The 227915-nt window shown below is 63.3% G+C and carries 214 protein-coding genes, 6 tRNA genes, 1 pseudogene and 1 riboswitch (2 of these 222 running past the window's edge); of the genes and pseudogenes, 115 read left to right on the top strand and 106 right to left on the bottom strand.

The features are described from left to right. The 3 genes in view from pal to ABGX75_RS12285 are tightly spaced (at most 55 nt apart) and all read left to right on the top strand, a layout consistent with a single transcriptional unit that may run on beyond the window. Positions 1–519: the 3' portion of a peptidoglycan-associated lipoprotein Pal gene (pal, locus tag ABGX75_RS12295; RefSeq protein ID WP_011507152.1), read on the top strand. It extends 15 nt beyond the left edge of the window; only the last 519 of its 534 coding nucleotides appear in the window; the start codon falls outside the window, past its left edge; its stop codon occupies positions 517–519. A 19-nt stretch (positions 520–538) separates the two neighbouring features. Then, positions 539–1303 carry a tol-pal system protein YbgF gene (gene ybgF / locus ABGX75_RS12290; protein ID WP_224114688.1) on the top strand — a complete coding sequence of 255 codons (765 nt, stop codon included), beginning with the start codon at positions 539–541 and terminating at the stop codon, positions 1301–1303. 55 nt (positions 1304–1358) lie between these two features. After that, positions 1359–2144 carry a YciK family oxidoreductase gene (locus tag ABGX75_RS12285; protein ID WP_301969119.1) on the top strand — a complete coding sequence of 262 codons (786 nt, stop codon included), beginning with the start codon at positions 1359–1361 and terminating at the stop codon, positions 2142–2144. Positions 2145–2198: 54 nt separating this feature from the next. On the opposite strand, the gene ABGX75_RS12280 is transcribed toward ABGX75_RS12285, so the two are convergent. After that, complete coding sequence (locus ABGX75_RS12280; RefSeq protein WP_347411426.1) at positions 2199–2858, bottom strand: HAD-IA family hydrolase; 660 nt, start codon at positions 2856–2858, stop codon at positions 2199–2201. Continuing rightward, on the bottom strand, positions 2855–3592 hold the full coding sequence (gene ubiG, locus ABGX75_RS12275; protein ID WP_035409617.1) for a bifunctional 2-polyprenyl-6-hydroxyphenol methylase/3-demethylubiquinol 3-O-methyltransferase UbiG: 738 nt from the start codon (positions 3590–3592) through the stop codon (positions 2855–2857). The genes ABGX75_RS12280 and ubiG overlap by 4 nt, the downstream gene beginning before the upstream one ends. Positions 3593–3861: 269 nt before the next feature. Between ubiG and galU the strand changes: the two genes are divergently transcribed. Together galU and ABGX75_RS12265 are read left to right on the top strand one after the other, a co-directional pair. Next, a complete protein-coding gene (gene galU / locus ABGX75_RS12270) occupies positions 3862–4749 on the top strand; it encodes a UTP--glucose-1-phosphate uridylyltransferase GalU (protein ID WP_011507157.1) in 888 nt (295 codons plus the stop codon). A gap of 3 nt (positions 4750–4752) precedes the next feature. Continuing rightward, complete coding sequence (locus ABGX75_RS12265) at positions 4753–6045, top strand: nucleotide sugar dehydrogenase (protein ID WP_011507158.1); 1293 nt, start codon at positions 4753–4755, stop codon at positions 6043–6045. 82 nt (positions 6046–6127) lie between these two features. On the opposite strand, the gene ABGX75_RS12260 is transcribed toward ABGX75_RS12265, so the two are convergent. Continuing rightward, positions 6128–6709, bottom strand: coding sequence for a Fe-Mn family superoxide dismutase (locus tag ABGX75_RS12260; RefSeq protein ID WP_110061404.1), 582 nt, complete (start codon positions 6707–6709; stop codon positions 6128–6130). 211 nt (positions 6710–6920) lie between these two features. Between ABGX75_RS12260 and ABGX75_RS12255 the strand changes: the two genes are divergently transcribed. The 3 genes from ABGX75_RS12255 (at position 6921) to ABGX75_RS12245 (ending at position 13702) form a co-directional block, all read left to right on the top strand. Next, a complete protein-coding gene (locus ABGX75_RS12255; protein WP_110061403.1) occupies positions 6921–7757 on the top strand; it encodes a heme exporter protein CcmD in 837 nt (278 codons plus the stop codon). Positions 7758–7934: 177 nt separating this feature from the next. Then, complete coding sequence (locus ABGX75_RS12250; protein ID WP_347411453.1) at positions 7935–9725, top strand: autotransporter assembly complex family protein; 1791 nt, start codon at positions 7935–7937, stop codon at positions 9723–9725. Beyond that, a complete protein-coding gene (locus ABGX75_RS12245; protein ID WP_347411425.1) occupies positions 9689–13702 on the top strand; it encodes a translocation/assembly module TamB domain-containing protein in 4014 nt (1337 codons plus the stop codon). Before ABGX75_RS12250 ends, ABGX75_RS12245 begins: the two co-directional genes overlap by 37 nt. Here the strand turns inward: ABGX75_RS12245 and ABGX75_RS12240 are convergent. Continuing rightward, positions 13671–14144 carry a YchJ family metal-binding protein gene (locus ABGX75_RS12240; protein ID WP_256985407.1) on the bottom strand — a complete coding sequence of 158 codons (474 nt, stop codon included), beginning with the start codon at positions 14142–14144 and terminating at the stop codon, positions 13671–13673. The genes ABGX75_RS12245 and ABGX75_RS12240 overlap by 32 nt on opposite strands. Before the next feature lie 19 nt (positions 14145–14163). On the opposite strand from ABGX75_RS12240, the gene msrA reads away from it, so the two are divergent. Then, complete coding sequence (gene msrA, locus ABGX75_RS12235; RefSeq protein ID WP_110061401.1) at positions 14164–14799, top strand: peptide-methionine (S)-S-oxide reductase MsrA; 636 nt, start codon at positions 14164–14166, stop codon at positions 14797–14799. A gap of 18 nt (positions 14800–14817) precedes the next feature. Here msrA and ABGX75_RS12230 read toward each other — a convergent pair whose 3' ends face one another. The 8 genes from ABGX75_RS12230 to can form a co-directional block, all read right to left on the bottom strand. Beyond that, on the bottom strand, positions 14818–15846 hold the full coding sequence (locus ABGX75_RS12230) for a hydrolase (protein WP_110061400.1): 1029 nt from the start codon (positions 15844–15846) through the stop codon (positions 14818–14820). Positions 15847–15940: 94 nt separating this feature from the next. Continuing rightward, positions 15941–16861, bottom strand: coding sequence for a LysR family transcriptional regulator (locus ABGX75_RS12225; protein ID WP_110061399.1), 921 nt, complete (start codon positions 16859–16861; stop codon positions 15941–15943). A gap of 155 nt (positions 16862–17016) precedes the next feature. Next, positions 17017–18075: an oligopeptide/dipeptide ABC transporter ATP-binding protein gene (locus ABGX75_RS12220; protein ID WP_011507167.1), complete on the bottom strand. Its 1059-nt coding sequence runs from the start codon at positions 18073–18075 to the stop codon at positions 17017–17019. Next, positions 18072–19073: an ABC transporter ATP-binding protein gene (locus ABGX75_RS12215; RefSeq protein ID WP_011507168.1), complete on the bottom strand. Its 1002-nt coding sequence runs from the start codon at positions 19071–19073 to the stop codon at positions 18072–18074. The genes ABGX75_RS12220 and ABGX75_RS12215 overlap by 4 nt, the downstream gene beginning before the upstream one ends. 5 nt (positions 19074–19078) lie before the next feature. Beyond that, on the bottom strand, positions 19079–20017 hold the full coding sequence (locus ABGX75_RS12210) for an ABC transporter permease (protein ID WP_011507169.1): 939 nt from the start codon (positions 20015–20017) through the stop codon (positions 19079–19081). Beyond that, entirely contained in the window at positions 20014–21063 is a 1050-nt protein-coding gene (locus tag ABGX75_RS12205) for an ABC transporter permease (protein WP_128690729.1), read from the bottom strand. The genes ABGX75_RS12210 and ABGX75_RS12205 overlap by 4 nt, the downstream gene beginning before the upstream one ends. 117 nt (positions 21064–21180) lie before the next feature. After that, the gene (locus ABGX75_RS12200) at positions 21181–22761 is read right to left on the bottom strand and encodes an ABC transporter substrate-binding protein (RefSeq protein WP_128690730.1); all 1581 of its coding nucleotides are present in this window, start codon (positions 22759–22761) and stop codon (positions 21181–21183) included. A gap of 127 nt (positions 22762–22888) precedes the next feature. Further along, positions 22889–23539, bottom strand: coding sequence for a carbonate dehydratase (gene can / locus ABGX75_RS12195; RefSeq protein ID WP_035409649.1), 651 nt, complete (start codon positions 23537–23539; stop codon positions 22889–22891). 129 nt (positions 23540–23668) lie between these two features. Here can and gorA point away from each other — a divergent pair, with 129 nt between their 5' ends. The 10 genes from gorA to yidD all read left to right on the top strand — a co-directional run bounded on the left by gorA (position 23669) and on the right by yidD (position 32763). Then, positions 23669–25033, top strand: coding sequence for a glutathione-disulfide reductase (gene gorA, locus ABGX75_RS12190; RefSeq protein WP_347411424.1), 1365 nt, complete (start codon positions 23669–23671; stop codon positions 25031–25033). A gap of 239 nt (positions 25034–25272) precedes the next feature. After that, positions 25273–25851 carry a diaminobutyrate acetyltransferase gene (gene ectA / locus ABGX75_RS12185; RefSeq protein WP_035409657.1) on the top strand — a complete coding sequence of 193 codons (579 nt, stop codon included), beginning with the start codon at positions 25273–25275 and terminating at the stop codon, positions 25849–25851. A gap of 21 nt (positions 25852–25872) precedes the next feature. Then, positions 25873–27144, top strand: coding sequence for a diaminobutyrate--2-oxoglutarate transaminase (ectB, locus tag ABGX75_RS12180; protein WP_011507175.1), 1272 nt, complete (start codon positions 25873–25875; stop codon positions 27142–27144). Between the two features lie 114 nt (positions 27145–27258). Continuing rightward, the gene (locus ABGX75_RS12175) at positions 27259–27651 is read left to right on the top strand and encodes an ectoine synthase (protein ID WP_011507176.1); all 393 of its coding nucleotides are present in this window, start codon (positions 27259–27261) and stop codon (positions 27649–27651) included. A gap of 412 nt (positions 27652–28063) precedes the next feature. Next, positions 28064–28897 (top strand): ATP-dependent zinc protease, encoded by an 834-nt coding sequence (locus ABGX75_RS12170; protein WP_035409662.1) that lies wholly within the window; start codon positions 28064–28066, stop codon positions 28895–28897. Positions 28898–28967: 70 nt separating this feature from the next. Beyond that, the gene (locus tag ABGX75_RS12165; RefSeq protein ID WP_011507178.1) at positions 28968–30476 is read left to right on the top strand and encodes an inactive transglutaminase family protein; all 1509 of its coding nucleotides are present in this window, start codon (positions 28968–28970) and stop codon (positions 30474–30476) included. 1 nt (position 30477) lies between these two features. Continuing rightward, positions 30478–31440: an alpha-L-glutamate ligase-like protein gene (locus tag ABGX75_RS12160; RefSeq protein WP_035409666.1), complete on the top strand. Its 963-nt coding sequence runs from the start codon at positions 30478–30480 to the stop codon at positions 31438–31440. Positions 31441–31524: 84 nt separating this feature from the next. Next, positions 31525–31974: a transcriptional repressor gene (locus ABGX75_RS12155; RefSeq protein ID WP_011507180.1), complete on the top strand. Its 450-nt coding sequence runs from the start codon at positions 31525–31527 to the stop codon at positions 31972–31974. Positions 31975–32003: 29 nt separating this feature from the next. Further along, on the top strand, positions 32004–32444 hold the full coding sequence (gene hisI / locus ABGX75_RS12150; RefSeq protein ID WP_035409670.1) for a phosphoribosyl-AMP cyclohydrolase: 441 nt from the start codon (positions 32004–32006) through the stop codon (positions 32442–32444). Between the two features lies 1 nt (position 32445). Then, on the top strand, positions 32446–32763 hold the full coding sequence (yidD, locus tag ABGX75_RS12145) for a membrane protein insertion efficiency factor YidD (protein ID WP_035409673.1): 318 nt from the start codon (positions 32446–32448) through the stop codon (positions 32761–32763). Between the two features lie 37 nt (positions 32764–32800). On the opposite strand, the gene ABGX75_RS12140 is transcribed toward yidD, so the two are convergent. Further along, on the bottom strand, positions 32801–33211 hold the full coding sequence (locus ABGX75_RS12140) for a SufE family protein (protein WP_011507183.1): 411 nt from the start codon (positions 33209–33211) through the stop codon (positions 32801–32803). A 28-nt stretch (positions 33212–33239) separates the two neighbouring features. After that, a complete protein-coding gene (locus ABGX75_RS12135) occupies positions 33240–34355 on the bottom strand; it encodes a tyrosine-type recombinase/integrase (protein ID WP_279585969.1) in 1116 nt (371 codons plus the stop codon). A gap of 290 nt (positions 34356–34645) precedes the next feature. Here ABGX75_RS12135 and ABGX75_RS12130 point away from each other — a divergent pair, with 290 nt between their 5' ends. Further along, positions 34646–35611 carry a DNA-binding protein gene (locus ABGX75_RS12130; RefSeq protein WP_347411423.1) on the top strand — a complete coding sequence of 322 codons (966 nt, stop codon included), beginning with the start codon at positions 34646–34648 and terminating at the stop codon, positions 35609–35611. Between the two features lie 163 nt (positions 35612–35774). On the opposite strand, the gene nfuA is transcribed toward ABGX75_RS12130, so the two are convergent. After that, positions 35775–36365, bottom strand: coding sequence for a Fe-S biogenesis protein NfuA (gene nfuA, locus ABGX75_RS12125; protein WP_011507186.1), 591 nt, complete (start codon positions 36363–36365; stop codon positions 35775–35777). Between the two features lie 216 nt (positions 36366–36581). On the opposite strand from nfuA, the gene metH reads away from it, so the two are divergent. The 4 genes from metH to ABGX75_RS12105 all read left to right on the top strand — a co-directional run bounded on the left by metH (position 36582) and on the right by ABGX75_RS12105 (position 43974). After that, complete coding sequence (gene metH, locus ABGX75_RS12120) at positions 36582–40319, top strand: methionine synthase (protein ID WP_347411422.1); 3738 nt, start codon at positions 36582–36584, stop codon at positions 40317–40319. A 55-nt stretch (positions 40320–40374) separates the two neighbouring features. Then, on the top strand, positions 40375–41703 hold the full coding sequence (locus tag ABGX75_RS12115; protein ID WP_347411421.1) for an MATE family efflux transporter: 1329 nt from the start codon (positions 40375–40377) through the stop codon (positions 41701–41703). A 128-nt stretch (positions 41704–41831) separates the two neighbouring features. Beyond that, positions 41832–43484 carry a nitrite/sulfite reductase gene (locus ABGX75_RS12110; protein ID WP_110061389.1) on the top strand — a complete coding sequence of 551 codons (1653 nt, stop codon included), beginning with the start codon at positions 41832–41834 and terminating at the stop codon, positions 43482–43484. Next, entirely contained in the window at positions 43477–43974 is a 498-nt protein-coding gene (locus ABGX75_RS12105) for a DUF934 domain-containing protein (RefSeq protein ID WP_011507190.1), read from the top strand. The genes ABGX75_RS12110 and ABGX75_RS12105 overlap by 8 nt, the downstream gene beginning before the upstream one ends. Positions 43975–44052: 78 nt before the next feature. On the opposite strand, the gene smrA is transcribed toward ABGX75_RS12105, so the two are convergent. Next, positions 44053–44646: a DNA endonuclease SmrA gene (gene smrA, locus ABGX75_RS12100; RefSeq protein ID WP_011507191.1), complete on the bottom strand. Its 594-nt coding sequence runs from the start codon at positions 44644–44646 to the stop codon at positions 44053–44055. A 129-nt stretch (positions 44647–44775) separates the two neighbouring features. On the opposite strand from smrA, the gene ABGX75_RS12095 reads away from it, so the two are divergent. Continuing rightward, positions 44776–45198 (top strand): gamma-glutamylcyclotransferase family protein, encoded by a 423-nt coding sequence (locus ABGX75_RS12095; protein WP_035409690.1) that lies wholly within the window; start codon positions 44776–44778, stop codon positions 45196–45198. Between the two features lie 64 nt (positions 45199–45262). Here ABGX75_RS12095 and ABGX75_RS12090 read toward each other — a convergent pair whose 3' ends face one another. Beyond that, entirely contained in the window at positions 45263–46495 is a 1233-nt protein-coding gene (locus ABGX75_RS12090; protein WP_179153104.1) for a YihY family inner membrane protein, read from the bottom strand. Positions 46496–46558: 63 nt separating this feature from the next. Here ABGX75_RS12090 and arsC point away from each other — a divergent pair, with 63 nt between their 5' ends. The 5 genes from arsC (at position 46559) to pdxH (ending at position 50139) form a co-directional block, all read left to right on the top strand. After that, on the top strand, positions 46559–46906 hold the full coding sequence (arsC, locus tag ABGX75_RS12085; protein ID WP_011507194.1) for an arsenate reductase (glutaredoxin): 348 nt from the start codon (positions 46559–46561) through the stop codon (positions 46904–46906). A gap of 28 nt (positions 46907–46934) precedes the next feature. Then, positions 46935–47564 carry an NAD(P)H:quinone oxidoreductase gene (gene wrbA / locus ABGX75_RS12080; RefSeq protein WP_110061387.1) on the top strand — a complete coding sequence of 210 codons (630 nt, stop codon included), beginning with the start codon at positions 46935–46937 and terminating at the stop codon, positions 47562–47564. Next, a complete protein-coding gene (locus ABGX75_RS12075) occupies positions 47561–47956 on the top strand; it encodes a DUF2069 domain-containing protein (RefSeq protein WP_240673356.1) in 396 nt (131 codons plus the stop codon). Before wrbA ends, ABGX75_RS12075 begins: the two co-directional genes overlap by 4 nt. A gap of 3 nt (positions 47957–47959) precedes the next feature. Continuing rightward, positions 47960–49228 carry a hypothetical protein gene (locus ABGX75_RS12070; RefSeq protein ID WP_301969089.1) on the top strand — a complete coding sequence of 423 codons (1269 nt, stop codon included), beginning with the start codon at positions 47960–47962 and terminating at the stop codon, positions 49226–49228. Positions 49229–49491: 263 nt separating this feature from the next. Then, positions 49492–50139: a pyridoxamine 5'-phosphate oxidase gene (gene pdxH / locus ABGX75_RS12065; protein WP_035409705.1), complete on the top strand. Its 648-nt coding sequence runs from the start codon at positions 49492–49494 to the stop codon at positions 50137–50139. A gap of 111 nt (positions 50140–50250) precedes the next feature. Here the strand turns inward: pdxH and ABGX75_RS12060 are convergent, their stop codons facing one another. From ABGX75_RS12060 to ABGX75_RS12045, 4 genes are all read right to left on the bottom strand, one after another. Next, positions 50251–51135 carry a glycine betaine ABC transporter substrate-binding protein gene (locus ABGX75_RS12060; protein WP_011507199.1) on the bottom strand — a complete coding sequence of 295 codons (885 nt, stop codon included), beginning with the start codon at positions 51133–51135 and terminating at the stop codon, positions 50251–50253. Positions 51136–51258: 123 nt separating this feature from the next. Beyond that, on the bottom strand, positions 51259–52089 hold the full coding sequence (locus ABGX75_RS12055; protein ID WP_011507200.1) for a proline/glycine betaine ABC transporter permease: 831 nt from the start codon (positions 52087–52089) through the stop codon (positions 51259–51261). Further along, positions 52089–53306: a glycine betaine/L-proline ABC transporter ATP-binding protein gene (locus ABGX75_RS12050; RefSeq protein WP_347411420.1), complete on the bottom strand. Its 1218-nt coding sequence runs from the start codon at positions 53304–53306 to the stop codon at positions 52089–52091. Before ABGX75_RS12050 ends, ABGX75_RS12055 begins: the two co-directional genes overlap by 1 nt. A gap of 438 nt (positions 53307–53744) precedes the next feature. Continuing rightward, positions 53745–56492, bottom strand: coding sequence for an acetate--CoA ligase family protein (locus ABGX75_RS12045; protein ID WP_110061385.1), 2748 nt, complete (start codon positions 56490–56492; stop codon positions 53745–53747). A gap of 213 nt (positions 56493–56705) precedes the next feature. Between ABGX75_RS12045 and ABGX75_RS12040 the strand changes: the two genes are divergently transcribed. Further along, positions 56706–57644, top strand: coding sequence for a histone deacetylase family protein (locus ABGX75_RS12040; RefSeq protein ID WP_110061384.1), 939 nt, complete (start codon positions 56706–56708; stop codon positions 57642–57644). A 72-nt stretch (positions 57645–57716) separates the two neighbouring features. Then, positions 57717–58349 (top strand): XRE family transcriptional regulator, encoded by a 633-nt coding sequence (locus tag ABGX75_RS12035; protein WP_011507204.1) that lies wholly within the window; start codon positions 57717–57719, stop codon positions 58347–58349. A gap of 62 nt (positions 58350–58411) precedes the next feature. On the opposite strand, the gene ABGX75_RS12030 is transcribed toward ABGX75_RS12035, so the two are convergent. From ABGX75_RS12030 to ABGX75_RS12020, 3 genes are all read right to left on the bottom strand, one after another. Next, complete coding sequence (locus ABGX75_RS12030; protein ID WP_043558316.1) at positions 58412–59860, bottom strand: APC family permease; 1449 nt, start codon at positions 59858–59860, stop codon at positions 58412–58414. A gap of 154 nt (positions 59861–60014) precedes the next feature. Beyond that, positions 60015–60938: a helix-turn-helix transcriptional regulator gene (locus tag ABGX75_RS12025; RefSeq protein WP_011507206.1), complete on the bottom strand. Its 924-nt coding sequence runs from the start codon at positions 60936–60938 to the stop codon at positions 60015–60017. Then, on the bottom strand, positions 60935–61837 hold the full coding sequence (locus ABGX75_RS12020; protein ID WP_011507207.1) for a formate dehydrogenase accessory sulfurtransferase FdhD: 903 nt from the start codon (positions 61835–61837) through the stop codon (positions 60935–60937). Before ABGX75_RS12020 ends, ABGX75_RS12025 begins: the two co-directional genes overlap by 4 nt. A 186-nt stretch (positions 61838–62023) precedes the next feature. On the opposite strand from ABGX75_RS12020, the gene ABGX75_RS12015 reads away from it, so the two are divergent. The 11 genes from ABGX75_RS12015 to glp all read left to right on the top strand — a co-directional run bounded on the left by ABGX75_RS12015 (position 62024) and on the right by glp (position 72707). Then, a complete protein-coding gene (locus ABGX75_RS12015) occupies positions 62024–62455 on the top strand; it encodes a DUF3305 domain-containing protein (RefSeq protein ID WP_052046540.1) in 432 nt (143 codons plus the stop codon). A gap of 4 nt (positions 62456–62459) precedes the next feature. Beyond that, positions 62460–63044, top strand: a complete 585-nt coding sequence (locus tag ABGX75_RS12010) for a DUF3306 domain-containing protein (protein ID WP_011507209.1) — start codon at positions 62460–62462, stop codon at positions 63042–63044. A 203-nt stretch (positions 63045–63247) separates the two neighbouring features. Then, positions 63248–64906, top strand: coding sequence for a 4Fe-4S binding protein (locus ABGX75_RS12005; protein ID WP_301969087.1), 1659 nt, complete (start codon positions 63248–63250; stop codon positions 64904–64906). A 2-nt stretch (positions 64907–64908) separates the two neighbouring features. After that, a complete protein-coding gene (locus ABGX75_RS12000) occupies positions 64909–65616 on the top strand; it encodes a molecular chaperone TorD family protein (RefSeq protein ID WP_011507211.1) in 708 nt (235 codons plus the stop codon). Next, positions 65613–65909: a twin-arginine translocation pathway signal gene (locus ABGX75_RS11995; RefSeq protein WP_011507212.1), complete on the top strand. Its 297-nt coding sequence runs from the start codon at positions 65613–65615 to the stop codon at positions 65907–65909. The genes ABGX75_RS12000 and ABGX75_RS11995 overlap by 4 nt, the downstream gene beginning before the upstream one ends. Positions 65910–65942: 33 nt before the next feature. Next, positions 65943–68804 (top strand): formate dehydrogenase subunit alpha, encoded by a 2862-nt coding sequence (locus ABGX75_RS11990; protein ID WP_011507213.1) that lies wholly within the window; start codon positions 65943–65945, stop codon positions 68802–68804. Between the two features lie 59 nt (positions 68805–68863). Continuing rightward, the gene (gene fdh3B, locus ABGX75_RS11985; RefSeq protein ID WP_011507214.1) at positions 68864–69514 is read left to right on the top strand and encodes a formate dehydrogenase FDH3 subunit beta; all 651 of its coding nucleotides are present in this window, start codon (positions 68864–68866) and stop codon (positions 69512–69514) included. 11 nt (positions 69515–69525) lie between these two features. Further along, a complete protein-coding gene (locus ABGX75_RS11980; protein WP_011507215.1) occupies positions 69526–70569 on the top strand; it encodes a formate dehydrogenase subunit gamma in 1044 nt (347 codons plus the stop codon). Between the two features lie 113 nt (positions 70570–70682). Then, a complete protein-coding gene (locus ABGX75_RS11975; RefSeq protein ID WP_011507216.1) occupies positions 70683–71003 on the top strand; it encodes a DUF1244 domain-containing protein in 321 nt (106 codons plus the stop codon). Then, positions 71000–71524, top strand: a complete 525-nt coding sequence (gene moaB, locus ABGX75_RS11970; protein WP_011507217.1) for a molybdenum cofactor biosynthesis protein B — start codon at positions 71000–71002, stop codon at positions 71522–71524. Before ABGX75_RS11975 ends, moaB begins: the two co-directional genes overlap by 4 nt. Next, positions 71517–72707, top strand: coding sequence for a gephyrin-like molybdotransferase Glp (gene glp, locus ABGX75_RS11965; RefSeq protein ID WP_347411419.1), 1191 nt, complete (start codon positions 71517–71519; stop codon positions 72705–72707). Before moaB ends, glp begins: the two co-directional genes overlap by 8 nt. Positions 72708–72791: 84 nt before the next feature. Here the strand turns inward: glp and ABGX75_RS11960 are convergent, their stop codons facing one another. The 5 genes from ABGX75_RS11960 to tusD are packed head-to-tail and all read right to left on the bottom strand — an operon-like array spanning position 72792 to position 74904. Continuing rightward, positions 72792–73346 carry an ACP phosphodiesterase gene (locus ABGX75_RS11960; protein ID WP_224114337.1) on the bottom strand — a complete coding sequence of 185 codons (555 nt, stop codon included), beginning with the start codon at positions 73344–73346 and terminating at the stop codon, positions 72792–72794. 51 nt (positions 73347–73397) lie between these two features. After that, positions 73398–73751 (bottom strand): TusE/DsrC/DsvC family sulfur relay protein, encoded by a 354-nt coding sequence (locus ABGX75_RS11955; RefSeq protein WP_347411418.1) that lies wholly within the window; start codon positions 73749–73751, stop codon positions 73398–73400. Then, the gene (tusB, locus tag ABGX75_RS11950) at positions 73751–74041 is read right to left on the bottom strand and encodes a sulfurtransferase complex subunit TusB (protein ID WP_011507221.1); all 291 of its coding nucleotides are present in this window, start codon (positions 74039–74041) and stop codon (positions 73751–73753) included. Before tusB ends, ABGX75_RS11955 begins: the two co-directional genes overlap by 1 nt. 52 nt (positions 74042–74093) lie before the next feature. After that, the gene (gene tusC / locus ABGX75_RS11945; RefSeq protein ID WP_011507222.1) at positions 74094–74474 is read right to left on the bottom strand and encodes a sulfurtransferase complex subunit TusC; all 381 of its coding nucleotides are present in this window, start codon (positions 74472–74474) and stop codon (positions 74094–74096) included. A 37-nt stretch (positions 74475–74511) separates the two neighbouring features. Next, a complete protein-coding gene (gene tusD / locus ABGX75_RS11940) occupies positions 74512–74904 on the bottom strand; it encodes a sulfurtransferase complex subunit TusD (protein WP_011507223.1) in 393 nt (130 codons plus the stop codon). A 377-nt stretch (positions 74905–75281) separates the two neighbouring features. On the opposite strand from tusD, the gene ABGX75_RS11935 reads away from it, so the two are divergent. After that, complete coding sequence (locus ABGX75_RS11935; protein WP_347411417.1) at positions 75282–75569, top strand: hypothetical protein; 288 nt, start codon at positions 75282–75284, stop codon at positions 75567–75569. 83 nt (positions 75570–75652) lie between these two features. Here the strand turns inward: ABGX75_RS11935 and ABGX75_RS11930 are convergent, their stop codons facing one another. Continuing rightward, on the bottom strand, positions 75653–76321 hold the full coding sequence (locus ABGX75_RS11930; protein ID WP_035409767.1) for a Bax inhibitor-1/YccA family protein: 669 nt from the start codon (positions 76319–76321) through the stop codon (positions 75653–75655). 171 nt (positions 76322–76492) lie between these two features. Here ABGX75_RS11930 and ABGX75_RS11925 point away from each other — a divergent pair. Together ABGX75_RS11925 and ABGX75_RS11920 are read left to right on the top strand one after the other, a co-directional pair. Continuing rightward, positions 76493–76582 (top strand) — tRNA-Ser (locus tag ABGX75_RS11925). A 119-nt stretch (positions 76583–76701) separates the two neighbouring features. After that, a tRNA-Ser gene (locus ABGX75_RS11920) sits at positions 76702–76792 on the top strand. 95 nt (positions 76793–76887) lie between these two features. Here the strand turns inward: ABGX75_RS11920 and ABGX75_RS11915 are convergent. From ABGX75_RS11915 to ABGX75_RS11900, 4 genes are all read right to left on the bottom strand, one after another. Beyond that, positions 76888–77556 (bottom strand): metallophosphoesterase, encoded by a 669-nt coding sequence (locus ABGX75_RS11915; RefSeq protein ID WP_347411416.1) that lies wholly within the window; start codon positions 77554–77556, stop codon positions 76888–76890. 34 nt (positions 77557–77590) lie between these two features. Then, positions 77591–77836, bottom strand: a complete 246-nt coding sequence (locus ABGX75_RS11910) for a hypothetical protein (protein ID WP_011507227.1) — start codon at positions 77834–77836, stop codon at positions 77591–77593. A gap of 86 nt (positions 77837–77922) precedes the next feature. Then, positions 77923–79632 carry a potassium/proton antiporter gene (locus tag ABGX75_RS11905; RefSeq protein ID WP_011507228.1) on the bottom strand — a complete coding sequence of 570 codons (1710 nt, stop codon included), beginning with the start codon at positions 79630–79632 and terminating at the stop codon, positions 77923–77925. 69 nt (positions 79633–79701) lie between these two features. Then, positions 79702–80556, bottom strand: coding sequence for a hypothetical protein (locus ABGX75_RS11900; RefSeq protein WP_043558329.1), 855 nt, complete (start codon positions 80554–80556; stop codon positions 79702–79704). Between the two features lie 102 nt (positions 80557–80658). Continuing rightward, a riboswitch (TPP riboswitch) is annotated at positions 80659–80765 on the top strand. Positions 80766–80796: 31 nt separating this feature from the next. Here ABGX75_RS11900 and ABGX75_RS11895 point away from each other — a divergent pair. The 3 genes from ABGX75_RS11895 to ABGX75_RS11885 all read left to right on the top strand — a co-directional run bounded on the left by ABGX75_RS11895 (position 80797) and on the right by ABGX75_RS11885 (position 83402). After that, positions 80797–81552, top strand: coding sequence for an ABC transporter ATP-binding protein (locus tag ABGX75_RS11895; protein WP_011507230.1), 756 nt, complete (start codon positions 80797–80799; stop codon positions 81550–81552). Next, positions 81549–82316, top strand: a complete 768-nt coding sequence (locus tag ABGX75_RS11890) for an ABC transporter permease (RefSeq protein ID WP_011507231.1) — start codon at positions 81549–81551, stop codon at positions 82314–82316. Before ABGX75_RS11895 ends, ABGX75_RS11890 begins: the two co-directional genes overlap by 4 nt. A gap of 96 nt (positions 82317–82412) precedes the next feature. After that, the gene (locus tag ABGX75_RS11885; protein WP_011507232.1) at positions 82413–83402 is read left to right on the top strand and encodes an ABC transporter substrate-binding protein; all 990 of its coding nucleotides are present in this window, start codon (positions 82413–82415) and stop codon (positions 83400–83402) included. A 42-nt stretch (positions 83403–83444) separates the two neighbouring features. Here the strand turns inward: ABGX75_RS11885 and ABGX75_RS11880 are convergent, their stop codons facing one another. Both ABGX75_RS11880 and ABGX75_RS11875 read right to left on the bottom strand, forming a co-directional pair. Further along, positions 83445–84251, bottom strand: a complete 807-nt coding sequence (locus ABGX75_RS11880) for an alpha/beta fold hydrolase (protein ID WP_347411415.1) — start codon at positions 84249–84251, stop codon at positions 83445–83447. Positions 84252–84266: 15 nt separating this feature from the next. After that, a complete protein-coding gene (locus ABGX75_RS11875) occupies positions 84267–84941 on the bottom strand; it encodes a 7-cyano-7-deazaguanine/7-aminomethyl-7-deazaguanine transporter (RefSeq protein ID WP_035409783.1) in 675 nt (224 codons plus the stop codon). 455 nt (positions 84942–85396) lie between these two features. On the opposite strand from ABGX75_RS11875, the gene ABGX75_RS11870 reads away from it, so the two are divergent. Next, positions 85397–85720: a metalloregulator ArsR/SmtB family transcription factor gene (locus ABGX75_RS11870; RefSeq protein ID WP_347411414.1), complete on the top strand. Its 324-nt coding sequence runs from the start codon at positions 85397–85399 to the stop codon at positions 85718–85720. A 22-nt stretch (positions 85721–85742) separates the two neighbouring features. Here ABGX75_RS11870 and sohB read toward each other — a convergent pair whose 3' ends face one another. Then, positions 85743–86792, bottom strand: coding sequence for a protease SohB (gene sohB / locus ABGX75_RS11865; protein WP_347411413.1), 1050 nt, complete (start codon positions 86790–86792; stop codon positions 85743–85745). A gap of 103 nt (positions 86793–86895) precedes the next feature. Here sohB and ABGX75_RS11860 point away from each other — a divergent pair, with 103 nt between their 5' ends. Beyond that, positions 86896–87213, top strand: a complete 318-nt coding sequence (locus ABGX75_RS11860; protein WP_035409785.1) for an SCP2 sterol-binding domain-containing protein — start codon at positions 86896–86898, stop codon at positions 87211–87213. A gap of 14 nt (positions 87214–87227) precedes the next feature. On the opposite strand, the gene nudC is transcribed toward ABGX75_RS11860, so the two are convergent. The 4 genes from nudC to ABGX75_RS11840 are packed head-to-tail and all read right to left on the bottom strand — an operon-like array spanning position 87228 to position 90064. After that, positions 87228–88016, bottom strand: coding sequence for an NAD(+) diphosphatase (gene nudC, locus ABGX75_RS11855; RefSeq protein ID WP_011507238.1), 789 nt, complete (start codon positions 88014–88016; stop codon positions 87228–87230). After that, positions 88013–88774, bottom strand: a complete 762-nt coding sequence (gene dnaQ, locus ABGX75_RS11850; protein ID WP_347411412.1) for a DNA polymerase III subunit epsilon — start codon at positions 88772–88774, stop codon at positions 88013–88015. Before dnaQ ends, nudC begins: the two co-directional genes overlap by 4 nt. A 2-nt stretch (positions 88775–88776) precedes the next feature. Next, positions 88777–89244, bottom strand: coding sequence for a ribonuclease HI (rnhA, locus tag ABGX75_RS11845; protein WP_110061425.1), 468 nt, complete (start codon positions 89242–89244; stop codon positions 88777–88779). A gap of 19 nt (positions 89245–89263) precedes the next feature. Further along, complete coding sequence (locus tag ABGX75_RS11840; RefSeq protein WP_179153114.1) at positions 89264–90064, bottom strand: methyltransferase domain-containing protein; 801 nt, start codon at positions 90062–90064, stop codon at positions 89264–89266. Positions 90065–90185: 121 nt separating this feature from the next. On the opposite strand from ABGX75_RS11840, the gene gloB reads away from it, so the two are divergent. The 6 genes from gloB to ABGX75_RS11810 all read left to right on the top strand — a co-directional run bounded on the left by gloB (position 90186) and on the right by ABGX75_RS11810 (position 98086). Beyond that, positions 90186–90953 carry a hydroxyacylglutathione hydrolase gene (gene gloB, locus ABGX75_RS11835; protein ID WP_011507242.1) on the top strand — a complete coding sequence of 256 codons (768 nt, stop codon included), beginning with the start codon at positions 90186–90188 and terminating at the stop codon, positions 90951–90953. A gap of 47 nt (positions 90954–91000) precedes the next feature. Further along, complete coding sequence (locus tag ABGX75_RS11830) at positions 91001–92338, top strand: LysM peptidoglycan-binding domain-containing protein (protein ID WP_347411411.1); 1338 nt, start codon at positions 91001–91003, stop codon at positions 92336–92338. 144 nt (positions 92339–92482) lie between these two features. Further along, positions 92483–94318, top strand: coding sequence for an extracellular solute-binding protein (locus ABGX75_RS11825; protein WP_347411410.1), 1836 nt, complete (start codon positions 92483–92485; stop codon positions 94316–94318). 12 nt (positions 94319–94330) lie between these two features. Continuing rightward, on the top strand, positions 94331–95395 hold the full coding sequence (locus ABGX75_RS11820; RefSeq protein WP_084075516.1) for a microcin C ABC transporter permease YejB: 1065 nt from the start codon (positions 94331–94333) through the stop codon (positions 95393–95395). Continuing rightward, the gene (locus ABGX75_RS11815) at positions 95395–96501 is read left to right on the top strand and encodes an ABC transporter permease (RefSeq protein ID WP_347411409.1); all 1107 of its coding nucleotides are present in this window, start codon (positions 95395–95397) and stop codon (positions 96499–96501) included. Before ABGX75_RS11820 ends, ABGX75_RS11815 begins: the two co-directional genes overlap by 1 nt. Continuing rightward, positions 96491–98086, top strand: a complete 1596-nt coding sequence (locus tag ABGX75_RS11810; protein ID WP_347411408.1) for a dipeptide ABC transporter ATP-binding protein — start codon at positions 96491–96493, stop codon at positions 98084–98086. Before ABGX75_RS11815 ends, ABGX75_RS11810 begins: the two co-directional genes overlap by 11 nt. Before the next feature lie 87 nt (positions 98087–98173). Here the strand turns inward: ABGX75_RS11810 and rsuA are convergent, their stop codons facing one another. Further along, on the bottom strand, positions 98174–98872 hold the full coding sequence (gene rsuA, locus ABGX75_RS11805; RefSeq protein ID WP_011507248.1) for a 16S rRNA pseudouridine(516) synthase RsuA: 699 nt from the start codon (positions 98870–98872) through the stop codon (positions 98174–98176). Between the two features lie 9 nt (positions 98873–98881). Further along, positions 98882–99685: an amidohydrolase gene (locus tag ABGX75_RS11800; RefSeq protein ID WP_043558334.1), complete on the bottom strand. Its 804-nt coding sequence runs from the start codon at positions 99683–99685 to the stop codon at positions 98882–98884. Positions 99686–99808: 123 nt separating this feature from the next. Here ABGX75_RS11800 and rarD point away from each other — a divergent pair, with 123 nt between their 5' ends. Further along, positions 99809–100732, top strand: a complete 924-nt coding sequence (rarD, locus tag ABGX75_RS11795; protein ID WP_011507250.1) for an EamA family transporter RarD — start codon at positions 99809–99811, stop codon at positions 100730–100732. Positions 100733–100800: 68 nt separating this feature from the next. After that, positions 100801–101901 (top strand): FAD-dependent oxidoreductase, encoded by a 1101-nt coding sequence (locus ABGX75_RS11790; RefSeq protein ID WP_347411407.1) that lies wholly within the window; start codon positions 100801–100803, stop codon positions 101899–101901. Between the two features lie 91 nt (positions 101902–101992). Here ABGX75_RS11790 and fliE read toward each other — a convergent pair whose 3' ends face one another. After that, a complete protein-coding gene (gene fliE, locus ABGX75_RS11785; RefSeq protein ID WP_011507252.1) occupies positions 101993–102316 on the bottom strand; it encodes a flagellar hook-basal body complex protein FliE in 324 nt (107 codons plus the stop codon). Between the two features lie 281 nt (positions 102317–102597). On the opposite strand from fliE, the gene fliF reads away from it, so the two are divergent. The 13 genes from fliF (at position 102598) to fliR (ending at position 113975) form a co-directional block, all read left to right on the top strand. After that, positions 102598–104382 carry a flagellar basal-body MS-ring/collar protein FliF gene (gene fliF, locus ABGX75_RS11780; protein ID WP_011507253.1) on the top strand — a complete coding sequence of 595 codons (1785 nt, stop codon included), beginning with the start codon at positions 102598–102600 and terminating at the stop codon, positions 104380–104382. Next, positions 104375–105370 (top strand): flagellar motor switch protein FliG, encoded by a 996-nt coding sequence (fliG, locus tag ABGX75_RS11775; protein ID WP_011507254.1) that lies wholly within the window; start codon positions 104375–104377, stop codon positions 105368–105370. The genes fliF and fliG overlap by 8 nt, the downstream gene beginning before the upstream one ends. Beyond that, the gene (locus tag ABGX75_RS11770; RefSeq protein ID WP_347411406.1) at positions 105363–106121 is read left to right on the top strand and encodes a flagellar assembly protein FliH; all 759 of its coding nucleotides are present in this window, start codon (positions 105363–105365) and stop codon (positions 106119–106121) included. The genes fliG and ABGX75_RS11770 overlap by 8 nt, the downstream gene beginning before the upstream one ends. Further along, positions 106114–107520: a flagellar protein export ATPase FliI gene (gene fliI, locus ABGX75_RS11765; protein WP_011507256.1), complete on the top strand. Its 1407-nt coding sequence runs from the start codon at positions 106114–106116 to the stop codon at positions 107518–107520. Before ABGX75_RS11770 ends, fliI begins: the two co-directional genes overlap by 8 nt. Positions 107521–107554: 34 nt before the next feature. After that, positions 107555–108052: a flagellar export protein FliJ gene (gene fliJ, locus ABGX75_RS11760; protein WP_011507257.1), complete on the top strand. Its 498-nt coding sequence runs from the start codon at positions 107555–107557 to the stop codon at positions 108050–108052. Between the two features lie 12 nt (positions 108053–108064). Next, positions 108065–109435: a flagellar hook-length control protein FliK gene (locus tag ABGX75_RS11755; protein ID WP_347411405.1), complete on the top strand. Its 1371-nt coding sequence runs from the start codon at positions 108065–108067 to the stop codon at positions 109433–109435. 158 nt (positions 109436–109593) lie between these two features. Next, positions 109594–110079: a flagellar basal body-associated protein FliL gene (gene fliL / locus ABGX75_RS11750; RefSeq protein ID WP_043558338.1), complete on the top strand. Its 486-nt coding sequence runs from the start codon at positions 109594–109596 to the stop codon at positions 110077–110079. 6 nt (positions 110080–110085) lie between these two features. Next, on the top strand, positions 110086–111102 hold the full coding sequence (gene fliM, locus ABGX75_RS11745) for a flagellar motor switch protein FliM (RefSeq protein WP_011507260.1): 1017 nt from the start codon (positions 110086–110088) through the stop codon (positions 111100–111102). Beyond that, positions 111095–111622 carry a flagellar motor switch protein FliN gene (gene fliN, locus ABGX75_RS11740; RefSeq protein ID WP_011507261.1) on the top strand — a complete coding sequence of 176 codons (528 nt, stop codon included), beginning with the start codon at positions 111095–111097 and terminating at the stop codon, positions 111620–111622. The genes fliM and fliN overlap by 8 nt, the downstream gene beginning before the upstream one ends. Next, complete coding sequence (gene fliO / locus ABGX75_RS11735; RefSeq protein WP_084075522.1) at positions 111619–112110, top strand: flagellar biosynthetic protein FliO; 492 nt, start codon at positions 111619–111621, stop codon at positions 112108–112110. Before fliN ends, fliO begins: the two co-directional genes overlap by 4 nt. An 11-nt stretch (positions 112111–112121) precedes the next feature. Beyond that, positions 112122–112856 carry a flagellar type III secretion system pore protein FliP gene (gene fliP, locus ABGX75_RS11730; RefSeq protein ID WP_110061424.1) on the top strand — a complete coding sequence of 245 codons (735 nt, stop codon included), beginning with the start codon at positions 112122–112124 and terminating at the stop codon, positions 112854–112856. A gap of 57 nt (positions 112857–112913) precedes the next feature. Further along, on the top strand, positions 112914–113183 hold the full coding sequence (gene fliQ / locus ABGX75_RS11725) for a flagellar biosynthesis protein FliQ (protein WP_011507264.1): 270 nt from the start codon (positions 112914–112916) through the stop codon (positions 113181–113183). A 6-nt stretch (positions 113184–113189) separates the two neighbouring features. Further along, positions 113190–113975: a flagellar biosynthetic protein FliR gene (fliR, locus tag ABGX75_RS11720; RefSeq protein ID WP_128690784.1), complete on the top strand. Its 786-nt coding sequence runs from the start codon at positions 113190–113192 to the stop codon at positions 113973–113975. Between the two features lie 141 nt (positions 113976–114116). On the opposite strand, the gene flgL is transcribed toward fliR, so the two are convergent. The 11 genes from flgL to flgB form a co-directional block, all read right to left on the bottom strand. After that, positions 114117–115349, bottom strand: a complete 1233-nt coding sequence (flgL, locus tag ABGX75_RS11715) for a flagellar hook-associated protein FlgL (RefSeq protein ID WP_011507266.1) — start codon at positions 115347–115349, stop codon at positions 114117–114119. Between the two features lie 90 nt (positions 115350–115439). Then, positions 115440–117059: a flagellar hook-associated protein FlgK gene (gene flgK / locus ABGX75_RS11710; protein ID WP_011507267.1), complete on the bottom strand. Its 1620-nt coding sequence runs from the start codon at positions 117057–117059 to the stop codon at positions 115440–115442. Between the two features lie 119 nt (positions 117060–117178). Beyond that, positions 117179–118291 carry a flagellar assembly peptidoglycan hydrolase FlgJ gene (gene flgJ / locus ABGX75_RS11705; protein WP_035409822.1) on the bottom strand — a complete coding sequence of 371 codons (1113 nt, stop codon included), beginning with the start codon at positions 118289–118291 and terminating at the stop codon, positions 117179–117181. Beyond that, positions 118291–119400, bottom strand: a complete 1110-nt coding sequence (locus ABGX75_RS11700; RefSeq protein WP_347411404.1) for a flagellar basal body P-ring protein FlgI — start codon at positions 119398–119400, stop codon at positions 118291–118293. The genes flgJ and ABGX75_RS11700 overlap by 1 nt, the downstream gene beginning before the upstream one ends. Before the next feature lie 17 nt (positions 119401–119417). Next, positions 119418–120092: a flagellar basal body L-ring protein FlgH gene (locus tag ABGX75_RS11695; RefSeq protein WP_011507270.1), complete on the bottom strand. Its 675-nt coding sequence runs from the start codon at positions 120090–120092 to the stop codon at positions 119418–119420. 20 nt (positions 120093–120112) lie between these two features. After that, entirely contained in the window at positions 120113–120895 is a 783-nt protein-coding gene (gene flgG / locus ABGX75_RS11690) for a flagellar basal-body rod protein FlgG (RefSeq protein ID WP_011507271.1), read from the bottom strand. Between the two features lie 89 nt (positions 120896–120984). Further along, positions 120985–121746 carry a flagellar basal body rod protein FlgF gene (locus ABGX75_RS11685; RefSeq protein WP_347411403.1) on the bottom strand — a complete coding sequence of 254 codons (762 nt, stop codon included), beginning with the start codon at positions 121744–121746 and terminating at the stop codon, positions 120985–120987. A gap of 63 nt (positions 121747–121809) precedes the next feature. Then, positions 121810–122979: a flagellar hook protein FlgE gene (locus tag ABGX75_RS11680; RefSeq protein ID WP_347411402.1), complete on the bottom strand. Its 1170-nt coding sequence runs from the start codon at positions 122977–122979 to the stop codon at positions 121810–121812. A 37-nt stretch (positions 122980–123016) separates the two neighbouring features. Next, positions 123017–123724, bottom strand: a complete 708-nt coding sequence (locus ABGX75_RS11675; protein ID WP_347411401.1) for a flagellar hook assembly protein FlgD — start codon at positions 123722–123724, stop codon at positions 123017–123019. 11 nt (positions 123725–123735) lie between these two features. Then, positions 123736–124143: a flagellar basal body rod protein FlgC gene (gene flgC, locus ABGX75_RS11670; protein ID WP_011507275.1), complete on the bottom strand. Its 408-nt coding sequence runs from the start codon at positions 124141–124143 to the stop codon at positions 123736–123738. 9 nt (positions 124144–124152) lie between these two features. Beyond that, positions 124153–124572 (bottom strand): flagellar basal body rod protein FlgB, encoded by a 420-nt coding sequence (gene flgB, locus ABGX75_RS11665; protein WP_011507276.1) that lies wholly within the window; start codon positions 124570–124572, stop codon positions 124153–124155. A gap of 257 nt (positions 124573–124829) precedes the next feature. Here flgB and flgA point away from each other — a divergent pair, with 257 nt between their 5' ends. The 4 genes from flgA to ABGX75_RS11645 all read left to right on the top strand — a co-directional run bounded on the left by flgA (position 124830) and on the right by ABGX75_RS11645 (position 127023). Next, positions 124830–125585: a flagellar basal body P-ring formation chaperone FlgA gene (gene flgA / locus ABGX75_RS11660; RefSeq protein ID WP_347411400.1), complete on the top strand. Its 756-nt coding sequence runs from the start codon at positions 124830–124832 to the stop codon at positions 125583–125585. Positions 125586–125772: 187 nt separating this feature from the next. After that, positions 125773–126063, top strand: coding sequence for a flagellar biosynthesis anti-sigma factor FlgM (gene flgM, locus ABGX75_RS11655; RefSeq protein WP_035409833.1), 291 nt, complete (start codon positions 125773–125775; stop codon positions 126061–126063). A gap of 93 nt (positions 126064–126156) precedes the next feature. Then, positions 126157–126609: a flagellar export chaperone FlgN gene (gene flgN, locus ABGX75_RS11650; RefSeq protein ID WP_347411399.1), complete on the top strand. Its 453-nt coding sequence runs from the start codon at positions 126157–126159 to the stop codon at positions 126607–126609. 222 nt (positions 126610–126831) lie between these two features. Next, entirely contained in the window at positions 126832–127023 is a 192-nt protein-coding gene (locus ABGX75_RS11645; RefSeq protein ID WP_035409835.1) for a hypothetical protein, read from the top strand. 155 nt (positions 127024–127178) lie between these two features. Here the strand turns inward: ABGX75_RS11645 and ABGX75_RS11640 are convergent, their stop codons facing one another. From ABGX75_RS11640 to ABGX75_RS11625, 4 genes are all read right to left on the bottom strand, one after another. After that, positions 127179–128183 carry an adenosine deaminase gene (locus ABGX75_RS11640; RefSeq protein ID WP_347411439.1) on the bottom strand — a complete coding sequence of 335 codons (1005 nt, stop codon included), beginning with the start codon at positions 128181–128183 and terminating at the stop codon, positions 127179–127181. Positions 128184–128279: 96 nt separating this feature from the next. Continuing rightward, the gene (locus tag ABGX75_RS11635; protein WP_347411398.1) at positions 128280–129572 is read right to left on the bottom strand and encodes a type II toxin-antitoxin system HipA family toxin; all 1293 of its coding nucleotides are present in this window, start codon (positions 129570–129572) and stop codon (positions 128280–128282) included. Then, positions 129565–129843, bottom strand: coding sequence for a transcriptional regulator (locus ABGX75_RS11630; protein ID WP_347411397.1), 279 nt, complete (start codon positions 129841–129843; stop codon positions 129565–129567). Before ABGX75_RS11630 ends, ABGX75_RS11635 begins: the two co-directional genes overlap by 8 nt. Positions 129844–129933: 90 nt before the next feature. Then, positions 129934–130170, bottom strand: coding sequence for a DUF2835 family protein (locus ABGX75_RS11625; protein WP_347411396.1), 237 nt, complete (start codon positions 130168–130170; stop codon positions 129934–129936). 233 nt (positions 130171–130403) lie between these two features. Between ABGX75_RS11625 and ABGX75_RS11620 the strand changes: the two genes are divergently transcribed. The 13 genes from ABGX75_RS11620 to ABGX75_RS11560 all read left to right on the top strand — a co-directional run bounded on the left by ABGX75_RS11620 (position 130404) and on the right by ABGX75_RS11560 (position 145802). Continuing rightward, positions 130404–131552 (top strand): FliC/FljB family flagellin, encoded by a 1149-nt coding sequence (locus ABGX75_RS11620; protein ID WP_347411395.1) that lies wholly within the window; start codon positions 130404–130406, stop codon positions 131550–131552. 182 nt (positions 131553–131734) lie between these two features. Continuing rightward, positions 131735–134581, top strand: a complete 2847-nt coding sequence (locus tag ABGX75_RS11615; protein WP_347411394.1) for a tetratricopeptide repeat protein — start codon at positions 131735–131737, stop codon at positions 134579–134581. A 15-nt stretch (positions 134582–134596) separates the two neighbouring features. Further along, the gene (locus ABGX75_RS11610) at positions 134597–135169 is read left to right on the top strand and encodes an acyltransferase (protein ID WP_347411393.1); all 573 of its coding nucleotides are present in this window, start codon (positions 134597–134599) and stop codon (positions 135167–135169) included. Then, a complete protein-coding gene (locus tag ABGX75_RS11605; RefSeq protein WP_347411392.1) occupies positions 135162–135992 on the top strand; it encodes a hypothetical protein in 831 nt (276 codons plus the stop codon). Before ABGX75_RS11610 ends, ABGX75_RS11605 begins: the two co-directional genes overlap by 8 nt. 148 nt (positions 135993–136140) lie before the next feature. Then, positions 136141–136434: an adenylyl-sulfate kinase gene (locus tag ABGX75_RS11600; RefSeq protein WP_347411438.1), complete on the top strand. Its 294-nt coding sequence runs from the start codon at positions 136141–136143 to the stop codon at positions 136432–136434. A 221-nt stretch (positions 136435–136655) separates the two neighbouring features. After that, on the top strand, positions 136656–139223 hold the full coding sequence (locus ABGX75_RS11595) for an EAL domain-containing protein (protein WP_347411391.1): 2568 nt from the start codon (positions 136656–136658) through the stop codon (positions 139221–139223). Further along, positions 139220–140029, top strand: a complete 810-nt coding sequence (locus ABGX75_RS11590; protein ID WP_347411390.1) for an alpha/beta hydrolase — start codon at positions 139220–139222, stop codon at positions 140027–140029. Before ABGX75_RS11595 ends, ABGX75_RS11590 begins: the two co-directional genes overlap by 4 nt. Before the next feature lie 5 nt (positions 140030–140034). Continuing rightward, positions 140035–141042 carry a sensor domain-containing diguanylate cyclase gene (locus ABGX75_RS11585; RefSeq protein WP_347411389.1) on the top strand — a complete coding sequence of 336 codons (1008 nt, stop codon included), beginning with the start codon at positions 140035–140037 and terminating at the stop codon, positions 141040–141042. A 640-nt stretch (positions 141043–141682) separates the two neighbouring features. After that, on the top strand, positions 141683–143413 hold the full coding sequence (locus tag ABGX75_RS11580) for an HD domain-containing phosphohydrolase (protein ID WP_347411388.1): 1731 nt from the start codon (positions 141683–141685) through the stop codon (positions 143411–143413). Positions 143414–143659: 246 nt separating this feature from the next. Then, a complete protein-coding gene (locus ABGX75_RS11575; protein ID WP_156961487.1) occupies positions 143660–144013 on the top strand; it encodes a hypothetical protein in 354 nt (117 codons plus the stop codon). 153 nt (positions 144014–144166) lie between these two features. Continuing rightward, complete coding sequence (locus tag ABGX75_RS11570) at positions 144167–144679, top strand: hypothetical protein (protein WP_347411387.1); 513 nt, start codon at positions 144167–144169, stop codon at positions 144677–144679. Positions 144680–144868: 189 nt separating this feature from the next. Further along, positions 144869–145348, top strand: a complete 480-nt coding sequence (locus ABGX75_RS11565; protein WP_347411386.1) for a hypothetical protein — start codon at positions 144869–144871, stop codon at positions 145346–145348. Between the two features lie 79 nt (positions 145349–145427). Further along, positions 145428–145802: a flagellar protein FlaG gene (locus ABGX75_RS11560; protein WP_035409852.1), complete on the top strand. Its 375-nt coding sequence runs from the start codon at positions 145428–145430 to the stop codon at positions 145800–145802. 22 nt (positions 145803–145824) lie between these two features. Here the strand turns inward: ABGX75_RS11560 and ABGX75_RS11555 are convergent. Next, a pseudogene (locus ABGX75_RS11555) lies at positions 145825–145977 on the bottom strand (methyl-accepting chemotaxis protein); the annotation flags it as partial. A 369-nt stretch (positions 145978–146346) separates the two neighbouring features. Here ABGX75_RS11555 and sulP point away from each other — a divergent pair. After that, positions 146347–148098: a sulfate permease gene (sulP, locus tag ABGX75_RS11550; RefSeq protein ID WP_224113298.1), complete on the top strand. Its 1752-nt coding sequence runs from the start codon at positions 146347–146349 to the stop codon at positions 148096–148098. A gap of 18 nt (positions 148099–148116) precedes the next feature. Here the strand turns inward: sulP and lhgO are convergent, their stop codons facing one another. Together lhgO and glaH are read right to left on the bottom strand one after the other, a co-directional pair. Next, positions 148117–149313, bottom strand: coding sequence for an L-2-hydroxyglutarate oxidase (gene lhgO, locus ABGX75_RS11545; protein WP_347411385.1), 1197 nt, complete (start codon positions 149311–149313; stop codon positions 148117–148119). 97 nt (positions 149314–149410) lie between these two features. Beyond that, positions 149411–150376: a glutarate dioxygenase GlaH gene (glaH, locus tag ABGX75_RS11540; RefSeq protein ID WP_347411384.1), complete on the bottom strand. Its 966-nt coding sequence runs from the start codon at positions 150374–150376 to the stop codon at positions 149411–149413. A gap of 199 nt (positions 150377–150575) precedes the next feature. Between glaH and csiR the strand changes: the two genes are divergently transcribed. Then, positions 150576–151256, top strand: a complete 681-nt coding sequence (csiR, locus tag ABGX75_RS11535; RefSeq protein ID WP_347411383.1) for a DNA-binding transcriptional regulator CsiR — start codon at positions 150576–150578, stop codon at positions 151254–151256. On the opposite strand, the gene cydC is transcribed toward csiR, so the two are convergent. Genes cydC through ABGX75_RS11515 form a run of 4 tightly spaced genes read right to left on the bottom strand, consistent with a single transcriptional unit; the run spans position 151240 to position 157124 of the window. Continuing rightward, positions 151240–152979 carry a thiol reductant ABC exporter subunit CydC gene (cydC, locus tag ABGX75_RS11530; RefSeq protein WP_347411382.1) on the bottom strand — a complete coding sequence of 580 codons (1740 nt, stop codon included), beginning with the start codon at positions 152977–152979 and terminating at the stop codon, positions 151240–151242. The genes csiR and cydC overlap by 17 nt on opposite strands. After that, positions 152976–154691 (bottom strand): thiol reductant ABC exporter subunit CydD, encoded by a 1716-nt coding sequence (gene cydD / locus ABGX75_RS11525; RefSeq protein WP_347411381.1) that lies wholly within the window; start codon positions 154689–154691, stop codon positions 152976–152978. The genes cydC and cydD overlap by 4 nt, the downstream gene beginning before the upstream one ends. 6 nt (positions 154692–154697) lie before the next feature. Beyond that, the gene (gene cydB, locus ABGX75_RS11520; RefSeq protein ID WP_347411380.1) at positions 154698–155699 is read right to left on the bottom strand and encodes a cytochrome d ubiquinol oxidase subunit II; all 1002 of its coding nucleotides are present in this window, start codon (positions 155697–155699) and stop codon (positions 154698–154700) included. A gap of 3 nt (positions 155700–155702) precedes the next feature. After that, entirely contained in the window at positions 155703–157124 is a 1422-nt protein-coding gene (locus ABGX75_RS11515) for a cytochrome ubiquinol oxidase subunit I (RefSeq protein ID WP_179153135.1), read from the bottom strand. A gap of 522 nt (positions 157125–157646) precedes the next feature. On the opposite strand from ABGX75_RS11515, the gene ABGX75_RS11510 reads away from it, so the two are divergent. From ABGX75_RS11510 to ABGX75_RS11500, 3 genes are read left to right on the top strand one after another with little or no spacing between them, the layout of a single operon-like run. Then, positions 157647–159404 (top strand): carbon starvation protein A, encoded by a 1758-nt coding sequence (locus ABGX75_RS11510; RefSeq protein WP_347411379.1) that lies wholly within the window; start codon positions 157647–157649, stop codon positions 159402–159404. Further along, positions 159391–159687 (top strand): cory-CC-star protein, encoded by a 297-nt coding sequence (locus ABGX75_RS11505; protein WP_011507301.1) that lies wholly within the window; start codon positions 159391–159393, stop codon positions 159685–159687. The genes ABGX75_RS11510 and ABGX75_RS11505 overlap by 14 nt, the downstream gene beginning before the upstream one ends. Positions 159688–159731: 44 nt before the next feature. Further along, entirely contained in the window at positions 159732–160673 is a 942-nt protein-coding gene (locus ABGX75_RS11500) for an ArsA family ATPase (RefSeq protein WP_347411378.1), read from the top strand. On the opposite strand, the gene ABGX75_RS11495 is transcribed toward ABGX75_RS11500, so the two are convergent. Next, positions 160670–161644 (bottom strand): calcium/sodium antiporter, encoded by a 975-nt coding sequence (locus ABGX75_RS11495; protein ID WP_224113290.1) that lies wholly within the window; start codon positions 161642–161644, stop codon positions 160670–160672. The genes ABGX75_RS11500 and ABGX75_RS11495 overlap by 4 nt on opposite strands. A gap of 418 nt (positions 161645–162062) precedes the next feature. Here ABGX75_RS11495 and ABGX75_RS11490 point away from each other — a divergent pair, with 418 nt between their 5' ends. The 4 genes from ABGX75_RS11490 to ABGX75_RS11475 all read left to right on the top strand — a co-directional run bounded on the left by ABGX75_RS11490 (position 162063) and on the right by ABGX75_RS11475 (position 167543). Further along, positions 162063–163397, top strand: coding sequence for a PqiA/YebS family transporter subunit (locus ABGX75_RS11490; protein WP_347411437.1), 1335 nt, complete (start codon positions 162063–162065; stop codon positions 163395–163397). After that, entirely contained in the window at positions 163390–165033 is a 1644-nt protein-coding gene (pqiB, locus tag ABGX75_RS11485; protein WP_347411377.1) for an intermembrane transport protein PqiB, read from the top strand. Before ABGX75_RS11490 ends, pqiB begins: the two co-directional genes overlap by 8 nt. Continuing rightward, entirely contained in the window at positions 165030–165695 is a 666-nt protein-coding gene (locus ABGX75_RS11480) for an ABC-type transport auxiliary lipoprotein family protein (protein ID WP_347411376.1), read from the top strand. The genes pqiB and ABGX75_RS11480 overlap by 4 nt, the downstream gene beginning before the upstream one ends. A gap of 123 nt (positions 165696–165818) precedes the next feature. Continuing rightward, a complete protein-coding gene (locus ABGX75_RS11475) occupies positions 165819–167543 on the top strand; it encodes a diguanylate cyclase (protein ID WP_347411375.1) in 1725 nt (574 codons plus the stop codon). A 78-nt stretch (positions 167544–167621) separates the two neighbouring features. Here the strand turns inward: ABGX75_RS11475 and ABGX75_RS11470 are convergent, their stop codons facing one another. The 23 genes from ABGX75_RS11470 to fliD form a co-directional block, all read right to left on the bottom strand. After that, positions 167622–168320: an RNA polymerase sigma factor FliA gene (locus ABGX75_RS11470; protein ID WP_224113286.1), complete on the bottom strand. Its 699-nt coding sequence runs from the start codon at positions 168318–168320 to the stop codon at positions 167622–167624. Positions 168321–168459: 139 nt separating this feature from the next. After that, positions 168460–168876, bottom strand: coding sequence for a flagellar protein FlhE (locus ABGX75_RS11465; RefSeq protein ID WP_347411374.1), 417 nt, complete (start codon positions 168874–168876; stop codon positions 168460–168462). 50 nt (positions 168877–168926) lie between these two features. Then, positions 168927–169370, bottom strand: a complete 444-nt coding sequence (locus tag ABGX75_RS11460) for a hypothetical protein (RefSeq protein ID WP_179153139.1) — start codon at positions 169368–169370, stop codon at positions 168927–168929. 8 nt (positions 169371–169378) lie between these two features. Next, positions 169379–171568: a flagellar biosynthesis protein FlhF gene (flhF, locus tag ABGX75_RS11455; RefSeq protein WP_347411373.1), complete on the bottom strand. Its 2190-nt coding sequence runs from the start codon at positions 171566–171568 to the stop codon at positions 169379–169381. Further along, the gene (flhA, locus tag ABGX75_RS11450; protein WP_110061845.1) at positions 171565–173652 is read right to left on the bottom strand and encodes a flagellar biosynthesis protein FlhA; all 2088 of its coding nucleotides are present in this window, start codon (positions 173650–173652) and stop codon (positions 171565–171567) included. The genes flhF and flhA overlap by 4 nt, the downstream gene beginning before the upstream one ends. Continuing rightward, positions 173649–174812, bottom strand: a complete 1164-nt coding sequence (flhB, locus tag ABGX75_RS11445) for a flagellar biosynthesis protein FlhB (RefSeq protein WP_347411372.1) — start codon at positions 174810–174812, stop codon at positions 173649–173651. The genes flhA and flhB overlap by 4 nt, the downstream gene beginning before the upstream one ends. A gap of 199 nt (positions 174813–175011) precedes the next feature. Further along, positions 175012–175701, bottom strand: coding sequence for a protein phosphatase CheZ (gene cheZ / locus ABGX75_RS11440; RefSeq protein ID WP_347411371.1), 690 nt, complete (start codon positions 175699–175701; stop codon positions 175012–175014). A gap of 22 nt (positions 175702–175723) precedes the next feature. Beyond that, positions 175724–176113, bottom strand: coding sequence for a chemotaxis response regulator CheY (gene cheY, locus ABGX75_RS11435; protein WP_011507315.1), 390 nt, complete (start codon positions 176111–176113; stop codon positions 175724–175726). Between the two features lie 87 nt (positions 176114–176200). Next, positions 176201–177904 carry a methyl-accepting chemotaxis protein gene (locus ABGX75_RS11430; RefSeq protein ID WP_347411370.1) on the bottom strand — a complete coding sequence of 568 codons (1704 nt, stop codon included), beginning with the start codon at positions 177902–177904 and terminating at the stop codon, positions 176201–176203. An 89-nt stretch (positions 177905–177993) separates the two neighbouring features. Then, entirely contained in the window at positions 177994–179058 is a 1065-nt protein-coding gene (locus tag ABGX75_RS11425) for a chemotaxis response regulator protein-glutamate methylesterase (protein WP_011507317.1), read from the bottom strand. Positions 179059–179187: 129 nt separating this feature from the next. After that, positions 179188–180012, bottom strand: a complete 825-nt coding sequence (locus ABGX75_RS11420; protein ID WP_347411436.1) for a CheR family methyltransferase — start codon at positions 180010–180012, stop codon at positions 179188–179190. 44 nt (positions 180013–180056) lie between these two features. Then, on the bottom strand, positions 180057–182288 hold the full coding sequence (locus ABGX75_RS11415) for a methyl-accepting chemotaxis protein (protein WP_347411369.1): 2232 nt from the start codon (positions 182286–182288) through the stop codon (positions 180057–180059). Positions 182289–182359: 71 nt separating this feature from the next. Further along, entirely contained in the window at positions 182360–182854 is a 495-nt protein-coding gene (gene cheW, locus ABGX75_RS11410) for a chemotaxis protein CheW (protein WP_011507320.1), read from the bottom strand. Continuing rightward, the gene (gene cheA / locus ABGX75_RS11405) at positions 182851–184998 is read right to left on the bottom strand and encodes a chemotaxis protein CheA (RefSeq protein ID WP_224113279.1); all 2148 of its coding nucleotides are present in this window, start codon (positions 184996–184998) and stop codon (positions 182851–182853) included. Before cheA ends, cheW begins: the two co-directional genes overlap by 4 nt. Before the next feature lie 169 nt (positions 184999–185167). Beyond that, positions 185168–186163, bottom strand: a complete 996-nt coding sequence (gene motB, locus ABGX75_RS11400) for a flagellar motor protein MotB (protein WP_347411368.1) — start codon at positions 186161–186163, stop codon at positions 185168–185170. A gap of 2 nt (positions 186164–186165) precedes the next feature. Next, positions 186166–187047 (bottom strand): flagellar motor stator protein MotA, encoded by an 882-nt coding sequence (motA, locus tag ABGX75_RS11395; protein WP_128690826.1) that lies wholly within the window; start codon positions 187045–187047, stop codon positions 186166–186168. Positions 187048–187188: 141 nt separating this feature from the next. After that, the gene (gene flhC, locus ABGX75_RS11390; protein ID WP_128690827.1) at positions 187189–187800 is read right to left on the bottom strand and encodes a flagellar transcriptional regulator FlhC; all 612 of its coding nucleotides are present in this window, start codon (positions 187798–187800) and stop codon (positions 187189–187191) included. A gap of 11 nt (positions 187801–187811) precedes the next feature. After that, positions 187812–188141, bottom strand: coding sequence for a flagellar transcriptional regulator FlhD (gene flhD, locus ABGX75_RS11385; RefSeq protein ID WP_224113277.1), 330 nt, complete (start codon positions 188139–188141; stop codon positions 187812–187814). A 332-nt stretch (positions 188142–188473) separates the two neighbouring features. Next, entirely contained in the window at positions 188474–188779 is a 306-nt protein-coding gene (locus ABGX75_RS11380) for an EscU/YscU/HrcU family type III secretion system export apparatus switch protein (protein WP_011507326.1), read from the bottom strand. Then, a complete protein-coding gene (locus ABGX75_RS11375) occupies positions 188772–189992 on the bottom strand; it encodes a flagellar hook-length control protein FliK (protein WP_347411367.1) in 1221 nt (406 codons plus the stop codon). The genes ABGX75_RS11380 and ABGX75_RS11375 overlap by 8 nt, the downstream gene beginning before the upstream one ends. Continuing rightward, a complete protein-coding gene (fliT, locus tag ABGX75_RS11370) occupies positions 189989–190372 on the bottom strand; it encodes a flagellar protein FliT (RefSeq protein WP_164915648.1) in 384 nt (127 codons plus the stop codon). Before fliT ends, ABGX75_RS11375 begins: the two co-directional genes overlap by 4 nt. A gap of 1 nt (position 190373) precedes the next feature. Next, the gene (gene fliS / locus ABGX75_RS11365) at positions 190374–190772 is read right to left on the bottom strand and encodes a flagellar export chaperone FliS (protein ID WP_205687205.1); all 399 of its coding nucleotides are present in this window, start codon (positions 190770–190772) and stop codon (positions 190374–190376) included. An 11-nt stretch (positions 190773–190783) separates the two neighbouring features. Then, a complete protein-coding gene (gene fliD, locus ABGX75_RS11360; RefSeq protein ID WP_347411366.1) occupies positions 190784–192160 on the bottom strand; it encodes a flagellar filament capping protein FliD in 1377 nt (458 codons plus the stop codon). 241 nt (positions 192161–192401) lie between these two features. Here fliD and ABGX75_RS11355 point away from each other — a divergent pair, with 241 nt between their 5' ends. From ABGX75_RS11355 to ABGX75_RS11320, 8 genes are all read left to right on the top strand, one after another. Next, positions 192402–192902 (top strand): hypothetical protein, encoded by a 501-nt coding sequence (locus ABGX75_RS11355; RefSeq protein ID WP_011507331.1) that lies wholly within the window; start codon positions 192402–192404, stop codon positions 192900–192902. A gap of 72 nt (positions 192903–192974) precedes the next feature. Further along, positions 192975–193586, top strand: coding sequence for a hypothetical protein (locus tag ABGX75_RS11350; RefSeq protein ID WP_347411365.1), 612 nt, complete (start codon positions 192975–192977; stop codon positions 193584–193586). Positions 193587–193659: 73 nt separating this feature from the next. Next, on the top strand, positions 193660–194148 hold the full coding sequence (locus tag ABGX75_RS11345) for a hypothetical protein (protein WP_347411364.1): 489 nt from the start codon (positions 193660–193662) through the stop codon (positions 194146–194148). Between the two features lie 45 nt (positions 194149–194193). Further along, positions 194194–195234, top strand: coding sequence for an asparaginase (locus tag ABGX75_RS11340; RefSeq protein WP_347411363.1), 1041 nt, complete (start codon positions 194194–194196; stop codon positions 195232–195234). A gap of 184 nt (positions 195235–195418) precedes the next feature. Beyond that, positions 195419–196174 carry a 7-cyano-7-deazaguanine synthase QueC gene (gene queC / locus ABGX75_RS11335; protein ID WP_347411362.1) on the top strand — a complete coding sequence of 252 codons (756 nt, stop codon included), beginning with the start codon at positions 195419–195421 and terminating at the stop codon, positions 196172–196174. Continuing rightward, the gene (queE, locus tag ABGX75_RS11330; protein WP_347411361.1) at positions 196174–196821 is read left to right on the top strand and encodes a 7-carboxy-7-deazaguanine synthase; all 648 of its coding nucleotides are present in this window, start codon (positions 196174–196176) and stop codon (positions 196819–196821) included. Before queC ends, queE begins: the two co-directional genes overlap by 1 nt. After that, positions 196821–197690, top strand: a complete 870-nt coding sequence (locus ABGX75_RS11325) for a 6-carboxytetrahydropterin synthase (protein ID WP_347411360.1) — start codon at positions 196821–196823, stop codon at positions 197688–197690. The genes queE and ABGX75_RS11325 overlap by 1 nt, the downstream gene beginning before the upstream one ends. Before the next feature lie 14 nt (positions 197691–197704). After that, positions 197705–197956 (top strand): YkgJ family cysteine cluster protein, encoded by a 252-nt coding sequence (locus ABGX75_RS11320; protein WP_035409923.1) that lies wholly within the window; start codon positions 197705–197707, stop codon positions 197954–197956. Positions 197957–198071: 115 nt separating this feature from the next. On the opposite strand, the gene ABGX75_RS11315 is transcribed toward ABGX75_RS11320, so the two are convergent. From ABGX75_RS11315 to ABGX75_RS11270, 10 genes are all read right to left on the bottom strand, one after another. Then, positions 198072–199880: a SurA N-terminal domain-containing protein gene (locus ABGX75_RS11315; RefSeq protein WP_347411359.1), complete on the bottom strand. Its 1809-nt coding sequence runs from the start codon at positions 199878–199880 to the stop codon at positions 198072–198074. A gap of 235 nt (positions 199881–200115) precedes the next feature. After that, positions 200116–200388 carry a nucleoid-associated protein HU-beta gene (gene hupB, locus ABGX75_RS11310; RefSeq protein ID WP_011507340.1) on the bottom strand — a complete coding sequence of 91 codons (273 nt, stop codon included), beginning with the start codon at positions 200386–200388 and terminating at the stop codon, positions 200116–200118. Between the two features lie 176 nt (positions 200389–200564). Then, the gene (gene lon, locus ABGX75_RS11305; RefSeq protein WP_035409928.1) at positions 200565–202973 is read right to left on the bottom strand and encodes an endopeptidase La; all 2409 of its coding nucleotides are present in this window, start codon (positions 202971–202973) and stop codon (positions 200565–200567) included. 172 nt (positions 202974–203145) lie between these two features. Beyond that, a complete protein-coding gene (gene clpX / locus ABGX75_RS11300) occupies positions 203146–204426 on the bottom strand; it encodes an ATP-dependent Clp protease ATP-binding subunit ClpX (protein WP_011507342.1) in 1281 nt (426 codons plus the stop codon). A gap of 89 nt (positions 204427–204515) precedes the next feature. Continuing rightward, positions 204516–205136, bottom strand: coding sequence for an ATP-dependent Clp endopeptidase proteolytic subunit ClpP (gene clpP, locus ABGX75_RS11295; RefSeq protein WP_224113267.1), 621 nt, complete (start codon positions 205134–205136; stop codon positions 204516–204518). A gap of 96 nt (positions 205137–205232) precedes the next feature. After that, the gene (gene tig, locus ABGX75_RS11290; RefSeq protein WP_224113266.1) at positions 205233–206579 is read right to left on the bottom strand and encodes a trigger factor; all 1347 of its coding nucleotides are present in this window, start codon (positions 206577–206579) and stop codon (positions 205233–205235) included. Positions 206580–206856: 277 nt separating this feature from the next. Beyond that, positions 206857–206931: transfer RNA gene (locus ABGX75_RS11285), tRNA-His, on the bottom strand. Positions 206932–206964: 33 nt separating this feature from the next. Next, positions 206965–207039, bottom strand: a tRNA-His gene (locus ABGX75_RS11280). Between the two features lie 50 nt (positions 207040–207089). Continuing rightward, positions 207090–207166 (bottom strand) — tRNA-Arg (locus ABGX75_RS11275). Between the two features lie 59 nt (positions 207167–207225). Next, positions 207226–207302 (bottom strand) — tRNA-Pro (locus tag ABGX75_RS11270). Between the two features lie 207 nt (positions 207303–207509). On the opposite strand from ABGX75_RS11270, the gene folD reads away from it, so the two are divergent. Genes folD through mtnN form a run of 3 tightly spaced genes read left to right on the top strand, consistent with a single transcriptional unit; the run spans position 207510 to position 209625 of the window. Further along, the gene (gene folD, locus ABGX75_RS11265; RefSeq protein WP_224113265.1) at positions 207510–208373 is read left to right on the top strand and encodes a bifunctional methylenetetrahydrofolate dehydrogenase/methenyltetrahydrofolate cyclohydrolase FolD; all 864 of its coding nucleotides are present in this window, start codon (positions 207510–207512) and stop codon (positions 208371–208373) included. A 53-nt stretch (positions 208374–208426) separates the two neighbouring features. Continuing rightward, on the top strand, positions 208427–208894 hold the full coding sequence (locus ABGX75_RS11260; RefSeq protein WP_035409938.1) for an S-ribosylhomocysteine lyase: 468 nt from the start codon (positions 208427–208429) through the stop codon (positions 208892–208894). 23 nt (positions 208895–208917) lie between these two features. Further along, positions 208918–209625 carry a 5'-methylthioadenosine/S-adenosylhomocysteine nucleosidase gene (gene mtnN / locus ABGX75_RS11255; protein WP_035409941.1) on the top strand — a complete coding sequence of 236 codons (708 nt, stop codon included), beginning with the start codon at positions 208918–208920 and terminating at the stop codon, positions 209623–209625. Positions 209626–209783: 158 nt separating this feature from the next. Here the strand turns inward: mtnN and cysS are convergent, their stop codons facing one another. Together cysS and ABGX75_RS11245 are read right to left on the bottom strand one after the other, a co-directional pair. Next, positions 209784–211169, bottom strand: a complete 1386-nt coding sequence (gene cysS, locus ABGX75_RS11250; protein WP_224113264.1) for a cysteine--tRNA ligase — start codon at positions 211167–211169, stop codon at positions 209784–209786. A gap of 12 nt (positions 211170–211181) precedes the next feature. Then, the gene (locus ABGX75_RS11245) at positions 211182–212861 is read right to left on the bottom strand and encodes a glutamine--tRNA ligase/YqeY domain fusion protein (RefSeq protein ID WP_224113263.1); all 1680 of its coding nucleotides are present in this window, start codon (positions 212859–212861) and stop codon (positions 211182–211184) included. Between the two features lie 167 nt (positions 212862–213028). Between ABGX75_RS11245 and ABGX75_RS11240 the strand changes: the two genes are divergently transcribed. Both ABGX75_RS11240 and ABGX75_RS11235 read left to right on the top strand, forming a co-directional pair. Next, positions 213029–213523: a peptidylprolyl isomerase gene (locus ABGX75_RS11240; protein WP_011507350.1), complete on the top strand. Its 495-nt coding sequence runs from the start codon at positions 213029–213031 to the stop codon at positions 213521–213523. Positions 213524–213603: 80 nt separating this feature from the next. Continuing rightward, positions 213604–214332, top strand: a complete 729-nt coding sequence (locus tag ABGX75_RS11235) for a UDP-2,3-diacylglucosamine diphosphatase (RefSeq protein ID WP_224113262.1) — start codon at positions 213604–213606, stop codon at positions 214330–214332. Positions 214333–214370: 38 nt separating this feature from the next. Here ABGX75_RS11235 and ABGX75_RS11230 read toward each other — a convergent pair whose 3' ends face one another. From ABGX75_RS11230 to ABGX75_RS11220, 3 genes are read right to left on the bottom strand one after another with little or no spacing between them, the layout of a single operon-like run. Beyond that, positions 214371–218240 carry an AAA family ATPase gene (locus ABGX75_RS11230; protein WP_224113261.1) on the bottom strand — a complete coding sequence of 1290 codons (3870 nt, stop codon included), beginning with the start codon at positions 218238–218240 and terminating at the stop codon, positions 214371–214373. A gap of 41 nt (positions 218241–218281) precedes the next feature. Beyond that, positions 218282–218908 (bottom strand): tRNA-(ms[2]io[6]A)-hydroxylase, encoded by a 627-nt coding sequence (locus ABGX75_RS11225; RefSeq protein WP_011507353.1) that lies wholly within the window; start codon positions 218906–218908, stop codon positions 218282–218284. A gap of 33 nt (positions 218909–218941) precedes the next feature. Next, positions 218942–219409: a DUF1289 domain-containing protein gene (locus tag ABGX75_RS11220; protein WP_128690847.1), complete on the bottom strand. Its 468-nt coding sequence runs from the start codon at positions 219407–219409 to the stop codon at positions 218942–218944. Positions 219410–219671: 262 nt separating this feature from the next. On the opposite strand from ABGX75_RS11220, the gene acnB reads away from it, so the two are divergent. From acnB to ABGX75_RS11200, 4 genes are all read left to right on the top strand, one after another. Then, positions 219672–222275: a bifunctional aconitate hydratase 2/2-methylisocitrate dehydratase gene (gene acnB, locus ABGX75_RS11215; RefSeq protein WP_179153226.1), complete on the top strand. Its 2604-nt coding sequence runs from the start codon at positions 219672–219674 to the stop codon at positions 222273–222275. A gap of 299 nt (positions 222276–222574) precedes the next feature. After that, positions 222575–223177, top strand: a complete 603-nt coding sequence (locus ABGX75_RS11210) for an outer membrane beta-barrel protein (RefSeq protein WP_347411358.1) — start codon at positions 222575–222577, stop codon at positions 223175–223177. Positions 223178–223336: 159 nt separating this feature from the next. Continuing rightward, on the top strand, positions 223337–223828 hold the full coding sequence (gene rraA, locus ABGX75_RS11205) for a ribonuclease E activity regulator RraA (protein WP_011507357.1): 492 nt from the start codon (positions 223337–223339) through the stop codon (positions 223826–223828). Between the two features lie 72 nt (positions 223829–223900). Continuing rightward, positions 223901–225715, top strand: a complete 1815-nt coding sequence (locus tag ABGX75_RS11200; protein ID WP_347411357.1) for a glycerophosphodiester phosphodiesterase — start codon at positions 223901–223903, stop codon at positions 225713–225715. 85 nt (positions 225716–225800) lie between these two features. Here the strand turns inward: ABGX75_RS11200 and ppsA are convergent, their stop codons facing one another. Next, positions 225801–227915 carry the 3' portion of a phosphoenolpyruvate synthase gene (gene ppsA, locus ABGX75_RS11195; RefSeq protein WP_011507359.1) on the bottom strand. 276 nt of this gene lie beyond the right edge of the window, so the window shows 2115 of its 2391 coding nt (coding positions 277–2391); the start codon falls outside the window, past its right edge; it ends in the stop codon at positions 225801–225803.

Raw genomic sequence — 227915 nt, 5'->3', positions numbered from 1 at the left:
TATGCCAAAGGATTCGCCGTCGCCTTGTCGTTGGCGGTTCTCGCCGGGTGCTCCAGCACAGGCGGCACTCAGGACGGCAGCATGGATGGCACCTCAGGGACTGGTGCCGGTGGTACAGGCACGGCGTCCAGCCAAGGAATGGGCGACGGGCAGGGCACCTCGGGCACGTCGATGAGCGATCGTGACGCCATCCCCGAACAGCGCACCATTTATTTCGCCTTCGACCGTGACACCATTCGTCCCGAGTTCGAATCGGTGCTGAGCGCGCATGCCGAGTACCTGCAGAGCCATCCCAACACGAATGTCGTGCTGGAAGGCCATGCCGACGAACGCGGTACGCGTGAATACAACCTGGGCCTGGGCGAGCGTCGCGCGCGCGCCGTCGAGCAGTATCTCACCGTGGAAGGCGTCTCTGCGTCCCAGATCGAGATCGTCAGCTATGGCGAAGAGCGTCCTGCGGTACGCGGACACGATGAAGAGTCCTATGCTCAGAATCGTCGCGTCGTCTTCGCTTATTAACACGCCGCCGGAGTGACGTATGAAACACGGTCTGAAAAGACTGTGCGGCGCGGGAGCCTTGTTGCTCCCGCTGTCCGTGTGGGCCCAGCCCGCGGTCGATGACTTGACCGACCAGTCGAGCAATAATTTCTACAACCAGACGGCCGCACGCGAGTCGGGCGGCAATCTGGCCCTGTTCAACCAGTTGAAGGACAATCAGCGCGAGATCCAGCAACTGCGAGGGCAGATCGAGGAGCTCCGTTACCAGCTCGAACAGCAGAAGCAGCTGTCGCAGGAACGTTACCTGGATCTCGAGAAACGCCTCGACACGCTGGCCTCGCAACGCCGTGAAGCCGTCGACACTGACGCCGCGGCATCGGTCACGGAAGAGGCATCCGCCACGGGCGACCAGGACGCTCAGTCCGGCGATCAGGGACGCGATGCCTATCAGGCCGCCTTCCAGAAGGTCCAGGCACGCGAGTTCGATGCAGCGATCAAGGCCTTCGAGGACTTCATCGGCGACTACCCGAATTCCAGTTTACGTGCCAATGCGCATTATTGGCTGGGTGAGCTGTACTCCGCCCAATCGCAGCTGGATGCCGCCGCCAAGTCGTTCCAGACGGTCATCGACGATTTCCCCGAAAGCAACAAGATGCCCGATGCGTTGTACAAGCTGGGGCTGCTCAAGGCACGCCAGGGACATCCCGATGAAAGCCGTTCGCTGCTCGATCGGGTACGCAACGACTATCCTGAAAGCAACGCGGCCAGCATGGCCGAGGACTTCCTCAACCAGTCCGGCAACTGAACGCTGCCGGCCATACCGAGCTGATCCCCCGACGGATACGAGGCGGAGGTGAACCATGGAGTGCCATATCGACTATCAGCCGGCGGCCGACCTGCTCGAGGGGCGGGTGATCCTGGTGACCGGCGCCGGTGACGGTATCGGGCGTGCCGCGGCGCGCTGCTTTGCCGCACATGGCGCCACGCTGATACTGGTGGGGCGCACCTTGGCCAAGCTCGAGGCAGTGTACGACGAAATCGAAGTGGCCGGCGGCCCGCAGCCCGCGATTTTTCCGCTGAATTTCGAAGGTGCTACCAGCAAGGAATACCACGAGCTGGCCGGCACTCTGTCCCGTGAATTCGGCCGTCTGGACGGACTGCTGCATAACGCCGGCCTGCTCGGCGACATGACCCCCTTCGCCGATTACGATCTCGAACTCTGGGAGCGCGTGATGCACGTCAACGTCACCGGCCCTCTCTGGATGACGCAGGCCTTGCTGCCGCTGCTGCAGGCATCGCGCGATGCCTCGGTGATCCTGACGTCATCGAGCGTCGGACGGAAGGCGCGGGCGAAGTGGGGCGCCTATGCCGTCTCCAAGTTCGCCACGGAAGGCTTCATGCAGCTCCTGGCCGACGAGCTCGCGGGCACTTCAAGCGTCCGCGTCAACACGCTCAATCCGGGGGCCACGCGTACCGCCATGCGGCGTCGCGCCTATCCCGAGGAAGACCCCGCGACATTGCGCACGCCCGACGCGATCATGCCCACCTATCTGTGGCTGATGGGGCCGGACAGCCGTGAACGCACGGGTGAGGCTTTCGATGCACAGCCCCCGCGAACCTCACGCCCGGGGCACGTCGCCGGGTAAACCGGGCACTGGCACCGAGAAAGAGCTGACCGTGTCCGCGGATGGTACTCCGCATCAGGCGCCCAGTGCTCGTGTCAGGCTTTCCGGGGTCTCGAACCAGCGATCCACCGGCCAGGTGTCCGGCGTTTCGCTCGCGCCGATGTAGCCGTAGCGCACTGCCACCGCCCACATGCCTGCCGCACGCGCGGCCTGCATGTCACGGCAATGATCGCCGATGTACCAGCAGTCACCCGGCGCGACACCGAGCCGCCGTGCGGCTTCGAGCAGGGGAGCGGGATCGGGTTTCTTGACGGGGAGGTCATCCGCGGCCAGCAGCACCCCATGCGTCAGGTTCAGCGCCTCGACCAGCGGCGCGGCGTAGGCGCGCGGCTTGTTGGTCACGATACCCCAGGGCCGACGCGCACGATCCCAGGCGTGTAACAACGGCTCCAGCCCGGGAAACACGCGGCTGTATCGCGCCACGTCGCGCCCGTAGGCCTCCAGCAAAAAGCGCCGTGCCTCGCCGTGATCGGCGTGCGAGGGCGCCAGTCCGAGCGCGAGCTCCACCAGGGCACTACCGCCATTCGACACTTCGGAGCGAATCACCTCGTAAGGCAGTGCCTCTAGCCCGTGGTGCGCCCGCAAGGCATTGGTCGCACAGGCCAGATCGGGCGCGGTGTCGACGAGCGTGCCATCGAGATCGAACAGCAATGCCTCGGGCCACGCGTCGCTCATGCCTCGTCCCCCGCGCCGGTCCACTCCGGCGTGCAGTGCACCATGTAGTTGACGGATACGTCATTGGCCGTCAGCCGATAGCGCTTGGTCAACGGGTTGTAGGTCAAGCCCGTCTGGCGACGTACCCGCAGGCCTGCATCGCGGCACCAGGCGGACAACTCGGCCGGACGAATGAACTTGCGATAGGTATGGGTCCCCCGGGGTAGCAGCTGGAGCACGTACTCGGCGCCGAGGATGGCGAACAGATAAGCCTTGGGGTTGCGATTGATGGTCGAGAAGAACAGGTGGCCACCGGGCTTGACCAGGGTCGCGCACGCACGCACCACGGCCGCGGGATCGGGCACGTGCTCGAGCATCTCCAGGCATGTCACGACATCGAACTCGCCGGGATGCTCGGCGGCCATCTCCTCGGCGCTGATCTGACGATAGGTGACATCCACGCCGCTGGTTTCCTGGTGCAGGCGGGCCACGGCCAACGGGGCCTCGCCCATGTCGATTCCCGTGACGCGCGCGCCTCGATGCGCCATCGCCTCGCTGAGGAGCCCGCCGCCGCAGCCCACGTCGATGGCCGTCTTGCCCGCCAGGTTCGCCTGTTCATCGATGAAATTGAGGCGTAGCGGATTGATGTCATGCAGTGGCTTGAACTCGCTTTCCGGGTCCCACCAGCGGCTGGCGAGCGCCTCGAACTTGGCGATCTCGGCCTGATCCACGTTGTCTCGGAGCGTCTCGCTCATGGCGTGTCCTCTTGGGAAAATGATCCGGCGATGCGCGTCGTGGCGAGGGTAGTGGCCCGTCGCGCGTCGGCATGCCAATATCGTGCATTCTACAACGTTATGCGCCGATGTTGAGGATCGCATCCCGCATGATGGTAGAGAACAGGCATTGGCCTTGAACGTCTTTGCCTGAACATCATCAAAGGAATGCCGAATCGGTGACGCCGTGGCCCTTTTGGCTATGGCATACTGCCGTCATTCGTCCCTGGAACGCTAAGGAAGGAACCTGCATGATCAAGAAGGCCGTACTCCCCGTCGCTGGTCTCGGTACGCGTTGCCTGCCGGCCTCCAAGGCCATTCCCAAGGAAATGATCACCATCGTCGACAAGCCGGTCATCCAGTATGTCGTCGAGGAGGCCGTCGCGGCCGGCATCAAGGAAATCGTCCTGGTGACGCACTCCAGCAAGAGTGCCATCGAAAACCACTTCGACAAGAACTTCGAACTCGAATCCATGCTCGAGGCCAAGGGAAAGGATGAGCTGCTTGCGGAAGTCCGCAACATCGTGCCCGACGATGTCAGCATCATCGCCGTGCGCCAGCCGGTCGCCCTAGGGCTGGGCCACGCGGTCCTCTGCGCGCAGTCGGTGATCGGCGACGACCCGTTCGCTGTGCTGTTGCCCGATGTTCTGGTCGATGCGGAGGGACTGCCGGAAAACGACCTGGCCGGCATGATCCACGCCTTCGACAAGAGCGGACAGGCCCAGATCATGGTCGAGAACGTGCCGCACGAACTGACCTACAAGTACGGCATCGTCGCCCTGGATGGCGAGACGCCCGCACCAGGCGTCAGCGCCCCCCTGAGCGGCATGGTCGAGAAGCCCAAGGTCGAGGAGGCCCCCTCCAGCCTGGCGGTGATCGGTCGTTACCTGCTGCCGGCGGCGATCTTCCCGCTACTGGCCGAAACGACGCCCGGCGCGGGCAACGAGATCCAGTTGACCGACGCGCTCGAAACGCTGCGCCAGCAGCAGGGGGCCGAGGCCTACCGCATGCGTGGCAAGACCTATGACTGCGGTCACCAGTTGGGCTATCTCGAAGCCACCTTGGCGTTGGCCAAGCGCCATCCCCAGCATGGCGAAGGATTCCGCGCCTTGCTGAGCCGCTACGCCGACGAGGGCTGAGCCATGCGCGTCAACGTGTATGGAAGCGAGCTTTCGGCCGCGGTGGCAGCGGCAGCGCTGTCTTCGGTAGGGCACCAGGTCGTCTGGTGCCCCCATCCCGACTTCCCCTGGCATAGTCTGGAAAGCGCCGAATGGCTGATACGCGAGCCGGGGCTCAAGGAACAGATCGACACCGGCTGCCGCTCGGGCCTGCTGACGATTGCCGAGACGCCTGCGCATGGCGAGGTGGACATCCACTGGCTGGCCCTGGCACCCGACCAGCGAGACGCGGCCGAGGCGTATGTGGCCGACGTGCCGGCCGCGCAGAGCACGCCGCTGGTGGTGATCAACAACTCGACCTTCCCGGTGGGTCACACCGAACGCTTCGAGGCCTTGCTCGGTCATGCCGGGCAGGTGGCCGTCGCCTTGCCGGACATGCTGGAAGAAGGGCGTGCCTGGGAGACCTTCACGCGTCCCTCGCGCTGGCTGCTGGGCAGCGAGGACACCCAGGCCACGCACCAGGTCCGCGAATTGCTGCGCGCCTTCAACCGCCGGCAAGACGTCTTCCAGCTCATGCCGCGGCGCGCCGCGGAACTGACCAAGCTTGCCATCATCGGCATGCTGGCGACGCGCATCAGCTACATGAACGAGCTGGCGGGACTCGCCGATTCCCTGGACGTGGATGTCGAGCACGTGCGTCTGGGGATGGGCGCCGACAGCCGCATCGGCTTCGAGTATCTCTATCCCGGTTGCGGTTTCGGCGGTCCGAGCTTCTCGCGCGATCTCATGCGTCTGGCCGATGTCCAGCATGCCTCGGGGCGCGAGTCGCTGTTGCTCGAGCATGTACTGGATATCAACGAGCAGAAGAAGGAGACGCTGTTCCGCAAGTTCTGGAACCACTTCCACGGCCAGCTCTTCGAGCGTCGAGTGGCGATCTGGGGGGCTGCGTTCAAGCCCGGCACCACGCGTATCGATCAGGCACCGGTGCTCACCCTGCTCGATGCCTTGCTGGCACAGGGCGTCAATGTCAACGTTCACGACCCCGAGGCATTGCCGGCGCTGCGTGCTTTGTATGGCGATCACCCACGCGTCACGTTCTGCGATGACGACTTCTATGCCGCATGCGACGGGGCGGATGCCCTGATGCTGGTGACGGAGTGGAAGTGCTATTGGAACCCCAACTGGCGACAATTGAGCGAGCGCATGGCCACGCCGCTGATTCTCGACGGACGCAACATCTTCGACCCCGACTATGTCGCGGCTCGCGGCTTGATCTATCGCGGTATTGGCCGGCGAGCGGATCCGACAGGCGCCTGACCCCGACGAGCCCCGCCAATGCGGGGCTCACCGCGTGAAGCGGGCGAGCCAGGAGGGGAGAGCGTGTTCGGCCCGGAGGTTCTCAGTCGTTGAAGTTCTGGGCGATGAAGTCCCAGTTGACGATGTGCCAGACGGCATCCAGGTATTTGGGACGCGCGTTGCGGTAATCGATGTAATAGGCATGTTCCCAGACGTCGATGGCCATCAATGGCGTGAGACCATGCGCGATGGGCGAATCCGCGTCGTCGGTATTGCGGATGTCCACGCCGCCCTCGTCGGTCTTGACCAGCCATGTCCAGCCCGATCCGAAATTCTCCAGCGCCCGGGCATTGAACGCTTCCTTGAATGCCTCGAAGCTTCCGAACTTCGTCTGGATCGCCTCACCCAGCGCACCGCCGGGCTCGCCGCCGCCGTGCGGCGAAAGACAGTGCCAATAGAAGGTGTGATTCCAGACCTGCGCGGCCTGGTTGAACACGCTTCCGGTCGTGGTCCGCATGAGCGTCTCGAGCGACTTGTCCTCGTGCTCGGTGCCCTGGACCAGCTCATTGAGCTTGTTCACATAGGCCTGATGATGCTTGCCATAGTGATATTCCAGGGTCTCCGTCGACAGATGGGGTTCGAGTGCGTTCTTTTCGTAGGGCAGCGCGGGCAATTCAAATACCATGGGGCTCTCCTTGTAGCATGGTCGCCAATGTCCCCTCGCGTTAACGGGGTGGGGTCACTCTCGGGATCAAAAAACCTTACAATGCAGGACATTCACGAGTGCGATGGCGACCGTCAGCTTAGCACCGTCCCCCTCGGGGGCCAACGTCATCACGCTGACCGCCGAGTCGCCATGTCATTGATAAATAAAGTATTCGAGACGAGACCCGAGCATGTCTGAACGATCGGAAAAGACACGTCAGGAACCGCGTATCGTCCCCGAGCGCGACAGCGATCACCTGAGTACGGCTCCCGCCGGGAGTCGTCCGCGTCATGCGAGTGGCGGTTCGCGCCGTCGCCGTACCCGCGTGTGGCCACTCTGGTGCCTGACGCTGTTGCTCATCGCCGCACTCGTCGTCATCACGGGCTTTTACTGGCAGGAACGCCAGGCCTGGCAGGCTCGACTTTCCAATCTCGAGGCCCGCCAGAGCACGCTGACGGATCGTCTCGATGCCACGGGCAGCTCGCTGGACGCGTCCGGCGACAGCCTGCGCGGGGAGCTCGATCGCCTGCGCGACGAGCTGGAAGCGTCACGCACGGTGGTCGGCAACCTGGAGAACAAGGTCAACGAGTTGAGTGCCGGGACGAATGCCGAGTCGGCGCTGAATACCCTGCGCGAGAATCAACAGGCCCAGCAGGCCCTCATCGCCGCACAGCAAACCGCGCTGGAGGCACTGGAAAACACCGGGGAGGACGAACGCGCCACCCTGAGCTCACGCCTGGACACCCTCTCCTCGCAGCAGGAGCGGCTCGACACGCAAGTAGCGCAGTTGGATGAACTATCGCAACGCCTGGATCAACTGGCCGAAGCCGGGCAGGCACGCGGCACGACGCTTGACGAGGTGCAAGCGAACCTCGACGATCTGGGCGCACGCATCGAAGCCTTGTCCGGCAACCACGACCAGGTGGCCGACGAGGTGGCCGCTCTCAAGGACGAGATTCGGGAACTTCGCCAGGGGCAACTGGCTCTCAATGCCAGTCTGGAAGCGCTTTCCGGGGCGTCTCAGTGACGCCATATCCAGGGCAGACTGACCACGCGATCGCATGACAAGGACCGAGTCATTGAACATCCATCATGGTTTTCCTGCAGGGCACGGCCTCGGCCGGCCCTCGATCGTTCTCGACGCGTCCCTCCAGGCGTTATGAGAACGCTGCGTCACTCAGCCGTGCAGCGCTTCCTCTGCGGGGTGGCCTTGAGCGTCGTCACGTCCAGTGCCATGGCCCTGGAGGCGTCGGTCGAAGGCCTCGACGGCCCGGCTGCCACGAACGTCGTCAACTTCCTCGAGCCGCTCGATACCCGGAACATCAGTGAGGCGCGTCTCGACAGCGATATCCGTGAGCGTACGCAACGAGCGTTGCGCGCATTCGGCTATTATTCGCCCCAGATCGAGACCTCCTATCCCGACGGCATGTTCGCTGGCGACGTGGTGATCGCCATCGATCCCGGGCCCCGTACCCATATCACGCAACTCGATCTGGGCGTCGACGGCGCTGCCGGCGACGATCCCGCCTTCCAGAAGGCCCTCGCGAGCATACCGCTCGAGGAAGGCGACCCGCTTCGCCACGACCGTTACGACAGCGCCAAGACCCGGCTTTCCACACTGGCGCTGGAACGGGGCTATTTCGATGCGGGATTCGCGCAACAACGCATGGAAGTGCGCCCCTGGGAGGCGAGCGCACGCCTGTTTCTGCGCATGCGCAGCGGTCCTCGCTACCGTTTCGGCGATATTCGTTTCGCGGGCAGTCAAATCGAAGAAGCCCGTCTGCGGCGCATGCTGCCTTTCACCAAGGGCGATCCCTATCTGGCGGGGCAACTGGCCGAATACAACCAGCGTCTGGGACAGACCAACTGGTTTCGCGGCATCGCCGTTCGCCCGCGCATCGGCGACGAGCGCAACGTCACGCGGGGCGGGCAATGGTGGCAAGAGGCCACGGGGCGCACGCCTCCCCTGAGTAGCGGCGCGGGGCTGGCCGCCGTGCGCCGTCTGCATGGCCTGCAGAGCACCGACGTGCCGGTGGATGTGGATCTCGTCCCCGCAGACCGGCACAAGTTCGAAACCGGCATCGGCTATGCCACCGATGTCGGGCCACGGGTGCAATTCAGCTGGGAAATGCCCTGGCTCAACGACCGCGGTCACAGCCTGTCCAATTCGCTTTATCTCTCGGGACCGGAACAACGCTTTGATGGCGAGTACGTGATGCCCTTGGCGAATCCACTGCGCGACAGTTATCGCCTCAGTTATGGGCTGCGCAGTCTCGATAACGAGGATACCAAGAGTCTGGAAAGCTCGGTGGAGCTTGCCCGGCGCTGGGAGTTCGACAACGACTGGGTACAAGAACTCTACTTCCGAACCACCTACGAGGACTTCACCCAGGCGGATCAGGACGAGCAGGTGCTCCTGCTGTATCCCGGCATCAGCTGGACCCGCACGCGCACGCGGCAACCCAACTTCCCCAAGTGGGGGGATCGCCAGCGCCTGGCGCTGGAAGTCTCCGATCCCGCCTGGGGCTCGGACGCACGCTTTCTGCGCGCCAGGTTCGACTCGCAATGGATTCGTACGCTGGGTCCGGACAATCGCTTCGTCGGCCGCATCGGCGGTGGCGCCACGGCGACCGACACCTTCGACAAGATTCCCCCCTCGCTGCGCTTCTTCGCCGGTGGCGATCAGAGCGTGCGCGGCTACAGCTACGAAAGCCTGTCTCCGGAAAACGATGACGGCGAACTGCTCGGCGGCCAGCACATGCTGACCGCCAGTGCCGAGTATCAGCGCCGAGTCACCGGCAACTGGTGGGGAGCCACCTTCGTCGATACCGGCAACGCCTTCAATGCCTGGTGGCCCGAGGAACTCAAGACCGGGGCCGGGGTGGGGATTCGCTGGATCTCGCCCGTGGGCCCGGTGCGGTTCGATATCGCTCATCCGTTCGACAATGAGGAGGATGCGTGGCGTCTGCACTTCGCCATCGGGCCGGAATTCTGATCCGCGCGCTGATCTACGTGCCCCTCTGGCTGCTGGGGCTGGTATTGCTGTTGCTCGGGACGGCGCTGTCGCCCTGGGGGACCGCGTGGCTGGCCGATCAGGGGGAGGCGCGTGGCTGGTTCGAGATCGCCGACGTGGAGGGCTCGCCGCTGGATACGCTGACCTTGCACGGTCTGCACCTCGAGCTGGGCACGCTCACCGTCGACGCCGAGCGCTTGCGCTTGAGCTGGGCGGAGGATTGTCTGCTGGAGGGCAAGCTGTGTCTTCAAGGGCTGCAGGTGACGGGCGCCCGGGTGGTGCAGAGCGCGTCGGCGCCTGCCGATCCTCCAGCCGCCGACACCGCCGGCGGGGGCATGCCGACGCTCTGGTTCCCGTTTCCCATCGAACTGCGCGCGCTCGGGCTGGAAGACGTGCGCGTCGAACTGGCCGACGGGACCCGCGTGCAATGGGCATCCTTCACGACCGGTGCCCGCATCGCGGGGGATGAACTCACGCTGCTCCCCACACGGCTCGACGGCGCACGGGTCAGCTTGCCGACGAGCGACGGGCAACGCTTGACCCAGGACATGGCGACGCCGTCCATCCCGGCCACCAGCATCGACGCGGCGGTGCAGGCCGCAGGCAATGCCTCCGTACCGGCAGCGGCACCACAGACGACCGCCCAGGCTGAGGCCTCTTCGCAGGAGGGCGCCGCGCCCGATGGTCGACGCGAGCTGCCGAATATCGATCTGCCTCTCGATATTCGCGCTCCCAGCGTAGTGGTGAACGATTTCGCGCTGCAGGGGCCGACGCCATACCGCGTCACCCGAGCCACGCTGTCGCTTTCCGCGCGTGACGATCAGGTCGACATCCATCGCTTGCATGTACGCAGCGACGACGGGGAAGTGGAGCTCGCGCTGAATGCGACCCTGTCAGGCGAGTATCCCGTTCAGGGGCGGCTGGACACGCAGATCGCCAGAGCGCCGCTGGCGGGCCAGCACGCCACGCTCTCGGTGTCGGGCTCGCTGGCGGATCTGGCGGTGTCCCTCGACGCTTCAGGCCCCGTCACGGCCAGCCTGGAAGCCGAACTCGATGCGTTGTCGCCCAGGTTGCCATTTTCGCTCACGCTCGCGGCTCGGGACATCACCTGGCCCCTGGCCGGTACGAAGGCGTTGCCCTCGTCGACGAGACTGGCGGCCGGGGCGCTGGCGGCCTCGCAGCGCCTGGCGCGTACGTCCGCGCCATATCGCCTCGACCACCTGGACCTCGAGGCCGAGGGCTCGCTTGACGACTACCGTACCACCCTCGACCTGGCAGTCAGCGGGCAGGGCCTGCCGGCCAGCCGCCTGACCCTCCAGGGGCACGGCGACCGCTCGCGCTTTGCCTGGGCGCCACTGACCCTGAGTGCCGAAGGCGGCACGCTCAACGGCCGGGGACACGTGGACTGGTCGTCGGCGCTTGCCGTGGAAAGCGAAGTCACGCTCGATGCACTGCCCGTGGGCGCCTTCACCGACGCCGTGGATGGCACGCTCAACGGCGAGGCCCGCATCGCCTTCGACATGCCGGCACAGGGCTGGCGGCTGCGCGTGCCCGACCTGGCGATCGACGGGACCCTGCAGGACAGACCCTTGCACCTGGACGCCCAGCTCGAGGGCAACAGCCAGATGCAGTGGGTCATCGATCGGCTCGATCTTCGCCAGGGGGACAACCGGCTTTCCGCGACAGGCAGCATCGGGCAGCGCCTCGACCTGAGCGGACGCCTCGATGCACCGCGACTGGCATCGCTGTGGCCGGGTCTCGGGGGAGCGCTGCGGGGGGATCTCCAGGCGCAGGGCAGTCTCGACGCTCCCCGGGTTTCGCTCGACCTGAATGGCGAGTCATTGCGCTTTCAGACCCAACAAGTCCAGACATTGTCGCTGCAGGCTCGTAGTGAAGGGCTCGACGATCCGCGCGTCGACGTCGATCTGGACGTCGAGGGACTCGACGCGGGGGGCCAACGCGTGGAAACGCTGGCCGCGACGCTCGGTGGGCGTCTTTCCCAGCACACCCTGACGCTCGATGCCGAGCTGGGGACGGGAATGCCGGTGTCCCGGGCAGGACTCACCCTCGAGGGCGATTACGACCGCACGGCACAACGCTATCGAGGCGTGCTGGCGCCGCTCGATCTCGCCACGGAATACGGCGATATCTCGCTCGAGGACGACCTGAACGTCACTGCCGACCTGGCCGCCGGCCAGGTGACGCTAGCGCCGTTCTGTCTGATCCGCGAACAGGGCGGCAGGGCCTGTCTGATCGAGCGTGCGCGTCTTTCCGCGGCACAGGGCGAGGCAGCCCTGGCGTTGCGCGATATTCCCATGGACATGTTCGCCGACCGGCTGCCATCGGGCTGGCGCATGGGAGGCGAGACCCAGGGCGAGGCCACCCTCGGGTGGCGCAATGGCGGTCAGGACTGGAATGCCGAAGGCCAGCTCGACAGCCAGCTGACGGTCACCGGCGAAGACGCTCGCGGCAATCCCTGGGAACTCCCCGACAGCCGCCTGGCACTGCGTTTCGACGCCACGCCGACGCGTGCCGATGCCCGGCTGCGACTCGACCAGGGCGACGCGGGACGTTTGGCGCTTACCCTGGGCATCGACGAGCCGCTGGGCGAAGGCGCGATGGAAGGGCGCCTGCAGGTCGACGAAGTCGCTTTCGCGCCGTATCGGGCGCTCGTCGAGGGTCTCTCCGAGCTGCAAGGCGCGCTCAACGGTGACGTCGCACTGGGCGGGACCTTGCGCCGTCCCGATCTTGACGGGCAACTGACTGCCGCCGAGGTGGTCGCGCGTGGTCCGGCGATCCCGGTGGCGATCGAAGACGCTCGCCTGGCACTCGACCTCGCCGGCCAGGGCGGACGTATCGAAGGCTTCGTGGCCGGGGAAGAGGGCCGCCTCGATCTGGTCGGCGATGCGGACTGGCAGGACCCGGCGGCATGGCGCGCTCATCTGGAGATCGACGGCCAGGACGATCCGTTGCTGGTGAGCCTGCCGCAGTTCGGGCGCCTGCGGGTGACGCCGGATCTCAGCGTCGATGCGCGTCCCACGCGTCTGCGCGTGCGCGGCGATGTCGACATTCCCTGGGGACGCCTGGAAGTCGGTCAGATTCCGCCTTCGGCGGTAGCCCCGAGCAGTGACGAGGTCATCATCACCCGCGAGCAGGACGCCGCGCAGCAGGATGAGAAGGCATCCGGCGAGCAGGGCGAGGCCACCGCCCAGGCACTTTCCGAGGCGGGCATGGCACTGGACGTCAGTATCATGCTGAGTCTGGGACCGGACATCAGCCTGGAAGCCTACGGGCTGGAATCGCAACTCGAGGGCGAACTCGAGGTACGTCAGGGCAATGGGCCGGTACAGCTGTTCGGCGATGTCAGGCTCGTCGACGGCGCCTATACCGCGTTCGGACAGGACCTGGTGATCCGTCAGGGGCAGATCCTGTTCAGCGGCCCGGCTTCCCAGCCGCGTCTGCAGTTCGAGGCGATTCGCAACCCCAATACCATCGAGGACGACGTGACCGCCGGGCTGCGTGTCACGGGCCGTGCGGAGAATCCGCAATTGAGCATTTTCTCGGAGCCGGCGATGCCGGAAAGCCGCGCGCTGTCATACTTGCTGCGCGGGCGGGCGCCGGACGATGATGGCGGCGATGGCGCCTTGACGTCGGCGCTGATCGGGCTTTCATTGTCGCAAAGCGGGCGCGCCGTGGGGCAGCTCGGGCAGGCCTTCGGCGTCGATGACTTGAGCCTCGACACGGCCGGCTCGGGCGAAGACAGCCAGGTCGTGGTCAGTGGTTATGTCTTCGATGACTTGAAAGTTAGCTATGGCGTTGGCATTTTCTCCCCCATCGCCGAGCTGACCTTGCGTTATCGACTGATCCAGAATTTGTATCTGGAAGCGGTTTCCGGTGCGGCCCAGGCGCTAGACTTGATCTATACCTTCAGCCTCGGGCGCAGCAACGTTTCGCCTTGAGGCCACTGCCGCAGGGACAGGCGGCATTTCGGCCAATGTCGAGGCGCTGCCACTGGGCATCGCCGTCGACATAGAACCACTGGTCGGCATCGGCAGCGAAACGGAAGCGGCTGGTTTCGGTGAGACGCTGGAAACCTCCGGCGTCGATGAAATCGGCACTGAACGTCACCGTGCCATTCTCGTCTTGTTGGGTGCTGTCATGGACGGTCAGCTTCAGCCAGCGTGTCGCGCCGCTCGCCAGGGCTTCGGCCCGGGGGCGCGTGGCGGGATCCCAGGTGGCAATCAGGACCGCGTGCGCCTCGCAGACAAAGGCGCTGTAACGTGCACGCATCAGCGCCTCCGGCGTCCTGGCGCGTCGCGGGTCCGCATGGATCGGTGCACAGCATTCAGCGAAGCGCCGTGGCTGCCCGCATGGGCAGGGCCCCGGTGTTTCTTTACTCATCGTCATACGAGATTGTCCTATGTGGCCACATGAATCGCTCGAGCTCCCCACGCCGGCAACGGCTCTCGAAGGGCGCGATACGCCCATACGTATCAGCGGCGTCCATTATGTCAACGGGCGTACGATGCTGCCTCCTTTCCCCGCGGAGTACGAGGAAATCGTGCTGGGACTGGGCTGCTTCTGGGGGGCCGAGCGACTGTTCTGGGAAATGCCCGGCGTGTACGTCACCGCAGTGGGTTACGCGGGTGGCCAGACACCTAATCCCACCTACGAAGAGACCTGCACCGGACGCACCGGGCACGCCGAAGTGGTGCGCGTGATCTTCGATCCTACCGAGATCGGGCTGCCCGAGCTGCTGCGAGCCTTCTGGGAAGCGCACGACCCGACCCAGGGCATGCGCCAGGGCAACGATATCGGCACGCAGTATCGCAGTGTCATCTATACCACCAATGAGTTGCAGCGCCCGCTGGTCGACAAGAGCCTGCAGGAGTACGACCAGGCCTTGCAGCAGCAGGGAATGGGCAACGTCACCACGGAAGTCGCGCCGCTCGATGCCTTCTATTACGCGGAAGAGTATCACCAGCAGTACCTGGCCAAGAACCCGGCCGGCTACTGCGGCTTGAAAGGGACCGGTGTCGCCTGCCCGGTCACCTGAGCCCCGCCCACGGCGTCGTCACTCCTTGGGTCCTGCCGCGAGCGAGCGGTGGGGCCGCGCATGCGAGGCCCAGTTTTCCAGCTGCCAGGCGAGACGCCGTGCCAGCCAGGACCCCAGCTTGCCATCGCGCGACTCGATGAACCCGACGTGTCCGCCCTGACGCGCCACTTCCAGCCTCACGGCATCAGCCGGGGCAGGCAGGCGCGAGAACAGGTCGGCGGGCATGAAGGGGTCGTCCGCGGCATGCAGAATGAGGGTGGGCAGCTCGATCTCGCCGAGCAAGCGACCGGCGGAAGCCCGTCGATAGTAATCGGTGGCCGAACGAAAGCCATGCAGAGGTGCCGTGACGGCATTGTCATAGGCCCAGAAGGTTTCCAGGGCGTCGAGTTGCCGCGACGTCAGCGAGATCGGCAGCGGCCCCGCCGCCAGCTTGGCGGCTATCTTGCGCTTGAGTGCATTGAGCAGATGACGCTGATACACCCGTGCAAAGCCGCGGTTGAGGGCGTCGGCACTCGCCGCGAGATCGAGCGGCGCGCTGATGGCGATGGCCCCGGCTAGGTCGAGGCCATCGCCTCCCTGTTCGGCCACCAGCTTGAGCAGCATGTTGCCCCCCAGTGATACCCCGGCCGCGACCTTTATGGCCCGCGGGTAGCGATGGGCCAGCTGACCGATGACCCAGTAGGCATCCGCCGTGTCTCCCGAGTGATAGGCACGTGGCAGCCGGTTGGGCGCCTGACCGCAACCGCGAAAGTGCATCAGTACCGCTCGCCAGCCCAGCGCACTCGCCACACGCAGCAGCTCGCGCGCGTAGGGCGAATCGAATGATCCTTCCAGGCCGTGAAAGAGCACGAAGACCGGCGCATCGTCCCGCATGGGCGCGGGATGCACCCAGGCCAGTTCGACGAAATCGCCATCGGGCAGGTTGAGAATCTCCGTCTCGCGTGCCAAGGGAACGAGCGGCCGCAGTCGCGGCAGCAGGGTCTGCACATGGCGGTTGCCGAGTCCTCTGGGGGCGCGGAAATCGGCGGAAAACGGCGTACGTGACATCACGGGAATCCTGATCAAGCCTGCTTTTCAGCTTAACCGCTTCGCACCGCGCGGCAAGCGTCTTGCCTCTTCTTTACCGCAGGAAAGTGCATGCCTAGCTGCCCAGATCGCTCGCGCCTTCCAGTTGCTGCCACAGGCCCGGCAATCCGGGATGCCGCGAGTCCCGGCGTGCATACAGGCGTATGTCGAGCGGCACGTCCCAGCGTGCGTCGCCGGCACGCACCAGTTCGCCGTTCTGCAGGGCCGCACGAACACTGCGTTGTGGTATCCAGCCGAGCCCGTACCCCTGCGTGACCAGCTCGCGAATGTTGGTGGCCTGCACGCTTTCATTGAGCGTGGTCAGGTAGACAGGTTCCGGCTGGCGGTGCAGGTGAGCCTCGAGTGCCGCCGCCATCAGGCCGCGCGGGTGAAACGCGATCAAGGGCTGCGGCTGGCGACGCGTCCCGGGGAGCGCAAAGCGCGGGCGCCCCGTGCCATCCGGCGCACTGACGGGAACGAGCCGTTCCTCGCCCAGGGTCAAGAACGTCAGCTCGCTGACGTCGAGGTCGAGCGCGATGCGACCACGTGGCCAGTAGCACAGTGCGAGGTCGCATTCGCCACGCTCCAGGCCATGCAGATAATCACCGATCAACCAACTCGTGGCCCGCAGGTAGGGAGAGACGCAATGCGCCAGATCGTGGCGCTCGAGCCATCCCGGCACGACGTTCGAGATCAGACTCTGCGGCGCGGCAAGCAGAATGCGACGGGCCTCATCGGCGGCGATCGATTGCAGGCGATCGCGCGTCAGCCGCACTCGCTCGGTGATCTGTTCGCATAGCGCCAGAAACTCCTCGCCGGCGGGGGTCAAGCTCAATGGCAAGGTCTGGCGGTTGATCAGCGTAGTGCCCATTTCCTCTTCGAGCAGCTTGATACGCCGCGAAAAGGTCGGCTGGGTCACGTTCTGGGCATCGGCGGCCCGGGAAAAATGACGTTCCCTGGCCAACACGATGAAATCTTCGAGCCAGCGGATTTCCATTTGTCAGGCGCCATCCATAGTCGTCGCCGCACAGGGTACGGCACTCACGACACGACATGCCATCGCCCCTGGCGGACGGCCGGGCGACGTTCGCCAGGCCATCCGCCTCATGCGGTGTTCATGGAGAAAGATCATGCAATTTCTCGCGGGGTGGTTCAGAGGCGTCCCTCCTCGACGCCATGACAGGCGACCCGGTTGCCGTCGTCGGTGGCGATGAGCTGCGGGACTTCCTGGCGACAGCGTTCCGTGACGTGTGGACACCGCCCATGGAAGACACAGCCCGAAGGCAGGTGGACCGGGGTGGGCACCTCGCCGGACAGTCTGACATGCTCGGGCCGGTTGTCCTCGAGGCGCGGAATCGCCGACAACAGGGCCTGGGTATAGGGATGCCGCGGCCGTGCGAACAACGAGCGGGTATCCGCCAATTCGCACACCGTGCCCAGATACATGACCGCCACCCGGGTGCCGAAATGCTCGACGACCGCCAGATCGTGCGTGATGAAGAGATAGGTCAGGTGGCGTTCGGCCTGGGCATCCATCAGCAGGTTCAGCACTTGCGCCTGAATCGACACGTCGAGGGCCGAAATCGGCTCGTCGGCGACGATGAATTCCGGATCGACGGCCAGGGCCCGGGCGATGGCGATACGCTGGCGCTGCCCGCCGGAGAACTCGTGCCCGAAACGCTTGCCCCATTCGGGATCGATACCCACCGAGGCCATGACCTCGGCCACCTTGTCGTGTATCTGCGGCGTCGTCCACTCCGGGTGGTGGAAACGCAGGGGCTCTTCCAGTGTCTGCTGAATCGTCATGCGAGGATTCAGCGAGGCATAAGGGTTCTGAAAGATCATCTGCATGCGCTGGCGGTAGGGCAGCAGCCGCTTGCCGCGCAGGTCGTCGATGCGCTGGCCGTCGTAGCGGATTTCGCCGGCACTGGGCGACAGCAATCCCATGACCAGGCGCGCCACGGTGGATTTGCCGCAGCCGGATTCGCCGACCACGCAAAGGGCCTCGCCTCTGCGCACCGCGAGGTCGACGCCATTGATGGCATGCACGCTATCGTTGCGCCGCACCAGACGACCTTTCTCGAAGCGCAGTTGTTCGAGAAACCCCTCGGCCAGGGGAAAATGCTTGTAGAGCCCGCGGATCTCCAGCAGGGAGTCGGTCGCCGACGACGTCGGCGTCGCAGGTGACGCTTGAGTGGCGACGGCGTTCATGAGGCCTCCTTTGCGAGCATGTCACGCACCATGTGACAGGCGACTTGGCAGTTGCCCGAGGTCACGAACTCGGGCACCTGATCGAGACAGTCGCGGCGCGGCTGTCCCGTGGCGTCGTACCGGTATTGGCAACGCGGATGAAAGGCGCACCCGCTGGGCGTATTGGACAGCGAGGGCATCGAGCCGGGAATCTGGTTGAGTCGGCTACCGGGCGTGGTCATCTGCGGCAGGGCATTGAGCAGCCCCTGCGTATAGGGATGCTGAGCATCGTTGATGATTTCCCGCGTCGGCCCCTGCTCGATGACCCGGCCGGCGTACATGACCAGCGTGCGCTGCGTCATCTGGCTGACCACGCCCAGGTCGTGAGTGATCAACACCAGCCCCACGTTGTGCTTTTCGCACAACTCGCGCAGCAAGGTCATGATCTCGGCCTGGATGGTCACGTCGAGGGCCGTGGTGGGCTCGTCGGCCACGATGATGTCGGGATCCAGCAACAGGGCGATGGCGATGATGATGCGTTGACGCATCCCCCCGGAAAGCTCATGGGGGTATTGATCCAGCCGGGTCTCGGGCGAGGGAATGTAGACTTGCTTGAGCTTGTGCAGGGCGATCGCGCGCGCCTCCTGCGTGGAGATGCGCCGATGCGCCTTGAGGCTCTCGACCATCTGTTCCCCGATGGAGAGCACCGGGTTGAGCGTCATCATCGGGTCCTGGAAGATCATCGAGATACGATTGCCGCGCACCCGGCGCAATTCCCGCGATGACATCCGGGCCAGGTCAATGCCTTCGAAGCGAATGCTGCCCCCGGCGATGTAACCGGGCTTGGCGATCAGGTTGAGCAGGGTGAACGCGGCCACGGACTTGCCCGCGCCGGACTCACCGACGATGCCCAGGCGCTCGCCACGGTCCAGCGTGAAGCTGACGTCGCGCAAGGCACGAACCTCGCCTTGGCGCAGGGCGAAGCGCACGTCGAGATTGGAAACTTCGAGAAGAGCCATGTGCGTTACCCCTTGTAGAGACGAGGATTCATGACGTCGCGCAGCCAGTCACCGAGCAGATTGACCACCAGCACCAGCACGACCAGCACGGTGCCGGGGATCAAGGTGATCCACCAGGAGCCGGACTGCAGGTAATCGAAGCCCGACTTGATCAACGAGCCGAGCGACGGCTGGGTTTCCGGCATGCCAAGCCCCAGAAAGGAGAGGGCGGCTTCGGAAATGATGGCGTTGGCGATCTGCACGGTCGAGATGACGAAGATCGGCGACAGCGTATTGGGCAGGATATGCCGGAACATGATGCGCCGATCGCGATAGCCCATCACCCGGGCGGCGTCCACGTATTCCTTGCTGCGCTCTGCCAGCACCGAAGCGCGCACGGTGCGGGCGTATTGCGGCCACTCGGCGAGACCGATGATCAGTACCAGCAGCCAGACGGCGTAGGCACTGTAGGTGGCGCCGCCGAAGATCGCCTTGATGACGGCCCCCACGATGATCGCGACCATCAGCGTCGAGAACGACAGCTGTATGTCGGCCAGGCGCATCAGGAAGGCGTCGATGCGGCCCCCCAGGTACCCGGCCAGCAGTCCCACCGTGACACCGATCACGGCCTGCAGGATCACCGCACCGAAGCCGATGATCAACGAGACACGCGCTCCGTAGAGAATCGTCGAGAGCAGGTCGCGTCCCTGGGCATCGGTTCCCAGCGGGAAGAGCGGGTCGGCACCGTCGATCCACATGGGCGGCAGCTCGGAATCGAGAATGCTGATCTGGGTGAGATCGTAAGGATTCATCGGTGCGAGCCACGGCGCGCAGATCGCCCCCAGCAGAAGACACAGGAAGATGGCCAGGCAGCATTGCGCGATCCAGTCGCGCTTGAAGCTGTAGACCAGATAGGAGTTGCGAAAGCGCTTCCAGCGGGAAGGCGTGGTTGTCGTCGTCGTCATGCCGGCTTCCCTGTCAGTTTCACGGTCGGATTGACGAGCCCGTAGATCAGGTCGACCAGCGTGTTGGTGATCACGAAGATCAGGCCGACGATCATCAGGTACGTCACGATGAGCGGAATGTCGGAGCGCTGAATGGCCTCGAGGAACATCAGGCCCATGCCCGGCCATTGGAAGACGGTCTCGGTGAGGATGGTGTAGGCCACCATGGTCCCGAGCTGGACACCGCCGACGGTGATCACCGGCAGCATGGTGTTCTTGAGCGCATGGACGAAATAGATCCGCTTGCGGGAAATCCCCTTGGCCGTGGCGAACTTGACGTACTCCGACTGCAGCACCTCGAGCATTTCGGCGCGTATCAGCCGAATGAAGAGCGGCAGCATGATCGAGGCCAGCGAGAGGGAAGGCAGTACCAGGTACGTCAGTCCCTCAAGGGAGAAGAAATTGCTGTCCCAGGTGCCGAAGAGATGCGTCAGATCGTTGCCGCGCCCGTAAGACGGCATGCCGCCCTCGGTGGACAGAGCCCCGTTGAGCCACTGTCCCCATCCCGTGTCTGCCGGGAATGGCGAAAAGTCCACCCCGATCGCGAAGATCTGGATCAACATGATGGCGGTCAAAAAAACCGGAATCGAGATACCGACGATGGAAACGCTCATGAACAATCGCGACAGGGCCGATCGCGGTCGTATCGCGCAGTAGACGCCAATCGGCACCGAGAGCAGCACGATGATCAGAGTCGTGGCAATGACCAGCTCCAGTGTCGCCGGCAAGTGGCGCAGGATGACGTCCGTCGTGGGCTCGTTGAAGAAATACGAGTAGCCGAAGTCGCCTTGCACGGCATTCACCGCGAAGCGGGCGTACTGCACGAGGAAGGGATCGTTCAGGCCCAATTCCTCGCGTAGTTCGGCGCGCTCGCTTTCCGGCACGGACTGTCCCACCATCTGCTGGATGGGATCGCCCAGATTGCTCTGGATGGCGAAACTGATGACGCTGATGACGAACATGACCACGAGGGCATGCATCAGTCGCTTGATCAAAAAAGCGATCATGGATGGCGTGTCCTGTTAAATGGGCATCCCCGGCGCATGCGTCGTGCGACACGCACCGAAGACATATCGTGGATGGGAAGGGCGACGCCGCCGCGTGGCGGCGTCGCAGGCGAGCGCTTATTGCTCGACCACGAGATCCCCGAGGTAAGGGAAGTTCATGACGTTCACCACCGGCTCGAGCTTGACGTTGTTCTTCGACGCCCAGGCGAGATCCTGCCAATGCAACGGCATGAAGGCCGCATCCTCGTACAGCGCCTTCTCGACCGCCTGCAGCATCTCGGCGCGCTTGGCGCGGTCCGTCTCGACATTGGCCTGCGCCACTTTCTCGTCGAGCTCAGGGTTGCAGTAGTTGGCCGCGTTGTACTGGCCGGCTCCGGTCTCGGGGTCCGGGCACTCGGTGAGGTACTGGAACAGGTTGGCGGAATCCTCGGTGTCGGCGTGCCAGCCGATCATCATGATATCCGCGGCGCGATCGTCGAACTCTCCCCAGTACTGGGCCTTGGGCAGCGTCTTGAGGTCCACGTCGACATTGATGCGCGACAGCATGGTGGCGACCGCCTGTGCGATCTTGGCATCGTTCACATAGCGGTTGTTGGGCGCCATCATGGAAACCGAGAAACCGTCCTCGTAGCCGGCTTCTTTCATCAGTTCCTTGGCTTTCTCGACGTCGTACCGCGGTGACAGGCTGTCATTGTGCCCGTCGTAGCCCTTGGGCGACAGCTGCGCGGCGGGTGTGGCGAAGCCTTTCATCAGGCGATCGGCGATGGCCTCCTGGTTGACCGCATAGTTGAAGGCCTGGCGGACGCGCGGGTCCTGGAAGGCTTCCACACGCTTCTGGTTGAGCTGCATGAGGATGATGCGGGTACCCGACATCGTGGTCAGCTCGACGTTCTTGTCGGCCTCGACGCGCTCCAGATCATTGGGCGGCACGGGCGCGATGAAATCGACATCGCCGGACAGCAGGGCCGATACGCGCGTGGCATTCTCGCCGATCGGCGTCAGGACGATGCGGTCGACGTTGCCCGGGGAGTCCTGGTCCCAGTAATCGTCGAAGCGCTCGAACTCGACCTTGACGCCTTGCTGGCGGGACACGACTTCGTAAGGGCCCGTGCCCGACGAGTGCCGTGAGGCGAAGGAGTCGCCGTTCTTGACGATTTCGTCCTTGGGATCGCCTTCTTCCGTCTCGCCGGTGTAGTACTCGCTATCCATGGGGAAGATATAGGTCGCGAGATTGAGAACGAGCGGGTAGGGCTTGTGGGTCTTGATCTCGACGGTATGCTCGTCGATGGCTTTCGCCGAGGCGATGGGGTCGAAGATGGCCTTGAAATCGGCACTGCGCTTGAGACGCTCGATCGTCCACACGACATCCTTGGCGGTAAAGTCGTTGCCGGTATGGAACGTGACGCCGTCACGCAACGTGAACCGCATGGTGGTGTCGTCGATGCGTTCCCAATCGGTGGCCAGACGCGGCTCGAACTTGACGTCTTTCGTCCAGCGGACGAGCGGGTCGTGCGTCAGGTGAGACAGCTGCAGAATGCCGCCGGAGAGTTGTTCGTGGATATCCAGCGATACCGGGTCGGCATCGTAGGCCATGCGAAGCGTCACGGGGTCGCCGGCATCCTCTTGCGCCAGCGCGGGCAGGGGAAGTACGACGGAGGCGCCCAGCAAAGACGCCAGGAGAGTCTTCTTATCGATCATGTTGAAGCCCTATTGTGTATTGTTATGCGACGAGAGTCGTCGGCTTCAACATAAAGAGCTTTGCACGAGTGCGACAATCGAAATCTTGATGGTCGCCATTCACCTGATGAATAACGTCACTCGGACATCATTGTCCCGTCTGTGGCGGCACCGGGTCGAAACGGTGTATGTGCGAGGCATCGTCGAGCTGCGATACCGTGCACTCGAGATCGGTCACGCAGCCATCGGAGAGGCCGTAGACCCAACCGTGGACCGAAAGCGACTGACCGCGCTGCCAGGCACGCTGCACTACCTTGGCTCGGCACAGGTTGGCCACTTGCGCGCGCACGTTGAGTTCGCACATGCGATCGACCTTGTCGTCCAGACTCAGATCCTTCAGGGCCTCGCGATTGACGCTGTAGAGTTCGCGGACGCTGTGCAGCCAGTAATCGATCATGCCGTTGTCGCCACCGGTGACGGCGGCCCGGACACCGCCGCAGCCATAGTGTCCCACCACCATGATGTGTTCGACCTGCAGCACGTCGACGGCGTACTGCACCACCGAGAGAGCATTCATGTCGTTGTGGTAGAGCAGATTGGCCACGTTGCGATGCACGAAGACTTCGCCCGGCGGCAGATCGATGATCTGGTTGGCAGGCACTCGGCTATCCGAACAGCCGATCCAGAGGTAGTCGGGATTCTGCTGATGCGATAACCGCTCGAAGAAGTCGGGATCGCGCTCCTGAACGCCGGCGGCCCATTGACGATTCTGCGTCAGTAGCTTCTTGATATCGCTCATGTAACTCTCTACGAACAAGGAAGGTAAGAGCAACTTTTACCCCGTGTGCTTCCGGGCGTCAATCCGGCCCCTCCCTGAGCGTTCGAGGGACTGTTATCATCTGCGCCATCGCAAACTCAGGAGATCGATGTGGCTCAGTACGATTACGACCTATTTGTCATCGGCGCGGGCTCCGGTGGTGTACGCGCCGCGCGTACGGCCGCCGCTACGGGAGCGCGCGTCGCCATCGCCGAAGATCGCTATCTGGGCGGCACCTGCGTGAACGTGGGGTGCGTGCCCAAGAAGCTTTATTCCTATGCCGCGCACTTTCACGATGCCTTCGATGACAGCGCCGGCTTCGGCTGGACGCTGCCCGAGCCCCCGCGTTTCGACTGGGCCACGCTGCGCGACAACAAGAGCGAGGAAATCAAGCGTCTCAATGGCATCTACGGACGTCTGCTGGAAGGCGCCAACGTCGCGCTGTTCAATGGCCGAGCGCGCATTGCCGGCCCGCATAGCATCGAGATCAACGGCGAGGCGATCACCGCCGAGAAGATTCTGGTCGCCACCGGCGGCTGGCCTTGGGTACCCGACATCGAGGGTGCGGAGCATGCGCTGGATTCCAACCGCGTCTTCGATCTCGACACCTTCCCCGAGCGCTTCCTCGTACTGGGGGGCGGTTATATCGCCGTCGAGTTCGCCAGCATCTTCAACGGGCTGGGCAGCGATGCTCACCTGGTCTATCGCGGCGAGCTGTTCTTGCGCGGCTTCGACCGCGAAGTGCGCGAATTCACGCGTGACGAAATGCAGAAGAAGGGCGTCAACCTGCACTTCGAGGCGACCATCGAACGCATCGAGCCAGTGAATGACGCCTACCGTGTCACACTGAGCAACGGCGAAACCCTGGACGTCGATGTCGTGCTGGCGGCCACCGGCCGGCGCCCGAATCTCGCCGGACTCGGTCTCGACGAGCTGGGCGTGGCCCTCAATCCCGATGGCACCGTGAAGGTCGATGAGCGCTACCAGACGTCGGAGCCCTCGATCCTCGCACTTGGCGATGTCACTGGCGGTCCCGAACTCACGCCGGTCGCCCTCGCCGAAGCCATGCACCTGGTGCAGCATCACTATGGTGACACGCCGCCACGCCCGCTGGAATACCAAAACATCGCCACGGCAGTGTTCTGCCATCCCAACATCGGCACCGTCGGCTTGAGCGAGGAAGAAGCGCGTGAGCAATGCGAGAGCGGCGTGCGCATCTATCGCACCGATTTCCGCCCGATGAAGCACACGCTATCGGGCAGTCAGGAACGTTGCCTGATGAAGCTGGTGGTCGACGATGCCACCGACCGCGTGGTTGGCGCACACATGGTGGGCGACGAAGCAGGCGAGCTCATCCAGGGGATCGCCATCGCCGTGCGAGCCGGCCTTACCAAGACCGATTTCGACGCCACGGTGGGCATCCATCCCACCAGCGCCGAGGAATTCGTCACCATGCGATCGCTGTCACGGCACTGATGCTCCTGACGCATGCGTCACACGAACGGGCCACCCTTGGGTGGCCCGTTTGCGTTGCAGAAACCACTCTCGTCATGCAGGCGTCACATCATTGACTAGACTGTAGGAAGTGCCGTACCTGTCCATTCCAGCTATAATATGAGGTTATCTGATAGCGACACGTCGATAACGTTCCTTTTGATAAATACATAAGCCGCTGTTATTATTGAGAACACATTCGCCATTAGCGAACAATGGATATGACGCCTACAACCGAGAACTTCACGCCTTCCGCCGATCTGGCCCGCCCGAGCGTTGCCGACACGGTCATCGGCAGCGCGAAGAAAACCCTCTTCATCCGTAAGCCCACGACCGACGATGGGTGGGGCATTTACGAACTCGTCAAGGCATGCCCGCCACTGGACGTCAACTCGGGGTACGCCTATCTGCTGCTTGCTACCCAGTTCCGCGATACCTGCGCCGTGGCCACGGACGAAGAAGGGGAGATCGTCGGTTTCGTCTCCGGCTACGTCAAACGCAACGCACCGGACACCTACTTTCTATGGCAAGTCGCCGTCGGCGAGAAAGCGCGGGGTACGGGCCTGGCGCGACGCCTCGTCGAAGCCGTGCTGATGCGCCCCGGCATGGGCGATGTCCGCCATCTCGAAACTACCATCACGCCCGACAATGAGGCATCGTGGGGACTGTTCAAACGCCTTGCCGATCGCTGGCAAGCCCCCCTGAACAGCCGTGAATACTTCTCCACGGGGCAGTTGGGTGGCGAGCACGATCCGGAAAATCTCGTCCGTATCGGCCCGTTCGAGCCGCAACAAATTTGATCCGTCAATCAGAGGCAATCTATGCAGACCCAGATTCTCGAACGCATGGAATCCGAAGTCCGGACCTATTCACGTTCTTTTCCTACCGTTTTCACTGAAGCCAAGGGCGCGCGCCTGCATGCCGAGGACGGCAACCAGTACATCGATTTTCTCGCCGGCGCCGGCACGCTCAACTACGGTCACAACCATCCCAAGCTCAAGCAGGCACTGGCCGATTACATCGCCTCCGATGGCATCGTCCATGGTCTGGACATGTGGAGCGCGGCCAAGCGCGACTATCTGGAAACCCTCGAAGAGGTGATCCTCAAGCCGCGTGGCCTGGATTACAAGGTTCACCTGCCGGGCCCGACGGGTACCAATGCCGTGGAAGCCGCCATTCGACTGGCGCGCAATGCCAAGGGTCGTCACAACATCGTCACCTTCACCAACGGATTCCATGGCGTGACCATGGGCGCGCTGGCCACCACCGGCAATCGCAAGTTCCGTGAGGCCACCGGCGGCATCCCGACCCAGGGTGCCAGCTTCATGCCGTTCGATGGCTACATGGGCGAGGGCGTCGACACCCTGAGCTACTTCGAGAAACTGCTCGGCGACAACTCCGGTGGTCTCGACGTTCCCGCGGCCGTGATCATCGAGACGGTGCAGGGCGAGGGCGGTATCAATCCGGCCGGCATCCCGTGGCTGCAGCGCCTGGAAAAGATCTGCCGCGATCACGACATGCTGCTGATCGTCGACGACATTCAGGCCGGCTGCGGTCGCACGGGCAAGTTCTTCAGCTTCGAGCATGCCGGCATCACGCCGGACATCGTCACCAACTCCAAGTCCCTGTCGGGGTTCGGCCTGCCGTTCGCGCATGTGCTGATGCGCCCGGAACTGGATATCTGGAAGCCCGGCCAGTACAACGGCACGTTCCGTGGTTTCAACCTGGCCTTCGTCACGGCCGCCGCCGCGATGCGTCACTTCTGGAGCGACGACACCTTCGAGCGCGACGTTCAGCGCAAGGGCCGTGTGGTCGAGGATCGCTTCCAGAAGCTTGCCAGCTTCATGACCGAGAAAGGGCATCCGGCCAGTGAACGTGGCCGTGGCCTGATGCGTGGCCTGGACGTCGGTGACGGCGACATGGCCGACAAGATTACCGCACAAGCGTTCAAGAACGGGCTAATCATCGAGACATCCGGCCATTCAGGCCAGGTGATCAAGTGCCTTTGCCCGTTGACCATTACCGACGAAGACCTCGTCGGTGGCCTGGACATCCTCGAGCAGAGCGTCAAGGAAGTCTTCGGTCAAGCCTAAGCCCATTGTTCGTTAGTCCACTAAATTGTCATTCGCAAATGTGTTTACAGTGGACACCGCCTGCGGCCACGAGGTCGCAGGCTTCTTACTCAGACCTGCAGAGGATTGCGCCACATGATCGTTCGTAACCTGGAAGAATGCCGCAAGACCGAGCGCTTCGTCGAAGCCGAAAACGGCAACTGGGACAGCACCCGTCTGGTGCTGGCCGATGACAACGTCGGTTTCTCGTTCAACATCACCCGCATTCATCCGGGTACCGAGACGCATATCCATTACAAGCATCACTTCGAGGCGGTTTTCTGCTACGAAGGCGAAGGCGAAGTCGAAACGCTGGCCGATGGCAAGATCCATCCCATCAAGGCCGGCGACATGTACTTGCTCGATCAGCACGACGAGCACCTGCTGCGCGGCAAGGAAAAAGGCATGACCGTGGCATGCGTGTTCAATCCGGCGCTGACGGGTCGCGAAGTGCACCGTGAAGACGGTTCCTACGCACCGGTCGATTGAACCTTCAGTTGAACCGTACCCGAGAAAGCGCTGCCGAATGGCAGCGCTTTCTTTTGAGGTTTCGTGCGCGTCGGGATCGTCAGACATGTCCCGCACGAGTGTGGGTAGCTAGCAATAAATTGTGGGCCGGAATGTGGGCGAATTCGTGCCGAGCCCGTACGTGGCTGCGCCGACCGACGCGATCCGACAGTCCATCTCGGTCCACGACCCTTTGGTTCGCATAATATATATTATGTTAAATACAGTGTGGGAAACACATCATGTCTGCCCAGCATCCGGCGCTTTATCTCGTCTCATCCATGGACAGTCCAGTCAGCGACTCCGTATGATCAGGCGCAATTTTGCCGAGGCGTGATCCTGACATTCCCTTTCTCGCCTTATCGGTATGGTGCCCGTGACAGGAAAAGATGCTATGCGTACTCGCTCGTTCCTCCTCCCGATATTCTGTGCCGGACTCCTGGCGATGGCCGGCTGCGCGGTTCAGCCCGCACCGGACGCCTCGGACGATCTGACCGCGTCGGCATTCGATGCGCGCATGGAACGCCTCGAGAGCAACCTGGCCTTGCGCTGCACGACCCAGACCGAACTGCTGCGTGTGCAAGCCGAACGCGCGCAGCGCATCGGCAGCGACGTGCGCGATAATGGCCGCCTGCTGCGCCATCTGCGCGCCGATGTCGAAAACATCGGGCAAGAGCCGCGCGTGGTGACTACCTGTCCCATCGAGCGTGGCGACACGGGCAGCAAGGAAATGCTGGGTCGCAACGAATGGGTCGGCTTTCCCACCGTGGGCACGTATCTCAAGGCCCGCATCGACTCCGGCGCCAACACGTCGTCGCTGTCGGCACGCGAGATCACCGAATTCGAGCGCGACGGCGACGACTGGATACGCTTCAAGCTGTCTCTCGAAGACGATGAACCCGTCGTGGACGCCATGCGCGACGAGTGGATCGAGGCGCCGGTGACGCGGCGCGTCAAGATCATTCAGGCCTCGGGAACGGAAAGTCGCCCCGTCATCAGCCTGCTGATGACGCTGGGGCCCCTCAAGCAGCGTGTCGAGTTTACCCTCAACGACCGCTCGCACCTCAGTTATCCCGTGCTGCTGGGCCGGCGCTTTCTCATGGATATCGCGCTCATCGACGTCAGCCAGTCCTATATCCATCCGCGGCCGGAATATCCCGGCGGTGCCAGTGCCGCGGAAGCCGAGAAGGACCAGCAGGACAACGACAGCGAGGAAGAAGACCTCTGAACGGCGCTCCACGGCGCGTTTCGATAACCTCTCTGGGCGGCGTCATGCCGTCCGCTGACAAGGATGACACATGTCACGAGTGCCCTTTTATGTGCTGGTCGGCACCTTGCTGGCCATTGGCATCGTACTGACGGCGTTTCGCTATTTTCACTACGACGTCCCCTTCACGCCGGGTGAGCAACGCCAGGTATGGGAAGTCGAAGCACAGATCAATTTCGACGCCGACAACGGCCCCGTTCGGGTCGACCTCGCCCTGCCCGCCAATCAGCCAGGCTTTCGCCTGCTGACGGAAAACACCGCCTCCTCGGGCTATGGACTCTCCTACCTGCGCGAGGACAACGCCCGCCATGCCCAGTGGGCGATTCGTCAGGCCAATGGGCCGCAGCAGCTCTATTATTCGGCGCAGTTCCTGGTGACCGATGGCGAAGAGGCATTCCTGGCGGAACCGCCGCCACTGCAACGCGATATCGCCTGGGCACGCCCCTACGATACGGCGGCTCGCGAGGTGATCGACCAGGCGCACGCGCGCTCCGCGGATGCCTTCACCTTCACGCGCGAATTGATCAAGGCATTCACCGACCAGCGCCAGGGCGAAAACGCACGATTGCTGCTCTCGCAGTACGAGCGCCCCGTGCTGCTGACGCGCTTGCTCAACCAGGCCGACGTGCACGCCCGCATCGTCAGCGGGCTGACCCTGGAGGACGGCCGCCGGCGCCAGGCGCTCACGTCGTGGCTGCAGGTCTTCGAGAACGACAAATGGGTGCTGATCAATCCGCGTACCGGCGAGCAAGGCAAGCCCGAGAACCTGCTGCTCTGGGAAGCCAAGGGCAATGCCGTGCTCGAGGTCCAGGGCGGGAGCGATTCCCGTGTCAGCTTCTCGATGCTGCGACATAACGAGCCCGCCTCGGTCGCGGTGCGCAACCAGTTCGCCGACGACACGCTGCTCAATTTCTCGATTCACAGCCTGCCCATCGAGGAGCAGGCCCTCTTCAAGACGATTCTGCTGATCCCCATCGGCGCACTGGTCGTCGTGTTGCTGCGGGTGCTCGTCGGGCTCGAGACATCGGGCACCTTCATGCCGGTCCTGATTGCCCTGGCCTTCATCCAGACCACCCTGCTGACCGGCCTGGTCGGTTTCCTGCTGGTGGTCGCCGTGGGGCTGGTCATCCGCAGTTATCTATCGCGACTCAATCTCCTCCTGGTCGCGCGAGTGTCGGCGGTGATCATCACGGTCATCGCCATCATCTCGGTCTTCTCGGTCATGGCCTATCGATTCGGTCTCAACGCTGGGCTGACCATCACCTTCTTCCCGATGATCATTCTCTCCTGGACCATCGAGCGCATGTCGATCCTGTGGGAAGAGGAAGGCCCCAAGGAGGTGCTGAAACAAGGCTTCGGCAGCTTGCTGACCGCCGTGCTCGCCTATCTGGCGATGAACAATCCCTGGGTGCGCCATATCACCTTCAATTTCCTGGGCGTGCAGCTGATCCTGATGGCCGTGATCCTGCTGCTGGGCAACTACACCGGATATCGCCTCCTGGAATTGCGCCGCTTCCAACCACTGGCGAAGGACGACTGACATGTGGGCGACCCCCGCCAAGTTGCAGGCCAAGGGCATCATCGGCATGAACCGCCGCAACATACGCTACATCGGGCGCTACAACGATCGCCGGCTTTATCCGCTGGTCGACGACAAGCTGCAGACCAAGCTGCTTGCCAAGCGCTACGGCATCACCACGCCGGACCTGATCGGCACGGTGACCACTCAGTTCGGCGTCAAGCATGTCGCCGAAATGGTCGAGGCGTACCCCGGCTTCGTGATCAAGCCGGCCAAAGGCAGCGGCGGCAAGGGTATCCTCGTGGTCGAGCGGCAGCAGGATGGCGGCTATATCAAGCCCAGCGGCACGCGCATCGAGCGCCAGGACCTCGAGCGTCATGTCTCGAACATCCTTTCGGGGCTCTATTCGCTGGGTGGCTCGCCGGACGTCGCATTGATCGAGAGCCTGATCGCCTTCGATGAAGTGTTCGCGGCCTATACCTACGAAGGCGTGCCCGATATCCGCGTCATCGTCTTTCGCGGCTATCCCGTGATGGCCATGATGCGACTCTCCACGGCAGCCTCGGACGGCAAGGCCAACCTGCACCAGGGCGCGGTCGGCGTGGGGCTGGATATCACCACGGGCACGGCGCTGCGCGGCGTGCAATTCAACCGCCCTCGTGACGACCATCCCGACACCGGTCATGGGTTGGCGTCACTGCAGGTACCGGGGTGGGACGCCCTGCTCCATCTGGCGGCCAGCTGCTACGAGATGACGGGGCTCGGCTATCTGGGCACCGACATGGTGCTCGACCGCCACCACGGGCCCATGCTTCTCGAGCTCAACGCACGCCCGGGGCTGGCCATTCAAATGGCCAATGGCGAGGGCTTGCGTCGGCGCCTGGACCTGATCGAGAAGCAGCCCGAACCCCGGTCGGTGGAGGCCAGGGTCGCCTTCGCGCAGCAGCATTTCGCCCGTCAGGGCGAACTGGCCGCCACGGCCTGACCCGACGGCCGGTGGCGGGCGTTTCTGGCCCTGTCCGGGGCAACGGCGTAGAATGCCCGCACTCCCGAGAATGATGGTGTTGCGATGCTCGATGCCCATGCGCTACTGACCCAGGCGGAACGCCAGTGCCAAACGCGCGGCGCGCGCTTCACGCCCATACGCCGCCGCGTGCTGGAAATGATCGCCACCGCGCCCGGCGGCCTCAAGGCCTATGATCTGCTGGACCGGCTCGCCGCCGAGCATGCCTCGGCGCGGCCACCGACCGTCTATCGCGCCCTGGAATTTCTCATCGAGCAAGGCCTGGTGCATCGCATCGAGTCGCTCAATGCCTATGTGGCCTGCCCTTGCCCCGAACACGCGCATGGCTTTCAGCTGCTGATATGCCGCGCCTGCGGACGCGTGGAAGAGCTGCACATGGACGAGGTCGGCGAACAGCTCAGCCAAGGGGCAAGACAGCAAGGCTATCGAATCGAACGCCAGACCATCGAATTATTGGGACTATGCGCCGACTGCCATCAGGCGGCATCGGCGTAATCCTTTTCCACGCAAGCGGTGATGCCCACATGACACAGCGGTTCAAGCAGCTCGAGACAGCGGCGCAAGATACTCGCGAAGCCACTCGTGACCTTCTCGATGCCGCGCGCTGGAACGACGCCGGACTGATCCCGGCGATCGCGCAGCAGCACGACAGTGGCGAGGTTCTGATGATGGCGTGGATGAACCGCGCCGCCCTGGAAGAAACCCTCGCCACGGGGCGCGTCTGCTACTGGTCACGCTCGCGCGGCAAGCCGTGGCGCAAGGGAGAGTCGTCGGGTCAGGTCCAGCAACTGGTCACCGCCCACCTGGATTGCGACGGCGACACCCTGCTGCTCGGCGTCGATCAGCAAGGTCCGGCCTGTCATACCGGGCGACGCAGTTGCTTCTACGTGGCTCTCGGCGCGGACACCGCGCATGTCGACAGCGCTCCCCTGGTCGACCCGCACGAACTCTACGGCGAGCGCTGAGATGCGGCCCGGCAAGCGTCGGCCGCTCACGCGCCTGCCGTTCGCACTGCTTTCCTGGGGCATGATCGGGTTATTGCGTGTCTACCAATACGGCATCAGCCCCCTGCTCGGGCCGCGCTGCCGTTTCTGGCCGAGCTGCTCGCAATACGCGGTGGAAGCCATTCAGGTGCACGGCCCGCTGAAGGGTGCCTGGCTGGCGCTCAAGCGGATCGTGAAATGCCACCCGGGCCACCCCGGCGGTGTCGACCCCGTGCCGCCGGGGCCTCACGAGACACCGCGAAAGACGTCCACGCACGACGATGAGCCCTCCTCCCGCTGACGTCGACGTACGCGCGAGCGAGGGCGTCGCGCACCACTCAGGCGGCGCGTTCGGCCACGGAAAAGATCCGCTCCAGCATGGCATGCAGGCCGTTGCTGCGCGTCGGCGACAGGTGCTTGTCGAGGCCGAGCTCGACCAGGAAGTCCGGTGGCGTCGCCTGGATTTCACTGGGGGAACGGTCGTTGTAGATGCGCAGCAGCACGGCGATCAGCCCCGAGACGATCGCGGCATCGGATGTCGCCTCGAAATGCAGGCGCCCTTCTTCCAGCCGGTCATGCATCCAGACATTGGACTGACAGCCCTGGATCTTGGTGTCCTCGCGCTTCAGTTCATCGGGAAACGTCGGCAGTTGCTTTCCCATGTCGATGATGTACTGGTAACGATCCATCCAGTTGTCGAACATGGCAAACTCGTCGACGAGTTCGGCTTGCGCCTCGCGTGCCGTCATGTCGCCTCCTCACGGGGTAAAACCTGCATTATAACGTGCCATCGTCTGACGTGTCGGCCTCCACGAGCCGGTGATGCGCCAATTGACGGTGCCATTCCTCCGCCTCGGCATGCAGGTAGCGCGCCGTGGTATCCAGTCGCGCGTGGCGAGCCGTGCGCGCCAGATAACGCAATTCCACGCCGGCCTGTGCCTGATGCGTCAGTGCGGTATGACGCAGCCAATGGGGCGTGGCGTGCCGCAAGGGGGCGCGCCGGGCATCGGGAAGATCGTCGAGGGCGCGGTAGCCTAACTGAAACGTCTCGCGAATCAGCCGATACAGCTGGTTATCTCCCACGCCGCGACGGCCGTCCAGCGCGCGCAGCAACGGCGTGGCGTCCCCCGGCTGCGGGTGAGGCGCAAGCCCCAGGGTCTCGCGCCAATCCACGAGAAGCGACAGCATGTCCGGCGGTACCGGCACGTGCGCGAGCTTGTCGCCCTTCCCCACGACCTGCCACCACCAGCGCCCCTCGCGCTGAATGAAATCTCCCATCCGCGCGGCGGCCATCTCGCTGAGCCGGGGCGCCAGCAGATACGCGAAGCCGAACAAGAAGCGTCGCCGCGCCCAGCGATAACGCTGGGCGTTCGTCGCCTCGCTGGCGGGCGGGGTCTGCAGCCACGCCCAGAAACGCTGCCACAACGCACGCTCGAGGTACCGCTCGACGCCCTCGCGGCGGTTATCCATGCGTCGCCGCTTGTCGCGCATCAGCCGAAACGGGTTGTGCTCGACCCACCCTGCCTCGACCAGCCACGCGAACATGCCCTGCAGGATGACCAGTGCCTGGCGCCGGCTCGCCGCCGAGAGTGGCTGACGAAACGGTCGCCAATCCGTCGCGGCACGCGGCCGCGACGGCCCTACCCAGCGTGATGCCGGTTGCGGATCGGCCAGGAAGCGCTCGAAGGCGTCCAGCGTCTCGCGACGCACCGACGCCAGAGTCTCGCCACGGCATTCCAGCCACAGCAGCAGCCGCTCGGCTTCCTTGCGGTAGGCGCGCCAGGTCTGCGGGCTCGTCTGGAACTCGCGCAACCAGGCGGCCACGGCCTCCACGTCGGTGCGCGCCGAAATGCGCACGCCATCGCCCGCCACTGCCCGGCTGACCCCGGGCATTGCCAAGCCGTCATGGTCGGGCATGGCCGGCACCTGGGTATCGAGCACCGTGAGCGCCATCGAAGCCTCATCGCGCATACTGCCTGCCCTGCTGGTAGTGAGTGTCGAGCGCAGTGTCGCGCCATGACGGCAAATAATCAAGATAATGCGCGTAATCTTGAATTTTATGACTATTTCGTAGTGTAAGATACGTAAAATGTTTTATGTAATGTTTGCCAAACACCGACAACGCGATATGCTGTGCAAAAGACGACAACGCCCCACACGGCGCCCGGGATAGAGGACACGACATGGCCCGCAACGGCATTCAATACGAAGACGTACAGCGCGCTATCGATACGCTGCTGCGTCGAGACGAGGCGCCCACCGTGCAGAAAATCCGGGACATACTGGGCACGGGCAGCTTCACGACCATCAGCGATCACCTGCGGGAATGGCGGCTTCGACGAGAGCGCAACCGGGATGTCACGCCCGGCGAAGCCCCACCGGAGCCGCTGCAGGAATGGATGAAGGACCTCTGGGAAAGGGCCCAGGCGCTGGCGGCAGAGTCGCTGGCGCATTATCGCCAGGAGGCCGACCGGCGCGTCGAAGAGGCACATGCAGAGACTCAGGCCGCCCTGCGCAAGACGGCGGATACCGAAGAACGCCTCGCGGCGCTGAACACGCATTTCGAGCAGGCCCAGGCACGCCTGGAAGAAAAGACCGTGCAACTGGCCAATGCGCAAAGCGAAGCCCAGGCGGCTCGTCAGCAGGAAGCGCAACAGGCGCGTCGCGTGCAGCAGCTGAACGACGAATGCGAGGCGCATCAGCGCCAACTGGAAGCGTTACGCGCGGAACACAAGGCTGCCCTGGCGAGTGCCACGCGTGAGCATCAGGCGCAGTTGAAGCAGGAAGAACAGCGCCATGAAGCGGCCGAGGCGCGCCTGATGGGACTGCTCGACGACGCTCGCCAGGAGCGACACAACGCCGAGAAACAGGCGGAAAAACGCACCGAGGCGCTGGAAAAGAAACTCGAACGCGTGAACGCCGAGCTCACCGAACAGCGACGCCACTACACGGCGCTGGAAGAGAAGGCACGCAACGAGGCCTCCCAGCGTCAGGCGCTGGAAAGCAAGCTGCGGGAAAGCCAGGGCCAGCTGCAGCAGGCGCAGAGCGACAACCGGCGCATGGAGCGCGAACTCGAGCAGCAGCATGCCCTCAATCGCGAGTTGCGCGAGAAATTGGCGCGCCTGCCCCTGCCCCCGTTCGTCGTCTGACCCGCCCTTGCTCGACCTGTCTCACCAGCACGCCTCATGAATGCCCCGGAAACGACAAAAGCCCGCACGAGGCGGGCTTTCGATCGTTTTCCGGGCGACACGCGCCTTGCCGGGTACGTCCCCGGATACCGACGAGACAGGTGCCGGCTGGGCGCCTGACGCGTCAGCGATAATAGGCGTTGGTGTCGTCCGTGTGGTCGGTCACATCGCGGATGCCGGCAAGTTCGGGCACGCGCTCGATCAAGGTCTTCTCGACCCCTTCCTTGAGCGTGAGATCGACCGCGGCACACCCCTGGCAGCCGCCACCGAACTGCAGCACGGCAACGTTTTCCTCGGTCAGCTGCATCAGGCGGATCTCGCCACCATGCGCGGCCAGGCCCGGATTGATCTCGCTGTAGAGCACGTAGTTGACGCGATCTTCGAGGGGGCTGTCCGCATTGACCTTGGGCATCTTGGCGTTGGGCGCCTTGATGGTCAGCTGGCCACCCATGCGGTCCGCGTTGAAGTCGACCACCGCCTCTTCGAGAAACGCGATGCTGTTCTTCTCGAGGTAGACCGTGATCTTGTCCAGGTCGAGGCGCTCATCGCTGGGTTCTTCCTCGCCCGGGCGACAATAGGCCAGGCACGTCTCGGCGTAGGGGGTGCCCGGCTGCGTGATGAAGATACGCACCGCAATGCCTTCGACGTTCTGCTTGGCCAACAGCTCGGCGAGGTATTCCTGAGCGTTGTCGGTGATCTGAATGGGCTGACTCATAAATTCTGCTCTCTACCTGAGATGTTGCCTTCAATGGTATGAAAAAGCATCGCCCAGCACAATCCCGAGTATTTTGCTGGGTCTTGACGACTGCCCTCGTTGGGGCGCTTCTGGTACCATCGCCGCCTCGTACGTCACATTCGTGAAACCGGCGTCCTGCCGGTCTCGACGAGTCTTGCCACGTCGCACGGAATTACGCTGGAGACACACGCCGACATGCCTGCCGCCATTGCTTCATCCCTACCGCTCGCCGCCTCGTTCGCCTCGCTGCAGGAGCAGCTGTCACGGCGCATCATGATCCTCGATGGCGGCATGGGGACCATGCTGCAAGGCTACGAACTCGACGAGAGCGACTTTCGCGGGCAACGCTTCGCCGACTGGCCCAGCGAGCTCAAGGGCAACAATGACCTGCTGGTCCTGACGCGTCCCGACGTGGTGCGTGACATCCACCGTGCCTACCTCGAGGCCGGTGCCGATATCGTCGAGACCAACACCTTCAACAGCACCCAGCTGTCGCAATCCGATTACGGCATGCAGTCCCTGGTCCCCGAGCTCAATCGCGAAGCCGCGCGCCTGGCCAAGGACGTCTGCGACGCGGTGGCCCGGGAAACCGGGGTGCCGCGCTACGTCGCCGGGGTGCTGGGACCGACATCGCGCACGGCATCGCTGTCGCCGGACGTCAACGATCCCGCCAAGCGAAACGTGACCTTCGATCAGCTGTGCGACAATTATTATCAGGCCGCCGAGGCGCTCCTCGAGGGCGGTGCCGATCTGATCATGATCGAAACCATCTTCGACACGCTCAATGCCAAGGCGGCCATCTACGCCCTCGAGATGCTGTTCGAAGCGCGCGGCGAACGCTTGCCGGTGATGATTTCCGGCACCATCACCGACGCTTCCGGGCGCACGCTCTCCGGGCAGACCACCGAAGCGTTCTGGAACTCGATACGCCACGCCCAGCCGCTGTCCGTGGGGCTCAACTGCGCCCTCGGCGCGGCGGAGCTGCGCCCCTATCTCGAGGAGCTTTCCCACAAGGCCGATACCTACGTCTCGGCCCACCCCAACGCCGGGCTCCCCAACGAATTCGGCGAGTACGACCAGACCGCCGAGGAAATGGCCACGATCGTGCGCGAGTTCGCCGAAAGTGGCCTGGTCAACATCATCGGCGGCTGTTGCGGTACGGCGCCGGAACACATCGCCGCCATTCGCGATGCCGTGGGCGAGCTGCCGCCGCGCCAGGTCGTCGAACGCCCCAAGGCATGTCGCCTCGCGGGGCTGGAGCCCTTCAACATCGAGGCGGACTCGCTGTTCGTCAATGTCGGCGAGCGCACCAACGTGACCGGCTCCGCGCGCTTCAAGCGCCTGATCAAGGAGGAGGACTACACCACGGCGCTCGAGGTGGCGCTCGAACAGGTCGAAAACGGCGCCCAGGTCATCGACATCAACATGGACGAGGGCATGCTCGAGTCACAGGACGCCATGGTGCGCTTTCTGAACTTGATCGCCTCGGAGCCCGACATCTCCCGCGTCCCGATCATGATCGATTCCTCGAAGTGGGAAATCATCGAGGCGGGACTCAAGTGCGTTCAGGGCAAGGCCGTCGTCAACTCGATTTCCCTCAAGGAAGGCGAAGACGCCTTTCGGCAACAGGCCACGGCATGCCGCCGGTATGGCGCCGCCATCGTGGTCATGGCCTTCGACGAGGAAGGTCAGGCGGACACTTTCCAGCGCAAGACGGAAATCTGCGAACGCGCCTACCGCCTGCTGGTGGACGATATCGGCTTCCCCGCCGAGGACATCATCTTCGACCCCAACATCTTCGCCATCGCCACGGGCATCGAGGAGCACAACAACTACGCCGTCGACTTCATCGAAGCATCGAAGTGGATTCGCGAGCACCTGCCGCACGCCATGCTCTCGGGCGGCGTGTCCAATGTGTCGTTCTCCTTCCGGGGCAACAACGCGGTACGCGAGGCGATCCATTCGGTCTTCCTCTATCACGCCATCAAGGCCGGGCTGACCATGGGGATCGTCAACGCCGGCCAGCTGGCGGTCTACGACGACCTGCCCGAGGAGCTCCGCGAGGCCGTCGAAGACGTGGTGCTCAACCGCCGCGACGATGGCACGGAGCGCCTGCTCGATATCGCCGACAAGTACAAGGGCGATGGCAGCGGCGGCGAGAAGAAAGAAGACCTGGAATGGCGCAGCTGGGAGGTCGAGAAGCGCATCGAGCATGCCCTGATCAAGGGCATCACCGCTTACATCGAGGAAGACACCGAGCAGGCCCGGCAGCGTGCCGCGCGCCCCATCGAGGTCATCGAAGGTCCGCTGATGGACGGCATGAACGTGGTCGGCGACCTTTTCGGCGCCGGCAAGATGTTCCTGCCCCAGGTGGTCAAGTCGGCCCGAGTGATGAAGCAGGCGGTGGCCTACCTGATTCCCTACATCGAAGCCGAGAAGAGCGAAGGCACCCAGGCCAAGGGCAAGATCGTGATGGCCACGGTCAAGGGGGACGTTCACGACATCGGCAAGAACATCGTCGGCGTGGTCCTGCAGTGCAACAACTATGAGGTCATCGACCTCGGTGTCATGGTGCCGGCGGAAAAGATCTTCGCCGCCGCGCGCGAGCACAATGCGGACATCATCGGCCTGTCCGGACTGATCACCCCGTCGCTGGACGAGATGGTCCATGTCGCCAAGGAAATGCAGCGCCAGGGCTTTACGCTGCCGCTGCTGATCGGTGGTGCGACGACTTCCAAGGCCCACACGGCGGTCAAGATCGCCCCGCAGTACGACCAGCCGGTCATCTATGTCAGCGATGCCTCGCGTGCGGTCGGCGTCGCCAGCCGCCTGCTCTCCCCGAGCCTCAAGCCGGGCTATGTCGCGGAGATCAGCGACGAATACGACAAGGTGCGCGAGCGTAACGCCAAGCGCCGTCCCAAGGCCGCCGACCTGAGCTATGCCGAGGCGCGCAAGCGCCGCCCGGCTCTCGACTGGGCCGACTACACGCCACCGACACCGACCTTCAGCGGACTCAAGGTGTTCGACGACTACCCGCTGGAAGAGCTGGTCGAACGCATCGACTGGACGCCCTTCTTCATGAGCTGGCAGCTCTCGGGCAAGTACCCCAAGATTCTCGAGGACGACGTCGTCGGCGAGGCGGCACGCAGCCTGTTCGCCGATGCGCAGACGATGCTGCGCAAGCTGATCGACGAGCGTCATATCACGGCACGCGGCGTCATCGGCATGTGGCCGGCCAATAGCGTGGATGACGATACCCTCGAGGTCTATGCCGACACCTCGCGCCGTACGGTGATCGAGCGCCTGCATCACATTCGCCAGCAGACGACCAAGAATCGCGACGGCGTCTGCCAGAGCCTCGCCGACTTCATCGCGCCGCGTCGTCTCGACAACGGCGAGCCCAGCGACCAGGTGGACTGGATCGGCGGCTTCGCGGTGACCACGGGACATGGCGCGGATGCGCTGGCGGCGCAGTACGAAGCGGCCGGCGACGACTACAACGCCATCATGGTCAAGGCCCTGGCCGACCGGCTCGCGGAAGCCTTCGCCGAACGCATGCACGAGCGGGTACGCAAGGAATTCTGGGCCTACGTGCCCGACGAAACCCTGGACAACGATGCCCTGATCGCCGAGCAGTACCAGGGCATTCGTCCCGCGCCGGGCTACCCCGCCTGTCCGGATCACACCGAAAAGGCCACGCTGTTCCGGCTGCTGGACGCCACCGCCAAGACCGGCATCGAGCTGACCGACAGTTACGCCATGTGGCCTTCGGCCGCGGTCTCCGGCTGGTATTTCTCGCACCCGCGCTCGAAGTATTTCTCCACCGGCAAGATCGGTCGCGATCAGGTCGAGTCGCTGGCAGCGCGCAAGGGCATGTCACTCGCCGAGCTCGAGCGCTGGCTGTCACCGGTACTGTCCTACGATCCCGAATGAGGGCGAACGTGCAGACCGGATGGGCGGCCACCGGCCAGCGAGAAGCGGAGTCGCCTTGAACGCACCGCTATCGCGCTTTGCCCTGTTGCTGCGCCTGGCCCTGCCGATCATGGGCGGCATGCTCTCGCAGAGCCTGCTCAACCTGGTCGACGCCGCCCTGGTGGGCGGCCTGGGCGAGACGGCCCTGGCCGGCGTCGGCATCGGCGGCTATGCCATGTTCATGGTCACCGCCCTGCTGTTCGGATTGTCCTCGGGGGTGCAGGCACAAACCGCGCGCCGCCATGGCGAGCAGGTGGTCGCACGTCGCGCCGAGGCGCTCAACGCCGGCTTGCTCATCGCGCTGTGCCTGGCCATCCCCGTGAGCGTGGCCGGCCTGTGGCAAGCGCCGCGGGCGATCGCCTGGCTCAACGGAGACGACGCCATCCAGCGGGTCGCGGTCGACTATTTCCGCTGGCGGATCGCCGGCCTGCTGCCGGTGGCGCTGATCTTCTGCTTTCGCGGTTACTGGTACGGTATCCAGCGTACCGACGTGTACTTGCGGATCATGCTCGTCACCCAGGTCGTCAATGTCGCGGCCAGCGCAGCGCTGATCTATGGCTGGGCGGGCTTGCCCCGCCTGGGGCCTGCCGGTGCGGGTGCGGGCACCACGCTATCGCTGCTCGTCGGTGTCCTGATGTGGGCCATGCTCAGCCGTCGCCATGCCCGCGGCAACGGCTTTCTGGCGCGCCGCCCTCCGCTGGCGGTATACGTGCGCACCCTGCGTCTGGCGGCGCCTCATTCCTTTCAGCAATTCTGCTTTGCGGCGGGCTATGCCGTGCTGTTCTGGATTCTCGGGCATGTCAGCGGTGCCAGCGTCGCGGTCGGCCATGTGCTGGTCAATCTCTCGCTGTTCCTGATCCTCCCCGGCGTCGGCCTCGGGCTGGCAGCGATGAGTCTGGTGGGCCAGTCGCTGGGGCAGGCCTCGCCCGAAGACGCCCATCGCTGGGGATGGGACGCGGTACGGCTCGCCTGGCTATGCCTCGCGCTCCTGGCCTTGCCGATGGCATGGGCACCCGAGTGGCTGCTGGGCATGTTCCTGCATGATCCCGCCCTGATCGACATGGGGCGTCTGCCACTACGCTTGACCGCCGCCATGATCGTGCTCGATGCGGCAGCCATCGTGCTCGCCCAGGCGCTGCTCGGCGCGGGCGCCAATCGCACGGTGATGAAAGTGACGCTGCTGCTACAATGGGTGGCCTTCCTTCCATTGGCATGGTGGGTGGGCGTCTCGCTCGGCCACGGTCTGGCCGGGGTCTGGTGGGTTCAGTTAGGCTACCGCTGCATGAACTCGTTATGGTTCACGACGATCTGGCAGCGTCGCCACTGGCAACGCCTCGCCCTGTAACGCCATGCGTGGCATTTTTAATAACATAAAAGCAACAACCTATTATTATTTATTCTTTCAAAGAATATAGAAGGCAGGGTAAGGTGCCCTGCTACGGCAATCCATGTGACTAGCAGGACACCGCCTGTATGTATCGGTACGACTCGTACGACCAAACACTCGTCGATGAACGTGTCGCGCAGTTCCGCGACCAGATGCGCCGCTATCTCGAGGGCAAGATCAGCGATGAGGAATTCCTGCCGCTGCGCGTGCAGAACGGCCTCTACGTGCAGCGTTATGCCCCCATGCTGCGCATTGCCATTCCCTACGGCATGCTGGCGTCCTACCAGTTGCGCAAGCTGGGCGAGATCGCTGCACGCTACGATCGCGGCTATGGTCATTTCACCACGCGCACCAACCTGCAGCTGAACTGGCCCAAGCTCGAGGACGTACCCGACATCCTGGCGGATCTGGCCAGCGTGCAGATGCATGCCATTCAGACCAGCGGCAACGATATCCGCAACACCACGACCGATCAGTTCTCGGGCATCGCCGCCGACGAGGATGTCGATCCGCGCCCCTGGTGCGAACTGATTCGTCAGTGGTCGACCTTCCACCCGGAATTCGCCTATCTGCCGCGCAAGTTCAAGATCGCCGTGACCGGTGCCGAGGAAGACCGCGCCGCCATCCAGGTGCACGACGTGGGTCTGCGCTTCTGGCGCAACGACGACGGCGATGTCCGCGTCAAGGTACTGGCCGGTGGCGGTCTCGGACGCACCCCGATGATCGGTGCCGTGATGTGCGACGATCTGCCGTGGCAGCACCTGCTCACGTATCTCGAAGCCATCCTGCGTGTCTACAACCAGTACGGCCGCCGCGACAACAAGTTCAAGGCGCGTATCAAGATTCTGGTCAAGGCGCTGGGCATCGATGAGTTCCGGCGCCGTGTCGAGGCCGAATGGGCACATCTCAAGGACGGCCCGCAGACGTTGACCGAGGAAGCGATCTCCGCCGTGGCCGGGCACTTCGTCGAACCGCCGCGTCGCGACGTCTCCGAGGACGCCATCGCGGACTTCGAACGCCTGCGCAGTGAGAATCGTGCCTTCGCGCGTTTCGTCACCAACAACGTCACCGATCACAAGGTGCGCGGATACAAGGCCGTGACCCTGTCGCTCAAGCGTCACGATCATTCGCCTGGCGACGTGACCTCCGAAGACATGGCCGCCGTGGCCGACCTGGCCGACGAATTCGGCTATGGCGAGGTGCGCGTTACCCACGAGCAGAATCTGGTGCTGACCGACGTTCCGGTGGACCGCATGGAGGAGCTCTGGCAGAAGCTCGAGGCACTCGGCATGGCCAACCCGACCGTCGGCACCCTGGCCGATTTGATCTGCTGCCCGGGGGGCGATTACTGCTCGCTGGCCAACGCCAAGTCGATTCCCGTCGCCCAGTCGATCCAGGAACGTTTCGAGGATCTCGATTTCCTCTATGACCTGGGACCGCTGGAGCTCAACATCTCGGGCTGCATGAATGCCTGCGGTCACCACCACGTGGGCCACATCGGCATCCTCGGGGTCGACAAGAAAGGCGAAGAGTACTATCAGATTTCGCTGGGCGGCAGCCAGGGCAACGAATCGTCTCTGGGCAAGATTCTGGGCCCCTCCTTCTATCGCGAGGATGTCCCGGATGTCATCGACAAGCTGTTGAAGGTGTACGTCGGGGAACGCACGGCCGACGAGACCTTCCTCGACACGTATCGTCGCATCGGCCTGAAACCTTTCAAGGAGCATGTCTATGCCTGAGCAGCGCACCCTGATCGTCGGTCGGCACGTCGTGGAAGACGACTGGACACTGCTTCTCGAAGACGAAGCGCCGCATTCCGTGAACGGGCGTGCCATCGTCCCGCTCGCGCAGTGGCAAGCTGCCCCGGGCGACGATGTCGCCCCGCTGCTGGCCAGTGACACCGAGCTCACGCCCGAGCTCGCCACGCAGCTGCTGGGTGCACCGCTGATCGCCATCGACTTTCCCAAGTTCACCGATGGCCGTGGCTACAGCCTCGCGCGCCTGCTGCGGGAACGTTACGGTTATCAGGGACAGATTCGCGCGGTCGGCGATGTCCTGATCGACCAGCTGTACTACATGTCGCGCTGCGGTTTCGATGCTTTCTGGCTGCGCGAGGACCAGATCGTCGAAGATGCCCTCAACGCGCTGGACACCTTCAGCCTCAGCTATCAGCCCGGCACCGATACCCCGGAGCCGCTGTTTCGGCGCCGCATGCGCGAAAGCGCCTGAGTCTCGCCGAGATCCGGCCGACGTCCCCTCGCGAGAGGCATGACGTCGGCCCTTCCTTCCGCATATGGCGCGGCGCGCTTAGCCGCGTCGTTTCTGTTGCCGCTCGCGATTCCGGGCACGGGCTCGCTCCGACTTGCGCAGCATGACATAGGTGGCCCCCAAGCCGCCGTGGCTCTTGTGCGCCGAGACGTAGGCCTGCACTTCCTCGAACTGTGCCAACCATTTGCCCAGATAGGACCGCACCACATTGGCGTGACCATCGATGGCCTGACTGCGACCGTGCACGATCAACACGCAGCGCAGATCGTGCTCGCGAGCTTCCCGAATGAAACGAAACAGTTCTCGGCGGCATTCGGGGATCGGTTTCTTCTGTAAATGCAGCGATGCCTCGGGGGCATAGCCTCCATGTCGCAGACGATCCACGACGCCGATCTGGATACCGTCCCGGCGGTATTCGACCGGATCGGCCGGACCGACCAGGTCGACGAATTCGTCGGAAAGGAAGTTGTTCTCCTCGTCGGCGGCTTGTGCCTGTGCGCGACGCGCCAACTGCGCCTCGGAGGGCCTCGCCGGGCCACGCGTGACATCGGCCTTGTCGCGTCCCTTGGTCAGGGGTTGGACATCCTCTCCCAGCGCTTCCCGAAACAGATCATCCCGCATGTGCTGGCTCATCGGCATTGTCTCCTAAGGCCCTGTTACCGGAATCCCCGAAGGTTTCCAACCTCATTGGATAATGCCACACTCCCCGGCCCTGACGGCAAGCACCCGCCTGGTCACGGGCACGAGACAGGGAGACATTCAATGCGCTGGGGAATCAGGCTGGGCATCGTGCTCATGCTGAGTACCGTCGTCGGAGGCGGTTACCTCTGGTACACCTTTCGAAGCCCATACGGCTACGAACCGCCGGCCTCACCGCCGATCGTGGATACCCGCCTCGAGCGACACGCTGTCTTCGTCTACGGCACCCTGCGCTATGACCTGATACGCTGGCTGGTCACGGGAGATATCGACATTGCATCGTCCCCTGCCACGCTGAAAGGTTACACACGCCATGACCTGGATATTGCCCCGCGGGTCGGAGGCACGGTCGAGGGCGAGCTGTTGAAGGTAAGCACTCCCGCGCTGCAACGCCTGGACCGCTACGAGCGCATCGGCGCCCGCTATCGCCGCGTCAACGTCAGGTTGGAAGATGGCACGAGCGCATGGGTGTATCGACGCATATGAACTTTCTGGTTTTTTTGTGGGCCATGAAAGATAACGGTATAAACCTCCATGACCCAAGGCCAGGTCACGCCGAGTCGTTGCGCGCCCCCTCTGCCAACAGATGCTCCATGGGTTGCGTCAGCACCTGCTGGCGATGGCGCTCGGCTTCCTGCAGAGCCGCATGGATCGCCTGCATCTCCGGCGCGGGCGACGATTCGCCAAGAGGCACGGCCCAGGGCATGGCTCGCTGGAAATCCCAGAGCGACAAGGCACCGAGGTCGCGTCCCAGCATCCAGCGATCGTTATCGAGCTGCACGGCCACGCCCAGTGTCTGCAAGGGCGCCATCACGTCCGAATAGCGAGCCCCCAGTCGCATCGCTAGTTCCCGGTCGTATACGGCCTGCCCTCGCCGATGGGCGTCGTACAGGTGAGACACGACCCCCAGCGCTTGCCAGAACGGCGCCCAGTAGCGCCACTCGGCACGCCGACGCTCCCCCAGCCAGGCAGCCAGTTCAGCGCCGACCAGCACGATCGCCCAGGACAAGAACACCCACACCAGAAACAAGGGAACGGCGGCAAAGGTCCCGTAGATGACCTGATAAGACGGAAAGTACGTGACATACAGCGAGAATGCCCCCTTGGCGAGCTCCAGCGCCAGGGCGGCCAGCCCGGCGCCCGCCACGGCGTGCCGAAACCGTACCCGGCAGTTGGGCACGGCCATGTAGATGAACACGAACGCCGTGAAACTCAACGTCAGCGGCAGCAAGCGCAGAAAGGCGACCGGCCCGCCCAGCACTTCGGCGGCCCCTCGCACCAGTGTCAGCGATGCCAGATAGGAAGACAGCAAGAACCCCGAGCCCAGCAACAAGGGGCCGAGCGTAAGCACTGCCCAGTACAGCAGGAAACTGGAAACGCCGCGTCGGCTGCGCGACACATGCCAGATATTGTTGAAGGCGCGCTCCACGGTCACCATCATCATCACCGCCGTCACCAGCAAGAACATCAACCCGATCAACGTCAGGCTACGCGCCTGTCGTGAAAAATCGCGCAAATGCTCGACCAGTGCCGACCCGGTCGCCGGCACGAACTGGCTGAAGATCAAGGCCTGCAGCTGTTCGCTGATCCCCTGGAAGCTGGGAATGGCCGAGAGCATCGCATACAGGACGGTCATGAACGGCACCACCGCGAACAACGTGGTGTAGGTCAAGGCGGATGCCGTCTTGAGTCCGTCATGCGCATCGAAACGCTGAATCAGTTCACGCAAGCTGCGCAGGATGATGGTCAGCCAGCGGCGGTCAAGGAGTTGTGGGCGTCGCATGTGGCGCTCTAAAATGCTTAACTAATTGTTTGATGCGTCGAATCCCGCTGCCGGAGTCAAGGCATGACGACTTTTACACTCTACCACAACCCGCGCTGTTCCAAGTCCCGGGAAGCGCTTGCCCTTCTCGAGGCACGCGGGGTCGATGTCAACGTTCATCGTTATCTGGACGCCCCATTGGACATCGACGCGCTACGCGACCTGGCGCAACGGCTGGAAGATGGCGTTCCCGCCCTGGTGCGCACCAACGAGGCGCAGTGGAAAGCCCTGGCACTCGAGGCGCCCAGCGACGAAGAGCGCCTGCAGGCGATTGCCGAGCACCCTCGCCTCATGCAACGCCCGATTCTCGACGATGGCCGGCGAGCACGCATCGGCCGCCCGCCGGAAGCGATTCTGGCCCTGGTCGAATGACCGACATCCCCACGACACGAGACTCGTCATGACCCGCTCCGCCTCAGAAACGCCTTATGTACTCGTGCTGTTCTACTCGCGTCACGGCGCCACGCAGGAAATGGCACAACAGCTCGCGGCCGGCATCGAGAGTGTCGCCGGCATCGCGGCCCGCCTGCGCACCGTGCCTCCCGTGTCGCCGACCACCGAAGCGGTCGACCCGGAAATCCCCGCCGAAGGGGCCGTCTATGCCACCCTCGACGATCTGCGCCACTGTCACGGCCTTGCACTGGGCAGCCCCACACGCTTCGGCAACATGGCCTCGCCGCTCAAGTATTTCCTCGATACCACCAGTGAACTCTGGATGAACGGTGCCCTGACCGACAAACCGGCGACCGCCTTTACCTCCACAGCGAGTCTGCATGGTGGCCAGGAAGCGACTCTCTTGACGATGCTGGTGCCCTTGCTGCATCACGGCATGGTGTATGCCGGCGTGCCGTACCGGGAAACGCAGCTGCTGACGACTCGGTCCGGGGGCACGCCCTACGGGACCAGTCACCTGGCGGGCGCCAAGGCCGAGCGCGAACTCGACGTCGACGAGACCGCGCTGGCCAGGGCCCAGGGGGCGCGGCTGGGCCGCCTCGCGCTGGCCATGCGCTCCCTCCACGAGGAGGCATGATGCGACAGTGGCTGGATCGCATGGCAACGCGCCACGGCCTCGATCAGGCGGCATTGCTGGCACGCCGAGGCGTATGGGGCAGCATGGGCGCTCTGGCTGTCTTGCAGATCCTGGGGGGCTGGCAGATGCATGCCAGCGGCCAGGTTGCCTTGATGCCGATCGTCGTACGCTTGTTGCCGCTGGTACTATTTCTGCCCTCGGTCGTCACGAAACGACCGCGCGGACATGTGATGCTCGCTTTCGTCAGCCTGTTGTACATCCTGCAGGGTCTGATGATCGCCCAGGTGCCGGGTCGCCTGGTCTGGGGCGTGCTGGAAACCCTGGCCGCGCTTGCCTTGTTCGTCAGCGCCGCTGCCTATGCACGCTGGCGACGTCAGCAACTGCCCGGCTGAGGCATGGCGATACGTCCCTCGAGTCTGCTCATCATCGCGATGCTGGTTCTCAGCATCGCCTGCTCGTTGCTTCAACTGCCGCTTTGGCCGGCCGCTGTCCTCGGCTGGCTGGCCACGCTGCGACTGGGGTTGACGCTACCGCGCGCCTCGCGACGACAGACGCTATGGCTGGGCCTGGCCGGCGTCTCGATCTGGCTGGTGGCGCTGTGGCGAGATACGCCAACGTCCCTGGCCACGGCCGTGAGCATCAACCAGCCGCTGCTGATGATGTTCGCCGGCGTCAGCTTTCTCTCCATGGCGCGTCCCGCTGCCGACGACGCCTCGGGAGGCGAGCGTCACGGCAGTTTCTGGGGCACGCTGGCCGGCGTGCATCTCTTCGGTGCCGTCATCAATCTCTCGGTACTGTTCCTGTTCGGCGATCGCATGCAACGCGAGGGACGTCTGACACGCAAGCAGGTCAGCGTGCTGGGGCGCGCCTTTCCGGCAGCTGCCGCCTGGTCGCCGTTCTTCGTCGCCATGGGCGTTGCCCTGACCTACTCGCCAGGCCTCGACTTTCTCGCGCTTTTGCCCTGGGGCGGTTTGGCGGCGATGCTTCTGCTCGGACTCATCGCGCTCGATGCACACCGATTGCCGGGCACGTTCATCGGTTATCCGCTCGAAAAAGGCAGCTTGCTGTTGCCGGGTGCGCTGGCCTCGAGCGTGGTCGTGACCCACTTCATCTGGCCGTCGCTGTCCATCCCCTTGATCATCGCCATCGCGTCGCCCTTCTTCGCGATTCTGCTGGTACCGTCCGCATCCCGACGCCAGCGCTTGCATCAGCAGCTCAACGAGGGGCTACCACGGCTGGGTCCTCAGTTCGCGTTGTTTCTGGTCGCCGGGGTCATTTCGAGTGGCCTGGCGGCCCTGATCGCCAGCGCCCCCGATCGGCAACTCATTCCCCTCGACCATTTTGGGAGTTTTGCCGCCTGGGTGACGCAAGGTATTCTCGTGGTATTGGCCTTCGTCGGCATTCATCCGCTCGTGGGTATCGCCACGCTGGCGCCACTCGTGCAGCCCATGTCACCGGACCCGACTTTGCTCGGCATGATGTTCTTGATGAGTTGGGCTCTGGGAACCGGCTGCAGCCCGCTGTCGGGCAGCAACCTGGCGCTGTGCGTGCGCTACGGCATCCGGTCGCGCGACATGCTGCGCTGGAACCTGCCCTATGCCGTTCTCGGGTGGCTCGCGTGCGGCGTGGTATTCGCCTTGTATGCCGGGTGGCAAGCGGTATGAGCCACCTCCGCGAGATCCATGCCGTCGGCGCAGCGACTTTTGCCGACCTCGACCGCCTGGAGCGCTATCCTGAATGGTATGACCGTATTCGTTTGAACACCCCCTGGGGCGAGGCACGGTGTCATGTTCTGACGAGCTTGGCGGCACCGGTAACGCCTCTTCCCCTCGGTGACTGGTGCCTGCGCGCATGACGGAAACGCCCCCCGGCACCGGCTTGGGGCGCAGCACGCCAACACGACATGATCCTCTAGGAGAGAACGACCATGAACTACGACATCGCTGACCTGCGACGCGATTACGCCGGCGAAACGCTCTCCGTCGAGAGTGCGCCGGCTTCGCCCCTCGACCTGTTCCAGACGTGGTTTGCCGCCGCACGTGAGCACGAGACGCAGGACGCCAACGCCATGACGCTGGCCACCGTGGACAGTCAGGGACTCCCCCACGCGCGCGTGGTCCTTCTCAAGCAGCTCGACGACAAGGGGCTGGTATTCTTCACCAACTACCAGAGCCACAAAGGCAGCGAGCTGACCAACGTTCCCTATGCCGCTCTGGTCTTCTGGTGGCCCACGCTGCAGCGCCAGGTACGCATCGAGGGCCGCGTGGAAAAGGCCAGTGCCGAGGTCTCCGATGCCTACTTCGCCAACCGGCCCCGTGACAGCCAGCTAGGTGCCTGGATTTCCCAGCAAAGCGTGGAAATTCCCGACCGCGACTGGCTGGAGGAGCGCAAGCAGCGCTTCGAGCAGGTCTACGGCGAACAAACGGTGGAGCGTCCGCCTCACTGGGGAGGTTATCGGGTCCTGCCGTTTTTGCTGGAATTCTGGCAGGGGCAACCCAATCGGCTACATGATCGCATCCGCTATCGTTACCATGAGCAGGATGCCGCCTGGAGCAAGACCCGCCTGGCGCCCTGAAACGCCACGTCTCATGGCATGTGGCCTCGCCAGCATCGAAAACGCCCGGTCCAATAGACCGGGCGTTTTCGATACGAGCGTCTGGTGCCAGAAGGCGCCAGACATTGCCAATCAGCTGTCGCCGTTCACCCACTCGGCGACGACATCGGGATGGTTTTCCACCCACTTCTTGGCGTTTTCGTACGGGTCGGAGCCTTCTTCCTGGTTCATGAGCATGACTTCGCCCATCTGCTCCGGCGTCCACTCGAAGTTGTCGAGGATCGCATAGGCTTCCGGCATATCTTCCTTCAGCCCCTGGCGCACCACGGTGTTGATGTGCTCCGCACCACCATAGACGTTCTTCGGATCCTCGAGATACTTGAGGTCCCAGCGCGCGAACATCCAGTGCGGTGTCCAGCCGGCGACGACGATGTCCTCGTCGTTCTTGATGGCGCTGTCCAGCGCCGCCGTCATCGTGGCGCCACTACCCGACTGCAGGTTGATCTCGTCGCCGAGATCGTATTCCTCGATGGCCTTTTCGGTCAGATTCATCAGACCGGCGCCCGGATCGATGCCGACGATCTCGTCGTTGACCATATCCGCCTTGTCATCAAGTTCATCGATGGACGAGATATCGGTATAAGAAGGGACGACGAGACCCAACTTCGTACCGTTGAGGTTGGCGCCCAGGTCTTCGACCTTGTCGCCGACCTCGTTGAGGTACTGTTCATGCGTCGACGGCAACCATGCCGCGACCATGCCGTCGGCATCGCCATACGCCACGGCCTGCCACATGGCAGCGGCGGAAAGTGACGACATCTCGACGTTGTAGCCTTGCTCCTCGAGCACCGCGCGCACCACGTTGGTGGAAGCGACTTCGGAAGACCACTCGACGTACGCGAGCGTGATGTCACCCTTGCTGTCCTGCGCTTGTGCGATGCCCGCATTGAGCCCTGCGCCGGCAGCCATCATCAGGGCCCCGCAACGTACGGCTTTCGTCAGTGAAGTGCGTGTCATCGTCATTCCCCTTCTCTTATGGATTGGAGATGTTATCGGGCGGCGACCCGCAGGCCGCGCCCTCGTCGAGCCTGGGCTCGACATCCGGCGCCACGAAGCGCCTTGCTTGCGACTCATGCCAGCTTACTTCTTGCGGACCGCCTGCGTGATACGGTCCAGCAGCATGGCCAGAATGACCACGGCGATACCGGCTTCGAAACCGTCACCCGGGCGCAGACGCTGAATCGCGCGCCAGACTTCGCTACCCAGGCCATCGGCACCGATCATCGCCGCGATGACGACCATCGACAACGCTAGCATGATCGTCTGGTTGATACCGGCCATGATCGTCGGCAGCGACAACGGCAACTGTATCTTGATCAGCTTCTGGCTGCGCGTGGCACCGAAGGCATCGGCGGCCTCGATCAGATCCTTGGGTACCTGGCGAATGCCCAGCGTAGTGAAGCGGATCGCCGGCGGCATCGAGAAGATCACGGTGGCGAAAATCGCCGACACCGACCCGATCCCGAAAAACGGAATGGCGGGAATCAGGTACACGAAGGCCGGCATGGTCTGCATGAAATCCAGTACCGGCATGATCAGACTATAGAAACGATCCGACAACGCCGCGAACACCCCGAATGGCAATGCAATGATCACCGCCACGAAGGTAGCGATCACCACCAGCGTCAGGGTTTCGATCATCGGATCCCAAAGGCCGAGATTCCAGATCAAGGCCAGCCCGAGCACCGAGCCGATGGCCAGACGCACGCTGGCGACCCGCCAGCAAATCAGCGCGATGATGGCCATCAGCCCCCACTCGGGCAGCCACATCAGCGCATCGTTGAGTGCCGAGATACCGGTCTGGGTGACACGTGAAATGCCACGTGTGACGACCGAGTAATTCGTGGTCAGAAAGTCGAGTCCGCCCTCGATGCTATCGCCGAGGGGGATGCGTGGAATATCGATCGCCATCAGTGCTCTCCCGCTTCAGCCAGTTGTTCGAGTACCGCGCCCTTCACGACGACGCCCAGCAGGCGTTGATTGTCGTCGACGATGGCGATCGGGTAACTTTTCTCGCTGAACATGGCAAAGAGATTGTTCATCGGTTCATCCGGCCCGGCTTTCGGGAAGTCGTCGTGGATCAACTCGTGAATCGTATCCTTGCCGGCCTTGGCGGCCGCATCGACGTCATCGACCCCGACGATACCCAGCAAGGTGCGATCACGCCCGATGACATAGATGGAATCGAGCCCATTGTCGCTCATCTTGCGCAGCACGGTACGGGGACCGTCGCTGTCGCGTGCCGTGGCGCGCACGGGGCGCATGGCACTGGTGGCTGTCAGCACGCGTGACATGTCCACGCCCTCGACGAAGCGAGCCACGTAATCGTCGGCGGGGCGCGTCAGAATCTCTTCGGGCGTGCCGCTCTGGACGATCTCGCCATCCTTGAGAAGGATGATGCGGTCACCGATGCTGATCGCTTCGTCGAGGTCGTGGGTGATGAAGATCGTGGTCTTCTTCATGCGATGCTGCAGTTCGATCAGCTCTTGCTGCATATCCTTGCGGATCAACGGATCCAGCGCCGAGAAGGCTTCGTCCATCAGCATCACGGTGGAGTCGTTGGCCAACGCGCGTGCCAGACCGACCCGCTGCTGCATGCCGCCGGAAAGCTGGTTCGGATAGGCGTCTTCCCACCCTTCCAGGCCGACTTGCTTGAGGGAGTTACGCGCGCTTTCGACACGCGAGGATTTTTCGATACCGCGAACTTCGAGGCCGTACTCGGCGTTCTCCTGCACCGTACGGTGCGGAAACAGCGCGAAGTTCTGGAATACCATCGAAAAGTGGCGACGGCGACATTCCAGCAGCTCTTTCTCGTTGAGCTTGGGAATGTTCTGACCATCGATGATGATGTCGCCTTCGGTGGGTTCGATCAGTCGGTTGAGACAGCGGATCAGCGTCGACTTGCCGGACCCCGACAACCCCATGATGACGAGGAGCTCGCCCTCACGCACATCGAAGTCGATGTTCGAAAGCCCCAGCGTCTGGCCGGTTTTTTCGAGGATCTCGGGACGCTTCTTTCCCTGATTGCGCAATTCGAGCGCTTTCTTTGGCTGGGAGCCAAACACCTTGCTCAGGCCGCGTACCTGAATCTTGATATTGCTTTCGTTGGTTTCATCCGTTTCGGTCATAGGCTTGCCTGCTTTGGTCAAGTCATCGCCATGCCCCTTTGAAAAAAGGAGCGCGCTCAACAGTGTCGCCGCGTCACATTACAGTGCGACGTTGTTGCGAGTACCTGGCGGGTCGGTCTCCTGGCTCTTGTTATGGTCATGGAGATGATGGGAAATGATCATGAAGATAAAATTTCGTTATGTTTGGTATCGGATCATACCCACTTATTGATAACGCTTCAAATAAAAACAACTGATGATTGATCCATGGTTCAACAACCCGAAGCGTCGCCGGACGCGGCACGGAGACGCCCCAGGATCCAGGACATGGTACGTCGGCGCAGCCCTCTGAGGCCCCCGATGCCGACCTCTACCGGTCTCATCGCGACATCGGTCCCCACGAGGGGCACGCCGCCCCCCCTCGCCCTCCACCGAGTGACGCCCATCGGGGAGCCTCCTTCAGTCCGTATGACTTTCCAGACGGTGCCGCTGCCAGTCACTGCTCGGTTCGTTGAGGCGCAGCGTGGCTTCGACCACCTGCTCGTCCACGTTATAGCGAAAACTGAATCCCAGGTGTTTCAGCAAGGCCCGCATCGGCTGATTGTCGAGCATGACCGTGCCGACCATCTCGAGGATCCCGATGCCCTTGCAGTACCGAATCATCTTCTCCATCAGCAGGCCGCCCAGCCCCTGGCCGTGCAGGTCGTCGCGGATGATGATCGAGAACTCCGTGCGAATGTTGTCGGGATCGTTCCAGACACGCACCACGCCCAGCATTTCCTTGCTGCCATCGGGTCGTTCGTGCTCGGCGATGAACGCCATCTGGCGGTCGTAGTTGATCTGTGCGAGCACCGACAGGTCGCGCTGGGTCAGGTCGGCCTTGTGGTGGAAGTAGCGAAAGCGAATGCTTTCTTCGGAAAGACGCTCATGGAAAAGCGTGATCAACGGGGCATCTTCGCCACGGATGGGGCGCACCTCGACCTGCATGGCGTTTTCCAGTGTCACCCACTCGCGCAGCTCTTCGGGATACGGCATGATCGCATGCCGCGCCGGTGCCCCCAGGTCCATGGCGAAATCCACGGCCACGACCCCGTCCCGATTGAGCAGCAACGGGTTGAGCTCCAGCCCCTGAAGTTCGGGAAGGTCCGAGGCCATCTGCGACAGTTTGACCAGCAACTGGCAGAGACGCTCGATGTCCCGTTCCGGATCGGCCGCATGCTCGCGAATCAAGCGGTAGGCATGAGTGCGCGAGACCAGTTCCCTGGCCAGGGTCATGTTGAGCGGCGGCAGCGCCACGTGACGATCCGCCAGCACGTTGATCTTGTAGCCCCCGATACCGAACAGGATCACCGGCCCGAATACCGGGTCGCGAGTGATGCCCACGCAGAACTGCATCGACGCCTTGCCGCGCTGCATGCGCTGCAGGCAGTAGCTGAAGATGGGGCTCTCGGGAAACTTCTCGCGCACCTTGTCGCCCAGGCGGCGCACGCCGTCGGCGACCTGCTCCGGTGTCTCGAGATCCTGCAACAAGCCCGCGGACAGCTTGTGGGGATGCTTGCGGTAACGGAATGGCACGCAATTGTGGGCATGCACGATCTTCAGTGCCATCGGGCCATCGAGGGTCTGAGCCGCGCGGAACGCTTCCTCGGGGCCGAACACATACTGGCTCGGCGCGGCCGGAATCCCATAGGCGGCGAGAACCTCGGCGGTTTCCTGGTGGGTCAGCCGGTCCCGTCCCCGCTGCTTGGCCGATGCGATCAGTCGGTGGCAGCGTGCCCGAATGTCGGGCTGCGTGGTGAACGGCAGGCTGGGCGGCGTTTCCTGAAGCAGGGTCTGCACGCGCTGGTAGTCCACCATGTGCATGAACGCCTTGACCGCTTTCTCCGGGGAAATATAGGTGGGTATCCCCGCCAGGTTGCACTCGTGACGCGCATCGAGCGCCTCCGCCAGCCCCATCCAGCTGGTCAACAGGTTGCGCTTGAAGCGCTTGCGATTGGCGATCAATGCCTCGGCCGTGGTTTTCGAGGGCGCCATGCGTGTGGGGGCATGCACGACCAGCACGGCATCCACCTGCGTATCGGCGGCCACGATTTCGAGTGCCTCGACAAAGCGCTCGGGCGAAGCGTTGCCGCCCAGATCGACGGGATTGCGCCCCGGCATGCTGACGTCGAATTCACCGGCGATCAGCGCATCGCGCGTGGCGGCGGTCAGTTCCGCCAGCTTGCCGCCCGCCATCACCAGCTTGTCGATCGCCAGCAGTGCCGGCCCCAGACCGTTCGAGACGATGGCCAGGCGATCGCCCCGCAGCGGACGCATGCGCGTCAACGTCTCCAGCGCATCGAACAACTCATCGGAATTGTCCACGCGCACCACGCCGGCGCGCGCCAGGGCAGCATCGAAGACCACATCGCGGTTGTCGATGCCCGGCGTCTGCGTCTCGTGATCGAGCGTCGACTGTGCGCTACGCCCGCTTTTGATCGCCAGCACCAGCCGGTTGCGCGACGCATCGCGCAGCGCCGTCATGAAATGCTGGGCATCGTGCACGCGCTCCAGGTGCAGCAGCAATGCCCGCGTCGGCGAGTACTGATTGATGTAATCCATCAGGTCGGAGAGCATCACATCGACGCTGTCGCCCAGTGTCACCAGATGCGAGAACCCGATGCCGCGCCCCGCCGCCCAATCGATCATGGCATTGCCGAGCATCCCCGACTGGCCGAGATAGGCGACCCGCCCCGCCTTGATCGGCTGACTGGCGTAAGTGGCATTGAGCTTCTTCCCCGGCACCACGATGCCCAGGCACTCGGGGCCCAGCACCCGGATGCCCGATCGCCGTGCCGCCTTGAGCATGCGCTCACGCAACGAACCGCCGTCCTGGGTACGGTCATCCAGGTAGGAGCCGCCGGAGAGCACCAGGGCCGCGCGGACCCCGAGCTTGCCCAGTGCCTCGATGCTGCGCGGCACGCCCTCGACCGGATTGCACAGAATGGCGAGGTCGGGAATCGCGGGCAGGTCGCCGATGCGCCTGACGCAGGACACGCCATGCACTGTCGCGTAGCCGCGCGGATTCACGGCCCACAATGCACCGGGAAAGCCGGCCTCGAGCAAGTTGCCGAGCACCATCCCGCCCATCGAATGGGGTTTTTCCGAAGCTCCGATCACCGCCACGCTATGCGGCTCGAAGAAGTGACGCAGAAAACGCGTTCCCACAGCAATCTCTCCCGCCAATCGATCCTGACGCCCCAACATCACGCTCGGGCGCGTTGAACGTCACGTCGGCATCACGCGATGCCGTCGACGTCGACATGCGCCGCGTTCGACCTATGGGCACTGTTCCTACAGCCTATCAGGCCTTAAGGTCGCACGCGGACAGCATGCATCAATCGTCCTATTCTGTATGGTGTCCTTTGGACGGAGACCCGCATGATCACGGCATACATTACCCATCCCCACTGCATGCGGCACCTCATGGGGCCGACGCATCCCGAGAGCCCCAAGCGTCTGGAGGCGATTCGGGCGCGTCTGGCCCTGACCGGCATCCTGACCCACACCATGCAGTCCGATGCACCGCCCGTGACGCGGGAGACCCTGGCCCTGGCGCACTCCCTGCAATATCTGGATGCCCTCGAGGCGCACGCCCCCACGCAAGGCCTGCACGAGCTGGACGGCGACACGCACATGGGCCAGGACACCCTGACCGCCGCACGCCTGGCCGCCGGTGCGGTCGTGCGGGGCGTCGACCAGGTGTTCCGTCATCAGGCAGACAATGTCTTCTGCGCCGTGCGTCCGCCCGGTCATCATGCCGAGCGCGGCACGGCCATGGGCTTCTGCTTCTACAACAATATCGCCGTGGGGCTTGCGCATGCGCGACAGCGTCATGGCGTGGAGCGTGTCGCGGTACTCGATTTCGACGTCCATCAGGGCAACGGAACGGTCGACATCTTCAAGAACGATCCAGGCGTGTTGATCTGCTCGAGCTTCCAGTCCCCCTTCTATCCCTGGCGCTATCAGCAGGGTCAATGGGACAACGTGCTCAACACGCCGCTGTCGGCAGGCGCCGATGGTCATGAGTTTCGCCGGCGCGTGGAGGCCCAGTGGCTCCCCGCCCTGCAAGCCTTCAAGCCGCAGCTGGTTCTGCTCTCGGCGGGCTTCGACGCGCATCGCGACGATCCCATGGGCGGCCTCAACCTGCTCGAAGACGACTACTACTGGGTGACGCAGCTGGCGCTCGATATCGCCCGCGTCTATGCCGAGGGTCGCCTGGTGTCCGCCCTCGAGGGCGGTTATCACCTGGACTCCCTGGCCACCAGCGTCGAGGCCCACCTCAAGGCGCTACTGGGTTTGCCGCTGGGCCATCCCTGACAAGCCCCCTCGCGCCGCCCCCTCGCGGCTGTGGTATCCTGCTGGAAACTTTATTTCCTATCGTGGAATGCCATGGCCACCCAGACCGATAGCGAAGCCGCTCTGCGTATCGCCTCCGGACGCAAAGCATTCGTGGAGCCGCTACGCCTTGGCGAGCGCCTCAAGGAAATCCGCCTCTCCAACCGCTGGACACTGGAAGACGTCAGTCAGCGCACGGGACTGGCACGCTCGACCCTTTCCAAGATCGAGAACGACCAGATATCGCCTACCTTCAGTGCCGTGCAGAAGCTCATCGGCGGCCTCGGGATCGACCTGCCGCAATTGCTCACGCCACCCAAACCGCAATCGCGTACCCTGGGACGCCGCGACCTGACACGTGTCGGCGAGGGCAAGCAGCATCCCACCCCGACCTACGAGCATGAGCTGCTGTCGTGGCAGCTGGCACAAAAGCGCATGATCCCGTTCAAGACCATCGTGCGTGCGCGGGACTTCAACGAGTTCAGCGAATGGGTGCGCCACGACGGAGAAGAGTTCCTGATGGTGCTCGACGGCGACATATGGCTCTACACCGAGTTTTACGAACCCCTGCACCTTGCCCAGGGCGACAGCATCTACTTCGACAGCGACATGGGACACGCCCTGATCTCCGTCAGCGAGACGGACGCCGTCGTGCTCTCGGTCTGCACGCGAGGCGAGAACGCCTGACGCAAGACGCCCGGCACGAGGCCGGGCGTCTTGTCATCGTGGCGACTCATGCACGGCGACAATCACTCGATGTCTTTCACCGCGCTGTCACCGGAGAGTTCGCGCGCCATCATGCGATCGCTGTACGCCACGCCATAGCGCCGACGCGACCAGAGATACATCCCCAGTCCCAGCAGCATCCAGGCCCCGAAGACGACCCACTCGATCGGCAGCAGCGCCGAGGGGCTGCCCGGCAGGTAAAGGCTCACCATTCCCAGCGACAGAAGCACGGCGACGATGCCCACCGCCTTGCCATAGCGCACCTTGAAGGGGCGCGGCATGTCGGCACGCTTGTGACGCATCACCAGGAAAGACAAGGCCACGAACAGGTACGCGATGACGATGCCCAGCCCGCCGGCATCGACGAGCCACACCAGCATCGGACGCCCGAAGAACGGCGCCAGGCACGACACGGCGCCGATCATGATCACCGCATTGCTGGGCGTCTTGTAACGCGGATGCAGCTTGCCCAGAAAGGCCGGCAGCATGCCCGCGTGCGCCAGGGCGTAAACGGCGCGGGAGCCGCCGATGTAGAAGGCGTTCCAGCTCGTGATGATGCCGGCGATCCCTGCCAGCACCATCAGCTTGCCGGCCCAGGGCGCCGAGAAAACGGCCTGCATGGCATCCGGTACCGCCAGCGTGGAGGCTTCCAGCGCCTGCGGATCGAGCATCAGCGACGTCCCCAGGATGATCAACGCATACCAGAACACCGCCAGGATGACCGAGATCATCAGCACCTTGCCGATGTCGCGAAACGGTAGATTGATTTCCTCCGCTGCCTGGGGAATCACGTCGAAGCCCACGAACATGAACGGCACCATGATCATGACCGTCATGATGCCGCCCACGAGGCCGCTCTCGACGTTGAACAACGGCTCCATGTGGACGGTCTCGCCGGTGAAGAGCGCTCCCGTGATGAACATCACGCCCACGACCAGAATCAGCACGGTCACCAGCTTCTGCACCAGGGCCGCCGTGCGAATGCCGATGTAGTTGATCGCCATCATGATCACCGAGCCGATGACGCCGACCGCCACCCAGGTAGCCTTGACGTCCCATCCGGCAATCGTCCAGAGATGGCCGACGGCATAGCCGGGGAACAGGTTCTCGAATACCGTGGGCAACGCCACGGCTTCGAACGACACCACGCTCATGTAGCCGAGCACGATGGTCCAGGTACACAGAAAGGAAGCGAAATGCCCCAGCGCATGATAGCTGTACACATGCTCCCCCCCTACCTGCGGCATCGCCGAGGCCAGTTCGGCGTAGGTCAACCCGACCAGCACGATGGCCACGCCGCCGATGAGAAAGGCCAGAATGGCGCCCATGCTCCCTGCCGACTGGATCCAGTTGCCGGTCATGACGATCCAGCCCCAGCCGACCATGGCCCCAAACGCCAGTGCCAGCACGTCCTTGCGCGCCAGCACGCGAGTCAGTTCGCTTGCCCCTTGAGAAGCCTTCGTTCGATTCATCGCGATACTCATTATTGGAACTACGTTTTATTGGAACTACGTTATTGAAGTCGGGGCGAGGCATCGTTTCAAATAATGTACGCCCGACGGAAAAATAACCGTCCCTGTCCCGCGATACAACCGGACATCGCCCCCTGTTTTCCCGGCGAATCAGTCAGGTATGCTGAACGTCGTCGCCCCGCCAAAGCAGCTTGCCACACTCGGCCAGCGTATAGCCGCCCAGCGACTGAGCGAGCGCCAGGCCGGCAGCACTGTGCAGATAATCGAACATCTGCTGCAACAGGGAACGGAAGTACACATTGCGGGGCGTCACCAGATCGAACGCTTCCTCGGTGATGGGGATGAACCCCAGGCCGAATTCATTGGCAGCCGACAAGGTGCCCGGCCCGATATCGGCATCGTGACGGGCGATCAACGAGGCGATCTCGCGCTCGCTGTACGCCACGGCGTGGGTATTGAGCTGCTCGAGCCGCAACTGGTGGCCCGCCAGCCACTCTTTGAGAAAGCGTTGCGACCCCGCTCCCTCCTGGCGCACCGCCCAGCGACGTCCGGCGCCGAACAGTCCCGACGGGTCATGTGGCTGATGTCGATCCTCGGGGCGAATGATCAGCCCCTGGCTGCGACGGAACAGGCGCACCAGCACCCAGTGCCGATAACCGCTGTGGCTTCGTACCAGTGCCGGGTGGCGCAACTCGCTTTCCTCGGCCCGCCCCCAGTGAATCGCGCAGACATCCGCACGCCCCTGAGACAGCAGGGACAGGCCCAGTTGCGTGCCGGTCACGCTGTAGCCGTAGAAGGCATGTCCCTGTTGCTGCTGATTGAGGCGCATGATGAGCGCCGACAGCAGCGGGTCGTCGCTTCCGGTGACCATCAAGCGATCGGCCAGTACGCCGTGGTGGCAGGACTCGAGAATCCACTGCTCGACCAGGCGCCGCGGAAACAGCCACTTGCCTGTCACCTTGGTGGACGGGATCGCCCCATCGCTGGCGAGCTGATAGATCTTCTTTTCGTTGAGGTGCAGCAGCTCGGCGACCTGATGCACGTTGAGAAACGGCGAAGTCGAGGACGTATCGTTCATGCGTCGCCCTTGCGGCGCGTTGCCGCCTTGTCGCCGGGACGCGGCGCGGGCTTGGCATCCAGCACCAGGCGCGCCTGGTCATCGACGACCTGGAAATGCCGCCCCTTGGCGCGGGCCACCAGCAGCACGCCGAAGCGCTTGGCCAGCTCGACCCCCTTCTGGGTCATGCCCGAGCGCGAGACCAGCACGCTGATCCCCATCTGCGCGACCTTGAGCACCATTTCCGAGGTCAGCCGTCCCGTGGTGTAGAAAATGTCGGCCGAGGCCAGCTCGGCATCTTCCGGCGCGCCTTCGCCCAGGGCCGCCAGCCACTGCCGACCGGCCAGCGTATCCACCGCATTGTGGCGCCCCACATCCTCGACGAATCCCAGCACCCGATCCTGACGGCACAGGGCACAGCCATGCACGGCGCCGGCGTTGCGATAGGTCTCGTTGAAGCGCCCCAGGTCGTCGAGCAGGCGGTAGAGCACCGCCTGCGACAACGCCGCGTTCGGCAGCGGATGCAGATCGGTGGCGTCGAGCAGACGCCCGAATACGGTGCCTTGGCCACACCCCGTGGTCACGGTTCGCTGCGCCAGGCGTGCATCGAGATCTTCCGGCAAGGCCCGCGTCACCACGGCCGCTGCCTCGACCTCCCAGTCGACCTGCAAGGCCTCGACGTCCTCCACCCGCCTCAGCAAGCCCTGGTTGCGCAGATACCCCAGCACCAGCGCTTCCGGCTCGGCGCCCAGCGTCATCAGAGTGACGATCTCCTGGCGATTCAAGTAGACGGTCAAGGCACGCTCGGCGGCGATGGCCTGACGACGCGACTGGCCGTACTCGTCGGTCACCGTGATTTCCAGCGTGGTTGGCATCCGCGCCCGGCTCAGCACTACCTGGCTCTGCACTGCGTTGGACATGCTTCCTCCTCTTTCGTGACGTCAGGATACCCAAAGCACGACACGCATGCCCAAGGGAAATCCAACTGACGCCACAACGACAGCGTATTTTCCTGCCTGTCAGGCACGCCGCTTGCTATATGATGAAGACACGGGTGATGACGGTCTCGATACCGCCACACGATGCATGCCACAGGGAGACACGAGATGGCGTCCGACGACAATCTGCGACATATCAGCTTCGCGTTGGCGAGCCAGCGCCAGGAGGTCAAGGGGTTTACCTCGCTGGCCTGGCATATCGCCTCCATGGGCTGTCACGACAATGGCCCCTACGTCCTGCCCCTCACGTTGATGTTGACCGAACGCACGGCCTATCGCTTCAACCTCGACTCGCAGCAGCCACGCCTGTTCGTGCGTTGCGAAGCCACCGACGAGGGACCCCAGCCACGCGAGATGACCGCAAGCCAGGATGTCGCCGCCAACTGGCTGGACGGCGACACCCAGGTCCTCGATGCCCCGATGCCACTGGCGATACAAGCCTGGCTCGAGGCCTATCTGGCACGCCACGGCGAGCGCATCGAGGCCGGTCGCAAGAAGAAACGCGCGGGCGCCGGACGCGCTCGCCAGCACCAGGAGTAACCCCATGAGCTTTATGCAACGCTGGTCGCGGCGCAAGCACGAAAGCGCTCACCAGGCGCCGCAGGAGCCCGCCGTCGACGAGACCGAAAGCGACGAAGCCGCCGAGACAGCGCCCGAGCCCTCGACGCGCGCCGCTGCGTTGATTCCCGGCTATGACCCGGAGCGCCCGCTGGACGAACAACTGCCCGATCCCGACGCGCTGGGCGCCGGGGACGACTTCCGAGCCTTCCTGCTGCCGGGTGTCGGCGACATGCTCAAACGCCGCGCGCTGCGCCGCATGTTCAAGGTCGGCAACTACAACGTGCGCGACGGGCTCGACGATTACGACGACGATTATTCGCAACTGACGCAAATGGCGCCCGAGACGGGCGAGCGCATGCGTCAATGGCTGCGTCAGGAACGCGACAAGGTGCTCTCGCCCGACGACCCCGCATCCGAGCCCTCGACAGTGCAGCCTGCCGATCCGGCGGCGGAGGATGACGCGAACGCCACGTCGCCGGAGGACGTGGCCCAGACCGAGCGAAGCGCGCTGGCCGACGAGGAAAAGGCACCAAATGACCCACTCCGGCCCCCGGGTGCGTCAACTTGACCCATCCCGCATGCCGCGACGGGCCTGACGCTCCCTTATCTTGCCCAGCAGGCCCTTCGCTTGCCCGGAGAATGGGAACTTTATCTGCACATGATAGATAGCCCCACGGCACAGGAGCTCGGCACAGATCGAGCCCATCAAACAAGCCACGAAGATGGCATAGCACGACCCTGACCCGTGCCAGACCAAGCTGATGAGGTGACATGCCCCAGTTCATTGATACGCGAGCGCTGAACGACGACGCGCGCAACGCCGCTGCCCGAGAGGCTGCTCTGCAGCAGGTATCATGGCCGCAGAATCTCGCCCCGCCCACCGTGAGCTACGTCAGCCACGGTCATGTCGCCATCGTGGGCCCGGCGGACGCGATTCGCCGGGCGGCCGGCCGGCTCGCGGACAGCGAACTCGCCAGCGTGACGCTGATCGCGACGCAGGAGGACGGTGACGAGGCATCCGACATCGCCAACGCGCATTACATCGCCTGCGATACACCGCGGCTGGAGGGCTATCTCGGCGCCTTTCGCATGACCGCCGGCGAGAATGGTCCCCTCCTCTCCAAGGCGACGATCGGCCGTGACCATTTCGACGCCGTGCTCGATCTCGGCGCGTCGCCCTTGATGCATTACGAGCTCCCCCCGCCGGGTTACCACCGCGTGACGGCGACGACACCGCTGGAACAAGCCCTGGGCGACCTGCAGGAATGCATCGGCGAATTCGAGAAGCCCCGTTATTTTCAGATCGACGCCGCCCTCTGCGCCCATGCGGGCCGCGGCCAGAGCGGCTGCACCCGGTGTCTCGACGTATGCCCTGCCGACGCCATCTCCAGCGTCAAGCAGGAGATCGTCATCGACCCGTTCCGCTGTCACGGCGCGGGGAGCTGCACCAGTGCCTGCCCCACCGGGGCCATTCGCTATGCGCTGCCCACGCCGGAGCGCCTGGACGATTACATCACGCGCCTGCTGGCGACGTACCATGCCGAAGGAGGCGACACCGCCGTCGTGCGCTTCCTGGATCAGGAGACTCAGGCCAGCGAGCCCGACGCCCCCGCAGGCCATGTGCTCGACGTGCCCCTCGAGGAGCTCGGCGCGGCGGGGCTGGATCACTGGCTCGGCGCCATTGCCCGGGGCGCCGCCGAGGTGCGCATCGTCATGCATGATGCCCTGCCGCCGTCACTGGCGAGCCTGGTACGCGATCAGCACGCGCAGGCCACCGCCATGCTCGAGGCCCTGGGCCACGACACCCGCCGCCTGGTGCCACTCGACGCCGGCGACGCCGACGCGCGCGATGCCTTGCCGAGCGTCGCGCCCCTCGCGACACGTCTCGACGCGGCACGGCCCCACGGCAAGCGCGAGGCGCTCAACGCCATTCTCGACTTCCTCGCCGCGCACGGCGCGCCCCGGGAGACGCGTGTCGCCATGCCGGCGGGCGCACCTTTCGGCACCCTCGACATCGATACCGACAACTGCACGCTGTGCATGGCCTGCGTGGCGGTCTGCCCCACCCAGGCGCTCAGCAGCCCCGGACAGTCGCCAGCCCTCAATTTTCAGGAAAGCGCCTGCGTGCAGTGCGGATTGTGCGAGACCGCATGTCCCGAGCAGGTCATTGCGCTGCATCCCGGCTTCATGGCCGCCCCCGAGCCGCGCAACCGCGTCGCGACGGTCAAGGAGGAGCCCCCCTTCGAGTGCATCAGCTGCGGCAAGCCCTTCGCCACCGCCAGCACCATCGCCTCGATCAAGCAGAAGCTGGCCGCGCACCCTTATTTCGCCGGCGACGCCATCAAGCGTCTCGAGATGTGCGAAGACTGCCGCGTCAAGGATATCTGGCACGACATGGCGCGTGACCCCAACGCTCAGCTCAAGGTATGACCATGACCACATCCGAGCATGCCGATACGCAGTCGACCCAGGCGCCCGCCTCGCTCTCCGCGGCGCTCGAGGAACGCAATGCGCTGCGGGCGGACATCTATCTGCTGCTGGCACGCCTGGTCCGCGAATCGCCCAACGAGGAACTGCTCGCGTTCCTCGCCACGCTGGAGCCCGACGACGAAGGATCGCCCCTCAAGCGGCACTGGGCCTCCTTGTCGCTGGCGGCGCGGCACGCGCACCCGGGCACCTTGCACGATGTGCATTTCGGCCTGCTGATCGGCGTGATCCAGGGACAGCTCGTGCCGTATGCCTCCTGGTATCTCACCGGTTCGCTGATGGAGATGCCCCTGGTGGCACTGCGCCATGACCTCAAGCATCTGGGTTTCGAACGGGCCGCACACGTCAAGGAGCCCGAGGATCATTTCTCCGCGATGTGCGAAGTCATGGCCATGCTCATCGACACCCGGGCCGAGGCCCAGGCGGCGTTCTTCAAGCGCCACTTGAGCCCCTGGGCACTGCGCTTCATGCGCGATCTCGCCCAGGTCGAGGACCCGTTCTATGCCAGCGTCGGCGCCCTGGGAGAGGCCTTTCTTTCCCGCGAGGACAATCAGCTGCAGAGCGATCCCGACGCACAAGTCGTCACGTTTTCCCCCGCCCCCGCTACGCTTGGTGAAGGGGCCAAGTTCAGTGACGGGGATACCCACACATGACCTGCACCCATGACGCACACCGCCCGCCTGATGGCGCCGATACGGTGCGCAGTGACCACAGGAGTCGTCCCATGAAAGAGTCGAACAACAACGCGTCGAACAATCCTGCCCGGCGGCGCTTCTTGCGCAATGTCGGTCTTGGCACGGTGGCCGCCGGTGCCGCCGTGGCCGTCGGTCACGTCACGCTGGCGCAGGCGCAGTCGAACGAAGAACAGGACGCGCCCGACAACAACGAAACGACGTACCGCGAGACCGATCACGTCAAAGCGTTTTACGCCACCTTGCGCGACTAAACGGTCGAGAGAACCGGAACTGAGGACATAACCATGCGATTGACTCGAAAATCCTCCCAACCCGCCGGCCAGGGCGGTCTCGGCATCAGCCGCCGCCAATTCCTCCAGCGCAGCGGCGTGGCAACCGGCGGTCTCGCCGCGGCCGGCTTCATGGGCCATGGCATGATGCAGGCGGCCAGTGCCAAGGAAAAGACGGCCTATTCCGATGCCCCCGTCGAAACCAAGCGCACCATCTGCTCGCACTGCTCGGTCGGCTGCGGCGTCTACGCCGAGGTGCAGGAAGGCGTCTGGACCAAGCAGGAACCGGCGTTCGATCACCCCATCAATCGGGGCGCGCATTGCGCCAAGGGCGCCTCGCTGCGCGAGCACGGGCACTCCACCCAGCGCCTGAAGTATCCCATGAAGCTGGTCGACGGCAAGTGGCAGCGCCTCGAGTGGGACCAGGCCATCGAGGAGATCGGCGACAAGGTACTGGAACTGCGCGAACAGCACGGCCCCGACAGCGTCTACTGGCTGGGCTCGGCCAAGTTCAGCAATGAACAAGCCTACTTGATGCGCAAGCTCGCCTCGCTGTGGGGCACCAACAATACCGATCACCAGGCACGCATCTGCCACTCCACCACCGTGGCGGGCGTGGCCAATACCTGGGGATACGGGGCGATGACCAACTCGCTGAACGACATGCACTTCAGCAAGTCGATCCTGTTCATCGGCTCCAACCCCAGCGAAGCGCACCCGGTGGCCATGCAGCACATCCTGCATGCCAAGGAGCGCAATCAGGCGCAGATCATCGTCGTCGACCCGCGCTTCACGCGTACCGCGGCCAAGGCCAACAAGTACGTGCGTCTGCGTCCGGGGTCCGACGTGGCCTACATCTGGGGCCTGCTCTGGCATATCTTCGAAAACGGCTGGGAAGACCAGCAGTTCATCGATCAGCGCGTGTTCGGCATGGACGAAGTGCGCCGTGAAGTCGCCCAGTTCACGCCGGACGTGGTCGAGCGCATCACCGGCGTCAGCGAAGCCGACATGTACGATGTCGCCAAGCGCATCAGCGAGAACCGCCCCGGCTGCGTGGTGTGGTGCATGGGCGGGACCCAGCACACCACCGGCAACAACAACACCCGTGCCTACTGCATTCTCGAGCTGGCGCTGGGCAATATCGGCGTTTCCGGCGGTGGTGCCAACATCTTCCGTGGCCACGACAACGTCCAGGGCGCGACCGACCTGGGGCTGGGCTCCGACTCGCTGCCCGGTTACTACGGGCTCAGCGAAGGCGCCTGGCAGCACTGGGCCAAGGTCTGGAACGTCGATTACGAGTGGATCAAGAACCGTTACGACCAGACCGAATACAACGGTGCCCTGCCGATGAACTCCAACGGCATCACCGTCTCGCGCTGGGTCGACGGGGTCCTCGAGGAAGACGAGCACATCGCTCAGCGCTCCAGCCTCAAGGCGATGTTCTACTGGGGGCACGCGGTCAACTCCCAGACCCGCGGCCCGGAAATGAAAAAGGCCATGAGTCAGCTCGAACTGATGGTCGTGGTCGATCCCTACCCCACCGTCGCTGCCGTCATGCATGACCGCACGGATGGCGTGTACCTGCTGCCCGCGGCCACGCAGTTCGAGACCACCGGTAGCGTGACCGCCACCAATCGCTCCCTGCAATGGCGCGATCAGGTCATCGAACCCATGTTCGATTCCAAGCCCGACCACGAGATCATGTATCTCATGGCCCAGAAGCTGGGCTTCGGCGACGAGTTCACCCGCAACTTCGCCATCGAGGACGGCCGTCCGGTCATCGAGGACGTGTTGCGCGAGATCAACGCGGGCATGTGGACCGTGGGCTATACCGGGCAAAGCCCCGAGCGCCTCAAGGAACACCAGAAGAACTGGCACACCTTCAACTTCGATACCCTGAAGGCGGAAGGCGGCCCCTCGGATGGCGACTTCTACGGCCTGCCGTGGCCGTGCTGGGGCAAGCCCGGCATGAAACACCCGGGCTCGCCCAACCTCTACGACATCAGCAAGAGCGTCGCCGAGGGTGGCATGCCGTTCCGCGCCCGCTTCGGCATCGAGCATGAAGGGCAACCGCTGCTCGCCGATGGCTCCTACTCCAAGGATTCGGAACTCAACGACGGATATCCCGAGTTCACCTCCGACATGCTCAAGCAGCTGGGCTGGTGGGACGACCTCACCGCCGAGGAAAAAGCCGCCGCGGAGGGCAAGAACTGGAAGACCGACCTGTCCGGCGGGATTCAGCGCGTAGCCATCGCGCACGGTTGCGCGCCCTACGGCAACGCCAAGGCCCGCTGCCGGGTCTGGACCTTCCCTGACGAAGTGCCCAAGCATCGCGAACCGCTCTATACCAGCCGGCGCGATCTCGCCGACGAGTACCCGACCTGGGACGACAAGGCATCGCTGTTCCGCCTGCCGACGCTGTATCGCTCGATTCAGGAGAAGGACTTCAGCAAGGAGTTCCCGATCATCCTCACCTCGGGACGTCTGGTCGAGTACGAAGGCGGTGGCGAGGAAACACGCTCCATGTCGTGGCTCGCCGAGCTGCAGCAGGAGATGTTCGTCGAGATCAACCCGGCGCAGGCCAACGACCTGGGCATCAAGAACGACGACATGGTCTGGGTCCACGGTCCCGAGGGCGGCAAGGTCAAGGTCAAGGCCATGGTGACGCCGCGTGTCGCACGTGACGTGGCCTTCATGCCCTTCCATTTCGGCGGTGTCTATCAGGGCGAGAGCCTGGCCGACAAGTACCCCGAAGGCGCGCGCCCGTACGTGCTCGGCGAAGCGGCCAATACCGCCACGACCTACGGCTACGATCCGGTGACCCTGATGCAGGAAACCAAGTGCACCCTGTGCCGGATCGAAAAAGCCTCCGCCTGACCCGACGATGCTTGAAACGCCGATGAGGCCACGCGCCTCATCGGCAAGAGGAGAACACCATGGCTCAAATGAAATTCCTGTGCGACGCCGAACGCTGCATCGAATGCAACGGCTGCGTCACGGCCTGCAAGAACGCCAACGAGACCGACTGGGGCATCCAGCGTCGTCGCGTGGTCACCCTGGACGACGGCATGCCCTCGGAGGTCTCGATTTCCGTGGCCTGCATGCACTGCGACGACGCCCCGTGCATGGCGGTGTGCCCGACCGACTGTTTCTACAAGACCGATGACGGCATCGTCCTGCACGACAAGGACATCTGCATCGGCTGCGGTTACTGCCTCTACGCCTGCCCCTTCGGCGCGCCGCAGTTTCCCAAGGAAGAGGCATTCGGCGAGCGCGGCAAGATGGACAAGTGCACCTTCTGCGCCGGCGGTCCCGCCGAGACCAAGGAAGAGGAGTACGAGAAATACGGCGCCAACCGCATTGCCGAGGGCAAGCTGCCGCTATGCGCCGAGATGTGCTCCACCAAGGCGTTGCTCGCCGGTGATGCACAGACCATTTCCGACATCTTTCGTCAGCGAGTGGTCTATCGCGGCCACGAGGACGGCGGCTGGTCGTCGGTCGAAAAAGCGCAGAATGCGGGCCCGGATGTCTCGGCCAATCTCGACGAGATGGCCTACGACGCCACCCGCGCCACACGTGAAGGGTGAGGAGAGCGCTCATGCACACACTCATGCAATGCCTATGGCGGCTGCGTATGATCGGTGCGGTGCTGTTGCTGGCGGTGCTGGCCGCCGGCCTGGCCCCACCCGCAACGGCGGCCGAACCCGATGAAGAGATCGGGCAGGCGGTCGGCACGGTCGACGCCGACACCTGGCGGCAGGTCAAGAGTGGCGAGAACTTCATCGATTCGCGCCACGACTCGACCTACAACCTGATCAACCCCAGCGGCGAGACCTGGCGCCAGGTCCGCAACGAGTGGATTTCTCCGGCCGGTCTCATCGCGGTCGGCGGCATGCTCGCCATCCTGGTGATCTTCTACCTGATCGTCGGCCGCAACGACCTCGACCACGAGCGCACGGGACGCAAGATCCTGCGCTGGACGGTACTCGAGCGCTCGCTGCACTGGACCGTGGCCACGCTGTTCATCGCTCTCTCGCTGACCGGCCTGAACCTGCTGTACGGCAAGTTCGTGTTCCGTCACATCTTCGGCGATGTCTTCTGGGCCAACATGATCATGGGCTCCAAGCTGATCCACAACTACGCGGGCCCGGTCTTCGGCATCCTGCTGATCGTCATGCTCGCCAAGTGGCTCAAGGTCAACCTGCCCAAGAAGCACGACTGGGAGTGGTTCAAGCAAGGCGGCGGCATGGTCGGCAACAAGCACCCGGACGCCGGTTTCGCCAACGCCGGCGAGAAGGTCTGGTTCTGGTTGCTGGCCAGCGTGGGCCTGGTGGTCGTGGTCAGCGGCCTCGTGCTCGACTTCCCGATCTTCGGGCAGACGCGTGACAACATGCAGTGGGCCAACATGTTCCATGCCGTGACCTCGTTGATCCTGATGACCGTCGCGCTCGGCCACATCTACATCGGGACCCTGGGGACCGAGGGCGCCCTGGAAGGCATGGCCACCGGCTATGTCGACGAAACCTGGGCCAAGCAGCACCACAATTTGTGGTACGAAGAGGTCAAGGCCAATGCCGGCCAGCCTCAGCAAAGCGACCCTCCCGTCGCGGACGACACGGCGACGGCTCACCGGCCCAACTGAACGCCATGCCGTACCCCGACAGCAAGACGACACCGCCCCCGGGCGGTGTCGCTCTTTGATATGATGCAGGCAGATGTCCTACCACCCCATAGATCCCGCGAGGAGGCTTTCCCATGCAACACATCGACGCCGGTACGCGCACCGAACTCGAAGCGGCCGCCTTTCGTCAGTTGCTCGATCACCTCGATGCCAACAAGGACGTGCAGAACATCGACCTGATGATCCTGGCCGACTTCTGCCGTAACTGTCTTTCCAAATGGCTGGTGGCTGCCGCCGAACAGCGGGGAATCGAACTCGACTACGAAACGGCCCGCGAACACGTCTACGGCATGCCCTACAGCGAATGGAAAGCGCTCTACCAGGCCCCTGCCACGCCCGAGCAGCTCGCGGCTCTGGAAGCCCGCCAACAGCGCAAGAAGGACACCCAGGCATGAGCGAGGCCGCCTTCATTCCTCTCAAGATCGCGGTGCTGACCGTCTCCGACACCCGCACCGCCGCGACCGACCGCTCCGGTGACGCCCTGGTCGAACGCCTCGAGCGCGACGGCCACACGCTGGTCGAAAAGCGCATCGTCGCGGATGACGTCTATCGTATCCGCGCGGTCGTTGCCCAATGGATTGCCGATGAGGATGTGCAAGTCATCGTCACCACCGGTGGCACGGGCTTCACCGGGCGCGACTCCACACCCGAAGCGATCGAGGTCCTGCTCGACAAGCACATCGAAGGCTTCGGCGAACTGTTTCGTCATCTCTCGTGGCAGGAAATCGGCAGTTCCACGGTGCAAAGCCGTTGCCTGGGAGGCCTGGCCAACGCCACCGTGGTGTTCTGCCTCCCGGGATCCACGGGGGCGTGCCGTACCGCCTGGGACGGCATCCTTCACGAACAGCTCGACAGCCGTCACAAGCCCTGCAACTTCGCCAATCTCGTGATCCCCGGGAGAGGTCAGCATGGCTGAGCTGCAAAGCGTCGAACGTGCGCTGTCGGCACTGCTGGACGGCGTGAGCCCGAGCGAGCCCGAGTGGATCGACTGCACGCAAGCCGCCGGCCGCGTCCTGGCGGAAACCGTCACCGCGCGTCTCGACGTGCCGCCGGCCGACAACAGCGCCATGGACGGCTATGCGCTGCGCCACGCCGATGCCGGGCAGGCCTTGCCGGTGAGCCAACGGGTCGCCGCCGGCCATGCCCCCGAGCCGCTCGCCAGCGGTACCTGCGCACGCATCTTCACCGGCGGTGAAATACCGTCGGGCGCCGACACGGTGGTCATGCAAGAACGCGTGACGATGCATGAGCAGCTGGCCATCATTCCCGGCGATATCGAATGCGGTGACAACGTGCGTCGCCGCGGGCGCGATGTACGAGCCGGCACCCCCTTGCTGGAGGCCGGCACACGTCTGGAGGCCGCGGCGCTGGGGCATCTGGCCGGGCAAGGCATTACCCAGGTCGCCGTCCACCGCCGCCCTCGCATCGCCCTGCTTTCCACCGGGGACGAGATCGTCGAGCCCGGCCAGACGCTCGCGCCGGGACAGATTCACAATTCGAATCGCCCCATGCTGTCGCGCCTGCTCGAACGCTTCGGCGCCGACCTGGTCATGCGCGAACACGTCACCGACGACTTCGCGACCACCCAGCGCCTGTTGCGCGACGCCGCCGCCTGTGCGGATATCATCGTCACCACCGGTGGCGTCAGCGTCGGCGAGGAAGACCACGTCAAGCACGCCCTGGAATCCCTGGGACGACTCGACCTCTGGCAGCTGGCCATGCGCCCTGGCAAGCCGCTGGCCTTGGGGCGGATCGACGAGACGCGGGTGGTGGGGCTCCCCGGCAATCCCGTGTCGTGCTTCGTGGGCGCCTGGGTCTATCTGCGCCCGCTGATCGGCGCCTTTCTTGCCTGTCCGCGCATGGCCACGCTGCCGCGACTCTGGGCGCGTGCCGACTTCGAGACGCGCACCCAGGCGCGTCGCCACTACATGCGCGTGGGGCTCGAGTTCACACCCGAGGGCGTCATCGCGCATGCCTTCGCCGATCAGAACTCCGCCGTGCTGTCCTCGTGCCTCGAGGCGGATGCCCTGGCCGTCATCCCCGAGCACACGACCGTGCGAGCAGGCGAGCAGGTGGAATGTCTATGGCTCACGGAGTGAGAACGCATTCCCCCGATGATGACGGCACCGGAAAAGCCTCTTGCCAGGCTGTGAAAGAAACGCCAAGGCGACTGAAGGCGAGATCTAGTCGGCGCTCAATGCCTGATTGAGCGCTGGCCAGAGTTGCCGGAAGTCTCGCTCCAGCGCGGAATAATCGGTGCGCAACCAGGGCACCAGCTCGGCGAGCCGATTGGGGCCGCTCAAGCGACGCCCCAGGCCGGCAATGGCACGACAGGTGAACTCGAAATCGGCATAGCGTGTCAGCCAGTCATCCTCGATCAGGACGGGGATCATCGGCGCCAGGCGATCGGGAGCCGTCCCCTGGCTCTCCAGAACCCGGTAACAGCGCGCGATCAGGGCAGCATCGGCATGATCGCGCGCCACGAAATGATCCCACACCAGGTCCAGCGCGATCCCCACGACGCGCCGCTGGGGACGCGGGGCACGCGCTCGCACCTCGCGAATCACGGCATGAGCGTCGACCCAGGCATCCACGCGACGGTGATGGCGAATCCCGCGGGCGATCTCCGCCGGCCACCCGGCGCCGGGATCTCCCTTGACGCCATCGGCAATCATATTGCCGTAGAGAAAGGCGTCATTGCCGCCACGCGCCAGCCAGGCATGGGCAAGAAAATTCATCAGCGTCCCAGAGATGGTGGTTAAGGACAATCGCCGTGAAGGCGATCGTCGTCACAGACAGTTGGTGGGCTTGGGAAGCCCGGCCAGGCGAGCCCCGACCTTGGCCGGGCTGTCGGGGAAGAGCCTCATCAAGTGCAAGGAGCGCCCCTTCTCGGGGTCCAGTGCCTGCCCCACCGCCTTGACCAGCGGCCGCATGGCGGGCGCGTTTTCATAACGCGCATAGAAATCCCGCAATACGTCGAGCACCTCCCAGTGCTCGGCAGTCAGCGTCCGGCCTTCCTCGGCGGCGAGAGCATCGGCCACGGCAGGCGTCCAGACCGAGAGGTCGACCAGGAATCCTTCCGGATCGAGCGCGATCTCGCGGCCTTCCACGATGAGATAACGTGCGGGTCGTGTCGTTGCCATCAGAACCAGCTCACCGTGCGCTGGGCTTCTTCGGTCAAGGCCACGAAGCCGTCCATGTCCACGATCGTCACGCTGGCATCGCAGCGCCCCGCCAGCCCGCGCGATTCCAGATCCTCGCGCAATGCGAAAAGCCGGCCTTCCAGGCCCGGCAGATGTTGCACCTGGGCATTCAACGCCCCATAGACGCCGTCCTCGATCAGCATCAATCTATCCTCCGCCCCCATCGCGCGCAGCACGTCCCGGGGGACGTGGCTCGAGCTCGGGGCACGATTGAGCAAGTGCAACAACATTCGCGGATGTCTCCTCACGGCGCTGCCCAGTTGGCGATCAACACGGCAGCGTTCAGAAATTGAAAATTTGGCGGTGACCGGCCAGCACGGCCGGCAACCTCGCCGCGTCCACAGGGATGACCGGCAGCAGCAAGTCATCCGGCGCCAGACCGCGTGACGCCAACGCCGAGGCATCGACATACAATCGCTCGATATCATACATCTCGAGCATGTCGAAGGTGCTCTGCGTGCCCTTCTGTCCCAAGGGGCCCTGACCCTGTCCCGGGAGCAGTGCCCAGACGCCATCGCCCATCAGCAACAGCGATACCGACTGACCAAAGGCCGCGCCGACCAGGGCCAGGTCGAGAGCCTCGCGCAGCCACAGGCTGCCATGCGGTGCATGACGCAGTATCACCAGCAAGTCGCCGTGCTCGGCCTCGGCACGTTCTGACATGACGATTCTCCCTGACATGAAGGTGTACGGCCGACGTTCAAGGCGCGAACGTCAACAAGCGCTCATGCGTCCGCTCGACATCGAGCAACTGCCCGAGTCCGGTCAATTCGAAGGGTGGCTCCAGGCTCGCGCCCGTCTTGCCGTGACGCTCGGCCTCGCTGGCGTCGAGCACACCTCGCCGCAATGCCGCGGCCACGCAGACCTGGAGCGTCGTGCCATGTTCCCGATGCAGCGCGCGCCATGCATCGACCAGATGCGGCTCGTCCTGGGGCGGTGCCGCCAGATGCGAGGCATTGTAGACCCCATCGTGATAGAAAAAGACCGTATCGACACGGTGTCCACGGGCGATCGCGGCATGCGCGAAGCGCAATGCGGAATGCGCCGCCTGATGAGTGTACGGTCCTCCCAGCACGAGTAATGCGTATCGCATCGCTTGCTCCCCACCACCAAGGTATGGATGGACGAATATTGTCCTCGACACGGCCCGGTCAAGGCAAATGCCGGCTCCATGTCGGCGTGGACATTGACGCACGTCATATTAGCTAGTATATTTTTAACAAGCTAACATATCGCATGCCTTAGCTCGCTTCGATGATCTGCCATATCTCCGCTATGCAGCATCCCCAACCTTGCCGCCGCTCCCTGGCGGCTTTTTTATGCGTCTCTACCGGGCCACACAGCAAAGGCTGAGCATCGTCAAGGTTCCCGTGAAACGCCCGTCAGACGTAACGAAATCCAGCTAAATTGAAAGTGAATGTGTCGCTTCCGTACGGACACGCCCACCGCTGACTCGTAGAGGTCAAGATCATGACCGTCACTCTGCTCACCACGGCGCCACTCCGGCATCGCGCCATGCCGCCTTCTGCGGGCATTGCCGACACACTGACGACCTCCGCATCAACCCTTGCCCCCGCCGCCTCCCAGCCGGCCCGGGGCAAGCGGGAGCGATGCGAGATCGGCAGCCTTGCGCACCTGCGTCATGACATCGTCGATACCCTGGACACGACGGCGCTGGCCAACGCCCGCCGCCGAAGCATCTTCTATGCCCGCTGGTACGGTCTTGCCGACCCACTGCTTCAGCTATGGCGCGGCTGACGCCAGCCGTCGCGCATCAAAAAAGCCCGCACCAAACGAGGTGCGGGCCCGATCGTTGCAAGCGTTGAACGCTCGCCGATGCATCAGTCGTTCGACGCGAAGCCCAGGATGGACAACAGGCTGACGAACAGGTTGTAGATCGAGACGAACAGGGTAATGGTCGCGAGGATATAGTTGGTCTCGCCCGCGCGGTGGATGATTTCACTGGTCTGATACAGGATCGCGGCCGAGGAAAACAGCACGAAGCCGGCGGACACCGCCAAGGCCAGCGCGGTGATGTTGAAGATCATCGCCACGACCATGGCCAGTACCAGCACGATCGCACCGGCGATCATGAAGTTGGCCAGGAAGCTGAAATCCTTGCGCGTAATCAGTGCCACCGCGGACAAGCCGATGAAGGTGGCCCCGGTCATCCCCAGAGCGGTCATGACCAGTTGGGGACCATTGGGCAGCGACAGATAGAGACTCAACATCGGCCCCAGCGTGAAGCCCATGAAACCGGTGAAGGCGAAGATCGACAGAAGCCCCGCCGCCGAGTTGGCTGTCTTGTGCACCAGGAACATCAAGCCATAGGCACCGATCAGGAAGACGAAGATATTCATCTGCCCGATTCCCATGGCCATGGCCGTTCCCGCCGTCACGGCGGAAAACAGCAATGTCATGGCCAAGAGCATGTAAGTGTTGCGCAGCACCTTGTTGGTGCTTACCGATCGCGTCTCGTGACCGGCGATTTGCGACGTACGGTATGCCATGGGATCTCTCTCCTCGGTGGCGCTGGAAATATAAGTGTAGACCTAGAATGCCCCGCCAAGGTTCCCACTGCAAGGCACATCTTCAACGCCCGGGCGTTGTTTTAACTCCTTGAAAGCACGACAGACTCTTGACGCAACAGCAAACGATGGTAGTATATTGCGCCGTAAGCCGGAGGGATGGCAGAGCGGTTGAATGCACCGGTCTTGAAAACCGGCGAAGGTTAACGCCTTCCCAGGGTTCGAATCCCTGTCCCTCCGCCACCACATCAAAGCGCCCCGAGATTCCAGTAAACTACTGATCTCGGGGCGTTTTTCATGCTCCCTCCTGTGAAAGACGCTTGACTCTTCAGCACATGATAGTAATGTATGCGCCGTAAGCCGGAGGGATGGCAGAGTGGTTGAATGTACCGGTCTCGAAAACCGGCGTAGGTTTATAGCCTACCCAGGGTTCGAATCCCTGTCCCTCCGCCACCACATCAAAGCGCCCCGAGATTTCAGCAGCTGACTGGTCTCGGGGCGTTTTTTCATTTCAGGCCCTTCACCCGCCTTCTCGGTGCAATACACGCTCAGCATGACACGTCTTCGCGCAGCAAGTCGCGCGCCTCGATCAACGTCAGCTTGCCGGTATTGAACGCGCCGGTGTCGATATAGTGGACATTGCCCAGGCGCATCGGTCGCTGGACGATGGTGTGTCCCACGACCACCGCGTCGATCCCCTTCACCAGCGTTTCATCGCCTTGCATGATACGAGTGCGCCCCCACAGCAAGGCCTGCGAGGGCGGCATGACATCTCGCCAGTCGGCGGGAGGCTCGGCGTGGACGATGCCCACACGCCGCCCCTCGACCGTGACCTCTCTCGCGTAAGGCAGGTGGGGCAACGCGCGCTTCAGCATCGCGCGTACTTCGCCGTGCGCTGCTGTCATGGCCCAGGTGCCCCCGTTGATCATCCAGGCGTCGTGTGTCTGGGGGCTATCCCGGTTATCGCCCAGAAGGGCCTCGAAGGCCAGCATTTCGTGATTGCCGCATACCGCATGGCACCAGGGCTCGAGCGCCAGCGACAGGCAAGCCAGGCTCTCGCTGCCTCGATCGATCAAGTCCCCCACGCTGAACAGGCGATCCCGCTCACGATCGAAACCGACGGCCTCGAGTTCGGCCTGCAGCAGAGCCAGTTGACCATGGACATCGCCGACGAAAAAATCGCGGCCCTGGTGGTTGGCGTCGTGACGCTGAATCACGCGACGCACTCCTGTCTAATCGTGACGTCCGCCCTCAATGGACATCGACGTCCTCCACTTCACCGGGCATGTCCGCGGGATTCCGGCGTTCTCTGTCCAGCGCCTTCGCCAGCAACTCATCCACCGTGGCACGCGGATGTGATCCCGCCTGGGCGACGCTCTCGAAGTCCCGTGCATCGCACTCGGGACAGCGCGATTCCAACGGGCGGCGCGTTGCCTGAATGAACACTTCGACCTGACACGCGCGACAGCGATAAAGGCGTCGATGAGGCATGGACATGGAAAACTCCGCGAGCAAAGGTAATTCAAGCAGCGTAGAACAAGATGACACCACTTGCGTGGTCCCTGAGCGCATCGATGACGATTTCAGTGATAGAGCCTGAGCCCGACCCGCGTCACGCGATTGCCCTGCACGGCATTGACCACCCAATGAAAGCCATGCCAATCGACGTCGTCCCCCACCACGGGATGCCCACCGACGCGTAGCGCCACGAATTCGCCCAGCGTCATGTCCCGCTCACCGGGGCTCAACGTCAGACCGTACGCGTCCGCCACATCGCTCATCATGGCTTCTCCATCCAGCGTGAACGTACCGAAGAACGCCCGTTCACGCTTGAGGGTGGCGTCACCGTTGAACAGGCGGTTGAGCGCCGGCAAGTCATCGCTGCGCCCGATGACGCAGATGACGTCATTGAGCTTCAGCCGCGTGCTGCCCTTGGCGTGCAACATCGCATGCTGACGAAACAGCCCGGAAATCAGGGCCCCGGAGGGAAACCGCAGCAGCCGGATGGGGACGTCTTCCAGCGCTTCGTTCTCCACCTTGTAGACGAACATCTCGTAATCGTTTTCGGGCAGCACGCCCAGCGGACCACGGCGGTTGGGCGTGGCGCCTGCCGGCACCTCGACGCGCATCAGGCGTGCCACCCGCGCCAGTGACGCGCCTTGCATCAACAATGATATCAGGACCACGAAGAACGCCACGTTGAAGTAAAGCGTCGCGTTTTCGACCCCGGCGATGACCGGAAAGATCGCCAGCACGATGGGCACCGCGCCGCGCAGCCCGACCCAGGAAATGAAACCGATTTCCCGCCACCGGAAGCTGAAGAACGGCTTGAGCGAGATCAGCACCGCCAGCGGCCGCGCCACGAAGATCAGGCCCAGCGCCAATACCGCGCCAGGCACGGCATAGTCGATCATCTCGCTGGGCGTCACCAGCATCCCCAGCACCAGAAAGAGGCCGATCTGGCTCAACCAGGCCAGCCCATCGTGAACCGGCAGGATATGGGTCAGATGCCGTCCCGGCTGGTTGCCGATCATCAGACCCGCCAGGTAGATCGCCAAAAAGCCGCTGCCGCCCGCCACGCTGGTCACCCCGAAGATCAAAAAGCCCAGGGCAAGCGCCAGCAAGGAATAGAGCCCGGGCGCGAGATCGAGCCAGCGCAGCAGCTTGGCGGCCAGCCAGCCACCACCGACGCCGAACACGAGGCCCAGCCCGAACTGCGAGGCGAACATCATCAGCGTTTGCCAGACCCCGCCCACACTGCCCACCAGAATCTCGGCCAGCGTGATCGTGAGGAAGATCGCCATGGGGTCGTTGGTGCCCGATTCGATTTCGAGCGTCGCCCCCACCCGCTCGTTGAGGGTCACCCCTTGTCCGGCCAGCATCGAGAAGACCGCGGCGGCATCCGTCGATCCGACGATCGCCCCCACCAGCAGGCCTTCGACCAGAGACAGATCGAACACCCACATGGCGCACAGGCCGACGAGCCCGCTGGTGACGAACACCCCAAGCGTGGCCAGCGACAGCGCCGGCTTGAGCCCCACCCGGAACGTCTTGAGGCGTGTCCGCAAGCCGCCGTCGAGCAGGATCATCGCCAACGCCAGATGCCCGATGAGGTATGCCAGGGAGTAGTCGTCGAACTCGATTCCCAGCACGCCTTCCTCACCGGCCAGCATGCCCAGCACCAGGAACAGCACCAACAGCGGTACGCCGATCCGCGACGAGACGCGGCTTGCCACGATGCTCAGCGCGATCAAGAAACCCGAAAACAAGAAAAGGCTGTTGATGGTATCCACGGCTCGCGGTTATCTCCTGAAACTCAAGTTCCTGAAATTCAAGGACCTAGTATGCCATGTCATGCTGCTTCATGCCGGCACCTGCGTTAACCAATCGGGGTGCGAGACGACATGATGCCAGTCCACGTCGCCGTGCAGACGCATGACCCAGATCAACGCCCGCATGCCCTGGCGATAGGCCGACAGCGACACGCATGGCGACTCGCGTCGATAGGCGGCCAAAAAGGCATCGCGCTCGGCACACGTCGTGATGAGCATCTCGGCCAGGCACAGATCGAACTCGAGCGGCGCCCATGTCAACGCCTCCCAGTCGCTCCACAGCCATCCCGTGGCACCGCTCAGGTACTGATCGGCGCGCACATCGGGCAGACACCAAACCGCCCGTGACGGAATGGGAAATGCCGGAAACGTCGGAAGCTCACCACAGCGCGGGTGCTGGCGCAGAAAGTCACGCGCATGCCGCGGCCACTCGGCCAGTGGGTGAACCTTTTCCAGAGGATGCCCCCACCCCGAGACCGTCTCGCGATGCAGGTGGCCCAGCTGGCTGCCCAGCAACTCGGCGAAGACCGGCCCCATCCGCGCCGCCTTGCCGTCGCTCCACGGCAGACTCCACAACGGCGCGTGCTGCAGGGTCCCGAGATACGTCATCGGCAGCGGGAGCATCGGCAGATGCGCCGGCAGGGCTCCTGCCAGCCGCGTCATGGTCTCCGGACAGCGCCAGCGGTCGAAGCCGAACAGCTCACGCATGCCCTTCCAGAAAGGATCGTGCTCCGGATGCGTGCGCGCCAGCTTGAGGAGTTGCGGCGATTCGCCGGCGGTCCGCCACAGCCAGTTGGCACTGTCATCCCACGCGAGCGGCAGGGGCGACAGCGCGTGCCCCGTGAACACCTCGACACGATGCGTGAGTTCGGAATCGGGATACATGCGTGCTCCTACGCTTTGTCCGATCGTTGGCAGCCTGCGCTCAAGCGGTACACTCGGCCACATGGCACTGGGCAGCTCCCGAGCCGACAGGATACAATAATCGTCTCTGGATAGGGGTGCCCGCCGACCGTGGCGGGCTGAGAGCGCCCGGCGCAACCCTGGAACCTGATCCGGTTAACACCGGCGGAGGAAACGCCAGAGCGTGCCGTCGGCACGTCCTTCGCCCCTTATGGAGCCTTGATGACGTCCCTCGGTTTTTCCCTCGCCCAGGCACGACTCGCCTTTGCAGGACAATGGCTGTTCGATGGCCTGACCGTCGAGTTCGCCCCCGGCAGCTGGACCGGGCTGCTCGGGCGCAGCGGCAGCGGCAAGAGTTCCCTGCTGCGCATGATCGCCGACCTGCCCTTGCCCGATACCCACGAGCTGACGCTGACCACCGACGACGCCCGCCCCCTCACCGGCCGGCTGGCCTGGATGGCGCAGCAGGATCAGCTGTTGCCGTGGCGCACCGTCGTCGATAACGTCCTGCTCGGCCCGGCCTTGCGCGGACGCCCTTCCCCGGCGGACCGCCAGCGGGCATTTTCCCTGCTCGACGACGTCGGTCTCGCTGATAAGGCCCGAGACTGGCCCAAGACGCTCTCCGGCGGCCAGCGTCAGCGCGTGGCCCTGGCGCGCACGCTCTTCGAGGATGCGCCCGTCGTCTTGATGGACGAACCCTTTTCCGCCGTCGATGCCATCACGCGCCTTGAACTGCACGAACTCGCCGCGCGACTGCTGGCCGGCCGCACGGTCATCCTGGTGACCCACGACCCGCTCGAAGCCTTGCGCCTGAGCGATCGCATCCTGATTCTCGCCGGGCAACCGGCCACGCTGAGTGACTTCGACGTCCCTCCCGGCCAGCGACCACGCGCGCTGGAAGCCCCCGACATGCTGCGCCTGCAGCCACGCCTGGTAGCGCGCCTGCATGCCCCGCTCACCGCCGGGAGCCGAGCATGACACTTCTCAAGCGCCTCTGGCCGGCCATGCTCGGCCTCGTTGCCCTGCTAGGGCTATGGCAAGGACTCGTCGTCGCCACCGGCGTGCCGGGTTACGTACTGCCGTCCCCGCTCGCCGTGGTGCAAGCCCTCGCCGCCCATCATCAGTTACTCTGGCATCATACCGGCATCACCGTGATCGAGATCGTCGCCGGCCTGTTCATCGGCTGCCTCAGCGGCTTGCTCACCGCGCTCGCCCTGGCCCGCTTTCATGGCCTCAGGCGAACCTTGCTGCCGATCCTGTTGATCAGCCAGGCCATTCCGCTGTTCGCCCTGGCCCCGATTCTCATGCTATGGCTGGGTTACGGCATGACCGCCAAGATCGTCATGGCGACCCTGATCATCTATTTTCCGGTCGCCTCGACATGTTACGACGGCTTGCGCCAGACCCCGCAGGGGTGGCTGGACCTGGCACAGACCCTGGGCGCCGACCGCCGCCGTCGACTGCTGCGCATTCAATTGCCCGCGGCTCTGCCGGCCCTGGCATCCGGCATGCGCATGGCCGCCAGCGCCGCCCCCATCGGTGCCGTGATCGGCGAATGGGTCGGCTCCAGCCAGGGACTGGGATACTTGATGCTCAACGCGAATGCACGCATGCAAGTCGACCTGATGTTCGCCGCCTTGCTGATCCTCGTCACCTTCGGCGTGGCGCTCTATTTCGCCATGGACGCCCTGATGCGCCACCTGATGCCATGGCATGAGGACCGCACCAGCGCCCAAGGCTGAAGCAATGAACCTCGCCCGGCGAGCCGTCTCGCGGGGCATTCACGATAACGAAACGCCCCTTGGCTATCGGGGTAACAACTCGCAGGAGAATAACGCATGACCTCCATGACCCACCGCTTCATGGGCGCGTGTCTCGCCCTCTTGCTCGTGCTGTCCGGCCCGGCGCTGGCCGCCGAGGAGCGCGACGGCACCGACACGTCCGACTCGCTGAAAGTGATGCTCGACTGGTACACCAACCCCACGCATGCGCCATTGGTCATCGCAAAACAGCGCGGCCTCTTCCAGGATCACGGACTGGACGTCGAACTCATCTCCCCCGCCGACCCGAGCGTACCGCCCAAGCTGGTCGCGGCAGGCAAGATCGACCTGGCACTCAGCTACCAGCCCCAGCTGCACCTGCAAGTCGACCAGGGCCTCCCCCTGGTGCGCGTGGGCACGCTGGTGGCAACGCCTCTCAATGCCACGCTGGTACGCGCTGACAGCGGCATCGAAAGCATGGCGGATCTGGCCGGCAAGCGTATCGGCTATTCCGTGGGCGGAGTCGAGGAAGTGCTGCTCAACACCATGCTCGAACACAATGGGGTCGCGCCCGAGGACGTCGAGATGGTCAACGTCAATTTCGCGCTGACGCCGGCCTTGATCGGAGAAAAGGTCGACGCCATCACCGGTGCGTTTCGCAACTTCGAGCTGGCACAGATGGCTCAGGAAGGCGTCGAGGGCCGGGCGTTCTATATCGAGGAAGAAGGCGTTCCCACCTACGACGAACTGATCTTCGTGGCCAACCGCGACACGCTGGATGCCCATCGCGCTGCCTATGCGCGTTTCATGGCCGCCATCGGCGAGGCCACGGCCTGGATCATCAATCATCCCGAGGAGGGCTGGGAAGCCTTCAAGGCCTACGATCCGGCGCTGGACACACCGGTCAACCGCAAGGCCTGGGAGAACACGCTGCCACGCTTCGCCCTGCGCCCTGCCGCGCTGGATGGACAACGCTACGAAGCCTTCGAAGCATTCCTTCTCGAGCGCGGCCAGATCAAGGCCAAGAGTCCGCTGTCGCGCCTCGCCGTCGACCTCAATCGCCCCTGATTCGACACGGCATGGAGCGCTGTGCGCTCCATGCCGCTGCCTTCATTCCGCCGCCAGAAAGCGCGACACGGCCGCTTGAAAGGCCTCCGGCTGTTCGGCATGCAGCCAATGCCCGGCCTCCGCCAGCGTCTCGACATGCGCCCTTGGCAGCACGGCCTCGACCGCCGGCAGCGCCTCGTCGCTCACGTAATCGGAGCGCCCGCCGCGCAGGACCAGCGCCGGCCCCTCGTAGGCGCCGTCACCATCCGGCACGGCCACGATGCTGGCATAGTCCTCCTCGATCTGATCGAGTCCCACGCGCCACACCAGACGCTCATCCTCGCCACGCACCAGGTTGGTGGCCAGGAACATGCGTGTCGCCGGTGTCTCGATGAACTCCGCCATGATCCTGTCCGCCGCCTTGCGGTCCGCCGGGGGACGCGCCTCGACGGCGCGCATGGCACGAAAGATCGCATCATGACCGTGCTGATAGGCGATCGGCGCGATATCGGCGACGATCAGGCGTGCGACACGCGCCGGCGACTGACGCGCCAGGGTCATGGCGACCTTGCCGCCCATCGAGTGGCCCAGCAGGTCGCAGCGCTCGATGTTCAACGCCTCCAGCAACGCTTCGACGTCCTCGGCCTGAGTGGCATACCGCATGCCCGACGCATGCGGCGACTTGCCATGGTTGCGCAGGTCCACGGCGATCACGCGACGCTGCGCCCGCCACTGCTTGACGTGCGAGCGCCAGTTGTCGGCACTGCCGAACAAGCCGTGCAGAACGACCAGCGGGCGCCCTTCGCCGCCGGTATCGACATGATGTAATTCCACGATATGCCTCGTCAGTCCTTCGAGTGATCGACGCATGATACCAGAGCCGTTTCAGGCCTTGCGTGGCTGAAGTCCCTCGCTGGCATCCCCCAGATGCGCCAGTCGACGCGTCAACGCCCCCAGCAGCATGCCGTAGAGCGGCAGGAAGAAGGCCAGGCTCACCCCCAGCTTGATGGCATAATCCACCCAGGCGATTTCCACCCAATGCTCACTCATGAACGCACTGGGACCGTTCCAGAACGCGATCGCGAAAAACGCGAACGTATCGGCCAGGTTGCCCAGCAGGGTCGAAAAGGCCGGCGCGACCCACCAGGCACGCAGACGTCTCAGGCGGTCGAAGACATGGATATCCAGCAACTGCCCCAGCACATAGGCCATGAAACTCGCCAGCGCGATACGCCCCACGAACAGGTTCCACTCGCCGAGGGCCGCGACGCCCTGGAACGCCCCTTCCTGAAAGAGCACCGACACGCCGTACGAGATCAACAATGCCGGCAGCATGACCCGCGCGATGATCGATCGGGCACGCCCCTTGCCGAACAGACGCACGGTCAGATCCGTGGCCAGAAAAATGAAGGGGAAGCTGAAGGCGCCCCAGGTGGTATGCCAGCCGAAAAGCGAAAACGGAAGCTGTACCAGATAGTTGCTGGCCGCGATCACCACGATGTGAAAACCGACGAGCAGCGCCATCACGCGTCTGGCTTGGCGAGAATCGAGGGCGAACATGCATCACCTTTTTGGTTGCCAAGGGAGGCCGAGGGGTAAGGGAACCCTCAAGGCGGGTCGATGCGCATGGCACCGAGACGAAAGTCGATATTGTAAAGGATCGCTCCGGACGGAACCAGTGAGATGCCGCCTTCCTGGCGGCATGAAAAAGGAACTACAGCAGGCTTTTCACTGCCACACGGAGGTCATATGCTCATCAGCGATTCGCGACACGACGTCGACTTTCGCCACTACCGATGAATTATCGTTAAAAGCTATCTTGGACAGGCTTGGCGAAGTTATTGATGATTCACTAAATCAAGAATGAGTAAGTGGGCATGACAACACGGCAGGCATCGAGGCCAATGCCGCGTTGCCCGTAAAGCCCACCAGAACGTATCCCTCGCCGTTGGGCGCTCATCCCACGCTCGCGGCGACCCATCGCCAATCCCGATAATGATGTAGGAGACACCCACATGCGCTCGCTCCAGCCTGCCTCCACCCTGCTCAACGCCGGTACTTCCGCGATCGACAAGGGCACGACCCTGCTCAAGGCCATGGCCAACGAGAACCGGCTGCGCATTCTGTGCCTGCTCGATGACGCGGAACTCTCGGTCACCGAGCTGAACCGCAAGCTGAGCCTCAGCCAGTCCGCGCTGTCGCAGCATCTTGCGATCCTGCGTCGCGAAAACCTCGTCGTGACACGTCGAGCCTCGCAGACGATCTATTATTCACTGGCCGGCGACGAGGCGCGCACGGTCATCGACGCCCTCGTCGCGCTTTACGGCAAGACCCGCTAAGCCGTGTGCGGCTGGCAGCGGCCTACCGCCGCTGCCAGCCGCTTTCCTCCAGGCGCTCCATGACACGATCGCTCAAGCGCTCGATGCCCTGCGAAGCGCCGACACCGATACGCTGCATCAAGGAATGACGCGGCTCCAGCACCACCTGCAACACGCGCGCCTGCTCCATGCGTGCCGCCAGATAGCCGTCACTGGTATTCACCTCATCGATCAGGCCGTCATCCAATGCCTGGCGTCCATACCAGATCTCGCCGGTCGCCACCTTGTCGATATCGAGTGCAGGACGCCGCTCCCCCACATAACGCTTGAACAGGTCGTGGGTTTCCCGCAAGTCCTCGAGAAACTTGGCACGCCCCTCCTCGGTGTTTTCGCCCAGCACCGTCAATGTCCGCTTGTAACGACCTGCGGTCAGCAACTCGACATCGATGTCGTGCTTCTTGAGCAGGCGATGCACGTTGGGTACCTGAGCCACCACGCCGATCGACCCGATCACGGCGAACGGGGCAGCAATCAGGCGGTGTGCGCAGCAGGCCATCATGTAACCGCCGCTGGCAGCGACCTTGTCGACGCAGACGGTGAGTCGCACACCGGCATCGCGCAGGCGGTCGAGCTGGGCGGACGCCAGCCCGTAGGCATGCACCAGACCGCCACCGGACGTCAGGCGCACGACGACCTCGTCGTCGTCTTGCAACTCGCCCAGCAGCAAAGAAACCTGTTCCGCCAGCTGCGGCGTGCGTGATGCCTTGAGATCTCCATCGAAATCGAGCACCCACACGCGTGGTCGTGCCGACTCCTGGGCCTCGCCCTTCCCCTTGCGGCGGGCCTTCTCCTCCTTGCGTAGCGCTTTCTGGGCCCGTCGACGCTGCGCGGCGGGCAGTCCCGCCAGGCGCAGCGATTCACGCCGACGCCGCTGACGCTCGTGCAGCGCCACGATGCGCAGGCGATTGCCTTCGACCTGTCCACTCGCGCGCTGCTTTAGCGTGACGACGAGCCCGACCAGAACGCCCACGGCCACGACCAGCGTCGCCAGCTTGGCGGCGAACAGCGCATATTCGGCAATCCATTCAGTCACGTCACCACCTCGCCTCGCGGGGGCTCTGCAGCGAGCGCCCCTTGTATGAAACATTTGTTTGAAATACGCTGGTCATTCCATCAACGCCATAGAGTGACCCAACATGGCCGACGCCAACACCGTCATCGAGAAGTTACAGTCACGTTTCGATCCTGCCGCCGCTCGGGGCATGGACGAAGTCTTCCAGTTCCATATCACCGATGCCGATGACTACTACCTCAACGTCAAGGACGGGACACTCGACATCCAGCCCGGCGAGCACGACGACCCATCCGTCAGCCTGACCACCGACACCGAAACCCTCAAAGGCGTGATGAACGGCGAGATCAACGGCATGCAGGCCTTCATGAGCGGCAAGCTGAAGGCCACCGGCAACGTCATGCTGGCCACCAAGCTGACCAGCCTCTTCCCCGGTCACTGACGAAACAGCACGTCTCAGCGCGGCGACACCGCGCTGAGATGCGTTTCGATCAACTGGCGCGAGATCGAATGTCGCGGCGGCAACTCGGGCAGATGCCGTGGCGTGAACCAGGCGGCATCGGCGATCTCCACTCCGTCGATCCGGATTCGCCGACTCGCGGCTTCGGCGAAGAAGCCCAGCATCAACGAGTGCGGAAACGGCCAGGACTGGCTGCGGAAGAAACGCACGCGCCCGATCTCGATGCCCACCTCCTCGTAGACTTCACGGCGTACGGCGTTTTCGGCGCTCTCGCCCGGCTCGATGAACCCCGCCAGGGTGGAATAACGCCGCGCGGGAAAGCGCGAATTCCGCGCCAGCAGCAAGTCCTGCCCATGCGTGACCAGAGTGATGATGCACGGCGAGATACGCGGATAACTGCGATGGCCGCATGCCTCGCACTGCATGGCGAACTCATGGGCGAGCCGGGTCATCGGCGAACCGCAGCGTCCGCAGAAGCGATGATCGCGTGCCCAGGCATCGACCTGCAGGGCCGTGGCCAGCAGATCGGCCTGCGGGCCGGGCAATCTCGCCAGCCACTCGCGTGCCGGGGGCCAGTCGGCATCGCCCGGCTCATGCACCATGGCGACCGGCAGGTCATGCCACATGCCCAACGCCATGGCATGCGCCGGCCACTCGCCCGGCGGCTGGAGAATGCCATCCTCGCCCGGGGCGATACCGGATTCGCCGAAACGAATCCAGTAGCCCCGGCGCGGTGTCTGCGCACCGGGCAATTCCCGGACGAACGGCGATGACAACATCGTCATGCCGATCCCTGCGAAGCGTCGTTCAGGGCATCCCAGTGACATTGGCCGGCCGCCTGGCGAATGCTGTCCAGCTTGGCGCGGTGCGCCGCCTCTTCCGCCTCGCTGGGACGCATGACCGCCAGCGACAACCCCTCGCGTGAGACCCGACGAATGCCGCTGACGCTGTTGGCGTCCTGCCCTTCGTCGCCCGCGCGTTCCTCGATGCCGGCCAGCGACAACGCGGTCTGCCCCCCCGTCATCGTCAGATAGACATCGGACAGGATCTCGGCGTCCAGCAAGGCGCCGTGCAGGACACGCCGTCCATTGTCGATGCCATAGCGCTTGCAGAGTGCGTCGAGGTTGTTGCGCTGTCCGGGGTGCAACTTGCGCGCCATCGCCAGAGTGTCGAGCACGCTGCAGTAGTCGGCGACGGGACCCAGACGCGGGCCGCCACGCTTGTCATGCAGCAACCCGAACTCGTGATCGATGAAGCCCACGTCGAACGCGGCGTTGTGAATCACCAGTTCGGCGCCGCGAATGTATTCCCAGAAGGCATCGGCGATATCGGCGAACACCGGTTCGTCGGCGACGCGCTCGTTGGTGATGCCGTGCACCTCGACGGCTTCGGGATCGATGTCGCGCTCGGGGTTGATGTATTGGTGGTAATTGTTGCCGGTGAGCCGGCGATTGACCACCTCGACCGCCCCGATCTCGATCAGGCGGTGACCGTCCTTGGGATCGATGCCGGTGGTTTCGGTATCCAGTACGATCTGGCGCATTGCTACTGTTCTCCTGCCATGGCCTGACGCTTGGCCGCCTGTATCTCGTCGGTGGCGGCGTTGGCGAGCGTATCGGCCAGTTCGTTGCCCTCGTGCCCGCTATGGCCCTTCACCCAGTGCCACTCGATACGATGGCGCTGAGTCTCCGCGAGCAGCTCGCGCCATAGCTCGGCATTCTTGACCGGCTGCTTGGCGGCGGTTTTCCACCCCCGCTTGACCCAGCCATGAATCCATTCAGTGATCCCCTTGCGGAGATACTCGGAGTCGGTCCACAGTGCCACGTCGCATGCACGCGTCAGGGTCCGCAACGCCTGGATCGCGGCCATCAGCTCCATGCGGTTGTTGGTGGTCACGGCTTCGCCCCCCTTGAGGGTCTTCTCGTGTTGCCCGTAGCGCAACACGGCACCCCATCCGCCGGGGCCGGGATTCCCCCGGCAGGCCCCGTCGGTGTAGATAGTGACGCGGGGCATGTCGCCCGTGGCATGCGAATCAGTCAACCTCGGTCATCCTGTCGTCTCGGGCGTGCGTCTCGCGTCTCGAGCGCTCGCCCTGGTGGAGTGCGGCGGGCCCCAGCCAGGAGTTGCCGGTAACGGCATCGCGCTGGAACAGGGTCCTGGCCGGTTGTATCGGTGCCTGCTTGCGACGGGCCACAATCAGATAGCACCCGCCGACGGGAAGATTGTAGCGACGCCCCAGCGTTTCGAGCCCCAGATTGTGTACCTGCCCGCCGGGCAGGCGGAAGCCGCAGTAGTCTACGCGTTCGATTTCGAAATCGACAAACGCCAGCCATTCGCGCAACCGGCCCGTACGTCGCCAGTGTCCCTTGCAGGGCCAGCGGCGACGCCCCGCAGGCGCCAGGTGCCCCAGCGCGTCGGCCCCGAACGGATTCCAGCCCATCACCACCAGCAGGCCATCGTCGCGCGTGACACGCGCGGCTTCGCGCATCAGATGGTGAGCATTGGGAACGACTTCCAGCAGGTGGTGCACCAGCACCAGGTCGAGGCTCTCGTCGGGCAACGGCAAGGCACCGGGATCGCAGACCAGGACCGAGGCATCCTCGGCAAGCGCTCGCGTGGGCGACCACGTCAATGCATGGCGGATCGGGCACATGTCCGTCAGCCGCGCCGCCATTCCCAGCTGCAGGCTGTGCAGACCGAAGCGCGACTCGCACAACGGCCCCAGGCATGCCCGCTGCGCCTGCCACAGCGCCGCGCCCTCCTCGGAAGCCCAGAAGCGGCGTCCCTCGCGGACGGCCTGTGCCAATGTCATCGTCATATGCGAATTTGACACGATGGCCCGTTCCCCCCAAGGTTGACGGATTTTACGCTGCCGCTCACGATCGAGCGCGCCCGCGAGGCGCGAGCATCGTCACCATTCGGCAGCCCCGACGTTTGCCGAGATCCTACGCACTATGCTGACCGTAATACCGATCCCCGCATTTCAGGACAACTATATCTGGCTGCTTCGCCAGGATGCCAGCGATAAGGTCGTCATCGTCGATCCCGGCGATGCCCAGCCGGTCATCGAGTACCTGGAACGAGAAGGCCTCAGCCTGGCCGCGATTCTGGTAACGCACCATCATCACGATCACACCGGTGGCATCGATGCGCTGGTCAAGCGGTACTCGCCCCGCGTCATCGGTCCCGACAACTCGGCCATTCCGGCCATCGACGAGGTCGTCGGCGACGAGGATGAATGCCGCGTGCAAGGACGGCGCTTCGAAGTCTTCGCCGTGCCCGGCCACACGCTGGACCATATCGCGTTCTACGCCCCCGGCACACCCGGCCTGCTGTTCTGCGGCGATACCCTGTTCTCCGGCGGCTGCGGCCGCCTCTTCGAAGGCACCGCCGAGCAGATGCACCGCTCGCTCGCGCGTCTCGCCGCCCTGCCCGACGACACCCTGGTGTTCGCGGGACACGAATACACGCTGGCCAACCTGCGGTTCGCCCAGGCCGCCGAGCCCGACAACCCCGCGCGGGACGCGCATCTCGGCGAATGCGAGCGGGCCCGGCAGCTGGAGCGCCCCACGCTACCCAGCACCATCGGCCGGGAGCGCCAGATCAATCCGTTTCTACGTATCGACCAGCCCGGCCTGCTGAATGCCTTGGCCGAGCAGGGAAGCGTCGATGACGACAGTGCCGCCTTCGCGACACTACGCGGCTGGAAGGATCGCTTCTAGGCCATGGCCGGCCCGGCCGCTACTGTACCTCGAGAGGTTCGCTTCCCATGAAAGTACGATCGAGTCGCCGCCAGGCGCTACGTTTGGGTCACGTAGCCCTGGCGGGAGGACTGTTATTGAGCGCATTGTCGCTTCCCGCCGCGAAGGCCGCCTCCGGCGAGGCCACCGGCACCTCGGCAGCCACGACCACCTTCTGGCAAGCCCTGGTATTGCAGCGCGCCCCGCAGGCCGATGCCTGGACGCGCCTCAAGCAGGGCTTCGGCCTGCCGCACGATATTCAGCATCCGCGTGTCGCGAAATGGCTCGACTGGTATGCCGCGCACCCCGAGCACGTCGAGCAGGTCGCCGCCAAGGCGCGCCCCTGGCTGCGCTGGGTGACGCGTCAGCTCGAGGCTCGCGACATGCCCACCGAAATCGCCCTGCTGCCTTTCATCGAAAGCGCCTACGACCCCACGGCCCGCCACCCCGGCGGTGCTTCCGGGCTCTGGCAGTTCATGCCCGGCACCGGCGAAGCCATGGGGCTCGCCGAAACCTGGTGGTACGACGGGCGCCGCGATGTCGTCTCTTCGACGAATGCGGCCCTCGACTACCTGCAGACGCTCGCCGACCAGTGGTACGAAGGCAACATGGAACTCGCCCTCGCCGCCTACAATGCCGGCGCCGGCACCGTCAATCGCGCGCGTGAGCGAGCCGCCGCGCAGGGCAAGCCCATCGACTACTGGCACCTCTCGCTGCCCGCCCAGACCATGGACTACGTGCCCAAGCTTCTCGCCTTGTCGGCGGTCATCTCGGACCCCCAGCGGTACGCCATCGACCTGCCGAGCATTCCCGATCGACCGGCCATCGCCAGGGTCACCGCCGAAGGGCAACTGTCGCTGGCCGACGCCGCCCAGCTCGCCGATGTCAGCGAAGCGCGGCTGCAAGCCCTCAACCCCGGCCTGCGGCGTGGTGCCACGCGCCCCGACAGGAGCGCGCAATTGATCGTGCCCGCCGATCGCCGGCAGCGTTTTCTCGCCAATCTCGATACGCTGCCCGCCGAAAAACGGCGTACCCGGACGCACTACGTGGTCCAGTCCGGCGACACGCTGTCCGGCATTGCCGCGCGCCATGACATCCCGGTGAGCGTACTGCGTCGGCAGAATGGGATCAGCGGCGATATGCTGCGCGTCGGTCAATCCCTGGTCCTTCCGGGCGCGACGAGCCATGCACGCCTGGCCAGCCGTGAGGCCACCCAGCAAGTCCGCGTCAAGCCGGGTGACAGCCTCTCGCGTATCGCGGCACGCCATGATGTCAGCGTCGACGACCTGACACGCTGGAATCAGATACAGCGCGACGATTACCTCCAGCCCGGACAGCGTCTCACGCTTCGCACCCCGTCGCGTTGAGCGTCGTGGTGGCGTTGCCCTCATGCCCCGCCCCTGATCAGAGGGCGGGCGCGTGCGCCACCGGCGAGGCTGGGGTAGGCTAGGCACGGCCGAAAACGGCGGCGTCGCCGCCTCGTTCGCGTCTCGCAACAAGGAACCGTCGTCATGTCCCTCTTCGTTCGCGCTTTGCTGGTCATACCGGGTCTGTGGGCCCTCAGCCTGTCGGCCCTGGCCGTGCCCGCCGCTGACGTCGCCACCGTGGGCGGCATTTCGCTCTATGACAGCCCGGCGCTCCCCGACGACTTCACGCACCTGCCCTACACCAACCCCGACGCGCCCAAGGGCGGAGAACTGCGTCAGGCCGCACAAGGTAGTTTCGATTCGACGAACGGCTTCATCATCCAGGGCAACCCCGCCGATGGCCTCAGTCATGTCTACGACACCTTGATGGAAGCCAGCGCCGACGAGCCCTTCACCATGTATGGCCTGCTCGCCGGCGGCATCCGCCTCGACCCCGACCGTCACTGGATGGAAATCGACCTGCGTCGGTCGGCGCGGTTCCACGACGGCCACCCGGTGACCGCCGAGGACGTGGTGTTCAGCTTCCGCCTGCTGCGCGACCAGGGACAACCCTTCTATCGCGCCTACTATGCCGGCGTCGATCAGGTCGAGGCCCTGGACGACGATACCGTGCGCTTCGAGTTCAGCGACAACGAGTCCCGCGAGTTGCCGCTGATCCTGGGACAATTGCCGGTGCTGCCCAAGCATTACTGGCAATCGCGCGATTTCACCTCGCCGACGCTGGACAAGCCTCTGGGCTCGGGCCCCTACGAAGTGGCCAGCATCCTTCCCGGGCGGCGCATCGTCTATCGCCGTGTCGACGATTACTGGGGGCGGAACCTGCCCATCAACCGGGGTCGCCACAACATCGACCGCCTGGTCTACGACTACTACCGGGACCAGACCGTGGCACTCGAGGCCTTCAAGGCAGGCAATCTCGACCTGCGCCGTGAAAGCAGTGCCAAGAACTGGGCCACCGCTTACGACACGCCCGCTCTGGAAGCGGGCTTCATCAAGCGCATGACCGTGCCCGACGCGCAGCCCGCGGGCATGCAGGCCTTCGTCATGAACCTGCGCCGCGCCCCGTTCCAGGACCGACGCGTGCGCGAGGCCCTGACCCTGGCTACCGATTTCGACTGGCTCAACACGCACCTGTTCTATGGCGCCTACCAGGAAACCGATAGCTACTTCGAGAGCTCGGAGATGGAGGCGCAAGGTCTGCCCAGCGACGATGAACTCGCGCTGCTCGCCCCTTACCGCGACATCCTGCCCGACGAGGTCTTCGAAGAACCTCTCCCGATATCGCGCCCCGACACGTTGCGCGCACGCTTGAAAAAGGCGCTGTCACTGCTGCGCGAGGCCGGCTACGAGGTGCGCGACGGCGTGCTCGTCGATACCGACACCGGGCGCCCCATGCGCCTGCAATTCCTGCTCTACGACACCCAGTTCGAGCGCGTCACGCTTCCCCTCATCCAGAATCTCGAGCGCCTTGGCATTCAGGCCAGCGTGCGTGTCGTCGACGTCAACCAGTACCTGACACGCCGCCGGAACTTCGATTTCGACCTGATGATCGGCAGCTTTCCGCAATCGGCCAATCCGGGCAACGAACAACGCGAGTACTGGACGAGCGAATATGCCGATGCTCCGCGCAGCCGCAACCTGATCGGCCTGCGAAACCCGGCGGTCGACGCCCTGGTCGATCGCCTGATCGGTGCCGACAGCCGACAGGCGCTGGACACCACGGCACGCGCGCTGGACCGCGTCCTGCGCTGGGGGTTTTATGTCATCCCCCAGTGGCATCTGGATGGCACTCGCATCGCGATGTGGGATAAATTCGGGTACCCGCAACCCTTCCCCGAGTATACGTTCGACCTGTCGAGCTGGTGGGTCGATCCGCAACGCGCTGCCCGCGTCGAAGAACGTCAACGCGGCGAAGGTTAAGGATTAGATCACGTGACCCATTACATCCTACGCCGTCTGCTGCTGATGATTCCTACCCTGCTGGGCATCCTGCTGCTCAATTTCATCATCGTGCAGGTGGCGCCGGGCGGCCCCATCGATCAGATGCTGGCGCGCTTCGAGGGCATGGACAGCAACGCCAGCACGCGCCTCGAAAGCGGCGGCGAGACCACCGGCGACACGCGCAATGCGCGCGGCATCGATCCCCGGCTCGAACAACAACTGCGCCAGCAGTTCGGCTTCGACAAGCCACCGGTGGAGCGTTTCGTCGACATGCTGGGCGATTACGCCACCTTCGACCTGGGCGACAGCTTCTTCCGGGGGCGGCCGGTGGTCGACTTGATCGTCGAACGTCTGCCGGTATCCATTTCCCTGGGCCTATGGACCACGCTGCTCGTCTACGCCATCTCGATTCCTCTCGGCGTGCGCAAGGCGCTGCGCCACGGCTCGCGCTTCGATGTCTGGACCTCGGGGCTGGTCATCGTCGGCTACGCCGTCCCCGGCTTCCTGTTCGCGATTCTCCTGATCGTGGTCTTCGCCGGCGGCAGCTATCTGGACTGGTTTCCCTTGCGCGGCTTGACCTCGCCCGACTTCGCCGAGCTTTCGTGGTGGGGCAAGATACAGGATTATTTCTGGCACATCGCGCTGCCCGTGCTGGCCTCGGCCATCGGCAGCTTCGCCACCCTGACCATGCTGACCAAGAACAGCTTCCTCGACGAAATTCACAAACAGTACGTGCTGACCGCCCGGGCCAAGGGAGCGAGTGACCGACGCGTGCTTTACGGTCACGTCTTCCGCAATGCCATGCTGATCATCATCGCCGGACTTCCCTCGGCGCTGATCGGCATCTTCTTCACCGGCTCGTTGCTGATCGAGGTGATCTTCTCGCTGGATGGCCTGGGGCTGCTGGGCTTCGAGGCGGTCATGCAGCGCGACTACCCGGTCATCTTCGGCACCCTGTACCTGTACACGCTGATCGGGCTGGTGCTCAAGCTGATCTCCGATCTCACCTATGTGTGGGTCGACCCGCGCATCGACTTCGCGACACGGGAGGCGTGATGACAACTCGCCGGCACTTTCGCGCCTCGCCCATCGCACGCCGCCGCTGGCAGGTCTTTCGCGGCAACCGGCGTGCCTGGTGGTCGTTATGGATCTTCGCCACACTGCTGGTGATCAGCCTCGGCGCCGAGCTGATCGCCAACGACAAACCCATCGTCATGCAGTACCAAGGGCAATGGTACGTCCCCGTGCTGATCGACTACCCGGAAACCGAGTTCGACGGCTTCCTGCCCACGGCCACCGATTACCGCGACCCGGTCGTGCGCCGCCAGATCGAGGAGCGAGGCTGGATGCTATGGCCGCCCGTGGGTTTCTCCTACGAGACGCTGGACCGCGAGCTCGACGGGCCCGCGCCCTCGCCGCCCTCGGCGCGACACTGGCTGGGCACCGACGACCACGGTCGCGACGTCTTCGCCCGCGTGCTGTACGGCTTTCGCCTGTCGGTGGTGTTCGCGGTCATCCTCACCGCCGGCTCGATGGCCCTCGGGGTCCTGATCGGCGGCGTGCAAGGGTATTTCGGCGGCAAGGTCGATCTGGTCGGACAGCGCATCATCGAGATCTGGTCGGGCATGCCGGTACTGTTCCTGCTGATCATCCTGGCCAGCCTCGTGCAGCCCAATCTGTGGTGGCTGCTGGGCATCATGCTGCTGTTTTCCTGGCTGGGTCTGGTGGATATCGTGCGCGCCGAGTTCCTGCGCGCCCGCAACCTGGAGTACGTCCGCGCGGCGCGCGCCATGGGCCTGCCCTCGCGCTTGATCATGTGGCGCCATGTCCTGCCCAACGCCATGGTCGCCACCCTGACCTTCATCCCGTTCCTGTTCACCGGGGCGATCACCACGCTCACTGCCCTGGACTTCCTGGGCTTCGGCTTGCCGCCGGGCTCGCCGTCGCTCGGCGAGCTCGTCGCCCAGGGCAAGAACAATCTGCAGGCGCCCTGGCTGGGGATCACCGCCTTCCTGAGCCTGGGCATCATGCTGTCGCTGCTGGTCTTCATCGGTGAAGGGCTGCGCGATGCTTTCGACCCTCGCCACGTGCTCAGCACCCAGACCTCGCCCACAGCGAGTGCCTCGAGCGGCCTTCCAGGGAGAAGCGCGCATGGACAATGATACGGTCGTCTTCGAACTCGATGGCCTGCGCATCGCCTTCGGCGACACCACGGTGGTGGAGGACCTGTCGCTGACGCTGCGCCGCGGTGAAACCGCCGCGCTGGTCGGCGAATCGGGCTCCGGCAAGTCGGTATCCGCCCTCGGCGCGCTCGACCTGTTGCCGCCCAGCGCCAAGGTCGACGGCACGCGCCGGCTCCTCGGAGAATCGCTCGACGGTCTCCCCAAGGCGCGCTGGAATGCGCTGCGCGGCGGGCAGGTCGGTTTCGTCTTTCAGGAACCCACCACCTCGCTCAACCCCCTGCACAGCGTGGGCAAGCAGCTCGCCGAAACCTTGCGGCTGCATCAAGGGCTGCGTGGCCGTGCCGCGCGGGAACGCGCACGCGAATTGCTCGTTGCGGTGCAATTGCCCCGCCCCGATGTCCTGCTCGACGCTCACCCCCACCAGTTGTCCGGCGGGCAGCGTCAACGCGTCATGATCGCCATGGCCATCGCCAACGACCCGGCGCTGCTCATCGCCGATGAACCCACGACCGCACTCGATGTCACGGTGCAACGGGAGATCCTCGCGCTGCTGGCTCGGCTGCGGGATACCCACGGCATGGCCATGCTGTTCATCACCCATGACCTCAACCTGGTCCGTCGTCACGCGGACAGCGTGCATGTCATGAAGCAGGGCCGGCTCATCGAGAGCGGAACCGTGGCGCAGGTCTTCGACACCCCGCGCGAGGCCTACACCCGACACTTGCTCGCCGCCGAGCCCGAAGGCCGCGCCGTGGCACTGCCCGCTGCCGCCCCCACGCTGCTCGAGGCGCACGCACTCAGCGTGGCGTTCGAACAGGGCAAGTCCTGGCTGGGGCGGCGCCCCGCCCCCTTCGTCGCCGTGCATCCGCTCGACATCCAGCTGGCACGCGGCGAAACGCTGGGCCTGGTCGGGGAATCGGGCTCCGGCAAGACCACGCTGGCCATGGCGTTGCTGCGCCTCACCGCCGCCGACGGCGAGATCGTCTTCGGCGGGGAGCGCCTCGACACCTTGCGTGGCAATGCCCTGCGCCGCCGGCGCCGACGCTTTCAGGTCGTCTTTCAGGACCCCTACGGGTCGTTGTCACCCCGCATGCCGGTCATGGATATCGTCAGCGAAGGCCTGCGCTTCCACCACCCCGAACTCAGCGACGCCGAGGTCGAACGCCGTGTCGCCGCGACGCTGGACGAAGTCGGCCTGCCCGCGGATTGCGCGGCGCGTTATCCGCACGAATTCTCGGGCGGCCAGCGCCAGCGAATCGCCGTGGCGCGCGCCATCATCCTCGAGCCCGACCTGGTAGTCCTCGACGAGCCCACGTCCGCGCTGGACCGCAGCGTGCAGAAACAGCTCATTGCCCTGTTGCGGGATCTTCAGTCGCGACGCGGACTAAGCTACCTGTTCATCAGCCACGATCTCGCCGTGGTCCGCGCCATGGCGCATCGGGTGATGGTGCTCAAGGATGGCCGTGTCGTCGAGCAAGGCGACTGCGACACGCTGCTCAGCCGCCCCCAGGCCGACTACACGCAGCGCCTGCTCGAGGCATCCGGCCTGAGTGACAGAACCTGATCTCTCGCCCCTGACGTGCACCGCCTGTTTCCGGGAAACGCAGGGGCAAGCATGCTATCGAGCGAAAACGATAGATAACGGTATAAATCAGACGGTATCGATTTCCGCCTGAGTGAGTTCCCGCCACTCGCCAGCCGCCAGCGCGGGATCGAGGGCGATCTCCCCGATACGCTCGCGGTGCAGGGCCACGACCTCGTTGTCGAGCGCCGCGAACATGCGCTTGATCTGGTGGAAGCGCCCTTCCTGAATCACCAGCCTGACGCGCACGCCGTCGGCGTCGTCCAATCGCTCGAGCCGAGCCGGCAGGGTCGGCTTGTCCTCGCCTTCCAGCATCAATCCCTCCGCCAGCGCCGTCTCGGCGCCCTCCGCCAGCGGCCGCGCCAGCGTCACGAGATAGTGCTTGTCGCAGCGCCGCCGGGGTGACGTCAGTCGGTGCGACCATTGACCATCCTCGGTGATCAGCACGAGCCCGGTGGTGTCGACGTCCAGACGTCCGGCGATGTGCAATCGCCCGCGCTTGGCCACGTCCAGCAGCTCGATCACCGAGGGGTAGCGTCCCGGTCGCGTGGTGCACTCATACCCGGCGGGCTTGTTGAGCATCAAGTAGCGCACGCCGATGCGCGCCAGGGGTTCGCCCAGCCAGCGCACGACATGTTCGTCGCCCAGCTTGAAGGCGGCGTTCTTGACGACATCGCCATTCACCTCGACCTCGCCTCGATGCAGGGCTTTCTTGGCCAGTGAGCGTGTCAGCTCGGTACTTTCACTTAAAAAACGGTCGAGACGCATGCAGGCAATTCACTCCTCGACCTGGAAACGATCGGCGTCCATCCAGGCCGGAAATTTGTCACGGAACGCACTCAGCGCCTGGCGATCCAGACAGCCGGTACGCATGAAGGGAACATCGCGAGGCTCGTCGATCAGTGGCTCGCCCTTGAAGTCGACGAGCATCGAATCGCCGGCATAGGCCAGCCCCTTGGCATCCTCTCCCACGCGATTGACGCCGATCACGTAACACAGATTCTCGACGGCGCGTGCCTGAAGCAGGGTACGCCAGGGCTGACGACGCGGTGCCGGCCAGTTGGCGACGCACAGCAGCGCATCATACTCGAAATGCTCGCCCGGCGCGGGCTGCTGGCGCAGCCAGACCGGAAACCGCAGGTCATAGCAGACGCTCAGCAGGAGCCGAAAGCCCTTGAGCTCGACCACCACGCGCTCGTTGCCCATGCCGTAACGCTCGTGCTCGCCGGCCATGCGAAACAGGTGGCGCTTGTCGTAATGCGTGATGTCGCCATCCGGACGCGCCCAGATGAGGCGGTTGAAGTACTCGCCGTCTTCGAGCACAGCCACGCTGCCCGTCACCACGCATTCCCGACGCCGCGCCTGCTCGGCCATCCAGGCGACGGTGGCGCTTTGCGCCATGGGCTCGGCCATTTCCCGGGAGTTCATGGTAAAACCCGTGGCGAACATCTCCGGCAATACGATCAAGTCCGTGTCGTCACCGGACAAGGTGCCCAGGCGCTCTTCGAGCAGTCGGCAATTGGCCTGGGGGTCTTCCCAGCGCAAGTCGGCCTGCACCAGGGTGGTACGCAATTCGCTCATGTCATTCCCCTCTCGGATCACGGACTCAGTCTGAAGGCCTGCGTGCCATGGCGGCAAGTCACCTTCACTCATGCTAGATTAGCGTTTTCCGCATCGGCGTCGCCGCCGCGTTTCGAGGACTTCATGGCCCAAGACGACTCCCGCTCACCACGCGTTGCTTCACCCCCCGACAAGGCGGCCACCAAAGGCGTGGTATTCGGCCTCACTGCCTATACCCTGTGGGGATGCTTTCCGCTGTTCTTCGCGATGTTCGACGGCGTTCCCGCCTGGGAGATCCTGACCCATCGCATCATCTGGGCCTGCCTGTTCCTGGTCATGGTCGTCACCCTGCTGGGGCGCTGGCAACCGGTGAAATCGGCACTGAGCTCTCCCCGGTCGCTGCCCCGCGTGCTCGGTTGCGCACTCTTGATCGGCTTCAACTGGGGGCTTTACATCTACGCGGTGGAAAGCCATCAGGTCTTGCAGGCCAGCCTGGGCTATTTCATGACGCCCCTGATCAACGTGGCACTCGGCATGCTGGTGCTGCGCGAACGCATGTCGCGCCTGCAAGGCGCCGCGGTGGCCATCGCGGGCATCGCCATCGGCGTGCAACTGGTGGGACTGGGCGGCCTGCCCTGGATCAGTCTCTGTCTGGCACTGAGTTTCGGCACCTACGGCCTGCTGCGCAAGCAAGTCACGCTGGACGGGCTGTCGGGCCTGTTCGTCGAAACCCTGATCCTGATGCCGCTCGGCTTGCTGGCCGTGGCCTGGTTCGAGTTCAGCGGCCTTTCCCACTTCGGCGGCAGCGTTCGCAACACGACCCTGCTGATCGCCAGCGGTGCTCTGACGGCCCTGCCATTGCTGGCCTTCGCCGGGGCCGCGCGCCGACTGCGGCTTTCCACGGTGGGATTCTTGATGTACATCAACCCCACCCTGCAATTCCTGATCGCCCTGCTGATCTTCCAGGAACCGCTGGGGGCCCTGCAACTGGTCACGTTCGTGCTGATCTGGGCCGGATTGCTGCTTTATTCGCTGTCTGCCTGGCACGGCAGACGCGGCACGACATGAGGGAAGTGAAAGCGTAGCGGGGCGATCATCGACTAGAGTGAGTCCAGGTCCCAAGGAAACCCGTTTTGATGACGACGCGCCTCGTACTGGTAGGTGCCGGCCACGCGCACCTGCATTTGCTGCAACACGCCGACACGCTTCGTCGTGCCGGCTATCGCATCACACTCGTCGCCCCCAGCCGCTTCTGGTATTCCGGCATGGCCGCTCGGCTGTTGAGCGGCGCGCCACGCACAGAGTGCAGCCTGGATATCGCCTCGCTCAGCGTGCGTCACGCCGTCGAACACGTCACCGCCCCCTTCGCTGCCCTGGAGGTGGACTCCCGCCATGTCCTGCTGGCCGACGGCAACAACCTGGCATTCGACGTACTGTCGCTGAATGTCGGCAGCGACGTCATGCCGCCCACCGCGAGCGGCGCCACGGTCGCGGCCTGGGGGGCGGCCCGCTATTGGCACGTCAAGCCCATCGAGCGCCTCGATGCCTTGCGCCAGCACGTGCACGACGCGGCACAACGCCACCAGTCGCTGCACATGGTCGTGGTCGGCGGCGGCCCCTCGGGCGTGGAAATGGCCGCCAATCTGGCGGGACTGAGCCGCCGCCTGGGCGTGCCCAACGACGTTCGCCTGGTCACACGCCACGCGCGCTTGCTGCCCGCCGCCCCGGAGGCCGCTGCCCGATGGGCCAGCCGCCAGCTCGCTCGGCTGGGCGTCGAGTGGCAGGGCAATCTGGCACTGGATGCCGGCGCGGCATGGCTCGACGCCTTGCCCGCCGCCGCGGATGACATCGTCCTCGCCACGGGGCTGCGGCCTGCATACTGCGTCGCCGACCTGCCGCTGGATCTGGACGACAACGGCATTCGCATCCGAGCGACCCTGCAAAGCGAGAACCATGACGAGATTTTCGCCGTCGGTGATTGCGCCTCGCTGATCGAGCACGCCTTGCCCAAGCGCGGTGTCGAGGGCGTGCGACAAGGTCCCGTGCTGCTGGACAACCTGGTCGCGCTGCAACGCGGGAAGCCCCTGCGCGATTACCGTCCGCCCGGGACCGCGCTGTCGATCGTGGATCTCCACGATACGGGGCTCGCGCTATACGGCACGCACTGGTGGGGAGGTCGGGGAGCCCTGCGGCTCAAGCGATACATCGACACGCGCTTCTTGAAGCGCTACCGATGAGGCATGGGCGAGACGAAGGACGCCGCGGATCGCGGCGAGCGGCGGGAAGGCTGGAAGGACGACGCCGGCGGGAAGGAAAGAACCGCCGCCATCACACCTGCATGTTCATGACGTCTTTATAGGCCGTCACCAGACGGTTGCGGACCTGCTTGCCCATTTCGAACGCCACGCTGGCCTTCTGCATGTCGACCATCACGTCGTTGAGCTCCACGCCCGGCGCGCCGGCCTCGAAGGCCTCGGCCTGGGCATTGGCGCTCTGCTGCAGGCGATTGATACGCGAAATGGCACTGTGCAGCTCGCCGGTGAAACCGCCGCTGCCCACCGCCGTGTTGACTTGACTACCCGACGTTTGCCCCGCCTGGCTGGCCAGGCTCTGCATTTGTTGAAGCGCCTGGGAAAGGGCCGGTGCACTCATGACTGTCCTCCGCTGGTCGACACAGCTCTGGGATACGTTGACTGAACCCTATCAGCAATGCGGCAAACGCCATATCTGCAATTGGCACCTAAAATATCGGCTTTTCCTCCCTTTAGGGTTTTCTTAGCTCCACATAATAGCGGTCATCACACATACGCCTCGTATCGGAGCCAACCGACCGTGACGAGACGCCAAACGATGCGCAGAATTCTGGAGTTGGACACCCCCATGCTTGCCGCTGGAACGTTTCCGTGCCTACCCCGGCGCTGCCGGAGGATGACATGAGCACAGCAGCATCCTCCTCGACCGAGGCCAATCAAGGTACGTCCGGGCAGCGTCAGGGCAACGCCGCCGCACCGTCGCTCGTCGACCGGTTGCGCGGCAACCCGCGTGTCCCGCTGATCATCGCCGCCGCGGCGAGCGTGGCGATCATCGCCGCCCTGCTGATGTGGGCGCGCGCCCCCGAATACCGCGTCCTCTATTCCACGCTCACCGACGCCGATGGCGGCAAGATCGTCTCCGAGCTCGACAGCATGGGCGTGCCCTACGAGTTCAGCGAGAACGGGCAGGCGCTTCTGGTGCCCGCCGATCAGGTGAACAAGCTGCGTCTCCAGCTCGCCGAGCAGGGCCTGCCGGAAGCCTCCGGTGTCGGCTATGAACTGATGGACGAGCAATCCTTCGGCATCAGCCAGTTCACCGAACACGTCAACTACCAGCGCGCCCTCGAAGGCGAGCTCGCGCGCACCATCGAGGACCTGGGCCCCGTCTCCAAGGCCCGCGTCCATCTCGCCATGGCCAAGCCCTCGGTCTTCGTGCGCGAAAGCGAACCGGCCAGCGCCTCGGTGATGCTCGACCTGCAGCGCGGCCGTGTCCTCGGCGAAGGCCAGGTACAGGCCATCATGCACATGGTCTCGAGCAGCGTCTCCGAGCTGGCCATCAGCGACGTCGCCGTGGTCGACCAGACGGGACGTCTGCTGTCCCCCGCCAGCGATGGCAACGAGGCGCTCAATGGCTCGCAGCTCGACTACGTCGCCCGCGTCGAGCGCAATTATGCAGAACGCATCGAGTCGATCCTCGCCCCCATTCTCGGGGCGCGCAACGTCAAGGCCGAGGTGTCCGCGCAACTGGACTTCTCCGAGCGCGAAGGCACCAGTGAAACGTACGGCCCCAATCAGCCGCCCAACGAAGCCGCGGTACGCAGCGAGCAGACGAGCCTCAGCTACAGCGGCGACGGTGACCTCGCCATGGGCATCCCCGGCGCGCTGAGCAACCAGCCACCGGGGACGGCCGCCTCGCCCATCAACGCTCCCCAGGAGGACGACGCGGGCGACGGCGAAGGCGAAGACGCACAAGACGACGGCAACCAGGACGAAGACGGCGAAGCCACGACCCAGGAAAACGCGACCCTGGGGCGGACCAGCCGCGATAACACCATCAATTACGAGGTCGACCGTACCGTCGAGCACATTCAGCACGAGACCGGCACCATCGAGCGCCTCAATGCCGCCATCGTGGTCAATTACCGTGACGGCGTGGACGAGGACGGCAACCCGACGCGGGTCCCGCTGAGCGACCAGGAAATCGCCAATATCCGCAGTCTCGCTCAGCAGGCCATCGGCTTCTCGCAGGCGCGCGGCGACCAGCTCGAAGTCGTCAACTCTCCCTTCGACGACACGTCCGAGCAGCGACCCGAGCCCGCATGGTGGGAGTCTCCCCTGCTCTGGTCGCTGGCGACCACGCTGGGGCAATACCTGCTGATCGGTCTCGTCGCCCTGTTCCTGTGGTTCAAGGTGCTGCGTCCGCTGATTCAACGCCAGACCGAGCGCCCCGCCTTCACGCCGGCCACGGCCGCGCCGGCGGGGGCCGCCGGGGGCGCCGAGGCCTACGCCGCCACCGCGGCCGAGGGCACCGGTGCCGAGGAAGAACCGCCGGCACCGCCACAGAAGCGCCGCGAGCGCCGCTCGGCCAGTTATGAACAAAACCTCCGTGACGTACGCGAGATTGCCCAGGAAGACCCGCGTCTCGTCGCCATGATCGTCAGAGGCTGGATGAGTTCCCATGAGTAAGATGAGTGGCGCCCGCCGTAGCGCAATTCTGCTGCTCTCGCTGGACGAGGACAGCGCCGCCGAGGTGTTCAAGTACCTCAGCAACAAGGAGGTCCAGGAAATCAGCCTGGAGATGGCCTCGCTGAGCCAGATCTCGCACGAAGAGATGGAAGAGGCCTTGAACGAATTCCACGACGAAATGGAACAGTTCTCGGCGGTCAACCTGCACAGCAGCGAGCACATCCGCACCGTGCTCACCAAGGCACTGGGCAGCGAGCGTGCCAACAGCCTGATCGAGGACATCCTCGAGACCACGGGCTCCGCCTCGGGCATCGACGCGCTGAACCTGATGGAAAGCACGACCGTGGCCGAGCTGATTCGCGACGAGCATCCGCAGATCATCGCTACCATCGTCATCCATCTCGACCGCAATCTGGCCGCCGACGTGCTCGAGCAGCTGGACGAGAAGCTGCGCAACGACGTCGTGCTGCGCATCGCCACCTTCAGCGGCGTACAGCCCGCCGCCCTGCAGGAGCTCACCGAGGTGCTCGGCAGCATGCTCGACGGCCAGAACGTCAAGCGCAGCAAGATGGGCGGCGTGAGAACCGCGGCCGAGATCCTCAACCTGATGAACTCGTCCCAGGAAGAGCTGGTCATCGACGCCGTTCGTGCCCACAACGACGATCTGGCCCAGCGCATCATCGACGAGATGTTCCTGTTCGAGAACATCCTCGACATCGACGATCGCGGCATCCAGCTCATCCTCAAGGAGGTCGATACCAACTCGCTGGTGGTGGCCCTCAAGGGGGCGCAGGAAGCCCTGGTCGACAAGATCACCCAGAACATGTCGCAACGTGCGGCCACCCTGCTGCGGGAAGATCTCGAAGCCCGCGGCCCGGTACGCGTGTCGCAGGTGGAGGCCGAGCAGAAAGCGGTTCTCCAGATCGTTCGCCGCCTTGCCGACAACGGCGAGATCGTGCTGAGCGGAGGCGACGACAGTTATGTCTGACAAGCCGCTATCCGATGCCGTCATCCATACGCCCGACGAACAGCGCTGGCGCCCCTGGCGCATGGACGAACTGCCGCGCGAAGACGCCACAACCGGCGGCAAGATCGACAGCGCGCGACTCTTCGAGCAGCGCCGTCGTCAGCAGCGTCAGCGTCTCGCCGAGGAACGCGAAGCATTGCGTCGCAAGACGCGGGAAAGCGCGCATCAGGAAGGCTACGCAGCCGGCTACGAGGAAGGACGTCAAGCCGGCTACGAACAAGGGTTGCAGGAAGGACGCGAGGCCGGCGAGCAAGAAGCGCGTCGACAGCTCGACGCGGCCCTGGCGCCGCTGGGACGACTGGCCGAGGACTTCCGCGCCTCGCTGGACGCCCTGGACACCATGCTCGCCGATCAGCTCGTCGAGCTGGCCATGCTCACCGGCCGGCATCTCGCCGGCGAGGCACTGACCGCAACGCCTGAGCAGGTCGTTACCCTAGTGCGCCAGTTGCTCCACGAAGAGCCGGTGCTGAATGGTCCCACCCAGCTGTGGCTGCATCCCGAGGACCTGGTCCTGGTGACCGAGCACGTGGGCAACGAGCTCGAAGCCGCCGGCTGGACCCTGCACGAAGACGCCGACCTTCAGCGCGGCGGCTGCCGGGCGGAAAGCGCCACCGGCGGTCTCGATGCCACGCTCGAAACGCGCTGGCAGGCGGCCCTCGATCAGCGCCGCAAGCGCCATGTCAGCCAACCCCAGGAGACGTCGGATGACTGAGACGCCGCTTGCCGACATGCCCGACGAGACCTCTCACACTGCTCAATGGCAGCGCGCCCTGGGCAAGGTCTCGGAGCGCATCGAGGGGCTCGAATCCCGACGCCCCCACGGCAAGATCGTGCGTGCCACCGGCCTGGTGCTCGAGGCCACCGGTCTGCGCCTGCCCCTGGGCAGCGCCTGTCTGGTCGAGCTGGCCCAGCACGGGCATGTCGGCTATGCCGAAGCCGAAGTCGTGGGCTTCGCCGGCGACCGCCTGTTCCTGATGCCGCTGGGCGACACCCACGGCCTGGTTCCCGGGGCGCGCGTGCTGACGCTGGGCAATAACCGCCAGGATGCCGCCAGCGCGCGCCGTTTCCCGCTGGGCGACGCACTCCTGGGACGCGTGCTGGATGGCAACGGTCGCCCGCTGGACGGCAAGGGCGCACTCGATCACGCGTCCCACGCCCCGCTCTCCACCGCCCCCATCAACCCGCTGGATCGCGCGCCGATCGACAACGTCATCGATGTCGGCATTCGCGCCATCAACGGCCTGTTGAGCGTCGGGCGCGGCCAGCGCATGGGCCTGTTCGCCGGCTCGGGCGTGGGCAAGAGCGTGTTGCTGGGCATGATGTCGCGCTACACCCAGGCCGACGTGATCGTGGTCGGCCTGATCGGCGAGCGTGGTCGCGAGGTCAAGGACTTCATCGAAAACATCCTCGGCCCCGAGGGCCGCGAGCGCGCCGTGGTCGTCGCCGCCCCGGCCGACGTATCCCCCTTGCAGCGCTTGCAGGGGGCCTCCTACGCCACGCGCATCGCCGAAGGGTTCCGCGACGAGGGCCGCAACGTCCTGCTGATCATGGACTCGCTGACCCGCTATGCCATGGCCATGCGTGAAATCGCCCTCGCCGTGGGCGAGCCCCCGGCCACCAAGGGCTATCCGCCGTCGGTCTTCGCGCGTCTGCCCGGTCTCGTCGAGCGCGCGGGCAACGGCCGGCCCGGCGGCGGTTCGATCACGGCGTTCTATACCGTGCTGACCGAGGGCGACGACCAGCAGGACCCGATCGCCGATGCCGCACGGGCGATTCTCGACGGGCACGTCGTCCTGTCGCGCCAGCTGGCCGAAAGCGGGCACTACCCCGCCATCGACATCGAGGCGTCGATCAGCCGCGCCATGACGGCCATCGTCGAAGGCGATCACCAGCGCCGCGCACAACGCTTCAAGCAGTTGTTCTCGCGTTATCAACGCAACCGCGACTTGATCAGCGTCGGCGCCTATGCTGCCGGCCACGACCCGCAGCTCGACCGCGCCGTCGCGCTGTACCCGCGTCTCGAGGCCTTTCTTCAGCAAGGGATCGACGAGCGCGCCGATGTCGACTCGACGCTCGACGCCCTGGCCTCGCTGTTTCCGGAGACGCGCTGATGCCATTCACCCTGCATTGCGGTAAGGAGGTCTCATGAACGCACGCTCCCCGCTGACCACACTCAAGGATCTTGCGCAGGATACCTGCGACCAGGCCGCGCAATCGCTGGGGCATTCACGGCGCAAGCTGCAGGAAGCCCAGCAGCGCCTGGATCAGTTGCTGACCTATCGGCACGAATATCGCCAGCGTCTGGAAAACAGCATGCAGCAGGGCATCGAGCCGGCCAACTGGCACAACTATCAACAGTTTCTGGCCTCGCTCGACCAGGCGATCGCCGGTCAGCGCCAGGCCGTCAACGATCAGCAGCGCCACCTCGACCGCCAACAGCAGGCATGGCAGGGTGAGCGTCGCAAGCTCAACACCTACGACACGCTGATCACGCGCCGTGACAACGCCGAGCAACAACGTGCGGCGCGGCGCGAGCAGCAACTCTTCGACGAAATGTCGGCGCGCATGACACGCCGCCAAGCGAACGATCGTGGCCTCGATGTCACGACGACCGATTCGTCCGCTTCCACTACCCGCTTTTGACGAGGCATGCACATGGATATTGCCCTGCTCAACACCCTTCAAGGCGGTAACCAAGCCTCCGCCACCACGTCCGGCAGCGCGGGAAGTCAGCGCGGCGGCAAGAGCGCCGACGACAACGCCTCGCCATTTGCCAGTCTGCTCGGCAAGGCCCGTGGTGCCGGCGATGCCAGTCAAGAAGGCGCTGTACGCGAACTGGCCGGGAGCGCCTCCAAGAAGGATGGCAGCGACCTGCTGGCGACGGTGAACGCCCTCTTGCAAAGCGACGACGGCGCCAAGCTGCTCGACGAGTGGCTGGCCAGCGGCGACGCGGGCGAGCTCGACGCACTTGTCGAACGACTGGCTTCACAGAGCGAAGCGCTCGGTGATGCCCTGTCGGATAGCGACGCACTCGACAATGAGGCGCTTGCCGCCCTGCTCGTCTCGCAGCTCTCCTCGTCGAGTGCCCAGAACACGGCCAGTGTCACCTCCTCTGCCACGCAACAGCCGACCAGCACCACTCAGAGTGCGCTGTCATTGAGCGACATCCAGCAACGCATGCTGCTCATCCAGCAAGCGGGCCAGGGAGGCAACGGCGATGCCTCATCCCGTCAGGATCTCATGGCGCGTCTTGCCAATGCCGCCTCCGGTGACAGTCAGGCCAGCCAATCCCTGACCCAGTTGCTGCAAGGCGCCCAGGGGCAAGCCAACCAGTCGGCCTCTCAGCTGCAGGGCAGCAATCAGCTCACGCCCTCGGCCGTCTTCGGTGCCAACCTGGTGCAACAGGCGCAGTCCGCCGCCAATGCACAGCGTGGTGACCTGCTCGCCACCCAGGGGGGCGATCGGAGCAGCCCCGACAACGCCTTGCTGACCGGACTGGGGAACGCCACCTCGCCTTCCGGCATGACGGGCAGCGCCGCCAACGCCGCCGGCAGTGCGGCAAGCGCCACCCCGACCGCCACCTTGACGCCACAGGTCGGCATGAACGAATGGGGACAAGCGCTGGGTCAGCAGGTCGTGCGCATGGCACAACGCGGCGACCAGCAGGTCGAGTTGCGCCTCCATCCGGCCGAACTCGGACCGATGAGCGTCTCGCTCAAGATGGGCGACCAGCAGCAGGCGAATCTCCAGTTCTTCTCTGCCCACGGGGCCGTGCGTCATGCCCTGGAAGCGGCCATCCCGCAATTGCGCGAGGCCCTGGCCGACAGCGGCATCGCCCTGGGTGAAACCTCGGTCGGCGAGCAGGACCAGTTTCAGCAGCAGTCCGATGGACAGCCGGGCCAGCCCTCACGCGAGGGCACGCCCGGCCAGGCACTGGCAGGCAGTGACACCGGCGCCGAGATGCCCAGCCTGACCGAGACATCGCTGCATTACGTCACGTCGTCGGGCATCAACCTTTATGCCTGAGCGTGTCTGCCGATAACCCGATGAGAGGCGTCCGCCAGCGGGCGCTTCGACAAAGCCCGAAGTGGCGTGCGTGAAGCTTCCTATTCGAGCAATCGAATGGCGGCCAACATCGCCATACTCGGTCCCACTCATTTACGTCGAAGCGAATGACAGAAACGATGGCCAAGTCTCAATCGGCAACTGACAAGCGCAGCAAGTCCCTCTGGTTACTGGGGCTTCTCATCGTATTGTTCTCGGTGGGTAGCTCCATCGGGGTCTACCTCTTCATGGACTCGCGCCAGCAGGCGTCGGCAAATGAAGAAACCACCGAGCCCAAAGAGGCGCCCGCGCCCATTTTCGTCAAGATCGAGCCGTTCACGATCAATCTGCAAAGCGACGAATACAGCGATCGCCTGCTGTATGTCGGCCTGTCGCTGAAAGTCGGCGACGAAACCACTCGGGCCTTTCTCGAGGAATACATGCCGGAGGTCCGCAGTCGTTTGCTGATGCTGCTTTCCGGCCAGCAGGCCGACACGCTCATCAAGCCCGAGGGCAAGCAGCGCCTCGCCAACCAGATACTGGCGATGTTCGATGAACCGCTGACCGAGCCGCAGCCGTCTCTGGACGTCACCGGCGTGCTATTCTCCGAATTCATTGTGCAATAAGACGATATGTCCCAAGACGATCTGCTCTCGCAGGAAGAGATCGACGCCCTTCTCAAGGGCGTCAGCGGTGACGAGGATAACGCGCAGGACGAACGGGCCTCGCGCGAGGGGAAAGTGCGTCCGTTCGACCCCGCCAAGCAGCATCGCATCATTCGCGAGCGGCTTCATGCGCTGGACATCATCAACGAACGTTTCGCGCGCCAGTTCCGGGTCGCGCTTTTCAACCTGATGCGGCGCAGTGCCGACATCACGGTGGAAAGCGTCCGTTATCAGAGCTATAGCGAATTTTCGCGGAACCTGCCGGTCCCCACCAATCTCAACTTGATCACCATGAAACCCCTGCGCGGCTCGGCGCTGGTGGTCTTTCCGCCGAGCCTGGTGTTCATGGTGGTCGACAACCTGTTCGGCGGTGACGGCCGCTTCCTGACCAAGTCCGAGGGACGCGAGTTCACGCGAACCGAACAGCGCATCATCCATCGCATGCTCAAGATGGCGCTGGAAGGCTACAGCGAATCGTGGAAATCGGTCTATCCACTGGACATCGAGTACACGCGTTCGGAACTGCAGGTGAAGTTCGCCAACATCACCAACTCGCCGAACGAGATCGTCGTCAACAGTACCTTCCACGTGGAGGTCGGCAATCTCTCGAGCGAGTTCAACATCTGCATTCCCTACTCGATGATCGAGCCGATTCGCGACATTCTCGCCAGCCCGCTGCACGACACGCATCCCGACGAGGAGCAGCAGTGGGAAGCGCGCATGGCGCATGAAATCCGCCACTCGTCCGTGGAGTTGACCGCCGACTTCGTCGATATCCCGCTGCGCCTGCGGGATGTGACCCAACTGTCGGTGGGCGACATCATTCCCATCGAGCTACCCGAGGCAGTGAATGTCAGTGTCGACGGCATACCCGTGATGACGTGCGACTACGGCAGCCAGAAATCCCAGCGCGCCTTGCGCGTCAGGCACCTCATCGAACACGGCTCGAGCCAAGTTGCAGCGAAGGATCCGAAAGATGACTGACCCCCAAAACCCAGACAAGAAAGGCACCGAGGACGAGTGGGCCGAGGCCATGGCGCAGCAGCAGGCCGAGGAAGGCAACGATGAGACCTCCGACGACGCGGAAGAGGACCTGTGGGCCGCCGCGATGGCCGAGCAGCAGGCCACCGAGGACGAAGCCAACGCCGAGGCGAGCGATCCCGCGCCGGACAAGTCCCAGGCGCAAAACGCCGATCACGAGGTGTTCAAGCCGCTCGACGAGGGCGCCTCGTCTACCACGCCCCGCGATCTCGACCTGATCATGGACATCCCGGTCAAGCTCAGCGTGGAGCTGGGCCGGACCAAGATCACCATCAAGCAGCTTCTCGAGCTCGCCCAGGGGTCCGTGATCGAGCTGGATGGCCTCGCCGGCGAGCCCATGGACATCCTCATCAATGGCTACCTGATCGCGCAAGGGGAAGTCGTGGTCGTGGATGACAAGTACGGCATCCGCATCACGGAAATCATCACCCCGTCGGAACGCGTCAAAAAGCTGAACAAATGAGTGTCGCCGATAGCGCCCGCGAAGCGGCCGTATCACTCGACGGTAGCGGCGACACCGTGATGGGCGCCGCCTGGATCGGCAAGACCGCGCTCTCCTTGCTGCTGGTCGTCGCCATCATCGTCTTCTGCGCATGGCTGCTGCGCCGCCTCACGCCGGGACGCCTGCGGGCGTCCCGTCATGTCAAGGTCGTGGCCAACACCGCCATTGGCCAGCGCGAGCGCGTGACCATCGTCGAAATCGAGGGCCGCTGGCTGGTCCTCGGCGTAGGCGGTGGCCAAGTCTCGCTGCTCAAGGACATGCCGGCCGCCGAAGACGATACGGCAGCGACGCAACCGTCGCCGGCCCCGCTGACCGGCAGCTTCGCGCAACGCTTTCGCCAGGCGCTGGCCCAGAATATCGGAGGCCGGCCATCCGCCACCGAGGATGCCGCGTCACGCAGCCAGCGCTCCCGGGACGAAAACGCACCGGACAAGGAAGCCGACCGATGAACGTCGCTGTCATGCTGCGTTGCGGACTCGCCGTATTGCTGCTGGCCTGGCCGGCCTTCGGGTGGGGGCAGGAAATTTCCGGCATCGTCAGCGAGCCCACCGGCGATGGCGGCCAGCAATGGTCGCTGAGCCTGCAGACGCTGCTGTTTCTCAGCTCGCTGGCCTTCCTGCCGGCGCTGCTGCTGGGCATGACCTGCTTTACGCGCATCATCATCGTGCTCAGCCTGTTGCGCACCGCGATCGGTACCCAATCGACGCCGCCCAATCAGGTGCTCCTCGGCCTGGCGCTCTTCATGACCTTCTTCATCATGTCGCCGGTACTGGATCGCGTGCACGAGCAGGCCTGGGTGCCCTTCTCCGAGGAGCGGATCAGCCTCGAACAAGCCCTGGAACAGGGCAGTCAGCCGTTCCGGGAGTTCATGTTCGGCCAGACCCGTGAAACCGATCTGGCGCTCTTCGCGCGCATGGCCGACGCCGATGAAATGCAAGGCCCCGAAGACGTCCCGATGCGTCTGCTGATACCGGCCTTTTTGACCAGCGAGCTGAAGACGGCATTCCAGATCGGGTTCAGCATCTTCATCCCCTTCTTGATCATCGATCTCGTGGTGGCCAGTGTCCTGATGGCACTGGGGATGATGATGGTGCCGCCCGCGACCATCTCGCTGCCCTTCAAGCTGATGCTGTTCGTGCTCGTCGACGGCTGGCAGTTATTGATCGGCTCCCTGGCCGAAAGCTTCTACATGTAAACGGCGGGCGGCCGTGTGCCGGCCACCTGCACGAGAACGACGCGAGGAGATTCCGCCATGACACCCGAGATGGTCATGGGGTTGGCGTACCAGGGCATGAAGGTCACCCTGATGCTGGCAGGCCCCCTACTCATGACGGCGCTGTTGATCGGCCTGCTGGTCAGCCTGTTCCAGGCCGCGACCCAGATCAACGAGATGACGCTGACGTTCATTCCCAAGATCCTGGGGGTGTTCGGCGCCCTGGTCGTCGCAGGCCCCTGGCTGATCCAGACCATCGTCGACTTCACGCGGGAGCTGTTCCTCAACCTGCCCTCGATGGTCAGCTGACGCCACATGGTACAGGTGACGTTCGCGCAGCTGCATGAATGGCTCACGCTGTTCTTCTGGCCGTTCGTGCGCATCCTGGCGTTCCTGGCGGCATCGCCGATCTGGAATCAGCACGGCGTGCCGCGCCAGGCGTCCGTGCTGCTGGGCGCCCTGATGGCCTTCGCCATCGGCCCCGCCCTGCCTCCCATGCCCGATACGCCCATCGTCTCGATCGGCGGCCTGGGCATACTCATCCAGGAGATGCTGATCGGCATTGCGCTGGGCATGGTCTTGCGCGTCACCATCGCCGTGGTGCAAGCCGCCGGCGAGTTCATCGGACTGCAGATGGGGCTTGCCTTCGCCACCTTCTTCACGCCGGGCGTCGGCAACAGCATGGTGCTGTCGCGCATCTTCCAGATGATCACGCTATTGATGTTCCTGGCCCTCAACGGGCACTTGATCGCCCTGGAGATACTCGCCAATTCCTTCCAGACGCTCCCCGTCGGCGGGCCGAGAGTCGACGGAAGCGCGGGCGAGGTCATTGCTCGCTGGGGCGGCGAGATATTCACCTCCGGCGTGTTGATGGCCCTGCCTCTGATCGTCTCGTTGTTGATCATCAACCTGACGCTCGGCGTGCTCAACCGCGCCTCGCCGCAGCTGTCGATCTTCTCGATCGGCTTCCCCATGACCCTGACCACCGGCGTGGTGCTGCTGATGACGCTCATGCCGGACCTGCTGCGCTTCCTCGAGATCCTGTTCAGCAACAGCTTCAGTACCATGCAGGAGGTGGTCCAGCGCCTGGGCGGTGGCTAGAGGGCATGCAATGCACGCATGACCCGCCATTGCCCCCACGCACCGCCTATGAAAGAAAACGCCACGTCCCAAGGGAGTGGCGTTTTCTCTGCCTGAACGTCGCGCCCCGATTCAAACCCGACGCATTCGGAGATGGCAGGCTCAGTTGAGGAACTGGAACAGCGACATCTGCTGAATGTCGGCGAAGGATTTCTGCGATGCCTGCAGCCCGACCTGGCTCAGCATGTAGTCGGAAATCGCCGTGTTGTAATCCAGATCGACGAGATCGGAGCGCGTCTGTTCGTAGGCGATTTCGCGGTTGCCGCCAACGTCGTCCAGCGCGTCCAGTTCGTTCATCCGCGCACCCACCGAGGCCCGCGTGGTCAGCACGTTGTCCAGCGAGGCATCCAGCTTGCGGCTCGCGGTGGACAGCGTGTTATCCAGCGCGGCTTGATCGGCATCGGTCTCGACGGGCTGACGCAGGGCATTGATGGTATCGCCGATGGTCTTGAACAGGCTGGCCTGCTCCTGACTCATGTCGCCTCCCGGCGTGACGGTAAACGAGTCACCGGCCGCCGGCTCGCCCTCCAGCGTCAACGCCATGCCACCGAACTCGATGGTCTCGCCGTCGGTGTAGGCAACGTTCGTCTGGTCGGCAAACCCCGCCCCGGAGCTTGAAATGTCATAGGTACCATCGCCGTTGAAACTGATGTCGAAGGTCTCGCCGTAACCGGCGGCATCGGCATCGCGAACGTCAGGGCCGGAAAAGGTCACGTTTCCCGTATTGCCCTCATCGGCTTCGGCGATATATTCGCTGCCCGCCGAGAAGCGCATGAATACATCGGTGCCGGTATCGCTGGTCTTCATGAGGCGTTCGGCATCGATCTTCTGCTGCTTGACGCCCTGATCGCCTTCATACGAGATGGTGTCGACAGCATCGCCCGCATCGGTACGCGAGAAGGCCTTGGCGTTGTCCTGATAGCCGCTGAACAGGTAAGTACCGTTGCCGTCGGTGGTATTGGCAAGCCCCACCAGCGTCTCGAACGCGCCCTCGAGATCGGACGCCAGCGATTCGCGATCGGCATCGCTCAGAGTGCCGTTACCGGCCTGCACGACCAGGGACTTGGCCGAGCCGATGGCATCGCTGACACTGTTGAGGACGCTCTCTTCCTGGCTCAACGAATTGCGTGCCGTCACCCGGCTGCTTTCCTGCTGCGCATTGACTGCCAGCGACTGCGACACGCTCACCGCCCGTGCGGCGGCACGGGGGTCGTCGGACGGGTTCACCACCCGCTTGCCGGACGCGATCTGCTGGCCGACGTCCATGAAGTTCTGCTGCTGGCGATTCATTGCCGAAACGCCCTGCTCGTACATCGTTACGGTGCTGATACGCATCTTCGCTTACCTCGTCACCACGCTGTGTCGCCCAGCGTCGTATTGTCTAAACATCACGGCGTCGCCCGTGCGGCGACATCAACGCATTCATCAGCGCAACTGCAGGACCGAATCGAGCACCTGGGAGCCCACGTCGATGACGCGCGCATTGGCCTGGTAATACTGCTGGTAACGGACCAGGTTGGCGTATTCCTCGTCCAGGTTGACGCCCGATTCGGACTGCTGATACTCGCGCAGCTGTTCGGTCAGCCCCGACTGCGCATCCAGATTGACCTGGGTGATGTTGGTGGTGTTACCGACTTCATTGACCAGCGATGCGTAGGCATCGCTGATCGAAGAGGTTCCGCCGACCATCTTCTCGCTCTGCAGGTCGAGCAGATCCAGCGCATTCTCGTTGTTGCCGCTACCGCCCCCGCTGCTCGCCGCGGCGATTTCCGCCCCCTCGGTGATCGCCACCTCGAAACCCTGCGAGGCCGTACGCGTGGGCTGCAGCATGAAGGTGTCGCCTTCCTGGGCGGTACCGGAAATATTCAAGGTCATGCCGTCAAGATCGACATCACCACTACCGTCCGGCGTCAGGGTCGTCGTGTCGCCATCCGAGAGACGCTCGGCCTGGTACTCGCCACCCGTGTAGGTGATTCGATAATCGCTCGAGGTCAGCTGATTCACGTCGCTGTACTCGGCGCTGATGGCACCGTCGCCGTCGTTCTGACTGTTGCTCATGACCCGCGGCGAACCGATCTCGAAAAAGGCCTCGCCGGCGTCGCCATTGAGGTCGACACCGTTCTCGTGCACGGCGTTGAACTCCGAGCCGAGTACTACCGTCATGCGGCCGAGCTGGTTCTGCACGCTGTCCAGCGTTTCGCTGCGAAACGACAGCAGACCACCCAGTTCGCCGTTCTCGAAGGCACTGTCATCGATCTGGTTGACGTTGCCCGCCGCATCCCGATAGGCGATCACGGTGCGCGACGGATCCTCGTTGGACTCCACCGCCTCGAGGTCGTAGCTCTGGGTGCCCGAGACCAGCGGCTGGCCGTTTTCCAGATTGATGTTGTAGGTGTCGCCATCCTGGATATTCAGGTCCGCACCCACCAGCTCATTGAGGTCGGACACCAGCTTGTCGCGCTTGTCGAGCAGCGAGTTGGGTTCCTCGCCGGACTTGGCCCGCGCCTGGGTGATCTGATCGTTGAGCTTGGCGATCTGGGTGGCGGTGTTGTTGATATCCGTCACCGTGCTTTCGAGCTGGCCATTGAGGCTGCTGCGCATGTCGCCGAGATAGGAGTCGAAGGAACGGAACTGTGCCGCCATGGACGATGCCGAGCCCAGCACGCCCTGGCGGGCCGCCGGGTCGGATGCCGCACCGGTGAGATCGTCGAGGCTGGAGAAGAAGTCCTGCACCAGCGGCGCGAGCCCGGCGTCGCTGTCGGCGAGCAGATCGTCGATCTGCGAGACCTGGCTCTGATAACTCTCCAGCGCGCTTTTCTGGCTGTTGGCGTCGTTGTACTGCTCGGTGACGTAACTGTTGAACTGGCGCTGCACTTCGTCGACCGACACCCCCGTGCCCGTCGAGCCGTTGCTGTAGCTTTCTCCCAGGATCGTCAACTGACGGTTATACCCTTCGGTATACACGTTGCTCAGGTTGTTACTGGTCGTCGACAACGCTGATTGGGCCGCGCTCAGGCCACTCAGGCCGATCGAGAAAATGCTCATGGCACCTATTCCTGGCTAGGGGCGCCGGGCATTACCAGGGGCATGCTCGGCACGACAAATGATGACTATGGAATCTATCGGCAGCGTCACGCACGACTTGAGCGAAAAACGCCATGACGTCAAAAAATTCCCGTGGGCATCCGCGATACATCATAGGGATCCGACGAACCGTTGCGTGTCGGCGCGCCACCTCGCGACTCGCTGACCTCGGCAGTGCTGGCCAGGGCCGGCCCGCTGGCGAGACGGTCGTCGATCTGCGCCATGACGGCGATCACCTTGTCGGCATAGTTCGGGTCGGTGGCATAGCCGCCGGATTGCAGAGCTCGGGCGGCGTTCTGCGGCGTCGAAGCCGTGACCACCCCGGCATAACGTGGATTGCCGCCGATCAACTCGGCGTAATCCTTGAACGCGGCTTCGAAGGAATCGTAGACACGGAACTCGTCGACCTGTTGGCGGGCACGACCGTCGACATATTCGGTGGTGGTGATGCTGGTGGCCTCGCCATCCCAGCCACCGGTCGCCTTGATACCGAAGAGGTTGTGGCTGTTGCCGCCATCGCGCGCGGGAATCTCACGCTCGCCCCAGCCGGTTTCCAGCGCCGCCTGGGCCAGGATCAACGATGCCGGCACACCGCTTTCGCGGGCGGCGGCTTCGGCGGGCTCATGCAGCCGCGACAGGAACGCCTCGACGTGCGGCGCCGCTCGTGCGTCCTCGATATCGGCACTCGACGGTGACATCTCGCGACTCGTCGCCACCTCCGACGGTGCGCTCGAGGACGAAGCGCCGGAAGCCGAGGTCACGGCGTCATCCCCGGGCCCTGAATCCTTGGAGGCGGCCTCGTGGGGCACGATCGGATCGCTCAAGACACGTGGCGTGCCGCGGGGAATCCCCGCGATCAGGTCGTTGCGCGTCACCTCCTCATCGCGCCCCACGAGGCCCCGCCCCTGAAGCTGCTCGACCAGCATGTCCGAGAGGCCGACATGCCCCGCCATCTTCTGCGCCCACTGCTTGTCGAGCATCGAGGTATAGGTATCGGTCTCGTTGCTGCTCAGCAGGTCCGACTGCGGTATGGCGTCGCGCATGCTCTTGAGCATCATCTGCAGAAAGATCGCCTCGAATTGGTCCGCCGCCTGGGACAAGCCCTTCTCCGGCGACTGGCTCGCCGTGTGCTTGAGGCGCGACAACGACTGCACATCGAGGGCAAACTGATTGCTGAGTCCATCGACGCTCATCAGATGATCTCCAGTTCCGCATTCAGGGCACCGGCCGATTTCAGCGCCTGCAGGATCGACATCAGATCCTGCGGCGATGCCCCCAGCGCGTTGAGCGCGTTGACGACATCCATGAGATCGGCACTGGTATTGACCATTTGCAGCGCACCGCCCTCCTGCTGGATGGAGATGTCCGCATCGGGCACCACCACGGTCTCGCCCTCGCCCAGCGGGTTGGGCTGGCTGACCTGTGGGTTGGAGTCGATGGTCACCGAGAGATTGCCGTGCGCCACCGCCGCGCGGTCCAGCGTCACCTCACGGTTGAGCACCACCGAGCCGGTGCGCGAATTGACGATGACCTTGGCCGGGCCCTGGTTGGGTGTGACATCCAGGTTCTGGATGCGCGCCATGAAGTTGACCCGCGAGTTGCTGTCGTTCGGGGCATTGAGACGAATCAGGCGTCCGTCCATGGCAGCCGCCACGGGAGAACCGAAGTCCCGGTTGATGGCCTCGACCACGCGCTGCGCCGTGGTGAAGTCGGACTCGTTAAGATAAAGGTCCAGGGTACCGTCGGCCCGCCCAAGTTGCAGGGCCACTTCCTGCTCGACGGTAGCCCCGCCCGGAATGCGGCCGGCGGCGGTGTGGTTGACCTGTACGCTGCTGCCGGCCTGCTGGGCACCGACCCCGCCGATCAACAGGTTGCCCTGGGCCATCGCATAGACGTTGCCATCCACCCCGCGCAACGGCGTCATCAGCAGGGTACCGCCACGCAGACTGTCGGCGTTGCCCATCGAGGAAACGGTGACATCCATTTCCTGCCCCTGGCGGGCAAAAGGCGGCAGTTGCGCCGTCACCATGACCGCGGCCACGTTGCGCAACTGCATGTTGGTGCCTTCGGGAATGCTCACGCCCAACTGCGAGAGCATGTTGATCAACGTCTGGCCCGTAAACGGCGTCTGCGTGGTCTGGTCGCCCGTGCCGTCCAGCCCCACCACCAGGCCATAGCCGACCAGCTGGTTCTCGCGAACTCCCGCGAAGCTCGCCAGATCACGGATCCGTTCGGCCTGCGCGGGAGCGGCACACAGGCCACACAACAACAGCACGCCCATCCAGCGCAGCAAACTTCTCATGACGTATCCCATCCTCATCAGAAAGGCGCAATGTTCAGCCAGAGACGCTGGAGCCAACCCATGTGCTGCGCCTCGTTGATATAGCCATCACCCACGTATTCGATGCGCGCATCGGCCACCTGCCCGGAAGGCACGGTGTTCTGCGTCGTCACCGAACGCGGATCGACCACGCCCGAGAAGCGGATGTACTCGGTGCCCTGGTTGATGGCGATGCGTTTTTCCCCGCGGATGCTGAGATTGCCATTGGGCAGGATGTCGACCACGGTTGCCGTCAGCGTCCCCGTGAAGGTGTTGCTGGCGCTCGCGCCACCGCTGCCCTCGAAGTCGTTCTCGCCCGAGACATCCAGACCGTTATCCTCGAGGAAGCTCATCAGGTCGGGGATCGTCTCCAGATCCAGCCCCATGCTGCCCTCGCGATTGGCGCTGGCCGAGGAATCCTTGCTGGCGCTGACATCCTCGTTGATCGTGATCGTGATGATGTCGCCGATCTGGCGCGGACGCCGGTCCTGAAAGAGCGGCTGATACCCGTAGCGCGCCTGATAGATCGCCCCGTTGGGCTGCGGCAGCGGTGCCTCGGGATAGCTCACCGGCCCGGTATCGGGGACCACCGACTCATGCGGCAACTGTGCGCACCCGCTCATGATCAACATCAGGAGCAGGCATAGCGCGCGTACCCCGCTTTTCACATCCATTCCCGTCACGACGCCACTCCTCACAGCTGCGTCAGGCGCGACAGCATCTGGTCGGAGGTCTCCACCGCCTTGCTGTTGATCTCGTAGGCACGCTGGGTCTCGATCATGCTGACCATTTCCTCCACCACATTGACGTTGGAGGTTTCCACGTAGCCCTGGTACAGGCGCCCCGCCCCTTCCATGCCGGGGATCAGGTCGTTGCGCGGGCCGGAAGCATCGGTTTCCTGATAGAGGTTCTCGCCCATGCTCTGCAGGCCAGCGGGATTGATGAACTTGGACAGCGTCAGCTGACCGACTTCCTGCGCCGCCGTGTCACCGGGCTGGGTCACGGATACCACGCCATCCTGAGAAATCGAGACCGACAGCGCGTTCTCGGGAATCACGATGGGCGGATCGAGCGGATAGCCGCCCGCGGTGACCATCTGGCCGTTTTCATCGATCTGGAAGCTGCCGTCCCGGGTGTACGCCGAGGTGCCGTCGGGCATCTGCACCGCGAAGAACCCTTGACCGTTGATGGCCAGGTCCTTGGAGTTGTCGGTGTTCTGCAGGCCGCCCTGGGTGTGCAGCCGCTCGGTGGCGACCGGACGCACCCCGGTGCCCACCTGCAGGCCGGAAGGCAGCGTATCCACCGCCGAAGCCTGGGCACCGGGCTGGCGCACGTTCTGGTAAAGCAGATCCTCGAACACCGGCCGCGAGCGCTTGAAACCGTTGGTCGAGACGTTGGAGAGGTTGTTGGAAATGACGTCGAGCTTGACCTGTTGAGATTCAAGCCCCGTCTTGGCCGTCCACAGCGATCTAATCATGACTCTTACCTTTGTGCGGGCACCGCGCGGGCGATGCCGAGAATTCGATGGCGCGTGACGCGTCGAACGTCGCTACGCGTGAACCGCCGTTACGCCTGAACGGAGAGCAAGCTGTTGGCGCGCTGCGCGTTCTGGTCGGCGCTCTCGATCACCTTCATCTGCATGTCGTAGCGGCGTGCACCGTCGATCATCGCGACCATGGCATCCGTAGCGCTGACGTTGCTGCCTTCCAGTACGCCGGACTGCAGGCGCGCGTCCTCGTCCAGGGGCTGCGGCACCGCAATTTCGGCATCCTCGCCCGGCGGCAGGCGGAACCAGCCGTCATCACCACGTGTCAGTGCCTGCAAATCCGGCGTGACCAGCTTCAGCCGTCCGACCGGCGCGATTTCATCGGGATTGGCACCCGCCTCGAGCACGCTGATCGAGCCGTCGGCGCCAATCGAGAACTCCGCGTCCGGCGGCACCACGATCGGCCCTTGCTCGCCCATCACCGGTTCGCCCTTGACGGTCAACATGCCGTCCGCATCGACCTGCAGGTCACCGCGACGGGTATAGGCCTCGCCGCCTTGCGGATCCTGAATGGCAAGAAACGCATCGCCCTGCATGGCGACATCCAGGCGCCGCCCGGTGGCGTTCATGTAACCCGGCGAGAAATCCGTGCCCGGCGTAGTGGCCGCGACAGAGGTGCGTGTCGCCAGACGGCCGTCGCCCTGCACCGGCACCGCGCGCATGGCGTCCAACTCGGCACGGAAGCCCGGCGTCGACACGTTGGAAAGATTGTGATTGACCACCGACTGCTGCTGCATCGCCTGGCTGGCGCCGCTGCCGGCGGTATAAATGATCCGATCCATGCTGATCGTCCTGCTCGACTCACAACGAATGAAGCCGGCCGAAGCGGCCGGCCGGCTTAGGCGTTAACGCAAGTTGGTGACCGTTTCCAGAATGTCGGACTGAGTCTGGATGGCGTTGTTGTTGGCCTGGAAATTGCGCTGCGCGATGATCATGTCGACCAGTTCCTGAGTCAGGTCCACGTTGGAGGCCTCCAGCGTTCCCGTTTGCAGGCTGCCCAGCTGACCGGTGCCTGCCTGCCCCAGCAGGGCCGCGCCGGATTCCTGGGTCGCCGCCCAAAGGTTGTCGCCCTGAGGCTCCAGGCCTTCCGGGTTGCGGAAGTTGGCCATGCCGACGGTGCCGACTTCCTCGCTGTTGCCGTTGGAATAATTGGCCAGGACTTCACCGTTCTCGGTGATTTCCACACCCACGAAGGTACCCGAGGTATACCCGTCCTGAGCGAAGCTTCTTAATTCAAATTCTTGCCCATACTGGGTGTTGTCTTCCAAGTTGATCTCAAAATCCATGGGTGCGGCGCCTGTTCCTAACGTCGCAGTGTCGGCATTGGCCGTAATGACACCCCCACCCGTCAGGGCGCCGCTACTGGAGTCGAACGTCATCCCCGTGGAGGTACCCACCACTTCGCCTTCCATGACGGCGTTAGCATTCCATGTGTTGTCGCCGGTCTTGGTGTAATAAAGGCTAAGCTGGTGCCCGACCCCCAAAGCGTCATAGACAGTGCCGGCATTGGTCACGTAGTTATACGTATCGCTGTCGTTTTGATCGAAAGCATCCGTGATCGTCTCGGCTTCAGCGTTCAGGTTGAACTCGGCCTGAACGCCGGTATCAGTGCCCGTCGCCTGGGCCCCCTGGCTGAACTGTGTGACCTGCAGCGGCTCGCCCTGCTGATCGGTGAGGCGCGCACCTTGGGCATTCTCAAAGTAGCCGTCGGCGCTCATGCTGAGCTGGCCGTTGCGCGAGTAAGCCAGTTGTTCGTTCTGGGTGAACTGGAAGAAGCCGTCCCCGGCGATGGCCAGGTCGAGACCGCGGCCGGTGGTTTCCAGACTGCCGGTACCGAAATCCTGAAGCTTGCCCGCGACACGTGTGCCGAGGCCCTGGCTATTGGCGAAGATATCCGCGAACTGCACCGAGGAGCTCTTGAAGCCCACGGTCTGCGAGTTGGAGATATTGTTGCCGATGGTGTCCAGTTGAGAGGAGGCTGCGTTGACCCCGCTCAATGATTGTGAAAAGCCCATTTTTCCTTCCCCGCGTTATAGTGGTATCGAATCGTGATCAAAGAATCTGGCGCACGTCTTCGAGCGCGACGCTATCGGAGGTGCCCAGGTCGAGGGTCGGCCCGTTGTCACCCGAGGTCACGCCCTGCACCAAGGCGTAGTTGAGAGGCGTGACGGACACCTCTTCGCCTCCGACCCTGGCCGTCATCTCGACGTTATAGGCCCCCTCGGCCACGGCATTGCCATCCAGCCCCGTGCCCGGCCAATCGAAGGACTGCACGCCAGACGGCACATTCTCCTCGACACTGCGATGGACGACCTCGCCGGAGCCATTGGTGATGGTGATCTCGAGTTCGTCGGCACCGGTTGCCAGCTCGGCACCCAGCGGCGTGGCCACGACGCCACCGTCCTCGGTCTCGCCGACACGCACGGTGCTGCCCGGCACCATCACGCCCTGACCGATCAACGAGGAGGCCTGCAAGGTCTTGCCGGCATCGATCTGTTCGTTGATATCACCCAGCGAGTCGTTGAGCTCCTGGATGCCGCTGACCGTGTTGATCTGAGCCAGTTGCGCCGTCATGTCCGAGTTGTCCATCGGCTTCGTCGGATCCTGGTTCTGCATCTGGGTGATCAACAACGTCATGAAGCGGTTGTTGAGGTCCTCGGACGACTCCGCACCCGTGGTACGGGTCTCGTTCGAGGCATTGGCATTGGGCGTACCATTGATCGAGGCAAGCGTGTTACTGCCGATGACGGGGCTGGCCATGTCGCTCTCCGTTATCCTTGTCCGATGGAAAGTGTCTGTTGCATCAGTGACTTGCTGGTATTCATGACCTCGACGTTGGCCTGATAGGAACGCGACGCCGCGATCATGTCGACCATTTCGTCGACCGGATCGACATTGGGCATGGCCACATAGCCGTCTTCATCCGCCAGCGGGTGCCCGGGGCGGTACTCCATGCGCGGTGGCGCATCGTCCTCGACCACCTCGGTGGCACGCACGCCGCCCAGCTCGCTGCCGCCCTGGGACTGCGCCTGAAACATCACGTGCTTGGCGCGATACGGCTCGCCATCGGGCCCGGCCACACTGTCGGCGTTGGCCATGTTGCTGGCGGTGGCATTCATGCGCTGGGACTGCGCGCTCATCGCCGAGGAAGAAATATCGAAAATGCTGAACATGGACATATCAGTTCCTTAGCCTTCCGGCTGCATGGCACCTTTGATGCCTTGGATCTTGCGCGTCAGAATCGTGGTGTTGGCCTGATAGCGCAGCGCGTTGTCGGCAAACGCGGCGCGCTCGCGATCCATGTCAACGGTGTTGCCATCCAGGCTCGGCTGCTCGGGAACGCGATACAGGAGATCGTGGACACCGCCACCGCCCGGCGCCTGAGCCGGGATGTGCCGCGCGGACGTCGTGGCGAGCGACAGGCCGCCTTCCCGACCGCCGCCGGATTGCATGGCGCGATCCAGCTCCGCCGAGAAATCGAAATCGCGCGCCTTGTAATTCGGCGTATCGGCATTGGCGATATTGTTGGCCAGCACCTTCTGGCGCTCGTGGCGAAGGCCAAGCGCTTCCTGATGGTAATCCAGGTAGCCTGCAAGCTTGTCGATCATGCCCTGTGTCCCTGTCTCATCGCGTTCGTGTCGCGTGTCGTTCCCCTTCGCTAGACATGGGGAAATGTGCACGATGCAGAATAGCCGCGCCGCCGTCACGGCAAACGACTAAACAAGCCGATATTTGAGCGCCATTTCCACCTTTGCTCGGTGTGCCGTCCCACTAGAATCAGGCCATCGACCATTCGCCTCGATTCTCGCTTCCGGTCAACGCAGGCGACTTCCCGTTCACTCAACTTCAGGCAGGGGCTCATGCAATGCAGCGCTTCCTCGGCAAGGCAGTTCGGGCACTTCCCCATGCGCGGCGCCTCAACGGGCGCGCGCCCGGCTTGCCGATGAAGGTGAAACGCTTGCTGGTGACGGGCTTGCTGATGGCCATGGCGCCCTCCGCGGCGCTTGCCGTGCCGGACGACCCCATCGCCCAGGCCACCCAGCGCTTTCTGCTGAGCCAGGCCGCCTCGCTGGGCGACGACGTCAGCGTCGAGATCAACAGTGACACCTCGCGACTACCCGAATGCCAATCGCCGCAACCGTTCCTGCCTCGCGACGGCGTACCGCAGGGGCGTGTCATGGTGGGTGTGCGCTGCAGCAACGACCAGCAGGTGCGCTATGTGCAGGCTCGCGTCTCGGCCAGCGTGCGCTTCCTGGTGGCAGCCACCGCCATCCAGCGCGGCCAGCGCCTCAGCGCCGACATGCTCGACTGGGAACGCGCCGACGTCTCGCGCCGGCCTCGCAACGCCCTCGACGACCCCAGCCAGGCCATCGGCAAGGTCGTCATGCAGCGCCTCGTCAAGGGCATGGCCTTGCGTGGCGACAGGCTGCGTCAGCCGTATCTGGTGCATCGCGGCGAGGCCGTGACCCTCATCGCCCGTGGCGACGGCTTCTCGGTGACCCGCGAGGGCGAGGCACTGAACAATGGCGGCAAGGGCGATGCGATACGCGCACGCATGCCCGATGGGCAGGTGATTCGTGGCGAGGTGGATGCGCAGGGAAGGCTCAAGGTGCGTTACTGATCGACATTCTCGATCTCCACGCCTGACCGCCTCCCCAGCACGCGCTATAATGCCGGCGGCACGGTCATGACCCGAGCCATGTAAAGGCAGGTTCAAGACCGAGTGTAAAAAGATAGGGTCAATGCCTACAGTTTCCGCGAGTGTGGCCGATACAGGGGTTAAGCCCGCGCTGCAAGAGAGTTCAATTTTGAAAATCTCCAATCTACATCCGCCGACACAGACAACTCAGAGTGAGCAAGGGGACGCCGCCCAGCGCACACGCCGTGGCGATGACACCGCGCAAGCCAGTTCCCCGGCAAGCATCACCACGCTGAGCCAGAGCAACGAAGCCGATACCAGCCAGGATATCGATGTCGGCCGTGTCGCCGAGATTCGCCAGGCCATCAGCGATGGCCAGCTCGAACTCGACACCGGCAAGATCGCCGACGGCTTGATCGACAGCGTCCGCGACCTGCTGGGCGATACCGCGGAGCGCTGATGCCACGGTACGACGCCAGGCACGTCGGATAGACGACGCTGTTTGCCCATGGGACACCCCACGGGCAAACCACCATGAGAACGGGACACCATTATGTCGCTCGCCGAAACGCTAGACCGCCAACTCGATGCCATGCAGCGCTTCGTGACCTTGCTGCGTGAGGAGCGTCAGTCCTTGACGCAAGGCGAGATCGACGGCCCCGAACTGGAACGCCTCGCCGAAGCGAAATCCCAGGTTGCCGCCGAGCTGGAAACCCTCGATGCGCAGCGCCGCGACGTCATGCGCGAGCTCGGCCACGGTGAAAGCCGCCAGGGCGCCGAACGAGCCGCGACCGAGGCGCAGCGTCTGGATAACTGGCACCAGCTGCGCACCATCGGCGAAGAGGCACGCCAGCTCAACCGCATCAACGGCCTGCTGGCCATGAACCGCATGGAACAGAATCAGCGCATGCTCAACTTCCTCAAGGAAGCCGCCGGCAGCACCCTGTACGAACCCGATGGCCGCTCACGCCGCCAGGGGCTCAACCGGATCAGCTCACGCGTCTAGGCGTTATCGCATCCCGTCATTCTCGCACCTGCGGGTTTTCGCCCTCCCCGCACGCGACTCTCCGTCCATGATCGATCCCTTGTCCGGCCTGGCTCCTCCACGCACGAAGGCCCACCTTGGGCACGTTCAGCACCAGGATCGACATTGCCGCATCGCGCATGAGAAATCGCCGGAACTGCACCATAATGATGGCATGCTCATCGTCTGAGGGGACTCGACACCATGGACCTCGTCGCCGTTGCCTTGAGTCTGCTGCTGATCAGCCTCGCGCTACCCTCCGATCCCGCCAAGCCCTCGCGCACGCGCATGCCGCCCCTCAATCGTCCGCGGCATGGCACGCACTATCAGCGCCGCGCCCCCATGCCGCCACCACGTTGCGTTCATCGCCGCAATACGATCGATTACAAGGATTAACGCAGGTTATTGGCAGCATTTCAGCGTTAGGGCATGGCGCACACTTGGGTAATATACATCCGGAGACTACGCTGCATCCCAAGTCTAGTCTCTGCGTACAAAGCAATCTTTGCCCCATCCATCTGGCTGGGGCTTTTTTCGTTCCCGGCGCCGTCCTAAACGCCCTGGGCAACGTTATCCAGCCGCTTCAGCAATACGTCCCGCCTTTCCTCCGCCATGAAGGCGGCTTCAAGCGCGTTGCGCGTCATCTCCAGGAAGACGTCCCCCGTCCACCCGAAGGCTTCGTGACAAGCGACATGGTTATCCAGCATGCCGCCACCGAAGTAGGCGGGGTCATCGGAATTGAGGGTGACATTCAAGCCGGCATCCCGCAGGGCCGGCAACGGATGCTCGGCGAGCGTGGGCGTCACCTTGAGCTTGACATTGGATAGCGGGCACACCGTCAGGGGGATTCGGCGCTCGCGCAGCGTCGCCACCAGATCGGCATCCTCGAGGCAGCGCACGCCGTGATCTATTCGGCACACATCGAGTGTCTCCAGCGCTTCGCGAATATAGGCCGCGGGACCTTCCTCTCCCGCATGCGCCACGCCGGGGATGCCCAAGGCCCGCGCCCGGGCGAACACCTCGGCGAACCGCCCCGGAGGATGATCGCGCTCGGCGCTGTCCAGCCCCACCGCAGCGATCGAGGCGTGCCAGGGAGCGGCCCGCTCGAGCACCTCCAGCGCCTCGGCGGGATCGCGGTCGCGCAGAAAGCTCATGATCAACGCCGAGGAAATGCCATGCCGCGACTCGGCCTCCCGACACGCCGCGAGCAGCCCTTCGAACGGCGCCTCGAGCGGCACGCCACGCACAAGATGCGCCTGCGGGTCGAAGGACAGCTCGACATGCGCCACGCCGTCTTCCCGGGCGCGGTCGAAATACGCCATCGCCAGGTCGAAGAAGTCCTCGCGGGTGTGCAGCACGCCCATCCCCTGGTAATACAAGGTCAGAAACGACGGCAGGTCATCGAAGTCGTACGCCGCACGCACCGCTTCCACCGACTCGTAAGGCAGCGTCACGCCATTGCGCTCGGCCAGGGCGAACATCAACGCCGGCTCCAGCGTGCCTTCGATGTGCAGGTGCAACTCCGCCTTGGGCAACTCGCGCAGCCAGGCCGTCATTTCCGTGTCGCGTGTCGTCATCGTGTCACTCGCCTCGTGTTGTCCAGTCGGTCAAGCATGCCTAAAGCGCGTTGCGAAGCCAATGGGGAGGCAACGTCAATGGGCCACAAGCGTCTTGGCATACTCACGGGTCTCATCCAGCGTCTTCTGTATAAGCTTGCGCGTGTCGGGAGACACATCAAGCTCGCCCGACACCTGAGCCCACTGCTGAACGCCTTCCATGACTTCTTCAATGACCTGGCGTGCCTGCGACCAGCGGGCAAACCCGGCATGCTCGGCAAGCCGCTGCACGACTTGTCGCGGGGGGCGCTTGCCATGACCGCAATATGCCGTGGCATGCTCCCCAAAAGGGCTCGGACTGAACGTGACATCATAAAACGGCGCCAAGGACCATTGACCGGCATCATCCATGAGAAACGCCCAGTTCTTGCTGTGGTCGTCCTGATTGGCAGCAAGAAGATTGAAGACTGCTCGACGAAATAACGCCTGCCCCACGCGAGGGCTGCCACATAACACCTGCCCCGCCTTTATCAGGTCTTCGTAGTCCAGCGAAGGCAAGCGAAAATCCGCATCCAGCAACCCGCAGGCGCTATGCAAGTGATAACGCCCTCGTCCATCCTCCGTGGCGCAATCGAACCGCTTGGTGGCGAGCCATGCCTGCGCCGCCGACGCAGCAGGAGGCGTCAACAAACGCCATTCAGGCACATCGATTCCCGCGCTTGCCGCCATCGATAGATACGCCGCCTCACAAAGGCCTTCCTCATGACCGAGCGAGAGCGATGATGACGTGAATTTCACTAGCCAAGGTGAAAGCCCTTCCCGTGGCTGGGTACTGGCGTGCGTTGACGAATCCGATGCGAAATACAGTTGTGCTTTCGGTCGCGCACCACCGGAACTCCCCGCCTCGGCAAGCGCCTCGAGAACCGTTTCGGTTTGTCCTTCGAACAACTGTCTGGCTTCTTCGCCCAGTCGGCCGATATCCACCCAATGATCGCCCTGCTGATGAACGTAAGGCGATAGCGGACGAAAACACAATGCCCCCATACCTCGTTCGCCGACATAGGCCAGGCGATCCATCGCCGTCACTTGCCTTGGCGCAATGCCATGTTGCCGGAAGACGCGATCCATCAGCATCAACCCCCACCCATCAGGCAGGGAATCCGCGAAAAGACCGTGAATGCCATGATGGGGAGACGCTGGCGCCGGATGCAGCTGCGTATCGAAAGGCAACTGAAAAGGCGAGAGACTGTGGTAAACCTCAAGGTACGCAGCATCGTACTGGAAGAACACGCCCCTGCTGTTCTGGGCCAGCATGCCGACACGACACTCATCGCCTCGTTGCAAGCGGCGAACGACCTCCAATTGCCGAACGGGCTGGAATTCACTCATCGGCGAGCACCTCTTCGATGCTGCGGGGCGCTTGCGTCGGGATCTCGGCGAGTGCAGAGACACGCTCCAAGCGATCCACACACTGCCAGAGGAGCAAGAATTGACGCAGTGAAATCTGCCCGGTGGTTTCAAACTTCTTGATCGTCGGGGCTGGCACCCCGCTACGTTCCGCCAGGCGTTGGCGTGACCACTTGAGTGCTCGTCGGCGAGCGCGTACAGCCTGCGCCAGCGCCTCTTGCACATCCGCCGCCGTGCTCAGTGATAAGCGCATAGCACGCTCCTTAATAGATACTATAGTATCTATTATAGCCGAATAACCAATACTATAGATATAATAGTATCTACCTAGTTGTTGGCAACGTCATGCGGGATCCCAACGCCTGACCGCCACCATGGAGACGAACTTGCCCTCCTCGCTGAACGTCAGGCGAAACACGCCCCGCGCCCCGTCCGGGGTGACGATGCGGCGCAGCGCCACGGCGGGAAAGCTGACCCGGCGGCCGTCCACGCTGGTGGCGATCACGGTTTGCATGGCGCCTTCGTAGTGGTAACGGCAGGTCTCGAGGGACAGGTCGAGCATGATATCCAGCGAGGGCATGGCGGGCAGGCACTCCAAATGGGCAGGCAGGGAACGGCACGGCACATGTGAGACACATGCAAAAGATGCGGCACGAGTATACCCAGCCACGCCGCATGAAAAAATTTGCAACTCACCCTAAAGCGAATTCTTCCCGCGCCGATAGATGAGGTAACGGCCAACGGCGCCGTTGTGGCAAGCCCCGGTGTCACCGATCGGCAAGCCAATGGAGCCCAACAGAGAGGAAAGTCAAAATGGCAGTTATCAATACGAACATCACGGCCATGATCGGCCAGCAGAACCTGAGCCAGTCACAGAGCGCTCTGTCCACTTCCATGGAACGCCTGTCTTCCGGTCTGCGCATCAACAGTGCCGCCGACGACGCCGCCGGTCAGGCCATCGCCAACCGCATGTCCAGCCAGATCACCGGCCTCGCTCAGGCTCAGCGTAACGCCAACGACGGCATCTCCGTTGCCCAGACCACCGAAGGCGCTCTGAACCAGGTCAACGACAACCTGCAGCGCGTGCGTGAACTGACCGTTCAGGCCCAGAACGGCACCAACAGCCAGGAAGACCTGAACTCCATCCAGGACGAGATCGGTGAGCGTCTCAACGAGATCAACCGCATCTCCGAAGAAACCAGCTTCAACGGCGTCAACGTACTGGCTAAAGACAATGAAATGTCCATTCAGGTCGGCTCCGAGGATGGCCAGACCATTACCCTGAACCTGAAGGAAATCAACGCCGAAACGCTGAACCTGGACACTTTCAACGTCAACGGCCCGGCTGGCACCGCTGCACAAGACACAGCTAACACAGGCGCCATGGCAACCGAGCTCAACATCGATGACGCTAGCTACGGCACAGCTGCTGGTGAATCAAGCTTCGCCGACTTTGTGGGCAGCGCAGAGACAACTGCCGCCAATGCGATTGATATCGAAGGGTTCACTGCCAACACTGGCGCAGGCTCTCTCGTCATGGACGAGGAAGGCAACTTCTTCATTGAAGGTACAGCAGCTGGTGGCGCGACCGCTTATGTCTCGGCAGACGTTTCTGCCGAAGTCGATGAGAATGGCCAGGTGACAGGCTTGAATGTCTCCACTGGCGACTCAGCCGTGGGTAGCCGCACGGAGAACCCCCTCTCCGCTCTGGACTCCGCCATCAGCGATGTCGATAGCCTGCGCTCCGAGCTGGGTGCCATGCAGAACCGCTTCGACTCGGCCATCACCAACCTGAGCACCACCGAGACCAACCTCTCCTCCGCCCGTTCGCGCATCGAAGATGCCGATTACGCGGATGAGGTCTCCAACATGACCCGCAACCAGATCCTGCAGCAAGCCGGCACCTCCGTACTGGCCCAGGCCAACCAGCTGCCGCAGAGCGCTCTGTCCCTGCTGGGCTAATCGTCCTCCAGACAGCCGCTGTAGTAATGAAGCGGGCCCATTCGGGCCCGCTTTTTTAGCGAAATAACAGTCATCTGCTGCAAAAGGCACAAAAGCTTCCGTCCCAAGAGCCTTTTCCCCTCTTTGACATTCTGGTATCGCTTTATAGTGATGGTATCGACCACCGTCATGTTGCGACCTTTATGTCCAAGAAACGCCACTCATCAAGCACTAACAAGCTCACGCTGCCGCAAGCACGCAAGCAGGTTCAGCGTCACCCCACAGATCCTGACGCCTGGGTTACGTTAGCCAAGTTGCAAGCTGGCCAGAAAGAATTTGATGACGCCAGGGCCTCGCTGGAGCAAGCACGCGAGCTACGCCCCAGCCATCATGAACAAGAAGAGTGGCTAGGTCATGTCGCACACAAACAGCATCGCCTTCAGGATGCCCTCCAGCATCTCCAAAGGGCCTTGGAGCTAGCTCCCAACTCAACATTCGGGTTGGTGACACTCGCGCATCTCTACCTTGAGCTCGGTGGAGCACAGAAGGCGCTTGAATATGCCCAAAAAGCCTGGCAATCCGACCCCCAAAATACGCGGGTCATGGATGCACTCGCCAATTGCTTGAGTGCGTTATATCGCTACGATGAGGCAATCGAAACTTATGAATTATTGATAAAGCGTGACCCCAAAAACTTCGCCCACTGGAACAGTGCCGGCAACATGCGGCGCGAACTCGGGCTTCTGGATAAGGCGTATTATTGCTACCAAAAGGCTAGCGAGCTGGCGTCACACAGTGCCATCCCATATTCAAACCACCTGACGGCACTACATTACGATCCTCGGGCTAGCCGCGCCGAAATTGCCGCCTTCGCGAGATCCTGGGAACAGCGTTTCGCCCCCGAAGCAAATGAGCTCTCCCCTCGGCCTGTACATGTCGATAAGTCCTACCGGCGCCACTTGAACATCGGCCTGCTCTCGGATGGCCTGCGCAATCATCCCGTGGGCAAGATGATCATCCGGTGTCTGGAAAACCTAACACCGAACCAAATATCACTAGCGGCCTATACCAGCAGTGAGATCAACGACTCACTGACACGCCGCATCAAGCCGCTGATGCAGAAATGGCGTTCTATTCGTCACCTGAGCGATGACGCTCTCATCAAGCAAATTCGTGATGACGAAATCGATATTCTTATCGACCTTTCAGGCCACAATGCTGGTTCGCGAATGCGTGCGATTGCCATGCAGCCGGCACCGTTGCTCGTCAAATGGGTCGGCGGGTTGATCAATACCACGGGCGTGCAGGCCATCGATTACTTGATCAGCGATCATGTCGAGACACCTGAAGGCGAAGATGAGTACTATACCGAGAAGCTCATTCGCCTGCCGGACGACTATATCGTCTTCGATCCGCCCGCAAAATTGCCTGCATTGAGCGAACTGCCCGCCAAGCGAAACGGTCATATCACCCTGGCGTGCTTCAACAACCCCACCAAGCTCAATGATGTCACGCTCAAGCAGTGGGCAAGCATCATGCACGAGCTGCCTGATTCCCGCTTGATGCTCAAGGGACGCCCCTACACCAGTGAGAGCTTCTGCGAACGCCTGTATGCCACACTTGAAGCTGCGGGCATCGCTCGCGAGCGTTTGATCATCGAGGGGCCGGGCAGCAATTACGAGATGCTGGACGCCTACAACCGAGCGGATATCGCCCTCGACCCCTGGCCCTACTCGGGCGGTTTGACGACCTGCGAGTCCTTCATCATGGGAGTCCCCGTGGTGACACTCCCCGGCCCGACCTTTGCCGGCCGCCATAGCGCGACGCACCTGGTAAACGCTGGCATGCCGGAACTGGTAGTCAACAGTTGGGACGAATATCGTGCACGCGTGATCGAGCTTGCCAGCGATCTGGAAAGCCTGGGCACCATTCGGCAGCATCTGCGCGACGTGTTGTTGCAATCCCCCGTGTGTGACGGCCCACGCTTCGCCAAACACTTCACCGATGCCATGCGCGCCATCTGGCAACGTTACTGCGACGACAAGGCGCCCGCCGCGCTTACCTTCAACAAGGAAGGCGAAGCTCGGTTCGCGGACGAGGATGCCCCGGTGGAAATCCATTACGCCGAGGCCCGCGAGGATGACTCGACGTTTCAATGGCAATTCGACGGCAAGCTCATCGCCGTGGACAACGGCGGGCAACTGCTTGAAAGCGACGTCGTTCGCCAACTGCTGCAGAAGGAAGCACTCGAGCTCATTGCCTTCGACCCCAGCAGCCGCGCACTGGATACCTCGCTCAAGCAGCACGAGGGCGTGCATTACTACCCCAATGCGACGCTGGGAGACGGCCAGCCAGGCCAGTTGCATGCCTGTCTCGACCCCAAGTTGAGCGCGAGCCTGGCACCGCTAGACGACGAGTATCAGCTTGAGGCCATCCGCAAAGGTAGCCAGGTGCTCACCCGGCTACCGCTCAATACCATCGCGCTGGATAGCATCCAGGGCCTGCCCGCCATCGACTGGCTGGTATTGGATGACCTGAATGACGCCTCTGCGATTCTCGACAATGGCACCCAAGCGCTGAAAGACACCCTGCTGCTTCAGGTTAAGGTCGCGTTTCAGCCCACCCACGAACGGCAACCCAACCTGGCGGAAATTCAGCACTGGGCAAGTCGTAACGGCTTTCGCTTCTATCGGCTACACGAGCCGCAGCATTACAGCCATCTCCCTGAGGACGTTCCGGAGGCACAGCGCCAAGCTACCGAGCTGACATGTGCAGACGCCCTGTTACTGCCCAGTCACGCTCGAATGAAAGTGCTCTCCGACAATCAGTGCACGCGGCTCGCTTTTTTATTGCATTCAATATATGGCATCAAGGATATTATTTATCCAATTTTCGACCAACATGACAATGCAAGAGCAAGAAAGTACTTGGCAGCAGAAGGCTTAGTAGAAAAGGATAACATTAAGCATGCGCCCAACCCACCCCATAGCTTAACGCATGATGACGATACAATTGCCAGCCAGCTCGACAACATCATAAACAATCTATAGAGACACCGAGATACTATGCTACCACCTATTAGCGATCAACCAGAAAACTCAACTCCACCTCCCAACTCGCCCATGGGCCATGAAAAGGGAAGTAATGAAAGCCAGTTCCTATCTCTTCTTAAAACTGCAAAGAAGAAAGAGCTAGCGGCGTTAGCAAAAATACTAATGCCCTACTTAGCAGAAGCTGAGATGCGCCAATTGCGTATTTGGGGAGACAAAAGCAGGCTTCATTTGGAACGAGCCACAATCTCTGTCAACGACCTTCTTGTCAACACTCGCTCTGGCCATGTAACAATTGAAGAGGAATGCTTTTTTGGTCACCGTTGCATGCTGCTAACCGGCACTCACGATTACTCAAAAACAGGTCATGAACGGCTCAAGGCGGTTCCCGACAGCGGCCGAGATATAACTATAAAAAGAGGTGCCTGGCTCGGCTCTGGCGTTACTGTCTTGGGCCCTGCGACCATTGGTAAAAACGCGGTTGTAGCGGCTGGGAGCTTGGTTACAGGAGATGTTCCTCCCAATACTATTGTTGCTGGACGCCCAGCCCTTCCTGTGAAAAAAATTGACGGAACCCCTTATGAATAAACCAACGAAAAATCTAATATTTACTGTCACGCATGGCCGAACAGGCACAACCATGCTAACTGAAGTTTTTAAAATATTTTCAGACACATTATCAGTGCATGAGCCGGAACCTAATTATGCCTCCATTCTCCCCAAAGTAAAAGAAGACCCCAGACATGCACTTGTCTTTTTGGAAAGAAAAATAAAAGCGATAAACAGCACCCAGCCTTCAAACTATGTGGAAACCAGCAATGTATTCGGAAAAGGGTTTCTAATCCCTCTACTGAGAAGCGGAATATTCCCTAACCTTATATTCCTCAATCGAGACTTCAGGGAAACTGCGAAGAGCCTCTACAAGCGAGGAAGCACTCCCATGCGCACACAACGCGGAGCCCATTTTTCAGCCGACCCCCGTGCACCTGGAAGCCTGCCTATTTTTTCACCTGACACTCTTTCTGACTACCAACTCTGCTACTGGGGGGTACTTGACTCTTACTTCCGACAGCTTGAAGCAAAAAATATCTACGACCAAGAAGGAAAAAAGTATTGCTGGGTTACAGCAGATGCTTTCCATGACTTTGATCTTACCATGTCTATTGGCCACCACTTTGGCTTACAGGTAAAAAACCATGACTCTGCAAAGGCATTGCATTCTGAAATAACATCCCAACATCACAACCCCAACGTCAATAAAAGGGAAGTAGATCAAGCCAGCCTTACCAAGGAAGAAATTGCGGTGATCGACAGAATAGCTTTCTTCAAACCTCTTTTTATAGATGAAGTTTTGTCTTCCGACTTTATCTCTAACCATGTAATATCAGAGATATCTAACCATAATAATTAACCGTTGCAATACACGTAGATATGGTAACAGCGCCAGCTTGGCATACGCATACAATCGCCCGCCCTACCGTGAGCGCTTCAATAGCCGCAGGCGTGGCTTCTGGTTCACGGGGCTGAGCGGCTCGGACAAGCCCACCCTTGCTGGCCTGGTGGAAGGGAGGCGCACTTGTCTGCTTGATGGCAACGACGTGCGCCACGGCTTGAATCGAGACCTCGGGTTTTCCGACCGGGGCAGGATCGAAAACATTCGCTGCACTGGGGAGATGTCGTGGCTATTCGTCGATGCCGGCATGGTCACGCTGACAGCATTCATTTTCCTCTTTCGGGGCGACCGCGATGCGGAGCGGGAGCGCATGGCGGTCACTTCGTCCAGGTATTCATCGATATTCCGTATGCCATGTGTGAGCTTTGCCCTGTCCCCTCTTGCCACTGAAAAATCATGAAATTCTTGTATTAGAAATTACCCCCTCCGCTGAGTTGATCCCATTCAGGCCCTCATCGGGTATGGCACGGCTCAAGTATTGCCATTGGCCAGACCAAACAACGACACAATCATCTCAATAGCGCCGACATACCTTGCCTGTAACAGACAGTTACTTCACCATGAAGTGACAAGAAAGCGGCAAGGCAAGCCGCTTACTCCCTCATGGTCGGAGGTCAGGGCTTGCTTAATGAATTGAAACTGATGGAAGCGCAGCAGGAGATCCACGAGCGGATCGCTAAAAAAGCGCCGCTCGGCGAGACACTGGATGCCATCGCCCACTGGATCGAGATCCTGTTGCCGGAGGCCATCGTGGCTTTCATGCATTTCGATCCTCAGCAGCAGACGCTGAGCCTCAGCCCGAGCCAGCGTTTTTCCGCGTCCTACCAGGCGCGCCTCCAACAGGTACCGATCGGTCCCGATTCAGCTTCCTTCGGCCATGCGGCCTTCTGCCGAGAACCGGTGGTCACGGAGGATATTCGCACTGATCCTCGCTGGATCGCGTTCCGTGACGCCGCTGAGCACGAAGGGCTGCGTGCGTGCTGTTCGAACCCTGTGGTAACCGCCGCGGGGGAGCTGCTCGGTACCTTCGGTACCTATTTCAGGCAGCCGTTCCATCCTTGCGATACGAGCCGGCGACGTCTGAAACAAGCGGCTGCGCTGGTGGCACTGGCCATCATCCGAGATCGCGACGCTTCTAAACACCGCGCCCTGGCAGAGTGGCACCGCTCACTGTTCGTGAACCATCCCGATGGCGTCTACGAATTCGACCTGGAAGGCCGCTTTCAACGTGGCAATGCCGCACTGACTCGCATCACCGGCTACGCGGAAGAGGCCTTGATTGGGCATCACTTCAACGAATTCGTCGAACCAGCCTATCGCGAATTCACCCAGGCGAGTTTCGATATCGCCAGGCAGGGAGGCGTACGTCAGTACGAGACCATGGGAACGCACCAGGATGGACATGCCTACCATCTGGAAATACTGAATTTTCCCGTATCCGTGGATGGCGAGATCGTCGGCGTCTATGGCACCTGTCGCGACATTACCGACAACAAGCGGGCAGAAGCCTCACGACGCCTGTTGGAACGTGGTATCCAGGCGACGCCTAACGGGGTCGTCATGGCCGATGCTACCCAGCCCGACATGCCGCTGGTCTATGCCAACGATGCCTTCTATGCCATGACTGGCTATACGCCCGAGGAAATCCTGGGCCGCAATTGCCGCTTCCTTCAAGGCAATGAGACCGATCCGGGCGCTGTCACCGCCATTCACAGTGCCATCACCGAGCGGCAGGCCGCGAACGTGACGCTGCTCAACTACCGCAAGGATGGTGTTCCATTCTGGAACCGCTTGTCACTCAGCCCCGTATTCGACGACCAAGGCGACTGCACCCACTATATCGGCATCCAGCAGGACATCACTCGACAGCGTGAGCAAGAAGCTCAACTGGCCTACCAGGCGACCCACGACCTGCTGACTCATCTGCCCAACCGCACTGCATTCGACGAACGCCTGGAAGAAGCATTCGGAGTGAAAGGCAAATCGCTGGTGGTCATGCATCTCGACCTGGACGGTTTCAAAACGGTCAATGACGGGCTGGGACACCAGATCGGCAACCAGTTGCTGGTGGCGGTAGCCAAACGATTGCGCCAGACGGCCGGCGAGGCCAACACCGTGGCGCGTCTCACCGGTGACGAATTTGCCTTGTTATTGCCCCGTCTCGATGATTGCCAAGCGGGGGTCGACATGGCCGAGCGAGTGCTGGATGCCCTGTCGACGCCTTTTCAGATTGAAGACAAGCCCGTTCACATCAGTGCCAGTATCGGTATCGCCTGCAATTGCGAACCCGTGGAGTGTCCCCACGAACTGATGCAGCAGGCCGACCTGGCCATGGCCGATGCCAAGCAGCAGGGCCGCAATACGTGGCACAGGTACCAGGGCAACAAGCAACGAGTCACCGAAGCCTCTGTGCTGTTGCGCCACGACCTGCACACGGCACTACGCGATGATCAGTTCGAGCTCTACTACCAACCCATCGTGGAGGCAGCAAGTGGACGCATCCGTGGGCTCGAGGCCCTGATCCGCTGGCATCATCCCGAGAGAGGCATGATTTCGCCAGGCGTGTTCATTCCGCTGGCAGAACAGACAGGCCAGATCATTCCACTGGGGCGCTGGATATTGTGTCGTGCCTGCCGGGATGCTGCGGCCATGCAGATCAAGTGGGGCCGAGCATTGCCATTGGCCGTCAACATTTCATCAGTACAGTTCCGTCGAGATGGCTTTTTGGAAGATATCAAGCATGCTCTGAATACCTCGGGGCTGCCACCTGAATGCTTGGAGCTGGAAGTCACCGAGAGCGTGTTACTGGAAGGTGCCGAGCAAGCTATCGAGCTAATTGACCGGCTCAAGGCAATGGGTATCAAGGTGGCGCTCGATGATTTCGGCACGGGCTTTTCTAGCCTGAGTTACCTGCGCGACCTGCCGATACATAAAGTGAAACTGGACCGCGCTTTCATCAAGAACATCACTACCAACCCACACGACGCTGCCATCGTACAAGGGATCATCACTATGGCTCACCACTTGGACTTGCTAGTGGTTGCCGAGGGTATCGAAGAAAGTGCTCAGCAACAGGACCTGGCTAAACGTAACTGCGATCTGCTGCAAGGGTTTTTCTTCGCTCGCCCTATGCCGAGAAAGGCGGTCATGAGCCTGCCTGGTTACTTACCCGTGAAGAGGGAATCATGACCCCGATAAGTCATCGTCTCAATGTCACTGAACTGGGTCAAGGCGATCCCCCTCTGCTATTGATACATGGCTTTGGGTGTGATCAAAGCGCCTGGCGACGCCTCATCCCCTTCCTTAAGCCGGACCACCGACTGATCCTCGTCGACCTCGTCGGCTTCGGCCGATCCGCGATTGAAGTCTATGATAGCCAGCGTCATGCCACGCCGTCCGGCCATGCTGAAGATATCGTAGCTTTATGCGACGAGTTGGGGTTACAAGGAGTGGTAATGCTGGGCCACTCCATCGGGGGCACCATCGGTATGCTCGCGTCTATTCAGCGTCCCATGGCCTTTCGCCAACTGATCATGGTCTGTAGCTCAGCACGTTACTTGGACGATCCACCCGACTACCGAGGCGGTTACAATCGTGATCAACTCGATGGGCTGATGCAATTGATGGAACAAAACTATCTCGACTGGGCGAGCACTATCTCTCGAGTGGCGCTTGGGGAAGCGGCGACCACGCCCCACCAGGAAAGCCTGCAGCAAGGGTTTCTCGAGATATCGCCCGAAGTATTGCGACCATTGGCCAGGAATATTTTTCTGGGAGATAGCCGACCTTTCCTGCCTTGCGTCACGGTGCCCAGCTTAATCGTACAGACAGCTCGAGACGCTATGGTTCCCCTTGAAGCCGCTCAGTATCTCAGCCAACATCTTGTGGCAAGCGAGTTGCTGGTACTGGATACAGACGGTCATTACCCTCAGCTGACGGCGCCCGGCGTACTGGCCAAAAGCCTTAGAGGGCGAATTAAAGCGGAAGAGAGGTGAAGCCGATGGCAGGTAAGTCACATGATCTCGCGCGCTGGTGGCAGCTCATGCCGTCTGGTCAGGTTGTCGTCGACGAACGCGGCCTCATTTTGCAGGTCAACCGAACGCTCAGTGAGTGGATGCATCGTCCAATACAGAAATTGATAGGGCTTCCGGCCAGTGAGCTATTTACTATTGAGTCACGCATCCTTTACCGGGGCATTCTCATGTATCGAGTGGCCGATATCGGGGTGGCCCATGAGGTGCACCTCAGTCTTTGCCTGGGTGATGAAGACTCCCTGCCCGTATTATGCAATGCAAGACGATTGGACCAGCAAGGTACCAACATAATACTGCTATCGATGCTGCCTATCGCTCGCAAGGACCGGCTCGAGCGCGACTTGCTGGATACACAGCAGGCAACCCAGCGTGCCCTAGCGGAAAAAAATGCAGTGATTGCCGAGTTGGAGTCGGTTCGTGCCGCACTGGAATTCCAACGGGAAGAACTACAAAACCTGAATATGCGACTGGGGCGCGAGGCCAGAAGTGACCCACTGACCGGTCTGCCCAATCGACGCCATTTCGATCACGCCCTGCGACAGATGTTGGCAGGCGCTCTTACCAGCCATCCCCATGATGCCTTCAGCGTTGCGATACTCGATATCGATCATTTCAAACCCATTAATGATCGCTATGGTCACGCTGCTGGCGACCGTGTCTTGAAGCAGCTTGCCAGACTGCTCTCTTCCAAGATCCGTGGCCGTGACCTGGCCGCTCGCATTGGCGGTGAGGAGTTCGCATTCTTGATGCCCGATACCCCTCTCAATAAGGCAAGCCAAGCTTTGGAGCGCCTGCGCCTGGCTATAGAGGCACATCATTGGCACCCCGTTGCCATCACCGTCAGCCTCGGAGTGACGGCTTTCCAGCACGGCGATACTAGCGAGAGCTTGATGGCACGTGCGGATAACGCCCTTTATACCGCAAAGCGCCATGGGCGCAACCGCATCCAAGAAGAGAGGGAAAATCCTGCATGAAATCATGCATGGCTATTGCGAATGCACGACACACTCTCGCTCTCCAGCCCTTCCAAGCCAGATGTCACCAATCCACCATTATATTAGATTATATTAATTAATATAGAACACATTACATCATGTGCTAAGCTAAGCGGAGCTGGCATGTACCAATAGAACATACGGAAATGGGGCAAACGCCACGCACCGGTTTTGTATTACAAAAGCCTACATATGCTAGCTTTTTCACTCTAATATGATATAACGAAACGACAGGCAGCTGCTGCCGCCATTGGTAGACGGTGCTGCACCGAAGCCTAGCGTCATGATCAGGTAGAAGCCAAAAAACCTTTAACTTCAGAAGCTTAGAAACAACCCATTTTTTGCGATCAAGCTGGGAAGAAAAATCCTAAATTAGAATTAGTTATTAAATAACATGCGCATAAATAAGCTAGGTCAACGCCGTACATCCCAGCGGCACATCCTAGGCTTTGTCTGAAAAGTCGACGAGCGAAGGCCAGACAAGGCAAAAATTGGCGAAAGAGCGGAGTTTACGGGGTGTAAATGAGCATCTTGAGCCGATTTTTAACGCCGTATGGGCAAGCGCAGTACTTTTCAGACATTGCCTAGTAAAATACTCTAAAAACATGGCAGGTGCTCCATGCTGACCAAGGGTAGTTCTGGAAACCATCTCGCTGGCGTGCTCCGATCACTCGTATCGAAAGAGCATACGGTAACTATCTTCTCAAAAAAGACTACACGTCCACTCCAGGCCGACCTTACTAACCTGAATCTGGAGACAGGCGCCTTCGACCTGATAGTCAATTATGAAAAACCCGACATCGACTCCTATTTCTATCAAGGAAATTTATCGTTCGATATCGAGGTTCCACCGGCTTCCGATGAAGAAGCATCGGAAATCTATAATTTCGAAAAGATCAAGGCAAAGCCGCTAAAGAAAGAATCCGGCGTCTACGAAATAAAGTGTCAAATCACGGATGAGCTTTTCGCGCGAGAGTCTCGTGGCGCGGTACGTATCCCTTTCATCCTGGGGATGCGTGCCCAGGCCAATCTGGAAGTCTATACCAACGAGCTGCTCATCAAGGGGCGTGTCCGCAATCTCTCCACGGGGGGCTGCATGGTCGATATCGCGCTGGAAGACAGCCTGCCGCTCTATGTCACACAACGACTGCCTAGCGTCACTATCGAATTTCCGAATGGAGAATACTTCCATTCCCCAGGCTGCATACGTCACATGCGTCCTTTCGGTAACGAAGGGCACGCAGCGGTGGGCATCGAGTTCGTCGATGTGGAACACGACATGAAGAATGCGTTGTATCGCCTGGTCTCCGAATCGGAACGTGAAGCGGCATACCGGGCCGGCATCGAGGGGCGCGGTGTCAGCCAGTCGCCGGTTTTCATTCCCCGCAAGAAGGAGAGCGGTATCCTGAAACACGACGCTCACAAGTCGACCGAGTTTCCCCATGCTCCCCCCATGGTCAAGGGAGTGCGCTCGGTCGCGCGCCAGCTGCAGGCGGTGCTGATCTTCGTCAAGAACTGGAATGCGTTCCCGGAAGAAACGCTCTACGACTGCACCGATTCGCTCATTCACCTGGTCAAGCAGGACCGCAAGGCACTGCTGTACGCGCTTTCCTACTTGCAAGATCAACCGGAGTGGGTACGTCATGCGCTTCAGGTTTCCGCTTACCTGGCGGACATGATGGTGCTGCGTGACCCACACTCTCCTCAGTTGCGCGAAGCCGTGGCCGGCGCCCTGCTGCACACCATGGGGAAGCCGCTACTCATGAGCGAGCAGTTGCCCTCGCTCAAGACCAACATGACGCCTCAGCAGAAGGCGATCCTGCGCGGGCACGTGGAGAAACTGCTCGAGAAGATCCATGCCCTGGGATGGAAGCCCAGCCCGGGGTGTCGAGACATCATTGAGAACGCCAACGAGCTGCTCGACGGCAGCGGCTATCCTGCCGGCAAGACGGCGCGCGAACTGTCCGAGACCGCCAAGACGATCAGTGTGATCAAGGCGATCAATAAATATACCCACGAACGTAACGGGGTATCGCCCCGTACGCCGCTGGATGCCTACCGTTGGGTACATGAGCATGAGCACTTGTACGACCGCACGATCATCATCGATTACATTCAACAGTATGGATTGTACCCGATCGGCAGCCTGGCCAAGTTTTCGCGGGGCTTCCTCGCCTGGATCAAGGATATCGATAACAAGGGGATGCCGATCCAGGTGCATGTCGTGAAGAACCTGTCATTCATTGACGCCAGTATCGATACGGTACTCACTTCGACCGACTTCTCTCAGATCGGCCGACTGGAGGGTGTTGTCAACCCCAACGACTATAACGTCAGCCATAAGACCTGAGGCGACAACGCCAATGAATCATGGGCACTAAAGTTCTTTCATTCCTGGTCGATAGTGTTTGAGTCAGCAGCCACGCCATCATACGGGCATCAACGCATGGTGTACCGCACAAGCACACGATGACGCGGCTGCCGTCAACTCGCTGTGAACGACGCTTGCCATTGGCAAGGCTTGGGTCAGCTTCGCTGGCCCTGTTTTTCTCACACTATTTACACGCATGAGCGTTCAAGCTTTATAGGTTCCACCATGTCGTCTCCCCGTACCCAAATTTCTGCCAGAGAGTTGACCGAGGAAATCGTGCCCCGCCTGGATCTGATCGAGAAGTTGATCAGCACGACACTGACCTCGCTGATCGAGACCACGGACTCGGCGGAAGAACGCGAGCGCCGAGAGGACCAGAAGCGCCGCTTCGAATTGATGCTTCTCTCCATTCGCATGAACGTCGCCAGCGTGACCCGCCGCCATGCCTCGGTGATTCGCGCCATCCAGAACGGCGACCGTACCGACTCTTCAATACTGCAACTGGACGAAAACGAGGCCATCGCGATGGATAACGCGAAAACCTTGTATGAACAGGTGAAGGCGCACACACGCACTTGATATTCTTGTAGTCATTGGTAGCAGCGCCCGACGCCTTGTTTTTTGGCATACTACGCTAAAAGATATTTCAACTTCTTTTACCATGGCGGCTTGAAGCGTATGCGATCGTTACTGCGTAGTCAGTTATTTCTCGTGTTGCTATGGATCATGGTCATGGCAACCCTCCCCTACACGACGTACAAGCTCTTGATGCTTCAGGGGGAGGCACCGGCGTTGCTGGCAGAACATGTCACGGCTCTGGTCATCGGCAACATCGTCATGACGGCCATTCTGATCCTCATGATGCTACTGGTAACCGCCGCACACTGGCAGCTTCGTCAACGCAGCGTATCGCGAGCACGCAGTGAGCGGCCGCCCCCCGACCGTCCGGCCCCTTCACGGCCCAAACCATCATCGCGCACCTCGCGGCCATCCGAAGCCGCCCCGACCAGTACCGGCCTTCAACTGGTCGAAGTGGGTGCGGAGAGTCCGTTGCAAAGCCGTTTACCCATGGGCGCCATCGTCGTCTCGGTCAACGGCACATCCGCCACATCGCTGGAAACGGCGGAGTCGGTACTCAAGCCAGGCGTCAATGAAATCGACTGGCTGGACGATGCCGGCAAGCGCAACATGGCTTACGTCATGGTGCGCGACGGCAAGCTTCGCGCGGAGTTCCGCCCGGTCTGACGGAGCGCGATGAGAGACGTCAAGGGCTCACATGCATTCTTTTGCATGCGACGCTAAAGATGATCCCGCGACGGCCGATAATCAAGAAGCCACAGGGAAATCGAATCAGCAGGGAATGCGTTTGAACGTGGATATAACAAGCGTGGCGCCGACACGCCACCAAGAGAAACCACCAACGCGGGGCCCCCGATGACGCATATCGGTACCTTCATCACCGAGTCCGAGACCAGCGTGAAAGAAAAGCTCTCCCATGCTCTCGGGACACTTCTCGAACGAGACTCGTACCTGCTCACCGCTTCGGCGACGGAACGCTCACTCTCCTTCCGGCTGGCAATGTATCTGCAGCAGGCGTTTCCAGACTGGGACGTGGACATCGAGTACAACCGCTGGTCCGGCCCCTGCAAGCGCACCCGCCATATGACGACCGTCAGCCACACCGCTGACACCGACGCGCGCACCGCCTACCCCGACATCATCATTCATCACCGCGGCACGCACGAAAACCTGGCGGCCATCGAAGTGCAAAAGAGCACCAACAGTTTCGGCAAGCATCAGGACATCAAGAAGATTCAGTCTTACAAACGGGACAGCGGCTTCCATCACGCCATCTTCGTCGATATCGGCGTGGGTGACGATGCTGGTCGTACGCAGGTCGAACTGATGCCGTGAAATACGACATCGAACGCGTCGCCCGCTGTGCCATGACAAAAAACCCAAAAAGCACCATCACGACACGGGGGAACACAGCATGTCGTCGAACATACCCGAGTTTCCAACCAACAGCGGTCCGTCCACCGCACATATCACGCCCAATCCGTTGAGCGGCCGCCAACGCCTGGACATGGCCTTGGCCCACCTGCGCCCCGAGTCGGCGACACAGGTCGCATCGCCCTCTTCGTCGCTCACCATGAGTGAACTCGCCGCCCCTATCCAGCGCGTCAATGAAGTGATGAGTGCCTACAATATCCAGTTCGAATTATCGGAATATGAGGGGCGCATCGTGACGCGTATCGTCGATCGCGAGAGCCAGGAACTGATTCGCCAGATTCCCAGCGAAGAAGTGCTGCGTATCGCCGAAGCCCTGGAGCAACGCCAGGGCCGCTTGATCGAATGGGAAGTGTGACAGTCGAACGGTCAAGTGGCACTCAGCTCGCCTGCGGCGCATAACCGATGCGAAAGCCGCCCCAGTGCCGACCATTGATGAAGACCGGGACCGAGAGGTCATGCATGACCTCTCCGGTGTCCCGCCTGCAGGTCTGCACGAGTCGCGCCTGCGTGTGCGCGCCGCAACGGCTGCCGATGCGGGTGCCGGACCACCGCTTGCTGCGCTGTGCCAGCGACCGCACTTTCTCGGCGACCACGCCACGCCGCCACCAGGCCCTCGCTCTGCCAGCCAAACGCCAACCGCTGCTCCCACGAATGCCGCAGGACTGTATCGGCCAGGCGACAACCACGTTGCCGGCACTTGGAGTCATTCGCCCACGAAACGCAGGCGCCACATCGGCCCCCATTCGCTTGCACACGGGGCGCGCACGTCTCACCATTAGCGGCCTTTGGAAAGTTTTCAGCATCGTGACGCTTTCTTGCGCGCTTTTGCGCGCATGGAACTGTTTCGATCACATGGACACCCGTTTACATAAAAGTTCGCTCACATAAACAGGACCCGGATGCTCAAGCGTTACCTGCCCATTCTTGAGTGGCTGCCGCGTTACGATCGTCAGACACTCTCGCAAGACCTGTTCGCCGCCGTCATCGTGACGCTCATGGTCATTCCCCAGGCCCTGGCATATGCCCTGCTCGCGGGACTGCCGGCGGTGACCGGTCTGTATGCCAGCATGCTGCCGCTGGTGGCCTACACCGTCTTCGGCACCAGCCGCACCCTGGCGGTCGGGCCGATGGCGATCGTCTCGCTGATGACCGCCGCGGCACTGTCCGGCATCGTCGCCACGGGAACCGTGGCCTACAGCGAGGCCGCAGCAACGCTGGCGTTTCTGTCCGGCGTCATGCTGATGCTGATGGGCATCTTTCGGTTGGGATTCTTCGCCAACTTCCTGAGCCATCCGGTGATCTCCGGCTTGCTAAGCGCATCGGGCGTGCTGATCGCCACCAGCCAATTGGGCAATCTGCTGGGCATTTCGATGTCCGGCTTCACGCTGATCGACCAGTTGGCCGGGCTGGCCATGCACTGGCGGGACTTCAGCATGCCCACGGCACTGATCGGCCTGGGATCGCTGGGTTTCTTGATGGTGATGCGGCGCGCGGGACCGGTACTCAAGAGCTGGGGCCTCTCGGCCACGCTCAGCGGCTTCATCGCCAAGGCCGGGCCGATCATCGCCGTCATCGTCTCTACCCTGCTGGTATGGGCGTTCGATCTGGAAGCGCTTGGCGTGGCCGTGATCGGCGAGATTCCCCGCCACCTGCCACCGATCGCACTGCCCTCGCTGGATCCGAGCCTGCTGAGCACCCTCTGGATGCCGGCGCTCCTGATCAGCCTGGTGGGCTTCATCGAATCGGTTTCGCTGGCGCAGATGCTCGCCGCCAAGCGCCGACAGCGCATCTCGCCGGACCAGGAACTATTCGCGCTGGGCGGCAGCAACCTCGCCGCCGCGTTGAGCAGCAGCATGCCGGTGACAGGCAGCCTGTCGCGCACGGTGATCAACTTCGATGCCGGCGCGCGTACGCCGGCGGCAGGCAGTTTCGCCGCGCTGGGCGTGGCGCTGGTGACGCTCTATCTCACGCCGCTGATCCACTTCCTGCCCATCGCCACGCTGGCCGCCAGCATCATCGTCTCGACCTTCACGCTGCTCGACGCGCGGGGCCTGAAGCGCACCTGGCGCTACTCGAAGCGTGATTTCGCCGCCATGCTGGCCACTATCGTGCTGACGTTCGTGGTCGGCGTCGAGGCGGGCGTCATGGCCGGGGTCGGCTTGTCGCTGGCACTGTTTCTGTACCGCACCAGCCGGCCGCACAGCGCGCTGGTGGGCCGCGTGCCCGGCACCGAGCACTTCCGCAACGTGGAACGCTACGCCACCGAGAACGACCCGCACGTGGCCTTGCTGCGGGTCGACGAAAGCCTGTACTTCGCCAATGCGCGTTATCTGGAAGATACCGTCTATGCCATGGTCGCCGAGCGTCCCGCGCTCAAGCACGTGGTCTTGATCGGCTCGGCGGTGAACCTGATCGACGCCTCGGCGCTGGAAAGCCTCGAAGCCATCAATGCTCGCCTGGAGGACTCCCGAGTCAAGCTCCACCTGGCCGAGGTGAAGGGGCCGGTCATGGACCAGCTCAAGCAGAGCGACTTCCTCGAGCATCTCACCGGCGAGGTGTTTCTCAGCACCTACCACGCCTGGGAAGCCCTGCGCGAGGAAGACACCGTAGTGACGCCGCTGGATGGCGATGACGCCTCCCGCCAGGATTAGCGTCGGATCCAGGCGAGGCTAGGCCTCGACCTGGGCCCTCACCTGCTCGACGATATGCGCGCCGATGGGAATCGCCGAGGTGGCGGCGGGCGACGGCGCGTTGCACACATTGACGCTGCGCCTTGTGTTCACGAACAGGAAGTCGTCGATCATCTTGCCGTCCCTGCCGACCGCTTGGGCGCGTACGCCGGCCGGATACGGGCGCAGATCGTCGCGCGTCAAGCCGGGGCAATACTTGCGGACCTCCTCGAGATAGCCGCCCTTCGACAGCGAATTCTTCATCTCGCGCAGGCCCGGCTTGAGATTGGCGCGCAGCACCCGGCGAATGCCGGGGTCGCGCGCCATCGACGCGATGTCGCCCAGCGAGATATCGCGCTTGCGATAGCCTTCGCGCTTGAGCGCCAGCACCGCGTTCGGCCCCACGGTAACGGTGCCGTCGATCATCCGCGTGAGATGCACGCCGAGAAACGGCATCGCGGGGTCGGGAATCGGGTAGATCAGATGATTGACGATTCGATCGTGCTCGGGCGGTAACAGGTAATACTCGCCCCGGAACGGGCAGATGCTGAACTCGGGCGTCACGCCCAGCATGCGCACCACGCGGTCGGCCATCAGCCCCGAGCACGACACCAGATGACGCGTGGTGAAAGTCCCCTGTCCCGTGGTGACCACGACCTCCCGGTCACGCTCCTCCAGGGCCGTGACCGGCGCCTGATAACGTATTTCGCCGCCGGCATTCTGGAACACCTCGGCCATCGTCGCCGTTATCTGGCGATAGTCGACGATACCGCTGGCCGGCACGAAGATGCCCCCCTGCCCGGTGATGTTGGGCTCGCGCTCGCGGAGTTGATCGGCGTCGAGCCATTCGCGTTCCAGGCCGTTGGCCGCGGTGCGCTCCCACAGCGCCCGCATGCGCTGCATTTCCACCTCGTTGGTGGCGACCAGCAGTTTGCCGCAGCTCTCATAGGCAATGCCGTGGGTGTCGCAGAACGCCTTGGTGGCACGATTGCCTTCCAGGCAAAAGCGCGCCTTGAGGCTGCCCGGCGTGTAATAGACGCCGGCATGGATCACCCCGCTGTTGTGGCCGGTCTGATGGCAGGCCGGCCCGTCCTCTTTCTCGACGAGCAGGATGCGCTTGTCGGGATAGGCCTCGATGAGCTGCATGGCGGTGGACATCCCCAGGATGCCGCCACCGATGATGATGAAATCGTACACCGCATTCTCGCTTCTATAATCTCGCTTCGGGGTTCGACGCCTGACAGCCTGGGCAACGCCCGCGCCTCGTTCAAGGCACACGCTGCGCCCGCCCCCCTCAGGTGTGTCTGGGGTTGGCCAGCGTCTGCCGGTGCGTGAAGTAGCCGCGCTGGCGCATCAGTTCGCGGCGCAATTCCGGGTGCGGCGTGAAGCGGTCGCGGCCGTGCAGCCAGAAGTGATTGTTGATGAGCAGGAAGCTGCCCACCGGCACCGGCACGGAAAGCCGCGCCTCGCAGCTTTCCAGCGACTCGGACAGTTCGCACAGCCAGTTGCCCTCCTCGAAGTCGCGCGGCTGCACGAACTGATCGATGTAGGACATCACCGGACGCCCCTCGGCATCGACCCCGAACACGGAATGATAGACATCGTGGCTGACGTTCTTGCTGGGCGGTGCCGCCCAGCGCATGTCACGACGCGCCAGGGGATGCGTGTAGAAGCGCTCGAGATCCCCCCAGTCGTCGAGGTGAAGCAGCAGAGAATCGCCGCCCTCCATGTGCTGCTCGTCGATCTTCATCATCAGCACGTAGTCGGTGTCCTGCTCGACGAAGGTGCCGTCGTTGTGCAACTCCATCACCCGATGCGGCTGGCGCAGATAGCTGTCGGAGGTATCGACGTTCTTGACCACGAAGCGCGCGTAATACTGCCCGCTCATGGCGTCGAAGTTGGAGCGGCCCATGCAATGCGCGACGGCCGTGGCGAACTTGACCATGTCATCGGCCTGCGCGACGTCGTCGAGGCCTTGCGGGTTGACCACGATCCCGCCCGTGCCACGGTCGGTCATCGTTTCGACAAGTAGCGGCTGCAGGGTGTTGGCGCACAGGTCGTCGAGGATCTTGGCAACGCGGAATCGCAGCATCGACTTGTATTCCAGTGCCTGGACCGGCCACTCGGCGGTCGCCTCCCGAAACGCCGCGACGGTCGCCTCATCGAAGGTCAATGCCAGCAGCCGTGATGACTGCGGCGAAGCCTCGAGCGTGAAGCCCCGGGGTGAGATATCGGTATAAAAATGCGACAGCGCGTTCATGACAACCTCCAGCGTAGTCCCGTTGGCCTGGCCCGCCCTGCGGATGCAGCGAGTCAGCATGAATAAAGCTTACGCTGAAAATATCTACATTTTCATGAAACGTCAAAATTAAGCCGAAGCCTCGCACGTCATCCCACAACGTCTCCCCGGTCGTGGCCTTGTCCGGTATCATGCGAGAGCATTTTCAGGGAATCGCGTCATGACCAGCGCCAGTCCGCGCCCCAATCTCGCCATCGCTGCCTACCGACAACTCAAGCGCGATATCATTCGCGGCGTCTACGCGCCCGGCGAAAAACTCCGCATGAGCCATCTCAAGGAACGCTACGCGCTTGGCGTTGGCCCGATGCGCGAGGCGTTGTCGCAACTGGTCGGGGAGCGCCTGGTCACGTCGGTCAGCCAGCGGGGCTATCGCGTCGCCGAGATGTCGATCGAAGAGCTCGAGTCACTCTACGATGCCCGTGCGGAACTGGAGGGACTGGTGCTGGAACTGGCCATCGCGCGCGGCGGCGACGACTGGGAAGCCGGTATCGTCGCCAAGGCGCACGCCCTGGCCAAGGTGGCCGAGGTACACAGTGCCGAGGACATGCTCGATGTGTGGGACACGCGCCACCAGGCGTTTCATAGCGCCATCGCGGCCGGCTGCGACTCGCCGCACCTGTTGCAGGCACGCACCTGGTTATTCGATCAGGCCGAGCGCTATCGTCACCTGTGGCTGTGCCAGACGGTGTTCTCCGCGGAGGCACTGGACGCCAAGCGCCAGGAGCATGCCGCACTCACCGACGCCATTCTCGCCCGCGACACGCCCACCGCCCGCGCGATGATGCGCGAACATCTGATGTCACCGGTGCCGATCATCAAGGAAGTCATGCAGCAGCGGTGAACGACCAGGCACGATCGCAACGCGGCAAGGCATCGCGCCGGTGGGCGAACATCAACACGCTGCGCCCGTCGAGCCAGGTGTCCAGGCGCTCGGCGACGATGCCGGCGGTCGCCTCGTCGAGTCCCGCCAGGGGTTCGTCGAGCAACACCAGCGGCGCATCACGCAGGATTACCCGCGCCAGGGCCACGCGCCGCGCCTGTCCACCGGACAGCTGACGCCCGGCCTCGCCCACCCAGGTCTCGAGCCCCTGGGGCAGCTCACGCGCCCAGCCATCCAGGTCGACGATCCACAGTGCCTGCCACAGGGCCCGTTCGATCGCTTCTTCTTCCAGGCCGTGGTCGACCGGCAACCCCAGACGCAGGTTGTCGGCCAGCGACGCATGAAACAGCTCGGTATGTTGCGTCAGGTAGCCAAGCCGGGCCCGCAGCGCCACCGGCGCGAGGTCGCGCACATCTCGCCCGGCCACACGCACATGGCCGTCGCTGGGGTCGAAGGCGCGGGCGACGAGCTGTGCCAGGCTCGACTTGCCACTGCCCGAGGGGCCCAGCACGGCCAGCCGCTCCCCGGCGGCCAGCCGCAGGTCGAGATGCGCAAGCGCCGGCGTGCTCTCCATGCCCGGGTAGCGCAACGACACGTTGTCGAAGACCACTTCCGGCGCCTCGCCAGGCGCCAGAGGCCAGGCATGGATGCCCTCCTCCGCGGACGACAACGCGGCCTGGTCGTTGAGGCGCGCCGCCGCCTGACGTGTCGCGCCCAGTTGCACGAAGGCCGCCGGCAGCATGGCGAGGCCTTCGTTCAAGGCCAGGACCGCCAGCGGCAGCATGCTGGCCACCGGCGCCGACAGCTCGCCAGCGGTAAAGGCAAGCAGCGCCAGGCACAGAATGCCCACCCCCGCCCCCTGCACACCGAGCGTGACCAGCGCGCTGCCGAGGGCCGCACGCCGTCCCAGCCGACGCTGATCGTCCAGCAGGCGGTGCTGGGTGGTCTCCAGCGTCCCGCGATGCGCGCCCAGCGCCGCGAAGGCCCGCAACTCGGCCAGCCCCTGAAGATGTTCCAGGGCACGCACGCGCAAGCGCTCGAGCGTCTCGATGCGCCGCGCGCTGGGTCGACGGCCCGCCAAGGCCATGCCCAGCGTGATCACGCCCCATAGCGGCAACAACACGGCAAGCAGCACGATCCCGAGCCGAGGCAACGCCAGCGCCAGCACGCCCGCCACGCCAAGAATCGCCAGCAGCCCCACCAGCGGCGGCGCCAATAGGCGCAGGTAGAGATTGTCGAGGGCGTCGATGTCGGCCGTCAGGCGGTTGAGCCATTCCCCGGCACGGTAGCGCGCCAGTTCACGCCCGGGGAGACGCGCCAGCCCGGCGAAGGTCCGCCCGCGAATGTCGGCGAGCAGACGCAGCACGGTATCGTGATTGTAGAGACGCTCGGCGTAGCGCGCGGCGGTACGCCCCACGGCGAACAGGCGGATCCCGCTGCCGGGCGTGAAGACATCCAGCGTCGCCGCCGCCCCGGCCGCCAGCGCCATGCCGGTCAATGCCGTCGCGGTGATGAACCAGCCGGAAAGCGTCAACAGGCCGATCGCGAACGCCATGGTCAGCAGCATCAGCAACGCGCCGATCGCCAGACGCGCGCGACGCTGCGCCATCACGCGCAGCCAGGGGCCGAGCGCCTTGAGACCGGGCCCTGTACTGCGTGACGTCGTCATGCGCGGTTCCATCATGATGACACCTCCGGCGAAGCGTGGGTGGCACGGGGCGTCAAGCGCCCCCCATCGAGCGCGAGCACTCGGTCGGCCATGCGCATCACGGCGGGATGGTGCGTGGCGATCACCAGCGTACGCCCTTGCGCCGCGAGCGACGCCAAGCCCTCGATCACCAGGCGCTCGCTGTCGGGATCGAGGCTGGCCGTGGGCTCGTCGAGCAGCACCAGCGGGGCATCGCTGAGAAACACCCGAGCCAGTGCCAGGCGGCTGGCCTGCCCGCCCGACAGCCCCAATCCGCGCTCACCGAGCGGCGTGTCGAGTCCCTGAGGCAAGGTGGCCAGCAGCGTGTCGAGCCGGGCCGCCGCCAGCGACTCGTGCAACTGCGCGTCGCTGGCCTCGGGCGCGACCAGTCGCAGATTGTCGGCCAGCGTGCCCTGCATCAGAAACGGCCGCTGATCGAGCCAGGCGAGCCGCGCGGGCTCGCGCAGGGCGACGCGACCGGTCTCGGCGTCGACGAAGCCGGCCAGTACCTGCAACAGCGTCGACTTGCCGGCCCCCGAAGGCCCCACCAGAGCAATCACGTCGCCATCGGCAATGGTCATGTCCAATGGCCCCAGCACACGGCCCCGTCCGGGATGCGACACGACCACGTCGCTCAGCCGAGCACGGGGCGAGGCGTCTCCCGTCAGGGTCTCGACGGCGCCGCGCGGCGGCGTCTGGGCAAGCAGGTCGCGCAGCCCTTCGGCAGCTCCCAAGGCACTGGCACGGTCATGATAGTGCTGCGCCAGCAGGCGCAGCGGCTGGAAGAAGTCAGGCGCCATGAACAGCAGGAACAGGCCGCTGAACAGCGTCAGCTGCTCGGCCGGACCGAACTGGATGTAGCCCAGCAGGCCGAAGCCGATGTAGATCGCGATCACGGCGATGGACACCGAGGCGAAGAACTCCAGCACCGCCGAGGACAAGAACGCCACGCGCAGCGTTTTCATGCTCCGCCGCCGGTAATCGTCGGCCACCGCGACGACCTCCTCGGTGGCCTGCTGTGTGCGGCCGAACAATTGCAGGGTGGTGAGTCCGCGCACCCGATCGAGAAAGTGCCCCGCCAGACGTGTCATGGCCTGGAACTGCTGCTCGTTGAGGCGCTGCGCCCCCATCCCCACCAGTGCCATGAACAGCGGAATTAATGGTGCCGCGATCAGGAAGAACAAGGCCGCCAGCCAGTCCAGCGAGAACGCCACGCCGAGAAAGATCAGTGGCAACACCACCGCCAGCGTGGCCTGGGGAACGTAACGCGCGATATAGCCTTCCAGCGCTTCGACCTGGTCGACCAGTTGGCCGGCGCTGCTCGCGCTATGCCGCTCGGCCAGGCGGACCGGCCCCAGGGCGGCGAGATGATCGAGCAGTTGCCCCCGAACGCGCGCCTTGGCCCGCAGTCCGGCCTCCAGACCGCAGGCCTCCTGCGCCCACTGCGCCAGCGCGCGCAGGAGCACCGTACCGCCGAGTCCCGCCGCGTATGGCCAGAGCGAGGCCAGTGTCGCATCGCGCGCCACCACAGCGCTGATCAGCCATGCCATCAGGCCGAGCTGGACCAGCGTCAGGACACCCACGGCGAGCCCCGCGGCCACGGCGAGCGTCAGCCAGCCACGCACGTCGCGCGCTTGCTCGGCCAGCCACCGGCGCGATGCCCGCGCCGGGGAAGCCGATGAAGAAGACGTTGAACGAGAAGCTGACATGACGGCTCAGTGATACCCGTCGCCGACACGCACCTTGCCGCGGAATACCCAGTACGACCAGGCGGTGTAGGTCAGAATGATGGGCACCACGAACAGCACGCCGATCAACAGGAAGAATTGCGACGCGGGGGCGGAAGCGGCTTCCCACAGGGTGTAGTCCGGGGGAATGACATACGGCCAGCGGCTCACCAGAAGCCCTAGGTAGGTGAAGATGAACATGCCCAGGGTACAGAGGAACGCCACCAGCTCACGCCCCTTGCGGTTGGCGGCATAGATGCCAATCACACAGGCCAAGGCAAGCGCCGGCAGCAGCCAGATCACCTGCATATGGTCGAACCAGCGCTCCCAGACGCCAGGATCGATCCATGGCGTCCACAGGCTGACGACAGCAAAGACGACCACGACCCCGACGAGCAACTTGGGGATCAGGCCACGCGCCCAGTCACGCACATGGCCCTCGGACTTGAGCACCAGCCAGGTCGCGCCGAGCAATGCATAGCCGGCCACCAGACCGAGGCCGGTAATCACCGAAAATGGTGTCAGCCAGTCGAGCGGGCCCCCGGTGAACACGCGATCGGTGGTCTCGAAGCCTTCGATATAGGCCCCCACCACGGCGCCCTGGGCGAAAGCCGCCACGAAGGAGCCACCGGCAAAGGCTGCGTTCCACCAGGTCCGCGTGCGGCGCGACTTGAAGCGGAACTCGAAGGCCACGCCGCGGAAGATCAAGCCCGCCAGCATCAGAAACACGCCGATGTACATCGCCGGCAGGAGGATCGAATAGACCAGCGGGAAGGCGCCGATCAGCCCCGCCCCGCCAAGCACCAGCCAGGTCTCGTTGCCGTCCCAGACCGGCGCGACCGAGTTCATCATCACGTCGCGCGCGTCTTCGTCGGGCGCAAAGGGAAACAGGATGCCGAGTCCCAGATCGAAACCGTCCATGAGCACGTACATGATGACGCCGAAAGCGATGATGACGGCCCAGATCAACGAAAGGTCGAACATATCCATGGCTTAACTCCTGCTCGGTGCGCGGTCGTCGCGCTCATCGTCGAAGGGAACGTGGGCGGCGGACATGGGCCGCGCCGGCCGATCGTGGCTATCCAGCTCGTCGGTCTCGTCACGCTCGTCGAGCCCCTGGCGGATCACCTTGCACAGGTAATAGACGCCGGCGTAGAAGATCACGGCATAGACGGCGATATAGCCCAGCAGCGTGAACAGCACCATGCCGCCGCTCAACGAGGGCGTGATGGCATCGGCGTAGTCGAGCACGCCATAGATCAGCCACGGCGAACGGCCGGTTTCGGTCACGAACCACCCCGCCACCACCGCCACGAACGGAGCCAGGCTCATGCCCTGCAGACCGCGCAGGAACCAGCGGCTGCGGTAGACGCGTCCGCCCTTGCGCAGCACCAGGCCGGCCACCGCGAAGGCGATCATCAGAAGCCCCAGCCCCACCATCACGCGGAAACTGAAGAAGGTGATCCATACTGGCGGCTGCTGCGCGGGCTCGAGCTGGTCGAGGCCCGGCACGACGCCGTCCGGGTCGTGACGCAGGATGAGACTGGCGCCGTTGGGAATGCCGATCTCGAAGCGGTTGGCCTGCAGATCCCGGTCGGGCAATGCGAACAGCAACAGCGGCACGTTCGACTGGGTTTCCCAGTTGCCTTCCATCGCGGCGATCTTTTCCGGCTGATGCTCCAGGGTGTTGAGCCCATGTTCGTCGCCGACGTAGGCCTGCAGCGGCGCCAGGATCAACAATAGCCACAGCGTCATCGACAAGGCCCGCTTGTGAGCGTCGACATCGCGCCCACGCAGCAGGAACCAGGCACTGACGCCGGTCACCACGAAACCACCGGTCAAGAACGCCGCCAGCGCCATGTGCGTGAAGCGGTACGGGAACGACGGGTTGAAGATGGCCTCGACCCAGGAAGTGACGTGAATCACGCCCTCGCGAATCTCGAATCCTTGCGGCGTCTGCATCCAACTGTTGGTGGCCAGGATCCAGAAGGCCGAGATGAAGGTGCCCACGGCGACCATCAATGCGGCGAAGAAATGCACCGCCGGCGAGACTCGGTGGCGACCAAACAGCAGCACGCCCAGAAAGCCGGCCTCGAGGAAGAATGCCGTGACGACCTCGTAACTCAGCATCGGCCCGATGAAGTTAGCGGCCATCTGAGAGAAGTTGCTCCAGTTGGTGCCGAACTGGAACGCCATCACGATGCCCGACACCACCCCCATGCCGAAGACCACGGCAAACACCTTGGTCCAGAACAGCCCGAGGCGGTCCCAGACACGATTGCCGGTGGTGACGTACAGGCCCTGCAGCACGGCGATGTAAGAGGCAAGCCCGATCGTGAAGACCGGGAAGATGGCATGAAAGGAAACCACGAATGCGAACTGCAATCGCGACAGGAGAATCGGATCTAGCGCCATGGCTGACTCCTTGAAGCCCACGTAGTCGAATTGTCATCGGAAATCGCCGGCGGTCGATGCCGGAGCGCCTGGCCACCGCGAACGTCACCTGGCTTGTCTTGACAACGGTCTTGACAACAAGCCTTGACAACGGTCTTGACGACGCCTGCCAATCACGCGGGTGACGCCGCAATCTGGACGTTGTTCTTTCGCCTCCGATGCCCTTTCATCGTAGAGGCTTTATGTAGTGTTAAAAAGCGCCATGGCGGAGTTTATCGTGTGTCGCGTTGCCGCAAGGCAAATTGTCGCATGTGCGTCTTTGTCGCGGTTTCGATCTTCATGGCAATGACGCATGACGCCTAGACACCCGGTGGACACGACGTGTCCATAGCGTAGGCAGGCGCCTAGAGTATCGCCATGTTCTCGCGCGCCTGATGCGTTGGTCTAACGGAGAACGCCATCCTGCTTTGGTAGGGTAGACGCACCACAACAGCGCATCGTGAGTGCGGTCCATGCCGCACTCACTACCAACAAGGATCACTCATGAACGCTATCTGGATTGCCCTGTTCGGCGCCGTGTGTTTCGTGATGGGCTATCGTTTCTATTCGAAGTTCATCGCCGAACGCATTTATCGACTCGATGCCGACTTCCAGACGCCGGCGCACACCTATCGTGACGGCGTCGACTACGTGCCCACCAACAAGTGGATTCTCTGGGGCCACCATTTCACGTCGGTGGCCGGCGCGGCGCCCATCGTGGGGCCTGCCATCGCGATCTATTGGGGCTGGCTGCCAGCCATCCTGTGGGTCGTGCTGGGGACCGTCTTCGCCGCCGGGGTGCACGATTTCGGCGCGGTGGTACTCTCCAACCGCCACAAGGGCCATTCGATCGGCACGCTGGCCAACAAGTTGATCGGACAGCGCGCCAAACTGCTGTTCCTGTTCATCATCTTGATCCTGGTGTTGATGGTCAACGCGGTCTTCGCCTGGGTCATCGCCAAGCTGTTCATCACCTTCCCGGCCAGTGTGCTGTCGGTCTTCATCCAGATCCCGCTCGCCGTGTGGATCGGCTATCGCGTCTATCGCCGTTCGGGTTCGATGCTGCTGCCGTCGGTGATTGCACTGGCCGTGATGTATGGCGCAGCGCTGCTGGCCAGCGAGATTCCCCTGCTGCAGATCGATCTGGTGAGCTGGTTCGGCGGTGCCGAGGCGCCGGTCGTGGGTGGCTTCAACGGCACCTCGATGGCCTTTCTGGTGTGGATCGTGGTGTTGATGGCGTACGTCTACATCGCCTCGACGCTCCCCGTCTGGAAGCTGTTGCAGCCGCGTGACTACATCAATTCGCACCAGCTCGTGGTCGGCCTGGCGCTGCTGTATCTGGGTCTGCTGTTCGGCGCACCGGAAATGACCGCGCCCAGCGTCAACGGCGAAGCGGACATCAGCTGGTACCCGCTGCTGTTCATCACCATCGCCTGCGGGGCGATCTCCGGCTTCCACGGCCTGGTCGCTTCGGGCACGACGTCCAAGCAGCTCGACAAGGAAACCGATGCCCGCATGGTCGGCTACGGGGGCGCTCTGGGTGAAGGCATGCTGGCGATGATCGCGATCATCGCGGTGGGCACTCTGTTCGCTTCCGGTACCGATTTCACCGCGACGTACTCGAGCTTTTCCGCGGCCGGCTCCAACGGCCTGGGCTCGTTCGTGAAAGGCGCTGGCCAGCTTGCCGGCAATCTGGGCATTCCCGAGCACATGGGCTCGACCCTGGTCGCGGTGATCGTGGTGAGCTTCGCCGCCACCACGCTCGACACCGCCGTGCGCCTGATGCGTTACATCATCGCCGAGCTGGGCAACGAGTACGGCATGCCGGTGATCGCCCGCAAGCACGTCGCGACCAGCATCGCCGTCATCGCCAGCGCCGCGCTGGTCATCCTGCCCGAAGGCCCCAACGGCTTCGGCTCCGGCGGCTACCTGCTGTGGCCGTTGTTCGGCACCAGCAACCAGCTGCTGGCCGGCATCACGCTGATGCTGGTCTCGGTATGGCTCAAGCGCCAGGGCCGCCCGGTGGTCTTCACCCTGGTTCCCATGCTGTTCCTGCTGGTCATGACGCTGTGGGCCATGGGGCAGCAGGTGATCTTCACCTGGTCGGGCTTCGGCGATGCCGACCGCAACCTGCTGCTGTTCACCTTCGGCAGCCTGATCATGGTGTTCACGCTGTGGATCCTGCTCGAGGCGTCGCGAAGCTTCCGTCAGGGTGACCCGGCCGCGCAGCAGCAACCGCTGAGTTCCGATGAATCACGCTGATGACGACGGTTCCGTGATCGCCCTGTGGCGATCACGGTTGCGCCGCGCGATCCAGGGTTACGACGCGGTCCTGAGCTTGCCGCACCGGCGCGAAATCGCCCGGGAGCTTCAGGATGAGGAGGACCTCTTCATGCTGCTGTGCTTCTGCGACATGATGGGCATCCCCAATCCCGTCAGCGACATGACCCTGGAGCTCTACCCGCACATGCTCGAGCGCTTCCATGAATGGCACCAGCGCCAAGGCATGCCGCGTTCGCCACTGGATGGTTTTCGCTGCTGCTGAGCGGCACCGATGACGCGTGGCACAACCGAGGAGAGATAGCCGATATGGCCAAGAGCCTTTTCTTCGGCGGCAAGGGCGGGGTCGGCAAGACCAGTTGCGCCACCGCCTACGCGCTTGGCTGCGCGGCGGCCGGCTGGCGTACTCTGCTGGTCTCCACCGATCCGGCGCACAATCTGGCCGATCTGTTCGGACGCACACCAGGGCCGACGCCAACGCGCATGCAGGCCGGCCTCGATGTCGTCGAGCTCGACCCCAACCACGAAACGCAACGCTACCTGGAGCAGGTCAAGGCCACGTTGCGTCCTCTGGTCAGCGGCGAGCGCAGCGCGACGGTATTTCGCCAACTCGATCTGGCACGGCACGCACCTGGTACCGAGGAAGCGGCCCTGTTCGACGCCCTGGTCGGCCTGTTGCTGGATACCAGCGAGGATTACGACCGACTAATCTTCGACACCGCCCCCGGCGGGCACACGGTTCGCCTGCTGGCGCTCCCCGAGATCATGGGCGCCTGGGTGGAAGGCTTGATGCAACGTCGCCACAAGGTGCGCAGCGACTACAAGGCGTGGCTGGGCGACGGCGAAGTGGTCGACGACCCCATTCAGGAAACGCTGATGCGTCGTCGCGGACGCCTCGCCGCCGCCCGCGAGCACTTGACCTGTCCTGCGCATTCGGCGGTGATCCTGGTGGCCAATCCGGAGCGCCTACCGGCACTGGAAACCGCGCGCACCCGCGAGCTGCTCGAAAGCCATGGCCTGCACGTCGGTGCCGTGGTGATCAACAAGTGCCTGCCCGCCGAAGTCGACAGCCAATGGCTCGCCAATTGGCGCGAGGAACAACGCCCCTGGATCGAACATCTCGAGGCGTCTTTCCCCGACCGCGAGCGCATACGCATCGACCACCAGCCCCATGCGCCCGCTTCCTGCAGCGACCTAGCCCCTCTCCAGGAGGCACTGGGTCGACTCGCTCCCTGGCATGACCATGCCTAGCGCGTGCCGATCACGGACATCACCAGCCACGCCGTATAGGCGATGAACGTGCCCAACAGCAGAGCAGCCTCCAGGCGGTTGATACGCCCCTGGCCTTTCCAGCCGATGCCGAACACGGTCAGCGCCAGGGTCAAGCCCGCCATGACCGGCCAATCCCGCACCAGGACTGCGCCGTCGACGTCGATCGGATCGATGACACCCGCCAGCCCCACCACGGCGAGAGTATTGAAGAGGTTGGAACCCACTACGTTGCCGAGGACGAGGTCGTGCTCGTTCTTGCGAACCGCACTGATCGAGGAAGCCAGTTCCGGCAGCGACGTGCCGATGGCGACCACCGTCAACCCGATGACCAGATCGCTGACCCCGAATGCCGAGGCGATATCCACCGCCCCCCAGACCAGCAGACGTGAGCTGACGATCAGCAGGACCAGGCCCACCAGAGTCCAGGTAATCGCTCGCTTGAGCGTCATCGCCTGGGTATCGAGGTCGGCCGTCGTATTGTCGGCGAGAGTATCACTGCCTTGCTGCCGACCGCGTATGATGCTGTAGGTCAAGAAGGCTGCCAGCATTGCCAGAAGCAGCACCGCGTCCAAGCGCGACACGGCGCCGTCCTGAAGGCACCAGAGCGATGCCAAGGTCACCAGCATGAGCAACGGCAACTCCTGACGCAGCACTTGCGAGTGCATGATCAACGGGCTGAGCAGGGCCACGAACCCCACGATCAAGCCGATATTGGCGATGTTGGAGCCATAGGCGTTGCCCAACGCCAGGCCAGGGTTGCCTTGCCAGGCGGAAAGCGCCGACACCATCAATTCCGGCGCCGAGGTACCGAGTCCGATGACCACCATGCCGATCAGCAAGGGCGACAATCCCAGATGACGCGACGTCGCGGCCGCGCCATCGACGAAACGGTCGGCACTCCATACCAATACCGCCAGCCCGAGAGCGACGGCGGTGATCGCCATTAGCACGATAGAATCTCCTTGCACCTGATATAGGGATGGTGTGTGTCGGCGCATGCCGGAAACGCATGCCCCAGGGCCGTCGGCGCCAAGCTACTGACAAACATACGCATGTGAATGTACGCTGTTCGCTGCCCTGACCACGCCTGATCGTCGGTCGGCGTCACCGCACGCCACTCTAGATACCAGGCATTGAGGCAAAAGCATAGCGGAACGACAACGCTGCGAGTTGCTCAAGTTGCTATAGTAGCGTGAGATCGATGGTACTGACGGCAGGCAATCGATCAACACTCGAGTCCTCCTTCGGGACTGGTGCGTTTGAACCAACGGCTCAAGCCATCACGCATCATGTCCGACACCCTGGAATATCAACGCGAGACTCAGCTTGGCCGATACGTTTTCGTCACAGACCGCTCATCCAGCTCGCGTGCCGCACGTGGCGACGACACGTCATTCGCGGCGGCGTCTGCGCGCCTGTCACGAATGCGATCTGCTGGTGGCATTGCCGGCGCTGAAGCCCGGCCAGAAAGCGGACTGCCCCCGCTGCGAGCACACCCTGGCCGTCCGCCATCACAAGCCCGCCGAGCGCAGCCTGGCCCTGGCCATCGGCGCGCTCATCATGCTGCTGCTGTCGGTGGCGTTTCCTTTCGTCAGCTTCGAGGCCCGTGGCGTCAGCAACCGTATCGAGCTGACCGAGACCGCCTCGACGCTGGTCGGTTTCCATGAGCCGCTGGTGGCGATCTGCGTGCTGCTGACCGTGATCATTCTGCCCACGGTCTACCTGTGCGGCGTGATGTGGCTCTCGCTGGGGCTGCTGAGCCGGCGCTTCCTGCCGCATTCGCGGGGTGTCGCCCGGGCGCTGAAACACCTCACCCCCTGGATGATGGCCGATGTCTTCGTCATCGCCGCCCTGGTGAGCCTGATCAAGGTCGCGGGCATGGCCGAGGTCAGCCTGGGCCTCTCTTTCTGGACATTTTGCGCCTACGCCCTGCTCTTGCTGCTGACGACGCAGTCCCTCGATACCGACTGGATGTGGTTCTCGCTGGCCAGCGAACCCCTGGCGCCGGCGGGCGCACGCCCGGGTGAGCCGGCATCGCCCCAGGGATTGAGCGGTTGCGCCACCTGCGGCCTGGTCAATCGTCTCGATGCCAACGGACGCGGGCACTGTCGACGCTGCGGTGAGTCCCTTCATGCTCGCACGCCTCGCAGCCGCCAGCGTACGCTGGCCCTGCTGCTCGCCGCGGTGGTGATGTACATTCCCGCGAACCTGTACCCGATCATGACCACCACGTCGCTGGGCAACAGCTCGCCCTCGACGATCATCAGCGGCGTCATGCTGTTCCTGCAGCATGGCGATATTCCCATTGCCCTGATCATCTTCACCGCCAGCGTGGTCGTCCCCATCGGCAAGATTCTCGCGCTGGGCTGGCTATGCTACGCCGTCCGCCACCGGGGCGAACCGCTGCGCAACGTCACGCGCGTTCGCCTGTACCGCATGACCGAATTCATCGGCCGCTGGTCGATGGTCGACGTCTTCGTGGTCGCCATCCTGGTGGCACTGATACGCGCCGGCGAGTTGATGTCGATAGCGCCCGGCCCCGCCGCGCTCTCTTTCGCTTCCGTGGTCATCCTTACCATGCTGGCCGCGATCAGCTTCGACCCCCGCATGATCTGGGACGATCTGCCCGAAAAACCGCGGCGGCGCGGGATGTCCCGCATCGCCGCCCTCGCTTCTCCACGCAAGGAACCCGACGATGCCTGATGCTCCCCTGCGCGCGACGCGCCACCATCGCCGGCGGCTTTCGCCGATCTGGATCGTACCGCTCGTGGCGGTTCTCATCGGCGCATGGATGCTCTACGACAATCTCTCGGGACTCGGCCCCACGATCACCCTGGAGATGAAAAACGCCGAGGGCATCGAGGCCGGCAAGACATTGATCAAGACGCGCAACGTCGAGGTCGGCCGCGTCGAGGACGTGACACTCTCCGAAGACATGTCCCACACCATCATCACGGCCCGCATGAAGCCCGATACCGAACGCATGCTGAATGACGAGGCGCGCTTCTGGGTCGTCAAGCCGCGTATCGACCGGGAAGGCATCAGCGGACTGGGCACCGTGCTCTCGGGGGCCTATATCCAGCTGCTGCCCGGCAACGGCGAAACCGCCCAGCGTGAATTCGAGGTACTCGACCAACCGCCCGTGGCGCCGCCCGATGCGCCGGGCATTCGCGTCAACCTGGTCAGCAAGGTGGGCAGTTCCCTGCGCGCCGGCGACCCCATCACCTATCAGGGGTTCACCGTCGGGCGCGTGGAGAACACCGAGTTCGATCCCGAAGAAAAGGAAATGCGCCATCGCCTTTACATCCAGTCGCCTTATGACGTTCTGGTCACGGATACCACGCGCTTCTGGATCTCGTCGGGTGTCGACGTGCGCCTCGACTCCCAGGGCTTCCGGGTCAACGTGGAATCCATGGAATCGCTCATCGGCGGCGGCGTGACCTTCGGCGTGCCGGAGGATGTCGCCATGGGGCATCCCGCCGAATCCGAGGCGACCTACCAGCTCTTCAGCGACGAGGAAAGCGCGCGTGAAGGCACCTTTGACCGCTACCTCGAATACGTGCTGCTGGTCGACGACACCGTACGCGGCTTGAGCCGAGGCGACTCGGTCGAGTACCGCGGCGTGCGCGTGGGGACCGTGGAAGCCGTGCCCTGGCGCTTCTCCGCTCCCCAGCCGGATACGCTGAACCGTTTCGCGATTCCGGTACTGATTCGCATCGAGCCACAGCGCTTCGACGACGCCATGGCGAATTTCGACGCCGAGGACTGGCGCGCCCGCCTCGAACGCATGTTCGAGCACGGCCTGCGCGCCACGCTCAAGGCCGGCAATCTGCTCACCGGCGCGCTGTTCGTCGACCTCAACTTCCGCGACGACCCCGAGCCCTACGAAGCGCTCACCTTCGAGGGCAAGACGGTGTTCCCGACGACGTCGGGCGGCTTCGCGCAAATCGAGCAGAAAGTCTCCAACCTGCTCGACAAGCTCAACGAGCTCGAGGTCGAGCCGATCCTCACCTCGCTGAACGACACCTTGACGACGACACGCGCCACGATGCGCAAGGTCAACGACATCGCCAACTCCGTGGATACCTTGCTGAACGACCCGGCGACCCGCGAGCTGCCGCAGAACCTCAATGAGACGCTGCGCCAGACCCGCGATACGCTGCAGGGCTTCTCGCCCGACTCGCAGGGCTACCGTGAACTCAACGACACGCTCTCGCGGCTCGAGTCGCTGATGCGCGACCTGCAGCCCGTGGTGCGCACGCTCAGCGAGAAACCCAACGCCTTGATCTTCGATCGTGAAGAGACACGAGATCCACAACCGAGGGCCCCAAGCCAATGATCACCGCCGCCTTCGAGCCCCCCCGCCGATTCGTGCAGCGTGCCCGGCACGCTGCCCTGCTGGGCATCGGCGCACTGGCGCTTTCTGTCGCCGGTTGCGCCACGCAGAGCGCCGAGGACACCCGCTACACATTGCCCGACGATCCATTGTCCGACGACCGGACCGCTGCCGAGGTCGTCGGCGACTTCGACGGCAGCGTATGGCTTTCCCCCCTGTCCCTGACGAGTTATCTCGACGATCAGGGCATCGTCATGCAGCTGGACGACATTCGCATCCACCAGGCACGTCACCATCTCTGGGCCGAGCCGCTGGACAGTCAACTCATGCGGCAGTTGCGCGAACGCCTGAGCGCCGCCTTGCCCGAGGCGGATATCCTGCGTCGCGGACAGACCGCACAGGCGGCGTCGCCGGCCCTGCATGTCGATCTCAGGGTGGAACGCTTCCAGGGACGCGACGACGGCATGGCCGTGGTCGGCGGAGACTGGCGCATACGTGATGCACAGGATCGCACGCTGTCACGGGAGAGCTTCTCGATCGAGCGCCCGCTCGACAGCGACGGCTACCCCGCGCTGGTCCGCGCCCTCGGTGGCGCCTGGGACACGCTCGGCGAGCGCCTGGCCGAGGCGCTGACGGAAGCCGGTACGCGTGCGACGAGCGATTGATGCCGCATGACGCTTGAGCGGTTATAAGTAAGGTGTCGTTTATAGCGGGATGATCCTTGTACTCATCCCGCCAGGCCCTCATTATCCCATCCGCCATGTTCCAACCACGAGACATTTCACCTCATGCGCCGCTCACGGATGCCGGAAGCCGAAGCCCAGGAAGCCGAGCGCGTCGCCGCGCTGCATCGGCTGGGCATCTACGAAACGTCCTGCGATCCGGAGCTGAACCGGCTCATGATCATGATCGGGGAACTCTTCGACGTTCCCTGCGCCATGATCAATCTCGTCGACCGGGAGCGGACCTGGTGCCTGGCGAGTTCCAGCGACCTCGCCGCGCCGCCGCGTCGCGAGGATTCGCTCTGTGCCTTCACGGTGGATCATGATACGGCGTTGTTCATCGAGGACATGCGCGATGCCGATGGATTTCGCGAACACCCGCTGGTGAGGGACACGCCTTTCATCCGCGCCTTCGCCGGCGAAAGAATCCTGTCGTTGAGCGGCCATCTGCTGGGCACGCTGTGCCTGGTCGATATCCGCCCACGGGTTTTCGACGCCGAGAGCCGGCAACGCCTGGCCGACCTGGCCAAGCTCGTCTCGTTGCGTCTCAACCAGCGCCTGATCGACGAGCAGCGTCATACCGCCGATGCGATGATCGATCAGCAAACGCAACTGCTCGATCATCTACCGGACGGGATCGTGCTGCTCGATGACCGCCGCGTCGTGCATTACGCCAACGCCGCCGCCCAGCGCCTGCTGGGCGGCGCCTCTCATGACGTCAAGGGCTGTGCCTTCGACACCCTCGTCGCACAGCCCGAAGGGCACGATTTCGCCACGGCGTCACGCACCGGCTCGCCACTCGAGATCCATGCACTGCCCAGGTTCCAGGGGTTCGAGGCCTTGCAGCTGGGCGACCGCGCCTCGCTCGTGGGCACGCATCAAGCCCTGCAACGCTTGCGCAGCCTGGTGGATGCCTGGCCCGATGGCGTACTGATCTGCGATTACGACAACCTGCGCATCGTCGAGTGGAACATCGCCGCACGCCGTTTGCTCGGCACGCAGGCATCATCGCTCGAAGGCACTCGTCTTCCCCAGTGGTTCCTGTCGGGCGACCGGCGCACGCTGCAGCGGCGCATCCGTGCGGAGCTCGGTGAAGGGGATGGCACCCTGCGCCATAACGCCACCTTGCACAACGACACCCCGGTCGAAGTCACGCTGGTGCCGATGCAGGACGCCAGCGAGACATCGTTGATCGTCGTCCTGCGCGACCGCAGTCCTTATCTTCAGCACCTGCGCACGGTCACGCGCAAGCTTGCCAAGGCCGAGGAAATGATCAGCCAGGATGCCCTGACCGGCCTGCTCAACCGCTTCGGTTTCAAGCAGGCCATCGACGAGTTCATGGTCGAGGCCGAGCGCGGCGCCCCCTTCGCGTTGCTCATCGCCGATATCGACCATTTCAAGGATATCAACGATACCTACGGTCACCAGTTAGGCGATGAAGCTCTCAGGATCGTCGCCACCCGGCTCACCGAGCAACTCCGTGACGACGATGCCGTGGCACGCTATGGCGGCGAGGAATTTTGCATGCTGATGGCGATTCCCGAGCATCGGGTCGTGGAAGTCGCCGAACGTATTCGGCGGACCGTCGCCGCCACCCCCGTGACGCTCGACGACGGCAATGAACTCGCGCTCACGATCAGTATCGGCGCGACTTATTACGCTCCCGGCCTGGACGAGGACAGCATGTTCGAACGAGCCGACGAAGCGCTTTATGAAGCCAAGGAGTATGGGCGCAATCGTACCGTCATGCTAAACGCCGCAACGCCTACGGCACGTGACGAAGAAGAGTGACGAAGAAGGGTGACGACGGCTGCGCCTTGCGGTAGAAATACCCTGGCACCGCACCGGCGACCTACGAGGGCGATGCCACTAGGCCGCCAGCCGGGAACGCAGCCTGGCGACCGCCTGGCTATGCAACTGACAAACCCGCGATTCGCTGACGCCCAGCACGGCACCGATTTCCTTGAGGTTGAGCTCTTCCTGGTAATAAAGGCCCAGCAAGAGTTTTTCGCGCTCGGGCAGGTGTTCGATGGCCGCGACGAGATGCGTGCGCGCATCGCCTTGCAGCAAGGCATCGTGGGGGGTGGCCGGCGCCGTGTCGCCACCAGGGGGCTCGCCCAGCTCGGATACGACGTCGTCGAATCCCAGAAGGTAGCCGTTGTTGGCATCCAGCAGCAACTGGTGATATTCCTCGACACTCATCCCCAGCGCGTTGGCGATCTCGCGCTCGTCCGGGGCGCGCCCCAGGGTCTGCTCGAGCTTGTGCACCGCCTGATCCAGGGCACGCGCGCTGCGCCGCACGCTGCGCGGCATCCAGTCACGACTGCGCAACTCATCGATCATCGCACCACGCACACGCTGATTGGCAAAGGTGGAGAAGCTCGCCCCTTGCGTGGCATCGAAACGCTCCAGCGCATCGAGCAAGCCCACCATGCCGGCTTGAATGAGATCGTCGAGTTCGACACTGGCCGGCAGACGCACCTGTAGCGCCAACGCATGACGCCTGACCAGCGGCATGTATTGCTCGAGCAGTGCATGTTGGTCGATTTTGCCCTGTGCCGTATACATCACTTTCGCCTCGGATGTTCGGATCGGCGCGTAGCGCGACGCTCCCGCATGCCATTATTGAGGTTACGGGTCACCTCACAAGGCGGGAATAACCACCGCTTGAGGGGCCTTTTCCCGATTTTGCCCTGCTCGCCCAGGCTCATCGGTAGTTCACGATCAACTGCACCCGGCCAATCCGGATGCTCGAAGATGCCGTTTCATCACGTCGGAAACGCAACACGAACGGCACATCGGCCGGCAGCCCCTCGAAACGCCGGGTACCGCCACGCCCCGACGCCAGTGCCACGCAACGTCGGGGATGACAGAGCCAGGCACGTACCGCGTGCCGGTCGTCGGATACTTCATAGCGCCAGGAGATCCGGGTGATACGTCCTCCGTCGACGTTCTCCGGCGCCGGCGAACGCAATTCGGGGGTGGATTCCGAGCGCCCCGGCGTCGTCAGCAACGGGCCGCGCGGCAGGGTTACCGCCCAGCTGCCGGCCTCCGCCGCAAGAGCGGGGGCAGCGTTCATGCCCGGCAACGCCAGCATGCCCATCATTAGGGTAAAGATCGCCATCAAGCGACTCCCGCCCTGGCGACACCGGCTCCTGGGCGACGTCGACCACGTCATCTCGTGCCACCGGACTCGGTCATGGGCAAGGTCTGGGCCAGCCAGTCGGCCGGGTCGGTGAACAGCTTGATTCCTAGAAAACGCCGTGCCGCGTCCACCAGGTTATCCAGCGGCATGTCCTGGGAGGCCGCCGGGTCGCGGATGATCAACAGGGGAGGCAGGCGCTCGCGCTGGGACCATTGCTTGAGGTCGCGATAAGCGCCCTGCAACCCTTCCGCCCCCGGCGCCACGCCGACCCCCCAGTACGGAGAGGAACGTTGCGCCGATGACACCTCGCCCAGCGCCAGGGGAAGCGTCTCCCAGGCCAGGCCACTGAGTGCCGAAAGACGTTCGCAGGTGGCATTCACCGCCTGGGGCGTGGGCCGCCCGATGGTCACCAGGCTGGCCTTGTCGCGACGTTGACTGGCGTAGGCGCGCAGGCCCGCTGCTTGATCGTTCATCGCCGTCCTCACTCATCCGGGGACAGCGCCACGTGCGCCGTCAGCAGATGGATCGACCCCGCCAGCAAGGTGTCGGGGCTCATGCGTTTGCGTTCCCCGGCCAGGCGCCGCACCACCGGACGCGTGTCCAGCGCCCAGCCCGCATCGCTCAGGTCCAGGCGCAACGCCAGTGCTGACAGTTGCGCGGCCAGGTAGACGCGCAGTTCGCAATCGAGCGGCGACACGCCACCCAGTTGCTGCCAGGCCGACCGCATCAAGCGCGGCAGGTCGTCCTGCTCGGTCTGTCGGTAGATGAAAGCGCGCATGTCGATATCCAGCGCATCGCCGACCTGCCCCAGCCAGTGATAGACGCCGCGTTGCCGTCCATTCTCGGGGTCATGTGCCGTGGCGACCCACAGGCTGAGGGTCGGCGCCTCGTGCTCGGACAAGGCCACCGGCAAGCGGGCGAGCGTGACGCGTCGCGGACGTCCACGCAGGCGACAGACATGCTGGCCGCAGGGCTCGGCGAGAGAGGCGAGCTCGCCGACCGCCAGTCGCTCGCCGGCATGCCAGACGCGCTGCTGCACGCGCACCCGCGCCAGCCAGGGGCTCTCGGAATCGTGCAATTGCTGCCGGACATCGCTCTCCGGGACCCGGGCGAACACCACCCAGTGGCTGCCCAGATGACGACGCGCCAGGGTCAAGCGCTGGGCGTCGGACGGCGGCCAGCGATGCAGCGGCCAGGCCAGCGGCAAGACATCGCCATTGGCATCCAGCGGCAGCATGGGCGGCACCCAGTCCATGCCGCGAGGCTGACCGCCGGACCAGACCAGGCCCGTGGCCTCGGCCTCGCGAATCGCCGCGATCATCGGCGGCGGCGCCAGGTGGCGTTCGAGCCAGGCCTGTTGCGCGGCCCGCGGCGCCTCGCGCTGTCGCCAGGCATCGACCAGCAGTGTCATCCCGGGAACGGCCGCCTGCAGCGTTGCCATGACCCTTGCCAGTTGCTGTCGCTGCGCCAGCAGGTCGCGAGACAGCGCCTGCACGCCCTGACCGGACGCAGAGGGTCGCAGCATGTCGGTCAGCACGTTTTCATCGTAGGTGAACGGCGACCCCTGCCCCACGGCCAGTGCTTCTTCCAGCAGGTCGGGGGCTTCGGCCAGACGAATGTCCTCGGGGACCCGCTGCCCATGAGACACGTAGTAAAGACGCAGCCGGTGACGCATGACCACATCGAGCACCGCCCCCAGACGAGGTGCCTCGTCCACCTTGGTCAGCAGGCAGCCATAGAGCGGCGCCCCGGCATCCCGCGAGGCCCGCTGATAGGTCTCGACGACCTCTTCGAGCGTATCGCCGTGGCTGGCGGCATTGAGCAGCAGCAAACGCCGTACCGGGCGCGCGGCGCCGCCGAGTCGCGCGATCTGCCCAGCGACGCGCTGATCGCGCTGACTCATGCCGACGGTGTCGACGATCACCATGCGCTTGCCCTCGAGGCGCGTCAGCAAGCCTTCCAGATCGTCCTCGTGATGCACCGCGTGCACATCGACGCCCAGCAGGCGTGCGTAGATACGCAATTGTTCGTGCGCGCCGATACGGTAGTCGTCGGTGGTGACGAGGGCGACATCGTCCCCCCCGAAGCGCATGACATAGCGCGCCGCGAACTTGGCGGTGGTCGTGGTCTTGCCCACGCCGGTGGGCCCCACCAGCGCGAAGACGCCGCCCTGCTCGAGCATCGATGCCTCGTCATCCAGGACATCCAGGCGGCTTTCCAGCTGGCGACGGCTCCAGGCGAGCAGGCCAGGGTCGTCGGGCGTCGCCTGGGAGAGCTCCTCCGGCAGGTCATCGAGCATTTCACGTACCAGGCGCGCACTGAAACCGGCGGTGATCAGCCGCTGGCGCAACACGCCTTGTACCCCGGGACGCGCGTTGCGGGCACGCGGCGTCTCGGCAATGTGCGACATCAGCAGCTCGCGCATGGCCTGCATTTCGGCATACAGACGTTCTTGCCCCACCGGCGACGCGGCGTCGGCGGAAGACGTTTCGGCGGGGCGCGACTCGGCATGCTCGACCAGGGAGGCCTGCGCGTCTTCGGCCACGGCCACTACCTCGACCCCGTCATCGACACGCCGGTTGGACAGAATCAGGGCGTCGTCGCCCAGCGCATCGCGCACCTGACGCATGGCCTCGCGACTGTTGACGCCCAGGAACCGCATCACGCTCATGAACGGGCTCCGATCGTGGTGGTGACACGCAAGGTACGATCATCGGGAATTTCGGCGTTCGACATCACCACCAGGTGGGTGATGCGCCGGCGCAGGAAGCGCGCCAGCAAGGCCCGCAGGCCGTGCTGCACCACCAGCACGGCCGGGTCGCCGCGCGCCTCCTGGCGCTCGACGGCGGATACCGCCTGCTCCATGAGCGTGTCGGCCAGCCCGGGCTCCAGGCCACCGCCGTTGCTCAACGCCTGGGTCAGGACCTGCTCGAGGTTGGCATCCAGGCCGATGACGTGCATCTCCTGGTCGCCGGGGAACCACTGCTGGGTGATCGAGCGTCCCAGCGCGACACGCACCATGGCCGTGAGTTCGTGCGGATCGGACTGCTGGGGCGCATGCTCGGCCAGGGTGTCGAGAATCGTGCGCATGTCGCGGATCGAGACTTCCTCGGCCAGCAGGTTCTGCAGAATGCGCTGCATCGCGGTCAACGACAGCAGCTTGGGCACCACATCCTCGACCAGGGACTTGTTCTCGGCGGCGATCTTGTCGAGCAGTTGCTGAACCTCCTGGCGGCCCAGCATGTCGTTGGCATGACGATGCAGCAAGTGATTGAGGTGCGTGGCCACCACGGTGCTCGCATCCACCACGGTGTAGCCGTAGACCTGCGCGCGTTCACGCTGCGCCGAGTCGATCCATACCGCAGGCAGACCGAAGGCCGGGTCCTGAGTGACCGTGCCTTCCACCTTGCCGGACACCTGACCCGGGTCGATGGCCAGCCATTGCCCCGGATGCGCATCGGCGCGCCCCACTTCGACGCCCTTGAGCGTGATGACGTACGTCGAGGCACCCAGTTCCAGGTTGTCGCGGATATGCACCACCGGCGGCAGAAAGCCGACATCCTGGGCGAATTTCTTGCGCACGCTCTTGATGCGCCCCAGCAGCTCGCCCTGCTGACGATGGTCGACGAGCGGGATCAGCCGATGGCCGACCTCGAGTCCCAGGGTGTCGACCAGTTGCACGTCATCCCAACTGGCCTCGGGTACCTCGGGCTGCGGCGGCGGTGTCTGCGGCGTTGCCGCCGAGGGGGCGGCCTCGCGCTGATTGCGGCGCCACATCCACCAGGCCAGGCTCCCCAGCAGCACGGTGAACAGCAAAAACACCAGGTTGGGCATGCCCGGCACCAGCCCCAGCAGGCCCATGACACCGGCGGCCAGCATCAAGACCTGCGGATTGTTGAACAGCTGGCTGATCAACTGCTGGCCGACGTCCTGGTCGGTATTGACGCGCGACACGGTGACACCTGCCGCGGTGGAGATCACCAGCGCCGGGATCTGTGCCACCAGACCATCGCCGATGGTCAGCAAGGTGTAGGTATGCCCCGCCTCGGAGAAGCTCAGGCTGTGCTGGGCCATGCCGATCGCCAGACCACCGATCAGGTTGATGAGCATGATGATGATGCCGGCGATGGCGTCGCCGCGCACGAACTTGCTGGCCCCGTCCATGGAACCGTAGAAATCCGCTTCCTGGGAGATTTCCTGGCGCCGCGCCCGGGCATCTTCCTCGCCGATCAGGCCGGCATTGAGGTCGGCATCGATGGCCATCTGCTTGCCGGGCATGGCATCCAGGGTGAAGCGCGCGCCAACCTCGGCGATACGCCCCGCCCCCTTGGTGATGACCATGAAATTGATGACCACCAGGATCATGAAGACCACCAGCCCGACGGCGAAGTTACCGCCGATCAGGAAGGCGCCGAAGGCCTCGATCACCTTGCCGGCCGCGTCGCCGCCCTCATGGCCCTCCATCAGCACCACGCGCGTGGAGGCCACGTTGAGCGACAGGCGCAGCAGGGTCGAAAACAGCAGGACCGCCGGGAAGGCCGCGAAATCGAGAGGCTTCTGGGTGAACATGCTGACCAGCAACACCATCACCGCCAGCGTGATGTTGAAGGTGAACAAGAGGTCCAGCACGAATGCCGGCAGTGGCAGGATCATCATGGCCAGGATCATGATGATCAACACGGGTCCGGCCAGGACCTTCAAACGGGTGTCGTTCAACCACTCACGACGCCCCCATAGCTGACTTAACGCATTCATGGCGTGTCCTTGGCTCCGGCAACGTTATGCTGGGAAGGGTCCAACTCATTCGGCACGGGCAGGTCGTGTGGCGTATCAGGCCAGTCACCTCCCTCCTCGCGCACGCGTTTCAGGCGATAGGCCCAGGCGAGCACTTCCGCCACGGCGGTATACAGCGTCGCCGGCACTTCCTGGTCGATGTCCACGTGCTGATGCAGGGCACGCGCCAAGGGTGGGGCTTCGAGCAGTGGCACGCCATGGGCCTCGCCGATTTCTCGAATACGCGTGGCGACCAGATCCGACCCCTTGGCCACGACCCGCGGGGCTTCCATGTAACTCCCCTCGTAGCTCAGCGCCACGGCATAATGCGTGGGGTTGGTCACGATGACATCCGCCTCCGGTACCTTGGCCATCATGCGGCGCCTCGCCATGGATTGCTGCTGGGCACGTATGCGTGCCTTGACCTGGGGATCACCCTCGGTTTCCTTGTGCTCTTTCTTGACCTCGTCCTTCGTCATGCGCAGCTTCTTGGTGAAACTCCACAACTGGAACGGCACGTCGATGAGCACCACGACGATGAGCATCGCCACGCAAAGGGAAAGGCACAAGGCGGCGAGATCCATGCCCCGCGCCAGGGCTTCGCTGAGCGGCAGGCTCATCAGGCCCAGCAGATCGCCGCGATTCAGCCACAGGAATGCGACGGCCACGCCGCCGACCAGCACCGACTTGGCCACGGCCTTGCCCAGCTCGGCCAGCACCTGCGACGAGAACATCCGCTTGAAGCCCTTGAGCGGATTCAGCTTGGAGATCTGGGGCTGCAGGGCCTTGCCGGAAATCAACCAGCCGCCGAGCATGACCGGCGCCGTCAGCGCCACCACCGTGACGATCAGGAACAAGGGCAACAAGGCCAGCAACGTATTGCGTCCCAGGTTCCAGACATGCGCCATCAAGACGGCGGTATCGAACGCCTCGGCACGCGAGAACAGGAACGATTGCTCCATGACCACTCCCATGCGGTCATAGAGATGCCCCCCCAGCGACCACAAAGACCCGACCCCCACGGCAAGCAGCATGAAAGTGGTCAATTCGCGCGAGCGCGCGACTTCGCCATCTTCCTTCGCCTTGTCGAGTCGTCGAGGTGTCGGGTCTTCTGTTTTTTCCTCGTCGCTATCCTCGGCCATGACCCTCTCTGACGTCGCAGCGTCGGGCGTCCCACGCCTGGACGAAAGCCCAGCCGCCGAACGGCCTGTTCATCGAATGCGAGCTATTTTCGAGGCAACGAGGAGAAGACGATCATCGGAATAGCGCCCACTATGCCCTGTTATTCAAGGCACGCGACGCCAAACGCTGCCGGCGAACCCCGGCAGCGTCGGGAGGAGGTCAGAATCCCAGGCTGTCGAGCAGATCGTCGACCTGGTCCTGACTGTTGACGACATCGGTACCCTCGGGCTTGACCTGAGGCCCGTTGAGGAGCTCGTCATCGCCTTTCTTGGTCTTGCGCGAGCGCTCGTCGGCGAGCTGTTGCAGCTCTTCCTTGTTATGGCTGTCCGGTGCGGTATCGATCAGCACCTGAACCAGCTGCTGCTCGATCTCGCGGATGACGTCCATCATCTTCTTGATGACCTGGCCGGTCAGGTCCTGAAAATCCTGGGCCATCATGATTTCGAGCAGCTGCGCGTTGGTCGCCTTGGTCTGGGTGGGCACGTCGTGCAGAAAGGCACGCGTATCCCTGACCAGTTCCTTGGCATCGTCCAGCTCGACGGGCGCGGCGAACCACTCTTCCCAGCGTCGGTCGAGCTGCTCGGCCCCCGTCTCCATGCGCTCCTGCAACGGTTGCGCCTGATCGATGGCGTTCAACGACCGCTCAGCGGCCTGCTCGGTCATGGCGGCGACGTAACTGAGGCGATCCCGTGCGTCGGGAATCGCTTCGGCCGCTTTTTCGATCTCTTTGTCCAGCCCCAGCTCGCGCATGCTTTCATGCAGCATGCGCGTCATCTTGCCGATCTTATGGATCAGATCGTCTGCGGGGGTGCCATCCGTGCTTTTCTCCGGCTCCGTTTCACCGCTCATGGCCTGCCTCCCTCGTGCGTACTTACTTGCCCAATTTCTCGAAAATCTTGTCCAGCTTCTCTTCCAGCGTCGCGGCAGTGAATGGCTTCACGACATAGCCGTTCGCCCCGGCCTGTGCGGCAGCGATGATGTTCTCTTTCTTGGCTTCCGCCGTGACCATCAGTACCGGCAGGTCGGACAACGCGTCGTCCTGACGAATCTCCTTGAGCATCGAGAGACCATCGAGGTTGGGCATGTTCCAGTCCGACACCACGAATTCGAAGCCGCCGGCACGCAATTTGTTCAGCGCTTCCTGCCCGTCCTCGGCTTCATCCACATTGTTGAAGCCCAGTTCCTTGAGCAGGCTGCGCACGATACGCCGCATGGTCGGGAAATCGTCCACGACCAGAATGCTCATGTTCTTGTCCGCCATATATCCTCCGATTCACTAAAAGCTGATCCATTGACTGACAACCCCGCCCGGGTGACGCCCCATGGCGTCACCCGGCGTGCGGCATATTTAGAATTCTTCCCACTCGTCCTCTTCGTGGGTGACCGGCGCACGCTTGGCCGGCACACGCTGAGAGGCACCCTGTGCAGAGGTCGATGGCGTGGCGGACGATCCGGCGGACCTGCCGGCCGACGTCTTGGCACGCGGCAACTGATGGGTGCTGCCGCCCGGCAGACGGAACGTGGACACCACGTCTTCCAGGCGCTGCGCCTGTTCCTCGAGCGACGCGGAGGCGCTGGAGGCTTCCTGAACCAGGGAGGCATTCTGCTGGGTCACCTGGTCCATCTGGGTCACGGCCTGGCTCACCTGCTCGATGCCGTCGCTCTGCTCCTGCGACGCCGCGGAAATTTCATCCATGATGTCACTGACGCGCTTCACGGCCTGCACCACGTCGCGCATGGTGGTTTCGGCATTGCCGACCAGCTCGGAGCCCTGCTCGATCTGCGTCGTCGAGGTGTGAATCAGCCCCTTGATTTCCTTGGCGGCCTCGGCACTGCGGCTGGCCAGGTTACGCACTTCGCTGGCGACCACGGCGAAGCCGCGTCCCTGTTCGCCGGCACGCGCCGCTTCGACCGAAGCGTTCAGGGCCAGGATGTTGGTCTGGAAGGCGATCGAATCGATCATGCCGATGATATCGGAGATCTGCTTGGAGCTTTCGGTAATGCCCTGCATGGTCGTGGAGACTTCCTGCATGACATCGCCGCCGCGCCCGGCCGTGGTCGAGGCATCGGTGGCCAGTGAACTCGCCTGACGCGCATTGTCGGCGTTCTGGCGCACGGTGGAGGTCAGCTCTTCCATGCTCGACGCGGTTTCCTCGAGCGAGGCGGCCTGCTGCTCGGTGCGCGAGGACAAATCGGCGTTCCCGGAGGCGATCTCGCGGGCCCCGCCATGAATCGAGCCGCTGGATTCACGCACGGAGGTGACTGTCCCCACCAGACCTTGCTGCATGTCGCGCATGGCATTGAACAGGCGACCGATCTCGTTCTTGCCTCGCTCGGCGATATGGTGGGAGAGATCGCCCTTGGCGATGTATTCGAAGTGCTCGATCGCTTCATACAGCGGCTTGACGACCGCACGCACCAGCCCCATCCGCACGGCGATAGCCACGACAATGGCCAGCACCAACAATACGATGGACAGGACTTCCATCAGCCGGCTGTTGTCGGCATCCACCATGATGGCGTTGTCGACACGCGTCTCGGCGTAATCGATAAAGTCACGCACGCTGTTGTCGAGATTGCTCATCAGAGGGTTGATGCGTTGATCGTCCTCAGTACGCACGGCATCTTCACCCGCAGTCATCTGGCGCTGCACCTCGTCGTGTAAAGCGACAAAGGCTTCGCCGATGCGCGCCGCATATTCTTCTCCGGTATCAGTCTTGGCTACCTCTTTGAACTGGTTGATGCGCTCACCAGCATTTTGCAGTGCAGACTCGATCTCATTTTGAAGCTGTTGCGCGCGCTCGGTGTCCTCGGCCTCCACCGCGTTACGGTAACTGGCCACCAGGGCGCGTGAGCGCACCAGGTTGAGCGTAGCGCGGTTGATGGTGTTGGTCTGCTCGAACCCGATGGTGCCGATGGTATCCAGCGCTTCGGCGCTTTTCTGGTTGGAATAGAACCCCATGGCGCTGATGATCGCGCACATGACGACCATGACGGTCAATGCGATCGTCAAGCTGGCCCTGACCGAAAGGTCGTTCAGCATTTTTCCCATGTCGTCTCCTGATGAGTTCCCTGGCGTCGGTTGCAGTGGTTGAGTCGGTAATGAATATGGATGGCCCCGGTTTATTGTCTAGATCGCGGTCATACCCGCTGCGCGCGCCCGGAGGCTTCGGCGCGTTTCATCAGCGCAGCGGGGATCTCGGAGAGCGCAATGGTGTCGATCGCCGCCCCTGCGACGATCGCCTCGCGCGGCATGCCGAACACCACGCAGCTCTCTTCGTCCTGGGCCAGGGTGTAGCTCCCGGCCTGACGCATCTCCAGCAAGCCCGCCGCACCATCCCGGCCCATGCCGGTGAGGATCACGCCGATGGCGTTGCGTCCCGCGCTCTGTGCCGCGGAGTGGAACAATACGTCCACCGAAGGGCGATGGCGGTTCACGGGCGGTGCATCGTCCAGGCGTATCACGTAGTTGGCGCCCGAGCGGGCCAGCTTCATGTGCCAGTCACCCGGCGCGATGTAGGCATGACCGGGCAGCACGCGCTCGCCGTCGACCGCCTCCTTGACCGAGATCCGGCAAAGCTTGTCGAGGCGCTCGGCAAAGGATTTCGTGAACCCCCCCGGCATGTGCTGAGTAATCAGCACCGCGGGACTGTTCGCCGGCAAGGGTTCGAGGACATGGCGAATGGCTTCGGTGCCACCCGTGGAGGCGCCGATGATGATCACCTTCTCGCTCGACAGCAGTGGCGCCTTGAGCGGTGCCTTGTCCTTCGCCGGAGGCTGCTTGGCCACGGCACGCGGGCGCGAGCGCGCCGCCGCCCGAATCATGTCGGCGATCATTTCCGTGTACTCGAGCATGCCCTCGCGAATGCCCATTTCCGGCTTGGCGACGAAATCGACCGCCCCCAGCTCCAGCGCACGCAGGGTGATCTCCGACCCCTTCTGGGTCAGCGACGACACCATCAATACCGGCATGGGCCGCAAGCGCATCAACCGCTCGAGAAAGTCGAGCCCGTCCATGCGCGGCATTTCCACGTCCAGCGTCAAGACGTCAGGATTGGTGCGCTTGATCAAGTCACGCGCCACCAGGGGATCCGGCGCCGTGGCGACGACCTCCATGTCCGGCTGGCTGTCGATGATCTTGCTCATCAAATCGCGAATCAGCGCCGAATCATCGACACACAGCACCTTGATCTTGTTCGAGGTCAACGCCACTACTCCTTAATCTTCATGCACACATGTGACGCGGGACCACGCGCGCCGCGCCTGTCGCCACGATGTCGAGCACGACACACTCATATAGATCCACTATCGGCCAGTACCATGTACGCTGAAGGGTCAGCGCGATAATTCGTACACGGTCTGTCCCCGCAGCCTGAAACTCTGGGTCAGGTAGGAGAAATTCTCCGAATGGCCGGTGAACAGGAGGCCATTGGGCTTCAACAAGGGCGCGAAACGCTCGAGGATGCGTGCCTGGGTTTCCTTGTCGAAGTAGATCATGATGTTACGGCAGAAAATGGCGTCGAAGGGTCCCTTGGCCGTCCACCCCGACGCCGTCAGGTTGAGCGGCTGAAAGTCGATCATGGCCGCCAGCTCCGGCCGTACTTTCGCCATGCCGGCGCGAGCGCCACTGCCACGCAGGAAGAACCGCCGACGATATTCCTCGGAGACTTTTTCCAACTGATCTACTGAGTAAATGCCCTGGCGCGCCTTGTTCAAGGCATCGGTATCGATGTCCGTGGCCAAGACTTCAGCCTGCTGCGCACGACTCCCCAGGGCCTCGCTGAGCGTGATGGCGATCGAGTAGGGCTCCTCGCCCGTCGAGGCCGCCGCACACCAGATCCGCACGGGGCCGCTCACCTGCTTGACATGTTCCGCAAGCAGCGGGAAATGATGCGCTTCTCGGAAAAAAGAGGTCAGGTTCGTCGTCAGGGCGTTGGTGAACGCTTCCCACTCGGAGGAGTCGGGTCGCTGATCCAGGCGTGCCAGGTAATCGGCGAAGCGACGCATCCCGTGGAGCCTCAGCCGCTTGGCCAAGCGGCTGTAGGCCATTTCACGCTTGTGCGACGCCAGCACGATGCCGGCGCGCTGATAAATGAGCGTACGGATCTTGTCGAAATCCGCCTCCGTGAATTCGAGGTCACGGTCGGCGGTTCCGAACAGGCCAGGATGTTCCTCCTGCGGCGCAGGAAACTGACGAAAATCGCTCAAAAGGATTCCCACTCCTCTTCATGTGCCGAGCGCTTGTCATGCAAGGCTCGCTGGTCATGGTTCTCATCGGACGCGTGCTTCGTCACCGCCTGCGCTTCCCGGCGTTGCGGTGCGGACGCCCCCTTGCCCTGACTGCGCCCAGGCGATGACGACGCTTGCGAGGACGGCAAGGCGCCCGAGGCCTTGTTGCGGCGCACGGTTTCGAAGCCACTTCCCGAGAGACGGAAGACGGCCACGGACCGCGACAGCTCGGTGACGCTTTGTTCCAGGTTCGCCGCGACAGAAGCCGTCTCTTGTACACGGCGAGCATTCTGCTGAGTCACATCGTCCATCTGGGTGATGGCCTGGTTGATCTGCTCGATGCCACTGCTCTGCTCGTCGGATGCCGCCGTGATCTCGTTCATGATGTCGTTGACGCGGGCAACCGAGTTGACGACTTCCTCGATGCTGCTCTCGGCCTGGCGCACCAGCTCCGTGCCGCCTTCGACTTCCTTGGTCGAATTGTCGATCAACTCACGGATTTCCTTGGACGCCTGCGCACTGCGACTCGCCAGGTTGCGCACCTCACCGGCCACGACGGCGAATCCGCGGCCCTGCTCGCCGGCCCGCGCGGCCTCCACGGACGCGTTCAAGGCCAGGATATTGGTCTGAAAGGCGATCGAGTCGATCATGCCGACGATATCGGCCACCTGGTGCGAACTGTCGCGGATGCGCCCCATGGTGCTGACTACCTGCCCCATCACCTCGCCGCTCTGGCGCACCGTGTCGCTGGCAGTGCTGGAAAGCTGGCTGGCCTGGCGCGCGTTATCGGCGTTCTGCTTCACCGTGGCGGTCATCTCCTCCATGCTCGACGCGGTCTGCGCCAGTGACGCCGCCTGCTGCTCGGTACGCGAGGAAAGATCTTCGTTGCCCTCGGCGATATTGCGTGTCGCCGGCGTCACCACCCCCACGTTTTCATTCACTTCCTTGACGATGTTGCCCAGGCTGCGGCGCATGGTATCCAGCGCACGCGTCAAGCGCCCGATCTCGTCCTGCTTGCCGCCCTTGAGGGTGGCCCCCAGGTTGCCGGCCGCGATCTGCAAGGAGAAGTCGAGCGCTTCACGAACCGGCCGCAACGTCGAGCGCACCGTGAAGATGCCCAGCAGCACCAGCACGACCACCCCCGCGATGAAGACACCTGCCTGCCACATGAGCATGGTCTGCTGGGTCTCGGTGGCCTCGTTGGCCATGTCCAGCGCCGCACTGCGCTTTTCGTCGACCAGAGTGTTGAGAAGATCACTGGTCTCGCCACGCTCGCCCTGCAACACATCGTTGTAGGCGACATAGGCTTCGTAGAAATCGCCCGCGTTGAGCGTGTCGAGCACGACCTTCATGCCATCGTTCAGGTAGCGCTGGACGGCGGCATCGAAGGCCTCGGCGGCCTCGGTATGGTTGTCGGGGCGGTCCTGATAATAGGCATCCCAGGTCTTGCCGAGCCGGGCCATCAGTGCCTCGGCCTCGGCCGTCACCGCCTCCATGTCACCCGACATCGGGTTGCTCACCGGCTTGTCGACCAGTTCGCGACCGCTCGACATCAACTGGTCGATTTGCTGCAGACGTGCCACGTCTTCCAGCCCTTGCTGGGACAAGTCCTGCAGCTTGGCGCCCGCACCCTGCAGGCTCACCATCGAGAGTGCGCTGCTGACGGCCAGCATCAGCACCGCAACCACGACCATGCTCACCAGGCGCCCCTTGAAGGTACTGACCCTGAGGCGCTTCAGGCGCGCCAGCACACCGGTATGCTGAATCGCTCCGCGCTCGAGCTTGACCCCGCGGCGCTTGCCCGCGGACAAGGCGGCATAGGTACGCTCCGCCTCGGCACGGGCCCGGGCGGAGGGCTTGACACGCACCGAGGTATAGCCGACCACTTCGCCGCCCTCGAAGATCGGCGTCACGGTCGCATGCACCCAGTAGAAGTCACCGTTCTTGCAGCGGTTCTTGATCACCCCGCTCCAGATTTCCCCTTTCTTGAGCGTCGCCCACAGGTTTTCGAATGCCGTCGGCGGCATGTCCGGGTGACGCACGATGTTGTGCGGCGCCCCCACGAGTTCGTCATAGGTGAAGCCACTGATCGCGACGAAGGCCGGGTTCGCGTAGGTGACGACCCCTTTCACGTCCGTGCGGGACAGCAGGTAATCTTCATCCGCGAGCTCATGCTCGCGCTGGGTCACGGGCTGGTTGTTGCGCATGGTGCGGTTCCCTGATGCTCTGTTTTTATTGATTTATGCCGCGACGTCTCTCGACGCGGCCGCTGGTGTCGTTATTTGGTTTGCTGCTCGACCAGTGCCATCTCTTCGCTGGTCAGCAGCTTCTCGATGTCCACGATGACGAGCATGCGATCCTCGAGGCTGCCCAATCCACTGAGGAAATCGGCGGAAAGCGTCACCCCGAACTCGGGGGCGGGCTTGATCTGATCCGACGACAGCGTCATGACATCGGAGACACCGTCGACGACGATCCCCACGATGCGGTCGGAGACGTTGACCACGATCACCACGGTCTGCCCTTCGTACTCGACCTTGTCGAGATTGAACTTGATGCGCAGATCGACGATGGGAACGATCACGCCACGCAGGTTGGTGACGCCCTTGATGAAGTCAGGTGCATTGGCGATGCGCGTCACGTTTTCGTAACCGCGAATCTCCTGCACTTTCAGAATATCGACGGCATACTCTTCACTGCCCAGCGAGAAGACCAGGTATTCCTGACTTTGGGTGTCGATGGCCGCCTCGGCAGCCTGGGTCATGTCACTCATGAAACTACGTCCTCCTGGCGTGATACGGTGTTTTCAGCGTGCTTGGGAGCGCTGGAGCGCTGACGATGCAAGCGGTTGACGTCGGCGACGTCGAGGATCAACGCCACGCTGCCGTCCCCGAGGATCGTCGCCGCGGAAATCCCCGGCACCTTGCGATAATTGGTTTCGAGATTCTTGACCACCACCTGCTGCTGGCCGACCAGGTCGTCGACGAGCAAGGCATAACGGCGCCCCTCGGCTTGCAGAATGACCGCGATGCAGCGGGTCGGGTCCCGCTCGGCTCCCTGGATGTGCAGGATGTCGTGCAAGGCGATCAGGGGCAGATATTCGTCACGCACCTTGAGCAGCTTGTCGTCGCCGGCCATCGAATAGATGTCGTCATGACTCGGCTGCAGGGATTCGAGTACCGCCGACAGCGGCAGAATGAAGACTTCCTGCCCGCTCTTGATCGACATGCCGTCGAGAATGGCCAGGGTCAGCGGCAGCACCACGCGGGTCGTGGTACCCTCGCCGGGCCAGGACTGGATCTCGACGTGGCCGCCCATGGCCTGAATATTGCGCTTGACGACATCCATGCCCACCCCGCGGCCGGAGACGTCGCTCACCTGGTCGGCGGTCGAGAAGCCCGGCGCGAAGATGAGCTGCCAGACCTCGTCGTCGCTCATGCTGTCGGATACGGCCAGACCGTTATGCGCCGCCTTGGCCAGGATCTTGTCGCGGTTGAGGCCGCCCCCATCATCCTTCACCTCGATGAGGATGTTGCCGCCCTGGTGCTGCGCGGACAGGGTCAGCTTGCCGGTGCGCGGCTTGCCTACCGCTTCGCGGGCATCGGGCATTTCGATACCGTGATCGAGACTGTTGCGCACCAGGTGAGTCAGCGGGTCGATGATGCGCTCGGTCAGGCTCTTGTCGAGCTCGGTGGACTGCCCTTCGGTGACCAGCTCGATATCCTTGCCCAGCTTGCCGGTGAGATCCCGCACGAGACGAGGAAAGCGGCTGAACACATAGTCCATGGGAACCATGCGGATCGACATCACCGACTCCTGCAGGTCGCGGGCATTGCGCTGCAGCAGGTTCATGCCGTTGACCAAGGGCCCATGCGCGACCGCGTCCAGCTCGCTGGCGGTCTGCTCGAGCATCGACTGGGTGATGATCAGCTCGCCGACGAGGTTGATGATCTGATCGACTTTCTCGACGGGCACACGGATCGTCGCCGACTCGGCGCCGGCCTTTTTCTTGGCCGGCTTCTTGTTCGCCGGCTCGGCCTTGCCGGGTGTCGCCGGCGCACTCTCGGCCGGCTGTTTTTCGGCCGGCTTGTCTTCCCGGGGCTGAGACGCGGTGTCTTCCGCCGGGGGCTCCGGCATGTCGGCGGCGGGCGCCGCCGACGTGTCGGCACTGCCGGGGGCGGGTATCGCGGTGATGCTCAACTGCTCCGGCTCGACGATGAAGCACATGACGGCTTCGATATCGTCACGGCTGGTGGCACTTTCCAGTACCACTTCGTAACGCGAGGCATCGCCATGCTGTTCGTTGATGGTGCCCAGGTTGCCCAGCTCTTCGACGAGCAGCTCACGATCCTTGTCGGATACGTTCAACAGCGCCACTTTCAGCCAGCCACTGTCTTCCGCCGCCTCATCCACAGGCTGCTCGGTGTCGGGAGTGGCGGCGGCGTCCTGCTGCGCTGACGACGTCTCGTCGCCAGCGTCACCGGCGGCGGGAGCGGCATCCGCTTCGCTGTCGCTGCCCACGCTATGCCCGAGTTCTTCCAGCGCCAGCTGTTTCAGCGTCTGGCAGATACGAGCGTAGGCCTCCGGATCCGGTTCGGCGCCATTGCGATAGGCATCAAGCTGGTCGTGAAGCATGTCCTTGGTTTCCAGAAAGAGGTCGACGATATCCGTGCGCAACTTGAGCTCGCCTTGCCTGGCGTTATCCAGCAAGTTTTCGAGCATGTGCGTGGTTTCCTGGAGCACGCTGAACCCGAACGTCCCCGCCCCCCCCTTGATCGAATGCGCGGCACGGAAAATGGCGTTGAGCTGTTCCGGGTCCGGCTCATCGACATCCAGTTCGAGCAGATGGCGTTCCATGTCGCCCAAAAGCTCTTCGGCCTCTTCGAAAAAGGTCTCGTAGAATTCGGTTATATCCATGCTCTTTCCACGTGATCGTGATCGTTAGGGAAACACTGCATAAATGTCCGTGCGAGCGAGTCGCTGCGTTGTGTGGTACTCGAACGCTCGCCTCCCCCCATGTCATGCCTCGCATGCCGCGTCCCCTTCGTCTTGCGCCTCGTCTCGCTCGCCGCCTTGTCAAGCGCCCTCAGGGCGATGGCTGATCTTGCCCTTCACCGCCACCGGTGGTGCGTTCGTAGACTTGGGGAAGCGCGTTGTGCATCAGCGAGTTGGCACCCTGCGTGGGTGATAGCGTCGCGTCTTGCGTGCTTTCCGCACTGTCTATGACGCCCTCCGGGGTCGATGCCCCCGGCGCACCTTGATCGCGGATCTGCTCGGCGGCACGCTCGGAAAGCACGACGATGCTGATGCGACGGTTGACGGCATCGCTCGGCTGCGTGCCTTCGAGATTGACACGCGCGCCCATCCCCGAGACGCGCAGCAATTTGCTGGAATCGAGCCCTGCAGCCACCAGGGCCCGGCGCGAGGCATTGGCTCGGTCGGCGGACAACTCCCAGTTGCTGTAGCCCTTTTCCCCGCCGGCATAGCGCAGGTCATCGGTATGTCCGGTCAGGCTGATGGCGTTGGGAACATCATTGAGCTCCGGCGCGAGCGCCTGCAGCAGATCGCGCATGTAGGGGGCAAGACGCGCGCTCCCCAGCTCGAACATGGGCCGCTTGTCGGTATCCACGAGCTGAATCCGCAACCCCTCGGGAATGAAGTCGGTGCGCAGCTGGGAACTCATCTGACGAAGATTGGGATCCTCCCTGACTTCGCGCTCGAGCCGCTCGCGCAGCGCGCGCAGGCGACGAATCTCGTCGCTCGGCCGGGACTGCTGACGAATGTCCAGGCGCCGTTGCTCGCCTTCCGAGAAGGTGGGGTCAGCACCCCCGCCGGGGATCGCACTGGTACTGGCGGTGGACTTGTCCCCTCCGGTCATCGCCACCGCCAGGGGCGTGCGGAAGTACTCGGCAATGTTGTCGAGTTCGTTCTTGGGCACCATCGACAGAATCCAGAGCACGAGAAACAGTGCCATCAATGCCGTCATGAAATCGGCGTAGGCAATCTTCCAATTACCCCCATAGTGCCCTTTGCTGACCACCTTCTTGCGTTTGACGATGATCGGACGACGCTCACTGCTCATGCTTATCCCGTCCCGGTGCCGCGCGTGGAACTGCCCTCGGAACGCACATGCTCCTCGAGCTCGGTGAACGAGGGACGCTCAGCCGTGAACAAGGCCTTGCGACCGAACTCCACCGCCAGTTGCGGTGCCATGCCATTGAGGCTGGCCATGAGCGTCACGCGGACGCACTGCAGCATCTTGATCGCCTCGGTGACCTGCAACTGCAGACGTTGCGACACGGGCAGCACGAAACCGTATGCCAGCAAGATGCCCAGGAAGGTCCCCACGAGTGCCTGTGCGATCATTTGCCCCATCGCGGCCGCCCCCTGGTCGGCGGCTCCCAGGGCATGCACCACACCCATCACGGCCGCGACGATGCCGAACGCCGGCAAGCCGTCGCCGACGCTATGCAGGGCGTGCGCCGGGATTTCCGCTTCATGCTGGAAGGTATCGATCTCGTGCTCCATGAGCGTATCGATCTCGAAGGGATCCATGTTGCCGCTCACCATCAGACGCAGGTAGTCGGTGATGAAGGCCATGATCAGAGGGTCGTTGGCTATCTTCGGATAGTCCGAGAAGATGGCACTGTCCTCGGGAGCGTCGATATCACGTTCGATGGCCAGCATGCCGTCCCGCCGCGCCTTGGTCAGCAGGCGGTACTGCAGCGCCATCAGCTCCATGTACATCGACTTGTTGTATTTCGTCGTGCGCTTGAGCTTCGAGAAGGTGCGCAGAGTCGCCTTGATCGACTTGCCATTGTTGGCCGCGATGAAAGCCCCGACGGCAGCCCCGACGATCATGAGAATTTCGGATGGTTGAAAAAGCGCGCCGAAGTGGCCGCCGACCAGGGTATAGCCGCCCCCGATCGATGCGATAACAACCAAATAGCCGAGTAGAATCAACACAGCAGAACGCTCCTAGCGACATGCATGACTGGCCCGTTGATATCCCTATCGGCAGGAAGCGACGCGGCTTGAATGAAAAAACGTAAAAGCCTCGCGTCGCTCCCGGTCGCCCTCTCGGGGTATCGCTCGAAAATGGCGGCCTTACATGCCTCTGGCGACAAGCCGGCGCCCGGTCATGCCGTCCCGCTCCTTGAGAGGGACGGGATTTCGTGGGGTCGCGGCGCGCTCTTCCTGGCGCTTTTTTCGCGTCTTTCCGGCGCGCGAGGGAGGTTGGCAGATTCCGCACACGAAATCCTGATCCGGACTGTGTGCGTGCGCCACGAAGTGCCCACCGCAACTGGTGCACGCGGAGAGCTGCATCATGCCGCTCTCGAAGAAGCGGATCAGCGTCCAGGCTCGAGTCAGCCCCAGTACCGGCTCGCTCTCGTCGAGACTCACCTGCTCGAGGTACAGGCGAAAGGCCTTGACGAAGGCCGACATCCGTTCGCAACCGCAATCTTCGAGAAGACTCCAGTAGATGTTGTAAAACAAAGACGAATGAATGTTCGGCAACCAGGTAATGAACCAGTCGGTCGAAAACGGCAGCATGCCCTTGGGGGGCGACATGCCACGCACTTCCTTGTAGAGCTTGATCAAACGGCCGCGACTCAGGTCGGTCTCGGTTTCGAGCACCTGCAAGCGTGCCCCGAGGTCAATCAATTCGATGGCGAGCTGCACTTGCAGCATCTCGCCGACCAGGCTTTTCTCACTCACGACGCTACCCCTCAGTTCGAAGAGACGGACGGGCACTCGCTACGTGCACTCGCCATCAACAAGGCAGCATGTGTCTGCCCCAACCCCTGCTCGCGCTGATTGTGCGTCAGCTTGCGAAGTTGCTCGGGCTCGTCATAACAGAGCCGGCACAGCAGTTGATTCGTGCGTGAGAGTTGCGTGAGCTGTTTGATCGACAAGGACGTGATGAGGTCCGCCATCTCGTCGTCGATCTTGAGGCGGAAAAGCGCGGTGGTGCGATCTTCGCTGATCATGCGCTGCGCGAGCAGCAGGTAGGACAGGTTGATATCTTGGATATCATCCAGAAGGCTATCGGTTTCCATAAAGTTTCCCTGCGTACGACGTTATTTTGGTGAAGGAGACTTCTTTGGTCTCTCTCCGGTGAGCCGCTTCTCTTGGCTGACTCGTTTCTTACCGTCGCATCATTTTGAGACGTTTTTATGAAAAGATTCAACATCTCCTACAGGAGAACCAACAAAATATTACAAAAAAGGGATGAGGCCACCGACGCAGGAGTACGATGCTGCACCACAAAAAAGCATGAAAATGCCCTAGCCATCGGCCTATTGACGGAACCGAAGCCTCTATAACCAACTCATAATTAGTCCGTTACCGTTACTGGGGTGCGTCAATACGTCGCAGACGTTCGTGGGAACTAACGCGAACCGGAAAGCGCCGACTCGGCCAGGGAAGCCTGCTCTCGTTCCAGGTCATAGACCCAGGCCAGCAACTCGGCTATCACCTGATAGAGGGTGGGGGGAATTTCCGCATCCATGTCGACCTGCATCAACAGCGCCACCAGCTCAGGCGCATCGTGCACAAATATGCCCTCGTGCTTGGCCTTCTCGACGATACGCTCGGCCAGTTCGCCATATCCCTTGGCAACGACGACGGGCGCGGCCGAGGCATCCTGGTAGGCCAGTGCCACGGCACGTTTTCTATCATCGCTGCGCTCACTCATGGCCTTCCTCACTCGTCTCATCGGTGGCACGCACGTCGATCACTGCCTGGACCCCCAAGGCATCGAGACGCCCATGCAAGGCCTCGGCCTGCGCCGACAAGCGCTCCAGCGTCTCGCTGCGAGGCGCCGAGAGCGACAGGGAGAGACGCTCGGCCTTCAGTGTCATGGCAATATGAACATCCCCCAGGTGCGGCAGGGAAATATTCATTTCGCTGTGCCAAGGCGCGTTATGGCGTTGCTGGCCGCTTTCCTGGCCCGCTTCGCCACGCTCGCCACCTGCCCACTGCTGCAGCGTCATTGCCATCATGATCCCCGGCCACAGCATGCCTTCCCAGCGAAGCGTCGGCGTGACCAGCATCTCGAGCTGATGACGCACCACCGACTGCAGGGTCTCGCTCTGGTCCGCGCCGAGTTGCTGCCATGGCGAGGATGTCGCGGCCCCCTGCTGTGATTGTGCCTGTGCCTGGGAGGGAACGGCGGCTTCCGCTCGCGCCGCCGCCTCGGGCAGACTCGCCGAGCCGAAGACACGAGGCGCACCGGCCACTGGGCTTGCCGATGGCACCGGGCGCAGCGTGGTAATGGTCGCCAGGGAGTCGGCCACGTTCATGCGAGGCATGGAAGGCGCCCCGTCGGCTGCACGCCCCTCCGCGCCCGAGCCGGGCATTGCAGCGGGAACCCCGACGACTGCAGACATACGCGGCATCAAAGCCATTTGCGGCTCGCGCGATAGTGCGGCCGTCGACCACTCCCCCTTGAACCAGCGCGCCAGGTGCGACTCGTAGAACACGCCGCTTTGCTGAATGTTTTGCTGCAATTGGGCCGCCAGCACGCGCGGCGATGCCTGCCCGGCTTCCAGCAAGGGCTGGGAAGACACGATCGATGACTGCGGCGCGGGGAAGCGCGCCAGCACATCGGCGATGGTGCGCGCGGCGGCACTGAAATGCGTGGCGGCGGATGCAGGAGACGAGGACGGCTCGCCCCCCCTGGGAAGACCCGCGCCCTGTTCGAGGGGCGCCTGGGGGCGCGTCGGCGTGAATTCGGCCTGGGAGGCACCGCCTTGCTTGAGTCCGCCGCCCTGGGTAAACGCCTCGATGGCATTGCCGGGCAACATCGGCTTGACCGGCTCGGGCAGATCCCGTGCCACGGGGGTATCGACACGCTGCCCCAGCACCTGATGAAGCAATGTGTCGATGATGGGATTGATGCCGCTCACGTGCGGCCTTCAGTGCCCGGCGAGGGGCGCATGCGTTGCGACAATTTTCCTTGCCCCTGGTTGTAGGCCCGCATCAGTGCCTGCTGGCGCCGCGAACTGCCGATCAACTGCGACAATTCCTCGCAACGCGCATCGAGGCGCTCCCGTATGGCGCGATCGTGCTCGAGAATCTCCTCGAGCAGCTCAGCACAATGCCGGCGCTCCTGTTCCGTGAGACCGTCGGTCTCTGGCTCGCGCCGCAGCTTCTCGACATCCGCCACGAACCGGGCACGCTGCTGGATCAGCGCGTCCCACTCCTGCCGATTCGCGCTTTCCAGCATGGCCCGCGAACGCACCAGCATGTCCGCGTACAGGTCGAGACGGCCGGACGCATCGCTCATGTCAGGCTCCATCCACTTGCGGACCGATCTCGCGCCAGGCGGAGCCGATGTCTTCGAGCAGGCGTGCCGCTTCATCGAGCGCGGCCTGATCGTTATGCCGATTCGCCTTCATCAACAGGCGGACGACATAGTCATACAGACTCTCCAGCCGCTCCGCGAGTTCACCGCCCTGTTCACGATCGAGCGCCGCCGCCAGGCCATTGTTGACGATGTCCATGGCCTTGGAGATCGACTGCCCCTTGGCAGCGATGTTGCCATCTTCCATGTGCAGCTTCGCCGCCCGAATGGCCGCCTGGGCGCCATCGAACAGCATCACGATGAGTCGATGGGGGCTGGCAGACATCACCCCGGACTCGACACCGACACGGGCGTAAGCCTGGGCCCCGCGCATCATGTTCATGTTAGCTCCCCTCACTGATTCAGTTGTGCGTTCAAGCTGTTGAATTGCTGCGTCAGATACGAACTGGTCGAGTTCATCTGAGCGACCATGGAGTCCAGGTCGGCGAACTGCTCGCGATAACGCGCGATGGTGGCATCGATCGAAGCCTGCATGCTGGTATAGCGCTCATCCACACGCTCGATACTGGTATCGATACCGCTGGTGGCGACGTCGAGCGAGCCACCCTCGTCAAGCATGTTGCCCAGTGCCGCATCCAGTTTGGCGGCAAAACCGTCGGTGCCGTCGGTGCCCTCGAAGAACGCGCTGACACCGCGGAGATTGCCTTCGACCGCCTCGTCGAGGGCGTCATCGTCGACCTCCAGCTTGCCTTCGACGGTCAGCGAGATACCCAGATCGCCGAGCAGGCGGTAATCGCCGTCGCCGACATTGCCCATGGCATTGCGCAACTGGGACTCCACCCCTCTGAGCGTGGAATTGCCGAGCAGCTGGCCGGCCTTGCCCGACTCCGCATCGAAGGACGTCAGGCTGGCCATGGTGCCCTGCAGGGAATTGTAGGCATCCACGAAGTCGTTGATGGATGCCTTGATGGCCTTGTCATCACGACTGAGCGTCAACGCATCGCTCGTCCCGGTCTCGTGGGTCGCCTGCAGATCGAAGGTCACGCCCTGAAGCGCACCCTCGACGCGATTCGAAGCACTCGTGATATCGATGCCGTTGACGCTCAACTGGGCATCCTGGGCAGCCACGGTCTGACGCATGTCGCTGGCGGTGGGATCCGCGGCGTCGAAGCCGAACGCCGCCTGCAGAGTCGCATCCGTGGACGAGATGCCGATCTGATTGGCTTCTCCGGTCTCGGTCGAGGTCAGCACCAGGCGCTGGGGCGTGCCGCTGCCATCGTTGACGATCGAGGCACTGATGCCGGCATCCTGATCGTTGATCGCGTCGCGCAGACCTTCCAGGGTGTTGTTGTCGGCGTCGAGGGTGATCGAAAACGCCTCCTCGCCGATGGTGAACGCCAGCTCCCCTGTCGCCAGCTCGGCGTCCTCCGCGAAACCGCTCGAGGCCAGCGTCTGGGACTGGGCCAGGGCACTGACTTCCACCTGATAACGGCCGGGCACGGCAGTACTGTCCGTCGACACGGTGACGGCCTCACCCTGCATCTTGCTGCTCAGCGCCTGAAACGTCTCGGGTTTCCCAAGCGCCGTCGCCGACTCGCGCAGGGACTCGAGGGCATTTTCCAGTCGCCCGAAGGCCGACAACTTGGCCTTGTAACTTTGCTTTTGGTCGCTAATCGGCTCCAGCTTCGCGCTTTCGGCCTCTTTCAGCTGGTCCAGCAAGCCACTCAAATCGAGCCCGGAGCCCACCCCCAGGGAAGTAATCGTTGGCATGACACACCCTCACTGAACAGGTTTATCTTTTTACCATGAGGCCCGTCGACGCTATTGCCGAAAAGACACGCTTTACGGGCTTTGTTCGTACATCGGCACGCAGCACCGAAACTTTAATCCGATCGACTTCGTCTTTCATCGGGTACGTGCGTGCAGGCGAGCCCGCCCTGGCGCTGGCATTGTCACGGTCCGATGAGCGATGATGGGAACCTTGACCCGACTGCAAGGAGCCTCAGCCACGATGGATTCGACATCGCTTTTCGCCGACTATGCCCGCTGGCAACGTTTTCAACAGCAGGATCAGCTTCATCGCGAGCATAAGGCGGCCGTACGCAAGCTGGCAGAATCCGGCGCAATGGCATCGCGTGTCGCCGAGGCATATCGCAGCATGGCGGAAAAAGGCGCGGCGGAAGGCGCCTGCTATCGCACCCTCTTCCTGCGTCAGCGTCCGCATGGCGAATCGCTGGCCTGCGAGGGCTGGCTCTTCGTGAGGCGCGTGCTCGCCGAGGGAGGCATCACGCGTGTGCGCGGCACGTTGCTGGAAAGCTTCACGCTGGAGGACGGCGCCCTCACGCCGGGAGACAAGCCCGCCCTCAAGGTCACGCTGGATATTTACGACGAGATTCTCGTCCAACGCACCATGAAGATGGGATGCCGCATCGACCGTCAGGACGATCAGCAGGACACCCATTTCATCACTCTGCTCGACAGTGTGCGCGGCGACCTTCGCGCGCACATGTAAGCCACGCCCGCCAAGTACCCTGCCTGCACGGTTACCGGCGCTTGGCGGGCCCGTTACCGAGGGCAACGTACCATGACATCTCGTACACCGCGTTTCTATGACACGCTTCCTCTGGCCTCGCTGGACGGCGTCAGCGGCATCGCGCAGCCTCCCGCCGTCAGCCACAAGCTGACTCTGGACAGCCCGGCCGTGCGCCTGCTGACCGACTTCACCGCGCAACGCGCCCAGACCATCCTGACGTCCAACACGACCGACCAGGCCCTCAACGTCATGAAGCAGGCGGGCGTACGGTTGCTCATGGTCATCGGCCCCGATGGGCGCTTCACCGGCGTGGTCAACGCTCGCGAGCTGGTCGGTGGCCGCAAGATCACCATCGCCATGCAGCAGCACGACGTGCCGCGCGAGGAAGTGACGGTCGACATGATTCAAACGCCCCGCGCGCAACTGCACTCCCTCTCGCTGGAACAGCTGGAGAATGCTCGCGTCGGCGATCTGGTGGAAACGTTGAAGGCATTCGGGGATCAACACGTGCTGATCACGGCCGTCGATGACGGGAAGACCATCATTCGCGGTCTGGTCTCGGCTTCCGATATCAGCCGTGCGCTGGGCATCGATCTCGAGCATCCTCCCGAGGCGCGCAGCTTTGCTGCCATTTGCCAGGTCATCCTCGGGCACGACCTGTAAATGCGAATGACGGCCCCGCGCGATGGCATGACCATCGCGCGCGTTCACTCGACACTCAGCGCAGGAGCTGGACATGCTTGACTGGTTGCGGGATCGCCTGGCACCGAGACGCGGCGTCGCCATCTGGGTCATCAAGCAACTCGACGAGACCACTCTGCACTTGTGCGGTGCCGGCATGGCGGAAGGCACGCTGCGACCGTCGCGTCGCCGGCGCGCACTCGCCGAAGGCCGTTTCGTGGGTCCCATCCGCATCGGCGATCACCACGACGTGCTGCATTCCGACCTCTTCGCGCGGCTGCCGCTGCGTGAAAGCCTGCGTCTGATCGACGAACAGCAGGCGGAGTATCAAGGTCGACGATTCCGCGTTTCCTGGGTACCGGAGCGGTGCTGGCGCTTCGATGGCGTCCTGACCAGCCATCCGCAACGCAGCGATGGCCAGTTGCGCTTGGTGAGTCACGAAGACGTGGAAGCGATACGCGCCAAGACCGCATCGCGCGAGCCCGATACCACGACCGACGCTCCCTCCCGCGGCTGGACGCTAGCCGACAAGGACGATAACTAGGTATCATCGCGCGCTCATTCGCTTGCGTGCCGGGATGCCATCGCCATGACGACTGCCAACACCATTCTTGTCCTGTATACCGGGGGCACCCTCGGCATGATCGAGAGCGCCCAAGGCCTGCGCCCCGCCGGCGACTTCGAAGCACGCCTGCGCCTGGCGATCTCGCGCTTGCCGGCCTCCCGTGGCGATGGCATCCCTCCCTTCGAGATGCTCGAGTACGCAACGCCCATCGATTCGAGCAGCGCGACACCCGCCGACTGGCAGCGACTGGCACGGGATATCGCCACACGGCATGCCGACTACGCAGGCTTCGTGGTTCTGCATGGCACCGACACGCTCGCCTGGACCGCCTCGAGTCTGGCCTTCCAGCTGCAGGGCATCGACAAGCCGGTGGTCGTGACCGGCGCCCAGAAGCCGCTGGAAGCGCCAGGCAGCGATGCGCTGGGCAACATCGAGACGGCCCTGCGCTTTGCGGCACTCCCCGGCCTTGCCGAAGTCACCGTCGCCTTCGCGGGCAAGCTCATGCGCGGCTGCCGCAGCCGCAAATGGGACACCCACGCCTTCGACGGCTTTGCTTCGCCCAACTGGCCACTGCTTGGAGAATGCATCGACGGCGCTCCGGTCTTGTACCCCTCGCGGCTGTTGTCGCCGAGCGGCGCGCCCCGCTTCGAACTGCCCTATCTGTCGACGGCGTCGTCGGTCGTGCGCCTGGCGCTGTGGCCGGGCATCCAGGCCCGTCAGGTCGCGACCCTGCTCGACGAGGACAGCGTGCGGGGTGCCGTGCTCGAATGCTGGGGCAGCGGCAACATGCCCGACGACCCGCACCTGGCGGGGGCCCTGGTTACCGCCAGCAGCGCCGGCAAGCTATTGGCAGTGGTCAGCCAGTGCCCGCATGGGCCGGTGGCCCTGGAGACCTATGCCAGCGGCCAGGCACTCGGTGATGCCGGCGTGCTGGCCGGCGACGACATGACCCCCGAGGCAGCCTTCACCAAGCTCACCCATGTCCTGGCACAACCGCTGACGGATGCACAGCGCCGTCATCGCTTCCTCAGCCCACTGTGCGGCGAACGCAGCGCGCTTGCATGACACGGTTCGCGGGCGCCGCCCGAGCCGCTCAGGAAGACGCGACGGCCTGATCCGCAACGACTAGCCGGCGAACGGTGTGCCGGTTACACTATGCGCGCTTCGTCCGGACCGGATCCCGGGCGTATTTCCCAGGCGTGCCACCACACGCTGGGCGCTATAAATTCTCCGCTCAGGACAATGCCTCATGTCGGACCTTCCCCGTCATTCTCCCCGGCGCCAACACGCCGGGCAAAGCGCCGTTACCGCCATCACCTCGCCCGAAGACACCACCAAGGCCGTGGTCATCTATTCCGGCGGAATGGATTCCTACACCGTACTTCACCGCGCGCTGCGCGCCGGTTTCGAGGTGCACGCGCTGTCATTCCACTACGGTCAGCGCCACTCCCGCGAACTGGAAACCGCCCATGATGTCTGTCAGCGACTCGGCATCGCGCATCAGGTCGTCGATATCCGTGCCATTCACGGATTGATCGGCAACTCGGCCCTGACCGACGCCACCCAGACCATGCCCGACGGCGACTACGATGCCGATAACATGGCGGCCACGGTGGTTCCCAACCGCAACATGATCCTGCTCTCGCTGGCCATTGGCCATGCCGTCAATATCGGCGCCAACGTGTGTTTCTACGGCGCCCACGGCGGCGACCACGTGCTTTATCCGGATTGCCGCCCCGAGTTCGTCGAGCGGATGAACGATGTCGCGGCCATCGCCGACTTCACCCCCGTGCGCATCGCGGCGCCCTATCTGCACGCCAGCAAGGAGGAGATTCTCGCCGATGGTCTGGCGATGGGTCTCGACTACGCGCAGACCTGGACCTGCTATCGCGGCGCCGAGCGCTCCTGCGGTCACTGCGGCAGCTGTCGTGAACGTCTCGCGGCCTTCGCCGCCCAGGGCGTGACGGACCCTCTGGTCTATGCCGATGCGGGGGCCTCTGACTGATGTACAGCGTCAAGGAAGCGTTCTATACCTTGCAGGGAGAAGGTGCACGCGCCGGACGGGCCAGCGTCTTCTGTCGCTTCACGGGGTGCAACCTCTGGTCGGGACGGGAACGCGATCGTGCGCAGAGCCGTTGCCGTTTCTGCGATACCGACTTCGTCGGCACCGACGGGCAGAACGGCGGACGCTTCGCGGACGCGCATGCCCTCGCCACGCACCTGCACCGACTCTGGCCCGGCACCGACGACACGACCGCGACGCCCTATGTGGTCTTCACGGGCGGGGAGCCGCTGCTGCAACTCGACACGGCACTGATCGCGGCGATGCATGCCCATGGGTTCGAGGTCGCCGTCGAAACCAACGGTACGCTGACACCGCCCGACGGCATCGACTGGCTGTGCGTGAGCCCCAAGGGCGACGCACCGTTGAGAATCACGCAGGGCGATGAACTCAAGCTGGTCTATCCCCAGGACGACGCGCCGCCGGCGAATTTCACGCATCTGGACTTTGCGCATTTCTTCCTGCAGCCGATGGATCTCGCGCCCCGCGGCGGGCAAGGCACGACCATGACGGATACCGTCGCCTACTGCCTCGACCATCCGCAATGGCGCCTCGCGCTGCAAACCCACAAGATCGCGGGAATCGACTGATGACCCTTTTCGTCAATCATCTCACCCACATCGATGCGTCGCTGTGGTCGCCCGAACACGGGCTGACGGGCGTCAGCTGGCATGTCGATGCCGAGCTCGACGGCGAGCTCGGCCCCGATGGCATGCTGTTCGACTTCGGCGAGGTCAAGCCCTGGATCAAGTCACGTCTCGATGCGGGGCTCGACCATACCCTGCTGGTACCCACCGAGGCAGCGGGCATCCAGGTCGTCGACTGCGCCGAAGGCCTGTGCCTGCGCACGCAGTTCCCCTACCGCATGGAAGTCCGTGGCCCCCGGCAGAGCTTCACCCTGCTCCCCTGGCCAGAGATCACCGCCGATCGTCTGGCCATCCATCTGTCGAGCGAGCTGAGCCGTCGGCCACCGGCCAAGGTCGACACGATCCGCCTGCGTCTTCGCGACGAAGAGATCGAGACTGCCGCCTATACCTACAGCCATGGTCTCAAGCATCACACGGGCAACTGTCAGCGCATTGCCCACGGCCATCGTTCGCGCTTGCATATCTGGCGCGACGGACGGCGCGATGCCGCTCTCGAAGCGCAATGGGCACAGGCACTCGATGCCAGTTACCTGATCCACGACGAGGACCTCGACACGCCATTCGACGAACAGCCCCTGGACGAGCTGAGCGTTGCCTACCAGGCCGCTCAGGGACGCTTCTCCCTCAAGCTCCCGAGACAACGTTGTCATCTGCTGTCGACGCCGACCACCATCGAGCACATCGCCGCCTGGCTGGCCGATACCATCGCCCGCGATACCGGCAGCCGCATCCGTGTCCAGGCCTTCGAAGGCATCGACAAGGGGGCCATGGCGGATGCCATGCCACCAGTGACCACGCACGACGACGCATGACGAAGGAGGCTCGCATGTCCTGCCGCGCCGGCTGTGGCGCTTGCTGCATCGCCCCCAGCATCAGCTCTCCCATTCCCGGCATGCCGGATGGCAAGCCGGCGGGAGTGCGCTGCATCCAACTCGATGACGATAACCTCTGCCGCTTGTTCGGCGACCCGCGGCGTCCCGCCGTTTGCCACGCCTTCGAATATGACCGGGCGGTTTGTGGCGACGCCCGGGAACAAGCGCTGGTGATCCTCCAGGAGCTGGAGCACCAGACCGGCTGACCGCTTCCCGGCGTGTCCAGGGCCGATCTCCCGCGGCATCGTGACGGCCACGACGACATAAAAAAAGCGCGGCTCCCTGAGCCGCGCTTTCATTTGCCGCCTTGCAGGCGAGCGTCTAGTCCCGTTCGATCTCGGCGTCTTCGCGCAGTGACTCGGTCAGCCCTTGAATCGCCGCCTGCGCACGCAGGCGTTCCGCCATTCGCCCGCTATCGCCAGCTTCTTCGGCGTCCCCATCGCGTACCTGCGTCAGCTCGATGATCGCGACGCCGGCGTCGGTCATCGCGTGTCCGTAGGTCTGCCCATCACTGGGATGCGGCAAGCGGAAGGCCTGACGCAACACGGATTCGGGCGCCGCGTCTCCCCAGCGGGTTGCATCGTCGACCTGCTGCCAGTCGAGGGACACCGCATCGCCGTTGCGGAGCGATGCGACGAGACGTTCGGCACGCGCCTCGAGGGCCTCGCGCGTCTTGACCTCGCGCGTCGCCTCACGCACACGCTCGCTCACTTCATCCAGCGACAAGGTCGTGGCCTCACGATGATCGACAACGCGCAATACAGCGCGGCGCTGGTCGTCGAGCTCGATCACATCGCTGTTATAGCCATTCTCGAGCACGTCCTCGCTGAATGCCGCATCCATCATTCCCGGCTCGGCCAGCACCCCCTCGGCACTGTCGGCGGATACCCAGTCGCTGGTCTGCACATCGAGCCCCAGCTCATCGGCAACGCTTTGCAGATCGTCCGCGGCGTAGCTGCGATCCTCGAGTTGCTGGGCACGCTCATTGAAGGCGTCGCGGGAGTTGTCGAGACGAACCTGCCCGGCGAGCTCGTCGCGCTGCTCGTCAAAGCTGGGCATGTCGATATCGGTGACCTTGATCAGATGCAGGCCATCGCCACTATCGACCACCGAGGACACCTGGCCCTCCTCCAGCGAGAACGCCGCATCATCGAAGGCGTCGCCGAAAAAGCCGCGATTGATCACGCCAAGGTTGCCGCCCTTCTCCGCCGTGGTCGCGTCATCCGAATACTCGGCCGCCACATCGGCGAAATCGGCACCGTCGGCGAGCTGGCCTTGCGCTTCTTCGATGCGGGCCATGGCCTCGTCCCGCGAACGTTCATCGCCGTAATCGACCATGACATGCGCCACTTCGCGCGGCGCGTCCTCGCGCTCGGCAGCGTAGGCATCCCGCAGCTGCTGCTCATCGACGTCGACATCCTGAGCCACGTCCTGCTGATTCAGTACGACATACGCCACCTTGACCTGTTCGGGACGCTGGTACTGATCCTGGTGCGCCTCGTAATACGCCTGCATGTCGCTCTCGGTGACCTCGACCGGCGCTTCGAGATCGTCGGCCGTCAGCGACGCATAGCGGAAGTCACGCGTCTGATTCTGCAGGGCTTGCAGACGCTCGGCTTCTCCCGGCAGCACGAACGTGGAAAGTGCCACCCCTTGCTGCAGCTGCTGACGCTTCATGTCACGACGCAACTCGCGACGAAACGACAAGGGTGTGTACCCCGCGCTGGCAAGACGATTGGAGAAGAGCTCCTGGGAGAAATTGCCCTCGGAGTCCTGAAACTCGGGACGACTGACGATGAGCTGGTCGATCTGCGCATCGGAGAGGTGCATGCCCCCCTCCTCGGCATATTGATCCAGCAACTCCGTGGTGATCATCTGATCGATCACCTGCGCGCGGAGTTCGCGCTCCTGCTCAGGGGGCACTTGGCCGGAACGAATGCCACGTTGCACCTGCAACTCGACCGCCTGGCGCTTGATCGGCTCGCCGTTGACGGTCGCGACATCGTCGCTGCCTGAGGTGAAGACCCCGACGAGGGACTCGGCCCCGAAGAGCGCGAACGTCACGATGATCGCACCCACGATCATTTTGGCGACCCACCCCTGAGAGCCTTCTCGAATTCGTTGCAGCATGCTTGCCTCGACGTGATGGAGATTCTTGAAACCAGAGCGGATTATACCGGCATCGAGTGTGTCCCGGTCAAAACGGGCTCACATCTCGTGCACCTGCCCCCGACACGAAAAAGGCGCATCGCTCACGCGATGCGCCTCCTTGGGTGGACCGAACCGACACGACATATCACTTCAGACACGGCTTACGTCATGCGTCACGCTCATGGCGATCGCCCCGGCCCCACTCGAACCGGTCTTAGTTGACCGAATCCTTGAGCGCCTTGCCGGCCTTGAACGTCGGCACCTTGGCGGCGCTGATTTCGATCGTCTGCCCGGTCTGCGGGTTGCGGCCAGTGCGCGCGGCACGCTCTTTGACAGAGAATGTGCCGAAGCCGACCAGCGCGACGGAGTCGCCCTTCTTCAGACTATCGGTGACGGTATCGACCATGGCGTCGAGCGCACGGCCTGCAGCCGCCTTGGGAATGTCGGCAGATGCAGCAATGGCTTCGATCAGCTCGGACTTGTTCACACTTCACCCCTTGACTGTTTCGGTAATGACTGGAAATCGGCGCGAAACTTCCACTGCCTGAAGCGTCACAACAAAGGCTGGAATTTATAGCAATGCCACGAAACTCTTGTCAAGAAAGCTTCGCGCCGAGCCGCGCCATGCGCGGATTCAAACCGCGTCATGGCCGCTAAATTCTGTCAATGCGTGCTGATATTGGAACGCGTCGGTTGACTGGTTTCCGCTAGGGATTCACCGCTTTCCACCTCTGCTTTTTCCACCAGCGCCGCGTCGAGAACTTCATCAATCCATTTGACGGGCCGGATATCCAGGGCATCCTTGATATTGTCCGGCACTTCCTTGAGATCCCGGCGATTTTCCTCCGGTATGAGCACCGTCTTTATACCACCGCGTCGCGCCGCCAGCAATTTCTCCTTGAGCCCGCCGATCGGCATGACCTCGCCACGCAGGTTGACTTCACCGGTCATGGCCACGTCACAGTGCACCGGACGCCCGGTGTAGGCCGAGACCATCGCCGTCACCATGGCGATGCCCGCACTCGGCCCATCCTTGGGCGTGGCGCCCTCGGGGACGTGAATGTGGAGGTCCTCTTTCTCGAAGCGCTCGGGATCGATACCCAGCGCTTCGGCGCGTGCCCGCACCACGGTATGCGCCGCACTCACCGACTCTTTCATCACATCGCCGAGCGAACCGGTCTTGTTCAGGCGCCCCTTGCCCGGGGAGACCACCGACTCGATGTTGAGCAGCTCGCCGCCCACCGATGTCCAGGCCAGCCCCGTGACGCGCCCGACCTGGTCTTCCTTGTCGGCCAGGCCATAGCTGTAGCGACGCACGCCGGCATAGGTCTCGATGTCCGCAGCCGCCAGCAGTTGCGGCCCTTTCGCACCTTGCTGTTTCTCGGCCTCGACACGTTCACGCAGCACCTTGCGGCTCACCTTGGCGATCTGGCGCTCCAGCTCACGAACGCCCGCCTCGCGGGTGTAATAACGCACCAGCTCGAGCAGAGATTCGTCAGAGAAGCTCAGCTCGTCCTCCTTGAGCCCGTTGGCCTTGAGCTGCTTGGGCACCAGGTAACGCTTGGCGATGGCGAGCTTTTCGTCTTCCGTGTAACCGGGCAGGCGAATGATCTCCATGCGGTCGAGCAGCGGCTCCGGGATGTTCATCGAGTTGGCGGTGCAGATGAACATGACGTCGGAGAGGTCGTAATCCAGCTCCAGGTAATGGTCGCTGAAGGTGTTGTTCTGCTCGGGGTCGAGCACTTCGAGCAACGCCGACGAAGGGTCGCCGCGATGATCCATGCCGATCTTGTCGACCTCGTCGAGCAAGAAGAGCGGGTTGCGCACCTCGGCCTTGCTCATGCGCTGAATCAGCTTGCCGGGCAGCGAGCCGATGTACGTACGGCGATGCCCGCGAATCTCGGACTCGTCGCGGATGCCTCCCAGCGCCAGGCGCACGTAACGCCGGTTGGTCGCGCGTGCGATCGACTGACCGAGCGAGGTCTTGCCGACCCCGGGCGGGCCCACCAGGCACAGCACCGGTCCCTTGAGCTTCTTGACGCGCTTCTGCACGGCCAGGTACTCGAGGATGCGCTCCTTGACCTCTTCCAGCCCATAGTGGTCCTCATCGAGCACCTTCTGGGCATGCACCAGGTCATGCCGCACGCGCGAGCGCTTCTTCCAGGGTACCGCCACCAGCCAGTCGAGGTACGAACGCACCACGGTCGCCTCGGCGGATGTCGGCGCCATCATCTTGAGCTTGCCCAGTTCCTGGCGCGCCTTGTCGGCCGCTTCCTTGGGCATGCCGGACGACTCGATCAGCTGCTCGTACTTGTCGGCCTCGTTGGGCGCGTTCTCGAGCTCGCCCATCTCCTTCTGGATGGCCTTCATCTGCTCGTTGAGATAGTACTCGCGCTGGGACTTCTCCATCTGGTCCTTGACCCGCGAACGGATGCGCTTTTCCACCTGCAGCAGATCGATCTCGGACTCGATCAAGGCCATCAGGTGCTCGATGCGATCGCGCACGCGATCCATCTCGAGCAGCTCCTGCTTGTCGCCGATCTTGAGCGACAAGTGCGCGCAGATCGTATCGACCAGGCGGCTCGGGTCCTCGATGCCGGACAACGAATTGAGGACTTCGTTGGGCACCTTCTTGGACAGCTTCACATACTGCTCGAACTGATTCAGCAGGACCCGCACGAGCGATTCCTGCTCGCGCTCGGTCAATGCCTCGCTCTCGCGACGCGTGGCCTCGGCCGATACATAACCGGACGCGTCCTCGTGGACATCACGAATGTCGGCGCGATAGTCACCTTCGATCAATACCTTGACGGTGCCGTCCGGCAACTTGAGAAGTTGCATGATTTCGGCCACGGTCCCGACATCGAAAAGGTCGCCGAATTCCGGATCGTCCTGACTCGCCTCACGCTGGGCCACGAGCAAGATACGCTTGTCGTTTTCCATGGCCGTCTCGAGCGCGCGAATCGATTTCTCGCGCCCCACGAACAGCGGAATCACCATCTGCGGATAGACGACCACGTCCCGCAGCGGCAAAAGGGGAAGACTTAAGGTCTGTTCAGCGTTCTGCTCCATCGCAGACGTTCCTCAACAAAATCGGTGGATGGGCCGCGAGACGGCACTAATGCCTGGGAAATGGGGGCGCATCCCATGCGATGCAACCGTGCAGCCCGTCGGTTTCATGACGCGGCGGTAGGTTCAATACGAAAAGGGGGCCCTCAGGCCCCCAGGATGGCTCGGCCGGACATCAACCGTCCTTGCCGGCCACCTTGCTTTCTTCCTGCTGGGAGTAGATCAGAAGCGGCTCGCTGTCGCCGGTAATGACCGAGGCATCGATCACCACCTTGGTGACGTCCTCCAGCGAAGGGACCTCGTACATGGTGTCGAGCAGCACGGACTCCAGAATCGAGCGCAGCCCGCGCGCACCAGTGTTGCGTGCCATGGCCTTGTGCGCCACGGCGCGCAGGGCATCCTCGCGGAACTCCAGCTCGACGCCTTCCATCGCGAACAGATGGACGTACTGCTTGATCAACGAGTTCTTGGGCTCGGTGAGAATCTGGATCAACGCTTCTTCGCTGAGCTCGGTCAGCGTGGCAATGACCGGGACACGCCCCACGAACTCGGGAATCAAGCCGAACTTGACCAGATCCTCGGGCTCGACGCCAGCGAGGATATCCCCCATCGCCTTCTCGGAGTCCTTGCTCTTCACCTCGGCATTGAAGCCGATGCCACCCTTCTCGACACGATCGCGAATCACCTTCTCCAGACCGGCGAACGCGCCCCCCACGATGAACAGCATGTTGCTGGTATCGACCTGCAGGAATTCCTGCTGGGGATGCTTGCGTCCGCCCTGGGGCGGTATCGAGGCCGTGGTGCCCTCGATCAGCTTGAGCAGGGCCTGCTGCACGCCTTCGCCGGATACATCACGCGTGATCGAAGGATTGTCGGACTTGCGCGAAATCTTGTCGATCTCATCGATATAGACGATGCCGCGCTGCGCCTTGTCGACATCGTAATCGCATTTCTGCAACAGCTTCTGGATGATGTTCTCGACATCCTCGCCCACGTAGCCGGCTTCGGTCAGGGTCGTCGCATCGGCGATCGTGAACGGCACATTGAGCAGCCGGGCCATGGTCTCGGCCAGCAATGTCTTGCCGCTGCCGGTCGGACCGATCAGCAGGATGTTCGACTTGCCCAGCTCGACGTCTTCCGACTTCACGTCGGCACGAAGACGCTTGTAGTGATTGTAGACCGCCACGGACAACACGCGCTTGGCGCGATCCTGACCGATCACGTAGTCGTCCAGCGTATTGCGGATCTCGCGCGGTGCCGGCAGGCGTTCTTCATCGCCCTCGGCATCGGCTTCCAGCACTTCTTCGCGAATGATGTCGTTGCATAGATCGACACATTCGTCGCAGATGTAGACGGAAGGACCCGCGATCAGCTTGCGTACTTCGTTCTGATTCTTGCCGCAGAACGAGCAGTACAGCAATTTGCCGCTCTCGTCTTTGCCTTTGCCGTCAGCCATTCGCGTACCTCGTCATAGCGGCATCCCTGACGGGCTGCCGGTAATAAATGCATGTCTCGCTATGAGTCATCAAGTGTCATCAGACGCTATCAGGATACGGGGCGCTTATCCAGCATGGCATCGATGAGGCCGTACTCCACCGCCTGCGTGCCATTCATGAAATTGTCGCGATCCGTGTCCCGAGCCACCGTTTCCGTATCCTGACCGGTGTGCTTGGCGAGGATCTCGTTGAGCTGCTGACGGATGTTGAGAATCTCTTTGGTATGGATCTCGATATCCGCGGCCTGGCCCTGATAACCGCCCAGCGGCTGATGGATCATCATCCGCGAGTGTGGCAGGCAGTAACGCTTGCCTGCGGCACCACCGGCGAGCAGCAATGCCCCCATGCTGGCGGCCTGCCCGACACATACGGTCGACACGTCCGGCTTGATGAACTGCATGGTGTCGTAGATGGACATCCCCGCCGTCACCGAACCTCCCGGTGAATTGATGTACAGGTGGATGTCCTTGTCCGGGTTCTCGGATTCGAGAAACAGCATCTGCGCTACCACCAGATTGGCCATGTAGTCTTCCACCGGGCCAATCAGAAAGATGACACGCTCTTTCAGCAGGCGGGAATAAATATCATAGGCCCGCTCACCACGCGCATTCTGCTCCACCACCATGGGGACTAGACCGCCGGCGTTGCTGATATCGAACTCATTGCCCATTGCGTGGCTTCCTTAATCCGATGACTGATTGCTTCAGTGACTAGAGACCCGGCCGTAGCCGGGTCCAGGCACTTGCGACGGCATGCGCGAAGGGGCTCAGGCGCTGGTCTCTTCCTGCGCCTCTTCTTCCGCACCTTCCTGCTGCTGTGCCGCCTGCAGGGCTTGCTCGTAGGACATCTCGACATCCTTAACCTGAGCCTGCTCCAGCAGCTTGTCAACTGCCTTGTCTTCAAGAACCGAGGACTTGATCTGGTTCTTCATTTCATCGTTCTTGAGATAATACTCGATCACTTGTTCGGGCTGCTGGTACTGCTGCGCCAGCTCCTCGACACGCGCCTTGATCTCGTCGTCGCTTGCGTCGAGTTCATTGACCTTGACGACCTCGGCCAGCAACAGCCCGACCTGCACACGCTTCTTCGCCTGATCGGCGAACAGTTCGTCCGGCAGCTGGGAGACGTCGAAATCGTCGCCGAGACCGAACTGCTGTGCGGCCTGACGCTTGAGCCCCTGGGTCTCCTGCTGGATCAGCGACTGCGGGACCGGAATGTCGTTGGCCTGCTGCAACGCTTCCAGGGCCTGCTGCTTGACGCGATTGGTCACGGCCTGGGAAAGCTCGTGCTCCATGTTCTTCTGCACGTCGGCGCGGAAAGCGGCAACTCCACCCTCTTCGACACCGAAACGCTTGATGAATTCATCGTCGACTTCCGGCAGCTGCTTGCCGGCGACCTTGTGCACCTTCACCTTGAAGGTGGCTTCCTGGCCCGCCAGATGCGCCGCCTGGTAGTCCTCGGGGAACGTCACCTTGATCTCGAGCTCGTCGCCGGCCTTGGCACCCACCAGCTGCTCTTCGAAACCGGGAATGAAGCTGTTGGAGCCCAGCTCGAGCTCGTGGCCTTCGGCGGCACCGCCTTCGAAGGGTTCGTCGCCCAGGTAACCTTCAAAGTCGATGGTCACCTGGTCGCCATTGGCCGCCGCACGATCGACCGCTTCCCATTCGGCATGCTGGGTGCGCAGCGTTTCGATCATCTGATCGACGTCGGCCTCGGTCACCTCTGCCTGGGGACGCTCGATCTCGGTGTTTTCGATCGAGTTGAGCTCGAATTCGGGGTAGACCTCGAGCGTCGCGACGAACTCCAGGTCCTTGCCGTCTTCATCGACGGTCGGCTCGACCTGCGGCGATCCCGCCGGGTTGAGGCTCTCCTGGGTAATCGCCTGCACATAGTGCTGGCGCATCATTTCGCCCACCACCTCGTTGCGGACTTCTCGGCCGAAACGCTGGCGAACGACCGTCAGCGGAATCTTGCCACGCCGAAAGCCGTTCAGCCGCACGTTCTTGGCGGTTTCCTGCAGACGGGTAGCCACGGCTTGATCGACCTCGGCAGCCGGCACTTGGACGGTGACGCGACGTTCGATCTGGGAAGTCGACTCAACGGAAACTTGCATGAATGATCCTCTACCGACAGGGGGCGTTCTGAAAATACGTATAAGACGAGGATTCTATGAATCCCCATTCGCGCTGGCAAGCGCATTGCGTGGTTTATGGGGCTACAAGGCCCATCTTACAAGGGAAACGGGATGAAAAAAGCACGTCAAACGTCGCAATGGCGATATCGACGAGCAGCTCTTGGCCACACGGATGCAACGCACGCGTATCGACCGCGATCGACAGCAACGAGACGAAGGAGAAACGAATGAAGCACGAAAGGAAGGTTGTCATCGCTGGGGTGGATGATGGGGATCGAACCCACGACCACCGGAGCCACAATCCGGGGCTCTACCACTGAGCTACATCCACCACGACGACGATAGACTGCGTGACATTCGAGCTTGGGGTGGATGATGGGGATCGAACCCACGACCACCGGAGCCACAATCCGGGGCTCTACCACTGAGCTACATCCACCATGACTCGACACGCAACGGGCAATGCCCTTCATCGACAAGCACGCGACATGGCGCGCCCAGCAGGACTCGAACCTGCAACCTACGGCTTAGAAGGCCGTTGCTCTATCCGGTTGAGCTATGAGCGCCTTGATGTCACGCCGGCACAGGCTCAACCGAGAACCGATCCTCTAAAGGATCCGGATGCTGGTCGGGGTAGAGGGATTTGAACCCCCGACATCCTGCTCCCAAAGCAGGCGCGCTACCAGACTGCGCTATACCCCGTCGCCCCGAGACCGTTTGGGCAAGGCCAATCGAGCCCGTCGATGCGCAGCGTATTGTACGCATCTTCCTTGCCAGGTCAAGCCCTTACGCCTCCCTCTTCGCCAGGGGCACGGCAAGGATACATTGACTGCGCCTCCCAGCGTGCGAAAATTGCGCCTCTTTTAACGCCGCCCGACACCGGGCCTAGCAAGCCAAAGGAACGAGTCGATGACCGCTCAGTTGATCGACGGCAAGGCGATTGCCGCTAATGTCCGCGAACAGGTATCTCGCCAGGTCCAGGCACGCCGCCAGGAAGGCAAGCGCGCACCGGGGCTCGCGGTCGTCCTCGTCGGTGAAGACCCCGCCTCCGAGGTGTACGTTCGCAACAAGCATCGCGCCTGCGACAAGGCCGGGGTGCACTCGGTGCAGCACAAGCTGCCGGCCGGCACCACGCAGGCCGACCTCGAGGCGTTGATCGACTCGCTGAATGCCGACCGCAGCATCGACGGCATTCTGGTCCAGTTGCCGCTGCCCGACCATCTCGATGCTCGCCCGATTCTCGAGCGGATTCGCCCCGACAAGGACGTCGATGGCTTCCACCCTTACAACCTCGGCCGACTCGCTCAGCGACTGCCGGTCCTGCGCCCCTGCACCCCCAAGGGCATCATGACGCTATTGCAGGAAAGCGGCATTCAGGCGCGCGGCCTGGACGCGGTCATCGTGGGCGCCTCCAATATCGTCGGCCGCCCCATGGCCCTGGAGCTGATGCTGGCCGGCAGCACGACCACGGTCTGCCACCGTTTCACCCGTGACCTCGAATCGCACGTACGGCGCGCCGACCTTCTCGTCGTCGCCGTCGGGCGGCCGGGACTGGTCAAGGGCGAATGGGTCAAGGAAGGCGCCGTGGTCATCGATGTGGGGATCAACCGTCAGGACGACGGCAAGCTCGCCGGTGACGTGGAGTTCGCCCCCGCCGCGGCGCGCGCCAGCTACATCACGCCTGTGCCGGGGGGCGTGGGACCCATGACGGTGGCTTCCCTGCTGGAAAACACGCTGTTCGCCGCCGAACTGCACGACGGCATGCACGCCTAGCGCACAGGCGTTACAATGAACGGCTACATCCAGTTCGAGAAAGGAGTGGAGAGATGAGCGACAAAGAAATGAACGTCGAGAGCTTCAACCTCGACCATACCAAGGTCAAGGCGCCCTATGTACGCCTGGCCGGGATCAAGACCGGCGATCACGGCGATGCGATTCACAAGTACGATCTGCGCATCTGCCAGCCGAACAAGGCCCACATGGAAATGCCCGCCCTGCATTCCCTGGAACACCTGATGGCCGAATTGTCGCGCAACCACACCGACAAGATTCTCGACATCAGCCCCATGGGCTGCCAGACCGGCTTCTACGTCACGCTGATCAACCACGACGATTACGACGACGTGCTCGACCTCATCGACAAGACCCTCAACGACGTGCTCGTCGCCAAGGAAGTGCCGGCCTGCAACGAGATGCAGTGCGGCTGGGCCGCCAGCCACAGTCTCGAAGGCGCTCAAGCCTTGGCACGCGACCTGCTGGCCAAGCGCAATGAATGGAACCAGGTGTTCGCCTGATCGATAGAGGGATCACGCTCCAAATGCGCAAGATTGCCATCATCGGTGCCATGGCCGAGGAAGTCGAACGCCTCGCCTCGCATCTGGAAAACCGCCAGACCCGCCAGCATGCCGGCTCGACGTTCCATTCGGGCCACCTGCATGGCGTCGAGGTCGTCATTCTGCAGTCGGGAATCGGCAAGGTGAATGCCGCCGTCGGCACCACGCAACTGCTCGAGGTCTATCAGCCGGATGCGGTGATCAACACCGGCTCGGCAGGCGGCTTCGGCGTCGACCTCGAGGTCGGCGATGTGGTCATTTCCAGCGAGGTGCGTCATCACGATGTCGACGCGGTGGTGTTCGGCTACGAATACGGCCAGGTCCCGCAGATGCCGGCCGCTTACGCACCCGACCCTCATCTGGTGAACGTCGCCCGCGAATGCATCGAGGGACTCGGCGAGCTGCGCGTCGCGGAAGGCCTCATCTGCACCGGTGACATCTTCATGGCCGACAAGGCCGCGGTCGACCAGGCCCGCGAACGCTTTCCGAGCATGCTGGCCGCGGAAATGGAAGCGGCTGCCATCGCCCAGACGTGCCATCTGTACGACTGCCCCTTCGTGGTCATTCGTGCGCTGTCCGATATCGCCGGCAAGGAGTCGGACCTCTCCTTCCAGGCCTTCATCGAGAAAGCCGCAACGCACTCGGCGATGATGGTCGAAGCCATGGTCAAGCGGCTGGGCACTGCGAGCTAAGAATGCACCTTCCCCGCGATGACGGGTGACAGCGACAAGGCAAAGAAAGGGGAGAAAAGGGTCTTTGCCAAGACCGCCAACAGCCTTGAGATGCAAAAAAGCCGCGATCACGGATCGCGGCTTTTTTGCGTGGGGACAAAGGCACTGCCCGGTGGCGGTCAGTCGCCCTCGACGACCCAGGTCGTACCGTCGCGACCATCCTTCAACACGATCCCGAGCGCCGCGAGCTCGTCGCGAATGCCATCGGCGGTGGCGAAATCCTTGGCTTTCTTGGCCTGTGCCCGCGCCTCGATGCGCGACTCGATGTCTTCCTCGCTCATCGGCAGCCGGCCCGCGCCCGCCTGCAAGAAACCTTCGGGGTCCTGGCCGAACAAGCCCAGCACACCGCCCAGCTCCTTGAGCTCATGCGCCAGAGCCGGCGCATGCGCGGGCGCCTCCTGCTTGGCGCGATTCAACTCGCGCGCCAGATCGAACAGCACCGCCAGCGCCTCGGCGGTATTGAAGTCATCATCCATCGCGGCGATGAAACGTTCGCGATACCCCGATTCCACCTCGCCGGCCTCCGGAGCGACTCCCTGGAGCGCGTTGTAGAAGCGCTCCAGCGAACGACGCGCGTCGCTCAAGGCATCCGGCGCATAATTGATCGGGCTGCGATAATGGCTTGCCAGGAGCAGGTAGCGCACGACTTCCGGCGCGTGCGCTTCCAGCACCTCCCGGATCGTGAAGAAATTGCCCAGTGACTTGGACATCTTCTCCTGATCGACCCGCACCGCTCCGGCATGCATCCAGGTGTTGACGTAAGGCCGGCCCGTTGCCGCCTCGCTCTGCGCGATCTCGTTCTCATGGTGCGGGAACACCAGATCCGGCCCCCCGCCATGAATGTCGAAGGTATCGCCCAGGCAGCAGGTCGACATCGCCGAGCACTCGATATGCCATCCCGGCCGCCCATCGCCCCAGGGTGACGGCCAGCTTGCCTCGCCCGGCTTGGCCGCCTTCCACAGCACGAAATCCAGGGGGTCTTCCTTGGCGGTCTCGACCTCGACACGCGACCCGGCACGCATGTCATCGAGGTCGCGATTGCTCAGCTTGCCGTAGCCCTCGAAGCGGCGCACCCGGTAGTACACGTCGCCGTTGGCGGCCGGATACGCGTACCCCTTGTCGATCAGGCGCTGGACCATGGCGACGATGTCATCGACATGCGCCGTGGCACGCGGCTCGCGGTCAGGGCGCAGCACGCCGAGGCGGCCCTCGTCCTCATGCATGGCCGCGATCATGCGCTCGGTCAACGCCGCGATCGGCTCGTCGTTTTCCTCGGCACGCTTGAGAATCTTGTCGTCGATGTCGGTGATATTGCGCACATAATCGACCTCGAAGCCACGCCAGCGCAGGTAGCGCGTGATCATGTCGAACGCCACCATGACGCGGGCATGCCCGATGTGGCAGTAGTCGTAGACGGTGATACCGCACACGTACATGCGCACCCGCCCCGCGTCGAGCGGCGTGAACGTTTCCTTGCGTCGCGTCAGCGTGTTGTAGATCTGCACGGCAATCCCCTCTCAGCCTTTCTTCTGTGCCTTGGCCCAACCATCCTTGAGCCCGACCGTACGATTGAATACACGCTTGCCATCCTGACAGGCGTGACGGTCGGCACAGAAGTAACCCACGCGTTCGAACTGGTAGCGGCTTTCGGGCTCGACCTCGGCCAGGCTCGGCTCGGCGTAGCCTTCGACGATACGTAGCGATTCGGGGTTGAGGTGCTCGAGAAAATCGCCGTCACGGTCGCGATCCGGCGCCTCGACCTGAAACAGGTTGTCGTAGAGGCGCACCTCCACCGGCACGGCATCCGCAGCGCTCACCCAGTGAATGACCCCCTTCACCTTGCGCCCCTCAGGGTTCTTGCCCAGGGTGTCGAGATCGACGCTGCAATGCAGCTCCTGCACCTCGCCCTGGGCGTCCTTGATGACCTCGTCGCAACGGATCACGTAGGCATTGCGCAGACGCACTTCCTTGCCGGGCGCCAGGCGGAAGAATTTCTTGGGCGGCTCCTCCATGAAGTCGTCCTGATCGATCCAGATCTCGCGCGTCAGGGGCAGCTGTCGCACGCCCATGTCGTCACGCGCCGGATGCCCGGCCACTTCGAAGGTCTCGCGATGATCTTCGGGCAGGTTCGTCAGCACCACCTTGAGCGGCTTGAGCACGCACATCGCGCGCGGCGCGTTATCCTCGAGATCGGAGCGGATCGCGTGATACAGCATGGCGATATCCACCATGCCGCCGTCGGCGCGCGTCACGCCGATCATCTCGCAGAACTTGCGCAACGACGCCGGCGTGTAGCCCCGGCGACGCATCCCCGAAATCGTCGGCATGCGCGGGTCGTCCCAGCCATCGACGAGCCCCTGGTCGACCAGCAGCTTGAGCTTGCGCTTGGACGTGACCGTGTGTGCCAGATTGAGACGCGCGAACTCGATCTGACGAGGCTTGCTCGGCACCGGCAGATTGTCGAGGAACCATTCATAGAGCGGTCGATGGTCCTCGAACTCCAGCGTGCACAAGGAATGCGTGACGCCCTCGATCGCATCCGACTGCCCGTGCGTGAAGTCGTAGGACGGATAGATCTTCCACTTGTCGCCCGTCTGATGATGGCGCGCGTGGCGCACGCGATAGAGGATCGGATCGCGCATGTTGATGTTGGAGGCCGCCATGTCGATCTTGGCACGCAGGACCTTCTCGCCTTCGGCGAACTCGCCTTGACGCATGCGCTCCAGCAGATCGAGGTTCTCCTCGGGCGACCGGTCGCGATAGGGACTCGGCGTGCCGGGTTCGGTCAGGGTGCCGCGATACTCGCGAATCTCGTCCGGCGACAGATCATCGACATAGGCCTTGCCTTCGCGCACCAGGTGCTGCGCCCAGGCGTAGAGCTGGTCGAAATAATCCGAGGCGTAACGTACCGCCCCGTTCCACTCGAACCCGAGCCAGGCGATATCGGCCTTGATGGCATCGATGTACGCTTGTTCTTCCTTGGCGGGATTGGTGTCGTCGAAACGCAGATGGCATTGACCGCCAAACTGCTCAGCAAGCCCGAAATTCAGACAGATCGACTTGGCATGACCGATATGCAGGAAACCGTTGGGTTCCGGAGGAAACCGAGTGATGATGGTATCCTGGCGACCGGCCTCGATTTCCTCGCGAACCTGATTGCGGATGAAGTTCGGGGCGGAGTGGCTGTCTACGCTCATGGGCTGTCTCAAAGAACCTCTGTTCGTTCGCGGAGTGACCGGAGGGCGCATCGAAGCATCGGCTGGCGCCTCGACACGGTTTCGCCCGCGGGTGCAAAGCCGCTATTATAGCGCGACGCCAGCGCGCGACGCCAAGTCACGCTCAGTTCTCTTGCCAGGATACGCCCATGATCGTTCTGCAAACCAATTACGGCAGCATTCGCCTGCGCCTCGACCATGACAACGCCCCGAAGACCGCTGCCAATTTCGAGCAGTACGTGCGCGACGGTCATTACGACGACACTCTGTTCCATCGTGTCATCGACGGCTTCATGGTGCAGGGCGGCGGCTTCGACACCCAGTTCGAGCAGAAGCCCACGCGCGCGCCGATCGACAACGAGGCCGACAACGGCCTGAAGAACGTCAAGGGCAGCGTCGCCATGGCGCGCACCCAGGACCCGCACTCCGCGAGCGCACAGTTCTTCATCAACGTCGCCGACAACGACTTCCTCAACCACCGCGACAAGTCCATGCAGGGCTGGGGTTACTGTGTCTTCGGCGAAGTCGTCGAGGGCATGGACGTCGTCGAGAAGATCAAGAACGTCCCCACCACGCGCCGCGGCATGCATGCCGACGTACCCGCCGAAGACGTCATTCTCCAGCGCGCCTACGTCGAAGACTGATCGTTACGCGTCGCCGTGCCCGCGGGCACGGCATCGCCCTTCCGCTTCCTTCTCGCCACGTTCACGAGGACGCCAGCACGATGACCACCCTGCTGATTTCCGACTTGCACCTCCATACGGGCCAACCGGACATCACGCGCGGTTTCCTGGATTACCTGGAACGCGACGCACGTCACGCCGACACGCTCTACCTGCTTGGCGATATCTTCGAGGCCTGGATCGGCGATGATTATCTCGGTGATCTGGAACGCCAGGTCATCGATGCACTGAGGCGTCTCAGCGACGCCGGCACCCAGCTCTATTTCATGCACGGCAATCGCGACTTCCTGGTCGGCGAGGACTTCGCCGCCGCCGCCGGCGCCACCCTGCTCGACGATCCCTGTCTCGCGACGCTCGGCCGTCAGACGGTGCTGCTGATGCACGGCGACAGTCTCTGCACCGGCGACGAGGAATACATGAAGTTTCGCGCCATGGCACGAGACCCCGAGTGGCAGGCCCAGATTCTTGCCTTGCCCATCGAGCAACGCCTGGAGCTGGCCAAGAGCCTGCGCATGCAATCCTCGGATGCCAATACGCAAAAAGCGGATGCGATTATGGACGTCACGCTGGCGGAAGTCGAAGCGATCATGCGCGAGCATGGCGTGAGCACCCTGATCCACGGCCACACCCACCGACCGGCGGTACACGAATTCACGCTCGACGGCCAGCCCGCCCAGCGTATCGTGCTGGGTGACTGGCGCCCCGGACGCGGCTGGGAGGTACGCGTCGAGGGTGACGCCCCCCCACGGCTGCGTGAATTCGCGTTCTAGGTCCGCGCCTGAGAAAACCCGGCGCCCTCTTCACGGCCTCAATGCTGGGGCTCGCCGAGCACACGGTCGAGTTGCGTGCGCCAGCGCACCAGCATCGGCGCATCGCTCAACGCCACCTGCCCCAGCAAGCGACGAAAACGCCGACGCACGTCATCGTCATGCGCATCGATCAACGTCAGCCATACTTCGCATGCGTAGAGCTGGTGGTGGCGATTTTCCTGCTCGCAGGCCACGCGATAAGCCTCGGCCGCCAGACGACGCACATCGTCCGGCGCATGCCCGAGGGCATGACGCGCCCGCACCATCTGCAGCGTCAACTCGGGCAGGTAGAGCGAATTGCGCTCACGCGCCATGATCAGGCATTGGTCCAGATACTCTTCCGCGCGCGCGTCGTCATGCAGTGCCAGACAGGCGTCGCCATACCACAGCAGCGCACGCTGATAACGGTCCTGCCCCGTGGCCTCGGTAACCTGCTCCATGCTGTTCTCGATCAGCGTCAGCCCCTCGGGGTCGCCGTTCATCGCCTTGCACCAGCCGAGCGCACTTTGCGCCGCACAATGCCAGAGCTGCAGATCCGGCGTCGAGGTCAGCTCGAACGCCCGCTCGGCACGGGCCCCGGCCAGATGGACGTGACCGAGCTGGCGATACAGCGCCGCCGCAAACACCAGCGACATCGCCAGAGAACCGGGATGCTTGATCGACTCCGCCAGGCGGATCGTTGCCTCGATCTGTTGCTCGGCACGCCGGTAATCGCCGCGCAGGCATATCGCCCAGGCGTGATAGCACGCCGCCGCCACCTGGGGATGGTCGGAGAAAGGAAGCCAGTCGAGCACCATCGGCTGATGCAGCGGATCGATTTCCTCGAGATGCTCGAACGCATGGCGAATGCGCCCCGCCCAGTACTCGCAATTGGCACGCGCATAATCCGCCAGTCGCTTGTAGCGCGGATCGCTCAGGCACTCGGCCAGCTCCGACAGGCGTGCCGTCAGGGCAAAGGCATCGGCATGCGCATGACGCTGGCTGCATCCGACCCAGAGTCCCCAGGTCACCAGGAATGGCAGTTCGTCGTCGGGATCGTCTTCCCCGGCGCGTCGCGCCTCCAGAGCACCCAGCAGATCCTTGGCACGCACGAAGCTTTCATGGGCGGTGGGCGATCCATGCCCTTCCAGCGCGAAGGCGGCTTGTCCGCGCACCGTCAGCAGGCTGATATGGCGCTCTTCCTGAGCCGTCAAGTGCTGCAGGCACGCCAGCCCCGCATCGGCCATGTCGAGTGCCGTGCGGTTGGCACTGAGCTTGAGAGCGGCCCGCGCCGCCAGTTCGAAATAGCGCGCCGCCCGGGCATGATCGCCGCTACGGCGCAGGTGCGAGGCGAAGTATCCCGGGTGGCGCCCTATCAACGCCGGGAAACGCTCTTCGATGAGCGTCACGACCTGATGATGCAGGCGCTCCCGGACGTCCCTCGGGCAGGACAGATACGCCGCCTCCTGAAGCAGCTGATGGACGAACTGATAATCGAACGGACTGTCGCCGTGACATGGCTCGATGATCTCCAGGCGCTGCATGTGGGCGAGCACCTGCTTGAGCCGCGTGTCTCCCAGGCCGGTACATTCGCGCAGGAAGGCCACCCGAAACTGACGACCGACCACCGCGGCGACGTGCGCCACGTCGCGGTCGGCGTCGAGCTGCTCGATACGACTTGTCAACAATCCCAGCAGGCCACGGGGAAGCTCATCCACCTGGACACGTCGTCCCTCGCGCCGGTCCATGTCGAGGCGCCGGCAGATCTCCTGCAGGTACAGCGGCACGCCGTCGCAGCGCTCGATGAGCTGGCTGCGCAGCCGGGGCGTGATGTGCAAGCGATAATGCCTGGCCAGCTGCATCAAGAGTCGCGACGACTGCCCGCTATCCAGCCGTCCCAGCACGACATGCTGATCCCAGTTGAGCCGCACGGGCAGCGCATCGGGTCCCTGGTGACTGGCCACCAGCATGAAAGGCACATTGATGGGCAACCGCGCCTGCAACGCCAGCAGCACCTTGAGCGAGGGTTCGTCGAGCCACTGCAGGTCATCGATGATCAAGGCAAGCGGACGTTGCGCGGTGAGGCGCTCGATCAATTCATGCAGCAGCTGCGTCACCGCATCGAGGCTGTCGCCCACCTCCTCCTGGCCACTGTCGCTCAACGCCTGGAACAGCGTCGCACGCCGGGCGTCGTCCAGGCCGGGCTCATCGGCCAGCCACGCCTCCAGCGTGGCTGCATCGAGTTCGCGATCCAGGTGCCAGCGCAGCAGGGCACGCACCACGCCATAGGGCGTCTGGGTCGACAGGCGCGTCATCGGCTGCCAGCACATCGCCACTTCCTGGCTCTGCTCCCACTGTCGAAAGCTCACCAGCAAGGCCGACTTGCCCATGCCCAGGGCCCCCTGCACCAGCACGCTCTGGCGCAGCCCGATCACCACCCGCGCCAATGAGTCGCGCAACTGACGCAGCGCCGTTTCACGGCCGATCAAGCTGGGGGGCGTTGCATCACGCCCCCCTTCGTCGATACCCAGAACCAGGGCCCGCAGGTGCACGCGGCCATCCGCCGCCAGCAGGCGCGTGGAGAGACGTGGCTGCAAATCCAGTGCCGGCGGCATGTGCTGGCTCGCCTCTTGCGATATCACCAGCTCACTGCCCTGCGCCGCGCTCATCAGCTCGAGTGCCGGCTGGGTCACCTGCCCCAGGGGGTCCGCCAGACGGCGTTCGGGTAAATACAACCCACGGCCACTATTGAGTCCCGCCGCCAGTTCGAAGCGCGGTACAGCCCCACCCCCCGTCCAGTGCCGCTCGACCTCGTCAGGCAGCTGACGACGACAATGCTCGTAAAGCGCGACCAGCTCGGCCAGTTGATGCGCCGGCCCGTGGGTGCCGAAACAGGCCAGCCCCAATCCGCCCGTGGCGCCCGGCAGCCAGAAGCCCCCCAGCAGATGGCATTGACGCTCCAGCCAGCGCATCAGCTCCACTTGCAGCAGCAGGCAGGCATGCCCCTGGGCACGCTCCTGCCAATCGCCATGCAGCTGCAGGCGGATCGCCATGACCGAGAGCTGCCGGTAGTCGATTTCCTCTTCACGAATCGGCGCGCTTTCCAACGCCACGGCCCGCGAGAAAGCCCCCTGGGGAGATTCGGGAGTCACCGGCGAAGCGCCATCGGACCAGTAACGCGCCAGTTGCAGGAACTCGGGCTCCGGCTGCTGCCCCGACAGCGCCAACAACTCGAGGTAGGCGTTGAATTCTTCGTGTGCGGCGGCACTTTGCCCCTGTTCGGCCAGCTGTCGCACGCGCCGCTCGTGAAACGGCCCGTACCCCGAGAAGCGGCTCACCAGCTGGCGGAGCACCTGATCGGACACCACATCGGCGGTTCCCAGCGCCTGTTCGATATAGGCGATCACTCGTTGCCGCCATTCGCTGCGCGTCTTGAGCAGCCAGCGCTGGAACTCGCCGCATTGCGGCAAGTGCAATTCTTCCACCAGGTCGCCACGGTACAACGACAGCAACTCGTCGACGATGGCGATGTCGATGGGGCCCTGAAGCAACGCTTCCAGGCGCCGGACATCGAGCTGCCAGTGGTCCCCGCAATGCAACTCGATGCTTTGCCGGGACACGCTCAGCGCTCGGTCGGCCTCGTCGCCCAGGCTCTGGCGCAGGCAATGCAGGGCGTGACGCAGGTTGGTACGCCCCGAAGAGAGTCCCTGGTCGGGCCACAGCATTTCCGCCAGCCCGGCACGATTGACGGCCTGCCCATTGAGGAGCAGGTAGACCCACAGCGCCTTGACCTTGTCGTAGCTGAACTGGGTCAGCGTCGTTCCGCCCAGCGTCATCGAGAAGTGCCCGAAGAGCGTCAACCGGGGCGGTGCCAGGCTGTCCTGAGTCATCGTCGTCATACCCTGGTTAGGCCGGTGTCCCGGCGAGCCCCTCAGGCCGCTGCCGGAACGCCGCTATGGAAGCGAAAACAGGCATCCGGTGCCTCGATCAACTCGCGCTCGCGTTCGGCGAAGAAGGCGATGCGGGGACCGATATCCTGGGTGGCGTATTGCGTCGCCAGCGCCAGATAATCCTCGTAATGGCGCCCTTCCGACTTAACCAGAGCGCGATAGAACTTGGCAAGCTCGTCGTCCAGAAAAGGAATCAGCCGTGCGAAGCGTTCGCAGGAGCGCGCCTCGATGAAGGCCCCTACGATGAGGATGTCGACCAGGCGCTCGGGGTCGTCGCGGCGCACGTGGCGACGCAGGCCCTCGGCGTAGCGCGAGGCGCTGAGTTGCCGATAGGTGATGCCGCGGTCGCGCATCAACGTCACTACCTGCTCGAAATGCAGCAACTCCTCGCGGGCCAGTTGCGACATCTTGGTCAGCAGGTCGGTATGCCCGACATAGCGATACATCAGGTTCATCGCCGTGGACGCGGCCTTCTTCTCGCACTGTGCGTGGTCGATGAGCAGCAGCGTGGGATGCGCCAGGGCCTCATCGATCCAGGCATCCGGTGTCTCACAGGACAGGAAACTCTGCAGTTCCCGGGGCAGCAAGGCGTTTGCATCAGTGGACATGGCGTTCTTCTATCAGATGGACGGTCGTGAGAGTCAAACGGGAGGATCGGTGGGCGCCGTCGTCAGACGCAGGCTCGCCTCCTGCATCAGCGCCTCGTTCAGCGCCGCATACAAGGCATCGGGCGCGAGATGAGCGACGCTGGCATGACGCCTAAGCCCATAACGGCTCAGGTCCTGCATTCGGGTACGACCGACACGCAGCAGCTCCACGGCGCGTGACAGCGCGGGCTGATCGGCCCGAAAGCGGATTCGGTGACGAACCAGCTGCGCTTCCAGGCACGCCGGATCGTCGACATGCAAAAACCGCGACGCCACACGGGCACGCAGCGTGTCCAGCGCCAGCATGCGCTGTGTCCGCGAATCGGCATCCAGCGCGAACCAGTCGCGGATCTCCTCATCGGTGCGCTGGCAGCCGCGACATACGCGATCGCCGACGGTCGTCGAGCACAACCCCACGCAGGGCGACTGAATGCGTTGCGTCCCGCTCCGATTGCTGGCCATCATCCCTCCCGTTTACCGAGCACCCATGGTAGCGCGACCGCGACGCCTCGGCGACCGTCCCGCATGCCGACACTGCCTTTGACCATCGTCTCAGCCCCGTCATCAGGGGCTTGCTTAACATTGTCGACAGTTTCGAGTAGAATCCCGCTGCTTATTGAGACCGGTGAAACCTGCACCAGGTCGGTGGGGAGGCGGGGACGGCCGAGCGCCTGCCCATGACTCGCCGCCGCCCTGGTTTCGATGACTGATGAGGGTCCCCAACGTGCTTGAAGCCTATCGCCAACATGTCGAGGAGCGCGCCCAGGCGGGCGTTCCGCCAAAGCCGCTGAACGCCGAGCAGACGGCTGCCCTGGTCGAGCTGCTCAAGAATCCGCCCGCCGGCGAGGAAGAGGCCATTCTCGACCTGCTGACCAACCGCGTGCCGCCGGGCGTCGACGAGGCCGCCTACGTCAAGGCCGGCTTCCTGACCGCCATCGCCAAGGGCGAGGCCGAGTCTCCGCTGATCGACCGCGTCCACGCCGTCAAGCTGCTGGGCACCATGCAGGGCGGTTACAACATCGTCTCGCTGGTCGAGCTGCTGGATGACGACGATCTGGCCCGCGAAGTCGGCGAGCAGCTCAAGCACACCCTGCTGATGTTCGATGCCTTCCATGACGTGGAAGAGCGTGCCAAGGCCGGTAACGCCGTGGCCAAGGAGGTCATCGCGTCCTGGGCCGAGGCCGAGTGGTTCCTCGCAAAGCCCAAGCTGGCCGACAAGATCACCCTGACCGTGTTCAAGGTGCCCGGCGAGACCAACACCGATGACCTCTCCCCGGCCCCGGATGCCTGGTCGCGCCCGGACATCCCGCTGCATGCCAATGCCATGCTCAAGAACCCGCGCGACGGCATCGAGCCGGTCGAACCGGGCGTCACCGGTCCGCTCAAGCAGATCGAGGAAGTGAAAGCCAAGGGCCACCCGGTCGTCTACGTCGGCGACGTGGTCGGCACCGGTTCCTCGCGCAAGTCCGCCACCAACTCCGTGCTGTGGTTCTTCGGCGACGACATCCCCAACGTGCCGAACAAGCGCGCCGGCGGCTTCTGCTTCGGCGGCAAGATCGCCCCGATCTTCTTCAATACCATGGAAGACTCCGGCGCCCTGCCCATCGAGATGGACGTCGAGAAGCTCGAGATGGGCGACGTCATCGACGTCTACCCGTATGAAGGCAAGGTCTGCAAGCACGGCACCGACGAGGTGCTGACCACCTTCGAGCTCAAGACCCAGCTGCTGCTCGACGAAGCCCGTGCCGGCGGCCGCATCCCGCTGATCATCGGCCGCGGCCTGACCGCCAAGGCCCGCGAGTCCCTGGGCCTGGCCCCGTCCGACGTCTTCCGCCTGCCGGAGCAGCCGGCCGATACCGGTCGCGGCTTCACCCTGGCCCAGAAGATGGTCGGCAAGGCCTGCGGCATGGACGGCGTGCGTCCCGGCATGTACTGCGAGCCGAAGATGACCACCGTGGGTTCCCAGGACACCACCGGTCCGATGACCCGCGACGAGCTCAAGGACCTGGCCTGCCTGGGCTTCCAGGCCGACCTGGTGATGCAGTCCTTCTGCCACACCAGCGCCTATCCCAAGCCGGTCGACGTGGAGACCCACCACACCCTGCCCGACTTCATCATGAATCGCGGCGGCGTCTCGCTGCGTCCGGGCGACGGCATCATCCACAGCTGGCTCAACCGCATGCTGCTGCCCGACACCGTGGGTACCGGCGGCGACTCCCACACCCGTTTCCCGATGGGCATCTCCTTCCCGGCGGGCTCCGGCCTGGTGGCCTTCGCCGCCGCCACCGGCGTGATGCCGCTGGACATGCCGGAATCGGTGCTGGTGCGCTTCAAGGGCAAGCGTCAGCCCGGCGTCACCCTGCGTGACCTGGTCCACGCCATCCCCTACTACGCCATCCAGCAGGGCCTGCTGACCGTCGAGAAGTCCGGCAAGAAGAACGCCTTCTCCGGCCGCGTGCTGGAGATCGAGGGCCTCGAGGACCTCACCGTCGAGCAGGCCTTCGAACTCTCCGACGCCTCCGCCGAGCGCAGCGCCGCCGGCTGCACCATCACCCTCTCCGAGGACAGTGTCAGCGAGTACCTGAAGTCCAACATCACCTTGCTCAAGTGGATGATCGCCAACGGCTACGGCGACGCGCGCACCATCGAGCGCCGCATCAAGGGCATGGAAGAATGGCTCGAGAACCCGAGCCTGATGCGCGCCGACAAGGACGCCGAGTACGCCGAGGTCATCGAGATCGATCTCGACCAGCTCAGCGAGCCGGTGCTGTGCGCCCCGAACGACCCGGACGACGCCCGCCTGCTCTCCGAGGTGGCCGGCCAGAGCATCGACGAGGTGTTCATCGGCTCGTGCATGACCAACATCGGCCACTTCCGTGCCGCCGGCAAGCTGCTCGAGAAGCAGCCCGCGGGTAGCCTGAAGACCAAGCTGTGGCTGGCGCCGCCGACCAAGATGGACCAGCACCAGCTCACCGAGGAAGGCTACTACGGCATCTACGGCCGTGCCGGTGCGCGCATGGAAATGCCCGGCTGCTCGCTGTGCATGGGTAACCAGGCCCGCGTCGCCGCCAAGAGCACCGTGGTGTCCACCTCCACGCGCAACTTCCCCAACCGCCTGGGCGATGGCGCCGATGTCTTCCTGGCCTCCGCCGAGCTTGCTGCCGTGGCCGCGGTGGAAGGACGCCTGCCGAGCGTCGACGAATATCGCCGTTACATGAGCGAATTCGACGCCATGGCCGGCGAGATCTATCGTTACATGAACTTCCATGAAATCGAAGAGTTCCAGAACGCGGCCTCGAACGTGATTCCGGTCGCCGAGGAAGCCTGACCACTCGTCTCCAATGCTCGCCTGTTGAGAAAGAGTGCAGGTCACCGAAACGCCCCGCCGATGCGGGGCGTTTTTTTGAGCCTGTCGCCATCCGGCAACGCCCGAGTACGTTTTTTAACACTGTTCGACTTGCGAGCCAGCGCGCGAGACGCTTAGATATGAAACGCTCGTTCGCTTCCCCATGCCGCTCGGCATGATGCGAGACGGCAGGACGCCACGACATTCGGCAGTCTTCCGCCGCCCTTTCGGGACGGCATGCGAGGGCCTGGTGCAATGTTCCAGAATTCAAGGAGAGTTTCATGACAATCAAGACGCTGCTGGCGGCCTCCGTGGCCACTTCCACATTGTTCGTCTTCACCCCCAATGCCATGGCAGCGCCCAACCCCGAAGGCCTGTATTTCGGTGTCGGGACCGGCTTCAGCTCGCTGGAGAACGATGACGACGACATCGACGATTTCATCGAGTCCGGCAGCGAGGATTTCGATGTGGACGATGACGACAACACCTTCAAGGGATTCGTGGGCTATAACTTCAACCGCTACTTCGCCACCGAAGCCTTCTATTCGGATCTCGGTCGCGTCGAGCTCAAGGGCAACGGCACCGCCAACACCGATCTCGAATCCGAGGCCTACGGTGTCAGCCTGGTCGGTAAATTGCCCATCACCCATTGGTTCGAGCTCTTCGCCAAGGCGGGCATGGCAAAATGGGAAACCGACATCGACGGCAACCTCGGCGGCGCCAGCACCGACCTTGAAGACAACGATGGCGTGGACCCCGTGTACGGTGCCGGCGCACAGTTCAACTTCAAGCCCTTCTTGGTCCGTGCCGAGTACGAACGCTACGACTTCGACAGCGACTACCAGATCGACTCGTTCACGGCCTCCGTGGGCTGGCAGTTCTAAGAAGCCCTCAGGGTTTCTCGCAGCGATCGAACGCCGGGCAACGTCCCGGCGTTTGTCTTTTTACTAGCGGTCATACCCCCAAGGCAGCACTGGCCTGCCATCCTTGGCGTGGCATGATGGCATCTACGCTTTCCTGACGACTAACCGCAAGGAGACAACATGCCTTCCATGATCGTCACGCCCGATATCTGCGATGCCTACCCGGACGTCAAGGTTCTCGAACCGTTGTTTTTGAACCTCGGCGGCCCCGATGCCTTCTACGGCCCGGTCCGCACGGTCAAGTGCTTCGAGGACAACTCACGCGTCAAGGAAGCCGTCGGCGAACCCGGCGATGGAGCCGTGCTGGTGGTCGACGGCGGCGGCTCGCTGCGTTGCGCCCTGCTCGGCGACATGCTCGCCGCCAAGGCCGCCGACAATGGCTGGGCCGGCATTGTCGTCTATGGCTGCGTGCGCGACGTCGACGTGCTCAACGACACCGCCCTGGGGGTACAAGCCATCGGCACCCATCCCCGCAGGAGTGAAAAGCGCGGCGAAGGGCAGCGTGACGTGACGGTCACCTTCGCCGGCGTCACGATCGCGCCGGGGCAGTGGCTCTACGCCGACAACAACGGCATCGTGGTTGCATCGGAGGAGTTGACGCTAGACGGTTGATAGCAGGCGAGTTGCCAGCGGCGCAAGACGATGCGAGGCTGACGGCGCCGCAGCTCGAACCAAGGAGTCGTCATGCTCGCCACCCGCACGCTGCTGGGTGACATTGCCTCGCAATTGCGCGCCCAGGGACGGGCGCTGCTGGTCTTCCATCTGTTCTTTACCGTCCTGGCCACGGCAGTTCTGGTACCGCTGACGACCTGGACCCTGGCCGGCCTGCTGCATGCCTTCCAACAGCCGGCGCTCAGCAACGCTCAGATCGCCGAGATGGCGCTGTCGCCGCTGGGCCTGGCGTGGGGCCTGGTGGCGCTGGGCCTGAGTTTCCTGCTGATATTCCTGCAGCAGGCCGGCATGATGCGCTTGCTCGCCCTCTCCGGCTCGGGACGCTATCACGCATCGATGAATGCGTTGTGGCAAACCGGCAAGCGCTTGCCGGGCATTGCCGGGCTCACCTTTCTGCAGGTCGGCGCGCATCTGCTACTGCTCGTCCCCTTCGCGCTGCTCATCGCCACGGCCTATGACCTTCTTCTGGGCGAAGCCGAGTTGTACGTGATCATGCGCCTGAAGCCGCCGGCCTTCTGGTACTTCGCATCGATCGGGGGCAGCCTGGGCGCCATCGCGCTGTGGTTACAGGCCTGGCTCTATGCGCGCTGGTTCCTGGCGCTTCCGGCGCTGGTGCTGGATCGGCTCACTCCCGTTCAATCCCTGGCGCGCAGCCGTGAACTGACCCGGGGACGTCATGCCCGCATCACGGCCCTGGCACTGGCCTTCGCATTCGGTGTGGCGGCCTTTCCCATTGCCTTCAGCCTGCTCTTCAATGCCCTCGCGATGCCGTTGATCGAGCACCTGCCGGATCGCATGTCGCTTCTGATTCCCGTCATGCTGATCTATGTGGCGGTATACAGCGTGCTGATCATCGCCGTGACCTTCCTGGGGGTCGCAGCCAACAGCCTGCTGGTGATCAACCTCTACCACCGCCTCGGCGGCAGCACACTGGCGCTCGATGACCTTCCCGCACCGGCACGTTCGGGCTGGTGGGCCTGGACGGCGGAAGCCGTGCTGCTGACCTTCGCGCTGGTGCAAGCCGGCTGGGTCCTGAGTGACTTTCAACTGCGCGACGACGTGCGCGTCACCGCCCATCGCGGCAGCTCGATCGCCGCCCCCGAGAACACCCTGGCCGCCATGCGCCGGGCCATTCAGGAAGGCGCCGACTACCTGGAGATCGATGTCAGACAACTGCGCGACGGTAACGTCGTGCTTTCCCACGACCGCAACCTGGAACGCTTGACCGGCCAGGACCTGGACATCACCGACCTCACGCTGGCGGAAACTCGCGACATCGACATCGGAAGCTGGTTCGACGACGCCTTTGCCGACGAGCGCCTGGCGACCCTCGACCAGGTGATCGGGCTGGCGCACGGCAAGGCACGCCTTTACGTCGAGCTCAAGCCCGCCCCCGGGAACGAAACCGATCTCATCGAGGCCGTCGTCGAGCGCTTGCGGCATCACGGCATCGCCGACAGCGCGGTGGTCGCCTCGCTTTCTCCGACGATCATCCGCGATGTCGAGGCATACGCTCCCGGCATCGACACCACGCTGTTCGTCCAATTCCTGTTGCCCGGCGCGCTGACCGCGACGCCTGCCGACAACATCGGACTGCGGCATACCCAGGCCAATACCGACATTGTGCGTCTGGTCCAGAACAGCGGCCGTGAGCTGCATGTATGGACCGTCAACGACCCGCGCGAGATGTCACGCTACATCGACATGGGCGTCGACAACATCATCACCGACCGCCCCGCGACATTGATCGACCTGCTTACCGAACGCGCCACGCTGAGCGACGGCGAGCTGCTGCTGGTCAAGCTGCGTAACTGGCTGCACCACTGACGCATCGCCCGAAAACGAAAAAGGCGCGCCCGTCATCGGGCGCGCCTGATATCGCATGGCGATGAATCGTACGCTCGGGATCGCGTCAGCCGAGCTTTTCTCCGGCCAGCATGAACCAGGTTTCGAGCACCGCATCGGGGTTCAACGATACCGAGTCGATGCCCTGTTCCATCAGCCATTTGGCCAGTTCCGGGTGATCGGAGGGGCCCTGACCGCAAATGCCCACGTACTTGCCCTGCGCTCGGCATGCCTGGATGGCCATGGCCAGCAGCTTCTTGACCGCGGGGTTTCGCTCGTCGAACAGATGCGCCACGATCCCGGAGTCGCGATCCAGCCCCAGCGTCAGCTGCGTGAGGTCATTGGAGCCGATGGAGAAACCGTCGAAATGCTCGAGGAACTCGTCGGCGAGCAGCGCATTGGCCGGCAGCTCGCACATCATGATGACCTTCAGTCCTCGTCCATCGGGAATGCCGGCCTCGCCACGCACGAGCCCGTTGGCGGCCATGAGCGACACGACCTCGCGCCCCTCCTCCGGCGTACGCACGAACGGCACCATGATCTCGACGTTATCGAATCCCATGACATCCCGGACGCGTTTCAAGGCACGGCATTCGAGTTCGAAGCAAGGACGGAAGGTGTCCGAGATATAGCGCGAAGCTCCGCGGAAGCCCAGCATCGGATTCTCCTCACCGGGTTCGTAGAGCTTGCCACCGATGAGATTCTCGTACTCGTTGGACTTGAAGTCGGACAACCGCACGATGACCCGCTTGGGATAGAATGCCGCCGCCAGCGTGGAGATGCCCTCCACCAGCCGATCCACGTAGAAGCTCACCGGATCGTCATATCCCGCGGTACGCAGGTCGATGGTCTGCTGCAGGTCGGCGGGCAGCGTCGCGTAGTCGATCAACGCCTTGGGATGCACGCCGATCATGCGATTGATGATGAACTCCAGGCGTGCCAGCCCGACGCCGGCATTGGGCAGGCTGGAGAAGCCGAAGGCGCGATCGGGGTTGCCGACGTTCATCATGATGTCGAACGGCAGAGACGGCATGTTGTCGACCGTCGTCGTCTGGCAATCGTAATCCAGCAATCCGTCGTAGACGTGACCGGTATCCCCCTCGGCGCAGGACACGGTCACCTCGCGGCCGTCGGCGAGCGCCTGGGTCGCGTCGCCGCACCCGACCACGGCCGGAATGCCCAGCTCGCGCGCGATGATCGCCGCGTGGCACGTCCGTCCGCCGCGATTGGTGACGATCGCGGAGGCACGCTTCATGATCGGTTCCCAATCGGGATCGGTCATGTCGGTGACCAGCACATCACCGTCGTGCACCTTGTCCATCTGCTCGGGACTGGCGACGATCTTGACCGCACCGCGCCCGATCCGCTGGCCGATGGCACGCCCGTCGACCAGCACCCGGCCTTTCTCCTTGAGCTGGAAGCGCTCCAGCGTGCCGCCTTCCACGTTGGAGACCACGGTCTCGGGACGCGCCTGGACGATGTACAGCTTGCCGTCATCCCCGTCGCGCGCCCATTCGATGTCCATCGGGCGCCCGTAATGCCGTTCGATGGTGACCGCCTGGCGTGCCAGGTCCATGACGTCATCGTCGGACAGGCAGAATCGCTGGCGATCGGCATGCGGCACGTCCACCGTGTGCACCGAACGCCCCGCGACGCTTTCCTCGCCATACACCATCTTGATCAGCTTGGAGCCCAGGGTGCGACGCAATACGGCGGGACGTCCCGCCGCCAGGGTCGGCTTGTGCACATAGAACTCATCGGGGTTCACCGCCCCTTGCACGACCGTCTCGCCCAGGCCCCAGGACCCGGTGACGAACACCGCGTCGCGGTAGCCGGACTCGGTATCGAGGGTGAACATGACCCCGCTGGCCGCGGTCTCGGAACGCACCATCTTCTGCACGCCGGCGGACAAGGCCACGTTCTCGTGGGGGTAACCGCGGTGCACCCGATAGGCGATGGCACGATCGTTGAACAACGAGGCGAAGACCTCATGAACGGCGCGCTTGACGTTCTCGAAGCCCTCGATGTTGAGAAAGGTTTCCTGCTGGCCGGCGAACGACGCATCGGGAAGATCCTCGGCCGTCGCCGAGGAGCGCACCGCCGCCTTGAGGTTCGGATGCTTGTCCTGCAACTGGCCGTAGGCCTCGGCCAGGGCCCGCTCGAATGCCGGCGGCAAGGGCGT

The sequence above is a fragment of the Chromohalobacter sp. genome (genome assembly GCF_039830575.1).
GTDB lineage: Bacteria > Pseudomonadota > Gammaproteobacteria > Pseudomonadales > Halomonadaceae > Chromohalobacter > Chromohalobacter israelensis.
This window is presented reverse-complemented; position numbering and strand designations above follow the sequence as displayed.

Bases quoted from the DNA above. Each gene is read 5' to 3' on its own strand.
- ABGX75_RS11930 (WP_035409767.1), bottom strand. From the start codon at position 76,321: ATGGCATACCGTACGTCGCAAATCGCCGGTCACGAGACGCGATCGGTA.
- fliD (WP_347411366.1), bottom strand. From the start codon at position 192,160: ATGCCAACGATTACTTCCCTGGGGGTGGGCTCCGGGCTCGATTTGAGT.
- fliP (WP_110061424.1), top strand. From the start codon at position 112,122: ATGCTGCGTTGCGGACTCGCCGTATTGCTGCTGGCCTGGCCGGCCTTC.
- ABGX75_RS11890 (WP_011507231.1), top strand. From the start codon at position 81,549: ATGACACTTCTCAAGCGCCTCTGGCCGGCCATGCTCGGCCTCGTTGCC.
- ectA (WP_035409657.1), top strand. From the start codon at position 25,273: ATGACGCCTACAACCGAGAACTTCACGCCTTCCGCCGATCTGGCCCGC.
- fliJ (WP_011507257.1), top strand. From the start codon at position 107,555: ATGAACGCACGCTCCCCGCTGACCACACTCAAGGATCTTGCGCAGGAT.
- cheY (WP_011507315.1), bottom strand. From the start codon at position 176,113: ATGGCGGACAAGAACATGAGCATTCTGGTCGTGGACGATTTCCCGACC.
- ABGX75_RS12155 (WP_011507180.1), top strand. From the start codon at position 31,525: ATGCTCGATGCCCATGCGCTACTGACCCAGGCGGAACGCCAGTGCCAA.
- ABGX75_RS11470 (WP_224113286.1), bottom strand. From the start codon at position 168,320: ATGTATACGGCACAGGGCAAAATCGACCAACATGCACTGCTCGAGCAA.
- ABGX75_RS12105 (WP_011507190.1), top strand. From the start codon at position 43,477: ATGCCTGAGCAGCGCACCCTGATCGTCGGTCGGCACGTCGTGGAAGAC.
- flgL (WP_011507266.1), bottom strand. From the start codon at position 115,349: ATGCGTATCAGCACCGTAACGATGTACGAGCAGGGCGTTTCGGCAATG.
- flgJ (WP_035409822.1), bottom strand. From the start codon at position 118,291: ATGAGCGTCGATGGACTCAGCAATCAGTTTGCCCTCGATGTGCAGTCG.
- ABGX75_RS12205 (WP_128690729.1), bottom strand. From the start codon at position 21,063: ATGATCGCTTTTTTGATCAAGCGACTGATGCATGCCCTCGTGGTCATG.
- flgK (WP_011507267.1), bottom strand. From the start codon at position 117,059: ATGAGCATTTTCTCGATCGGCCTGAGTGGCCTGAGCGCGGCCCAATCA.
- flgG (WP_011507271.1), bottom strand. From the start codon at position 120,895: ATGATTAGATCGCTGTGGACGGCCAAGACGGGGCTTGAATCTCAACAG.
- ABGX75_RS12035 (WP_011507204.1), top strand. From the start codon at position 57,717: ATGGCCACCCAGACCGATAGCGAAGCCGCTCTGCGTATCGCCTCCGGA.
- flgC (WP_011507275.1), bottom strand. From the start codon at position 124,143: ATGTCCATGTTCAGCATTTTCGATATTTCTTCCTCGGCGATGAGCGCG.
- ABGX75_RS12175 (WP_011507176.1), top strand. From the start codon at position 27,259: ATGATCGTTCGTAACCTGGAAGAATGCCGCAAGACCGAGCGCTTCGTC.
- ABGX75_RS11230 (WP_224113261.1), bottom strand. From the start codon at position 218,240: ATGACTCAGGACAGCCTGGCACCGCCCCGGTTGACGCTCTTCGGGCAC.
- ABGX75_RS11225 (WP_011507353.1), bottom strand. From the start codon at position 218,908: ATGTCCACTGATGCAAACGCCTTGCTGCCCCGGGAACTGCAGAGTTTC.
- ABGX75_RS12005 (WP_301969087.1), top strand. From the start codon at position 63,248: ATGCCCCAGTTCATTGATACGCGAGCGCTGAACGACGACGCGCGCAAC.
- ABGX75_RS11645 (WP_035409835.1), top strand. From the start codon at position 126,832: ATGGACCTCGTCGCCGTTGCCTTGAGTCTGCTGCTGATCAGCCTCGCG.
- cydC (WP_347411382.1), bottom strand. From the start codon at position 152,979: ATGATGGAACCGCGCATGACGACGTCACGCAGTACAGGGCCCGGTCTC.
- ABGX75_RS11910 (WP_011507227.1), bottom strand. From the start codon at position 77,836: ATGTCCATGCCTCATCGACGCCTTTATCGCTGTCGCGCGTGTCAGGTC.
- ABGX75_RS11560 (WP_035409852.1), top strand. From the start codon at position 145,428: ATGTCGTCGAACATACCCGAGTTTCCAACCAACAGCGGTCCGTCCACC.
- ABGX75_RS12020 (WP_011507207.1), bottom strand. From the start codon at position 61,837: ATGTCCAACGCAGTGCAGAGCCAGGTAGTGCTGAGCCGGGCGCGGATG.
- ABGX75_RS11620 (WP_347411395.1), top strand. From the start codon at position 130,404: ATGGCAGTTATCAATACGAACATCACGGCCATGATCGGCCAGCAGAAC.
- ABGX75_RS11430 (WP_347411370.1), bottom strand. From the start codon at position 177,904: ATGGGAAAAATGCTGAACGACCTTTCGGTCAGGGCCAGCTTGACGATC.
- csiR (WP_347411383.1), top strand. From the start codon at position 150,576: ATGACCAGCGCCAGTCCGCGCCCCAATCTCGCCATCGCTGCCTACCGA.
- hisI (WP_035409670.1), top strand. From the start codon at position 32,004: ATGACACAGCGGTTCAAGCAGCTCGAGACAGCGGCGCAAGATACTCGC.
- ABGX75_RS11675 (WP_347411401.1), bottom strand. From the start codon at position 123,724: ATGGCCAGCCCCGTCATCGGCAGTAACACGCTTGCCTCGATCAATGGT.
- queC (WP_347411362.1), top strand. From the start codon at position 195,419: ATGTCGGACCTTCCCCGTCATTCTCCCCGGCGCCAACACGCCGGGCAA.
- ABGX75_RS11800 (WP_043558334.1), bottom strand. From the start codon at position 99,685: ATGAGCGAATTGCGTACCACCCTGGTGCAGGCCGACTTGCGCTGGGAA.
- ABGX75_RS11810 (WP_347411408.1), top strand. From the start codon at position 96,491: ATGGACAATGATACGGTCGTCTTCGAACTCGATGGCCTGCGCATCGCC.
- sulP (WP_224113298.1), top strand. From the start codon at position 146,347: ATGCTCAAGCGTTACCTGCCCATTCTTGAGTGGCTGCCGCGTTACGAT.
- dnaQ (WP_347411412.1), bottom strand. From the start codon at position 88,774: ATGCGCCAGATCGTACTGGATACCGAAACCACCGGCATCGATCCCAAG.
- ABGX75_RS11935 (WP_347411417.1), top strand. From the start codon at position 75,282: ATGACCGTCACTCTGCTCACCACGGCGCCACTCCGGCATCGCGCCATG.
- cheZ (WP_347411371.1), bottom strand. From the start codon at position 175,701: ATGAGCGGTGAAACGGAGCCGGAGAAAAGCACGGATGGCACCCCCGCA.
- fliF (WP_011507253.1), top strand. From the start codon at position 102,598: ATGAGCACAGCAGCATCCTCCTCGACCGAGGCCAATCAAGGTACGTCC.
- ABGX75_RS11960 (WP_224114337.1), bottom strand. From the start codon at position 73,346: ATGAATTTTCTTGCCCATGCCTGGCTGGCGCGTGGCGGCAATGACGCC.
- flhA (WP_110061845.1), bottom strand. From the start codon at position 173,652: ATGAATGCGTTAAGTCAGCTATGGGGGCGTCGTGAGTGGTTGAACGAC.
- msrA (WP_110061401.1), top strand. From the start codon at position 14,164: ATGTGGCCACATGAATCGCTCGAGCTCCCCACGCCGGCAACGGCTCTC.
- tusD (WP_011507223.1), bottom strand. From the start codon at position 74,904: ATGCGATACGCATTACTCGTGCTGGGAGGACCGTACACTCATCAGGCG.
- ABGX75_RS11700 (WP_347411404.1), bottom strand. From the start codon at position 119,400: ATGAGAAGTTTGCTGCGCTGGATGGGCGTGCTGTTGTTGTGTGGCCTG.
- ABGX75_RS11245 (WP_224113263.1), bottom strand. From the start codon at position 212,861: ATGAGCGTAGACAGCCACTCCGCCCCGAACTTCATCCGCAATCAGGTT.
- rsuA (WP_011507248.1), bottom strand. From the start codon at position 98,872: ATGCGTCTCGACCGTTTTTTAAGTGAAAGTACCGAGCTGACACGCTCA.
- ABGX75_RS12070 (WP_301969089.1), top strand. From the start codon at position 47,960: ATGGCGATACGTCCCTCGAGTCTGCTCATCATCGCGATGCTGGTTCTC.
- flhF (WP_347411373.1), bottom strand. From the start codon at position 171,568: ATGAGCGTGATGCGGTTCCTGGGCGTCAACAGTCGCGAGGCCATGCGT.
- smrA (WP_011507191.1), bottom strand. From the start codon at position 44,646: ATGAGCCAGCACATGCGGGATGATCTGTTTCGGGAAGCGCTGGGAGAG.
- fliQ (WP_011507264.1), top strand. From the start codon at position 112,914: ATGACACCCGAGATGGTCATGGGGTTGGCGTACCAGGGCATGAAGGTC.
- cheA (WP_224113279.1), bottom strand. From the start codon at position 184,998: ATGGATATAACCGAATTCTACGAGACCTTTTTCGAAGAGGCCGAAGAG.
- tusC (WP_011507222.1), bottom strand. From the start codon at position 74,474: ATGTCAGAACGTGCCGAGGCCGAGCACGGCGACTTGCTGGTGATACTG.
- ABGX75_RS12040 (WP_110061384.1), top strand. From the start codon at position 56,706: ATGATCACGGCATACATTACCCATCCCCACTGCATGCGGCACCTCATG.
- ABGX75_RS11590 (WP_347411390.1), top strand. From the start codon at position 139,220: ATGACCCCGATAAGTCATCGTCTCAATGTCACTGAACTGGGTCAAGGC.
- ABGX75_RS12260 (WP_110061404.1), bottom strand. From the start codon at position 6,709: ATGGTATTTGAATTGCCCGCGCTGCCCTACGAAAAGAACGCACTCGAA.
- ABGX75_RS12285 (WP_301969119.1), top strand. From the start codon at position 1,359: ATGGAGTGCCATATCGACTATCAGCCGGCGGCCGACCTGCTCGAGGGG.
- rraA (WP_011507357.1), top strand. From the start codon at position 223,337: ATGCCTTCCATGATCGTCACGCCCGATATCTGCGATGCCTACCCGGAC.
- ABGX75_RS11980 (WP_011507215.1), top strand. From the start codon at position 69,526: ATGCACACACTCATGCAATGCCTATGGCGGCTGCGTATGATCGGTGCG.
- ABGX75_RS11625 (WP_347411396.1), bottom strand. From the start codon at position 130,170: ATGCCCTCGCTGGATATCATGCTCGACCTGTCCCTCGAGACCTGCCGT.
- fliT (WP_164915648.1), bottom strand. From the start codon at position 190,372: ATGAGCGATGCGTCCGGCCGTCTCGACCTGTACGCGGACATGCTGGTG.
- ABGX75_RS12220 (WP_011507167.1), bottom strand. From the start codon at position 18,075: ATGAACGCCGTCGCCACTCAAGCGTCACCTGCGACGCCGACGTCGTCG.
- ABGX75_RS11505 (WP_011507301.1), top strand. From the start codon at position 159,391: ATGAATCACGCTGATGACGACGGTTCCGTGATCGCCCTGTGGCGATCA.
- ABGX75_RS12255 (WP_110061403.1), top strand. From the start codon at position 6,921: ATGTCTGAACGATCGGAAAAGACACGTCAGGAACCGCGTATCGTCCCC.
- ABGX75_RS11565 (WP_347411386.1), top strand. From the start codon at position 144,869: ATGACGCATATCGGTACCTTCATCACCGAGTCCGAGACCAGCGTGAAA.
- ABGX75_RS12280 (WP_347411426.1), bottom strand. From the start codon at position 2,858: ATGAGCGACGCGTGGCCCGAGGCATTGCTGTTCGATCTCGATGGCACG.
- glp (WP_347411419.1), top strand. From the start codon at position 71,517: ATGGCTGAGCTGCAAAGCGTCGAACGTGCGCTGTCGGCACTGCTGGAC.
- arsC (WP_011507194.1), top strand. From the start codon at position 46,559: ATGACGACTTTTACACTCTACCACAACCCGCGCTGTTCCAAGTCCCGG.
- ABGX75_RS11475 (WP_347411375.1), top strand. From the start codon at position 165,819: ATGCGCCGCTCACGGATGCCGGAAGCCGAAGCCCAGGAAGCCGAGCGC.
- ABGX75_RS12075 (WP_240673356.1), top strand. From the start codon at position 47,561: ATGATGCGACAGTGGCTGGATCGCATGGCAACGCGCCACGGCCTCGAT.
- fliN (WP_011507261.1), top strand. From the start codon at position 111,095: ATGACTGACCCCCAAAACCCAGACAAGAAAGGCACCGAGGACGAGTGG.
- ABGX75_RS12010 (WP_011507209.1), top strand. From the start codon at position 62,460: ATGAGCTTTATGCAACGCTGGTCGCGGCGCAAGCACGAAAGCGCTCAC.
- rnhA (WP_110061425.1), bottom strand. From the start codon at position 89,244: ATGCCCCGCGTCACTATCTACACCGACGGGGCCTGCCGGGGGAATCCC.
- ABGX75_RS11210 (WP_347411358.1), top strand. From the start codon at position 222,575: ATGACAATCAAGACGCTGCTGGCGGCCTCCGTGGCCACTTCCACATTG.
- ABGX75_RS11790 (WP_347411407.1), top strand. From the start codon at position 100,801: ATGACGACGCGCCTCGTACTGGTAGGTGCCGGCCACGCGCACCTGCAT.
- ubiG (WP_035409617.1), bottom strand. From the start codon at position 3,592: ATGAGCGAGACGCTCCGAGACAACGTGGATCAGGCCGAGATCGCCAAG.
- ABGX75_RS11605 (WP_347411392.1), top strand. From the start codon at position 135,162: ATGAATAAACCAACGAAAAATCTAATATTTACTGTCACGCATGGCCGA.
- ABGX75_RS11990 (WP_011507213.1), top strand. From the start codon at position 65,943: ATGCGATTGACTCGAAAATCCTCCCAACCCGCCGGCCAGGGCGGTCTC.
- ABGX75_RS11515 (WP_179153135.1), bottom strand. From the start codon at position 157,124: ATGGCGCTAGATCCGATTCTCCTGTCGCGATTGCAGTTCGCATTCGTG.
- ABGX75_RS12215 (WP_011507168.1), bottom strand. From the start codon at position 19,073: ATGGCTCTTCTCGAAGTTTCCAATCTCGACGTGCGCTTCGCCCTGCGC.
- ABGX75_RS11240 (WP_011507350.1), top strand. From the start codon at position 213,029: ATGATCGTTCTGCAAACCAATTACGGCAGCATTCGCCTGCGCCTCGAC.
- fliM (WP_011507260.1), top strand. From the start codon at position 110,086: ATGTCCCAAGACGATCTGCTCTCGCAGGAAGAGATCGACGCCCTTCTC.
- can (WP_035409649.1), bottom strand. From the start codon at position 23,539: ATGAGCGATATCAAGAAGCTACTGACGCAGAATCGTCAATGGGCCGCC.
- ABGX75_RS11465 (WP_347411374.1), bottom strand. From the start codon at position 168,876: ATGGCGATCTTTACCCTAATGATGGGCATGCTGGCGTTGCCGGGCATG.
- ABGX75_RS12015 (WP_052046540.1), top strand. From the start codon at position 62,024: ATGGCGTCCGACGACAATCTGCGACATATCAGCTTCGCGTTGGCGAGC.
- gloB (WP_011507242.1), top strand. From the start codon at position 90,186: ATGCTGACCGTAATACCGATCCCCGCATTTCAGGACAACTATATCTGG.
- nudC (WP_011507238.1), bottom strand. From the start codon at position 88,016: ATGACGATGTTGTCATCGCCGTTCGTCCGGGAATTGCCCGGTGCGCAG.
- ABGX75_RS11260 (WP_035409938.1), top strand. From the start codon at position 208,427: ATGAGCGACAAAGAAATGAACGTCGAGAGCTTCAACCTCGACCATACC.
- ABGX75_RS11755 (WP_347411405.1), top strand. From the start codon at position 108,065: ATGGATATTGCCCTGCTCAACACCCTTCAAGGCGGTAACCAAGCCTCC.
- flgA (WP_347411400.1), top strand. From the start codon at position 124,830: ATGCAGCGCTTCCTCGGCAAGGCAGTTCGGGCACTTCCCCATGCGCGG.
- ABGX75_RS11900 (WP_043558329.1), bottom strand. From the start codon at position 80,556: ATGTATCCCGATTCCGAACTCACGCATCGTGTCGAGGTGTTCACGGGG.
- nfuA (WP_011507186.1), bottom strand. From the start codon at position 36,365: ATGAGTCAGCCCATTCAGATCACCGACAACGCTCAGGAATACCTCGCC.
- ABGX75_RS11830 (WP_347411411.1), top strand. From the start codon at position 91,001: ATGAAAGTACGATCGAGTCGCCGCCAGGCGCTACGTTTGGGTCACGTA.
- pqiB (WP_347411377.1), top strand. From the start codon at position 163,390: ATGCCTGATGCTCCCCTGCGCGCGACGCGCCACCATCGCCGGCGGCTT.
- ABGX75_RS12050 (WP_347411420.1), bottom strand. From the start codon at position 53,306: ATGACCGAAACGGATGAAACCAACGAAAGCAATATCAAGATTCAGGTA.
- ABGX75_RS11460 (WP_179153139.1), bottom strand. From the start codon at position 169,370: ATGAACGATCAAGCAGCGGGCCTGCGCGCCTACGCCAGTCAACGTCGC.
- ABGX75_RS11585 (WP_347411389.1), top strand. From the start codon at position 140,035: ATGGCAGGTAAGTCACATGATCTCGCGCGCTGGTGGCAGCTCATGCCG.
- ABGX75_RS11895 (WP_011507230.1), top strand. From the start codon at position 80,797: ATGACGTCCCTCGGTTTTTCCCTCGCCCAGGCACGACTCGCCTTTGCA.
- flhD (WP_224113277.1), bottom strand. From the start codon at position 188,141: ATGGAAACCGATAGCCTTCTGGATGATATCCAAGATATCAACCTGTCC.
- ABGX75_RS11685 (WP_347411403.1), bottom strand. From the start codon at position 121,746: ATGGATCGGATCATTTATACCGCCGGCAGCGGCGCCAGCCAGGCGATG.
- ABGX75_RS11580 (WP_347411388.1), top strand. From the start codon at position 141,683: ATGCTGACCAAGGGTAGTTCTGGAAACCATCTCGCTGGCGTGCTCCGA.
- ABGX75_RS11610 (WP_347411393.1), top strand. From the start codon at position 134,597: ATGCTACCACCTATTAGCGATCAACCAGAAAACTCAACTCCACCTCCC.
- ABGX75_RS11315 (WP_347411359.1), bottom strand. From the start codon at position 199,880: ATGCTGCAACGAATTCGAGAAGGCTCTCAGGGGTGGGTCGCCAAAATG.
- ABGX75_RS12095 (WP_035409690.1), top strand. From the start codon at position 44,776: ATGCGCTGGGGAATCAGGCTGGGCATCGTGCTCATGCTGAGTACCGTC.
- ABGX75_RS11355 (WP_011507331.1), top strand. From the start codon at position 192,402: ATGGATTCGACATCGCTTTTCGCCGACTATGCCCGCTGGCAACGTTTT.
- ybgF (WP_224114688.1), top strand. From the start codon at position 539: ATGAAACACGGTCTGAAAAGACTGTGCGGCGCGGGAGCCTTGTTGCTC.
- ABGX75_RS12160 (WP_035409666.1), top strand. From the start codon at position 30,478: ATGTGGGCGACCCCCGCCAAGTTGCAGGCCAAGGGCATCATCGGCATG.
- fliG (WP_011507254.1), top strand. From the start codon at position 104,375: ATGAGTAAGATGAGTGGCGCCCGCCGTAGCGCAATTCTGCTGCTCTCG.
- ABGX75_RS12130 (WP_347411423.1), top strand. From the start codon at position 34,646: ATGGCCCGCAACGGCATTCAATACGAAGACGTACAGCGCGCTATCGAT.
- mtnN (WP_035409941.1), top strand. From the start codon at position 208,918: ATGCGCAAGATTGCCATCATCGGTGCCATGGCCGAGGAAGTCGAACGC.
- ABGX75_RS11640 (WP_347411439.1), bottom strand. From the start codon at position 128,183: ATGACGGCCTGGCTGCGCGAGTTGCCCAAGGCGGAGTTGCACCTGCAC.
- ABGX75_RS11380 (WP_011507326.1), bottom strand. From the start codon at position 188,779: ATGAGTGAGCGCAGCGATGATAGAAAACGTGCCGTGGCACTGGCCTAC.
- rarD (WP_011507250.1), top strand. From the start codon at position 99,809: ATGGCCCAAGACGACTCCCGCTCACCACGCGTTGCTTCACCCCCCGAC.
- ABGX75_RS11235 (WP_224113262.1), top strand. From the start codon at position 213,604: ATGACCACCCTGCTGATTTCCGACTTGCACCTCCATACGGGCCAACCG.
- ABGX75_RS12030 (WP_043558316.1), bottom strand. From the start codon at position 59,860: ATGAATCGAACGAAGGCTTCTCAAGGGGCAAGCGAACTGACTCGCGTG.
- fliI (WP_011507256.1), top strand. From the start codon at position 106,114: ATGACTGAGACGCCGCTTGCCGACATGCCCGACGAGACCTCTCACACT.
- ABGX75_RS11340 (WP_347411363.1), top strand. From the start codon at position 194,194: ATGACGACTGCCAACACCATTCTTGTCCTGTATACCGGGGGCACCCTC.
- ABGX75_RS12165 (WP_011507178.1), top strand. From the start codon at position 28,968: ATGTCACGAGTGCCCTTTTATGTGCTGGTCGGCACCTTGCTGGCCATT.
- folD (WP_224113265.1), top strand. From the start codon at position 207,510: ATGACCGCTCAGTTGATCGACGGCAAGGCGATTGCCGCTAATGTCCGC.
- ABGX75_RS11635 (WP_347411398.1), bottom strand. From the start codon at position 129,572: ATGAGTGAATTCCAGCCCGTTCGGCAATTGGAGGTCGTTCGCCGCTTG.
- ABGX75_RS12025 (WP_011507206.1), bottom strand. From the start codon at position 60,938: ATGAACGATACGTCCTCGACTTCGCCGTTTCTCAACGTGCATCAGGTC.
- ABGX75_RS11975 (WP_011507216.1), top strand. From the start codon at position 70,683: ATGCAACACATCGACGCCGGTACGCGCACCGAACTCGAAGCGGCCGCC.
- ABGX75_RS12240 (WP_256985407.1), bottom strand. From the start codon at position 14,144: ATGAGTAAAGAAACACCGGGGCCCTGCCCATGCGGGCAGCCACGGCGC.
- flgB (WP_011507276.1), bottom strand. From the start codon at position 124,572: ATGATCGACAAGCTTGCAGGCTACCTGGATTACCATCAGGAAGCGCTT.
- ectB (WP_011507175.1), top strand. From the start codon at position 25,873: ATGCAGACCCAGATTCTCGAACGCATGGAATCCGAAGTCCGGACCTAT.
- metH (WP_347411422.1), top strand. From the start codon at position 36,582: ATGCCTGCCGCCATTGCTTCATCCCTACCGCTCGCCGCCTCGTTCGCC.
- ABGX75_RS12060 (WP_011507199.1), bottom strand. From the start codon at position 51,135: ATGACACGCACTTCACTGACGAAAGCCGTACGTTGCGGGGCCCTGATG.
- ABGX75_RS11630 (WP_347411397.1), bottom strand. From the start codon at position 129,843: ATGCGCTTATCACTGAGCACGGCGGCGGATGTGCAAGAGGCGCTGGCG.
- lon (WP_035409928.1), bottom strand. From the start codon at position 202,973: ATGGAGCAGAACGCTGAACAGACCTTAAGTCTTCCCCTTTTGCCGCTG.
- ABGX75_RS11870 (WP_347411414.1), top strand. From the start codon at position 85,397: ATGCGCTCGCTCCAGCCTGCCTCCACCCTGCTCAACGCCGGTACTTCC.
- ABGX75_RS11345 (WP_347411364.1), top strand. From the start codon at position 193,660: ATGCTTGACTGGTTGCGGGATCGCCTGGCACCGAGACGCGGCGTCGCC.
- fdh3B (WP_011507214.1), top strand. From the start codon at position 68,864: ATGGCTCAAATGAAATTCCTGTGCGACGCCGAACGCTGCATCGAATGC.
- queE (WP_347411361.1), top strand. From the start codon at position 196,174: ATGTACAGCGTCAAGGAAGCGTTCTATACCTTGCAGGGAGAAGGTGCA.
- ABGX75_RS11885 (WP_011507232.1), top strand. From the start codon at position 82,413: ATGACCTCCATGACCCACCGCTTCATGGGCGCGTGTCTCGCCCTCTTG.
- ABGX75_RS11955 (WP_347411418.1), bottom strand. From the start codon at position 73,751: ATGGCAACGACACGACCCGCACGTTATCTCATCGTGGAAGGCCGCGAG.
- ABGX75_RS11695 (WP_011507270.1), bottom strand. From the start codon at position 120,092: ATGGATGTGAAAAGCGGGGTACGCGCGCTATGCCTGCTCCTGATGTTG.
- ABGX75_RS11510 (WP_347411379.1), top strand. From the start codon at position 157,647: ATGAACGCTATCTGGATTGCCCTGTTCGGCGCCGTGTGTTTCGTGATG.
- ABGX75_RS11875 (WP_035409783.1), bottom strand. From the start codon at position 84,941: ATGTTCGCCCTCGATTCTCGCCAAGCCAGACGCGTGATGGCGCTGCTC.
- motB (WP_347411368.1), bottom strand. From the start codon at position 186,163: ATGAGCAGTGAGCGTCGTCCGATCATCGTCAAACGCAAGAAGGTGGTC.
- ABGX75_RS11325 (WP_347411360.1), top strand. From the start codon at position 196,821: ATGACCCTTTTCGTCAATCATCTCACCCACATCGATGCGTCGCTGTGG.
- ABGX75_RS11570 (WP_347411387.1), top strand. From the start codon at position 144,167: ATGGCAACCCTCCCCTACACGACGTACAAGCTCTTGATGCTTCAGGGG.
- ABGX75_RS11860 (WP_035409785.1), top strand. From the start codon at position 86,896: ATGGCCGACGCCAACACCGTCATCGAGAAGTTACAGTCACGTTTCGAT.
- ABGX75_RS11815 (WP_347411409.1), top strand. From the start codon at position 95,395: ATGACAACTCGCCGGCACTTTCGCGCCTCGCCCATCGCACGCCGCCGC.
- ABGX75_RS12055 (WP_011507200.1), bottom strand. From the start codon at position 52,089: ATGGCGATCGATATTCCACGCATCCCCCTCGGCGATAGCATCGAGGGC.
- ABGX75_RS11350 (WP_347411365.1), top strand. From the start codon at position 192,975: ATGACATCTCGTACACCGCGTTTCTATGACACGCTTCCTCTGGCCTCG.
- fliR (WP_128690784.1), top strand. From the start codon at position 113,190: ATGGTACAGGTGACGTTCGCGCAGCTGCATGAATGGCTCACGCTGTTC.
- fliL (WP_043558338.1), top strand. From the start codon at position 109,594: ATGGCCAAGTCTCAATCGGCAACTGACAAGCGCAGCAAGTCCCTCTGG.
- ABGX75_RS11880 (WP_347411415.1), bottom strand. From the start codon at position 84,251: ATGCGTCGATCACTCGAAGGACTGACGAGGCATATCGTGGAATTACAT.
- ABGX75_RS12230 (WP_110061400.1), bottom strand. From the start codon at position 15,846: ATGTCACGTACGCCGTTTTCCGCCGATTTCCGCGCCCCCAGAGGACTC.
- ABGX75_RS11500 (WP_347411378.1), top strand. From the start codon at position 159,732: ATGGCCAAGAGCCTTTTCTTCGGCGGCAAGGGCGGGGTCGGCAAGACC.
- ABGX75_RS12090 (WP_179153104.1), bottom strand. From the start codon at position 46,495: ATGCGACGCCCACAACTCCTTGACCGCCGCTGGCTGACCATCATCCTG.
- tusB (WP_011507221.1), bottom strand. From the start codon at position 74,041: ATGTTGTTGCACTTGCTCAATCGTGCCCCGAGCTCGAGCCACGTCCCC.
- fliS (WP_205687205.1), bottom strand. From the start codon at position 190,772: ATGAACATGATGCGCGGGGCCCAGGCTTACGCCCGTGTCGGTGTCGAG.
- galU (WP_011507157.1), top strand. From the start codon at position 3,862: ATGATCAAGAAGGCCGTACTCCCCGTCGCTGGTCTCGGTACGCGTTGC.
- ABGX75_RS11825 (WP_347411410.1), top strand. From the start codon at position 92,483: ATGTCCCTCTTCGTTCGCGCTTTGCTGGTCATACCGGGTCTGTGGGCC.
- pdxH (WP_035409705.1), top strand. From the start codon at position 49,492: ATGAACTACGACATCGCTGACCTGCGACGCGATTACGCCGGCGAAACG.
- ABGX75_RS11415 (WP_347411369.1), bottom strand. From the start codon at position 182,288: ATGCGCAACAACCAGCCCGTGACCCAGCGCGAGCATGAGCTCGCGGAT.
- flhB (WP_347411372.1), bottom strand. From the start codon at position 174,812: ATGGCCGAGGATAGCGACGAGGAAAAAACAGAAGACCCGACACCTCGA.
- ABGX75_RS11200 (WP_347411357.1), top strand. From the start codon at position 223,901: ATGCTCGCCACCCGCACGCTGCTGGGTGACATTGCCTCGCAATTGCGC.
- cydD (WP_347411381.1), bottom strand. From the start codon at position 154,691: ATGTCAGCTTCTCGTTCAACGTCTTCTTCATCGGCTTCCCCGGCGCGG.
- ABGX75_RS12135 (WP_279585969.1), bottom strand. From the start codon at position 34,355: ATGCCCGGGGTCAGCCGGGCAGTGGCGGGCGATGGCGTGCGCATTTCG.
- cydB (WP_347411380.1), bottom strand. From the start codon at position 155,699: ATGGATATGTTCGACCTTTCGTTGATCTGGGCCGTCATCATCGCTTTC.
- yidD (WP_035409673.1), top strand. From the start codon at position 32,446: ATGCGGCCCGGCAAGCGTCGGCCGCTCACGCGCCTGCCGTTCGCACTG.
- ABGX75_RS12225 (WP_110061399.1), bottom strand. From the start codon at position 16,861: ATGGAAATCCGCTGGCTCGAAGATTTCATCGTGTTGGCCAGGGAACGT.
- ABGX75_RS12265 (WP_011507158.1), top strand. From the start codon at position 4,753: ATGCGCGTCAACGTGTATGGAAGCGAGCTTTCGGCCGCGGTGGCAGCG.
- ABGX75_RS11995 (WP_011507212.1), top strand. From the start codon at position 65,613: ATGACCTGCACCCATGACGCACACCGCCCGCCTGATGGCGCCGATACG.
- moaB (WP_011507217.1), top strand. From the start codon at position 71,000: ATGAGCGAGGCCGCCTTCATTCCTCTCAAGATCGCGGTGCTGACCGTC.
- ABGX75_RS11615 (WP_347411394.1), top strand. From the start codon at position 131,735: ATGTCCAAGAAACGCCACTCATCAAGCACTAACAAGCTCACGCTGCCG.
- clpX (WP_011507342.1), bottom strand. From the start codon at position 204,426: ATGGCTGACGGCAAAGGCAAAGACGAGAGCGGCAAATTGCTGTACTGC.
- ABGX75_RS12110 (WP_110061389.1), top strand. From the start codon at position 41,832: ATGTATCGGTACGACTCGTACGACCAAACACTCGTCGATGAACGTGTC.
- fliO (WP_084075522.1), top strand. From the start codon at position 111,619: ATGAGTGTCGCCGATAGCGCCCGCGAAGCGGCCGTATCACTCGACGGT.
- glaH (WP_347411384.1), bottom strand. From the start codon at position 150,376: ATGAACGCGCTGTCGCATTTTTATACCGATATCTCACCCCGGGGCTTC.
- ABGX75_RS11220 (WP_128690847.1), bottom strand. From the start codon at position 219,409: ATGGCCAGCAATCGGAGCGGGACGCAACGCATTCAGTCGCCCTGCGTG.
- fliE (WP_011507252.1), bottom strand. From the start codon at position 102,316: ATGAGTGCACCGGCCCTTTCCCAGGCGCTTCAACAAATGCAGAGCCTG.
- ABGX75_RS11680 (WP_347411402.1), bottom strand. From the start codon at position 122,979: ATGGGCTTTTCACAATCATTGAGCGGGGTCAACGCAGCCTCCTCTCAA.
- ABGX75_RS11320 (WP_035409923.1), top strand. From the start codon at position 197,705: ATGTCCTGCCGCGCCGGCTGTGGCGCTTGCTGCATCGCCCCCAGCATC.
- ABGX75_RS11480 (WP_347411376.1), top strand. From the start codon at position 165,030: ATGATCACCGCCGCCTTCGAGCCCCCCCGCCGATTCGTGCAGCGTGCC.
- clpP (WP_224113267.1), bottom strand. From the start codon at position 205,136: ATGGGCAATGAGTTCGATATCAGCAACGCCGGCGGTCTAGTCCCCATG.
- cheW (WP_011507320.1), bottom strand. From the start codon at position 182,854: ATGAGTGACATGACCCAGGCTGCCGAGGCGGCCATCGACACCCAAAGT.
- ABGX75_RS12000 (WP_011507211.1), top strand. From the start codon at position 64,909: ATGACCACATCCGAGCATGCCGATACGCAGTCGACCCAGGCGCCCGCC.
- ABGX75_RS12210 (WP_011507169.1), bottom strand. From the start codon at position 20,017: ATGACGACGACGACAACCACGCCTTCCCGCTGGAAGCGCTTTCGCAAC.
- tig (WP_224113266.1), bottom strand. From the start codon at position 206,579: ATGCAAGTTTCCGTTGAGTCGACTTCCCAGATCGAACGTCGCGTCACC.
- ABGX75_RS11770 (WP_347411406.1), top strand. From the start codon at position 105,363: ATGTCTGACAAGCCGCTATCCGATGCCGTCATCCATACGCCCGACGAA.
- flgN (WP_347411399.1), top strand. From the start codon at position 126,157: ATGTCGCTCGCCGAAACGCTAGACCGCCAACTCGATGCCATGCAGCGC.
- wrbA (WP_110061387.1), top strand. From the start codon at position 46,935: ATGACCCGCTCCGCCTCAGAAACGCCTTATGTACTCGTGCTGTTCTAC.
- ABGX75_RS12200 (WP_128690730.1), bottom strand. From the start codon at position 22,761: ATGATCGATAAGAAGACTCTCCTGGCGTCTTTGCTGGGCGCCTCCGTC.
- ABGX75_RS12140 (WP_011507183.1), bottom strand. From the start codon at position 33,211: ATGACGGCACGCGAGGCGCAAGCCGAACTCGTCGACGAGTTTGCCATG.
- ABGX75_RS12170 (WP_035409662.1), top strand. From the start codon at position 28,064: ATGCGTACTCGCTCGTTCCTCCTCCCGATATTCTGTGCCGGACTCCTG.
- ABGX75_RS11575 (WP_156961487.1), top strand. From the start codon at position 143,660: ATGTCGTCTCCCCGTACCCAAATTTCTGCCAGAGAGTTGACCGAGGAA.